Origin of the sequence: Ruegeria sp. HU-ET01832 (assembly GCF_040371315.1) — a bacterium.
Taxonomy (GTDB): Bacteria; Pseudomonadota; Alphaproteobacteria; order Rhodobacterales; family Rhodobacteraceae; genus Ruegeria; species Ruegeria lacuscaerulensis_A.
In genome coordinates this window covers 339,562-564,375 of the sequence record NZ_BAABWL010000001.1, presented here as the reverse complement: position 1 = coordinate 564,375, position 224,814 = coordinate 339,562, and the positions used below count along the sequence as shown (strand labels likewise).

The window sequence follows — 224,814 nt, the reverse complement described above, 5'->3', positions numbered from 1 at the left end:
GTTGTCTTTGACCGGGTGCGTGAGAATCTGCGCAAATATAAAAAGAAAGACCTAAAAGAGGTCCTCAACATCTCGATCAACGAGACCCTCAGCCGGACGGTCATGACCTCGGTCACAACCCTGCTGGCGCTGATCTCGCTTTATGTGTTGGGCGGAGACGTCATCCGTGGCTTTGTCTTCGCGATGATCTGGGGCGTGATCGTCGGGACGTATTCTTCGGTCTTCGTAGCCTCGACCATCCTGCTGTGGCTGGGGGTCAAACGCGACTGGTCCAAACCGTCGAACACGGCGGGCAACCAGTTTGCAAACGTCGACGCCTGATCTTTTTGGCCAGTCCCCCACAGGGCTGGCCATTATTCTATGCGCCGCCTTCCTCAGCGGCATCGTGCGTGGGTTTTCCGGCTTTGGCACGGCGCTGATCTTCCTGCCTATCGCAACACCTTATCTCGGCCCGTTCGGCGCGCTGATCGGCCTGACCATCATGGACATCTTCGGGCCGCTCCCCAACCTGCGCCGCGCGTGGCGCGAGGTTGAGCGGGGCGATCTGATCCGCCTTGTGGCCGGATGCGCGCTGATCTTGCCGGTTGGCCTTTGGGTGCTGACGCAGGTCGACCCGGATGTGTTTCGATACGCTGTCAGCCTGTTGGCCCTCGCGATGCTGGCCATCCTTGTCCTGGGCCTGCGCTACCACGGTCCTGTCGGCCGCGCGATGGTGGTCGGGATCGGCTGCGCGGCGGGGTTCCTGGGCGGAGTAGCGGGCTTGCCAGGCCCCGCCGTGATCCTGTTCTACATGTCGCGCCCTCTGCCAGTTACCGTCATCCGCGCAACGATCCTGCTGTTTCTGTTCGCGTTTGACTTCCTGCTGTTCGGCTATCTGACCGGAATGGGCCGCGTAACCCTCGCGGCCGCGCTGCTGGGCATCATGCTTGCCATCCCCAATCTGATCGGCAACTGGCTGGGCGGGAAATTGTTCCGCCCCGAATACGAGCGGCTATACCGCGCCGCCGCATATGTTGCGATTGCACTTGCCGCCTTGTCGGGCCTGCCAGTTTGGGGCTAAAAACCCCTCCATGCGCCTGAACGAGATCACCTATACCAACGCCACCCCGATAGACGGCTACGGCCCCGGCTTTTTTCGCATCGGCGGACAGGTCCACGATGGTCCGGTTCTAACCGGTCCAAACGGAACAACCGGGTGGAACGGGTATGACGACCAAACACCTCTGCTAGACCTCGCCGATCACATCGACGTGCTGTTCATCGGTACCGGTGCCGAGCTGACCCATATCTCGGCCACCCTGCGCCGCACGCTCGAAGACGCAGGCATCGGCGTCGAGATCATGAATTCCCCGGCCGCCTGCCGCACCTACAATGTGTTGCTGTCTGAGGGTCGCCGTATCGCGATGGCCGCACTCCCTGTCTGAAGGATCCTCCTTCATCTGGCCATAAATACCTCGGGGAGCGTGAGGGGCTGGCCCCTCACTCCTGACCTGACCACACGAAGCCACCGTCAAAGCTCTGCGGCAATTCCCACCTTTTGTCCGCCTCCACAATCCGTTAAGCGGGCGCTATGACACTGACCGTGACCGATCTGGCCATCACCCGTGGCGGCATTCCCGTGCTCGAAGGGCTCAGCTTTACGCTGCCTGCCGGCAAAGCGCTGATCCTGCGTGGGCCAAACGGAATCGGCAAGACCACTCTTCTGCGTACGCTGGCCGGGCTACAGCCTCCGTTGCAAGGGCGCATTGAAGGGGCCGAGGATCAGATCGCCTATGCCTCGCATTCCGACGGGCTGAAACCCACGTTGACGGTTGTTGAGAACCTTAACTTCTGGGCCTCGGTATTTGGAACTCAAGGCATCCAGCCCGCGCTGGACGCTTTTGCCCTGAATGATCTGGCCGACCGCCACGCGGGCAACCTGTCGGCTGGGCAGAAGCGGCGTCTCGGGCTGGCGCGGATGCTGGTTACGGGGCGGCCGATCTGGATGCTGGACGAACCGACCGTCTCGCTGGACCAAAACGCGGTGAAGATGTTCGCCGACGCGGTACGCACGCATCTGGGGCAAGGGGGCTCGGCCCTGATTGCCACCCATATCGACCTCGGCCTGGACGGAGAAGTTCTGGATGTCGGCCCCAACAAGGCCAAACCCAAACCCATCGACGACTTCGACGGAGGTTTCCTGTGATAGCCCTTCTGCTGCGGGACCTTAAACTGGCGCTGCGTGCGGGCGGCGGGTTCGGCCTTGGTCTAGCCTTCTTCCTGATTGTCACCGTATTAGTGCCGTTCTCAGTGGGGCCGCAATCCTCGCTGCTCTCGACCATCGCGCCGGGTATCCTGTGGCTGGGCGCTCTGCTGGCCTGCCTGCTGTCGTTGGACCGCCTGCTGGCGCTGGATTGGGAGGACGGCTCGCTCGACCTGCTGGCCACGGCACCACTGCCACTGGAATCGGTGGTCACGATCAAGGCGTTGGCCCATTGGCTGACCACCGGCCTGCCACTGGTACTGGCCGCACCTTTTCTGGGCGTGCTGCTGAACCTGCCGGTGCAGGGGTTTTCGTGGCTTGTGATCTCGCTGCTTATCGGCACCCCGGCCATGAGCGTCATCGGCACCTTCGGCGCCGCCCTGACCGTCGGCCTGAAGCGTGGCGGTTTGCTGCTGTCGCTGCTGGTCCTGCCGCTTTACGTCCCCACGCTGATCTTCGGCGCCGAAGTCGCCCGCCGAGGTGCCACGGGGATGGAAACCCAGACCCCACTGCTCATGCTGGCCGGGATCACTGCCGCCACAATTGCGCTGCTGCCGTTTGCCAGCGCCACCGTTTTGCGTATCAACCTTCGGTGACGTGCTCAAACTTTGACTGAGGTCAATTGAGAACACGCCCGACTCGGACTAGATAAGGCCCATGTCTATCGCAGCCAAAGCCAACACCCTCTGGGAATACGCCAATCCGCGCAAGTTCCTTGCCACAAGTGAACGGGTGATGCCGTTTTTCTGGATCACGTCCATCGCCTGCATCGTCGTGGGGCTGATCTGGGGATTCTTCTTCACGCCGGATGATTACAAACAGGGATCAACCGTCAAGATCATCTACCTGCACGTCCCGGCAGCGCTGATGGCGATCAATTGCTGGCTGATGATGCTGGCCACCTCGCTGGTCTGGCTGGTGCGTCGCCACCATGTCAGCGCATTGGCTGCGCGCGCTGCCGCCCCCATCGGTATCGTCATGACGCTGATCGCGCTGGCGACGGGCGCGATTTGGGGTCAGCCCATGTGGGGCACGTGGTGGGCCTGGGACCCGCGCCTGACCTCATTCCTGATCCTGTTCCTGTTCTACCTGGGCTACGTCGCCCTGTGGGAAGCGATCGAAGACCCGGATACCGCCGCCGATCTGACCTCTGTTCTATGTCTAGTGGGATCCGTCTTTGCGCTCCTCAGCCGCTATGCGGTGAATTTCTGGAATCAGGGGCTACATCAGGGTGCGTCTGTCATGCGGGCTGCCGCAGTGACCGGTGCAGATACCGAGGAAAAGGTCAGCAATATCTATTTCTATCCGCTGCTTCTGTGCATGATCGGTTTTGTCCTGCTGTTCATCGCGCTGGTGCTGTATCGCACGGGTACGGAGATCCGCGCGCGCCGGATCAAGGCGCTGCTGGCGCGAGAAAGGGTAAACGGATGATCCCTGATCTTGGAAAATACGCCGACACGGTGATGTGGTCCTATGTCGTCTCGATTGCTTTGCTGGTCGCGTTGATCGTGTTCAGCGTGATGCGAGGCCGAAAAGTCCGCGCCGAGATGGAGAAGGTCGAGCAAAGGATGACGCGCAATGGCTAAAATCTCGCCTCTGATGGTTGCGCCACCGCTGATTTTTGGGGCGTTCGCCGTGCTGGCCGCCGTGGGAATGTTTCGCGACGATCCGAACGCGCTCCCCTCAGCCCGCGAAGGACAACCCGCGCCGCCGGTTGTATTGACACAGTTCGAGGGCAAGCCAAATTTCGACGATGCCACCCTGCGCGATGGTGAAGTCAAGCTGGTCAACTATTGGGCCAGTTGGTGCGCGCCCTGCCGGGTTGAGCATCCGAACCTGCAGGCGCTGTCCGACGAAGGCATCCCGGTCTACGGCATCAACTACAAGGACCAGTTGGACAATGCCGAAGGCTTCCTGGCTGAACTGGGTGATCCCTATGCAGGGATTGGACGAGATGAACAAGGCCGCATGGGGCTGGACTGGGGCGTCTACGGCGTGCCGGAAACCTATGTGATCGACGGCGAGGGTACGATCATCCTGCGCTTTGCTGGCCCGATCACGCAGCGGGTGATCGAAAGTACGATCCGCCCGGCTTTGGAAAAGGCGGCAGCCAACTAAAACCCGCCCCTTCTTCTGCTCAAAAACATTTCGGAGCGGGGGGCAGAGCCTCGTAAAGCAAAAAAGGACGCCTGCTGGCGTCCTTTCTGGTTTCAAACCAGGCCTTAGATCACCCCACTTTGGCGAGGTTCCGCAGCACATATTGCAGCACACCACCGTTTTCAATGTATTCAATCTCGGGCGCGGTATCGATGCGGCATTTCAAGGTGATGGTCTTCTCGGACCCGTCCGCATAGGTGATGGTGCAGGGCACCTCTTGCAGCGGCTCAACACTGTCCAGCCCGGTGATCGAGACCGTCTCATCCCCCGTCAGACCCAGCGACTTGCGGGTATCGCCGCCGGCGAATTCCAGCGGTATAACACCCATCCCTACAAGGTTCGAGCGGTGGATACGCTCAAAGCTTTCGGCGATCACCGCCTTAACACCCAGCAAAGCAGTCCCCTTGGCGGCCCAGTCGCGGCTGGAGCCTGCGCCATATTGCTCACCGCCAAAGACCACCAGCGGCGTTCCCTGCGCCTGATAGGCCATCGACGCCTCATAGACCGAGGTCTGCTGACCATCCGGCCCCTTGGTATAGCCGCCCTCGACGCCATCCAGCATCTCGTTCTTGATGCGGATATTGGCGAAGGTGCCGCGCATCATGACCTCGTGATTGCCCCGGCGCGACCCGTAGGAGTTGAACTCGCGCGGTTGCACCTGACGGTCGGTCAGATATTTGCCCGCAGGCGTCTGCGTGGCAAATGACCCGGCGGGCGAGATGTGGTCGGTCGTCACCATATCGCCAAGGATCAGCAGCACCTTGGCCCCGTCGATGTTCGAGATTGTTCCCGGTTCTGGGCTCATGCCCTGAAAATAGGGCGGGTTCTGGATATAGGTCGATGTGGGCGGCCAGTCATAGGTTTCCTGCTGGGGCACCTCGACGTCTTGCCATTTCTCGTCGCCTTTGAAGACATCGGCATATTTCGATTGGAACGCCTCGCGGGTGACGGTCTGCTGCACCAGCTCGGCAATCTCGCTTTGGGTTGGCCAGATGTCTTTCATGAAGACGTCGTTGCCGTCCTTGTCCTGTCCAATCGGTTCCGAGGTCAGGTCGATATCCATCGTTCCTGCCAGCGCATAGACCACCACCAGCGGCGGCGAGGCCAGATAGTTGGCGCGCACATCCGGAGAAATCCGCCCCTCAAAGTTGCGGTTGCCCGACAGGACCGAGGTGGCGACCAGATCGCCCTCGGCAATTGCCTCGGACAGTTCTTTCTGGATGGGCCCCGAGTTGCCAATACAGGTGGTGCAGCCATAGCCTACAAGGTTAAAGCCGATCTTGTCCAAATCGGCCTGCAGACCGGCGGCCTCAAGATAGGCTGACACAACCTGCGACCCGGGTGCGAGCGAAGTTTTGACCCATGGCTTGCGGTCCAGCCCCAGCGCGGCGGCCTTACGCGCCACAAGTCCCGCGCCGATCATCACATAGGGGTTCGAGGTGTTGGTACAAGAGGTGATCGAGGCGATCACGACTTTGCCCGATTCCAGCGTGTAGTCTTCGCCTTTGACGGCCACTTCCTTGCCCATCGGACGCTTGAACGTCTCGGCCATTTCACGCTCGAACGCCGATTTGGCGTCGGTCAGGGCGACGTAATCCTGCGGTCGTTTGGGCCCCGAGATCGCCGGAACGATGGTGCCCATATCAAGGCTCAGCGTGTCGGTGTAGATCGGGTTGTAATTCTCATCCCGCCAGAGCCCGTTTTCCTTGGCATAGGATTCGACCAGCGCCAGACGGTCTTCATCCCGGCCGGTATTGCGCATATAGCGCAGGGTCTCGCCGTCGATCGGGAAGAACCCGCAGGTCGCACCATATTCCGGCGCCATGTTCGCAATGGTGGCCCGGTCGGCCAGCGGCAGACGGTCCAGACCTTCGCCAAAGAACTCGACGAATTTGCCCACCACACCCTTTTCGCGCAGCATCTCGACGACTTTCAGAACCAGATCGGTGCCGGTGGTGCCTTCGACCATTGCGCCCGTCAATTCAAAGCCCACAACCTCGGGGATCAGCATCGAGATCGGCTGGCCCAGCATCGCGGCCTCAGCCTCGATCCCACCGACGCCCCAGCCCAAAACGGCCATGCCGTTGACCATCGTGGTGTGGCTGTCGGTGCCGACCAGCGTGTCAGGGTAGGCGACCTCATCCCCGTTTTGGTCGGTGTCCGTCCAGACGGTTTGGGCCAGATATTCAAGGTTCACCTGATGGCAGATGCCCGTGCCGGGGGGCACAACGCGGAAGTTGTTGAACGCCGACTGTCCCCATTTCAGGAACTGGTAGCGTTCCATATTGCGCTCATATTCGCGGTCCACATTCATCTGGAACGCGCGCGGATTGCCGAATTCGTCAATCATGACCGAGTGGTCGATGACCAGATCGACCGGGTTAAGCGGGTTAATCTTTTGCGCGTCACCGCCCAGCCCTTTGATCCCGTCGCGCATCGCGGCCAGATCGACCACCGCAGGAACGCCGGTGAAATCCTGCATCAATACGCGGGCCGGGCGATAGGCGATCTCGCGTGGGTTTTTGCCGCCATTGCTGGCCCATTCGCCAAACGCCTTGATATCATCGACCGAGACGGAAAAGCCCGCATCCTCGAACCGCAGCATATTTTCCAGCACCACTTTCAGGGCGGCAGGCAAGCGCGAGAAATCGCCAAGCCCGGCCTCTTGCGCGGCGGGGATTGAATAATAGGCAATGGACTTGCCATTCACGCTTAGACTGCGGCGTGTCTTGGCGGTGTCCTGTCCGGTTTTGATGGGCATCAGGTGGCCTCCCTTTCGAATGACTTGGAAATTGGGAATCGCTATGGGTTTTCTGTAGCATGATTGTTTCCTGTATGGGCGCAGGAAACCCTTACCATTTATTTTGTATGCGGTGGTATGCAATTCAAGAGGCTTCTGTTGCGGTTTCTCAAGAAACCTTGATTGGTGGGTGAAGCGCAAAGAATGGTACACCATTCACGCAGGTTATCGCATCCAGACATAATAGTTATCAGCCCGAGGTCAGATATGATCAGAACCGCCGCCGTTGCCTCTTTGCTTTCACTTGTTTTGACCGCTCCTGTAGCGGCCGAAAGCGACCCGGTCGTGATCGAGCTGTTCACCTCACAAGGTTGTTCGTCCTGCCCGCCTGCCGACAAGCTGATGCACGAGCTGGTCAAGCGCGATGATGTGATCGGTCTGGCCCTGCATGTGGACTACTGGGATTACATCGGTTGGGAGGATGAATATGCCAAGCCCGACCACACCTTGCGCCAGCGGGCCTATGCCCGTTGGGGGGGGCGCTCGATGATTTACACGCCGCAGATGGTCATCAACGGTCAGCAAGATGTTGTCGGCGCGAAATCGCAAGAGCTTGAACGGATCATCGACGCCCATCTGACCGCCGCGCCCGAGGCCGAGGTCGTGGCCGCACGTGTTGGAAACGAAGTGACTGTGGATGTCACCCCAGTCGACCTGCCAGGTGGCGGGACCTACGACGTGCGGGTGGTGCAGTATTCACCCATGCGCCATGCCTCGATCCGTCGCGGAGAGCTGGCGGGGCATGAGCTTGACTATGCCAATGTGGTCGAAGCCTGGCAGATGGCCGGGAAATGGGATGGGGTCGCGCCGCAGCAGTTTTCGGCGCAGCTGACATCGGATTTGCCCGCGGTCGTTCTGGTACAGATGGCCGGACACGGCCCGATTGTTGCGGCCGCTAAGGTCAAGTAATCAGGGCATGTCCTCGGGCTGCACCCCCAGCCCATTCCAGGTTTTCCACCGGCGGTGAATCCAGAACCACTGACCCATGTTCTTGCGAACCATGGCCTCAAGATCGTCATTAGTGAACTGAGTCATGGTTCTGGGGTCGGTGTGCTCGACCGGGTCGTGCAGGACGATTTCGAAATCAATACCGTTAGGTTGGCGTACAGCATAGCAAGGGATCAAAACGGCGTTGTATTTCATCGCCAATTCCGCGTTCAGCACCGAGGTGACAGCGGGCTTGCCGAAAAACGTCAACTCTTCACCGCCATGCGCGTGAAGATCGGACACAATCGCAATGATCCCGCCTTTCTTAAGCGTGCGAACCATTTCGACCATTCCTCGGCGACCCTGTTCGAACATCGGGGCACCGGTTTTGTAGAAAGCATCGACATACATATCGTTGAAGTACGGATTCGCCATACGGCGATACAGGCATCCAATGGGTTGCCCGCTGCGGGTTTGTAGGGCTATCCGCGCGGCAAGATAATGCCCAAAATGCGCCGTGATCATCATCACCGGCTTGCCTTGTGCAACCGCGTCGTCAAACGCGGCGATACCAGGACCAGAAATCTTAGCGTGGCTTTGGCGTTCGGTGAAGCCTTCGGGCGAAAAATGCTCCATTATCGCGCGCCCGGCATTGTCGGGTACTGCCTTGCAGATTCGGCTGACCTCTTCTTCCGGCAGCTCTGGGCAGGTCAGCTTGAGGTTGGTTTTCACGCGTTTTGTAAAGCCGACCACAGGTGCCAGAGCGCGCATGAGTGCGCCCATGGTTGCTATCCGCCGCTCGAAGGGCAACAGCCGCATTGCGCCGATTACGCCCCTCAGAAAAAGACCGGACACATAGTATTTGCCAAGCTCAAAACGGCTGAGTTCAGACTTTTCAACGGGCATTCGGGGTCTCGGCGGCTGCTTCGAATTGGATGTCAGACATACAAGCCGACGGTCGCAACCACAAGCGTCCAGCGAAACACGCTGAAGGCGGGGTCATTCTTCGGTTTCGTCTTCCACTAAAGAGATGGCACCGTCGTTCACCAGGGCGCGAATGGCTCCGACAATTTGTGTCATGGCGTCTTCACCCTCTGCCTGCTTGACCTTGCCGCGCTCAGCCATTTCCTCGCGCAGATTGTCTGCCATCCGCGAAGACATGTTGGTCAGAAGATATTCGACCGAGGCCTTGTCGCCTTCGGTATCGGCCCCTGCAAGGGCGGTGACAAGCACGGTTTGGTCGACACCCCGCAAGACTGCGGGAACATCCCTTGGCAAGATGCGGGCAGGGATATGAGCAAAGGTGAAAATCGATTGTCGCACAAGGCTGGCAAAATCGGAATCTTCTTCGTCCAATGCCGTTAGCAGGCCTTCGCGGGTAGAGGCCGCAGATTGATTTAGGATAGCGCCGATCCGTTCTCCGGGGCCGTCGTTAAAGGCGGTTGCTGGTCGTTGATCAAGCTGCGTAGCCAGAGACCAGCCAATCCGTTCAACAGCCTCGGGCGTGATATTGGTGGTTTTTGACACGGCGTAAGTGATGCGCCGCGCCACGGGGCCGGGCAGATGCCCCAGCATTTGCGCAGCCTTGGCGGTTTCCAGTTTGAACAGCATGACAGCGGCGATTTCGATGCTTTCGGCCTGCGCGATCTGAGCCAGATCTTCGGCTGGAATTTCCCTGAGACGCTGCCACGGATCACCGACCTGGCGTACACCGGCCACTTTGCGCAATCGTGCCGCTGTTGCCGGAGCGATCTTGCCGTTCACGGCGTCCAATGCGCCCGCCAATCCGTGAGGGAAGGACAAGCCAATACTTTCCAGAGCCTCGGCGAACTCGGCAGCGACGGCGTCCAGTGTTACGCGATCCACCAGCCCCATTTGCCCCAGCTGATGAGTCAGTTTTTCCTGTAGCTCGTCGGCAAGCTCCTCCAGCGGAATGTCGGCCCCTTCGTTCAGCAATAGCCTGACAACGACGGCAGCCTTTTCCCGGCTGCTGAGTGCGCGTGGTACAACGCGCGGGGCATCGTCAACACTGTCGCTTGCGGAAGGTGTGGCCCCCGGTGCCACCTGTATCAATGTGTTTGTGTCCTGCATCTGCCTGCGGTGCCAAATTGCTGTTCCGCAGGCAGACTACAGAGAGTCGGGTAAAGAAAAGCTGAAGCTTAGTAGTTGAAGGTCAGCCCGGTGCGGATCGCCTCGCGCAGGGATGCCTCGGCCCAAGTACCCTCACCACCGCGTGCCTTGATCTCGCGCCATTGTTCGATGGCCAGATCAGTTTTACCCGCGGCCACAAAGCCCTGCGCCATATAGGACCGTGCAAGAATGTTGTCAGGGTTCGTCTTGATGGCGTCTTGGTAATAGGCATTTGCCAGTTCCAGCTTACCCATCTTGCGGAAGGTAAAGCCCCAATATGTCTGCACGCGATCATCGTCCTGATCCATGATGCGCAGAATGCTTTGGGCATTTTCAAATTGTCCGTCATACGCAAGTTCGCGCACCGCACTATACAGTTCGTCTTCCGAAAAGCTGGTTTTGTCGGGCTTTACGCAACGGCCACGGTCTTTGTCATACACCCGACCAAACAGGCATTTCTTTGTCGTGTTCGTTGTTTTGGGGGGACGGGTGTCGTTTCCACCCGCTGCATATACGGCGGGTGCGAATGCAAATGCCTGAAGGGCAATGGCAGAAGCTAGTACGAGGCGCATATTCCTACTCCGTTCTCTGGGCTGTTCTGATCAATCATAGTGCGATCTGACAAAAAGCTAACAACCGCAGGCTCGCTTTTATTCACGAGTAGGAAATAATTTCTTAGCCGCTGACGTTTTCTTTACAGCTGTGGCTTACCGCGTCCCAAGAGGTTCCGGGCGCACAGGACTGTGTTTGTTCCGTGTGCGCACCGCAAGCCAAAGCGGCGGTGGTCGAACTTGCCAGCGCCAACGCGCAGATAAGAGATCGGATCATTGTGTTTCTCCTGATTGGAAATACACAAGCATACTATCTGAATTTGGTCGAATTTTCAAAAGAACAAGGCCCGGATCCGCCAATGCAGTCCGGGCCTTTAAAAGGATTGATAATAGTCAGCTCACTCGCCGAAGACGCGGGCGAAGATCGTGTCTACATGTTTGGTGTGATAACCAAGGTCGAATTTCTCTTCGATCTCGGCGGGGCTGAGGGCGGCAGTGACATCCGCATCGGCCAGCAGTTCTTCTTTGAAATCAGTGCGATGTTCCCAAACCTTCAACGCGTTGCGCTGAACCATGGCATAGGCGTCCTCGCGGCTGACACCCGCTTGGGTCAGGGCCAGCAGAACCCGTTGGCTCATGACCAGACCGGGGAACTTGTTCATGTTCTCCAGCATGTTTTCAGGGAAGATCAGCATCTTGTCGATCACACCGGTCAGACGGGCCAGCGCAAAGTCCAGCGTGATCGTCGCATCCGGGCCAATCATTCGCTCAACCGAGGAATGTGAGATATCGCGTTCGTGCCAAAGCGCTACGTTCTCCATCGCGGGGATCACGGCGGCGCGGACCATGCGCGCCAGACCAGTCAGGTTTTCGGTCAGGACAGGGTTCTTCTTATGCGGCATAGCAGACGAGCCTTTTTGGCCCATCGAGAAGAACTCGGCCCCTTCCAGCACCTCGGTCCGCTGCATATGGCGGATTTCGATAGCGATGTTTTCGATGCTGCTGGCGATCACGCCCAGTGTGGCAAAGAAGGCCGCGTGACGGTCGCGGGGGATGACCTGCGTGCTTATCGGCTCGGGCACCAGACCAAGCTTGTCGCAGACATGTTCCTCGACTGCGGGATCGACATTGGCAAAGGTGCCGACCGCGCCGCTGATTGCGCCGGTTGCAATCTCGGCCCGCGCGTCGCGCATCCGGGACAGGTTGCGGTCCATCTCGGCGTAGAAACGCGCGAAGGTCAGACCCATGGTGGTGGGCTCGGCGTGGATGCCGTGGCTGCGGCCGATGCGTACGGTGTTCTTATGTTCGATCGCGCGGCGTTTCAGGGCGGCCAGCAGACCTTCGAGATCGGCGATCAGCAGGTCAGCAGCGCGAGTCAGCTGCACGTTCAGGCAGGTGTCCAGCACGTCGGACGAGGTCATGCCCTGATGCACAAAGCGTGCCTCTTCACTGCCGACATGTTCGGCTAGGTGGGTCAGAAAGGCGATGACGTCATGTTTGGTGACGGCTTCGATTTCATCAATCCGTGCTACGTCGAACTCCACATCCTTGGCTTTCCACACTGCCTCGGCGTTTTCGCGCGGGATCACGCCCAGATCGGCCATGGCGTCACAGGCATGGGCTTCGATCTCATACCAGATGCGGAACTTGCTTTCGGGCGACCAGATGGCAACCATTTCAGGGCGGGAATAACGTGGAATCATTGGCAGCGGCACCTTATTGTGATTTGGCAGGAGGCGTTGCGGCGGGGTTTAAACCCGACCCGCCACAGGAACAAGGTGCGAGTGCGCAGATGAGACGGTTTGCCCTGATTTTGGCTCTCTGGCCCGGTTTTGCCGCCGCGACCGAGTTCTGGCCGCTGACCGGAGATGAGATTCAGTCGACGTTGGCCGGGCAGACACTCAGCTACGCAGAGGGCGTAACGCAGAACTTCGAAGCAAGCGGAGTGACGCATTACTTCTCGGGGCGACCCAGTGCTGGACGTTGGGCGGTACGAGAGGACAGGTATTGCTCGACCTGGCCACCGTCCGAGCTGTGGGCTTGTTATGACGTTTTGCAAAGTGGTTTGATCATTCGCTTCATTGATGACAATGGCGAAATCACGGATGGGTATCTGTCCGAATGAACGCACCCAGCGATTTGTTTGATTTTGAAGGCCAATGGACCTTAACCCGGACAATCCGCGATGCGCGGGCAGGGCAGGTGGTGCAGGCTGACGGAATGGCCGTTCTGCGCCGCGCCGATCACGGATTGGTCTATGACGAAGAGGTCACGCTGCGCATTCCCGGTCAGGCCGAGATGAAGGGGACCCGGCGCTATATGTGGCACGCGGATCGTGATGGGATCGCGATACATTTCGACGACGGACGGTATTTTCACCGGTTGAAACTAGGTTTGCAGCAGGTTGCCGATCACCATGATTGCGCTCCTGACAGCTATGACGCGACCTATGATTTCGAGGACTGGCCGCGCTGGAACGTGCGTTGGGTCGTATCCGGGCCGCGAAAATCCTATGAAATGGACACGCAATACGTCCTGCGATAACGTATTCACCTTGAAGTGATCGCCCGGATTGGGCATTGCTGTTGCGGAATTCCGATCCGAATTGGGGAGAAGTGAAGATGAATGCAAACGTACTGGCCAACGCGATTGGCCCGCGTGAGGGCACAGCACTGCGCGTCAAGCAAGTGGTTCTGGTCGCGCTGGGCATCGTTGCTCTGGCCGTTGCCGCGAAAATCAAAGTACCGATGTTTCCGGTACCGATGACAATGGGCACCTTTGCAGTGCTGAGCATCGGCACCGCATATGGCGCGCGTCTGGGTCTTGTGACCATGCTGGGCTATCTGCTGATTGGTGCGTTGGGCTTTGATGTATTCGCGGGATCGTCGGCCGAGAAATTTGGCCTGACCTACATGATGGGTGGCACTGGCGGCTACCTTGTCGGCTATCTGATGGCGACCGTTCTGTTGGGCGCTTTGGCAGCACGCGGTTGGGACCGTTCGGTCGGAAAGCTGGCGCTGGCGCTGGTTCTGGCGAACGTCCTGATCTACGTTCCGGGCCTGCTGTGGCTGGGTCAGCTTTATGGCTGGGACCAACCGATTCTGGAGTGGGGTATGACTCCGTTCCTGGTGGGCGATGCGGTTAAACTGGCGCTTGCAGCCTTGTTGATCCCCGCTTTGTGGAAGCTGGTGGGCGACGCCCGCGCCTGATTTTCCGCACAACTGACATTTACGACCCGCGCTAGGAGCAATCCCGGCGCGGGTTTTTTGTTATGCCAAGACTGGACAAACCCGAAGATCACAGGTCAGTCTACGTTAAAAGAAACAATAGGTTATTTGGATATGTTTTTGCGATTGAGCTCTGCTTTTGCGGCGATATGGCTAAGCGCTGTTCCGGCCTTGGCCGAAACGCCGGTCACGTATACCGATAACGGGCGCGCGCTGTTCAGCTTTTCTGTGCCCGACTTTTGGGCGGTCCGCACCGGTGGCCCGCGCGAGATCGAGGATACCGAACTGGGTGATGCGCGTGCTGTCGCGCGGGTGATGGGCGTCCGGCCTGTGACCGATGATACGGTCTGGATCGGGTTCGTATCCCCGGCTGGGGTCGCCTCTATAGATGGCGGGCTGCGGTATTTGCAGGACATTGACAAGTTTCTGGTTAAGTCCCCGGTTGTATCCGATACCGTCTCGACGCGGATCGGCGGGCTGCCTGCACAAGTTATCCGTGGCACCGGAACCCGTGAAGGACGGGGGGTCAACTTTACCGCAACCGTGATCGATCTGCCGCGCGACCGTGTGGCCGTTGCTGTCGCTGTTCTGCGCGACGGCGCGGATCCGGCTTACGTGGACGACCTGAACGCGGTGTTCGACTCGTTCCGGGCAGCGCGGTGAGGAGAGTGGACATGACCAGTAAACTGATCAGAAGAACCTTCCTGGCGTTGAGCCTGGGCGCCGCCAGTTTCACGCTCTCGGCCTGCGACGGAGTCACCGTAGGTGTCGGCTACGGGTATGACCCGTTTTATGACTCGCTGCTATGGAACGACTATTATCACGATGTCGACGTCGATATTGATGTTGATCGCCCTGTTCGTCCAAGACCGCCAGAGGGGCGCCCCCCTGCGCGACCCGTGCCGCCAATTGGTAAACCACCCGCGCGGCCACGTCCGCCGGTTGCGAAACCTCCGGCCCGACCGCGCCCGCCGGTCGCGCGACCGCCAACCGCGCGCCCACCGATTCATCGCCCCTCGCCGCGACGGTAACGGGCGTCAAGCCAGCAATTCGGTGGTGATCTGAGCCGTTCCTTCAAGTGTCCTGTGAACGGGGCACTTGTCGGCAATCTCAAGCAACCTTGCGCGTTGTTCCTGATCCAGTGGGCCTTCCAACCGGATTTTGCGCCGGAACAGGTCGACTTTGCCGTCGCCTATCAATCCGGCGTCCTGCGCGTGGACCTTGTTGTGACAGACATCGACCGTGATACCAGTCAAGGGCCACCGTTTACGGCGCGCATACATCCGTATGGTCATCGAGGTGCAGGCCCCCAAACCTGAAGACACGAAACCGTAGGGCGACATGCCCCGGTCAGTGCCGCCATAGGACGCGGGTTCGTCCGCGATTGCGTGGTGTCGGGGGCCGGACTGAATATCCTGCAAAAAGCCATTCGGATCAGCCTCGGTCACGCGGACGATGCCTTCGGGCGCGCCGGGCGGCGGGGCAGGCGGGTGGAGCGCGACATAGCGCGTCACCCAGGCTGCGATAACGTCCGCAGCATATTCAGCGTCCGAGGCGCGGGTGATCAGATGGTCGGCGTCGTCCAGCGTGACAAAGCTTTTGGGATGCTTGGCAGTCAGGAAAATCTTGCTGGCGTTGTCGATGCTGACCGTTTCGTCCAGTGGAGCGTGCAAGATCAGCAGCGCGGCCTTCAGCTCTTTGATGGCGGGCGTCATTGCGGATTCCGAGATATCGTCAACAAACGCCTTGCCAATGCGGAAGGGTCGCCCACCCAATGTCACCTCGGCCGAGCCTTCTTGCTCGATCTCGGGCAGCGCTGCTTGGAAATGGTGCGATACATGGCCCGGATCGGCAGGCGCACCCAGCGTAACCACGGCCTTAACGCTGGGAATTCCAGCGCGCGCGCGCAGAACAGCGGCGCCGCCCAGTGAATGCCCGATCAGCAGAGACGGTGGCATGTCTCGCCTTGCCAGGTAATGCGACGCCGCGATCAAGTCCTCGACATTGGATGAGAACGTGGTGTTGGCAAACTCGCCATCGGAATGGCCCAGCCCGGTGAAGTCGAAGCGCAGAACAGCAATACCCATCCCAGCCAGACGAGCAGCGATCCTGCGGGCGGCGGGAATGTCTTTGGAGCAGGTAAAACAGTGTGCAAACAAAGCGGTGGCCAGAACCGGACCGTCCGGCAGGTCAAAGCGCGCAGCAAGTTGGTTGCCGTCGTGACCGGCAAAAGTAATACGTTCGGTGGGCATGGCAGTTCCTTACGTCGCGAGTTGCCTTAATACTGTGGGCTTACTTGGGGTCGCTCAACCCATTTGTCGTGGCCGTCACGGGAAGGTGAGGAAAGATCGCCCCTATAGATCATGGCAGTTAAAGCAGAGAAGTTGAAACATCACTAATTGTGATGAATGGACTTTCAAATATTCGTTTTATTAAAGGAAGAACCTTCCCCATCTTGGGCTTGTGAAGCAAAGCAGCCAAGGAGGCAATTATGGCACATGTCACTTCCGCACCCCGTGGCGCAACACCGCGCCCAGACATTCTGATCGTTATCGCGTTGGCGGGGGCTATCGGTTTTTCAGCCGGTCAGAACTGGCCTAATACGCACTCGGCCAGCGCAGTGATGGCCGAGGACTGGCATGGTAACGTCAAGCGTTCGACTTGGCCGGATTAAAAGGTCAAACGAGCCCCATCAATTGGGCGTCAAAGGGATAGGTCGAAAGGTTCTCACACCCGTCTTCGGTGATGAGAACCTGATCTTCCAGTTTGATCGAGAAGTCCCCGCCCACTTCGCCGACGGCGGCTTCGACGCAAAGGACCATGCCGGGCTCAAGAGGGTAATCATACGCGCCCGGCACTGCCTTGTCCGGATAAGCGACCAGAGGCCATTCGTCACACAGCCCCACCCCATGCATCAGGCAACCATATTTCTGCGCCTGAAACTTGTCGTCCAGTCGATGACTGTTGGCCGTCAGTTCTGGGATCATGACACCGGGTTTCAGCATCTCCATATTGGTCATGATATGTTCATGGGCGTGCTGCATGGCATAGATCATGTCGGGTCGCGGTTTTTGATCACCGATCCACCATGTGCGTGAAATGTCGATGCAAATCCCGTACGAGCCGATAAGATCCGTGTCGAAGGCGATGATCTCGTTGGCTTGCGTAATGCGCGGACCACATTCCTGAAACCAAGGATTCGTACGCTGCCCCGAGGCCAGCAGTCGGGTTTCGATCCATTCGCCGCCGCGCCGGATATTTTCAGCGTGAAGAATAGCCCAGATGTCGTCCTCGGACGTCTTGCCGTCGCCCACATTGGCACGGGCAAATTTCTCCATCTCGGCGACGGCTGTTTCACAGGCGTGGTTCGCGCAGCGCATCGCCAGAATCTCATCCGGTCCTTTGATGGCGCGGGTTTTTTCGGTGACCTCTTCGCCTTCCATGATCTCGAACCCTTGCGCTTCCAAAGCGCGCAGCCCGTGCAACATGATTTTGTCGACAGCCAGCCGCATGTTGCCGCCACTATGTTCTTCGATCAGGGCGCGTACTTCGTTCGAGAACACATCTGCCGCCACATCCACCTTGTCGCCACGGTCGAAATAGAACAGATCCGCGCCAGAGCGCTGTTCGCGTACCAAGGGGTTGAAAGTCGAAAGAAACGGAGAATTCTTGTAGTCCCAGATCACCATGTAGCCGTCCGCACAGAGCAGCACGGCACGAAACGGGTTATGTGTGTTCCACAGCTGCATGTTTGTGCTGTCGGTCGCATAGCGGATGTTGAGCGGGTCAAACATCAGCAAGCCGCCATAACCACGATCAACGACCGCTTGGGTCAGACGTTTCCATCGATATTCGCGCATTGATGCCAGATTGGGCAGGGTCAGGCCAGCGGCCTCCCATTCGGCAAAGGCCAGTTGTGTTGGGCCTATCTCAATCCGGTCCAAATCGTTTGGCGTACCGTCGCCAAGGGTCGCGCCCTTTGTCGGGTCGATCTTTCGACCATCGCGGTAGTGAGTGTTCATGGCGGCCCTCCCTGCCTATTTATTAAGCGTGGAGAATCATTGCGCTGTCGTCTTGATATTTTGCGACGGTCGGCTCGTCGCTTTTTGACCGACAACAGAATGGCGTGGTGGTAAGTCGACCTCATGACGATTTTGCAAAGCTCGATCCCGTACGACCCTCTTTCGGAAAGGCCCCTGCCTGGCATCCAACCTACCAGCATGGAGACGTGGCTGCATCGTGATGACGCCTTCGCCGCACAGATGCAACATCGAGGGGCGTTGCTGCGTGATCGTTGCGCTGACGTTTTGGCGCTGGATCCCGCCGCCGAGCCTGCCGCGCAAGAAGTGTTGGATCTGGTGCTTCACCACGCTTATCCGGGGTGTTCTTGCACTGTCATTCGACCGGATGGGCAAGAGGTTTGCATTGATCGCAAACACCCGTTGGAGACTCTTTGCAATTTGGTGCAGGAGGATATTTGCATCCTGCAAAAGCGGGGTGAAGAGCACGTTCTGACCGGTGCAATCCTGTGCTTTCCGTCCAGTTGGCGATTGTCCGAGAAATTCTTGCGTCCGTTGATCGACATCCACATGCCAGTGGACAGATATGACGAAAACGTTGCGCGCCGCGTGCAACGCCTGTTTGATGGAATTCAACCCGGCCGACCACTGTGGCGTTATAATGCTTTGTGGTACGACAACGCCGAGTTGTACCAGCCGCGCAGTGCTCAAGAACCACGCCACATCAAGGACCCCGGTACTGCACCTTATTTACGAAGCGAGCGCCAAACCCTGCTGCGCCTTCCCAAATCGCAGGCAGTCATATTTTCGATCCACACATACGTTTTGGCAGCAGAGCGTCTGCGCAAAATAGAAAACCCCGCCTGATGGCGGGGCCTCCTAGGAGGGTCTTGTTTTGTGAGTTACATGCCCAAAGCGTTGGCAACGCCCGCGAAAGCCCCGCTTGTGCTGAGAGCAGAGATCGCTACGGAATAGGCAAGTACCTGGGTGTTCAGGCGAAAGTCTTCGCCCCTTATCAGGTTCACAGCGGCCATTGAGGCCGCGATCGGGACAGACACACTGGCCACGGCACCGGTTAGTCCCCAACTGGTCAGTCGCAGGATGTCACTTGGTTGTTCGTGGTCGAGGGGGGGCGTGTCCTCCCGATCAATTGGCTGCTCGATAGGTTCTGTCCGAAAAGCGATGCTGAGCAACTGCTCATCCGACAACTGGATCGGCCGGGCTGCCGGAGGCGGCGCCTTTTTTTGTGGCTCGTCCAGTGGGTCTTCCTCAATAGTGTCCAGCTCCGCAAATGGGCCAGAAACCGCCTCGAAAACTTGCTTTCTATTCCGCTTTTTTTTAGCGGGGGGCAGAGTGTCAAATGCACTCATGAATTGTTCGATGGTCAGAACCGTGTTGGGCGATAGCCACTCGACCCGTTTGGTCGCGCAAATGTCGACCATGCGATACAGGATCACCACTAGCATTAGTTCTGAGATTTCAGTGTCATCCAGCAATTCTGAGACCGGAGACACAGTTATTGTCAGTCGATTTTGCGGCAAGGTCACGGCGGGGCGTTTAATCGTTTTCAACCCGGCCGCGCGGTCCACACGTTCAATCCGCGTCTCGCTTGCTGGCACCTGAGTGTCCAGTGTCAGCCGCACAAGATACTGGCTACAAACGATGCTGGCTTCGGTGGAATCGAGAACGCTTTTACGCTCTACCAGATGGCCATAATCTTCCAAAGTCGCAGCCACAATCGCGCTGAAACGCTCGATCGCGCCATCGGTCTCGCCGTCAAACTGCAGGCCACCATGATAGCTGTTCTTCGGAGTCACTGCGCATTCCTCTGCCGCATGTTGTGTAGAAATACAGCCTAGCAAGGAAAATAGGGCAGATTTGGGCGGTAATGGAAAAAAATCACAAATTGCAAAGATTGATTACGCTCAGGAAACCTAGGCATTTTGGGGGCCGTTTAATGTTCATGGCAAGAATGTGACCAAAATGTGGGGCAGTTGCGCGGAAATGTGGCCAGGGTCAGCCGTCGATTCGGGCAGCCATTATCGCGATCGATTGTTGGTACACGGTGGCGGCATTCCATTGCTGGATGACCGCAAAGTTCGGCTGCCCCGGTTGGTAGCCGCGCCCCGGTTTCCAACCCTTTTTGCGCAAAAAGTTGGCTGTCGATGCCAGCGCGTCAGTCATGTTGTAAAAGTCGACGTTACCGTCACCTGTTGCGTCGACTCCATAGGTCAACGCATTGCCGGGTAGAAACTGTGTGTGCCCCAATTCGCCATGTTTCGCGCCCTTGGTGGCTGTCGTAATGCTGCCTTGATCGACCAGTTTTAGGGCACCAATTGCGTGGGGAATAAAGAACTCGGACCGACGACAATCATAGGCCAGCGTGGTGATAGCCGATACAACCTGACTGTCGCCCATAAAACCACCAAAGCCCGTTTCCATCCCATGGATGGCAATAAGAACACCTGCGGGCACTCCGTATTGCCGTTCGAGAGCGGCGTAAAACTGAGGGTTTCGTGCTTTTCGTTTGCGCCCTTGCGCGACGATAGTATCTGCTCCGCGTACTTGCATGAATTTGTCTAACGAGTACTTAAAGCTTTTCTGATTACGGTCTGCGGCAATTGTTCGGGTGGCATAGGTCGTTTGGGCCAATGCCTGAAGCCCCTTTTTCTTGACGCCAGCACGTTTTGCCTGTCGCGAGAAGTCCTTTTTCCAGGCTTCAAACCCGGCGCTGGTGTTTCCGCATTGGGCAGCAAGCCCAGCTGTAGGAAGGAAAACGGTCAGAGCAATTGCTAAGCGCAACATCATAATAATCCCAAAATACACACCCCAACCTTACGATGCGTCTTTGGTCTGGCAAAGGGCTTAGTACAGGTCCAACTCTCCGCTGTGCTTGAGGGCCTCAAACCACTCATCCGGCGTTTTGTTGATCTTGGCATGTTTGACCATCATGGCGTTCATGTTCGGAAGGTTGGACGAGTCCGGCCAGTCCTCGGGGCTCCACAGGTTCGCGCGGATCACGCATTTAGGGCAGTGCGCAAAAACAGTTTGCACCTTAATCAGAAGTGCAAGTTTGGGCGGTCGGGCTTGCACAGTCATCGAGGCCAGTAGTTTTGGATCAGCGCATATTTGGGCAGTTCCTCGGATACGCAGCGTCTCCATCTTTCCTGGCACGAAGAAGATAACACTGGCGCGTGGGTCTTTCAGGATGTTGTGAAAGGTATCCACCCGTTTGTTGCCGGGTCGGTCAGGGATGGCGATCAAGTCGTCCGACAGCACCTGAACAAAGCCACATGGATCCCCACGCGGGGATACATCCAGATGCCCGTCCGGATTGGCCGAGGCGATCAGGCAGAACGGCGAGGTCGCGATGAAGTCGCGGCACATCTGGTCAAGCGCGGGCAGTTCCTTGGCGATGATCTGGGGCAGGGGAGCGCCGGTGATCCGTTCCAGTTCTTCGGGTGTGGTCACGAAGTTGGTGAATTCGGCGTCCATGCGATCTCCTCCTGTCGCTAGTGTGGAAGATCACCCGGAATGAGACAAGGGCGCCCGGTTGGACGCCCTTGAAAGAATTTTCATCGAAAATTCTTGGATCAGCAGCTGTAGTACATGCCGTATTCTACAGGGTGCGGTGTGTGCTCGTAGGTTTCGACCTCTTCCATCTTCAGCGCGATGTAGCCGTCGATCTGGTCTTTGGTGAACACGTCGCCTTGCAGCAGGAAGTCGTGATCGGATGCCAGAGCTTCCAGCGCTTCGCGCAGCGAACCACATACGGTCGGGATGTCGGCCAGTTCTTCGGCCGGCAGATCGTACAGGTTCTTGTCCATGGCTTCGCCCGGATCGATCTTGTTCTTGATGCCGTCCAGACCAGCCATCAGCAGAGCAGCAAACGCCAGGTAGGGGTTCGCGGCTGGGTCGGGGAAGCGGGCCTCGACGCGCTTGGCTTTCGGGCTTTCGGTCCACGGAATACGGACACAACCCGAACGGTTACGGGCCGAATAGGCGCGCAGAACAGGGGCCTCAAAGCCCGGGATTAGACGCTTGTAGCTGTTGGTCGACGGGTTGGTGAAGGCGTTCAGGGTCTTGGCGTGCTTCAGGATGCCGCCGATGAAGTAGATTGCTTCGTCCGACAGATCAGCATATTTGTCGCCAGCGAACAGAGGTTTGCCGTCTTTCCAGATTGACATGTTCACGTGCATACCGGTGCCGTTGTCACCTGCGATCGGCTTCGGCATGAAGGTGGCCGATTTGCCGTAGGCATGTGCAACGTTGTGGATGACGTACTTGTATTTCTGCAGCTCGTCGGCCTGCTTGGTCAGGCTGTCAAAGATCAGGCCCAGTTCGTGCTGGCAGGACGCAACCTCGTGGTGGTGCTTGTCCACTTTCATGCCCAGACGCTTCATGGTCGACAGCATTTCCGAGCGCAGGTCTTGCGCTTCGTCAACGGGGTTCACGGGGAAGTAGCCTCCCTTAACGCCCGGACGGTGGCCCATGTTGCCCATCTCGTATTCGGTGTCGGTGTTCCACGACGCGTCGGTCGCATCAACTTCGTAGGATACCTTGTTGATGCTGTTCGAGAAGCGGACATCGTCAAACAGGAAGAATTCTGCCTCGGGGCCCATGTAGGCAACGTCACCAATACCCGATGCTTTCAGGTAGGCTTCGGCTTTCTGGGCGGTGCCGCGTGGGTCACGCTCATAGGCTTCGCCGGTGTCGGGCTCAACGATTGAGCAGTGCAGGCAGATGGTCTTTTCTGCGTAGAACGGATCGACATAAGCGCTTTCGGTGTCGGGCATCAGTTTCATGTCCGATGCTTCGATCGACTTCCAGCCAGCGATCGACGAGCCGTCGAACATGAAGCCTTCTTCCAGGAAGTCTTCGTCAACCTGGTCCGACATGATGGTGACGTGCTGAAGCTTGCCGCGCGGGTCGGTGAAGCGGATGTCGACGTATTCTGCGTCTTCATCACGGATCAGCTGAAGAACTGCGTCCTTGCTCATACTCTATTTTCCTCTGATTGGAGTGTTCGATTACAGCGCTTCCGAGCCGGTTTCACCGGTCCGGATGCGAATGGCTTGCTCAACGGGCGACACAAAGATCTTGCCGTCGCCGATTTTGTCGGTCTTAGCGGCCGAGACGATGGCGTCGATGGCAGCATCGACCTGATCGTCGTCCAAAACGACTTCGACCTTCACTTTGGGCAGAAAGTCGACCACGTATTCCGCACCGCGGTACAGTTCGGTGTGGCCTTTCTGGCGACCAAACCCTTTAACCTCGATCACGCTGAGACCCTGGACGCCAACGTCCTGCAGTGCCTCTTTTACCTCATCGAGTTTGAACGGTTTGATGATCGCTTCGATCTTCTTCATCCCGGGCTCCCTTTAACTCTTGTCAGGATGGCAGTGACCACGTCTAAGATCGGGCGGCAATCGGATTGCGAATTTGGTCCCGTTTGGCCGCTGGGAAAATAGGCTTAGGTTTAAATTTTAATCAGATTGCATAAAAAGTAATCGAAATTGAATCGACTGGGAATTTTGAGATGACGGAACTGCTGACGGCTGCTCAGATGCGGGTCATCGAACAGGCCGCGATTGAGTCTGGTGAGGTGACCGGACTGGAGCTAATGGAACGGGCCGGGCAGGGCGTTGTCGACGCGATTTATGAGGAGTGGCCCGAGTTCAAGGATCGAGGGGCCAGCCCCTCGAGCTCCCCGAGGTATTTGAGGCCAGATGAAGGGGATCCGCTGCGCGCCGTGGTGTTGTGCGGGCCGGGGAACAATGGCGGTGATGGGTTTGTTGTTGCGCGTCTGCTGCATGCGTTGGGGTGGAACGTTGAGGTGTTTCTGTACGGGGATGCTGAGAAGCTGCCGCCGGATGCGCGAGTGAATTATGAGCGGTGGATGGAGTTGGGGGCTGTCAAAGCTCGAAAGATTGATCCACCACCCTTGGTGGATGAGTACCTGCCTTTCCCGGATCATTTGGACCTTATTGTCGATAGCTTGTTTGGAATCGGTTTGACTCGTCCTTTTGGGGGGGCGTTCAGCCTTTTGGCTCAAGAGGCGGTGAAAACTTTGCTAACAGAGAAAGGCGTTCGGGTTGTGTCTGTAGACACACCGAGTGGATTGTGCGCAGACAGCGGTCGGGCGATAGGCTCCGCAATTTCGGCTGATTTGACCGTTTCATTTCATACTAGAAAGATTGGTCATCTCATCGCGGATGGTCCCCGGTATTGTGGAAAGACTGTTGTGGCTGGCATTGGGTTGCCGTCACTGGAAAAGCCTGATTCAGCGGCCCGAAGTGCTTTGGTTAAGCTCCACGATCAGGAAAAACTGGTTCGGGTGCTGTGTACGGAAGCAGATCAAAGCAACTTGCCACAGTATCTCTTCAAAAAGCTTTACGAGCATAAATACTCCCACGGTCACGCCCTGATCCTCTCAGGCGGCGCGGCGCAAACTGGAGCTGCGCGGTTAGCGGCGCGGGGGGCTTTGCGGATTGGGGCTGGGTTGGTGACGCTTGGGGTGCCGGGCTCGGCTCAGATGGAGGTGGCGGCGCAGGTGACGGCCCTCATGGTGCAACGGGTTGATGGGGCCGAGGGTTTTGCGGATGTGCTGAGCGACGAGCGGTTGAATGCGCTGTGTATTGGGCCGGGAATGGGGTTGGAGCGGGCGCGCGAACTGGTGCCGGTTGCGTTGCAGGCCAAGCGGGCGACCGTGCTGGATGCGGATGCTCTGACGGCGTTTGCAGATGATCCGGCGGCCCTGTTTGGGCAGTTGCACGAGAGTTGCGTTCTGACCCCGCATGGGGGCGAATTTGCACGCCTGTTCCCGGATATTGCCGAGAAATTGGCGGCTGCGCCAACCAAAGGCCCGGCCTATTCCAAGGTGGACGCCACGCGCGAAGCCGCCAAGCGGGCGAGGTGTGTGGTTCTGTTCAAGGGGCCGGACACGCTGATTGCCGCGCCGGATGGGCGATGTTCGATCAATGCTGCTGTCTATGATCGTGCGGCACCTTGGTTGGCTACGGCCGGATCAGGGGATGTTCTGGCAGGGTTCATCACGGGCCTTTCGGCGCGCGGGTTCAGTCCGATGCAGGCGGCGGAAACGGGCGCTTGGCTGCATGTGGAATGCGCGCGCAACTTTGGTCCGGGTCTGATCGCCGAGGATTTGCCCGAGCAGTTGCCTACTGTTTTGAAACAGATCAAAGCCTGATCCGCTTTGAGGCAGGCTTGTATTGCTGTCTGTCTCTTCCGCGTCGCGGGAAACTAGCCACCAACAATTTTAGACAAAAGACGGTCAAAACAAGGCTGATCGGGCAGTTGCCTCTTGCACGCGGGGGGCTGGGCAAATAGAAGGCGTCAAATTTGCCCGGCGCGCCGTTTTGCGCGCCCCGAATCCTATGGGGACTACCATAATGCAGGTTACCGAGACGCTGAACGAAGGTCTGAAACGCGGCTATAACATTGTCGTATCCGCCGCCGAGCTGGACGACAAAGTGAATGAGAAACTGGTTGAAGCGCAGCCAGAAGTCGAAATGAAGGGTTTTCGCAAAGGCAAGGTGCCGATGGCGCTGCTGAAAAAGCAGTTCGGCCAGCGTCTGCTGGGTGAAGCGATGCAGGAAAGCATCGACGGTGCGATGAACAAGCATTTTGAAGACAGCGGCGATCGTCCGGCCCTGCAGCCCGAGGTCAAGATGACCAACGAGGACTGGAAAGAAGGCGACGACGTCCATGTCGAAATGTCCTATGAGGCTCTGCCCGCGATCCCCGAGGTTGACCTGAAATCAGTCGAGCTGGAAAAACTGGTCGTCAAAGCCGATGACGCTGCCATCGAAGAGGCGCTGAACAACCTGGCCGAAACCGCGCAGGATTTCAAAGCGCGCCGTAAAGGCTCGAAAGCCAAGGATGGCGACCAGATCGTATTCGACTTTGTCGGCAAGGTTGACGGCGAAGAATTCGAGGGTGGCTCGGCCGAAGACTACCCGTTGGTTCTGGGCTCAAACAGCTTCATTCCCGGTTTCGAAGAGCAGCTGGTTGGCGTTAAAGCCGAAGAAGAAAAAGACGTTAACGTCACCTTCCCGGCTGAATACGGTGCCGAGCATCTGGCCGGAAAAGACGCTGTTTTCACCTGCACCGTGAAAGAGGTGAAAGAACCCGTCGCTGCAGAAGTGAACGACGAGCTGGCCACCAAGTTTGGCGCTGAAGACCTGGAAGCCCTGAAGGGCCAGATCGCCGAGCGTTTGGAAGCCGAATATGCTGGCGCTTCGCGCGCAGTCATGAAGCGTGCCCTGCTGGATGCGCTGGACGAGAAAGTCTCTTTCGACTTGCCGCCGTCGTTGGTTGAGGCGGAAGCCAAACAGATCGCACACCAGCTGTGGCACGAAGAAAACCCGGACGTTGAAGGTCATGACCACGATCCGATCGAACCCACCGACGAGCACAACACATTGGCCGAGCGCCGCGTGCGTTTGGGCCTGCTGTTGGCCGAGCTGGGGCAGAAAGCCGAAGTTGAAGTCACCGATGCCGAGATGACTCAGGCGATCATGAACCAGGCACGTCAGTACCCGGGTCAGGAACGTCAGTTCTTTGAGTTCGTGCAGCAGAACGCTCAGATGCAGCAGCAACTGCGTGCCCCGATTTTTGAGGACAAGGTCATCGACTACATTGTCGAGCTGGCTCAGGTCACCGACAAGGACGTCAGCAAAGACGACCTGCAGAAAGCTGTCGAGGCTTTGGAAGAGGAATAATTCTCTTTCGCCCCTTTCGGGCAAGCAAGATAAAACGCGGAGCCGTCTGGAAACAACGGCTCCGCTTGAGTGGCTTACGCTATGAGGTGAGGGGGTCAGGCCTCATGAGCGAAAGCGCGGGGGGTACTCAGCAGAGCGAACTTCTGCTCTGGCGTAAACTTATCCGAAAGTTCTTCAATCAGCCTGAGAACAGCGTCAACTTCGTCTTTCGAGGTGGCTGCACCCATTTGTTCCACAAAGTACTTTTCGAGCTGATTGAGTGGCTTACGGTCGTAGTTTGCAGCCTTGGGTGCTGCTTTGGTCTTGTCGAACAAGGTGCGTGCTTGTTGGTCGCTTAGAAACACATCGTGCGCGATTCCTGCATATTTCCGAATTCCGGAAATCCTTTCGTCCGAGCAATCCATAAGTGCGGCCATGGCAACAACTTTGCCCATTGGTTTGGCAGAGCCTAAATAGTCATACGGAGCGTTACCAGACCGTTGCAGAACCCGGTTCATGATAGGATCAATCACAGCGATCGAATCCAGCACTCCTGCCATCTTTGCGTATTCGAACGACCCTATCATGACCTCGCTGGTTACGTACGAGACCGAATTTTCGCCCCTGCCACGCCCCAGTTTCTTTGTGTCGACGCAAAAACGGGTTGCTTCCCACACTTGCGCGCTGCGCAGAGGCGGTTCGCCGTCCAGGATCGAGTTAAACACTTCTGCCAGCATATGTGGCCCCGTGGTCTGCAGCAACCGCATGCAGCCTACGACGTCCCCCTCGTCGTTTAGGCTGACCACGTGTGCAGGATTAAGCGTATCAAATTTGTCGACCTCCCGACCGTCGCGGATGTTCACATCCCATCCCAAGCGGTCGCCGAAAACGCGCGCGCGCAGTTGATACATTTCGTCCAAGACGTCTTTGAATTTATGTTGGTTTATACCATCAATCACGATGATCATTTCCATCCCCCTAGAGATTGGTTACCGTGAATGGAAGATTAACCAAGTTATGATCTGAGACTATTGGGGGTTTCCCGTAGAGAAGCGGTTTTTTGGTTAACCAGGGGCGATTATTCCAAGTCCTATGGCGCGACCAATCGCCTGTGGCGTGGTCAAAGCCCCGAGTTTCTCGCGGCCGGACCTAACGTGAACTTCAACTGTGCGGTGCGAGATCGAAAGAATATCGCCGATGTCCTGTTGCGACTTCCCTTCCGCTACCCATTGCAAAATCTCTTTCTCACGCGTGGACAGGGTTGGCAGATACAGGGCTTTTGCCAAAAGCCCGGACTGCATAACGGTGTCATGCGCCTGGACTGCCGCCAACTGCAGGTCTCCCATAACGTGTCGCTTCAGTCTTTCCCATTCCTCATCCGAGCAGTTGCGGGTCACGTTCAGCAAGCCACATTCGCCATAGGGACCCCGGACCGGAACGGTCAGCCCCCGCGGGGTAATTCCAAAGTCGTGGGCATCTTTGAAAACCGTGTGAAACTTTTCATCTTGGCTAAAACGACTCCAGTCCACCGGTGCGATGCTAAGCATGGATTGGTACAAAGTTGGATCGAAGTGATGAAACCCTTGGCTTCCGTAGTGGATCTTCCATTCGTCGGGGTAATTTGCATAGCCCTGAACATCCCCTTTGACGGGGTTGAAAGTTGCATAGGATGCGTAATCAAAGCCAAGTTCGTTGCAAACGGCATTGATAATGTCCGCCGCAGACCTTTCTTCCTGTTCGATCCTGGCTAGGTCGATGAGTTTCAAGTGTCTAACCTTCGTGATGACTATCCTCTCCCCAGAGCATAGTCGTATCTGTCCAAATTAAAGCATACGTTGCGTCACCTTGATGATGTGACGCAAGCAAATAGTTCGCTTTGCATGGTGTTAATGCAGTGAAATGGCAATAGATACGTAGGGATTGGCCTGTTTTTGCAGCGGTATTTTGCGGATTGTTGCCGACTGCAGGACAAGTTGTCTCACTCGGGTTTCAACCCAGTCTCGACCAGCAATCCGCGGGCCTTGGCCTCAGGCCAATAGCCCTTGGCATACAGGAAAATCGCGCGCTGCTGATCGCCGTCGGACAACAACCACGCTCCGCGTAGGTATTTGCCCGCAAATTCCAGATTGGTATCGGCGTCCAACAGGCCCTGTGGGTCACCACTGTAACCCATGGACCGGGCTGTCGCCGGAAGGATCTGCAACAGGCCGTAATAGGGACGGTTCACCGCCCACGGCCGGTGTGTGCTTTCTCGGATGGCGAGCTTGTGAACCAACTCTCGCGGGAGCTCGTAGTGATCGGCCCATTTGTTGATCGAGGCCCGCAACTCGGGCGTCTCATTGGGATAAAGCGGAGGATCAAATGCGGCACGTGTCGGGGTGTCCGGGCTTCCGCATGCAGCAAGAGGCGCGGCGAGCAACAGAGCAATCAGATTACGGCGCATGATTTTGGTCATCGAGATCTCCGGCGTTTGTCGCGATACTAGGAAACTTGGTTTCGTCCGCAAGGGTAGCGGAAGATTCCGGCTGAAATATGCCGTTGGGACCTTGAATGAAAAAAGGCCGCGCATGATGACGCGGCCTTTCTCAAATCCAGTGAAGAAGATCAGGCTTTTGCTTCGTCTTCTTCCGCAGCTGGTGCTTCGTCAGCAACCAGGTCATCGTCGTCCGACGCGGCCGAACCGATATCGTCGAACAGCTCGGCGATTTCGAATTCAGCGGCTGCTTCTTCTTCGGCAGCCAGTTCCTGGATCGACTTGCCCGAAGCTTGCAGTTCGGCTTCTTCTTCCGAACGGGCGACGTTCATCTGAATCTCGACTTCGACCTCGGGGTGCAGTTTGACTGCGAGCGAGTGCAGACCCAGTTCCTTGATCGGTGCGATCAGGGCGATCTGTTTCTTGTCGACGGTGAAGCCAGCTTCGGTCGCGGCCTCTGCGGCGTCACGCGGAGTGACCGAGCCGTACAGAGCGCCAGCATCCGATGCCGAGCGAATCACGATGAACTGCTGACCGTCCAGCTTTTCAGCCAGTGCTTCAGCTTCTTTCTTGGTTTCCAGGTTGTGCGCTTCAAGCTGCGCCTTGCGGGCTTCGAACGAGGCGATGTTCGACTCGGACGCGCTCAGGGCTTTGCCTTGGGGCAGCAGGAAGTTGCGGGCGTAGCCGGGCTTGACGTCAACGACGTCGCCCATCTGACCCAATTTCGCAACGCGTTCCAGCAGGATAACTTGCATGTCAGTCTCTCCTTACTTCACGGCGTAGGGCAGCAGGGCGAGGAAGCGGGCGCGCTTGATAGCACGGGCCAGTTCACGCTGCTTTTTCGCCGAAACGGCGGTGATGCGCGAAGGTACGATCTTGCCACGCTCAGAGATGTAGCGCTGCAGCAGACGGGTGTCTTTATAGTCGATCTTCGGCGCGTTATCGCCCGAGAACGGGCAGACCTTGCGGCGGCGGAAAAATGGTTTTGCGGCCATGGTTTAATGTCCTTTCGTCAGGCGTTGATCAACGGCGCTCGCGGCGGCCTTCGCGCTCGTCGCGCTTCTGCATCTGGACCGAGGGGCCCTCGGCATGTTCGTCGACCTTGATGGTCAGAACGCGCATGACGTCTTCGTGCAGGCGCATCAGGCGCTCCATTTCCTGAACCGCGCCAGCAGGCGAGTCGGTTTTCAGGAAGGCATAGTGGCCTTTGCGGTTTTTGTTGATCTTGTAGGCCATCGTCTTGACACCCCAGTACTCGCTTTCGACGACGTTGCCGCCGTTGTCAGCCAGAACGGTGCCGAAGTGTTCGACGAGGCTTTCTGCCTGCGCGTTGGACAGATCCTGACGCGCGATCATTACATGCTCATACAGTGGCATGTGCACTCCTGTTTATATCAAGGCGCATTTCATAGGCGGGGCCATCTGGTCCTTCGCGACCCTGCCACGAGAGGCTGCGCGATTCATACGATTAGCGAAGGATGGCCCCGTATACACGTTTATTGCGACGGGGCAAGTCCCGTCACATATGCCTTGGTGAAGTCGTGCTATTTTCACTGCGACGCCCAATTCCTGACGCTTTTCAATTCGATCTTAACTCTCATACCGGGACAATAACCGGACACACCGGACCCAAGTCGGCAACCTGAGAAACAGGGTGAGAGAAATGACCGCGATTAATACGAATACACTCGAACAGACCGCGTCAAACGCGAGTTTTGAGAAATCCGTTCCAGTTCTGATCGCGTTCGCGCCGAACTGGAAAGTCCGCATGATCCTGGCGCGCATGGTTGGTGCGTTCCTGATTGTGATGGCATTTTCAATGTGGCTCGCTCCGGGCTCTGCCATGGCCACCGAAGTCTGGCCGATCAAACTGGCCGCGTCGCTTGCCTTTCTTGTTGTCGGTGTCAGTCTTCTGACCATTCAGGTGATGGATGCCCGTCCTGATGCGTATTTCGATCCGATCCGCCGTGAGGTGCGCGTTTTGCAAAAGAACGAAAACGGTCGGCCCCAGACTGTTCTGCGCCGCAGCTATGATACGCTGGGTGGTGCCAAGTTCAGCGATGATCAGGTCGAGCTGTTCGACGTGGACGGCAGCTTGTTGATGAAGCTGCCGTTGCAATCGGCGGATGTCAGCCGAGCGCTGAAGGGCCAACTGAGTGGAAGTGTAACAATCTTCGCCTGATTTTTATTCTGTTCATATAGGAACAGAAGTTGTGAGAGAATAAAGCTTGTGTGCCGCCCTTGGGCGGCACATTTTTGTTATCGAGCAACCCAACAGGTTTGCATCCACAACAATGCGGAGTTTGTCATGAAATCCACCCTTCTTGCTGCTGCACTGGCCGTGTCGGCGACTTCGGCGTTTGCCAGCGCCGAGAAATACGTTCTGGACCCAAGCCACAGCCAGGTCATCTTCAACTACAATCACCTTGGTTTCTCGACGACCTATGGCATGTTCTCGGGTTTTGAAGGCGAGATCATGTTCGATCAGGAAAACCCGGCAGCGTCCAGCGTGTCTGTGTCTATGCCAGTCGTTGAGATGTTCACCGGTTGGAAACCGCGTGAAGATCACTTTATGACCGAAGATTTCTTTGGCGTGACCGAAGGCGACCTGATCTCATTCACGTCAACCGGGATCGAAGTTACCGGTGAGAACACTGCCAACATCACCGGCGATCTGACCATGAACGGCGTTACCAAGTCAGTCGTGCTGGACGCCAAACTGAACCAAGTCGGAGAGCACCCGATGGCTGGCAAGCCTTGGGCCGGTTTCGACGCAACAACCACGCTGATCCGCAGCGATTTTGATCTGGGCCAGTTTGCCCCGTTCGTCAGCGACGAAGTTCAAATCCAGATTTCGGTTGAGGCGCAAAAAGCAGAATAAACCGCTTTTATCTGTTGAAATCGAAACCGCCGGAGCGCAGGCTCCGGCGGTTTTCTTTTACTCGCCGCGTGTCGCGATCAAGTCTACCAAAACGATGACCGTGAACCCCAGTGAGTCCTCGGTAGGCTGCGAGGTGCCGACGTCGAAATCCATTCGGTTCAACTCCAACGTGCCGGACACTGTGGCGGTATCTTCCTGCAGATTCAGAGTGAAGGGCAACACCACGTCGACAGATTTGTCGCGAATGGTCAGAGGCCCGCGTGCCTCGTACCCGGTTTCGGTCTTGAACAGATCGGCTGTGAATTGCGCCGTAGGGAATTGCGCGCTGTCGAAGAAATCAGCCCCCATTGCCTGTCCGCTGACTGTGCCGAGGCTTAGAGAAGGGATTGAGATCGTTACATTAGCCGATCCAGCCAAACCGGGTTCCGCTGGGTCGTCAAACGCGATGGCAGCAGTCCAGTCGGCGAAACTGCCAGTTACGGGACTGCCTAATTGGCTAATGGTGATACCCAATGTGCCTTCTTGTACCTGCCACTCCGATTGTACCTCGGCCAGTTCGGCGGTGTCGGTATGGGCGTGAGAGTGATGGCTGAATGCGCCGATTCCCCAGCCGCCGATCAACACGGCACCCCAGACAACCAGCGCGGCAAACGCCGGTGTTGCCGAATGATGCTGAGCTGGAGGTTCCGGTGACTGCGCAGAACCGGGCAGCATACGCCTCAACGTGCTGTCCTTGTCGATGACATGGTGTTTCACCGCCCCGGCAATGTGCAGCACCAGAGAACCGCCAAGCGTCCATACGAAAAGCCAATGTAGGCTGGCGGTGAATTCGGCCAGATGCTCGGATTTGGGGACCAAAGGCAGGTTTTGCCCAAATGGCCAAAGGATCGGCGCAAATCCCTCGGCCGCCGCGTGGTGAATCCATCCGGTCAGCGGCACCAATACCAATGAGCCGTACAGTAGCCAGTGTACGGTTTCCGCGGCAAAAGCTTCGGGCTTGTTGTCGGCGTTCAGAAGGCCGGGTTTGGTTTGCGTCAGGGCCCACAGGATGCGTGCGAGGGCGACGAAAAAGACGGCCACGCCGACAGTCTTGTGTAGCGAGAACAGGCGCGCTGCACGTGAGATGTCATCTTCTGTCGTTGGGACGTTCGGATCATAGATCGCCTGAGCCAGTTCGTTGGCAAAATACCCCAGAGGGAACGCGGTAAAGATCAGCAATGCGGTCAGCCAGTGGAAGGCCTTGGTGACACTGCCATAGCTTGAGAATGTATTGGTCGAGGGCATCTGGCGCTCCGGGGGTTAGGTGGCTTTGCTCAAACTAAAGCCATGGGATCAGGACTCAAGGGGGCAGGGCGCACAGCTACGGTGCCTTTGTGCAGAGATCAGGCAGTGCTTGTGCCGCGCGGTTACACAGTTTACACCCCGCCGCAACCTAACGTCATCCAAGAGGTTGCAATGACACGCGCATTTGTTTTCCCGGGGCAAGGTGCCCAGACCATCGGAATGGGCAAAGCTCTGGCCGAGGCTTACCCTGCCGCACAGGCGGTGTTTGACGAGGTGGACGAAGCCTTGGGCGAAAAGTTGAGCAGCCTGATCTGGGACGGTGATATTGCCGAGCTGACCCTGACGCAAAACGCACAGCCGGCACTGATGGCCACGTCCATGGCGGCGATGCGGGCGCTGGAGGCCGAGGGCGTCTCGATCACAGATGCAGTCTTTGTTGCCGGGCATTCGTTGGGGGAATATTCCGCGCTGGCCGCTGCTGGTGCGCTGACGGTTGCGGATACTGCGCGTCTTCTGCGCACCCGCGGTCAGGCGATGCAAAGCGCCGTGCCAGTGGGCGAAGGTGCGATGGCGGCGATCCTTGGGCTGGACCTTGAGGCTGTGCGCGCCGTGGCGGATGAGGCCGCGCAGGGTGAAGTCTGTCAGGCCGCAAACGACAATGACCCGACACAGGTTGTGGTCTCGGGCGCGAAGGCTGCTGTGGAACGCGCGGCCGAGATTGCCAAGGAAAAGGGCGCCAAGCGCGCGGTCATGCTGCCTGTCAGCGCGCCCTTCCATTGTGCCTTGATGCAGCCTGCTGCTGACGTGATGGCCGAAGCTTTGGCAGGGGTTGAAATCAAAGCGCCTGCCGTGCCGCTGATTGCTAACGTGCGCGCCGAAGCGGTCAACGACCCTGACCTGATCCGGCAGTTGCTAATCGAGCAGGTCACCGGCTCGGTTCGCTGGCGTGAAAGCGTGCAGTATATGGCCGCGCAGGGCGTGACCGAGACGTGGGAGATCGGGGCGGGGAAAGCTCTGTCCGGGATGATCCGCAAAATCGACCGTTCGATCGCGGGTAAAGCTGTCGGCACGCCGGATGACGTGCAGAATGTGACCCAAGCCGAATCGTAAGATACCGCGCGTCGCGTGGCGCGTAGCTAAAGGATAAGAGAATGTTTGATTTGACAGGTAAGAACGCACTGATCACCGGTGCCTCGGGCGGGATCGGTGGTGAGATCGCGCGCTCTCTGCATGCCGCAGGCGCTACGGTGGCGCTTTCGGGCACGCGTGTTGAACCGCTGGAGGCGCTGGCCGCCGAACTCGGCGATCGTGCCCATGTGCTGCCCTGTAATCTGAGCGACCCTGAGGCTGTGGCCGCCCTGCCAAAGCAGGCGGCGGATGCGATGGGGTCGGTCGATATTCTGGTCAACAACGCGGGTATCACGCGTGACAACTTGTTCATGCGCATGTCGGATGACGAATGGCAGAGCGTAATCGACGTTAACATGACCTCGACCGCGAAACTCTGCAAAGGCGTGCTGCGCGGCATGATGAAGGCGCGTTGGGGCCGGATCATCAACATCTCGTCCGTGGTGGGCGCGACGGGCAACCCCGGTCAGGCGAACTATGCCGCGTCCAAGGCGGGGATGGTCGGGATGACCAAGTCGCTGGCATACGAGGTCGCAAGCCGCGGAATCACGGCCAATGCGGTGGCGCCGGGCTTTATCACCACGGCGATGACCGACAAGCTGACCGACGATCAGAAGTCGGGCATCCTGGGTCAGGTTCCGGCCGGACGTATGGGGGACGCGTCGGAAATTGCCGCGGCAGTTCTGTACCTTGCCAGCCCCGAGGCCGGATATGTGACCGGAACCACCTTGCATGTAAACGGCGGTATGGCCATGTTGTGACCACCTGTCGGGGCAGGCGCGAAAGCGTTTGCCTTGGGCGTTGTCTGTGCTATAGGCGGCGCATCAATTCGGGGGTCGGCCGTAGGGTCGGCCTTCTAGTTTCCCGGCAATCGGGAACCCAAACCGCCCAGACGGGCACATCAAGGCCAGCCTGAGCGGGCAAGGGCAGAACCGGGCACTATGCCCTGAAATGGAATGAGGAATAGACATGAGCGACGTCGCAGATCGCGTTAAGAAGATCGTTGTTGAGCACCTGGGTGTTGAAGAAGACAAAGTAGCGGAAAACGCTTCCTTCATCGACGATCTGGGCGCAGACAGCTTGGACACTGTTGAGCTGGTCATGGCCTTCGAAGAAGAGTTCGGCATCGAGATCCCCGATGACGCAGCCGAGACCATCCAGACCTTTGGCGACGCCGTCAAATTCATCTCTGAAGCGTCCTAAGACCTTAGAGAATCCTAAAAAGCGGCGCTTCCGGGCAACGGAGGCGCCGTTTTTTGTTGCGTGGACGTTATTCGGGCTTGTCAGAGGCTGTTTTCGTCCGCACCCTTTCCGCTGAGGCAAAAAAATTCAGAGCGGGCAGGGCATGATACGATCCACCCCGATGATAAACACGGCTCGCTTGACGCTCTGCGCCATGCGGCCTGAGGATTTCAACCGGTTCGCCGAGATCTGGCGCAATCCGTGTGTCGTGCGGCATATCGGGGGCAAGCCACGGTCGCGCGGCGAAGCCTGGGATTCGTTCTTGCGCAATGCGGGGCATTGGCAGATGGCCGGATTCGGCCAATGGGCTGTAATTCAGCAATCGAATCGGCAGATGATCGGACAGGCCGGGTTTTTCTACGGCAATCGCGCGCTGGGCGAGGATTTCGACGACTTTCCCGAAGCAGGTTGGGTGCTTGCCCCAGAAGCCCAAGGGCAGGGCATGGGCCTTGAGGCCGCGCAGGCCGCCCATGACTGGTTCGACCGGATTATGCCCGGTCCATTGGTTGCAATGGTAAATTCCGACAACTTGGCTTCGCAAAAACTGGCGGCGCGGTTGGGATATGTCGAAATGCGCGAGGATGATTATCAGGGGTCTCGTGTGTGCCTGTTGCGGCGAAACGGTCCTCCGACGCGGCACTGACAGTGCAGTTTGCGATGCCGCAAAAAGTCCGCAGTTTGCCGAAACTGGTAATTTCGCGGACCGGTACTGCGTGTATGCTGATCCCATGTGCAAAGGATTGAGCGGAGGATCAGGCTCATGAGGATTTACCCCACTATGGAATTGCAGAACGGCCGGTGTGTCACGCTGGACAAGGGCCGTCTGGACGAAGCTATGATCTGGCATGTGAACCCTGCCGAAACAGCCCGTAGCTGGGCGGCCGCAGGGGCGGAATGGATGCACCTGACGGATTTCGACGCCATCGAAGGGCGTGATACCAATTCGGAACTGGTCGAAGAGATCATCCGGTCAGCCGAAATCCCGGTGCAGTTGGCTGGCGGTATGCGCACGCGCGAACAGGTCGAACGCTGGATTGACAAGGGAGCGGGCAGGATCGTCATCGGGACGTTAGCTGCCTGGGACCCCAATCTGGTGAAGGAATTGGCCAAGCTGTATCCGGATCAAATCGTTCTGGCTGTTGATGTCTGGCAGGGCTACGTCATGACAGAGGGGTGGCGCAGCCAAAGCGCCTTTACGCCGGACGCATTTGTCGAAGCATTTGCAAACACGCCTTTTGCGGCCATTCTGGTGACCGATATTGATAGCGATATGAGCGATGTCGAAGCTCAGCTGGGTCTGATTTCCGGGTTAGCAGAAAAGTCGCGCACGCCGATTATTGCCAGTGGCGTGGTGCGTTCTGCCGACGATATCTCACGGCTGGCTTACATCCCGAATATCTCGGGTGCGCTGGTTGGGCGCGCGCTATTCCGCAAGACATTGGAACTGTCCGATGCGTTGGAGGTTGCCACCGCTGCGCATGAACCGGTCGCAGAGTTCCAATAATCGAAGACCAACCCAAGGACGCCGCCCTTTCAAGCTATAGCAAGGGCGGTTTTCCGCCTTTTATGCTGTTTGCCAGTGTGCCGATACCAAGATGGCGCGAACAGCTTTCCGGCGGAATGTACCCTTGCTCTTGCCCCCACACCCCGGGCCGGGGTATGAGCGTTTCTTAAACACGAAGCAGGCAAGAGGCACTTCATGCGCAGAGTCGTTGTAACCGGTCTGGGATTGGTCACTCCGTTGGCCAGCGGGGTCGAGGAAACCTGGTCGCGGCTGCTGGATGGAGAATCCGGCGCTGGTCCGATCACTCAGTTTGATGCCGAAGGCAGTGGGGTCACAACGACCTACGCCTGCGAAGTCCCGCGCGGGGACGGCACCAATGGGACGTTTAACCCCGACGATTGGATGCCGCCGAAAGAGCAGCGCAAGATCGAGGATTTCATCCTGTATTCCATCGCAGCGGCCGATATGGCCTGCGAAGATGCGGGTTGGATGCCCGAAGATGAAGAAGCGCGCTTACGCACCGGAGTCCTGATCGGCTCCGGGATTGGCGGTCTTGGTTCCATTGCGGAAACAGCCAATCTGATCCGCGACAAAGGTCCGCGCCGCGTCTCACCATTCTTTATTCCGGGTGCACTGATCAACCTGGCCTCTGGGCAAGTGTCGATCCGACGTGGGTTTAAGGGGCCAAACCATTCGGTTGTAACGGCCTGTTCGACTGGTGCGCATGCCATCGGTGATGCAAGCCGCATCATCCGCGCAGGTGATGCGGATGTCATGGTTGCTGGCGGTGGCGAAGGCTGCATCTGCGAGATCGGCATCGCTGGCTTCAATTCGTGCAAGGCGCTTTCCACTAAATTTGCCGATGACCCCAAGAAAGCCAGCCGTCCGTATGACATTGATCGTGACGGTTTTGTCATGGGTGAAGGCTCTGGGATCGTGGTCCTGGAGGAATACGAGCACGCCAAGGCGCGTGGTGCGAAGATTTATGCCGAGGTTCTGGGCTATGGCATGTCTGGTGACGCCTATCACATCACCGCGCCTAGCGAAGATGGCGATGGGGCTGAACGCTCGATGCAGGCCGCGCTGCGCAGCGCGGGCCTTGAGCCCGAGGATCTGGACTATATCAACGCGCATGGCACATCGACCATGGCAGATACCATTGAATTGGGCGCGGTCGAGCGTTTGCTGGGCGATCATGCGGCGAATGCAACGATGAGCTCGACAAAATCCGCAACAGGCCACTTGTTAGGTGCTGCAGGCGCGATTGAGGCGATCTTCTCGATCCTCGCAATCCGTGACCAGGTTGCGCCTCCGACGATCAACTTGGATAACCCGGCGGTTGAAACTCCTATCGACCTGGCCCCTAACGCCAAGCGCGAACGCAAGATCGATGTGGCGCTTTCAAACTCTTTCGGCTTTGGCGGCACCAATGCCAGCGTGATCTTCGGAAAGGTCAGCTAAATGTGGCGGGCCCTGGCATCGAACATGCTGACCATTCTAGTGGTCGGCTTGTTCTTGATGGGTGGTCTGATCCTGTGGGGGCAGTCGCGGTACAAAAGCGAAGGCCCGTTGGAAACGGCGATCTGTTTGAGGGTCGAACGCGGATCGAATATGGGCGAGGTCAGCCAGCTTCTGCAGGATCAGGGTGCAATCAGCAGTGCCACGGTCTTTCGTATGGCGGCGGATTACACTGACCGGTCCCAGCAGTTGAAGGCTGGCAGCTTTCTGGTTCGCGAAGGCGCGTCGATGGAACAGATCATCGACGAAATCACCAGCAGAGGCGCCAGTACCTGCGGATCTGAGATCGAATATCGCATCGGTGTGACCCGTATCCAGACCCGTGTGCGTGAACTGAATCCCGCCACTCTGGCCTTTGACGAAATTGCATCTTTTGACGTCACCGATGAAGACGTGCCCGCCGCCTATACTGAGAAAAGCGAGGATGCGGACACGCGCTATCGCGTTTCAGTTGCCGAGGGCGCGACCTCGTGGCAGGTGGTTGAAGGTTTGAAACAGATTGGGGCCTTGACCGGCGAAGTGACTGAGATTCCGGCCGAAGGAATGTTGGCGCCTGACAGCTACGACATCGCGCGCGGAACTGATCGGATGGCCGTGCTGAAGGGGATGCAGGACAAGCAGCAACTTCGGATCAACGCGATCTGGGAAAGCCGTCAAGATGATCTACCGATCTCGAACCCCGAAGAGATGCTGATCCTTGCCTCGATCATCGAAAAAGAAACCGGTGTTCCACATGAGCGTGGGCAGGTGGCCAGTGTGTTCGTCAACCGTTTGGAGCGCGGCATGAAGCTGCAAACCGACCCGACGGTGATCTATGGCGTTACCAAGGGACAAGGCACGTTGGGACGCGGATTGCGCAGAAGTGAACTTCGTCGGGCAACCCCTTGGAATACTTATGTGATTGACGGCTTGCCGCCGACGCCAATTGCCAATCCTGGGTTGGCCAGTCTTGAGGCCGCCGTAGCACCGGAGGAGACAGACTATGTGTTCTTCGTGGCGGACGGAACAGGGGGGCACGCTTTTGCGGAAACGCTGGACGAGCACAACCGAAACGTCGCCAAGTGGCGCGAGATTGAAGCCCAGAGGAACAGCTCGGGCAACTAAAAAAGGGCCGCGTCCGAAACGCGGCCCTTTTTTATTATGCTGCTGGACGCCTGCGGGGGCGGCGCCGTTTAGAGGCGGCGGGTTTGGGCCCGGACTTGGCCCCTTGTGGCTTACGCGCCCGGAAACCGCCCTGTTTGCGTGGCTTCTTGGGTTCGGCGAATTCAGGCATAGTTCCGCTGGCGACCGGAATGTCGATTTTCATCAGCTTTTGGATTTGCTTCAGCTGGTCCAGCTCATCCGGGGCGCAGAAAGCGATGCCCTCACCCTCGCGCCCTGCGCGGGCCGTGCGGCCAATGCGGTGGACATAATTGTCAGGCACTTCGGGAAGGTCATAGTTGATCACGTAAGCGACGCCAGGAATGTCGATGCCACGCGCAGCAACGTCGGTTGCGACCAGCACATTGACCTCGCCAGCGCGGAAGGCTTTGATTGCCCGGTCGCGCTGACCTTGGCTTTTGTTGCCGTGGATTGAAGCCGCGTTGAACCCGTCTTTGACGAGGTCTTTCATCAGCCGCTCGGCCCCGTGTTTGGTGCGCGAGAAGACCAACGTCAGAGCGCCCATATCGGCGGAGAGGATTTCACGCAGCTTGCGGGGCTTGTCCGCCCGCGACAGGAAGTGAACGGACTGAGTGATCTTGTCCGCTGCTTTACCCGGGGGCGAGACCTGAATGCGCTGCGGGTTGGTGAGGTAAGATTGGCTCAGCTCTTCCATCTGTTTTGGCATGGTGGCCGAGAACAGCATCGTCTGGCGCGGCGTGCCCAATGCGGGTGCGATTTTTCGGAGCGCATGGATAAAGCCCATGTCCAGCATCTGGTCGGCCTCGTCCAGCACCAGATGGCGCACTGAACCAAGGTCGACGGCTCCGCGCTCCATCAGGTCGATCAAACGGCCGGGGGTGGCGACCAGAATATCGGTGCCGCGCGACAGGAAGGAAATCTGCTTACCGATGGATTGGCCACCGACAACGGTGGCGACGCGTAGTTTTGTCTTTTGCGTGAGGGCACGCAGGCTGTCCGCGATCTGGTTCACCAGTTCGCGCGTCGGAGCAAGGATCAGAGCCTTGACCGTCTTGGGTGCAGGTTTGGCCGGTTGCGCAAGCAGGTGATCAATCAGCGGCAGGCCAAAGGCCAGCGTTTTACCGGTGCCGGTCTGGGCCAGACCAAGAATGTCATGTCCATTCAGCGCCATCGGGATGGCCTGGTTTTGGATCGGGGTAGGTTGGGTAAAGTTCGCCCGTTTCAGGGCGTCGTTCAAAGCCGGGGCAAGGCCCAGCATGTCAAAGTCGAACACGTAATAATCCTTTGATATCCGCAGCTTTGAGCGCGGATGCGTGTGACCGCGCAAAAGCACGGCAGGCAGGGTTTAGCGAGACCTCGGGACGCACAGGCGTATCCTGCACCGTCCGGCCGTCGCATCAAGAACCCTGCGTGAAGGGGAACCAGGAGAGATATGGTGCGCCGGTGGGGCTAAGGCCCGAATGCTCACGCGGCGGCGCTGATGGCGTGCACATGAGGGTTGGCGCGGGCATTGTCAAGTATTTGTCTGATGGACTGGCTGTCGGAGTTCTAAATTCTGCTGGCGTTCTCAATCAGTTTGAGCCATCGATTTCCGAGTGGCGGTTTAGCGCGTCGTAACACTACGGGGCGAAGTTTGGGGTTGGGAATGAAAGGAAGTGCACAGCAGGGCGATAGCCTGAAACTCGCCAGCGGCGCCCTTGTTCTGGGCGGTATGATGTGGGGGCTGTACTGGATTCCTGTCCGCTACTTCGTGGATCAGGGGCTGGACGGGGCTTGGCCGGGGATTGTGATGTATTCGGTAGCGCTGTTTGGCCTTTTGCCGCTCTTGTGGCGCGACCGGCACGCTCTGGCACGACGCTGGCAGGATTTAATGTTCAGCGGCATGTTCACCGGTGCGGCCTTTGGTCTGTTCACGATCAGTCTGGTCTATACGGATGTCGTTCGTGCCATCCTGCTGTTCTACCTTACGCCGGTTTGGGGCACGATCTTAGGTCGGGTTTTTCTTGGCGAGCGTCTGACCAGAGCCCGCGTTTTGGGGTTGATATGTGGCCTTGGCGGCATGGCGATCGTCCTTGGCAGCGGCCACGGCATCCCTTGGCCCAGCAATGTCGGAGATTGGGCGGCGCTGGTGTCCGGCATGGCTTGGGCGGTGGGCACGCTGGGTTTGTATCGCTCCTCGGGCATTTCAGTTCCGGGGCAGGTTTTTGCGTTTATTGCCGGGGCTCTGTTGCTGTCGCTGATCAGCCTGGTGTTCAGCGCAGGCGGACTGCAACAGCAAAGCGCGATTGTTGTTGGTGTGCTGCCCATTGCGATGCTGTCGGTGCTGTACACTCTGCCGATGATCTTTCTGACGATCTGGCCCGCGACTTTACTGACACCGGCCCGGGTGGGGTTGTTATTGATGAGCGAGGTTGTGGTCGGCCTGATTTCGGCTGCTGTGTTTTCGGGCGAGCCCTTTGGGCTGCGCGAGGCCGCGGGGGCGGTACTGATTGTGAGTGCCGCTGTGCTGGAAATCGCTCGGGGCTGAGTGAGTTTACCGGTGGATAGACAGGTTAAACGCCAACAGTCTTAACGGGCAGTGCGGTTCCCGTTGCATGGGTGTTGCGCAACATATTGACTTTGCTCGCTTTTTCACCTATAAGTTGTGTCATGCTAGGAGAGATGGGCAACGGCCCCGGGGTGACCCCGGAGGCCGTTTTTCGTTTCTGTCGTGCGGAGAAAACTCACGCATGAGGTCACAGGCACACATGACTTTGATTACCCCGGAAGAGCGGATGTCCCAGACGGCGGAACTGTTGCAGTCGCTGGAAACATCCATTCGCGGTTTGCGCCAAGCAGCAGAAGAACTGCGCAGGCAAATCGGAACCGGGGAGGATGCAGATCTTGCAGGAACGGCAAAACAACTGGGTCAGTTAGAGGGGCTGATCCGAAGTTGTCAGAAAGTGGAGACAAGCTTTGTCGAACAACATCACAGGCAAGCCGGAATTGCCCAAGGGGGATACGCGCTCGACCTTGAGCGCGCTCGATTTGAAATCGGGTGCAGGCTGGCTCGCCTCCGCCGATGCTGCGGTGAGGGACAGATTTCTGAGTGAGATCGGGGAGGGGGGGCTGTGCGCCCTCCCTTTCCTGTTTGAATTCTGGGCGCTGCCGCATCAACTACCGCCTGAGGGTGACTGGCGGTCCTGGGTGTTTACGGGCGGGCGCGGGGCTGGCAAGACGCGGGCGGGGTCAGAATGGGTGCGGTCGATGGTCGAAGGGGCCAAGCCGCTGGATCGCGGTGAGGCCAGCCGGGTGGCACTGGTGGGTGAAACCTTCGATCAGGTGCGCGATGTGATGATCTTTGGCAACAGCGGGATTTTGCAGTGCTCGCCCCCGGATCGTCGGCCGGCCTGGAAGGCATCGGAACGCAAGCTGATCTGGCCCAACGGGGCTGAGGCACAGGCCTTTTCAGCGCATGATCCCGAAGGACTGCGGGGTCCGCAATTCGATGCGGCCTGGGTGGATGAACTGGCCAAATGGAAAAAGGCGGGCGAGACGTGGGATATGTTGCAATTCGCCCTGCGTCTGGGCGAGCGTCCGCGTGTCTGCGTGACGACCACGCCCCGCAATGTGAAGGTTTTGAAGGAATTGCTGGCGTCTCCGTCCACTGTACAGACCCACGCGCCAACCGAGGCGAACCGGGCCAATCTGGCGGACTCGTTTTTGGCCGAGGTCCGTTCGCGCTATGCGGGAACGCGGCTGGGGCGGCAGGAATTGGATGGCGTGCTGTTATCGGATGCGGAAGGCGCGCTGTGGACCGGCTCGATGCTGGATGCGGCGCGGGTGGAGACTGTGCCTGAACTGGACCGCATTGTTGTGGCTGTGGACCCAGCGGTGACGGCAGGGCCCAGTGCTGACGCTTGCGGGATCGTGGTGGTCGGCGCGCAGCTACAGGGGTCGCCCGAGGAGTGGCGTGCCTTTGTGCTGGCCGACCGGACGGTGCAGGGCGTTGGCCCAGCGGGCTGGGCGCAGGCAGCGATTGACGCGATGGATGAGTTCGGGGCCGAACGGCTGGTGGCCGAAGTCAATCAGGGCGGGCAACTGGTCGAAGAGGTCGTGCGGCAGGTGGACCCTCTGGTCCCGTTCCGCGCGGTGCGGGCATCCCGCGGCAAGGTCGCGCGGGCTGAACCTGTCGCGGCACTCTACGAGCAGGGGCGAGTGAGCCACGTGGCCGGTCTGAACGCGCTGGAGGAGCAGATGTGCCAGATGACGGCGCGCGGATTCGAGGGGCAAGGTTCGCCAGACCGGGTGGATGCGCTGGTCTGGGCGCTGCATGAGTTGGTTGTGGGGCCTGCTGGGCTGTGTCGGCGGCCTAGGGTGCGGAGTTTGTAGGGACTGAGAGATGACATCCGTATATGCAATCAATGCTCTGTGCTATGGTACACGTGGATTGATTTACAGTGTTTCGGTCAGATCGCGATCGTAAATCAATCAGCGTCACACATGGCGACAGTTGAAGTCCGTGACCATAAAGTCATCTGGTGGGTGATATCATCACCCTGTCCGGCGAGCAGGGCGCGCGGTATCGTATCGACCGGCTCGAACAGGCCGAAATGCAGATGGCAGACGCTGTTCGCGTTGAACCGGGTGTTTATACGCCTTCCGATCTGCCAGACGACGACGTCTCGGAAAACCCGTTTGTGGCTCCAGTCCCCGTATTTCCAGTTTTCTTGGACTTGCCGCTTATCACAGGATCCGAGGTGCCCCACGCACCTTATCTGGCGATCTCGGCTGATCCATGGCCGGGAAGTGCAGCGGTCTACTCCTCTGCGACTGATGAGGACTATGCTTTGCAAGAGGTGGTCAGCGGGCAAGCTATTGTCGGATTCACGCAGTCGCCGATGCGCTGGGCAGGTGCCGGGCTGTGGGATGAGGGGGCACCCCTGACTGTCGAACTGATTGCGGGTGTTCTGGAATCCCGACCGCGCGACGCGTTGCTGAACGGGGCAAACCTTGCGGCAATCGGCGATGGATCACCGGATAACTGGGAACTGTTTCAGTTTGAACGCGCCACTCTGCAAGAACGCGGTATATACACTCTGTCAGGCCGTCTTCGCGGACAACTGGGGACAGATGTCAAAATACCGGAGGTATGGCCTGAAGGCTCGACTTTTGTGCTTTTGGACCAACGGGTGTATCAAACCAACCTGCTGAGGTCTGAGCGCCGCGTGGCCAAGCACTACCGGATAGGCCCTGCGGCGCGCAGTTATGACGATCCGTCTTTCGTCCACAGGGTCGAGGCATTCAACGGCAATGGTCTACGTCCTTATGCGCCATCCCACCTGCGGGTTGCCAAATCTGCGGGTGACGATCAGCTGTCGTGGATACGTCGCACGCGCATCGACGGTGATGATTGGTCGGGTATCGACGTGCCATTAGGCGAAGAAACGGAATCCTATCTGGTGCAAGTGCGCGCCGAAGGCGCGTTGGTGCGCGAACTGATCTCAGCCAATCCAAGTTGGATATACACGGCCGCAATGAAATCAGCCGACGGTGTAAGCGCAGGATACACCGTGCAGGTTGCGCAGGTCTCGGCCAGCTATGGTCCGGGTCTACCTGTCAGCCTTGACGTAAGCTAAGTCATACGTCCGGCTCTTCACAGAAATGTAATTGTTGCGGCGCGCGTGCTTTTGCGTGCGCCGGCACCTGACCGGTTTTGCCTGTGTCGGCGCATGCTTACCGAGGCCGAGTTGGCAGATCGGTAAATGCGTCGAACCGGTCATCTTCATCCGGTATTCAGCAATGGATTGCCGGCAACCGCAGCATGTATCCGTCCCTTGGACGTTGAACCCAGTTTTGACGATCTACAATACTGTCAGTTTTTCGCGATGGTTTTGAACAGTCTGATACGGCTTCATCTTAGCCAGACGCGCAGCTGACGCATTTTGTGGCTGCCAGATCCAGTTTTAGCCGACCTACAGGAACCTCTTCTCCGCAATCTTCGCAGAAACCATACTCGCCGTCCCGAATCCGGTTCAGGGCGGCGGTCAGTCTGCGCCGTTCCAGATCGCGACTGGCTTGATGTGCTTTGGCCATAGCCTGGTTTTGCAACGCGTCCATCCGGCTAAGGCGGCCAACAGCTTGCTGATCCAACTCAACCACAGCCTGCGCGCTTTTGCCCGATGCAGTGCTGTTTGCCAACTCGTCCAGACGGGCGAGGATCAAAGCGCTAAAATGTGCCAGTTCCGAGTCATTCATTTTCGTTATCGTGCGGATCACGGGTTTGCGTTTGGCGTTTTTACCACTAAATGGCATCTTAGGCGCAGCAAAGGATGAAAAGCCATGTTGGAAAAGCGCAGTCATGTGACCCCCGTCGATCCCGTTTGGGATCGTATCACGACCGAAGCTCAGGCGGCCGTCGAGAATGAACCGCTGATGGGCGGGCTTGTCCATGCATGTGTCCTTCATCACAAAAGTCTTGAGCGGGCGTTGTCATATCGTGTTTCCGCCAAGCTGTGCTCGAACGAGATGTCGATGATGGTTCTGCGTGAAATCGTGGACGAGGCTTATGCCGACGACCCATCACTGATCGAAGCCGCGCGCGCAGACCTGATGGCGGTATATGAACGTGATCCGGCCTGCCACCGGTTGCTGCAGCCGATTCTTTATTTCAAGGGTTATCAGGCGATGCAGGCCTATCGTGTGGCGCATTGGCTGTGGCGTAAGGGTCGTTATGATCTGGCTTACTTCTTCCAGATGCGCTCGTCCGAGATTTTTGGCATCGACATTCACCCTGCAGCGAAAATCGGTAAGGGGATCATGATCGACCATGCGCATTCCATAGTGATCGGTGAAACTGCCGTCGTAGGCGACAACGTCTCGATGTTGCACTCAGTGACGCTGGGCGGAACCGGCAAAGAAGAGGAACAGCGTCACCCTAAGATCGGGAACGGAGTTCTGATTGGTGCGGGTGCCAAGGTGCTTGGGAATATCGAAGTCGGCCATTGCAGCCGCATAGCGGCCGGTTCGGTTGTTCTGCAGGAGGTCCCCCCCTGCAAAACCGTTGCGGGTATTCCTGCTAAGATCGTGGGCGAGGCCGGGTGCGATCAGCCCTCGATCTCAATGGACCACATGCTGGGTAAAAACCAGTAAGCAGTCTTAGTTCGAGCGGTCGTTCTTTTCGTTCAACCGCTTGAGACGACGTTCTTCCCGGCGCTGTTTACGCTCTTCAATGCGTTTGGCACGTTCGGCCTCCCATTTGCCAACCGCACTCTTGGAATTGAACTTCGAGTTCTCTCCTGGATAGCTGTTTGGTTTGGCGTAGGCGTCCGCAGGGGCAAGCGCCGCCAGCATCAGAAGAACCAGAAATGTGCGTGTAATTTGAGTGATGGTCATATGGCACCTGTGCGTCCTTGAATGTCGTGCCACCAATCTGGATCCCCACAAGTCCCCGAGCAATAGTACGCCCGATCACGTCGGCTCACATCCCGTCAGGCCACGAAAAAACCGCGCCGGGGTTGCCCGACGCGGTCTCTGCAAGTTTGCGGGAATCAAGCCAGCATAACCATAGGATTTTCAAGGTTTTCCACGATGGCCTGCAACAATTCAGCCCCAAGCGCACCGTCGATAACCCGGTGATCCACTGACATGGTGACGGACATGACGGTTGCTACGGTCAGCTCTCCGTCGTCTCCGACAACCGGTTTTTTGACGCCCGAGCCCACAGCCAGAATTCCGGCGTGAGGCGGGTTCACAATGGCGTCAAAATTGTCGATGCCGAACATACCCAGGTTCGAGATCGCAAAGGTGCCACCTTGATATTCATGAGGCGCCAGCTTGCGTTCGCGCGCGCGACTGGCCAGATCTTTCATCTCGGTCGATAGCGCGGACAGCGATTTGGTGTCCGCGTCCTGCAGAACCGGGGTGAACAGCCCACCCTCGATGGCAACCGCAACGGCCACGTCCGAGGGTTTCAGTTGCAGCACCCGATCACCGGCCCATACCGCGTTACAGGCCGGAACCTGTTGCAGCGCGTTGGCGACGGCTTTGATGATGAAGTCATTGACGCTGAGCTTAACGCCCCGACCTTCCAGCTGCTTGTTCAACTGGCTACGGAATTTGAGAAGCGCGTCCAGTTTGATATCGCGACGCAAATAGAAATGCGGGATCGTTTGCTTGGCCTCGGAAAGGCGCGCTGCAATAGTTCTGCGCATGCCGTCGAGCTTGATTTCCTCGTAGTCGCGGCCCTCGTACATCTTGGCTACGGCATCTGCCGAGGGGCCAGCCGGAGCTGTCGCCGCCGGAGCCGCTGCTGCAGCTGAGGGCGCTGCCGCTGGGGCCGTCGCCGTTGCGCCTTCCACATCTGCTTTGACGATACGTCCATGCGGACCCGAGCCGGTGATCTGCGCCAGATCAAGGCCCTTTTGCGCGGCAATCCGGCGGGCCAGAGGCGAGGCAAAGATACGACCGCCATCGGCCTTGACCGGAGCAGCCGGGGCAGGGGCGGGCGCCTCGGACGCCGCTGGGGCGGCCTCGTTACCCGCGGCGACTGCCGGGGCAGCCGCGGGCGCTGCGGCAAGTGCTGCGCTGATGTCGTCAGCGCTTTCGCCATCTTCCAGCAGAACCGCGATGGCGGTGTTTACTTTGACCCCTTCAGAGCCTTCAGGAATCAGGATTTTGCCAATGGTGCCTTCGTCAACGGCTTCGAATTCCATCGTAGCCTTGTCGGTTTCAATCTCGGCCAGCAGGTCGCCAGACGACACGGTGTCGCCCTCTTTGACCAGCCATTTGGCAAGGGTGCCTTCCTCCATGGTCGGCGACAGGGCGGGCATCAGAATTTCTGTGGGCATCTGTGTCGCTCCTTACCGGTAGGTCACTTGTTTGACGGCCGCGATCACCTCATCCGTGGTGATCAGCGCCAGCTTTTCGAGGTTCGCAGCATAGGGCATCGGAACATCTTTGCCGGTGCAGTTGATGACCGGCGCGTCGAGATAGTCGAACGCCTCCTGCATCACGACCGAGCTGATATAACTACCGACCGAGCCTTGTGGCCAACCTTCTTCGACCGTCACCAAACGGTTGGTTTTCATCACCGAGTTGATGATCGCGCCGGTGTCCATCGGGCGGATGGTGCGCAGATCTATGACCTCGGCGCTGATACCTTCTTCGGCCAGCTTGTCGGCGGCTTCCAGAGCATACTGCATTCCGATGCCAAAGCTGACGATGGTCACATCCGTGCCTTCACGCCAGATGCGTGCTTTGCCCAGTGGGATGGTCAGATCATCCACCTGGGGCACGTCGAAGGAGCGACCGTAGAGGATTTCGTTTTCCAGGAAAATCACCGGGTTGGGGTCGCGGATGGCCGATTTCAGCAGACCTTTGGCATCAGCAGCCGAGTAAGGCATGACAACTTTCAAGCCAGGGATCTGCATGTACCATGCGGCGTAGTCTTGGCTGTGCTGCGCGGCCACGCGGGCAGCGGCACCGTTGGGGCCGCGGAATACGATGGGGCAGCCCATCTGGCCACCGGACATATAGAGCGTCTTGGCGGCGGAGTTGATGATTTGGTCAATCGCCTGCATGGCGAAGTTGAAGGTCATGAACTCGACAATCGGTTTCAGGCCGCCAAAGGCAGACCCCACGGCGATGCCGGCAAAACCATGTTCGGTGATGGGGGTGTCGATCACGCGCTTGCTGCCGAATTCGTCCAGAAGACCTTGGGAGATTTTGTAGGCACCCTGATATTCGGCGACTTCTTCGCCCATCAGATAGACGTCTTCGTCACCGCGCATTTCCTCAGCCATAGCGTCGCGCAGGGCTTCGCGGACGGTTTCGGACTTCATCTCGGCATCTGCGGGCCAATCCGGCGACAGATCGACGACCGGAGCCGCCGGTGCGGAGACGGGAGCGGGGGCCGGGGCCGCCGCAGGGGCGGCCTCGGTCACCGCTGCGGCTGCGGGCGCAGCCGCGGGCAGGGCGGAAGCGTCTTCGCCTTCTTCCACAAGGACCGCGATAGGCGTGTTGACCTTGACGCCTTCGGTGCCTTCAGCGATCAGGATTTTGCCGACGATGCCTTCATCGACGGCCTCAAACTCCATCGTGGCCTTGTCGGTTTCGATCTCGGCCATGATATCGCCGGATGATACAGCGTCGCCTTCTTTGACCAGCCATTTGGCCAGTGTGCCCTCTTCCATTGTGGGCGAAAGGGCGGGCATGAGAATTTCGGTTGCCATGTCTTAGTCGTCCTCTCAGGCGTAAATGTCGGTCCAGAGCTCTTCGACGGAAGGCTCGGGGCTTTCTTTCGAAAATTCGGCGGCCTGGTTGACGATCTCTTTAATCTCTTTGTCGATCGCTTTCAGGTCATCCTCGGTCGCGTGTTTGCCGGTCAGCAGCAGTTCGCGCACGTGTTCAATGGGGTCGCTTTGTTCGCGGACCTTCTGAACCTCTTCACGGGTGCGGTATTTGGCCGGGTCGGACATCGAGTGGCCACGATAGCGGTAGGTCTTGACCTCAAGGATATAAGGGCCTTTTCCGGAGCGGCAGTGTGCGACAGCTTTCTCACCAGCGGCTTTGACCGCAAGCACGTCCATACCGTTGACCATTTCGCCCGGGATTCCGAATGCTTGTCCGCGGTGATAGATATCCGCCGAAGAGGTGGAGCGCGCTTGCGCTGTACCCATGGCGTATTGGTTGTTCTCGATCACGAATACTACCGGTAGGTCCCACAGGGCAGCCATGTTGAACGTCTCGTAAACCTGACCTTGGTTCGCCGCGCCGTCGCCAAAATAGGTGAAGGTGACGCCGCCGTTTTCCTTGTACTTGTCGGCAAAAGCCAGACCTGCCCCCAAGGGAACCTGCGCGCCAACGATACCGTGGCCGCCATAGAAATGCTTCTCTTTCGAGAACATGTGCATCGAGCCGCCTTTACCTTTGGACAGGCCGCCAATACGTCCGGTGAGTTCCGCCATCACGCCGCCCGGGTCCATGCCGCAGGCTAGCATGTGGCCGTGGTCGCGATAGGAAGTAATCCGCTTGTCGCCTTCTTTCGCTGCGGCCTCAAGGCCCACAACAACGGCTTCCTGCCCGATGTACAGGTGACAGAAACCGCCAATCAGGCCCATGCCATATAGCTGACCAGCCTTCTCCTCGAATCGGCGGATCAGCAGCATTTCCCGGTAATATGTGGTGAGTTCTTCCGCAGAAACATTTGGTTTCTTTGTGGTTTTTCGCGCAGCCATATCGGCGATCTCCCCCTCTCGGCAAGATAGTTTAGCGTTAAACTATTCAATAAAGCATTTGTCGCTTTGTGGCGAGGAGAAATGTGACGCAGCGTCGAAACCTGCGGAAATCGTCGCGAAGGTGTTTTGGGTTTACTCAGTAGAAAGGGTCACTGAATAACGATCTCATCCGAACGGATCATGCCCAATACTGAACGCGCCTGCTGATCCAAAAGGTCCAGATCCAAATATGTATCTGACAGACGGCGTGTGAGGTTTTCCATCTGAGCAATCTCGGCTTCCAGCTTCCCTAGATCGCGCGACAGGGCGTCCCGTTCCGCTGCAATCTCGACCCGTCGGAACAGGCCATAGTCACCCTGAACGGCAGCAAAGGTGAAATACACACCCAGCATAAAAGCTACCATAAAGAATGCGACTGCGCCCAAACCGGGCCGATGGGAACGGGACACTCTGTTTACCGCCGTATGAAACGCCTCAATAACGGGCCCTTTTTGGACCTCTGAAAGTACTATGTCACAGGCGATTCGGGTTGTGAATCCCCTGATTCGCAAAAATGCGTCGGTGGTCGAGTTTTTATTGATCCAATGCGGCAACGCCTGGCAGGGTCTTGCCTTCCATCCATTCCAGGAACGCGCCGCCTGCAGTCGAGATATACGAGAAGTCCTTAGCGGCACCCGAAGCGTTCAGCGCCGCGACCGTGTCGCCTCCGCCAGCGACTGACACCAACTTACCCGAGCGGGTCAGGGCGGCGGCTTTCAGGGCGGATGCGTTGGTGGCGGCGTCGAAGGGTTCAATCTCGAATGCGCCCAGCGGGCCGTTCCATATCAGCGTCTGGCTTTGGTCGAAGATTTCCGAGATCGCTGCGACACTGTCGGGGCCTGCGTCTAGGATCATGCCCTCGTCAGTGCACTGGTCCGCAGGCAGGATCTGGTGCGGCGCGCCGGCCTCAAACTTCTCGGCGACAACGATGTCAGTGGGCAGAACGATGGTGCAGCCCGCGCCGTCGGCCTTGGCCATGATTTCGGCCGCGGTGCCCTTCATCGCGGTTTCGGCGAGGGAGTTGCCGACATTCACGCCTTTGGCCACGAGGAAGGTGTTGGCCATGCCACCGCCGATCACAAGATAATCCACCTTGGTGATCAGATTGCCCAGCAGCTCCAGCTTGGTCGACACTTTGGCCCCGCCCACGACCGCCGTCACTGGCCGTTTAGGCGCACCCAGAGCGCCCTCTAGCGCCTCAAGCTCGGCCTGCATCAGGCGCCCGGCACAGGCGGGCAGCAGCCGGGCAATTGCCTCGGTCGAGCTGTGGGCGCGGTGTGCGGCGGAAAACGCGTCGTTGCAATAGACCTCACCCAGACGCGCCATACCTACGGCCAGATCAGTGTTATTCTTGGTTTCAGCCGCATGGAAGCGAGTGTTTTCCAGCAGCAGCACCTGGCCGGGCTGCAGCTGTTCAGCGGCCAGTTCGGCCTCGGTCCCGACGCAATCGGCGGCGAACAGAACATCTGCGTCAAAGGCGGTGGTCAGGGTGGGGATCAGCTGTTTCAGCGACAGGTTCTCGCGGCGCTCGCCACCCGGACGGCCGAAATGCGCCAGCAAGATCGGCTTGCCGCCTGCTGCAAGGATATCGCGCACGGTGGGCACGATGCGCTGAATACGGGTGGCGTCGGTCACAACGCCGTCAACGACCGGCACGTTGATATCCACGCGCACCAGCACGCGCTTGCCGTTCAGGTCCATATCGTCCAGCGTTTTCCAGCCCATCGTTCCATCCTTGCCGTTAAATACGATTTAGGCGGTTCTTTTCCTGCATTTTGCCCTCAGGTCAATGCGTCACTTGGCTTTCACGCCCATGCCGCATAGGTATTTGCGCAAGACAAACGACAGGAGGGCCTCATGGCCGAGATCAAGGATCCCGAAAACACCATCATCATCGAACTCAAAGGCGGCAATGTCGTCATCGAGCTGCTGCCCGACGTGGCCCCTCAGCACTCGGCCCGGATGAAGGAACTGGCCCGTGGCGGTGAGTATGACAACGTGGCCTTCCACCGTGTGATCGACGGTTTCATGGCGCAAACCGGCGACGTGCAGCACGGCGACATGGAAGACGGGTTCAACATCCGTATGGCAGGCACAGGTGGGTCGTCGCTGCCTAACGTTCCGGCTGAGTTTTCGAAACTGCCGCATGACCGGGGCACGCTGGGTGCCGCGCGGTCGCAGAACCCGGACTCAGCCAACTCTCAGTTCTTCATCAACTTCAAGGACAATCACTTCCTGAACGGCCAATACACCGTGTACGGGCGCGTCATCGACGGGATGGAGCATGTAGACGCGATTGTTCGCGGCGAGCCGCCTATGAACCCCGACCGGATGATCAGCGTCAAGGTGGCGGCCGATGTATAAGCTAGCCGCCGCATTTGCCGTTCTGGCCAGCCCCGCGCTGGCCACTGGCCTTGAGATCGAGATTGAAGGTGAGGGCGCCAATGGCACCGTGACTGTCGATCTGTTTGATGACCTTGCCCCGAAACATGTTGAGCAGATCAGCGCTCTGGCGGCTGAAGGCAAGTATGACGGGGTGGTCTTCCACCGCGTGATCGAGGGGTTCATGGCGCAAACCGGCGATGTTGAACATGGCCGTCTGGGCAGTGACCTGCGCCGCGCCGGGACAGGCGGGTCGGATCGTCCCGATCTGGCAGCCGAGTTTTCGGACTACAATTATGATCGTGGCGTGATCGGTATGGCGCGAGCCCAGGACCCTAACAGTGCAAATTCGCAATTCTTCATCATGTTTGCGCCGGGACCTTTCCTGAACGGCCAATACACGGTTGTAGGTCAGGTAACTGGCGGGATGGACGTCGTCGATGCGATCAAGCGTGGTGACGGACCTAACGGCGCAGTGATCGGACAGCCGGATGTTATGAAAAAGGTCACAGTGACCGAGTAACAGAAAAGGCCCCGCCGCAATGCGCTTCGGGGCCTTTCTTTGAAAGGCTCAATCGTCGCCAATCACATTCCAGATGATTGCGCCAATGATGCCCCCCGCCAATGGGGCCGCCCAGAACAGCCATAGCTGCTCCATCGCGGGGCCTTCCGCAAACAGGGCAACTCCGGTTGATCGGGCCGGATTGACCGAAGTGTTTGTCACCGGGATAGAGATCAGGTGGATCAGTGTCAGGCCAAGCCCGATGGCAATCGGCGCAAATCCGGCAGGCGCAAACTTCGATGTCGAACCCAGAATGATCAACAGGAAGAAAGCGGTCAGCGTGATCTCGATCACCAGCGCCGATGCCATCGAATATCCCTGTGGCGAGGCCTCATCGAAACCGTTGGTGGCAAAACTGCCGACCCCTTCGAAACCGGGCGCGCCGCTGACGATCACGTATAGGACGGCAGCGGCAGCGACAGAGCCCGCAACCTGAGCGATCCAATACGGGATGAGAAGCTTTGGTGAAAACCGGCCACCAACCGCAAGGCCGAGACTGACTGCCGGGTTGAAGTGCCCGCCCGAGATTTGACCGACCGCATAGGCCATGGTCAGAACCGTCAGGCCAAAGGCAAAGGATACACCCAGCCAGCCGATGCCCACATCGGCCACTCCAGCCGCAAGAACGGCGCTGCCGCATCCGCCCAGAACCAGCCAGAACGTGCCGAAGAATTCGGCCATGAGTTTTGATGACATGAAAAGCCCTCCCAAAAACAATGGGTTCACTATAATTCAAAAATGAATTTTTGTGAAACTGTACTGTCAGGCCCAGCTTGCAGGGTCCAGTTGGAATAATTTGGCCAGTTGTTCGTAGACCTCGGGTGCCTCGGACTTGAGCGCGACGGGCCGCTCAAAGAAAACTTCGACCGAGACTGCAAAGAACTCCTCATGCCCGGTAGCGCCATAGGGGTCGATAACGGTGTGTCGACCATGTTCGACGGCGCTGACATGCGCGTCGTAGGCGGTCAGGAACACCCGTTCCCATTCTGCAAAGCTCTGACCGTTGCTGAGGATTGGCACTCCGTTTGTGCCCCCCGAGAGGTCGTCGACCTGATGCGCGAACTCGTGCAACACGACATTCTGCCCGTCGCGATCATTCAGCGCGCCTTGCTGGCTGTGCGTCCAAGACAGGATCACCGGGCCGCGATCCCAACTTTCGCCCGTGCGCACGATCTCTTTCTCGCTGATAACGTAGCCATCCTGCCTGCGCTGACGCGACTTGAATGCAGTGGGGTAGATCAGAATAGTCGTCAGATTATTGTACCAGATATCTCGATTGACCAGTAACAGACTGGCCTGGGCGGCAATGGCCAGTTCCATCTCTTCGGTGACGTCCAACCCGTCACAACCAAAAAAGCGGACCTGGTCTAGGAATAGATTGACCTTGCCGTCCAGCTTGGCCCTCAGTTCTTTTGGTAGGCGGCGTATCAGAGGCACCTGAGCGTCGATCACACGACGCTGATGATCGGACAGCGGGGCGGCCAGCAGCGCATTGCGCGCCTGAGTCTTGGACCAATGACGATAGGCAAAAAAGCCGATGACCAACAGCAGAACCGAGAAAAAAATCAGCATTCGCAAAGACTACTATGCGCAGCCGGGGCTTGAAACCAAAAACGCCGCAGGTTTCCCCGCGGCGTTCAAAGAATAAGGCAGAGCCTGCTTTACTGTTTGACCTCTGCAGCCGGGTTTGCACCACCCTTGGCACTGCGGCCGGGGTTCAGCGGGTCGTCCTGACGCTGAACCGAACCTTCGAAATGCGCGCCGCTTTCGATCGCGATGGTCTTGTGGATGATGTCGCCTTCGACACGTGCGGTCGAGGTCAGGCGGACTTTCAGACCGCGCACGCGGCCTACGATGCGGCCGTTGATCACGACATCATCTGCGGTGACCTCACCCTTGATGGTCGCAGTTTCACCGATGGTCAGCAGATGGGCGCGAATGTCACCTTCGACAGTGCCTTCCACCTGAATATCGCCGGATGTTTTCAGGTTGCCGGTGATGTGCAGATCTGACGACAGAACCGATGCCGGGGGCTTGGGCTTGGGCGCAGTGCTGGCCTTGGCTTCTGACGGCGCAGGCGCGGCAGGCGTCGCGGGGGCAGCCGGTTTTGCGGCCTCTGTGTCTTTGGTTCCGGGCTCGTTGATTTTGCTCTTAGAAAACATTTCTCGCAGCCTTGATGTAAGTCATTGGGTTAACAGGTTTTCCATTCACGCGTACCTCGTAATGAAGATGCGTGCCGGTCGACCGTCCGGTGCTACCCATATCAGCAATATGATCCCCGCGCGAGACCCTTTGACCAACCTTTACGCGTATCTTGGTGTTATGAGCATAAAGTGTCTCAATTCCAAAGGCATGCTTAATTTTTACCAATCGCCCGAACCCTGACTGCCAGCCAGCATGGGTGACCACACCATCGGCGGTCGCGAAGATATCCGTTCCATGCGCACCAGCGAAATCGGCACCGTTGTGCATGCGCCGGCCACCGGTCTTGGGGTCCCGGCGGGTGCCGAAGCCACTGGTATAACGCACGACCGCGTTCACAGGGCTTGCAAACGGCGCCTTTTCGGCGGCAATGCGATAGAGGTTCAGCTGGTCCATCTGCTGCAGCAGAGTATTTGCGCGGACTTCGTCGGGGGTCAGTTCCTCGCCGCGCGTGCTGAAGGATATGGGGGTTAGGGGGCCGCCCATGCCGCTGTACCCGCGCCGTACTTCTTCAATGATACGGTCTGTGGGCATTCCTGCTTGACGGAACATCTTGTCGAGCGGCTCGACCGAGATAACCATCGCCTCTTCCAGCTGACGGAAAATTTCGTCGCTTCGTTCCTGCATGAGCCGGATTTCCAGCTCAAGGTCATCACGTTGTTCAAGCGCGTCCTTGGCGTCGGCTGCGATCTGGTCCCGTTCCAAGGCCGTGCGGGCCAAAGCCTGGGTCATGAAATCCATCTGAGCCGGGTTGCTCACGTTTGCCATGTAAGCGTCCGCGCCATCCTCCTGCTTGAGACTGGCCAACTCTAGACGCGCGTCTTCGCGTTGCTTCATCGTCGCACGCAGAGTGGTTTGAATGACTTCAATGCCCGTTTCCAACTCGCGGCGGCGGTTTTCCGACGCCAGAAGCTCGGATTGCATCGTCGAAATTTGTTCAAGCGCCGTGTTGAAACGGTCCTGCGCCATTAGCGCCTCAGAGGCACGCATATCCCGCTCGGCTGAAAGTACGTTCAGACGCTCCTGATAGGTTGCTTGATCCCGCTTGGCTTGCTCGCGGAAATTACCTGATCCAATGCTGTCCATCAGCAGGATTGCGGTTGCGACGGCAGTCCAGCCAACGAAGACGGCGACGCCCGCAACGGCAATCACCTGCGTCTCGGAACTGAGCCGGATAAACCGCGTATCATTATCAGATTTCAGAAAAACCCGGCGTTCCGGAAAGTGCCGCTCGAGCAGTGAGTGTAGTTTGATTGCCAGACGTGTTCGCACGCGTCTTCCCTCTGTCCATCCCCAAATTCGGGACCGGTTGTGAGTGATCTCCGTCCCTTGAGGCAACTGCATAGAGGGGACATGTGATTTGGGCAAGTTTGTTAACCAGTTCACACATGAAACCGGTTTTTTCCCGCCAGTTTTAGGCGGGAAGTTGCCGATAACGTCAACTTGCGCATGTTTAATGGGCTTGACCTGGCGCAGGCAGGTCTTCGGTCAGCGGCCAGTAAAAGTCGGGTGGCAAACCGGCTTCAGCGCGTTTTTCATCGTTGAACGGAGGTTTAAGGACCCCGTGGAAATAGCGCCGTACAAGCTCATGAAACACATCCTTGGGATCTGCATTCTCTCTTCCGCACAAAAAGTGGAACCATTTTGATCCATAGGCGACATGTCCCACCTCTTCGGCATAGATGACCTCAAGCGCGGCGATGGCGTGGTCGTCCTTGGCTTTGCGGAAGATGTCGATCATGCCCGGCGTCACATCCAACCCACGCGCCTCAAGCACCATTGGAACAACCGCTAGGCGGCCCATCAAGTCCTCGGCCGTGTCTTCTGCGGCGCGCCACATGCCGGCATGGGCGGGCAGGGCACCATAGTGACTGCCCATGCGTTCAAGGCAATCGTAAACCATTTCGAAATGGCGCGATTCTTCTTCGGCGCATTTGACCCAGTCGTCATAGAACCCAATTGGCATGGGAACATGCCCGAACCGCGCAATGATGTCCCAATGCAGGTCAACCGCATTCAACTCGATATGGGCGACTGCGTGCAGCAGAGCGATCCGTCCCGCTTCGGTGCCAGGTTTGCGTTTGGGTACTTCGCGAGGAGACAGCAGTTCAGGCCGTTCCGGCCGCGCCGGTTGTAGCGGAGGCGTCGAGGTACCGACCTTGATCTCGGGTGCATCGCCTTTTCGCGCCGCGAACCATTCGGCAGCATAGCGTTTGGACAGGGCGGTCTTAGCCCGTCCATCCGCCGTGGTCAGAACTTCGGTTGCCATCTGGGTCAGTGTTTTGGGCACAGGTCCGCTCCGTTCAGGTTTGGGCGGGTCTTAAACCGGATGGCAACCGCAGGAAAGAGCCGTCAGAGCGCGCGCACCGCCTCAAGCACCTCGTCCACATGACCGGGCACTTTGACTTTGCGCCAAGCGCGGGCAATCTTGCCCTCGGCGTCGATCAGAAATGTAGACCGTTCGATCCCCATCGACTTGCGGCCATACATGTTCTTTTCGACCCAGACGCCATAGTCTTCGCAGACGGTTGATCCTTCGTCGGACAAAAGCGGTGTGGTCAGGCTGTGTTTGGCGACGAATTTGTCATGCTTGGCGACGCTGTCGCGCGAAATGCCGAAAACGTGAGCCCCGGCATCGGCAAAGGCCTGAAGTTGTTCCGAGAAACCGATGGATTCCTTGGTGCAGCCCGGCGTATCATCACGTGGATAGAAAAACAAAACGACGGCACCTCCGCGCAGGTCCGACAACGTGACCTCGCCACCGCCGTCACGGGGCAAAGTGAAATCAGGGGCGATGTCTGTAACGTCGGGCATTGGAAACTCCGTTAAAGGTTTTTATGTGCTGCTCGGGATCATAGGGCGGTACGAGCGGGTTGAAAGGCGTGGATAGCAATTTGGTGCAGCACGACGAAAAAAGTGCAGACCAGAGCCAGACACCTCGGCGTCGCAGGTCGCGCCGCCGGTTGGCCGCCTATGTGACCCTTGGCGTTACTTTGACACTGGGCGGGTTGGCTGTTGCCGGTTGGTTCTTTCTGATCGGTCACCAGCTGCACGCGCCGCAATGGATGCGCACTCAGGCTGAAAAACGGCTGGATCAGACGTTGGGCGGTTTGAAGGTCAGGTTTGGCGAGGCGACGTTTTTTGTTAATGAGCAATGGCTTCCTCGCCTCAAGTTAAGTGACGTGACGATCAGCGACGCGACCGGGCAACAGATCGCTCAGGTCGGAGATCTGCGCACGCGCCTGTCAATGCGGGGCCTCCTGCGTGGGCAAATTCGGCCCCGCCGCATCATCCTGCAGGATGCGCAGATCGCTCTGACGCGTAACAAGGACGGAGCGCTGTCGCTGACGGTCGGATCCGGTAGCTCTCCGGTGCAAGAAGCGCCGACGCTGGCCGAGTTGATTGAAGAATCGGATGACGTGTTCTTGTCACCGATTTTGTCCGGTTTGCGCTCGGTCGAGCTGCAATCGCTGACGTTGGATTATCAAGACCTGCGGCTGGGACGGGCTTGGGTGTTTGATGGCGGTCATATCAACGTAACGCGCGATGGGGACGAGATGCGCCTTGCCACCGGGTTCTCGGTTCTGACGGGACGGGACTATGCCAGTTCGATTGAGGCAAACTACACAAGCCTTCTAGGCAGCCCACAGGCGAGTTTCGGGTTTTCGATCACAGACTTACCAGCTGAAGACATAGCGGGGCAAAGCCTCGCCCTGTCGTGGTTGCAGGTTCTGAAAGCCCCGATTTCAGGATCTTTGCGCGGCAGCGTCGATGACCAGGCGTCTCTGGGCCCACTATTCGCGACACTGAACCTTGGTGCGGGCGCAGTTCAGCCGACGCCCGAGACGCGCCCTATACGGTTCGACTCGGCCCGTACATATTTCACCTATGACCCGAGCCAGCACGTACTGGACTTCAACGAAGCATCCGTGGTCTCGGATCTCGGGGCGGTTCAAGCTGAAGGCAAAGCGTTTCTGGAGGGTATCGAAAATGGTACGCTAGAGAGCCTGACCGCTCAGTTGAAACTGAACGACATCGACATCTATCCCGGTGGTCTTTTCCCGGAATCGTTGGAATCAGCCCGAGCTGAGTTGGACTTTCAGATGAAGCTCCTGCCTTTCGAATTGCGCCTGGGGCAAATGACGCTTGTCGAAGCTGGTCATACGCTGCGGGCCTCGGGGCGCTTGCTGGGTCGCCCGGACGGATGGGTGGCGGCGCTGGATGCTGATCTGGACAATATGACCGCGGACCGATTGCTGAACTATTGGCCCGAAATTCTGGCTCCTAAGCCGCGCTTGTGGGTGTCTGAGAACCTGTACGAAGGCGATTTTTCGGGCGTAGAATTCTCGCTGCGCCTGCGCCCTGAAACCAAGCCAGATATCTATTTGGGGTTCGGTTTCGATAACGCAAAGATAAGATACGCCAAAACCCTGCCGCCCATCCAGAACGCGCAAGGGCGGGTGAGTTTGTTGGAAAACCGGTTTACGGCCTCGGCGGAAAGCGGCGTTGTGATCGCCGATCAGGGTGGCGCCGTGGATGCGTCGGGGACGTCGTTTATCATCCCTGACACGACACTTAAAAAGAACTCGCCCGCGATTGTGCGGATCAAGGCCAAGGGTAAAGCCACTGCCGCGCTGTCGCTGCTTGATCTGCCGCCACTGGAGTTGCTGAGCAAAGCCGGGTTGCCAGTAGATCTTGCAGCAGGAGATGTCAGCCTGTCAGGCACGCTGTCGCTGCCGATGAAGAAGGGGCTAAAGTTCGAAGACACCGAGTTCCACTTTACCGGTGACATAGACAACGTGGAAAGCGATCGTCTGGTTCCGGGGTTCGTTGTCAGTGCCGACCGGCTGACGCTGTCCGGAGATCAGACTGCCGTCGAGATCGGAGGGTACGGCCTGTTTGGCGACGTTCCAATGCATGCAACATGGCGACAGCCCATCGGAGGGGCAGTTCCGCAACGCAGCGAACTCTCGGGCGAAATCGAGCTGTCTCCGCGTCTGATGACCGAGTTGAAGGCCGGGCTGCCGCAAGGGATGCTGACCGGAGAAGGGACGGCTGACATCACATTGGGCATCGGCGCGGGCGAGCCCATAGAACTCACCGCGACTTCTGATCTGGTGGGGGTGGGCCTGTCGATCCCCGAACTGGGTTGGAGCAAAGGCCGTCGGACCAAAGGCGCAATGACCCTCGATGCGACGTTGGGCGATCAGCTGCGGGTCAACTCGTTGAAACTGGATGCAGCAGGACTTCGCAGCACCGCGTCGATTTCGTTCCGCGAGGGTGGTGAGTTCGATAAGGTCGAATTCAGCTCGTTCGATCTGGGGAACTGGCTTGCAGTTCCGGCGGAACTGGTCAGCCGCGGCGCATCCGTGCCCGATATCCGGGTACAGGGCGGGGTGATGAATCTTGGGGCGGCCACCTTCGGAGGAAGTGGCGGCAGTGGCAGCGGAGGGGCTGGAAACGGGCCGAACCTGGATGTGGTATTGGACCGCCTGCAAGTGACAGACAGCATCGCCCTGACCGGTTTCAAAGGCGATTTCCGAACCACGGGCGGCGTCACCGGCGCTTTCACGGCACGTATCAACGGTGCTGCGCCGGTTCGGGGTACTATCACGCCCAGAGGTGCACGCAGCGCGGTCGAATTGACATCAGAAGATGCCGGTGAGGCGTTGCGATCTGCCGGGGTGATTACGCAGGCCCGCGGCGGAACCTTGACCATGACATTGGAACCAGTAGGCAACGGCAGCGACTACGACGCCAACCTGAAAATTTCGAACACCCGCATAACCGATGCTCCGGCGATGGCGGCGCTGCTGAACGCCATCAGCCTTGTCGGTTTGATCGACGAAATGGCCGGGCAAGGCATCTTTTTCTCGACTATCGAAAGTCGGATGCGCATTACGCCGACCGAGATCAAGGTCTTAAGTGGCAGCGCCGTTGGGCCCTCAATGGGGCTGTCGTTCGACGGTACGGTTGATCTGGCAAACGGGCTTCTGAATCTGCGGGGGGCGATCTCGCCGATCTACCTGGTCAACGCGATCGGCAGTGTTTTTACCAAGAAGGGGGAAGGGGTGATCGGCTTTAACTATACGCTGACCGGCCCGTTAAGTGCGCCTAAAGTGTCGGTCAATCCACTGTCCGGTCTGGCCCCTTTGTTTTTACGTAATCTGTTACGTGCACCGGCGCCGACCGTGGCAGATGGCCCGAATGCGCAACCCGTTCGACCCGACAAGCCGAAAAAGACCTTTGGGTCTCCGTCCGGCGATCGGTGAATTGGGCTGTTGCTGAATCCACTGTGGCCTTGTAAGGCGCGCGCATGAAACTGAGCGATTTTGATTTCCACCTACCTGAAGATTTGATTGCAACGCGGCCTGCGACCCCTCGGTCATCGGCGCGTCTGTTGGTTGCAAACGGTGACGTGACTTCGGATGCGCATGTTTTCGATCTGCCCGACTGGCTGCAACCCGGAGATCGCCTTGTTCTGAACGACACCCGCGTGATCCCCGCACGGTTGAGCGGCCGCCGTCATCGGGACAGTGCGCAGGGGCCGGTCTCGGCCGCGATCGAGGCGACCCTGCTGGAGCCGCAGGCGGATGGGACATGGACCGCTTTGATCAAGCCGCTGAAAAAGGTCAAACCCGGTGAGGATATCCGGTTTTCGGATGAGTTGAGCGCGACGCTGGACCGGGTCGAAGACGGGCAGGCCCACCTGCGGTTCAATCTGACGGGTGAGGATTTCGACACCGCGCTGGAGCAGGCCGGAGCGATGCCTTTGCCGCCCTATATCGCTGCCAAGCGCCCGGCAGATGAACAGGACAAGACCGACTATCAGACCATCTGGGCGCGCAATTCTGGCGCAGTCGCGGCCCCTACGGCATCGTTGCACTTCGACTCGGCGTTGATGCAGGCACTTCAAGCGCGGGGCGTGGCGATCACTCATGTTACATTGCATGTCGGGGCGGGGACTTTCCTGCCGGTCAAGGTCGAGGATGTAACAACCCACAAGATGCATGCGGAATGGGGCCGGGTCAGCGAAGCGGCCGCGCAAGAAATCCGTGACACCAAGGCTGCTGGTGGCCGGGTGATCCCGGTCGGCACAACGGCGTTACGACTGATCGAAAGCGCGGCGCGCGGTGGCGACATTCAAGCATGGGAAGGTGAGACAGACATTTTCATCTACCCAGGGTTTCAGTTCAACGTGACCGACGCGTTGATGACGAACTTTCACTTGCCGAAATCTACATTGTTGATGCTGGTATCGGCATTGATGGGGCAAGATCGGATGCGCGACATCTATGCCCATGCGATTGAACAGAAATATCGCTTCTTCTCGTATGGGGATGCGTCGCTGCTGGTCCCAAAGTGACGTAAGTGTCGGGATCACGTCATCGTAATGTCGTAGACAAACACGACGGATACCCGCTTTCATATCAAAACGAACCTAAACGTCAGGTCGGCACAATTCGGAGGCCCCAATGATTCAGGTCCTTTCCAGCGCTTGGGCGCTTCTTCTTGGGATGGGTCTTCTTATGATCGGCAACGGCCTGCAGGGGACGATCCTCGGTGTCCGTGGCGAGATCGAGGGGTTTTCGACCCTCCAGATGTCATTCGTTATGTCGGCCTATTTCGTGGGATTCCTCGGCGGATCCCGCCTTGCGCCCGAGATGATCCGGCGCGTCGGACATGTCCGCGTCTTTGCTGCGCTGGCCTCATTCATTTCGGCAGTGATGATCATGTATCCGCTGCTCACCAACGAGATTGCGTGGATTCTGGGCCGGGTGGTGATCGGGTTTTGCTTTTCTGGCGTGTATGTTACCGCCGAAAGTTGGCTGAATAACGCGGCCAACAACGAAAACCGCGGGCAAGCACTGTCGCTTTACATGATTGTGCAGATGACCGGGATCATCTCGGCGCAGGGGCTTGTTCTGATTGGTGACCCTTCTGGCTATGAGACGTTCGTGATCGCCTCGATTCTGGTTTCGGTGTCCTTTGCACCGATCCTGCTGTCGATTTCGCCGACACCGGCCTTCGATACCACCAAACCGATGACCCTGCGCGAGTTGATGGGGAAATCTCCGTTGGGATGTGTTGGGATGTTCCTTCTGGGCGGCGTGTTCTCGGCCCAGTTTGGCATGGCTTCGGTCTATGGCGCGCGGGCGGGTTTGTCGTTGGCCGAAATCTCGACCTTCGTGGCTGCGTTCTATGTCGGAGCGGTGCTGCTGCAATACCCTCTGGGGTGGTTCTCGGACCGGATGGACAGGCGATTTCTGATCATGCTGGTGGCGATTACTGGGGCTGCCGGGGCGGTCTGTGGCATGCTGTTCGGCGTGTCATTCCCGATCCTGTTGGTCTCGGCTTTTGTTATTGGCGGCATGTCTAACCCGCTCTACTCCATGCTGATCGCCCATACGAACGACTTTCTGGAGCATGAAGATATGGCAGCTGCGTCCGGAGGGCTGGTGTTCATTAACGGTATGGGCGCAATCTCGGGGCCGCTGATTACAGGTTGGTTGATGGGGGACAAAGTCTTGGGACCGCCGGGCTTTTTCCTGATCATTGCTGCGTTGCTGGCCATGACGGCTGTTTATGCGATGTACCGCATGACACAGCGCGCCGCGATTCCCGTCGACGAGACCGGTACAATGTCTCCGATCTATCCAACATCCTCGCCCGTTGCCTTCGAGGTCGCGCAGGAAGTGGCCATCGAAGCTGCCGAGGAAGCGGCCGAGGCCGAGCAGGATACGCAGAATGTTGCCTAAAACACGGAATTATTGCGCAAATGTTGCAATATGTTACTGTCACAAATCTGTAAAACGCCCTTAAATGACGTTACGTCCCTGGGGAGGCGAACATACGGAGTTAAGGGCAATGGCAGGGCCTGAAGACGTACTGAGTTTTTGGTTGGATGAAGTCGGCCCCAAGGGTTGGTATTTGCAGGATGAGGCACTGGATGCTGAAATCCGGGAAAAATTCCTGACCACGTGGGAAGCCGCGAGTGAGGGCAAGTTCTCACTTTGGCTTACCTATCCCAGCGGCGCGCTGGCCTACATCATTCTGATGGATCAATTCCCGCGCAACATGTTCCGAGGCAGCGCAAAGGCGTTTGCGTCTGATCGTGCGGCGTTGTCGGCCGCGAAATGTGCCGTCGACAAGGGTTGGGATCTTAGGATCGACGAACCCGCCAGGCAGTTCTTTTACCTGCCACTGATGCACTCTGAGAACCTGTGTGATCAGGAACGCTGCGTGCGACTGATGTGTCAAAACATCCAAGGCGATGCCAGCAATCTGTTGCACGCCCGAGCCCATCGTGAGGTGATCCGCCAATTCGGTCGTTTCCCGTATCGGAACGAGGCGCTGTCGCGCCCCATGACCGAACACGAAGCAGCCTATGTGGACATGGGTGGCTATGGGGCGACGGTGCGGGAATTGCAGGCTGCTGGTTAACTACCCGGTACGCACCCACGGATAGCGATAATTCGGTCGGCGGCAACGTCGGCCGTGGTTGTAATAGCGGTTTGTATCAGCTCATCCGGTGCTTCGGTCAGGTCTGCGATGCGTGTCTGAGCTGCTTGCATTTTAGTTTCGAGCCCGTCGAGTTTACCTAGAGCTGCTGAAATCTGTTGCGCCGTGGCGCTGTCGAAAAGGATTGCGTTGTCTCGCAGCGAGGAAAGCTCGCTGCGCAATGCCGTCAATTCTCCGCGCACGCCCTGAACCTCGTCTTTAAGCGGGGCAACAATGTGAATGTTCTCTGCGAAGGCTGTCGTTACGCCTTCAATGGTCGATGCTAGTTTCCAGCCCAAAAACAGACACAAAGCCACCAGGATCAGCGTTGCGTTCAACATAGAAAGCAACAGGTCGGAGAGTGTTCTGGCCATGATAAGTCATTCCAATTCGTCGTGAAAAATAATGGGTCGGGTTGCCCCGGTATCTATGTTCTAGCCATTGGCAACTGTGCGGTATAGGCTGAAAAATGCGCGATGAGCGCGAATTGACCCGCCGTTAGTAATGTCGCGGGCAATTTCGTTGATGCATGTCTAAATATAGTTTAATGGTGAACTAATTTCTGCATCGACCTGCGCCGAGAGGGAAACATGGCTGCAAAATCTTTTGATCTTATCGTAATTGGCGCCGGCCCTGGCGGCTATGTGGCGGCCATTCGCGCGGCGCAGCTTGGGCTGAAGGCTGCTGTGGTAGAGCGCGAGCATCTGGGCGGCATTTGCTTGAACTGGGGATGCATCCCGACGAAGGCGCTTCTGCGCTCGTCTGAGGTGTTCCATTTGATGGAGCGGGCAAAGGATTTCGGCCTCAAGGCCGAGAAGATCGGCTATGATCTGGATGCGGTGGTTAAACGATCACGCGGAGTCGCGGGCCAGTTGTCGGGTGGCATTGGCCACCTATTGAAAAAGAATAAAGTGACCGTAGTGATGGGCGAGGCGACGATCACCGCCAAGGGCAAGGTTTCGGTAAAAACCGAAAAGGGAACCGAAGAACTTACGGCCAAGAACATCGTTCTGGCCACCGGCGCCCGCGCGCGCGAGCTGCCGGGTCTTGAAGCAGATGGTGATCTAGTCTGGACTTACAAGCACGCGCTGCAACCGCCACGGATGCCGAAAAAGTTGTTGGTTATCGGTTCGGGCGCGATCGGTATCGAATTTGCCAGCTTCTACAACACGCTTGGGGCTGATACGACCGTGGTCGAGGTGATGGATCGCGTATTGCCTGTCGAGGACGCGGAAATCAGCGCCTTTGCCAAGAAAGCTTTTACCAAACAGGGCATGACCATCATGGAAAAAGCGATGGTTAAGCAGTTGGATCGCGCCAAGGGCAAGGTTACCGCGCATATCGAGGTCAAAGGTAAAGTCGAAAAACACGAGTTCGACACCGTGATCTCGGCCGTTGGAATCGTTGGTAACGTCGAAAATCTCGGGCTTGAGGCTTTGGGTGTCAAAATCGACCGAACCCACGTTGTGACGGATGAATTCTGCCGGACCGTGGTCGATGGGCTTTACGCGATCGGGGATATCGCGGGCGCGCCTTGGTTGGCGCATAAGGCAAGCCATGAGGGCGTCATGGTTGCTGAGTTGATCGCTGGCAAACGTGCGCATCCGGTCAAACCGGAAAGCATCGCGGGTTGTACTTATTGCCAGCCGCAGGTCGCCTCGGTCGGCTATACCGAAGCCAAGGCGAAAGAGCTGGGCTATGACGTCAAAGTGGGTCGCTTCCCCTTTGTCGGAAATGGCAAAGCAATCGCGTTAGGCGAACCAGAGGGGATGATCAAAACCATCTTTGACGCCAAAACCGGTGAATTGCTGGGCGCGCACATGATCGGCGCAGAAGTCACAGAGTTGATTCAGGGCTACGTGGTCGGACGTCAGTTGGAAACTACGGAAGAGGATCTGATGAACACGGTTTTCCCGCATCCAACCCTGTCGGAAATGATGCATGAAAGCGTGTTGGACGCTTATGGCAAGGTCATTCACATGTGATTGGCCGGGGTGGGGGCGCTGCCCCCGCCGCCCTTTGGGCGACTCCCCCGAGGTATTTCCGGCCAGATGAAGAGACGAGTCCTTCATTCATCTGGCCAAAAATACCTCGGAGCGCGAGGCAGAGCCTCGCTGAAAACCTAGCGCGTTAGCGCGTCCAGGATGCGGGCCCAGGACCGGATGCCTTTGTGAAAGCTTTTGACGTCGTATTTCTCATTCGGCGAGTGAATCGCGTCATCATCGTTGGCAAAGCCGACAAGCATCGAGTCCAAACCCAGTTCGGTATTGAAATATCCGACCACAGGGATCGAGCCTCCCATACCGGTGAACACGGCCTCGCGGCCCCACTCATCGGACAATGCGCCGCGGGCGGCTTCGAATTCAGGCCGCTCTAGATTCATGACCGAGGCCGGAGAGCCTTCCAGATCATTGTCCCATTCGACATTTGCGTCTGCGGACAGATGGTCTTCGACATGTTTTCGGATTTTGTTGCGCAAATCATCAGGATCCATGTCGCCAACCAGACGACAAGTAATCTTGCAGTGCGCGCGTGACGGAATCACCGTTTTTGAACCTGCGCCGTTGTATCCCCCCCACAGGCCGTTGACTTCGAGCGTTGGCCGGGCCCATTGCTGTTCGAGTGTTGAGTACCCTTTTTCACCGTGCGGTTGAGAATAGCCCACGGAGTTAAGATAGTCTTCCTCGTCAAACCCGCAGCCTTGCCACTGACGAAGTTGGTCAGCTGGAACTTCTTGGACGCCATCATAAAAGCCTTCGACAGCGACGCGGCCGGACGCGTCGTCATAGAAAGAAGCAACGATCCTTGACAGTTCGCGCAGTGGATTCAGACCGGGGCCGCCGTAATGCCCCGAGTGCAGATCGATACGCGGACCAATGATGGTGAATTCGTCCTTGAGCATCCCGCGCAGTTGCGAGGCAATCGAGGGCACTCCGCGTGACACCATCGAAGTATCGCAGACCAAAGCCAAGTCGGCTTTCAATTCGGCGGCGTTCTCGCGCAGGAAGGGCACCAGAGAAGGTGAGCCAGACTCTTCCTCGCCTTCGAAGAAAAATGTGATGCGACAGGGCAGGGTACCGTGCACCGCTTTCCACGCGCGACAAGCTTCGACAAAGGTCATCAATTGGCCCTTGTCGTCAGATGATCCGCGACCGCGGATGACAGGGCCGTTTTCTGTGTCTTCGATTGCGGGGTCAAACGGATCACGGTTCCACAGGTCTAACGGGTCCACCGGCTGCACATCATAATGCCCGTAAAAGAGAACATGAGGGGCGTCTCTGTCTTCTCCGATGTGACCAACGACCATCGGATGACCTGTGGTTTCGCGCTTTTCGGCATGAATGCCGATTGTTTTCAGATCGGCGACCAACCAATCAGCGGCCTGGCTGACCTGAGTGTCAAACGCGGGATCCGTCGAGATGGAGGGGATGCGCAACAGCTCCATCAGGCGGTCGATTGAGGTTTGCAAATCGGCGTCGATACGGTTCAGAACTGCGTCAAGCGTCATGGAGGGCTCCTGCCAATGGGATTTATGGCCGAACCCTATCAGCGCGGATGGCGCCGTCCAGCCCATATGCCGTCGAATATTGGGTAATATCGGAAACATGGCGCGCTGCCCTGCGTCGTTTCCCCACGTCCGATAGCCGTAACTTTACTTGTCGCGTCACAAGTGAAGCGATATTTGATGCAAATCAAATAAGCATTCCCGGACTCGGTTATATGGTCCGAGCACTTGGGAACACATCGGCGTCGTTCGAAAACGGGGTCGTGGAATGTGTCCGGTCAATGTGGATTGGCTGGGCTGTTAAGGAGAAACCGGTGGACTATACTGCTCAGCTCGATACTGCGATTGCCAGGCTGCACGACGAAGGACGCTACCGGACCTTCATCGACATTGAACGTCGCAATGGTCATTTCCCGCATGCGGTTCATACCCGCCCAGACGGGTCCCAGCAAAACATCACGGTATGGTGCGGCAACGACTATCTTGGCATGGGGCAAAACCCTGTTGTCCTGAACGCCATGCACGAGGCTGTGGAGTCCGCCGGTGCCGGCTCAGGCGGTACACGCAATATTTCGGGCACAACGGTTTACCACAAACAGCTTGAGGCCGAGCTGGCCGATTTGCACGGCAAGGAAGCCGCGCTGCTGTTCACGTCTGCTTATATCGCCAACGACGCGACGCTGAGCACTTTGCCCAAACTGTTCCCCGGGCTGATCATCTATTCGGATGCTTTGAACCACGCCTCGATGATCGAAGGTGTACGCCGCAATGGTGGGGCGAAACGTATTTTCCGTCACAACGACGTTGCGCATCTGCGCGAACTTCTTGAAGCCGACGATCCTGCCGCACCCAAGCTGATCGCGTTCGAATCCGTCTATTCGATGGATGGTGACTTTGGTCCAATCGAAGAGATCTGTGATCTCGCCGATGAGTTTGGCGCTCTGACATATATCGATGAGGTCCACGCGGTAGGCATGTATGGCCCTCGGGGCGGTGGCGTGACCGAGCGGGACCGTCTGGCCCACCGGATCGACATCATCAACGGCACGCTGGCAAAAGCTTTTGGCGTCATGGGCGGCTATATCGCGGCAAGCGCGAAAATGTGTGATGCAGTGCGTTCTTACGCGCCGGGTTTCATCTTTACCACGTCTCTGCCGCCAGCCGTCGCAGCGGGTGCCGCGGCGTCGGTCGCTTATCTGAAGAATGCTCCTGAACTGCGCGAGCAGCACCAGACGCAGGCCAAAATTCTCAAGCTGCGGCTCAAGGGGTTGGGCCTGCCATTGATCGACCACGGCAGTCACATTGTCCCGGTGATTGTTGGCAACCCGGTTCACACCAAGAAGCTGAGCGATATGTTGCTGGATGACTATGGCATCTATGTCCAGCCGATCAATTTCCCGACCGTTCCACGCGGAACGGAGCGCTTGCGGTTTACGCCGTCACCTGTTCACGGACCCAATGAAATGAACAGTCTGGTTCAGGCGATGGACGAACTTTGGTCACATTGTGCGCTAAATCGCGCCGAACTCGCAGGTTAACCTCACGCCAAAGTGTGCAACGTGTGTTTCACGTGTTAGGCTTAAGCTAACAAAAGAAGTGACCGAATCGTGTAGGATTGATTCGGTTCTTGCGTGAAACACGCGTAGGCAGAATGGGGCAGCAGGGATGATTGGGCGCAGATCTCAGCGCGAATCCGAAGATGAAACCGACGTCCGGCCAAAGGGCTTTGACGATTACGAGGTGAGTCTGGGTGATCGGATGCGCGGGGAACGCGCAACGATGGGCAAGTCCTTACTGGATGTCCAACGCGAGCTGCGGATCAAAGCCAACTACATTGCAGCCATAGAAGACGCTGACCCTGACGCGTTTGATACACCGGGTTTTATCGCAGGGTACGTCAGATCTTACGCGCGTTACCTGGGTATGAACCCGGATAAAACCTTTGCCACCTTTTGTGCCGAAAGCGGGTTTGAAGTTGCCCATGGCATGTCGGCCGAAGCATCGGTTGTACGCAAACCAAATGGAGGGCTGCCCGCGCGCGGTCCCATGGGACGCGATCCCTTTACCTCTCCTAACACGCCGTTTGTTCCCGGACGTGAGTCGTTTGTCAGCCAGATCGAGCCGCGTGCAATCGGGTCTTCGCTGGTTTTGCTGGCTGTAATATGTGGCATAGGATACGGTGGATGGGCGGTGCTGAACCGCATTCAGCAAGTTCAAGTTAGCCCGGTTGAGCAAGCACCTGTTGTTCTGTCCGACCTCGATCCGTTGGACGTTGCGCGCAGTGCGACACCAGACGAACAAGTGGCGGCGACCGATTTGCCAAGTGCTGAAGCTCTGGACCGGCTGTATCGTCCCCAGGCGTTGGACCTGCCGGTATTGGTGGCCCGAGACGCGCCGATTTCTACTCTGGACCCTCGCACAGTTGGAACCTTCCAGCCGCCCGAGCCGCCTCAGATTGAAGTGGCCGAGGTGCACACGGTCGAACGTCCCGCCTTGCCGCAGGTTGTTGAAAAGCTGGATACGACGCTGAAGATTGTGGCCGTGAATCCTTCGTGGATGCGCGTAACTGCTGCGGATGGCAGTATCATCTTCGAAGGCACATTAGGAACGGTAGAGCAGGGCAACACTTTTGAGGTGCCTCTGACGGAAGAACCTCCGCAACTTCGGGCCGGCGCGTCGGGTTCTGTTTACTTTTCAATGAACGGTGAACATTTCGGCCCGGTAGGCGCGCCGGGAACAGTTGCTAAAGGCGTTATTCTATCCAAGGACGCTGTTGCCGAAACCTACAGTGTTGCGGATCTGGAAGCCGAGCAGAACAGCGCGCTCAAGCGCCTTGTGGCCGAGCTTCAGGCGCAGGAACCTGTTGCTGCATCTGATTGATCTAGCCATTGCGATAGTGGGGTAAGCGAACTATCTAAAGGCGCAACCTAGTCTGTCTTGGACCTGTTCCCATGTCGCTCAATCACGTTCGTCCGTGGCGCAATATCTATCGCCGCAAATCCCGTCAGATCATGGTTGGCGATGTTGCCATCGGCGGCGATGCCCCGATTGCCGTGCAGACCATGACCAACACTCTGACAACCGACGTTGCAGCAACGGTGGCGCAAGTGCAGGCCGCAGCCGAAGCAGGGGCGGATATCGTGCGGGTTTCGGTCCCGGATGAGGCGTCTTCGAAAGCGTTGAAAGAGATTGTGCGCGAAAGCCCTGTACCGATCGTGGCCGACATCCATTTCCACTATAAACGCGGGATCGAGGCGGCTGAGGCGGGCGCCGCTTGCCTGCGGATCAATCCGGGCAATATCGGCGACGAAAAGCGCGTGCAGGAGGTGATCAAGGCCGCCCGCGACCACAATTGCTCGATCCGGATCGGGGTCAATGCGGGGTCGCTGGAGAAGCACCTGCTTGAGAAATACGGCGAGCCGTGCCCCAAGGCGATGGTCGAAAGCGGGCTCGAACATATCCGCATTCTGGAAGACAACGACTTTCACAACTTCAAGATCAGCGTGAAGGCCAGTGACGTGTTCCTGTCGGCGGCGGCCTATCAAGGTATTGCCGAGGCCACAGATGCCCCCATCCATCTGGGCATCACCGAGGCTGGGGGGCTGGTCAGCGGCACCATCAAATCCGCCATTGGGTTGGGCAATCTGCTGTGGATGGGGATCGGTGATACGATTCGCGTCAGCCTGTCCGCGGACCCGGTGGAAGAGGTCAAGGTGGGCTATGAGATCCTGAAATCTCTGGGCCTGCGCCATCGCGGTGTGAACATCATCTCATGCCCGTCCTGCGCGCGGCAGGGGTTCGACGTGATCAAGACGGTCGAGGCGTTGGAACAGCGACTGGAACACATCAAGACACCAATGAGCCTGTCGATCATCGGCTGCGTCGTGAACGGCCCCGGTGAGGCGCTGATGACCGATGTTGGCTTTACCGGCGGCGGTGCGGGCTCGGGTATGGTCTATCTGGCGGGCAAGGCCAGCCACAAGATGTCCAACGATCAGATGATCGACCACATCGTCGAGCAGGTCGAAAAGAAAGCGGCCGAACTGGACGCGGCAGCTGAGGCTGCGGAATAAAATCCAATTTCTGGTCTAGCTGTCACGTTGTGGCCTGAATCTGCAGTTTTTGTGTCGGTATAGATTTCGCAAGCCGGAGCAGTGAACATTGAAAGTTAAAACCATTTGCGCGGGGCTTATGATCACTGCTGTCGCTGCTTGTAGCACCTCTTCCAACATCTACGACGACCGACCAAGTTTTATCCATGTGCCGGTTCCACCGACCCAAGGAACCCAGCTTGGGTATTTGTCGGTGAATGTTGCGGGCTTTAACGAAAACGGGGTCACTAAACGAACCGATGTTCGTATAAGCCCAGGCGGGCAGGGAAAACCACGCGGAAAACTGACGCCCGTGATGCAGGTTGATCCGCAACTCACCTCGCGGGTGGCGCTGTCCTTGCGGGATGGGCAGGATTCTCAGGCAGCGTATGCTTTTGCGCAGCAAATCGCGCGTGCCACTTATTGTCCTTCAGGACCAATCGCCAAGAATACGGGAATACGCAAATACTCAAATCCAAAAGATCTGCAGGCGATTCTGTCAGAAAGCCAACGTCAGGGGCGCGATGTTATTCCGGCTGGTATCAAGGGTGAGGCAGTCTCGGCAACAGATTTTCGGACCAATGGCTCGCCAACATGGGTCGTGTCGATGAAGTGTAACGCGCCTTTCCCCTACGACTAACGGGTAAAGGGGCGGTTTTACCGCCCCCATGCTTTTAACCCTGTTCGGCCCGCACGGCGTCTGCGATCTGCAGCATCTGATCGGCAGTCAGGTAGCCGCGCAGCATTTCTGAGCCCAAAACGAAAGATGGCGTACCCGAAATCTGCATCCGACGCGCTAATTCACGGGTCTGATTGATCTCGTCGGTCACACGATCGCTGTCCATCGCCTCCATGATTGCATCGCTGTCCAGCCCAAGGCCATCTGACAGGCGGCGCAGGGTGACTTCGTTGGGCTCTCCGCCAAATTCCATCAAGGCGTCGTGGACTTGTTTATAGGCGTCGTCGCCAGCTACGTGTTTTGTCGCCACGGCAAAGCGGGACGAGGCGACGGACGCGTCGCCGAGGATCGGAAACTCTTTGATGACAAACCGGATGTTGCCATCCTCGGCCAGCAATTCGGCCACTTCAGGCACGGCTCGACGGCAATAGCCGCACCGATAGTCCATGAACTCGACAAGGGTGATGTCGCCGTCCGGGTTTCCGCCAACCCAGCTATAGCCGTCGTTGAACAACTCATCTGCATTGACGGCCACCAGTTCCTTGTCGGCAGCGGCTTCGGCAACGGCGTTGCGTTGTTCAAGCACGTTGATGGCTTCGATGATCACTTCGGGGTTTTCCAGAAGATATTCCCGTATCTGAGCGCCGAACTGCTCTTTCTCGGCATCGCTCATGGCGTTCAGGTCCAGCGCTTGTGCCGGACCGGTGATCAGGGAAAGACCCAGAAGGGCCGGTGCAGCATGTCTGAGGATCATTTCCGTTTCCTTTTCTTTTTTTCTGCTTGTTCCGAGGCAATCAGCACATCCTGTGCGCGTTGCCAACCAGGGGATCCCTCGGGCAATTGCCCGACGGCGCGTCTTGCGTGAATACCTGCATCTGCCAGCTGGCCTTGCAAGGCAAATCGTTCGGCGGTGACCGTAGATGCCATGCCGGTATTGCCGGTTTGTGAATAGGCAATGCCCAGATCGCGTAGTAGGCGCGCGTTCTTGAAGTCCCTTGCCCGTGCCTTTTCAAGCACTTGCAGGGCGTTCTTCGTTTCACCATGCGCCAAAAGGGCGCGACCGTATCCTGCCAGAATTAAAGGATCATTGGGCGTCATCTCGACCGCGTGGCGGTATGCCGCGACAGCTGCCTCCACTTGCCGATTTTCAAGCAGGATCTGCCCTTTCAATTCGTAGTAAAACGGATCGTCAGGACGGATAGCCAGTGCTGCGTTTATTGCAGCACGCGCGTTATTCAGGTCCCGGTTCTGGTGATAGGCGGCGGCCTCGCGCATCAGGCGAATGTCCTGAGCGGTTTCCTCTTTGGCGCGGCGCATTGTCCAGCTTGGGGATCTGAGAAAGGCGGATAGTTTGCCTTTAACACGGGCAAACCAATATTTGGCGTTCTGATCTGGAAGCGCACTATCCCCGAACGCATCCAAAAAGGTTTGGGCGGCCCGCAAGCGTTCGCGGCTTGTGGGATGCGAACGCATATAAGGGTCCTGGTTGATCTCGCTCAGCAACTCCTGCCCTGCGAATTTCTGGTGTAGGGCAACCATGCCGCTTGGTGAAATGCCAGCCCACCTGAGGTAGCTGGCAGCGCTTTGGTCGGCCGAGGATTCTTCGGCCCGCGTGTGCCCCAGAAAGCTGCGCAAGGCTGAACCTGACGTGCCCGCGGCGATACCAGCCGCAGCCTCGCCGCCGCCTGCGGCCGCGACGACCAAAGCAAGGGCTGTTCCCAATTGCGAATTGCGTTGTGCGGCCTTTAGGTTTTCAACCCGGCGCGCCAGATGGCCATTGGCGATATGCGCGGCTTCGTGGGCGATCACGGCCTGCAGCATCTCGGGGGACTCGACGTTCAGGATCAGGCCGTAGTTCAGATATATGGTATTGTAATCAATGACAAAGGCGTTGAACGTGCTGTCATTCACCACCAGAATTTGAACTCTGTTGGTGTTCAAGCCCGCAGCACGCAGCACGGGAAACGCCAACTCTCGCAGGCCATATTCGATGTCCGGGTCGCGGATCAGGCTTTGCGCGGCGGATTGAACAACTGTCGCGGCCCATGTCGCTACAAGCAGCAACAGGGCCGGGATTGACGCCAGCCTGGATACACGTTCAAAAGCCATGTCAGCAACATGGGAGATGGGCATGCGAAACTCAACCCGGTCCGAGGTCGATCCGTTTATTGTGATGGACGTGATGGAAGCCGCGCGCAAAGCGGAAGAAGCCGGGCGCACCATCATCCACATGGAGGTCGGCCAGCCTGGCACCGGCGCCCCCACGGGGGCGACAGCCGCGTTGACCCAAGCGATGAAGCATGAGCCGCTGGGCTACACTGTCGCGCTGGGTATGCCTGCGCTGCGTCAACGCATAGCTCGGATGTATGGTGAATGGTATGATGTCGACCTCAACCCTGATCGGGTAGTGGTCACGCCCGGATCGTCTGGGGGGTTTTTGCTGGCGTTCACGGCGCTTTTCGACAGCGGAGACCGGGTTGGAATCGGCGCACCTGGCTATCCGTCTTACAGGCAGATTTTGAAGGCTTTGGGGCTGGTGCCGGTCGACCTGCCCACTGCACCGGAAAATCGGCTGCAGCCAGTGCCGGCGGATTTTGCCGGGCTGGACCTGCAAGGGTTGATGGTGGCCTCTCCGGCAAATCCTACCGGGACGATGCTGGATCGCACGGCAATGGGCGCGCTTATCGAGGCGGCGCAAGGGCAGGGGGCCTCGTTCATCAGTGATGAAATTTACCACGGGCTGGAATATGAGGCCAAGGCTGTCACTGCGCTGGAGCTGGCGGATGAGTGCTATGTGATCAATTCCTTCTCAAAATATTTCTCGATGACAGGTTGGCGCGTCGGTTGGATGGTAGTGCCCGAAGATCAGGTGCGAGTGGTCGAACGGATTGCCCAGAACATGTTTATCTGTGCTCCGCATGCCAGTCAGGTGGCGGCGCTGGCCGCGATGGATTGCGACGAGGAATTGCAAGCTAATCTGGATGTATACCGCAGAAATCGCGCGTTGATGCTGGAAGGGTTGCCCAAGGCAGGGTTCACAAATATCGCGCCGCCTGACGGGGCATTCTATGTTTATGCGGATGTCTCTGAGCTGACCAATGACAGCCAAGCTTTCGCCGCCGAGATTCTGGACAAGGCCGGTGTCGCCGTGACCCCGGGGTTGGATTTTGACCCTCAGCGGGGCCACACGACTTTGAGGTTCTCGTATGCGCGGTCAACCGACGATATCGCCGAGGGCCTAAGCCGACTTGCGCGCTTCATGACCGAGCGGGGATTGTCCAAGGCCAAAGCCTAAGCCGTTCACAAGTGGGCGCAGGTCGGTTAGTCTTGTGCGCAAACGATCTTGGGAAAACTCGAGGCCATGAGCAGGATATTTTTTGCCATAGCGCTCATCTGCGCGCTTGCAGTTTCAGCCTTTGCGCATGATTTCAGCGCATTGGCCCGGATTGAACCTGCAAACAGCCATGTCCAAAATGATGGGCAGGCTGGGGTTCGGGTACAGCTTGGTCTCAGCCAGGGTGTGCCGTATCGGGTATTCACTCTGGAAAACCCCTATCGCGTCGTCCTTGATTTCAAAGAGGTCGATTGGACCGGGCTTGAGAGCGACAGCTTTCTGCAGGCGGATCGCGTGACGTCTGTGCAATTCGGGGCCTATGTGCCGGGGTGGTCTCGGATGGTACTGGAGCTTGGCGCGCCAATGGTCGTCGATACGGCGGGCCTGCGGATTGATTCCGCGTCCGGAGCCGCTGAGTTGTCTTTGCGCCTTAAGCGATCGACTGCGGAAACCTTTGCCACCAGTGCCGGCGCACCGCGACAACCGGGATGGGATCTGCCGGAAGCCGCTGATTTACCCGACGCTCACCCCAATGACGGTCCGCGTCCGCTGCGTGTCATGTTGGATCCCGGACATGGCGGTATTGATCCGGGGGCCGAGGTTCAGGGCGTGAACGAAAAGTCCCTCATGCTGACTTTTGCCCGCGAACTGCGCGAACTTTTGCTGCGTCAAGGCGGGTATGAGGTGATCCTGACGCGGACAGACGACCATTTCGTGTCGCTCGAGCGGCGCATTGCGCTTGCGCACAGGGCGGGGGCGGATGTGTTCATCTCGCTGCACGCGGATATCCTGTCAGAAGGCCGCGCACATGGGGCCGCTGTTTACACCTTGTCCCAAGACGCCTCGGATGTGGCCAGTCACAAACTGGCCGAACGGCACGATCGTGCCGACCTGATCTCGGGTGTTGATCTGAGTGGTGCGGACGATCAGGTGGCGGATGTTTTGCTGGATTTAGCGCGTCAGGAAACCCGCCCACGCACAGATGCGTTGGCGGGGGCTTTGGCCAACGGAATGGCTCAGCAAGGCGGACCGATGAACAGCCATCCAATCAGAACAGCGTCGTTTTCAGTGCTTAAGGCGGCCGATATACCTTCGGTTCTGATCGAACTGGGCTTTCTGTCCAGTCCCAGAGACCTGAAAAACATAGTAGATCCCGAATGGCGCATGGGCATGGCGCGGGGGATCCGTGACGGGCTAGAGGATTGGCGTCAGCAGGATGTGATCCGGCGGTCCCTGATTGGTCAGTGACCCTGCGGCGTAATCCGGCTAATATGGGTCATCGTGTTTTGACCCAGAGCATGCGCGCCCTTATATAGACCGCACCGCGAGCAAAAGGCAGTGACGTGATCCGTTTCATATTTTCAATCTTCGGGGCTATCTTCAGCCTCGTGACCCTTGGTGTTTTCATGGCCGCGCTGGTGATTGGCGCGATCTTCTGGATGTATGGGCGCGACCTGCCCAGCCATGAATCGCTGGCGCAGTACAAACCGCCCACGATCAGTCGGATCTATTCGGGCGAAGGCCATTTGATCGACGAATTCGCGCAAGAACGCCGCTTGTTCACGCCGTCCGAGGAAATTCCCGATCTTGTGAAACAGGCGTTTATCTCGGCCGAGGATAAGAACTTCTACACGCATCAGGGCTATGATCCGCGCGGGATCATTGCTGCGGGTGTTGAGGCGGTGAAATCCAAGGGTGAAAACGTGCGTGGTGCGTCGACCATCACCCAACAGGTGATGAAGAACTTCCTGCTGTCCGGCGACCGTCGCGCCGAGCGCAAGATCAAGGAAATCATCCTCGCCACCCGGCTTGAGGATACATTGGACAAGGAACAGATTCTCGAACTCTATATGAATGAGATCTTTCTGGGCCAGAACTCGTATGGTGTGACCGCCGCTGCCCAGACCTATTTTAACAAGACGTTGCAGGAACTGGCCCCGCATGAGGCCGCGACTTTGGCCGCGATGCCCAAAGCCCCCTCGGATTACCACCCGGTCCGTCAGAAAGATCGCCTGCTGGCGCGCCGCGACTATGTTCTGCGCGAGATGAACCAGAACGGCTATATCGACAAGGCCACCTATGAGGCCGAGGTCGCGCAACCGTTGCGTTCGGTCCAGAACGGCGATTTCGAAAGCTTCCGTACCGCGTTGCCGCCGCGTGACTATTTCACCGACGAAATCCGCCGTCAGCTGAGCGAGGATTTCGGAGAGGGTGAGTTCTTTACCGGCGGCTTCACCGTCCGAGCCTCGGTGGACGAGGAAATGCAGGTCGAGGCCGCCAAGGCTTTGCGCACAGCGCTGCAGAAATACGACCGGTCGCGCGGGAAATGGCGCGGTACCGGTGAGGTGATTGCTGAGGATGCCCTGTCGGATGAGGCACAATGGCGCGAGGCGCTGGCCACAATGGAAATCCCCCGCGATGTGGAACTACCGACGCAATGGTATCCGGCCGTTGTGCTGAACGTGGCCGAGCAAGCTCTGACCGTAGGAATTGAAGACGGCCCGGCAGATGGCACGGTGCCACGTTCGGATATTCAATGGATGCAGGGCAACTTCTTTGACAACTTCAAGCGCGGCGACGTCATCTTGGTGATGGCCGGCGAGGAAGGACAGTGGTCCGCCCGACAAGTGCCCGAAGTACAAGGCGGCTTTGTGGCCATGGACGTGAACTCGGGTCGTGTTCTGGCGATGCAGGGTGGGTTTTCATATCAAGACTCGGTGTTCAACCGCGCCACGCAGGCGCAACGACAGCCGGGATCGAGCTTCAAACCCTTCGTCTATGCCGCCGCGCTGGACAGTGGCTACAGCCCAGCAACCATTGTTGTGGACGCCCCGATCGAGGTGAACACGCCGCAAGGTCTGTGGCGGCCCAAGAACTCGTCGAACAAATTCTACGGCCCGACGCCCTTGCGTACAGGGATTGAACAGTCGCGGAACCTGATGACCATCCGTTTGGCGCAAGAAGTCACGATGCCTGTGGTTGCAGGCTATGCCGAACGGTTTGGAGTTTATGACCGGATGGGCGCATTCCTTGCGAACTCGCTGGGGTCAGAGGAGACGACGCTTTACAAAATGGTCGCCGCCTACGCGATGTTTGCGAATGGTGGTGAGCGGGTCGAGCCCACTCTGGTCGATCGCATTCAGGATCGGTTCGGCAAGACGATCTATCGCCATGACGATCGGCAGTGTCTGGATTGCAACTCGGCATGGTTGGAGCCTGACGAGTCACCCACCATCGAGACCGACCGCTGGCAGGTCATGGACGCCATCACCGCGTATCAGCTGACGTCGATGATGAAAGGTGTTGTGGATCGTGGGACTGCATCTGCTCATGTAAACCTGCCGGTGCCAACGGCTGGCAAAACCGGTACGACCAACGAATCCAAGGATGCATGGTTTATCGGTTTCACCTCAAACATCGTGGCCGGGTGCTACATTGGGTATGACCGCCCGCGTCCGATGGGTAGAGGTGCCTATGGGGGGACAATGTGCGGCCCGGTGTTCCAGAGTTTCATGGAACATGCCACCGAGAAGTATGGCGGCGGTCCGTTCGAAGTGCCCGAGGGTGGCCATTTCATCAAAATCGACCGCTTCAGCGGGGCGCGCCTGCCTGCGGACGCGACCGGTGATTATGTCGTCGCCGAGTATTTCCGCGATGGTGTGGATGGCTTTATCGACCGGGTTTACGATGGTGGGTTTGCGATGGGCTCGGACCTGCCTTTGTTTGAAGAGGCCAGCTCGGGCCGACAGGTGACGACATCGACCGGTGATACGATCACTGTTGGCCCCAACGCCAGCCAGGGTGATCTGCAGGGCGGCGGGCTTTACTGAAATCTTTAAGGGCCGCTCTGTCTTGTAGCGGTCCCATGCTCTTGCTATCACGCAGCACTGATCAAGCAAGTTGGGACGTAACCATGCGCGCCGAAACCCAGAATATCGTGGCGGAAATCGAAAAGTCGCTGGAGCTGCTGGCGCAGCGTATGGACTATGAAACCGCACCTCATCGTCTTGAAGAATTCAACGCGCGTGTTGAGGACCCCAACCTGTGGGACAACCCCGAGAACGCACAGAAGCTGATGCGCGAGCGTCAGATGCTGGTTGACGCGATTGAGACCTATGAGACCATCAAGGCCGATCTCAGCGATAATATCGAGCTGATCGAACTGGGCGAGATGGAGGAAGACGACGAGGTTGTCGCCGACGCCGAGGGCGCTATCAAGGCGCTTGGGGCCAAGGCCGCCAAGAAAGAGCTTGAGGCCCTGCTGGACGGTGAGGCCGACAGCAATGATACCTTTCTTGAGATCAACTCGGGCGCGGGTGGTACGGAAAGCTGCGACTGGGCTTCGATGCTGGCGCGGATGTATGTGCGCTGGGCCGAGAAAAAGGGTTACACGGTCGAGCTGCAATCCGAGACCGCGGGCGAAGAGGCCGGGATCAAGTCCGCGGCCTACAAGATTTCCGGTCACAACGCGTATGGCTGGTTGAAGTCGGAAAGTGGTGTGCACCGTTTGGTGCGAATTTCGCCCTACGACTCGGCGGCCAAGCGGCATACATCGTTCAGTTCGGTCTGGGTCTATCCCGTGGTTGATGACAATATCGAGATTGAGGTGAATCCGGCGGATATTCGGATCGATACCTATCGGTCGTCCGGTGCGGGTGGTCAGCACGTGAACACCACGGACTCGGCGGTTCGGATCACGCACATTCCCACCGGTATCGTTGTGACCAGTTCCGAAAAGTCGCAGCACCAGAACCGCGATATCGCCATGAAAGCGCTGAAGTCGCGCCTGTACCAACAAGAGCTGGACCGCCGGAACGCCGATATCAACGCCGCCCATGAAGCCAAAGGCGATGCGGGCTGGGGTAACCAGATCCGGTCTTACGTGTTGCAGCCTTACCAGATGGTAAAGGATCTACGGACGAACCATGAAACCTCGGACACAAAGGGTGTGTTGGATGGGGATCTGGATGGGTTCATGGCGGCAACTTTGGCGCTGGATGTGGCTGGTAAGTCCCGGTCCGAGGCGCAGGGCGACTAAGCCGGGCAGGGGGCTCTGCCCCCGCCGCGCGATGCGCGACTCCCCCGAGATATTTTTGGCCAGATGAAGTCGATCCCCGTGTGGTTGCTGCTGGAAAAGATACATCTAAACAGTGGGTTTAAATGGGGATAAGCCCCGGATAGGCTGATCGAGTCAGTGTGACCTGTCAGCCGAAGAGATCCGAATGAACCTAAGCCAGATTACCGCAACCGCGTTGGTGACCGAATTGTCCGAGGGGCGGGTCTCTGCGTCTGAAGTGATGCGTGCCACGTTGGACCGCATAGCAGCGGTGAATGGCGATTTGAACGCCATAGTTGGATTGCGGGACGAGGGCGATCTGATGGCAGAGGCGGCTGAGCTGGATAAAGGGGCGAAGCGGGGTCCTCTGCATGGGGTTCCGATCGCGGTCAAAGACTTGGTCAACGTGGCTGGGGTTGTGTCGACCCAAGGGTCGCCGTTGTTTCGCGATCATATCCCTCGTAAGGATGACATGATCGCTGCCCGGATGCGGGCGGCCGGAGCGATTTTGATAGGAAAGACCAACACGCCCGAATTCGGATTGGGGTCACACACTTTCAACCCCGTTTATGGCGCCACGCGCAACCCATATGATTCATCCCGAACTTGCGGTGGATCTTCTGGTGGCGCGGCGGTTGCTTTGGCGTCCGGTATGGTGACGCTGGCGGATGGCTCGGACATGATGGGTAGTTTGCGAAATCCCGCCGCGTGGAACAATGTCTACGGGTTTAGACCAAGCTGGGGGAGGGTTCCGTCCGAACCAGTCGGAGACGCGTTTCAGCATCAGCTTTCGACCCTCGGCCCGATGGCGCGTTGCCCCGAAGATTTGGGTCTGCTTTTGGATGTAATATCCGAGCGTGACGCGCGACAGCCCTACAGTGTGAAACCTGAGCCCGTTGGGCCGGTTCAGGCACGCGACCTGACAGGAGTTCGTATCGGTTGGCTTGGCGATTGGGGCGGAGCCTATCCGTTCGAAGACGGGATAACGGATCTGTGTCGGGATGCAGTGTCCGTTCTTGCCGGGTTGGGGGCACAGGTCGATGAAGTCGTGCCTGATTTCGAAGCCGAGCGTCTGTGGGAAAGCTGGACGGTGCTTAGATCATGGAGCATAGCCGCCAGCCTTGCCCCTCTGACCGAGCATAGATCAATGTTGAAAGACACGGCGCAATGGGAACTGGATCGGGGGCTTGCCTTGACCGCATTGCAGGTTCACCGCGCCAGTGAGATGCGTTCAGAATGGTTCCGGCACGCTCTTGGAATGTTCAACACCTATGACGCGCTGATCCTGCCATCCGCGCAAGTCTGGCCTTTCGAGATCGAAACGCCGTATCCGACTGAGATCGCGGGCGCCAAAATGGATACTTACCACCGTTGGATGGAGGTTGTTCTGCCAGTGAGCCTGATTGGCTTGCCGTGCCTGTCAGTGCCGGCGGGGTTTGGCCCAGAAGGCGTGCCGATGGGGATGCAGATTTTCGGTCCGCGCGGCAAGGACGCAAAGCTTTTGTCAATCGGGGCTGCCTATCATGCGGCGACTGAGTGGCCACAAAAAAGACCCGCCAGCTAATAAGCGACACAGGGAGGAGGGAGACAGAATGGAGAAGCCTTTCGGAGTTCCGAAAATGGGGCCGGTTACGACAGACATGTTGCGTGAAGCCTTGAGCCGGGCTTGGGCGGATTTTCGACGTGCGCCGGTCTTTGGCCTTGTTTTCGCAGGCTTCTATGTCCTCGCAGGCTGGGCAATGGCGTGGGTCACGGTACAAACTCAGACCTCGTATTGGCTGGTACTGGCCGCGATCGGATTCCCACTATTGGGGCCCTTTGCGGCAGTTGGGCTGTATGAAGTCTCTCATCGGTTGGAGTTGGGGGAGCCACTTGATTATGCTTCTATTTTCGGCGTTGTGGCGCAACAGGGTCGACGTCAGCTGCCCTCAATTTGTGCGATCATCGTGGTCATGTTCCTGTTCTGGTTCTTCCTTGGTCACATGATTTTTGCACTGTTCATGGGACTGTCGACCATGACCAACGTTTCTACCTCTCTTGAGGTTTTTCTGACTGTAAATGGCCTGACGATGCTGGCGGTCGGAACTTTGGTCGGAGCGGTTTTTGCCACCCTTCTTTACATGATCACTGTACTGTCCATCCCAATGTTGCTGGATCGGGAATTGGATTTCGTGACAGCGATGATCGCCAGCTACAGCTATGTTAGTGCGAACCTGACGGTGATGCTGGGTTGGGGCGTCTTCGTCGCCGTGCTGACGTTTCTTGCCATGATCCCATGGTTTCTTGGACTGCTGATCATCTTGCCGCTGCTTGGACATGCGAGCTGGCACTTGTATCGGCAGATCACACAAGCCGAATCCGCTGCTTCAGAGCCAGGTTAACCCACGTTTATTCTAAGCGTTCAAGGCCATGGTATGCGCACGTCGGGCGGTGCGGGCCGCGCTTATGGCTGCGGCTGGTTGTGTACCAAGGTAACGCAAATTCAAGCGACGCATGGTTGTCTCGTTGGCCGTGGTTTTGGACAAGCAAATCGCAACACCTCGCCAGGTGTCCGGCTGATCTCCTCCACAGCGAGTCATCAGGTAAATTTTGCTGTTTTGCGCCGTACGGTTCGACATCAATATGTAGACTTGGCTTCCTGCGCAGGCGGCGATGCCCTGAACTTCGCGCAACTCAGGCGAGGTCGCCTCGCTGGCCGTCGGCGGTTCGTAGCTGCGGATCATGGTGCATTGCGGCAGGCGCCGCGCATGGATCACGCGGTACCGTGTCGCCTGCGCCCCGTCCAGAGCGGTTTCCGAAACATAATAAAATCCGGCGGGCAGAAGGTCCTCGGTCAGAGTGCCGGGCCCGGAACCCAGAAATTCTGTCAGAGCCGTTGCAGCAGGATGAGGCGCCGGCAGATCGATTTCGTTAAGGGGTCGTAGAAGAATACGTGCGTCCACGTCGAAAAAACAGCAAATACGATTAAGCACGTCGGGCCGGGGAAAGCTCTCTCCGCCAAGGTACCGGTTGAACTGAGTGCGGTTGATCCCAAGTTGACGGCACAGTTCAGAAATCGAGGGGTAGTCCGATGCCAGCAGTCGAAGATTATCACCGAACATCTTGCGCAGCTCAGCCGGGCTGCGGGTTTCGTTGGTCATTTCTGTCCCGGTCTTATTATGTGTTGCCGTGTTCACCCTGTTTGTCCGAGCAATAGACCGGACAATCGCGCTTCAATCGTACTGAGGACCCTGACCAGCGCATCCCAACGCCACGTCACAAGACGAGGCTAACGTCCTGATGCGTAAAAGCAATAGTCTTTTAAGTATATTGTATGGAATTTTTGGTGTTTTGGCTCGTTTTGGGCAGCACATTGCTGAAACGCGTGTGGCCGCTATCAAACCCGAGTTGTCCCGTCCGCTACGTAAGCGCAGTGGACGGGGCAGAATATTCAGTCGCCGCGCAGTAGTGCGGCGACACCTGTGCGGGCGATCTCGATCAAACCCAACGGGCGCATCAGGTCGGCAAAGGCGTCGATCTTGTCCGGTGCACCGGTGATCTCAAAGATGAATGAATTCAAGGTGCTGTCGACCACATTGGCGCGGAAAATATCTGCCAGACGCAGCGCTTCCACTCGTTTGTCGCCTTCGCCGACGACTTTGATGATCGCCAGTTCCCGCTCGACCGATGGGCCCTCGACCGTCAGGTCATGCACCTCATGCACGGGCACGATGCGGCCCAGCTGCGCCTTGATCTGTTCGATCACCTGCGGGGTTCCGGTGGTGACGATGGTGATACGGCTCAGGTGACCAGTGTGGTCCACCTCGGCCACTGTCAGGCTTTCGATGTTGTAGCCACGACCCGAAAACAGCCCGATCACGCGGGCTAGAACGCCCGGTTCGTTTTCGACCAGAACCGCGATTGTATGACGTTCCTGTACGTCCGAGAAGGTCGGCCGTAGGTTATAAGCGGAATGGCGGGTAGAGCCTTTTTTGATATGTAGGGCAGACATTTACGTCCCTTTCATCATCCTGCGAAAGCCGGGCACCGCAGCGCCCGACAAAATTCGACGAATTTTGTTAAACCAGAACCGAACCTTTGGAGTCGATTACGCCCTGCGTCTCGGCCTCGCCCAGCAGCATCTCGTTGTGGGCCTTGCCCGACGGGATCATGGGGAAGCAGTTCTCGTGCTTTTCGACCAGACAGTCAAAGATGACAGGGCCGTCATAGTTGATCATTTCCATGATCGCGTCATCCAGATCGGCGGGGTCGGAACACAGGATGCCCTTGGCCCCGAAGGCCTCAGCCAGTTTGACGAAATCGGGCAGGGCCTCGGACCACGAATGCGAATACCGCTCACCATGCAGCAGTTCCTGCCACTGGCGCACCATGCCCAGACGTTCGTTGTTCAGGATGAACTGTTTCACCGGCAGGCGGTACTGAACGGCGGTGCCCATTTCCTGCATGTTCATCAGCCATGAGGCTTCACCCGCGACATTGATTACCAGCGCGTCGGGATGCGCCATCTGCACACCGATCGAGGCCGGGGTGCCATAGCCCATCGTGCCCAGACCACCCGATGTCATCCAGCGGTTGGGGTCTTCGAAACCGAGGTACTGCGCGGCCCACATCTGGTGCTGGCCGACCTCGGTCGTGATATAGCGGTCGTGGTTTTTAGTCAGCTCTTCAAGACGTTGCAGGGCGTATTGCGGTTTGATCGTCTTTTCGCTGTTGGTGTAGGCCAGACAATTGACCTTGCGCCAGTCGCTGATCTGTTCCTGCCACTTGGCAACGGCAGCCGCATCCGTCTTGCGCCCACGCGCTTTCCAGACCTTGAGGATATCCTCCAGCACATGGGCCACGTCCCCAACAATCGGGATATCCACACGGATCACCTTGTTGATGGACGAGGGATCAATGTCGATATGCGCCTTTTTCGAATTCGGCGAGAAAGCATCAATCCGCCCGGTGATCCGGTCGTCAAACCGCGCGCCGATGTTGATCATCAGGTCACAGTCATGCATCGCCAGATTGGCCTCATACAGGCCGTGCATACCCAGCATACCCAACCAGTTCTTGCCCGAGGCTGGATAAGAGCCCAGGCCCATCAAGGTCGACGTGATGGGAAAGCCGGTCGCATCCACCAACTCGCGCAGCAATTGGCTGGCGGCAGGGCCCGAGTTGATCACGCCGCCGCCGGTATAGAAGACGGGCTTTTTGGCTGTTTCAATCGCCGCGACCAGCTCGGTGATCTCTTCCAGATCGCCTTTCAGAACCGGTTGGTAATGCGAGGTCGAGGGTTTCGGCCCGGAATACTCACCTGAGGCGAACTGCACGTCTTTCGGGATGTCGATCAGCACCGGACCGGGGCGACCGGAGGTGGCGACGTGGAACGCCTCGTGCATCGTCTCGGCCAGCGAATCCGTGTCCTTCACCAGCCAGTTATGCTTGGTGCAGGGGCGGGTGATGCCAACGGTGTCAGCCTCTTGGAACGCGTCCGAACCGATCATGAAGGTCGGCACCTGACCGGTCAAAACGACGATCGGGATCGAATCCAGCAGTGCGTCGGTCAGGCCGGTCACCGCGTTGGTGGCACCGGGGCCTGAGGTCACAAGCGCAACGCCGGGCTTGCCGGTCGACCGCGCATAGCCTTCGGCGGCGTGCACGGCCCCCTGTTCGTGACGCACCAGAATGTGGCGAATGTCGTTTTGCAGAAAAATCTCATCATAGATCGGTAGCACGGCGCCGCCGGGGTATCCGAATACCGTGTCCACGCCCTGATCCTTGAGGGCCTGAACCACCATCTTTGCGCCGGTCATCTCACGTGTCATCTGCTTTGCTCCGTTCGCGACATGTGTCTTGCGTGTTGCCAAAAAAAAGCCCCCGAGATTTTCGGAGGCGCATGGGTTGGATTATGGTTTACCGTCACCGGCCCATGCGCGTTTTTCCTACGATTACTACTAGCGCTTTCATCGCCAGAGGCTCCTTTTTTGCGTGCAGGGACATTATGGGCGGCGCGACGGGGCGTCAACAGGCAATCGCACCAATTTTCTATCTCAGGCAGTGAATTTTGCGACATTTTATTGCGCAGATTGCCGCATGCCTGGAATTTTTGCGAAATAGGGGTGCTGATTCCCTGCATTCGCCTGTTTCGCTTGTGCTCAAAAGCGTCACGACGATGTCCGAAACGAGCATGATTGCGGCTCAAAGCTGAGGCAACCTGACCCAGACCTTTGCTGGCAACGGAGGCAGACCATGCTGCATGATCTGATTGATCTGGGACGGTATCCGATAGATTGTCCGGACTCGCGGGCATATGAACAGTTAATCAACGATCTGCGAAAAGAACTGGATCAGGATGGCTGCGCCGTCATGCCGGGGTTCGTTCATGCCGAAGGTGTCGCGTCGCTGTTGCAAGAGGCTGAGCTTGTCGCAGGTCACGCCCATCGCTCGTTCAACCGGACGAATGCCTATTTCACGCAGGACGATCCTACGCTGGAAAGATCCCACCCGGTGCGGCAGTTTTATGATCGTTCGAACGCGTTTGTGCCTGCGGATAATTTCCCGAATTCCGGGCCGCTGAGGCGTATATATGAGTCTGAACCTTTTTTGCCTTTTATCCGGGCGGCGCTGAACGAACCGGAAGACAAGTTCTTTCGCTATGATGACCCGTTGGCGGATGTGATCATCAACGTTGTGGAGGAGGGGCAGGGTTTTCCATGGCATTTCGACACCAACAACTACACGGTCACACTGGCCATTCAAAATGGTGAGGCAGGCGGTGCGTTCGAATACGTCCCGAACCTTCGAACAGCAGAGGACGAGCAGTTTGAATCGGTCGCTTCGATTCTTGACGGTAGCAGGGCAAGGGTCCGTGAATTGGAACTGCTTCCTGGCGATCTGCAGATATTCCGTGGGCGGTACGCGTTGCACCGGGTGGCCCCTGTGAAAGGGCCGCGCAGCCGTTACGTCGGCATTTTCTCATTCGCCGAAGCCGAAGGGATGTGTGGCAGCGTTGAGCGAACCAAACAGCTTTATGGTCGGGTGCTACAACATCACCATGATCGGGAGGGGCTGAGAAACGATCCATTGCTGGATTGAAACGTGGTAGCCTGCGCGTGAGATAGATTTTCCGCCAGAGGCGCGTATGCCTGAAATATTGCAGCTCACTCCATTTGTATTGTGCTCTTCGTTGCAAAAGCAGATAGACTTCTATTGCGACCGTCTTGGGTTTGACTGCGGGTTTCGGCAAGACAATTATGCGTATCTGTCGCTTGGCCCAGTGGCCATTCGTTTGCTGGAATGTCCACCGCGTGAAGACGGACGACAGTTAGGCGATGAGCAATCGTTCTACATAGACGTGGATGATGTTGACGCGCTGTATGAAACCCTACGCGCGGGGTTGGAGAGTTTGCCCGAGGGGCGCCTACGGCCACCATTTAACCAACCCTATCAGCAGCGCGAGTTTCACGTCATTGATGAAGATGGAGCGCTGGTGTTTTTCGGTCAGGACATCAGGCCCCTTGGCTAACCCTCCCGCCCGTTGTCAACGCGCCTGCGGCGCATCTCCGCCGGTTGGGCCGGGCAGCGCGTTCCGCGCTGCGGTCAGAAACCGGGGCTGGTGCCCTGCAAGACTCCATGCTCGAGCGCATAGCGAGTCAGACCGGCGGTCGAAGAAATTCCCAGTTTGCGTTTGATGTTCTTGCGGTGGGTCTCGACCGTGCGGACCGAGATGTCCAACGTTTGGGCTACTTCTTTGTTGGATTTTCCCTGCGCCAGTTCCAATAGAATGGTCTGTTCCCGACCCGTCAGGGCCTCGCGCGCACCACCGCTTTTGGGTTCCAGCGATCCGCTGGCCCCGGTGCACAGGTATTGCTCGCCTTGCATAACGGCATCGATGGCCTTCTTGATCTCGTCCGTCGGAACATCCTTGAGGACATATCCCTTGGCCCCGTGACTGAGGGCTGTCGAAATGTATTCAGGGCTGTCGTGCATGGACAGGACCAGAACGCGGGTTTGAGGCAGGCGTTCCAGGATGATCTCGGTCGCGCTGAGGCCGCCCATGCCGGGCATGTTCAAATCCATCAAGATCACATCAGGTGCCAGAGTAGCGACCTGATCTACGGCGTCCTGCCCGCTGCTGAGCGTTCCGACAACGGTGATTTCGTCGTAGCTTTCGAGGATCGACTGTATCCCTTCAGCGACCATCGGGTGGTCGTCTACGATAAGGACACGGATTGTGGCGTCGCTCATGTACCGGCCTTTCGGTTGGGCGTGGCGTCTTCCTGTGGCGGCAGCAAATGGCTGAGAGGCAGGCTGACCTCGATCACCGTGCCGCTGCGTGGGCCGCGTGATGACAGAATACGCAGCGATCCGTCAAGCTGTTCGATACGCTCCTGCATGTTTCGCAACCCGATCCCCGTACTGCCGTCGCCGTGTGCACTGCGCAGTCCGCGGCCGTTGTCGGTGATCCGCATGGTTGCGCCCTTTTTGTGGCCGCGCAGGTCTATCGTAACACGAGTTGCGCCGGAATGGCGTTCGATATTGGTCAGGGCCTCTTGCGCGATACGGTAGAGCGCAATCTTGCTGTCCTGATCCAGACGGTTGCGGAAGACAACCGTTGAGAACTCGGTGTCGATTCCGGTGCGGTCCCTAAAGTCATCGGTCAATGCCTTGAGGGCAGGGCCAAGCCCGAGGTCATCCAAAACGCCGGGACGCAGGTCGCGGCTGATGCGACGAACTTCGGTGATAGCAGACCCCAGATGGTCGATGCCCTTGCCCAAAGGGTCACGCGCGCCCGCATCATCGCCACGTTCCAACCGCCTGCGGGCGTTATCCAACGCATAGCGCACGCCCACAAGGATCTGGCTGATCCCGTCATGCAATTCGCGCGCTACGCGGCCGCGCTCTTCCTCTTGCGCATCGAAAACGCGTTGTGTCAGCTCTTTCAGCTTTGCGTCGGCCAACCTGCGCTCGCGAACGTTCAGCAGCATCCCCGATGTGAAAACGATTAGAACAGCCGCCAGAACGATAGCGCCGATGTATCCAAAGGTGCGCTGCACACGGGCCTCGACCTCGGCACGGGCATTGGCGACGGTTGCTACGATATCGTCGATGAAAACGCCGGTCCCCACGGCCCAGCGCCAGTCCTGCAGGCCGACCACATAGGCGATCATCTGCGCCTCTTCCCCGGTCGAGGGCTTTTGCCACATAAAGCTGTGCCATCCCGCCCCCTGACGGGCGAGGCGAATGAACTCATCCACGACAGGGGTGCCATCGCTGTCGGTTAGCCCTTCCCAGTTGCGGTTGATGAATTGCGTCTGACGCGGGCTGACAAGGTTATTGCCGTCATAGTCATAGACGAAGAAGAATCCGTCCTTACCGTAGATCATCGCCGACAGGATCTGTGTCACAAGATTCTGCGCGACCTTATCGTCGGGCGTGGCGCGCCCATAGATATAGGCAAACCCGTTGCGGGCCTGAGTGACGTAGTTGCGCAGTTCTTCCTTCTTGGCCTCGATCAGGCGACGTTCAAGTGCCTGAATTTCGCGCTCGGCCGTGGCGCGGGCTTCCTGTGTAACAAAGAACGCAATTGCTGCCACGGCCACCAATAGCGGGATAGCTGCCACAAGTGACAGTTTCTGGCCATAGGTCAGCGAGATCAGGTTGCGAAATCCTTTCATGGACGAATCGATACGCAAGCGCGCGGGAAAATGCAAAATCTTTGCTCGCGACCGGTTTTTTCTATCGTTCGCGAGCGGAAAGCACTGGACGTTTCCCCAATTTCTACGCCTCGCCGCAGAAAAACCGGCTTACCTACGTAGTAGTAGGTATTCACATTCAAATTCCTGTCATTAGGCTGGCGCGCACTGAAAACGACTGCCCCGAGATCGTTCGGGGTTTGAACTATGTAGGGGAGGAACACTCATATGGATCGTCGTTCATTTCTAAAAACATCTGCTCTGGGCGGCTCGGCTGCTGCGGCCACCACGCTGGCAGCACCGGCTTATGCACAGGGCAAGCGTACCCTGACCATGGTGACCTCGTGGGGTCGCGGTCTGGCGGGCGTTTTTGACAGCGCACAGCGTTGCGCCGACAGCATCACTACGATGTCCGATGGCGACCTGACGGTCGAAATCAAAGCCGCGGGCGAACTGGTTGGCGCGTTCGAGGTCTTTGACGCCGTTTCGTCCGGTCAGGCCGACATGTACCACGCTGCCGATTATTACTTTGTGGGTCAGCACCCGGGCTACGCCTTCTTCACCGCTGTTCCGTTCGGCATGACCGCGCAGGAACTGGTGAACTGGTACTACCATGATGGCGGCATGGAGCTGCATGACGAGCTGGGCGAAATCTTCGGCCTGAAATCCTTCCTGGCCGGGAACACCGGTGCGCAGGCAGGCGGCTGGTACTCGAAAGAGATCAACGGCCCCGAGGATTTCCAGGGTCTGAAATTCCGCATGCCGGGTCTGGGTGGTCAGGCGCTGGGCAAGCTGGGTGCATCGGTTCAGAACATTCCGGGCTCGGAAGTGTATCAGGCGCTGTCCTCGGGTGCGATTGACGGCACCGAGTGGATTGGCCCCTGGGCGGACGAAAAAGCCGGTTTCCAGGAAATCACCAAGACCTACTACACCGCGGGCTTCCACGAGCCGGGCGCAGGTCTGTCGCTGGCCACCAACCGCGATGTGTTCGACGAACTGACACCGGCACAGCAGAAAATCATCGAGATCGCAGCTGGCGAAGCGCACCAGTGGAACCTGGCGCAATTCCTGGCCAACAACGGCGCGGCGCTGCAGCGCCTGCAGTCGGGTGGCGTGAAGGTTCTGGAATTCCCCGACAGCGTCTGGGATGCCTTCGGTCAGGCCAGCCAGGAAGTTCTGGACGAAAACATGGGCGACGAGCTGTTCAAGAAAATCCACGACAGCGCAATGTCGTCGATGGCAGCGTCTTCGGCATGGAACAACCTGTCGTCGGGTGCCTACACCACCCAGCGCGACCGCGTTCGCGGCTAAGCAGCGTTTCTTCGACCAAACGGTTTCCCCGCCACGCGTGGGGAAGCCTTTCCCGTTGCAACAGCGCGGTTCGGACAGCCGCGCATCATAGGTGCAACTGACGCGACCTGGGGACAACATGCAGGACGAAAACGGTATCTCGTTCTTCGGCGCCCTGTGGAATGGACTTGTATGGTTCATCCAGAACATTGCCGAAGCCTTCTATAATTTCGGATACGCCATCACGCATCCGCAACTCTGGCTAGACTGGTCAGACAAGGCGTCGATCATGCGCTTTGTCTATTACGGTGGCTCGGTCGAGTTCTTCTTTGTGATCTTCACCTTCTTTCTGGTTCTGACCGCCGTCGGTCTGTACTACCGCAATTTCATGTGGGGGATGGTGCGGGTTCTTGAGGGCTTTGCGAACACCACAGGCCGGTTCTTTGCATGGGCCGGTTTGTTGATGGTCATCCAGCAGATTGTCATCGTTTTCATGCAACGGGTGTTTACCCGCCCTGATATGTCCTTTGGCCTTGGTATACCATTCACTCAGGATATCAGCTGGTTCGCGGAAGAACTTAAACTATACAACGCCATGGTGGTCTGCCTGTGCTGTACCTATACGTTCGTGCAGGGCGGGCATGTGCGCGTCGACCTGATCTATGCCGGAATCAGCCACCGGGCGAAGCGCGTGGTCGACATGTGCGGTGCGGTTCTGTTCATGATGCCGATGGCCGTGCTGACCTGGATGTATGGCTGGTACTTCATGTGGCGGCACCTGATCGTGCCGAAACCCTCGGCCAGTGACACGTTGGACCGCCTGGTCGCCAAATCCCGCGCGCTGCGTTGGAACGTGGAAACCATCGGTTTCAGCCCCAACGGGTTCAACGCCTACTTCCTGTTCAAGATCCTGCTGGTGGCTTTTGCGGCCATGGTGTTCCTGCACGCCATTGCATTCCTCTACCGCTCGTTCCTGGAATACTCGGAAGGGTCTGAGAGCACAGGAAAATACCTCGACAAGGATAGCCTTGGTGAGGGTGAAGAAGCCTACGAAGGCGCACATTAGGGACGGAGACCCAGACTATGTTATTCGGACTTGATGGCGTCGAGATAGGCCTCATTATCGTATTCTTCTGCCTTTTCGGAGGCATCCTATCCGGTTTCCCGGTGGCGTTCGCCATCGGCGGGGCAGGGATCATTTCCTTCGGGATCATCGCAGCGTTGGACAGTGCCGGGCTGCTGATCCACCAGGCAATTGATACCGGCTCCCAAGCGTACCGGGACCTCGTCAATTCGGGGGTCAAACCGGAAACGGTATCGGTGTTCCGTTTCCCGGACTTACCAAGGATCGCCGAGCCTGTCTTTGTGCAGGGCTGGGAAACCGCGCTGGACCGCAACGTGTCCTTCATCGTGAACCGTATGAACGAACGCGTGCTGGCTGGTCAGTCGATTGAGACCCTGCTGGCGGTGCTGATGTTCGTCCTGATGGGCATCACACTGGAACGCTCGAAGATCGCTAACGATCTGCTGACCACAATGGCGCGTGTCTTTGGCCCGCTGCCCGGTGGTCTGGCTGTGTCGATTGTGGTTGTGGGGGCGTTCCTTGCCGCTTCGACCGGGATCGTGGGCGCGACCGTTGTGACCATGGGCTTGCTGGCGCTGCCAACCATGCTGCGCAACAACTACTCGCCGGAACTGGCGACCGGTGTGATCGCGGCCTCGGGCACGTTGGGGCAGATCATCCCACCGTCGATCGTGATCGTTCTTTTGGGGACACTGGCCGGTGATCTGTATTCGACCGCGCAGGAAACCCGCGCGCAGGATGCAGGCTGTACAGACGCGCTGACCTATCTGGGTGAGCCTGCCGTGGTCTCGGTTGGGACATTGTTCCAAGCCGCTTTGCTGCCGGGGATCATGCTGGCGCTGCTTTATGCGCTTTATGCCTTTGGCTATGCGCTGCTGAATCCGGAAAAGGCTCCGGCCGTTGAAATGTCAGGCGGTAGTGGTGAGCCGATCACCCGTGCCGAAGGTCTGACCTGGTTGCTGGGTGCACCGGTTGCGCTGATCGTGGGCATGATGGTTCTGAGCAGTGCTGGTGTTGTCGGAAGCCAAAACATCAGCGTCTCGGCTTTCTCGGATATCGGTGAGGGCGCATCGCTGCGCACGAACGTGTCTGAGGAATGCAAAGCCTCGATGATCGACTTGCACGGACAATTGGCCTGGGATCAGGCTGTGGCCGAGCAAGAGGCCATCGATGCCGCAGGTGGCACCGCCGAGTCGACACGCCTGACCGAAGAGGAACTGGTTGCTGCGCAACAAGCCAAGATCGCTGCTGCTGCGCCGATCGGCACGGGTGTGGCTGTCATGGTCGTGCTGCTGGGTCTGACGCTGGTCATGGGTCGCGGCATTGCGCCATCGAAGCCGACGCAGCCGCTGATCGTAGGGGCCATCGGCCTGTTGCTAATGCTGCTGGTCGATGTCCTGCTCATTGCGCCAACCACGTCCTCGGGGGCGACCTTTGTCTTGATGGCGGTGCCGTTTGCGCTGGCCATTTATGGATGCAAAGAGGCAGCTGCGCGCTGCGCGACCAATGATCTGATCCGCGTGGTCTTCCCGCCGCTGGTTCTGATCATCGCGGTTCTGGGCTCGATCCTGGGCGGTGTGACCAACCCGACGCCCGCTGCGGCGCTGGGGGCAGGCGGGGCGATCATGCTGGCCGCGTACCGCAAGCTGCAGGATCAGGGCCGCTCGGCCAAGGTGATCATCTGGGCGACTTTGGCCGTGATCGTGGCCTTGCTGATGGGTGTGAACTTTGACCTGCGCATCAACCAGAGCGATGTCAGCGTCGAGACCTGGATTGCCTTCATCGTGGCCTATGGCGCCTATCTGTTTGCCCTGTTCGGCTTGCTGTTTGGTTGCTGGGTCTTGTTTACCAGCGGGGTTCTGACGCCCGTGGTGCGCGAGACAGCCAAGGTGACCTCGATGGTCTTCACCATCCTGATCGGCTCGCAGTTGCTGAACCTTGTGGTGATCTCGTTCGGGGGTGAGCACTATATCCAGCAGTTCCTGCGCAGTTTCGACAACGAGTTCACGGTCTTCCTGATCGTGATGCTGGTGCTGTTCATTCTGGGCTTTGTGCTGGACTTCCTCGAGATCATCTACATCGTGATCCCCATCGTGGGCCCGGTGATCTATGGCGGGTCGTTCGATCCGAAATGGGTCACGATCATGGTGGCGGTGAACCTGCAGACCTCGTTCCTGACGCCACCTTTCGGGTTCGCGCTGTTCTACCTAAGGGGCGTTGCGCCTAAAGAGGTCACAACAGGTCATATCTATCGCGGGATCATTCCATTCGTGCTGATTCAGGTAGTCGGGATTGGTATCCTATGGTTCTTCCCGACCATCGTGACCATCGTGCCGGATCTGATCCCGAACTGATCGGGCAGACAGAAGAATGACAGACCGGAGGCCCTGTGGCCTCTGGTCTTTTTTGTTCAGGCTTCGGCTTTGAATTGCGTCAGTTTTGCAAAAGCAGCTTCGGCCTCGTGGTCGATATCCAGCGTGGCGGGGGTCAGGGTCCCGGCGTCGGGGTCATTGAATACCGCCCTGTCCAGCTTGCCGACACGCTGGGCGACAATGGTGGTGACAACCGCGTCGCCGGTGATGTTCACCACCGTCCGCATCATGTCGATGATCCGGTCAACGGCGAGGATGATGGCAATCCCGTCCAGTGGCATACCCAGCTGGTTCAAAACCATTGCCAGCATCACAATCCCGACGCCGGGAACGCCTGCCGTTCCGATGGATGCCAGAACCGAGATCGAGATGATGGTCATATAGCCACCCAGCCCCAGATCAATCCCATAGGCATTGGCCAGGAACACCGTCGCCACCCCATGCATGATCGCGGTGCCGTCCATGTTGATCGTCGCGCCCAACGGGATGCCGAACGAGGCAACCGAGCGGTCCACACCGATGCGCTGGGTCACGCATTGCATCGAGGCCGGGATCGTCGCGTTTGAGCTTGAGGTCGAGAAGGCAAACACCTGTGCCGAGCGCATCTTGCGCAGAAACGCGCGCGGGCTGAGACCGGTGCACACATAAAGCAGTACCATCAGCGTCACGCAAAGGTGGAAGACAAGCGTCAGGCTGATGGTCGCCAGATATCCGATGACCGGGGCAAACAGGCCGAACCCTTCCAGCGCAAAGGTCTTGGCAATCAGGCAAAAGACGCCGATCGGAGCAAAGGCCATCACGATCTCGACGATTTTCATCGCCAGTTCGTTCATGAAGGTACAGCCTTCGACAAAGGTTTTGGCGCGGCTTCCGATCATCAGGACCGCAATGCCGACAACGATCACATAAAAGATGATCTGCAGCATTTCGCCACTGGCCAGCGCCTGAACTGGGTTCTTGGGGATGATGTTTGCCAGTATCTGCCACGCGGTATCCTGCGTTGCGACGGACACATCCGCGCTGGCCATATGCAGGCCGTCAAATCCCATGCCGGGGTTGAAGATGTTGGCAAACACAAGCGCTGTCATCACCGCCAGCGCTGTGGTCGCCAGATAGGTCACAAAGGTCAGCCCTCCGACACGCCCCAAGACCTTGAGATCACCAATCCCAACCACGCCGCACAGTAGTGAAAACACCACCAACGGTACGACCAGCATCTGCAGCGCGTTCAGGAACATCTGGCCGACCATGCTGAACAGGCCGTTGACCAGATGTTCTTGAAGGAACGGTATGTGCCAATAGTTCAGGGCCAGTCCAAAGGCTGAACCAAGCGCAAGGGCCGTTAGAATTTGCGTCGTCAGGTTGGCCGCAAGCAGCCGTCGAATAGCATGAGTCATTGTCCGTCTCCCTTTACCAAAGCCAAACCCGCAGGTCGGGAACCTGTTGCATCACGGGCTATGTCATTGAAGCCCAGCCGAGCGGATCTAAACGGGGTCGAACGGCTGAGGGTCAGGATTACTTGGTGACGTAGGGTAAGGATTCAATCTCTGGGCGTAGGGAAGTCGCCATTTAGATGATTAATAATTCTTCATCTTTTCTGACGGATCTGCCCCGTGACAGTCAAAATGCTGGAACAAGCGCTAGCTGAACTCGATCAAATCCCAGCGATTTCCAAACGGGTCGCGCCAGACCGCGACGGTTCCATAAGGTTCATGACGCGGGGTTTCCTCGAACGTCACGCCAGCCGCCGTCATGGCCGCGTGGTCGCGTTGAAAATCATCCGTCGCCAGGAAAAAGCCGACACGTCCGCCCGTTTGGTTGCCTATGGCCTTGTTTTGATCGACGTCAGCCGCTTTGGCCAGCAGCAAGGATCCCTCGGGCGCGTTGGGAGGGGCCACGCGCACCCAACGTTTACCATCACCCAATTCAATGTCCTGCTCGAGCGTAAAGCTCAGGGTCTGCGTGTAAAATGAGATCGCAGCATCGTAGTCTGGCACCACGAGGGTCACCGCATGCAGGCTCTGACGCATGAGACTTTAGCCTTTGGTCGGGTGTCGGTCAGGCAATTGAATATTCGCCACTTGTTCGGCAATCGGAGCGGTCGACAGAGGGTGGTGGCCCGATCCTGCAAGATCAGCCGGGTTTCCGACCTTGACCCATTCACCCTGAATATATGCCTCCAACCCCGAAAACCGGGCCTTATATCCCATCTTGGGGCTGCCAGGGACCCAATATCCAAGATAAACATAGGGCAGCCCGGCCTCGCGCGCGATGTCGATATGATCAAGGATCATATAGGTGCCCAAGGAATTCTGCGGTTGATGCGGGTCATAGAATGAGTAGACCATGCTAAGCCCGTCATCCAGAACATCGGTCAGACTGACGGCGATCAGGTTATCGGTGTCGGGGTCCGCATATTCCACAACGCGGCTGCGGATCGGAGTTTCCTCGATCATTGCGGCGAATTCGAACACGTCCATATCGGCCATACCTCCATCGGCATGGCGGGTATCCAGATAGCGGCGAAACAACTCGTACTGTTCATCGGTGGCCCAAGGCGAATTGGCCTTGCGCTGCAGGTACGCGTTTCGCTTTACCGCGCGCCTTTGGCTTTTGCTGGGGGCAAACGCGGATACGTCGATACGGGCTGACAGACAAGCGGCGCAATCGGCACATGACGGCCGGTACAGGACGTTTTGCGAGCGGCGAAACCCTTGTTGCGACAACGAGTTATTCAGTTGATCTGCCCCTTCGCCCTGTAGGGCTGTGAACAGCTTCCGCTCCATCCTGCCCTCAAGATAAGGGCAAGGCTGTGGGGCCGTCACATAGAATTGTGGCGCGATAGGCAGCGTGTGTCGCATGAAAGTCCCGTGTTTTCTGACCGGGATGATAGCAATCGATCCCGGAGCCGCCAAGTGATTCACGCGACAGGGTAACTATTACGCGCGCTGGTTGATCATCACCGTTCCAAGGAAGGAATCCGTCAGGCCCTGTCCGCGGGAACTGGTCAGCATCATGATGACCGAGATGACCTGCACCACAAAGATCGCCATGCTGACGAAATATCCCGCTGTATGGGCGATAGCCTTGCCCAGGTCCATCCGTGCGCCGAATGCATCGCGCAGTTCGACTCCCATAAAACGCATGCCCAAAGTGGCCGACCCGTTCGCAATCGTGACGACACGGTAGACAAAGCTGATGACGGCATAGATCAGAGGCAGGAAAAACAACCCCGCACCCAGAGTGAGGAAGATCGGAACAATACAAAGCAGCGATATCAGCGCGATATCGAACAACCAGGCGACAAAGCGCTTGGTCGCCACCGATTGATAGAATTCCGGTTGGCGATCTGGATCTGGTAGATGAGTCATATAGGGATATCCGCGTCGTTGAATGGGTTCACCCTGTCCCGAAAACCGGGGCAGGGCAAGGATCAGATCAGGCGCGTGCGTCGCTTTCGTCTGCATCGTGGTTATCACGGGCGCGCTCGTCCATGAATTGATCGAACTCGGCCTTGTCCTTGGCATCGCGCAGGCGGCGCAGGAAGGCTTCGAAATCCTGTTGTTCGCGCTCGAGCCGGGCCAGGGTGTCGGCCTTATAGGCATCAAAGGCGCTGTTGCCCGACGGTTTCATCGCGCTCATGTGGCTGTTCCAGGACGTGCGGCGGCTGCAGGATTTGCTGAACATGCGTTTGCTCCAGATCATATAGGCCAGAAGGGCCAGGCCCACAGGCCAGAAAAAGATGAAACCTAGGACCATGGCGGCAATCCAGGCGCCTTTGCCCTTGTCGTCCAGCCAGGCCTCGATACGGTGCAGCCATCCCGGATTTGAAGGGACGGCGGGGTCGGATAGTGCGGTCATTTTGGTCTCCGGGTTGATGTAAATTGTTTTCACATTGAATAGATGGGAGTTGGGCGGCAGGTTGCAAGGGGTATATGTAAAAATGTTTTACATTAGCTTTGCAGGGGTGTCGCAGCGATACAGTTAGGACTTGTGCAAGCCTTTGAAATCAGGCCATTTGGGGGTAGTAACACGCCGGAGGCCCCATCATGACCGCTCTGTCGATCCAGCGAATGCCACGCCCGTTCGATCCTGCGTTGGGTGATGAAACACGGGATCTGGTTGCGGATCTGTCGCCGGAACAGGCTGAGCTGATCGCGGGTGTCGCGGGTTCTAGCCCCTATCTCAAAGGGTTGATCGAGCTGGAAAAAGACTGGCTGGCCGGGGCCTTGCAGCAGCCCGATCAGGCGCTGGCCGAGGTGATGGCCGCCGCCCGCGCGCTGCCGCCGGAACAGCTGAAACCGGGGTTGCGGCAGGGCAAACGACGGATGGCGCTGCTGACCGCGCTGGCCGATGTGGCGGGGGCGTGGCCCTTAGAAAAAGTCACAGCTGCGCTGACGGATTTCGGGGCGCTGGCGGCGGATGTGGCCGCCAAGGCCGAGATCGCGGCGCTGATCCGGCGAGACAAGTTGCCGGGCATGAGCGAGGACGACGTTGAAACCGCCGCCGGGATGATCATTCTGGCCATGGGCAAGATGGGCGCGCATGAGCTGAATTACAGCTCGGATATCGACCTGATCGTGCTGTTCGATGAGACCCGGTTTGACCCGGATGATTTCTACGAGGCGCGTCATGGCATGGTGCGTGCCACGCGGAACTTCTGCGCTACGCTCAGCGACAAAACCGCCGATGGCTATGTGTTCCGCACCGATTTGCGTCTGCGCCCCGATCCGGGTGTGACGCCTGTGTGTATGGCGGCCGAGGCTGCCGAGCGGTATTACGAAAGCCTTGGCCGCACTTGGGAGCGTGCCGCCTATATCAAAGCGCGCCCCTGTGCAGGGGACATCGCAGCAGGACAGCGGTTTCTGGACACGCTGCGCCCCTTTGTCTGGCGGCGGCATCTGGATTTTGCCGCCATCCAGGACGCCCACGACATGCGACTGCGCATCCGCGAGAATAAAGGGACCGGCGGCGCTCTGACCATTCCAGGCCACGACATGAAGTTGGGGCAGGGTGGTATTCGTGAGATCGAGTTCTTCACCCAAACCCGCCAATTGATCGCCGGAGGGCGTGACCCCGATCTGCGCGTCCGCGGCACAGTGCCGGGGCTGGCCGCGCTGGCCGCAAAGGACTGGGTGCCACCAGAGGTAGCCGACAAACTGACCGACCATTACCGCGCCCATCGTGAGGTCGAACATCGCATTCAGATGATCCACGACGCCCAGACCCACAAAGTGCCGCAATCTGCGGAAGGTATCGAGCGCGTCGCCTGCCTAATGGGGATCAGCAGCGAAGATCTGACCTCCGACCTGACCCGCCGCCTGACCGAGGTGCATGAATTGACCGAAGGGTTCTTCGCCCCCGGAGCCGCAGCCCCCGCGCCAACCCCCGAGGTCACCTTTGACGAAGGCGTCATGGCGCGCTGGCCTACCTATCCGGCGCTGCGCTCGCAACGGGGCGCGCGTATATTCGAGCGGCTGAAACCGGAACTGCTGTCGCGTCTGGCCAAAACCGCGAAGCCGGATGAAGCGCTGCTTGCGCTGGATGGGTTCCTGTCGGGCTTGCCTGCAGGCGTGCAACTATTTTCGCTGTTCGAGGCCAACCCACATCTGATCGACCTGCTGGTCGATATCGTCGGAACATCTCACGCGCTGGCGGGGCACCTTTCGCGCAATGCCGCGGTTTTTGACGCGGTGATCGGCGGCAGCTTCTTTGACGACTGGCCGGGGCAGGCGGCCTTGCAGGCCGATCTGGAGCAGGCGCTGGCGCAAGAGGCGGATTACGAGACGCAGCTGGATTTCGCCCGCCGCTGGTGCAAGGAATGGCATTTCCGCATCGGTGTTCACCACCTGCGCGGGCTGATCGACGGCGCACAGGCCGGGCAGCACTACGCCGATCTGGCTAGCGCCGTGATCGCCGCGCTTTTGCCCTGCGTGACCGAACAATTCGCCCGAAAACACGGGCCCGCACCGGGACGAGGGGCGGTGGTTCTGGGCATGGGGTCGATCGGGGCAGGGCGGATCAATTCGCAATCCGATCTGGATATGATCGTGATCTATGACCCGCTGGATCAGGACATGTCCGACGGCCCGCGCCCGCTGGCCACGCGTACCTATTACGCGCGGTTCACGCAGGCTTTGATTACGGCCTTGTCTGCGCCCATGTCGCAGGGGCGGCTCTATGAGGTCGACATGCGTCTGCGCCCTTCGGGCAATCAGGGGCCGGTGGCAACCAGTTGGGCCAGTTTCACCAACTACCAGCAGAATGAGGCATGGGTCTGGGAACACCTGGCCCTGACCCGCGCCCGCGTTGTGGCTGGAAATGCTGATCTGGCGCAGGATATCGAAACCTTCCGCGCCGAATTCCTGACCCGCCATCGCGATACCGCGAAAGTGCTGCGCGAGGTGGCCGAGATGCGTAGCCGTCTGGCCGCCGCCAAATCGCCGGCCGGTATCTGGGATGCCAAGAACGGCGCAGGCCGCATGATGGATATCGAACTGATGGCAGAGTCGGGCGCGTTGCTGTCCGGCCTGCCTCAGCGAGACGTGCATACGGGGCTGGACGGTGCGGTCGCTGCCGGGCTGCTGGAGGTCGCGCAGGCGCAAACGCTGAAGGGCTGCTATGATCTATGCTGGTCGGTGCAATGCGCGGCCCGGCTGCTGTCGGGCAAGGTGATCGAGGCTGACAAGATCGGCGAGGGCGGTACGGCTTTTCTGTGCCGGGCCACCGGGTTTGAACAGGTCGACCAGCTTCAGGCCGCGCTGCAGGACAGTTACGACACCGCCGCCGGGATCATCGGCCGCGTGATTTCGGAGGATACTCATGGCGCGCAGTGACGACCCCAATGACCACAAGGGCCTGATCCGCGAGGCATATAATATGGAGGGCATCACCTTGCCCGAATGCCGTAGCATCTTTCTGGACTGGGCACTCAGCCTGCCTGTGGATCGGGATCAGACGCAGGCGCTGACCGATCTGCACTCGATCTACGCGGCGCAGGCGGATCACCCGATGACGCAGGTGCTGACCGAGGGATTGCAGGCAGCACAAAAACCCAAACGCCGCGGCGGCTGGCGGTCCCGCGATCGCTAGGGCTTTTCCCCGCGCGCCGGAGCCACTAAGAGGAGCGGCATGACCCAATCCGCCGACCGCCCCCGTATCCGTCTGAAACCCAAAGCCAATGCGCGCGGACTGCGCCACGGCTTCCCTTGGGTCTATGCCAATGACGTCGTTACAGACCGCCGCACCCGTAAGATCCCGGCAGGGGCTTTGGCCGTGTTGGAAGACGAAAACCGCGTGCCCATTGCGCTGGTCGCAGTAAACCCCGAGTCCAAGATCATGTGCCGCGTGTTGGACCGCGATCTGGATGCCGAGTTAAACGCCACGTGGTTCGAAACCCGCCTGCGTCGCGCGCTAGACATGCGCGAGCGTCTGTTCGACGCGCCTTATTACCGTCTGATCCATGCCGAGGCCGATGGCTTTCCCGGCGTGATCATCGACCGCTTTGGTGACGCCTGCGTCATCCAACCCAACGCGGCGTGGGCCGAAGCGCATCTGGACACTCTGACCGACGCGCTGGTCGCCGTGACCGGCGTGACCACGGTGCTGAAAAACGCCTCGGGCCGGACACGCGGGCTTGAAGGGCTAGACGATGTGAACCTCACCCTGCGCGGCACGGCCCCCGATGCGCCGCTGCCGGTGCCTATGAATGGCGCGACCTATATGGCCGACCTGACCGGCGGCCAGAAAACCGGGCTGTTCTACGACCAACGGCCCAACCACGCCTTCGCGGCCCGGCTGGTCCAACCCGGCGCACAGGTGCTGGATGTGTTCAGCCATGTGGGCGGGTTCGGTCTGGCGATGCTGGCTGGCGGAGCCGGGCAGGCGCTGTCCGTCGATGGCTCAGCCGCCGCACTGGAATTGGCAGCCCGGGGCGCGCAAGCCTCGGGCTTTGCCGACCGGTTCCAAACCCGTCAAGGCGATGCCTTCGATGTCTTGACCCAACTGGCCGAGGAGGGCGCGCAATACGACGTGGTCATATGTGACCCGCCCGCCTTCGCGCCCTCGAAACAGGCGCTGGACGCGGGGCTGCGCGCCTATGAGCGCATCGCGCGTCTGGCCGCGCCGCTGGTCAAACCGGGCGGTTATCTTGGCCTGTGTTCCTGTTCTCACGCCGCCGATCTGGGCCGTTTCCGCGACGCCTCATCGCGAGGGATCGGCCGGGCCGGGCGGCAGGCGCAACTGATCCACACGGGCTTTGCAGGGCCGGATCACCCGCAACTGCCGCAACTGGCCGAAAGCGGATACCTCAAAGCCGTGTTCTACCGGTTGTGAGGGCGGTTCTGGATACCTGCGTCATCTACCCCACGGTGATGCGAGCGATGCTGTTGGGCGCGGCAAAGATGGGTCATTTCGAACCCATATGGTCCGCGCGCATCCTCGAAGAATGGGCCCGTGCTGCACGTAAGCTGGGCTCCACGGGTGAGTCACAGGCCCGCGCCGAAATTGCCCTGACGCAATCTCAATGGCCCAAAGCAGAGCGTGAAGCACAACTAGGTCTTGAGCAGCGCCTCTGGCTGCCCGATGCCGCTGATGTTCACGTACTGGCCATCGCCATAGCGTCGTCGTCAGATGTAATTGTCACTATGAACGCGAAAGACTTCCCCCGAAACATCCTGTCGGAAGAAGGGTTGGACCGCCAAGATCCCGATAACCTGCTGCACGGCTTCTGGCGCATCGATCCGGAAGGCATATCTGAGATGGCCGACCGTGTTCTCGCAGAAGCCAACCGCCTCTCAGGCAATCAATGGACCCTGCGTGCGCTGATGAAAAAAGCTCGTCTGCCACGCCTGGGCAAAGCCCTCACCACTTAAATCCGATCCGCCCTTCATCTGGCTAAAAATACCTCGGGGTGTGTGAGGGGCTGGCCCCTCACGGCCGCAACCTATCCACCCGCCTTCCAACGCTGTTCAAGCGCCTCCAACGCCGCAATCCGCTCATCCGTTTTGGGATGACTCATTAACCAAGCTGGCGTAACTCCCGCCCGCTGCTCGGTCAGCTCTTCGAGCTTGTGAAACAGGGACTTCTGTGGCCCGATCCCAATACCCGCCTTAGTCAGCAGTGCGGCGGCATATTCGTCCGCCTCATATTCATCCCCGCGCGACAGGCGCGAGGCCAGCAGGTGCGCCAGCATATTCGCAATCCACGCGCCGATAAACGGAATGAACCGGTTCAACACCATCATCAAGGCCGTCCGAAGCGCGTTCTGACCGGAAAAATCAATCATCCGCCGCCGCGCATGACCCAGCGCCACGTGACCAAGCTCATGCGCGATCACGCTGGCCATTTCCTCGGCCGAGACGTCGCCGCTCCGGAACTTGCGATAAAACCCCCGCGTGATGAAAATCCGCCCGTCCGGCGCGGCCAACCCATTTACAGGGTCGATTTCATAGATGTAGACCGGCACCCGCTCAATCTCGAGCGCCGCGGCCAAACGATCGGTCATGCGTTTCAGCGCAGGGTCCGCCAACTCGGTCGATTTCGCGTCCAATTCGCGATGGGTGCGCCACACGGAAATCCGGTACATGACGACGGCATAGGCGATGGCCAACAGGATCGGGGTCAGGCGCAGCATAGATCAGATATGGGGCTGCGCAGAGGCCGAAGCAACAGGAAAATGACGCTGCGCAACAGCCTGTGAGGGCGCGTTGACCGGTCGCGGGTCGCGTGTTTAACCTGCGCCATGACACAGATCCAGACATCCTGTTCCTGCGGCCAGACCCAAGTGATCGTCAAAGCCGCGCCGCGCGTTCGTTTCCGCTGCCACTGCACGAAATGCCAAGCCGTTTACCAGGCGCCCTACGCGGATGCCTTGCTGCTGCGCCGGGGGCAGGCGCGTCCTGCCGTTCCGTCAACCATCAAATGGATTCACACCAAAAGCCCTTCGCCTTTGTCACGCGGTCTGTGCAAATCCTGTGGCGATCCGATGTTGGCTTATCTGTTCGGTGCGCTCTCGGTGGTTCCGGCCCGCACGGCGCAGCAGATGGACCTGCCACCGGTCGATTGCGACATCTATTACGGCACACGGGTCGAAGATCAGTCGGACGACGTCCCGAAATACTCGGGTGCGCTGTCAACCTATCTGGGCCTGACTTTACCTCTGAGCCGAGTGCTGGCCCTGCCGGGCCGGGAGCCAACAAGCAGTTAAGAGCCGGTTCAGCGCGTCAGTTCGCGCATTCCTTGCTCTAGCCCGGCCAGAGTCATCGGCACCATGCGGTCCTCGAAAATCTCGCGGATCATGCTGATGGAATGGGTGTAGTCCCAATATTTCTCGGGCACCGGGTTGATCCACAGGTTGGAGGCCCACTGATCGCGTGCGCGCTGCAGCCAGACTTGCCCGGCCTCTTGGTTCCAATGCTCATTGGCACCGCCAGGATAGGCGATCTCATAGGGGCTCATCGAGGCGTCGCCTACGAAAATACATTTGTAATCCGGGCCATAGGTGCGAAGCACTTCATGGGTGGGGGTCTGCTGATCCCAGCGTCGGGCATTGTCGCGCCAGACGCCTTCGTACAGGCAGTTGTGGAAATAGTAATATTCCAGATGCTTGAACTCGGTCCGCGCGGCCGAGAACAGCTCTTCGACAACCTTGATATGCGGGTCCATTGATCCGCCCACGTCCAGAAACAGCAGCACCTTGACCGCGTTGTGTCGTTCGGGCCGGGTTTTGACGTCCAGATAGCCGTGTTCGGCGGTGGCGCGGATGGTGCCGTCCAGATCCAGCTCGTCCGCCGCGCCTTCGCGGGCCCAGCGGCGCAGGCGTTTCAGGGCGACCTTGATGTTGCGGGTGCCCAGTTCAACTGTGTCATCTAAGTTCTTGAATTCACGCTTATCCCAGACCTTGACCGCGCGCTGGTGGCGGCTTTCCTTCTGGCCGATGCGCACGCCCTCCGGGTTATAGCCATACGCTCCGAACGGAGACGTTCCGGCGGTGCCGATCCACTTGTTGCCACCCTGATGGCGGCCTTCCTGATCCTTGAGACGCTCTTGCAGCGTCTCCATCAGTTTCTCGAACCCGCCCATGTCCTCGATCTCGGCCTTTTCTTCTTCGGACAGGTGTTTTTCGGCCATCTTGGCCAGCCACTCGGCGGGGATGTCCACGGCCTCGATCACCTGATCAAAGCTGATCTCTTCCAAGCCCTTGAAACTGGCAGCAAAGGCCTGATCGAACTTGTCGATATTGCGCTCGTCCTTCACCATCGAAACGCGGGCGAGGTAGTAGAATGCCTCGACATCATAGGTGGCCAGACCCTTTTTCATGCCTTCCAGAAAGGTCAGGTATTCGCGCAGGGATACTGGAATACGGGCTTTGCGAAGGTTTTCAAAGAAGGGCAGGAACATGGCTACGAAATCAGTCTGACGATGATCAGTGACAGGATAAGGCCCACCAGCGAAAAGGCGATACCATAGCCAGCGGCGTATTGTGCCATGTCCGCACCACTGCCGTTTCGCTTGCGCGCGGCCATCGCTCCTAGGACCGCCCCCAGTAATGCCATTCCCAGAACTACGACCATGCGTTAACCGCCTCTGTTATTCGCGGGTGCCTCTGCAACGTCCTGCATCAGCGACCGGACCACCGTTTCCGAGCCAAACCCGTAGCGTGCCCACCCCAGACTGTCCAGCCTGACGGAACGTGCTTCGGTTGGGCGTCCCGCCTGATTTAGAGCCTCGGATTTCAGCAGCAATAGTGTTGCCAGCTGCGAGGCGTTTTCAGCGCGCGTCATAACGTCGATGGCTTTGTCCAATTCGGGCAGGAATTGCGGTCCGCTACCTTGTGCCAATGCATAAGTTCCAAGTTGAGTCGTGATATACGCCTGATGAATCTCTGTGTTTGGTGTCGCGCGCAGGTATTGCAGGGCGGTGTCATAGTCGCGCAAGGCTTTTTGCGGATTGTCGAACTGCTCCATCCGACCCATCAGAAAATAGGGATAGGCACGACGGTGGTCCGTCCATCCTTGTTCCGTGCCAATCCGGGCGGCGCGACTGGCCGAGCGTAGTCTGGCATCAACACTGCGGTTGGGGTTGAGGGAACTCTGGATGGCTCGGATCCAGTCTCGCGTGGTCTGGGTCGTTGGTTGCGCCGTCACGTTTTCACCGCGCGGGTTCAGACGTTTGAGTACGTCAGGTATGACGGCCTCGACCTCTTCGCGGGTCATGCCGCTGCGCAACTCAGGCGCATAGGCCGCGCGCAGGACCAGCATATCGAACCCAGTCAGAACGGTGTGTATGTTGTCGTCGTTAAAGATCGAATCCGGTAGATGATACAGGTCGTTCAAAGGGCCTAAAGCCTGCGCAAGCTCTTCGTGCAGGCAGTCGCGTTTTTCCTGTGGGCTCGCGTCAAATGGGATAAAAATGCCCAGTCTTTCCCGGTTACGCAGGCGGAGCCAACTGCTTTTCTGTTTCCGCCGATCCCGGCGGTATTCCTCAAAGTCCGAAGAATTGGGCACCACGAAACAGGCTGCCTGGGGCAGGATGCTTTGGATTTGTTCCTGGCTGACGGCTTCGATGGTGATATTGGCGGGGCCGTCCTGGATTTGCCGGATATCGATCCTGGCTTCACGCTGCAAGCGGGTCAGAAGGCGTCGGAGATCGCGTTGCATTGAAGGGGTGACCTGACCCGTAAGGCGCACGGTTACCGGTTCTTCAAATCGGGTGAAGACAGGCAGCGCAGTGCCGCTTTCCAACGCGAAGTGAAGCGACACGAAATCCTGCGCGATATTTGCGTTGGATCGCGTGGGCGGGGTAGGGCGCGCGGTCGCGAATGACTTGGCCGGCGGCAGGATGTCCTCGGTTGGTTTGACGCGCGTCGGCGGTTCGGGTGGGGTGACCGTGGTGCAGCCTGCAAGGGCCAATCCGAACACCATCGCACCAAGCCTGATCATGGGCGTTGATACCGGATGAAGGGCGTTTGCTTGCCGATACGGTCATAGAGCTTGCGCGCGGTGTGGTTGAATTCCTGCGTCAGCCAATAGACCGAGGGCGCGCCGTGACGGTCAGCTTCGTCATATACAGCCTGAATCAACGCACGGCCGACGCCGGTACCGCGTGATGCCGGGGTTGCGAACAGGTCTTGCAGGTAACAGACAGACTCTTCCTTCCACGCATGACGGTGGAACAGGTAGTGCGTCAGCCCGACCAACTGTCCGGCGCTTTCGGCGACAAAGCAGGAAAAATCGTTCGGGTCATCACCCAAAAGGCGGGCAAAAGTCGTGTCATAGATGCCGTCGGGAACGGTGGTTTCATAGAACGCCAGATAATCGCGCCATAGTTCGGCCCATTGGGCGCGATCATCAGGCCGCAAGGCGCGGATCGTAAGGGTGTCAGACACTCAGCTTGTCCCATCTGCTCGGATGCCCGGTCTTCGGGCCGTCGTTAACCAATGCTGACAGCCCGCTTGCCGTATGGCAAGGCCGATCACCCCATGATCAGCGTTTGCTACGCGCCATAAAAGCCAGACGTTCGAACAAGTGCACATCCTGTTCGTTCTTAAGCAGCGCGCCGTGAAGCTTGGGTAGGGCATTCGCTCCGTCGCGTTTCAGATCCTCGGCGGTCAGATCCTCGGCCAGAAGCAGTTTCAACCAGTCCAGTACTTCCGAGGTCGAGGGCTTTTTCTTCAGCCCCTGCGTGTCGCGGATTTCATAGAACTGCGTTAGTGCGGTGGTCAGCAGCGCGTCCTTGATGCCGGGGTGATGAACCTCGACGATGCGGCGCATCGTGGTCTCATCGGGGAAACGGATATAGTGAAAGAAACACCGGCGCAGGAAGGCGTCGGGCAGTTCCTTTTCGTTGTTCGAGGTGATGATCACGATAGGCCGGTTCTTGGCTTTGATCGTCTCACCAGTTTCGTAGACGTGGAACTCCATCTTATCGAGTTCTTGCAGCAGGTCGTTTGGAAATTCGATATCGGCCTTGTCGATCTCATCAATCAGCAGCACGACCTTTTCGTCGGCATCGAACGCCTGCCACAGCTTGCCTTTGCGGATATAGTTTGACACGTCATGCACGCGCTCATCGCCCAACTGGCTGTCACGCAAGCGGCTGACGGCGTCATATTCGTACAGGCCCTGTTGCGCGCGGGTGGTGGATTTCACGTTCCACTCGATCATCTTCAGACCCAGCGCACCAGCCACCTGTTTGGCCAGCTCGGTTTTGCCGGTGCCGGGTTCGCCCTTGACCAGTAGCGGACGCTCCAGTGTGACCGCGGCATTCACCGCGATGGTCAAATCATCAGTGGCAACATATTCGGCTGTGCCTTGAAAACGTGCGGTCATGGGGTCCTCATCCTGTATCGCGCGGCCTGTGGTCTTTGGGTTACAGAGCAGTGAGGATTTTTACAACCCGCGTCGCTGCGTGCCGTCGCGCCAAATTGGTCAGCGAGTCCAATGCCTTTGGTTGATTCGAGCGCTAACAGACCCTGCGGCATTTTGGGGGATGCCTTGAAAAGGCCCGCCAATTTTCACAGAAAAACAAGGTTTTGTTGTTTGATGTCTCATATTTAGACTGTTTATGATCACACTTGTTCGGCGCTACGTTTGCATAGTGACAATCCCCGCGCCGTCAGATAAACGCTCCGCAGAAGGGAATGCCTCATGTCTGGTGAAGAGAGTGCACTCGGCGTTGAAGGCCACACCGAGGGAGCAAAAATGAAGCAGGAAGTATTTCTGCCCGAAGATTATCGTCCAGCCGAAGACGAGCCATTTATGAACGACAAGCAGCTTGAGTATTTTCGTCGCAAGCTGTTGGACTGGAAGACCGAACTTTTGGCAGGCAGCCGCGACACGATCGAAGGTTTGCAGGACAACACCCGTAACATCCCCGACGTTGCCGACCGCGCAAGCGAGGAAACCGACCGAGCGTTGGAACTGCGCACGCGCGACCGTCAGCGCAAACTGGTGGCTAAAATCGACTCGGCCCTGCGCCGGATTGATGAGGGTGAGTATGGTTACTGCGAAAAAACAGGCGACCCGATCTCGCTGAAGCGTCTGGATGCGCGCCCGATCGCAACCATGACGCTCGAGGCGCAGGAACGGCATGAGCGTCGCGAAAAGGTCCACCGCGACGATTGATCGTCCTGAAATGTCAAGAATTCAAGCGCCGGGGCCTGTTGCTCCGGCGTTTTTGCGTTAAGGCAATGCTATGAAGATCAATGGTTTGAAGTTTTGCGTGGTTGGCGGCGGCATCGGCGGACTTGCTGCGGCGTTGGCCATGCGCCAGCGCGGTGCGCAGGTGACGGTGCTAGAGCAGGCCCCAGCACTGACCGAGGTCGGAGCGGGCCTTCAGATCAGCGCCAACGGGATGTCCGTTCTGCGCGCCTTGGGGGTTGCGGGGGATCCGCCTGAAGCCGCGCAACTCTCGCACGGAACTATTTTGCGTGACTATCGCAAGGGTCGGGTTATCAGTCGCATCCCAGCCCCTGCGGCGGGCCCGACATTCTACTATCACCGCGCCGATTTGCTGGAGCTGTTGCGAAGGGCGTCCGAGGATGCAGGTGTCGACATACGCCTTGGCGCGCGAGTGCAGACGGTTCGCAAACACCCTTCCGAGGTCGAGATCGTGCTGGATGATGAAGAGCGCCTCCGCGTCGAATGTGCCATTGCCGCAGATGGTGGACGCAGCACCCTTCGCCCGATCCTGAACGGCCCCGAGGCCCCAGCCTTCACCTACCAGATCGCCTGGCGCGCGACGGTGCCTTGGGAGGATAGGGTCGAGAAGTCGCAAGCCTCACTGACAATGGGGCCGGGGCGGCACGTCGTCACCTATCCGCTGCGCGACCAACGCCTGATGAACGTCGTAGCAATTGAAGAACGCTCGGACTGGCAGCAGGAAGGCTGGCGTGTAAAGGGCGATCCCAACGACTTGCGCGCTAGGTTTGCCGATTTTGGAGGGCCGGTGAGAGACATTCTGACAAAGGTCGAAGAAACGCATCTGTGGGCACTGTTCCTGCGTCCGGTGGCCGAGAGATGGCAGAACGGACGTTTGGCCCTGTTGGGCGATGCGGCCCATCCGACGTTACCCTTCATGGCGCAAGGAGCGTGTCTGGCGCTTGAGGATGCCTGGGTTCTCGCACGCTCTTTCGACAGCCAATCGGGCGTAAGGCAGGCCCTTGTAGCCTACGAATCCGCGCGCCAACGCCGCGCGCAACACGTGGTCGCTGCGGCATCCGCAAATGCACGCAATTTTCACTTGCGCGGTCCGATGCGTTTGGCCGCGCAAGCAGTTCTGGCGGCGATAGGTCCGCGCCTGACGCAGAAATACGACTGGATCTACAACTACGACCCAACCGTTTGATCTCAGATGTCCAAAACAACCCAGACCGGCACGTGATCCGAGGGTTTTTCGTGCCCACGCACCTCTTTGTCGATTTGACATTCTCGCATCAGATCTGCGGCCTGAGGGGTCAGTAGAAAATGGTCGATGCGAATGCCGTTATCCTTGTTCCACGCTCCGGCCTGATAGTCCCAGAAGGAATAGTGGCCCGCACCTTGTACTCGGGCACGGAACGTCTCGGTGAACCCTAGGTTCAGGATTTTGCGGAAGGCGGCCCGGCTTTCGGGTCGGAACAAGGCGTCCTCGCGCCATGCATCGGGGCGTTTTGCATCTTCCGCTTGCGGAATGATGTTGTAGTCGCCCGCCATCAACGCAGGCTCTTCGGTTGCCAGCAGGTCACGGGCGCGATCATACAGACGCTCCATCCACGCCAGTTTGTAGTCGTATTTTGGCCCGGGCGCAGGATTTCCGTTCGGTAGATAAAGGCCACAAATCCGGATCGCCTGCTTGCCGACAACAGTCGCTTCGATCCAACGCGCTTGTTCATCCTCGTCGTCACCGGGCAAGCCGCGCGTTACATCCTCCAAAGGTAGCTTCGAAAGGATTGCGACACCGTTAAAGCTCTTCTGACCATGCGTTTCGACATTGTATCCGCGTTCTTCGAAGATTTCGCGAGGGAAGTTCTCGTCGACGGATTTAATTTCTTGCAGCAGAGCGATGTCCGGTTGTGCCTCGTCCAGCCACCGGGGCAGGGCCTCGGCCCGCGCTTTGATCCCATTGATGTTGAACGTGGCGATTTTCATGCGCGGCCCTCCAAAGCTGTTGGCAACCTATCGCGCAGAATGAACCCCGCGGCAAGTGGCGGTGAAGGATGCGAGGCTCTGCCTCGCGCTCCGAGGTATTTTTGGCCAGATGAAGAAACGGATTGTTAACCAACTTTTGCGATCTATGGGAGGCGGTACAGGCGGAGGCGCCGATGACCGCGCCAAGTGAAGCTCTCCGGCGGTAGGGTCGGAGAGCGGATCCCTCTTCATCTGGCTGAAAATACCTTGGGGGTGTGGGGGCAAAGCCCCCCACCTACGTTACATCGAAAACGACGTGCCGCAGCCACAGGACGATGTGGCGTTAGGATTATCGATGACAAACCGCGCACCGATCAGTTCCTGAGTAAAGTCGATGACCGCGTTTTCCAGAAAGGGTAGGGAAACCGAGTCCACGATGACCTTTTGGCCTTTGCCTTCCAACACAAGATCATCGTCTTTGGGCTGATCCAGTGCAATTTCATATTGAAACCCTGAACATCCACCGCCTTCGACCGCGACGCGTAAAGCCTGCCCTTGATCCGCAGCGCCGATTTCGGCAAGACGGTCAAAGGCGCGTTCGGTGACTGTGGGGGGCAGATTCATGCCGGACTCCAAAGGTTTATTTCCTTGTTGCGCTACAATATATGTAACCAAAGGACAGGCGACAAGGACAAGACCTTTGGACAGAGCGGGTTTTGCCTCGGATCCCGGCCGCGCAAGAGGGCGGTTGGTGCCGGAGGACGAAAGCAGTTTCCGGTCATGCTTTCAGCGCGACCGTGACAGGATCATTCATGCCAGCGCGTTTAGGCGGCTCAAACACAAGACACAAGTTTTTGTCGAACATGAAGGGGACAGCTACCGCACCCGTCTGACCCATTCAATCGAAGTGGCGCAAGTTGCGCGGACCATTGCAGGGGCGTTGGGTCTGAACCCTGAATTGACCGAGGCGGTGGCTCTGGCGCATGATCTGGGGCATACGCCTTTTGGCCATACCGGTGAAGACGCCTTGCATGCGTTGATGCAGCCCTATGGTGGCTTCGATCACAATGCGCAGGCCATTCGGATCGTGACCAAGCTGGAACGCCATTACGCCGAATTCGACGGCTGCAACCTGACTTGGGAGTGTCTGGAGGGTATTGCAAAACATAACGGTCCGGTGGAGGGCGAATTGCCCTGGGCGCTGGCCGAGTGCAACGGCGCGTTTGATCTGGAGCTGCACACTCATGCCAGCGCCGAGGCGCAGGTTGCGGCCCTATCCGACGACATTGCCTATAACAATCACGATTTGCTGGACGGGCTGCGGGCGGATTTGTTCAGTGATGATGAAATTCAAGCCCTGCCGATTGTGGGTGCATGCTATGCCGAGGTTGATCGCGCCTATCCAAATCTTGATCCGTATCGGCGCAGGCATGAAGCTCTGCGGCGCGTCTTTGGGGTCATGGTCTCGGATGTGATCGATACATCTGCCGCGTTGGTTGCCGAATCCGGAGCGCAATCGGTGGAAGATATCCGCCATTTGGGCCGCCCGGTGATCCAGTTCTCGGGGCAATTGTGGGCGCAGTTGCAGGACATCCGCGCCTTTCTGTTCACCCGGATGTATCGCGCGCCCTCGGTGATGGAGGTGCGGGCCGAGGTTAGCAAGATCGTCGAAGAGTTGTTCCCGATTTATCTCGGGGACCCCCGTCAAATGCCGGCCCGCTGGCACGCTGATATTGAGGCGGCAGGGAATGAAGCCGCACTTGCCCGGATCGTGTCAGACTATATCGCCGGGATGACGGACCGGTTTGCAATACAGGATCATGTACGGTTGACAGGACGACCCGCGCCTCAAGGTCACTCGATCCCGATATAGGCTAGCGCCCAGACCTGTTGGCTGGCTTGAGCGTCGGCTGCGTCTGCATCGTCGGTTGGCGGGAACACGATCATGGTGGGGCCATATCCTCCGACGCCCATCGGTGCACCGTCGGCATGGGTGGCTAAAATAGGTTTGTACGTCGAAATGCTGTCCCATGGGATTTCCGCCTGATACCCGTCCATTGCCATGGGACGTGCGGTTTTTCCTTCGGCCCCCGCAAGGATCATGACATCCGACAGCAGCGGGCCACTAAACGTGTAGTCGCGTTGATGATCGGGCGGGCCATAGGGAATGGTGATCTGAACCTGGGGCAGGCTGTCCAGAAGGGCCGCGTCAAACCCTGCTGCCCCGTCATGAGTCACCTCGAGAAACCCAAGCAGCCCGCCGCCATTCTCGCCCCGCGCGGGCAGTTTGGTCTCAGTGACCGCGCCGCCGAGTGTCACCAGCACATGTCCTTGCGGTGCGGGCATTTCGGCCAGAACGGGCAGGGCATAGGACAGAAGCAGGCTTAGGGGCAGGGCAAGGCGCATGAATGGTCTCCGATCAGGCAATTCCGCGCGACTTTAATGGGGAATGCGCTTAAACCAAGAGCAAACTTTAGGCATCCATTGACCTTACCGCGCTGCGTGATAAACCGCCGGGCAAGCAAAAGGACATCCGAAATGAACCTGTTTTCCGAGATCCGCGCCCTTGTACTGGACGCGCTGGCGCAGATGCAGTCCGAAGGCGCGTTGCCCGAAGGGCTGAGCTTTGACAACGTGGCGGTTGAGCCTCCGCGCGATGCGGCACATGGCGACATGGCGACCAACGCGGCGATGGTGCTGGCGAAACCCGCCAAGATGAAGCCGCGCGACATTGCCGATGTGCTGGCGGGAAAGCTGGCCGCCGATGCCCGGATCACCAGCGCCGAGGTAGCAGGGCCGGGGTTTTTGAACCTGCGTCTGGCGCCATCGGTTTGGCAGGGTGTGTTGGCTGCCGTGCTGGAACAGGGCACCGATTATGGCCGCTCGACCATGGGCCATGGGCAGAAGGTGAACGTGGAATATGTCTCGGCCAATCCCACCGGTCCGCTGCACGTGGGCCATACGCGGGGCGCGGTCTTCGGGGATGCCTTGGCAAGCCTGCTGGCCTATTCCGGCCATGATGTGACGCGTGAGTATTACATCAACGACGGCGGCGCGCAGGTGGATGTACTGGCGCGTTCGGCCTATGAGCGGTATCGCGAGGCCAATGGCCTCAGCCCAGAAATCGCCGAGGGCCTCTACCCCGGTGACTATCTGATCCCGATCGGTGAGGCTCTGAAAGAGAAATACGGCGACAGCCTGATCGACAAGCCCGAGAGCGAGTGGCTGGAAGACCTGCGCAATTTTGCCACCGATGCGATGATGGACCTGATCCGTGCCGATCTGAAGGCGCTGGGCGTTGAGATGGATGTGTTCTTCTCGGAAAAGTCGCTCTATGGCACGGGCCGGATCGAGGCCGCGCTGGAGTCGCTGACCGACAAGGGCCTGATCTATGAAGGTGTGCTGGAGCCGCCCAAGGGTAAAAAGCCCGAGGATTGGGAGCCGCGCGAGCAGACTCTGTTCAAATCGACTGAGCATGGCGATGACGTGGACCGCCCAGTCAAGAAATCGGACGGCGCGTGGACCTATTTCGCGCCCGATATCGCCTATCACTATGACAAGGTAAGCCGTGGTTTTGACGCTCTGATCGACGTGTTTGGCGCCGACCACGGCGGCTATGTCAAACGGATGAAGGCGGCTGTGTCGGCACTGTCTGACGGTAAGGTGCCGCTGGATATCAAGCTGACTCAGTTGGTGAAGCTTTGGAAGAATGGCGAGCCGTTCAAGATGTCTAAGCGGGCAGGGAACTTCGTTACTCTGCGCGATGTGGTGGATCAGGTGGGGCCGGATGTGACCCGTTTCGTGATGCTGACCCGCAAGAACGATGCGCCGCTGGATTTCGATTTCGACAAGGTGCTTGAGCAAAGCCGCGAGAATCCTGTGTTCTACGTGCAATACGCCCATGCCCGCGTCATGAGCGTGTTGCGCCGCGCGGCTGAGGCCGGGATCGCCGCAGATGATGCGACCCTAAAAGGGGCCGATCTGAGTAAGAACGATCACGCATCCGAGCTGACAGTCGCCAAAAAGCTGGCCGAATGGCCACGTCTGGTGGAAATCGCCGCTCGCACAAACGAGCCGCACCGCGTTGCGTTCTACCTCTATGAGCTGGCCGGCGACTTCCATGCGCTTTGGAACAAGGGCAACGACGTAACCCAGCTGCGGTTCATCCAGGATGGCGATGTTGCCACAAGCCAGTCAAAAATCGCATTGGCCCGTGCCGTTTCTGTTGTGATTTCAGCGGGCTTGGGTATTCTTGGCGTTACCCCGGCGCAGGAGATGCGGTAACAAACACCGCCCGACGCGCCGGTACGAGGTAGGCAAGAAATGACCCGCGCGCCTTATTTCCCGGCGCGAAACGGGCGGTGAGGCGGACATGGCGAACTACGATTACTCGGGGCAAATGCGTCCCGAGCAGATGCATTACACGAATCAACCGCATCCTCAGGGTGGGTACGACTATTCCGATGAGATGCACGGATACGAAGATGCGCCCCGTGCCGCCGGTTTAGGTCGTATCGTGAATGCGCTGGGCGCGGTTGCATCCCTGGCCTTGGTCGCGGGGATCGGTGTCTGGGGCTACAAGCTTGTGATGCGTGATGTCAGTGGCGTTCCGGTGGTACGTGCTGTTGAAGGCCCGATGCGTATTCAGCCAGAGAACCCCGGTGGAACTCCCGCTGATCATCAGGGCCTTGCAGTAAATACTGTCGCTGCGGTCGGGACGGCTGCGCCTCCGGCGGATCGCCTGATCCTTGCTCCGCGTCCGGTTTCGCTGACAGATGAGGACACGCCGGTTGAACCGCTGCGTGCAACCCCTGCGGTGCATGTGGTTGAAGAGGAAATCTCGAACCAGGAGGCGGCTCAACTGCGTCAAGGCGCGGTTGATGCGTTGGTTGCCGAATTGGCGGGTGAGGCCGAAACGCCTGACACCGAAACAGACGAAGGTGTGCAGCTGGCCTCGTTGGGTCCGTTGGATGATGAACCCGCGATTGATCCTGCCGATCTGGCCGCGCAACTGCCGGACCCTGCGATTGCAGCCCTGCCTGGCGTCCGGCGCTCATTGCGTCCGAACACGCGGCCCGCACGAACGACTGCCAGTGGCATTACTGCATCCAGCAAAACCGAAGATGCTATCAACGCGGCTGTCAAAGCGGCCGTGGGGCTGGATGTCGATCCGAACGCGCTGTCCAAAGGTACACGCATGGCCCAATTGGGCGCGTATGAAAGCCCTGATGTCGCGCGGGCCGAATGGAATCGTCTGAATGGGCGTTTCAGTGAGTATATGGTTGGAAAACAGCGTGTTATCCAGAAAACCTCAAGCGGTGGCCGGACGTTCTATCGCCTTCGGGTTCTGGGCTTTGATGACCTGAGCGATTCACGCCAGTTCTGTGCCGCGCTGCAAGGGCAAGGCGCTGACTGTATCCCGGTGGCCGCTCGGTGACATTCTGCGCCGCAATTACCGACGCCGAGGGGCTGCGCCTGACGCCTCAGGAAAAGAAACTGTTTCGAGAAATGAACCCGTTTGGGTTCATTCTGTTTGCCCGCAATATCGAGACCGAGGATCAAGTCCGCGCTCTGTGTGATGAGTTCCGCGAGGCGGTGGGCCGCAATTGCCCTATCACCATCGATCAGGAAGGCGGACGCGTGCAGCGCCTGCGCGCGCCCATCGCGCGCGAGTGGCTGCCGCCGCTGGATCACGCTGAACGCGCCGGGGATCACGCCGAACGCGCGATGTATCTGCGCTATCGCCTGATCGCGCGGGAATTGTTCGAGCTGGGCATCGACAGTAACTGTGCCCCCATGGTGGATCTGGCGCGTGCAGACACCCACGCTTTTCTAAAGAACCGCTGCTATGGGTCTGACCCTAAACAGGTTTCCAAGATCGGGCGCGCCGTCGCGAAGGGGCATCTTGAGGGCGGTGTTCTTCCCGTGATCAAGCATATGCCCGGCCACGGGTTGTCAACGCTGGACAGCCACCATGACCTGCCGCATGTGGACCTGACACAAGAAGCGCTGGAAGGGGCTGATTTCGCCCCGTTCCGTGCTTTGAACGATCTGCCGATGGGGATGACCGCACATCTGGTCTATGACCGGATCGACCCGCAACCGGCAACGATTTCGCCAACGATGATCGGCCTGATCCGCGACACAATCGGGTTCGATGGGCTGATCATGACCGACGATATCTCGATGAAAGCCCTGTCCGGTGCGCCCGAAGAGATCGCCCATCACGCGTTGGCTGCGGGCTGCGACGTGGTCTTGCATTGCAACGGCTCGTATGAGGCCCGCGCTAAAGTGCTGGAGGCCGCCGGCGAGATGACCCCGCAAGCGCAAAAACGCGCCGAAAAGACGCTGTCGATGCGGCAAAAGCCCGTGGAACTTGACATCGAAGCCGCCGAGGCGGAACTATCTGCCCTAATGGGCGGGCAGGTATATGAACGATAACCTTTTCAGCGAAGACCCGGTCTCGGTCGCGGATCGGCTTGCTGCCGAGGCGCTGATTGTTGACGTCGACGGGTTCGAAGGCCCGCTGGACGTGCTGTTGACCCTGTCGCGGACGCAAAAGGTTGATCTGCGCAAAATCTCGGTTCTGGCGCTGGCGCAGCAATATCTGACCTTCGTGGAAAAGGCCCGTGCGCTGCGGATCGAACTGGCGGCTGATTATCTGGTGATGGCCGCGTGGCTCGCCTTTCTGAAATCCCGCCTGCTGCTGCCGCCCGATCCCGATGACGAAGGACCGTCGGGCGAGGAATTGGCCGCGCACCTGGCCTTCCAACTGGAACGTCTGCAGGCCATGCGCGATGCTGCTGCCCGTCTGATGGCGCGCGACCAGCTGGGGCGCGATTTCTTCAAACGCGGGCAGGGCGAGGATATCACCCGCATCCGTACAGTGACCTATTCGGCCACGCTGCTTGACCTGATGCAGGGCTATGCCCGTATTCGTACCCGCGACGAATTCCGACCCTTTGTCATGGACCGCGATGCCGTCTTTACCATGGAACAGGCGCTGGAACGGATGCGCCCTCTGATCGGGTTTGCGGGCGCGTGGACGGATATGGAAACCTATCTGCCCGATGGCTGGGACGCCGATCCGGTGCGGCGGCGCTCGGCCACGGCGGCGACATTCGCGGCCTCGTTGGAGCTGGTGAAAGAGGGACATATGGAAATCAAACAGAGCGAGACGTTTGCTCCGATCCATCTGCGCAAGAGGACCGAATCACGTGACTGAAACCTCTGAGGAAACCGGCACACTGTTCGAAGCACCCCCCTTGGCCGAACAGGAACGTATGGTCGAAGCCGTGCTGTTCGCCAGCGCCGAACCGGTGACGATCGGCGATCTTGAGGCCCGGATGCCTCATGGCAGCGATGCAGCGCAAGCGGTTGATCTGTTGCGCAAACGATACGAAGGCCGCGGCGTGCGCGTGGTGCGCGTGGGCGAAGCCTGGGCCATCCGAACCGCCCCCGATCTGGGATTTCTGATGCAGAAGGAAACGGTTGAGACCCGCAAACTCAGCCGTGCCGCGATCGAAACGCTGGCCATCGTGGCCTATCACCAGCCCTGCACGCGGGCCGAGATCGAGGAAATCCGTGGCGTGTCCGTCTCGCGCGGGACCATCGACCAGTTGCTGGAAATGGAGTGGATCAGGCTGGGCCGCCGACGGATGACTCCAGGCCGCCCGGTGACCTTCGTGGTAACGCCTCAGTTTCTGGATCATTTCGGGCTGGAAAACGCGCGCGACCTTCCGGGGCTGCAAGAATTGCGTGCCGCCGGGTTGCTGGAAAACCGGCCGCCTCCGGGAACGATCCCAATGGGCGAAGGGCGCGAGGATGAAGATGACGACGAGCAGACCGAACTGTTCGAGGAAGAGTGATCGCGCAGCCCTTTTGTTGACGCAAGAATCACCTATGTTGAGGCGCAGGAAACGGAGTTAAGCAATGAATGCCAATCGAATGATCGATATGATTGTGCGTCAAGTCATGCGTCGGCTTGTGACAAAAGGCGTCGATAAAGGGTTCGACTTGGCGGGCCGAGTTGGAAAGCCGCAGCAAGGACAGCCCTCTGCCAATGATCCTCAAGCTGCCCAGCATATGAAACAGAATGGCGACCGTCAGGCGCAAAACGTGAAACAGATGCAGCGGATGACTCGTCAGATGCGACGGTTCATGAAGTTTTAAGAGACAGCTTTAAAGTGCTTGGATAGTTTCAAGCCCTGTCCCTGATAGTTTGACGCGATGCCTGCCCCATAGAGCTGCGTGGGCATTTCAGCCATTTTTTCGTAGACGAGCCGTCCTACGACCTGCCCATGCTCTAGCACGAATGGGGCCTCATGGCAGCGCACCTCCAATACGCCGCGCGACCCTGCACCCCCAGCCGCAGCATGACCAAAACCAGGGTCGAAGAAGCCGGCATAGTGCACCCGGAATTCACCAACCATAGCGAGATAAGGGGCCATTTCGGCGGCATACATTGGTGGGATATGAACAGCCTCGCGGCTGACCAGGATATAGAAAGCGCCGGGATCAAGGATGATTCGCCCCTCGGTGGTGCGCACTTCTTCCCAATATTCCTGCGGGTCGTATTCACCAATCCGGTCCAGATCGATCACGCCCGTATGGGGCTTGGCGCGGTAGCCCACCAGATCAGTGTCAGGCAGGCGCAGGTCAACTGAAAAGCCCAGCCCATCCTGAATGACCGCAGGTCCATCGACCAGTGGGGACTTATTGTGCAGCGCGCTCAGTTCTGCGTCGCTCAACACGGCTTGTCCCTGACGGAATCTTATTTGGTTCAAACGCATGCCCGGTCGCACTAGAACCGAGAAGGAGCGGGGGCAAATTTCGGCATAGAGCGGGCCGCGGTAGCCAGCGGGCACACGGTCAAATTCGGCCCCTCCATCTGTGATTGTACGTGTCAGCAGATCCAGGCGCCCGGTCGAGCTCTTGGCGTTGGCCACAGCGGTCACGCTGTCAGGCAGGGCCAGCGATTCCATCAGCGGCACCAGATAGACGCATCCCTTTTCCAGAACAGCGCCGTCGGTGATGTCGATGCGGTGCATCTCAAACTCGGTCAGGCGGTCGGCGACGGATCGCCCTTCGCCGGCCAGGAACGAGGCACGCACGCGGTAAGCGACTGTTCCAAGACGCAAATCCAGACTGGCCGGTTGTACCTGCGCGTCGATAACCGCCGGGTTTGCAGTGATCTCACCGCGTGCGATCATGCCTTCGATTTGCTGGTTTGGGCATACACCTGTCATCTTGATCCCCCCTGATGCCAGAGCGGGATCTGGCCTGTCTGCCATAAACGTCGGTGTGATTTGGTCGGGCTAGCAGGACTCGAACCTGCGACCTTCCGTCCCCCAGACGGACGCGCTACCAGGCTGCGCCATAGCCCGACGTTGAGGTGTTCATAAAGACTTTCCCGGCGGGGGCAAGAGGAAATCATCGCCTTTTTTCTTATCCCGCGGATCGGTTTTCAATTCTGTTCAGAACGGCACGCAATTCCTTTGCGACGGGTGCAATCCGGCGCAAAAGATCGTCGTCGAAATCGGTTCGTGCCCAGGCACGGGCTGCAATTCCAGAAATTGTCGGAGACCGTTCGACATGGACAGGTGAAACCGCTTCGCGCGGCATAGATGTGTCTTGTGGCGTGGCCGGAGCGGGTTTTGCAGCAGGGCTTTCCTTAGGCGCACCGGGGGTCGTGCTGCTATCTCCCAAGTCCAGTGTGATCTGCTGGCTGGGCTCAGGTTTTGCAGTAAATGGAACCACCACCGCGTCGTTTGCCTTGGCTTCGGGTTCGGCGGTTTCATCAAGCCCCTGCGACAGCGAAGCCACATAAGCCACGCCTTGCTCACGCAGAATGCGCTGCACGCCTTTGATGGTGATCCCATCTTCGTGCAGCAGCTTTTTGATACCTCCAAGCAGGCGCATGTCATTGGGTCGATAATACCGCCTGCCACCCGCGCGTTTGACCGGTTTCACCTGTGTGAAACGGCTTTCCCAAAATCGCAGAACATGTGCCTGAACACCCAGCCAGTCCGCAACTTCACTAATCGTGCGAAAGGCGTCGGGTGACTTGCTCATGGTGTCGCTGTCCTGATGTTACTTGCGGTTCCCAGCGGCGACGCGATCCTTCATCAGGTGCGACGGGCGAAAGGTCAGCACGCGACGCGGCTGAATAGGAACCTCTTCCCCGGTTTTGGGGTTGCGGCCGATGCGGGCAGTTTTGTCCCGAACGCTGAAAGTCCCGAAGGATGAAATCTTGACCTGTTCGCCGCGCACAAGCGCGTCGGACATATGGTTCAGAACGCTTTCGACCAGTTGCGCGCTTTCATTGCGTGAGAGGCCCACCTCACGAAAGACGGCCTCGCTCAGATCCATTCGGGTCAGTGTTTTGTCGCCCATGCCAATTCCCCTGTTGATGGTAAAGCATAGGGTCAGGGCAAATTCACTGTCAATATCAATGAATTGCACGGCTGTGTGTAAGCCGTTTTGCGCCTGTTACCACCGCAGGAGGACAGAACCCCACGCCAATCCACCCCCGATTGCCTCTGTCACTAGCAAATCGCCGGGTTTGAACTGCCCGCGTTGCTTGGCGACGGACATAGCCAAGGGAATCGATGCAGCAGACGTATTGCCGTGGTCCTGAAGCGTCACGACAACGTGATCCATGGGCACGCCCAGCTTCTTGGCGGTGCCCTGAATGATACGAATATTCGCCTGATGGGGAACGATCCAGTCCACATCCTCATGTCCAAGACCAACTTTTTCCAAGCAAGTCTCGGCAGTGGCGGTCAGGCGTTCCACCGCTTGGCGGAAGAGTTGGTTGCCCTTCATGCGAAGAAAACCAGTGGTCTGGGTCGAGACGCCTCCGTCTACGTAAAGCAGGTCTTTGTAGCGGCCGTCGGAATTCAGGTCAGTAGCCAGGATACCGCGATCCTCGGCTGTACCAACCCCTTCCTGGCGTTCAAGAATCAAGGCACCAGCGCCATCGCCGAACAACACACAGGTGGAACGGTCTGTCCAATCCATGATTCGGGAGAACGTCTCGGCCCCGATCACCAGAACCCGTTTGGCCTGATCCGACAAGATCAGAGCGTTGGCATTGGTCAGAGCGTAGACGAATCCCGCACACACGGCCTGGACGTCAAAGGCGAAACCTTTGGTCATACCCAACCGTGATTGCACCATGGTGGCTGCTGAGGGAAAGGTCAGGTCCGCCGTCGAAGTTGCCAGCACGATGGCGTCGATGTCATCCGCCGTCAGCCCGGCATCCGCCAGTGCGGCTTCGGCTGCCTTGGTCGCCATGTCCGAGGTGGTTTCACCTTCGGCTGCGAAATGGCGGCGTTCGATACCCGAGCGGGTTTTGATCCACTCATCAGATGTATCAAGCGACTTTTCAAACTCGGAATTCGGAACGATGCGCTCTGGCAAATAATGTCCGACACCTACAACAACTGAACGGCCTGCCATGTTGGGGTACTGCCTTTTTTGTTATTCGCCCGCCTTGGACGGTGCGTGGGCGGCATCTTGTGCAAGCTCGACCGTCGATGCAACCCGTGCCGCCAATTTTTCAGAGAACCCGGATTGCGCCAGGGTAAAGGCCAGTTTCACGGCGGCTGAAACTCCGGTGGCATCTGCACCGCCATGAGATTTCACGACCGTGCCGTTGAGACCCAGGAAAACCCCGCCATTCACACGGCGCGGGTCGATACGTTTCTTCAACCGGTTCAGCGAGGTGATGGCCAGAACCGACGCCAGCCGGGACAAGGGCGAGTACTTGAATGCCTGACGCAGAAGGTCCCCGATCAAGCTGGCCGTGCCTTCGCCGGTCTTGATTGCGACATTGCCGGTAAACCCGTCGGTTACAATGACATCCGCCTTGTCACCGGGGATGTCGCTACCTTCAACAAAGCCCACGAAATCAAAGCTGGCCTGTTCCGCAAATTCCGAGATCATGGCGTGCGCTTCTTTCAATTCAGCGCGGCCCTTGTGTTCTTCGGTGCCCACATTCAGCAGGCCGATCCGGGGACGCTCTAGCGCCATGCCGTTGCGCGCATATGAGGCGCCCATCAACGCGTATTGCAACAGATCCTTCGCGTCGGCGCGCACATCGGCGCCCACATCCAGCATCACGTTGAACCCCTGCGGGTTGCGCGAAGGCCACAGAATCGCGATAGCCGGGCGGTTCACACCCGGCAGTTTGCGCAGCCGTATCATCGACAACGCCATTAGCGCGCCGGTGTTGCCGCAGGACACTGCACCATGCGCTTCGCCCTGACGCACCGATTCCAGCGTCGACCACATCGAGGTTTGCTTGCCGTTGCGCACAACCTGACTGGGCTTGTCCTCCATGGTGACCACATCGGTGCAATCACGAAAAACGACGCGCCCGTTCAGGACACGCCGTTTGGCAACAAGCTTGCGAAGCGGGGCTTCAGGCCCGTGCAGGATGAACGCAATATCGGGGTTCTTATCCGCCGATTTGGCAATGCCCGCCACAACAGCGGCGGGTCCCGAATCTCCGCCCATAGCGTCAACCGAGATGGTGATCCGTCCGGCTTGCGAGGGCTGTTCCGTCATGCCTTGGCCTGCGCGTTAAAAGGCTTAGGCCGCGTCTTCGTCCAGGTCGATTTCGTCGGCCTGCGCGACGACTTCGCGGTCATCATAGTGGCCGCAGGACGCACATACGTGGTGCGGGCGCTTCAGTTCGCCGCAGTTTGCGCATTCGTTCGGGTTTGCAGCAACCAGAGCGTCGTGTGCGCGACGGTTGTTGCGACGCGACTTGGAAACTTTGTTCTGTTGGACGGCCATGGTCTCAACCTTTGTCTACTGAGGGTCCGCAGATTCGCTGCCGACCGGGTTTCATTCTTCGTTTTTTACGTGGTTTGACGCGCGTTTAGGGGACGAGCCCCGCAATGTCCAACCCAAATTCCGATGAGCGCGCGAAAATACTGCGATTCTCGACATGTTCAAGCGATTTTTCTGAGGGCGTGCTATGACAGGAAATCTGTCCCGTGTCACTCGTCTTTTTTCAGTGCATCGCGCAGGCTGGCAAGCCCGGCAAAGGGTTTGGCATCTTCATCTGTCATCGCCTGTTTGCCCGGCTCCGTATAGTCGGCCTGTTCCAGTTCCGCACCGTCCTTGCGGGGATATTGGGGCAGGGCAAGCGACAGGGCCTCGGTCATTACCAGGCCCGGGTCGATCTCGTGGCCCAATGGTTCCGACTCGTCGCCTTCGGGGATTTCGAACTCTTCCTCGTCGGGGTCGGTCCAGTCGGCCAGATAGACCCGCGTGACGGGTACATCGATCCGGGTCGTAACGGGTTCGAGCGTGACCACACAGGGTTGAATCACTGTCGCTCCCAGCTTGCCCGCCAGCATCCAGTCGCGTTTACCCTCAGCCCGGACATCGCCAACAAAGCTCAGCTTGCGCAGGCCCAGCAGGCCCAGATCCTCTCGGATAACCGCAAGCTCTTTGGCGTCAGGGCGCAGGTCAAACGGGGTTGATGTGTTTTGGGGCAGGTCGGCCACCCGCAGAGATGTCTGGTTGCTCATTCGTGACCCTTTCCTGTGTTGAACCGGGGCTGCGGTTTGATGTAAGCGGATAGGGTCCGCAAGGGGCCAAGGCAAGAGGGTGCGCATGTTAAAGGTTGTGAACAGGTTGAAACTGGCGTCCAGAACGCTTGTCTTTACGGCCTGTCTGGCGGTGGCCAGCGCTTGTACACCGATTTTCGAGAATCACGGCTATATCCCTCCGGCAGAGGAACTGGCCGAGATAAAGGTCGGCGTCGATACCCGCGACAGCGTGATCGAGGCGGTTGGCGCTCCCAGCTCCTCTGGTGTAGTGCGGGATTCGGGTTTCTACTATGTGCGCTCGAAGGTGCGCCACTACGGCCCCAAGCGACCCGAGGTGGTAGAGCGTCAGTTGGTTGCGATCAGCTTTGACCAGCGGGGCGTGGTCCGAAATATCGAGCGCTTTGGTCTGGAAGACGGTATTATCGTCCAGCTTGACCGGCGTGTCACCGAGTCGAGCATCGAGGGCACGGGCTTTTTGCGTCAGCTTTTGGGTAATATCGGCAACTTCAATCCGGCAAACATTCCAGGCGCGACCAACTAATTCGTGGTTCTGTCTTACCGTCGTCATGGGACGGTCACACATAGTGTGATACCCACGCGACAAGTTGAAACGGGTCGGCAACCGCGGAGGATGCGACCATGGCTCTATTGCTTGGCAAAGGCCGATATCGCGCGCGTCTGGCGCAAGACGAACAGGATCTGAGGGCGGCTCAGCGGTTACGCACCCTGGCCTTTGCGACGGATCAAACCGACAGTGACGCGTTTGATCCGATCTGTACCCATATCCTGGTCGAGGATACCAGATCAGACGGGCGCCTGGTGTGCTGCTTTCGCATGTTCACGATGGAACATGGGGCCGAAGTCGGTCGCAGCTATTCCGCTCAGTTTTACGATTTGTCCGCGCTAGAGGATTTTCAGGGGCGGATGATCGAAATGGGGCGGTTCTGCATCCATCCCGATTGGACTGATCCCGATATCCTGCGCGTGGCCTGGGGGGCGATGACGGCCTATGTGGATCAGAACAACATCGAAATGCTATTTGGCTGTTCATCTTTTGCTGGCACCGAGACAGACAAGTATCTGGACGCGTTCGCAATGCTCAAACACCGCCATCTGGCGCCGAAACGCTGGCTGCCAAGGGTCAAGGCGCCCGACGTGTTCCGCTTTGCCGCGCGTCTGCGGAGGCGGCCTGATGCGAAAAAGGCGATGCTGCGGATGCCGCCCTTGCTGCGCACCTATCTGATGATGGGCGGATGGGTCAGCGATCATGCCGTCGTGGACCGGCACATGAACACGCTGCACGTGTTCACCGGGCTTGAAATCGGGGCGATTCCGCCGGCGCGCAAACGGCTGCTGCGCGCAGTGGCGGGGTAATCATCGTTGACGCGTGTGCCGTGCCGGTTTAGCTGGCGGGCATGGCGAGAATTCCTTTGTTGCAGATGTCCGGCATTTCCCTGACCTTCGGGGGCGATCCGGTGTTTTCCGAGCTTGATCTGGTGGTTCAACCCGGCGACCGCGTGGCGCTGGTGGGGCGCAACGGGTCCGGCAAATCGACCCTGATGAAAGTGATGGCCGGACTGGTCGAACCGGATCAGGGCGACATCGTTGTGCCTCCGGGCAAGTCGGTCGGTTATATGGAGCAAGACCCGGGCATGGAGGGCTTTGCCACGCTGGGCGACTATGCCTCCAGCGGGCTAGAGCCGGGCGAACTGTATAAAGTCGAGCGCGCAGGCGAGGGGTTGAAGTTTGATCCAGCGCGCCCGGTTGAAACCGCCTCGGGCGGGGAGCGCCGCCGCGCGGCGTTGGCCAAGTTGATGGCCGAAGCGCCCGACCTGATGCTGCTGGACGAACCGACCAACCATCTGGATATCGAGGCGATTGCCTGGCTTGAACGCGAATTGGGCGCGACCCGTGCGGCTTATGTGCTGATCTCGCACGACCGCGCCTTTTTGCGTGCTTTGACCCGTGCGACTCTGTGGATCGACCGAGGCGCGGTGCGGCGGCAGGAACAGGGGTTCGACGCGTTCGAAGCATGGCGCGACAAGATCTGGGAAGAAGAGGATCAACAGCGCCACAAGCTGAACCGCCTGATCAAGTCCGAGGCGAAATGGGCCGTCGAAGGCATCAGCGCCCGCCGCAAACGCAATCAGGGCCGGGTGCGTGCCTTGCAAGCGTTGCGGGCTGAAAAATCGGCGCAGATCAAACGTCAGGGCTCGGCCGCGATGACGCTTGAGGCGGGGCCGAAATCTGGGCGAAAAGTAATCGAAGCCAAAGGCTTGGCCAAGGCTTTTGATGCAAAACCCATCGTGCGGAACTTTGACCTTTTAGTGCAGCGCGGCGATCGCGTGGCTTTTGTCGGGCCCAATGGTGTGGGCAAGACCACGCTGCTGAAAATGTTGCTGGGGCAGGAAATGCCCGATGAGGGCACGGTGACGCTGGGCACCAATCTTGAAGTCGCCGTCTTCGACCAGACCCGCGCCCAGCTGGACCCCGAGATGACCCTGTGGGACAGCCTGACCGGCGACCCCGAGATGCGGGTTTCGGGCAAGGCTGATCAGGTCATGGTGGGCGGACAGCCCAAACATGTGGTGGGTTACCTCAAGGAATTCCTGTTTGACGAACGGCAGGCACGGGCGGCGGTTAAGTCCCTTTCGGGGGGCGAGAAAGCGCGGCTTTTGCTGGCCAAGCTGATGGCCAAAACCTCCAATCTGCTGGTGCTGGACGAACCGACCAACGATCTGGACGTGGAAACGCTGGACTTGCTGCAAGAGCTGCTGGACGACTATGACGGCACCGTTTTGTTGGTCAGCCACGACCGCGATTTTCTGGACCGTGTCGCCACGACGACCATCGCGATGGAAGGTAACGGCCGCGCCACCGTTTATGCGGGCGGTTGGTCGGACTACATCGCACAGCGCGGCGATCTTCTGCATAAGAAGGACGAGAAATCAAAACCTTCAAAGCCAAAAGTCAAGCAAGAGGCACAGCCGAAGGCGGGTCTGTCCTTCTCGGAAAAACATCGCCTTGAAAAACTGCCTGCCGAGATGGAGCGGCTTGAGGCCGAGATCGGCAAGCTTGAGGAACTCATGTCCGACCCCGAGCTGTTCACCCGCGAACCGGTGAAATTCCAGAAAGCAACCGAGGCCTTGGTCGAGCGGCAGGAAAAACTCGCTGCTGCTGAAGAGGAATGGCTGATGTTGGAAGAAAAGGCCGAGGGCGCTTAGGCTGGCAGAGCGCGGGCTGGGTTTCCAACCACGGTCTGCCCGGCGGCGACATCCTTTGTGACCACGCTGCCCGCGCCGATGGTGGCATTGTCGCCGATGGTGATACCAGGCAACAGGATTGCTCCGCCTCCGATCCAGACATGTTTGCCGATTGTGACAGGCAAACCAACCTCCAGCCCCTGCGCGCGGTCTGACGGATCTTTGGCATGTTGGGCGCAATAAATCTCAACATGGGGCCCGAACATCGTATCGTGGCCGATCCGGACCGGGGCCGTATCCAGAACGACGCAACCGGCGTTGAAATAAACTCTGTCACCCAGATGAATGTTCATCCCATAGGCACAGTGAAACGGTGCTTCTAGCAAACAGTCCGCGCCCACATGACCCAAGAGGGCGCGGAGTTCCGGCCCCATGTCGGTGCGCCGGTCCGGTGAGCTGGTGTTGTGCGCATGAACGGCGCGTCTGGCCTGATCGCGCAAGGCGTTCAGTTCCGGGTCCAGACAACAATACCACTGCCCGGCCTGCATTTTCTCGCGCTCGGTCATGGCGCAGGTTTACCGCATCCTGAGCGCACCGTCGATGCGGATGACTTCTCCGTTCAGATAGCCCATTTCCACGATGAACCCGGCCAGCCGCCCGTATTCGCGCGGATCGCCCAGACGAGCAGGGTTGGGCACATCGGCGGCAAGCTGTTGCTGTACCTCTTCAGGCAGCCCAGCCAGCATGGGGGTCATGAAGATGCCCGGCGCAATTGCCATCACACGAATACCCGAGGACGCCAGATCGCGCGCCATGGGCAGCGTCATGCCTACGACCCCGCCTTTCGAAGCTGCGTAAGCAGCCTGGCCTTTTTGTCCATCAAAGGCAGCGATTGAGGCAGTATTGATGATCACTCCGCGCGCGCCATCGGGTTCGGGGTCATTCTTGGCCATCTCGACCGCCGCCAGGCGGGATACGTTGAATGTGCCGACTAAATTGATGTCTATGGTGCGTTGAAATGCGTCCAGAGGATGTGGGCCCTCTCGTCCAACTGTCTTGACGCCCACAGCGATCCCAGCGCAGTTCACGGCTGCGGTAATGCGTCCCATCCGCTCAACTGCGAAGGCCATTGCTTTGGAAACAGATGCTTCGTCGGTGACGTCCGTTGGTATGAAATGGCCACCGATCTCGGCTGCGACCTGCGGGCCACGGTTGGCATCGCGGTCCAGAATCGTTACCTGCGCGCCCTTATCCGCGAAATGGCGCGCTGTAGCTTCGCCCAGTCCCGAGGCGCCTCCGGTGATCACGGCGGCGGTGTTCGATAGCTGCATTGCAGGTTACTCCGAGTGATATGAACAAGTGTTCATTAACTTGGCAACCCCCTCGGTGTCCAGTGATCGAGTATGGGTTTGTTATGTCTTGGGCGCAAAACCTAAAGGTATTCTCATATTCGGTTAATCCGCCTTTCACGCCCAATCGCCACTTCGTGACTGAAGAAATTCGCGAATTCGAGTGTTTTGCGATTGGAGGTGCTGTGATGCGAAAATTTTTGAAAGGAAGTGCTTGCGGGCTGCTTGTCGTCCCGTTGGCTGGAGTAATTTATGTAGGCGAGGCCGCTGCTGCGACAGAGACCTGTAACTGGAAAACGGCGCGCGACGCAACCAAACGAGGAGACTATGCGTCTCTGTGCGAATGCGCGCAAGTAACACCCAGCTTTCTGGAACGTCTGCAGCGACAGGCGGATTTCGATACCACGCTGCGGGTCACCAGCGAACAATGCCCGGGCCTAACCGGTTTGCTGACCGATCTTCCGACGGCTTCGATAGGTGCAACGGGTCTGAGCGGAGAAAGCCGCAGCAGCGACCAGTTCGCGGATACTGGCTCCGGAGTAGGTAACGGTGGCGATGGCCCCGGCAATGGCGGCGGTGGCGATGGCCCCGGCAATGGCGGCGGCGGTGATGGCCCCGGTAATGGCGGTGGCGGTGATGGCCCCGGTAATGGCGGTGGCGGCGATGGTCCCGGTAATGGCGGTGGCGGCGACGGTCCCGGTAACGGCGGTGGCCCCGGTAATGGCGGCGGCGGCAACGGCGGCAACAACGGAGGCCCTGGTAACGGCAACGGCAATGGTGGCAACCCCGGCAACGGTGGTGGCAACAACGGGGGTTCTGGTCCGGGCACCGGCAACGGCGGCGGTAACAATGGGCAGGGCGGCGGCTCTGGAAACGGTGGCGGCGGCAACGGAAATGGCGGAAACAACGGGGGCGGTAACGGCGCTGGCGGTCAGGGGAACGGAGGCAACAATGGTGGCCCCGGTAACGGTAATGGAAACAACGGTAACCCCGGCAACGGCGGCGGCAACACTGGCGGTTCCGGCCCCGGCACCGGTAATGGCGGCAGCAACAATGGTCAGGGCGGCGGCTCGGGCAATGGAGGTGGTGGCAATGGCAACGGTGGAAACAATGGCAACCGTGGGAACCGTTAACTTAACCCGCATATGAAATGACAACGGCCACCCTGCAAGGTGGCCGTTTTTTTCAGGAACAGGCGTATGGGTTTTAGCCCAGTTGCACCAAAGCGTGACGTTTCTTCCCGGCGCTCAACTTGATCGGCGAAGACAGCGCGTCTGCGTCGATCATCAACCCTGCGTCGGTCAAGGGGGCGTCGTCCAGCTTGGCTCCGTTCTCGGCGATCAGGCGCTTTGCTTCTTTTCCGGACTTGGCCAGTCCAGACTTCACGATCAGCTGAACAATCGAGGCAGGCAACTCAGCTGCTCCGACAGTCAGGGTCGGAAGGTCATCGCCCACACCGCCTTTTTCGAAGACCTCACGCGCGGTTGCTTCGGCCGTGGCTGCGGCCTCGGCCCCGTGCAGTAGGGTCGTGACTTCGTTGGCGAGGCGGATTTTGGCTTCGTTGATCTCGGACCCTTGCAGCGCGGCCAGACGGTCGCATTCATCGACGGGCAGTTCGGTGAATATCTTCAGGAAACGCCCTACGTCTGCGTCGGTGGTGTTGCGCCAGAATTGCCAGAACTCATACGCGCTGAGCATGTCTCCGTTTAGCCAGACTGCGCCCCCCTGCGACTTGCCCATCTTGCGGCCGTCACTGGTGGTCAACAGCGGAGTGGTCAGGCCGTAGATCTCGTGATCCAATACGCGGCGGGTCAGGTCGATACCGTTGACGATATTGCCCCACTGGTCCGATCCACCCATCTGCAGAACGCAGCTATAGCGGCGGTTCAGCTCTAGGAAGTCATAGGCTTGCAGGATCATGTAGTTGAATTCGAGGAAGCTCAGCGATTGTTCGCGATCCAGCCGCGATTTTACGGACTCGAAAGACAGCATCCGGTTGACCGAGAAATGCCGCCCGATATCGCGCAGGAAATCGAGGTAATTCAGGCTGTCCAGCCATTCCGCATTGTTCAGCATCAGCGCGCCGGTCTCGCTGTCATCATAGGACAGGTACTTGGCGAACACCTTTTGCATCCCGGCGATATTTGCGTCGATCTGTTCGGGGCCCAGCAGGGGGCGTTCATCCGACCGGAACGAGGGGTCACCCACCTTGGTCGTACCGCCACCCATCAGAGTGATCGGCTTGTGGCCGGTCTTTTGCAGCCAGCGCAGCACCATAATGTTCATCAGGTGGCCCACATGCAGCGACTGCGCCGTTGCGTCATAGCCGATATAAGCTGTTTGCACCCCGCTGATCAGCACCTCGTCAAGGCCCTGATAATCGGTGCAGTCGGCGAGAAAACCGCGCTCGATCATCGTGGCGATGAAATCCGATTTGGGGTGGTAGGTCATATCCGTGCCCTTTGGGTTTATGTTGCGGGGCAGTGTATAGGCGGTGGGGGTGGCAAGGAAAAGGCACCTTTTGCACGAAAAGCACGGGCCACGCCCGATGTGGCTTGCACTGTCTTCGCGTTACCGTGCAGGTTGAGGCCAACGCGCCGGATCAACGGGCGTGAGGAACACGAGGGCAAACATGGGTCGGGCGATCAGCAAAACAGGCGCAGTCAGGGCATTGGGCGCCATGTCGGGCACATCTCTGGACGGTGTCGATACGGCTGTGGTTGAAACCGATGGTGTGCGCATTCTGGGCTTTGGTCCCAGCGGATACCGGGCCTATTCAGATGCCGAGCGCGCCGTTTTACGGGCCGCGCTGGGCCAGTGGCACGGGCCCGACGTCGACGCCGCCGCCGAGCTGGTGACGGTTGCCCATGCCGAGGCGCTGTCCGAGTTCGATGAAATCGACCTGATCGGCTTTCACGGCCAGACCCTAGCGCATGAACCGCGCGGGCGGGGGACGTTGCAAGTGGGCGACGGCGACGGTCTGACTCAGGCACTGGGTGTTCCGGTCGTGTGGGACTTCCGCAGTGACGACGTGGCGATGGGGGGCGAGGGTGCTCCGCTGGCGCCGTTCTTCCATTTTGCCTGCGCCAAGTGGATTGGCGCGACCGAACCGCTGTGTTTCCTGAATCTGGGCGGGGTGGGGAACCTGACCTATGTTGACCCCAGCTTTGACGGACCCGAAGCCCCCGGCGCGCTGCTGGCCTTTGACACCGGCCCAGCCAATGCGCCCGTGGATGACCTGATGCAGGCGCGGCTGGGTCTGCCAATGGACCGGGACGGCGCGCTGGCTCGCCAAGGGGCGGTCGAGGCGGGTGCGCTGGAGCTGTTCCTGTCCGAGCCGTTCTTTCGCAAGATGCCCCCCAAATCGCTGGACCGGAACGACTTTGCCGAAGTGATCCGTCTGGTGCAGGAACTCTCGGACTCCGATGCCGTGGCAACCCTTACGGGTATGTGCGCCGCAGGTGTGATGCAGGGAATGGAGCATTGCCCCAAAGCCCCTGCGCGCGTGCTGGTCACGGGCGGAGGCCGTCGAAATCCGGTGCTAATGGACATGCTGCGTGCGGGCCTCGATTGCGCGGTCGAGCCGGTCGAGGCCGTGGGTCTGGACGGGGACATGCTGGAAGCTCAAGCCTTCGCCTACCTCGCCGTCCGCGTGGCGCGGGGGTTGCCGACCTCGTGCCCGGGGACAACCGGGGTCAAGGCGCTTGTCGGTGGGGGTGTGGTGAGTAGTGTCGCTGCAGGCTGAGCTGGTTGTATTTTGAGGTACAACCTATAAGTTAGTTAGCATGTTTTCGTTTTTGAGTTTTCGTTTTGTTAATCTTCCAGCGGTAGCGTGTTTTTTGACCTTGCTAAGTGTGCAGGGGGGTGATGCCGCAGATATGAAAATCGACTTCAGCGGGCAGCGAGGTCGCATTGAGTCACAACCGCTTGTGCATGAGGCGGGCTATTATTGTGCGCCGCCTGAAACTTTTGTTTTAGTCAGCTTTCGCCAAAAATTAACTTCTTGGGGTTTTGACATACGACCTTTCCTGCAAACTGACTCAAACCCGAAAAATGTTACGATTCGGCGTTCGGGTGAAGTTATGGAAGACCAGATCGGGACGCGGTTTCGGCGAGAGGTCTCGAGTGCCCGGTTTACGAATAATACATTGTTGTCACAAGAATTTTGGGCTGAGAGCACGCTCTTTCTGAGCGGAAAAATCTACTTTTGCGAATACAGTGGTTTTCTCGCTTTTGTACGCGCAAAAATTGACATGACGGGGAAAGTTGGGAACTTCGGGGTTCAATCGCAATGGTCCTTAGATCCAAGTACCAATCAACTGCGAATAGTCTCTAGATACTCAAAAGTGCTTTCAGAAGAAGGTGCAATAAAAGATATTAGTTTTCTTGGTTTGAGAGGTTTCCGAACCCCCGATATTGGACGCGCAGAACTGGAGTTTTTTGCTGCGGATGTTGATTTCGACCTAATAGATGGCGAAGGGACGATACCTATTGACGTGCGGGCGTCTTTCTACGTGGATTTAACGCTCCCGAGAGAAACACATGAGTAGGTTTGGGATCCTACTTTATGGCACAATTTTCGTGGCTCTGAGCCAAGTTGCCTGCGCTCGTGAGTGGAACGTGGTCCCTCCAGAAAAACCTGACACTAACGTTTCCTTGCAAGTGGCAGAGCATTCTTGTCCGGAACACTTCAACCCGGTTTCTTTGTCTGCGGAACTGAGGGGTTTTCAAAAAAAACTGATTGAGAACAAAAATCCGGGCAATTTTTTGCCTGCGGGGTCCAGTCGGGTGAGGTCTATAGTTACACCAGATCTCGATACGCGTGTCGCGGTTAAGGCGTGTCTGTATCGGTCATATTTTCTCCCAATCCAAGCAAGCGTCACTTTTCTTGGCGATTGGGGCGAGGAACGGAAAGAAGCGGTTGAAGTCCAGCTGAGCGCTGAGAGTCACGAAGATGGTCTTTGGCTGGAATACAACACATACTTGTTGAGCGGGAGCCGTGCTTTGGACGGTCTGAGGGATGTCGATAAAGAAGCGATTGAGGCCAATGTGGCTGGTTTTCTGGTCTTTCGCTTCGGGTACGATCCTGTGCGCTTGACTGGCGAAAACCACGATGGCGATTTGGTTCATCTGAAATCCGCAAATTTCAGCTTTTTTGTTCCGATTTTCACAGAATAATCTGCACTAACGCTCAACCGACCGCCCATACTCCACCGAAAACGCACCATACCCGTCTGACGTCGATTTCAAATGCGCTCGGGTCCACTTGTGTAACGCTGGTAGCTGGTGAAAAGGGACATTCGGAAAAGCGTGGTGCTCGGCGTGGTAGGGCATGTTCCAGGCCAGAAAGCGGATCAGTCGGTTGGTGAAGGTGGTGCGGGAGTTCTCGAGCATATTTGCAACCGGCGGGCAGAGGCCGTGTTCAGCCAGAAGATACAGCCTCAGAAAGGGCTGGCCGACCAGAACGGGGAGCAGCCACAGGCACCACAGCAAGGGTGATATAAACAGGCTGACAAGCGCTATGGCGTAGAGGCCCAGCAGCACCCGCGCCTCCAGCCGCATGGTTTTGTGCTGACGTGTCGGTAGATAGGGCGCGTTGATCTGGCCACGGGCATTTTGCACCAGAACCTGCGCCATGCCGCGCCAATAGGGCCAGCCGCTGAGGTAAATCAGCAGGCTGGGCCAATTGTCGGGCTTGGGTTTGCCACCCAGTTCGGGATCATTCTCGGGGTGGTTGGTCCATTTGTGATGGGCCAGATGAAAATAACGGAACCAGACAAAGGGCAGGGCAATCGGAACCGCCACCAGATGGCCCACGACCTCATTCACCCAAGGGGATTTGAACGGCGTCTTGTGCGTGCATTCATGGCTCAGGGTAAAGAGGAAGACCAACAGGATACCCTGAGGCAGGATCAGCAAAGGCCAGAAAGGCACCCGCGCGATGATGCCGATACTGGTGGCAGACAACGCCAGCACATAAAACGCCAGATGCCGCAGCCCGGCTGTGTTGGACCGCTCTTGCAGTTTGTCTTTCGCCTTGGCTGGAATGGAAGCGATGAGGGCGCGGTGATCCATGGCTCAACCCTTGGGGATATCGAAACCCGGCGCGGCCAGCTCGAAGCCGTCGAACTCGAACCCCGGAGAAACCGTGCAGCTTACCAGAGTGAAAGACCCGGTGCTGCGTGCGGCTTGCCAGTGGTTTTTGGGAACGATCAGTTGCGGCGCGCCTTGGGTTAGATCTGGGGATAGGAAATGTTCGGTCGCCGGGCCGTCATTCGAGGCGCTGAGCGACAATATCAGCGGATCGCCAGCGTGATACAGCCAGATCTCGGTCGCGTCGACACGGTGCCAGTGGCTGCATTCCCCCTCGGCCAGTAGGAAGTAAATACAGGTGCCGGTGGCGCGGCCTGCGTTGTCGGCGCGCCATGTCTCGCGGAACCAGCCGCCTTCGGGGTGCTGTTGCAGGTTCAGGAGGTCGATAATCTCTTGTGCGGTCATGGGGCCCTCGGGGTGTTTGGGGCGATTATGCACGGGATCGCGCGATCCGCTATGGTATTCGCACAGAGGAGGAATATGTTTGCCTCATGACCCTGACGATCCCGTTTGACAACAGCTACGCCCGCCTTCCCAACAGCTTTTACGCTCGGCAGGCCCCGGTGCCAGTGAGAGCGCCGCAACTGATCGCCTTTAACAGCGATCTTGCGGCGATCCTTCGTGTGAGCCCTGGTGAGGTGCAGGATATGGCCGAAGCCTTTGCCGGGAATACGCTACCCGAGGGGGCAGAGCCGATCGCACAGCTTTACTCGGGGCATCAATTTGGCAACTACAATCCCCAGCTGGGAGACGGCCGCGCGGTGCTTTTGGGCGAGACTGTCGGAACAGACGGCGTGCGCCGTGATATTCAGCTGAAGGGGTCGGGCCCCACGCCTTTCAGCCGTCAAGGCGACGGGCGCGCATGGCTGGGGCCTGTGCTGCGTGAATACGTGGTATCCGAGGCGATGCACGCGCTGGGCATTCCCACCACACGAGCTCTAGCGGCTGTCGAGACCGGAGAGATCGTGCTGCGCGAGGGTCCAATGCCCGGCGCTGTCCTGACCCGTGTAGCGCGCAGTCATTTGCGTGTGGGGACGTTTCAGGTTTTTGCTGCGCGGGGACAGTTGGACAGCCTGCGCCGCCTGACCGAATACGCGATTGAACGTCACTACCCACAAGCCGATGGACCGATGGGTCTGTTGCGCGCCGTCGTACAGGTGCAGTCCGAGTTGATTGCGGCCTGGATGAGTGTTGGTTTCATCCATGGGGTGATGAATACCGATAACTGTTCGATTGCCGGAGAGACCATCGACTACGGCCCTTGTGCGTTCATGGACAGCTATCACCCCAATACGGTCTACAGCTCGATCGATCGGATGGGGCGCTATGCCTATTCGAACCAGCCCGACATAGCTGTCTGGAATCTGGCTCAACTGGCCACCGCCTTGATCCAGCAGATGGAGGACAAGGACGCGGCGGTTGAGGAAGCGACCGAGATCATTCACGCCATGCCCGACCTGTTGCAGCAGAACTGGTTAGCACGTTTCCGGGCCAAGATCGGCCTTGCGACCGAAGAGGATGGCGATCAGCAGGTGATTTCGGACCTGTTGGCACGGATGGCGCAGGGGCAAGCGGATTTCACCAATACGTTTCGCGCGCTTGGTAGTGACGCGGCGCGGGATCAATTCGCAGATCCTCAGGCATTCGATGCATGGTCCGAGGGGTGGCATTCTCGCTTGGAACGCGAGGACGACCCAACGGCAACCATGTCCGCTGCGAACCCGGCCTTTATTCCTCGTAATCACCGCGTGGAACAGATGATACAAGCGGCGGTGCAGGGCGACTATGCGCTGTTCCAGCGGTTGAATGACGTTCTTTCACGCCCCTATGAAGACCAGCCCGAGGCAGTTGACCTGACACATCCGCCGTCAGAGGCTGAGGTCGTTCACGCCACGTTCTGCGGCACCTGAGGGCGGCCCAGAATCTGGAATTGCAGACAAGCCTCTGACACTTCGATGGGCAAGGTCGGAGATATCAGCCCACTATCCGCCAGCATGACAGATTCGCGTTTGAGCTGGATTTCACGTCCCGATTCCGACTTCACATAGGTGCCCGACGTGCTGCGATCCGACAGGATCAGCTTGCCATCCTTCATGGTCAAAACCATGTGCAGGCGGGACACCCATGGTTGGCTCAGTACCACGTCGCAATCCGGTGAACGGCCTATCTTTAACTCGCCATTGTCCTGACACCGCCACGAGCGGTCCTCGTGGGACACAACAAGCGTCAGCCCCTCGGGTGCGTTGAAATGCGCCTCGGTTCGACCATAAGACAAAGGCAGCCGCGTCTGGGTGAAAGTGCTCATGGTCGGGCTGATCAGAGAATGCGCGGCGAATTGCTCGGTCAGGCCCTTGAGGTTCAGCCGACCCAGTGGTTTGAGCATGCGGCGCAGGGAATCTGGCAACAACCCGGCGGCATCTTCACTGACGCAGGCCTCACCGGGATTTGCCGCCGTTGCAAGGCGGGCGGTGATATTTACGGCCTCGCCATACACCCCTTTTTCGGCCAAAACGATCTGTCCGGAGTGGACGCCCACATGAACGGACAGAGAGGTTTCAGGCGATCCCTCGATCAGCTCCAGCACTGCGTTTATTGCGGCATTGGCATCCAGAAAGTAGCTAAGGACATCGTCCCCCTTCTGCCCAACCTGCGTGCCGCCATGTTGGCGCAACACATGTCTCAACCGATCCAGTTCGAGTTGGATCAACCTTTGGGCTTCTGTGTCCCCGACAGCCTTGTAGAGCGGCGTGCTTCCCGAGATGTCGGCAATTACCAGAGTGGCGAAGGTGGTTTCCACGTGAGATCCTTGGGTTCGGTTTGCGGCACTCTAGCTGCGCAGAACAGTTTGCACACGCGATTTGCGCTTGTTTAACGCACTTTGTGGCGAAATTCTCCTTTGAAAGTTGTTCTGTGCCTAACTCTTGGAAATTTCATGTTGCGCTGGGCGCAGGGCGTGGCACTGTTGGGGCTGATAATCAGCCCCGAACGCTATGACCTCTTTACCCACACTGCGTATTGCCAGCTACAATATACAGAAATGTGTCGGTTTGGATTTCCGCCGACAGCCGCAGCGTATCATGCAGGTCATCGATAGCATGAAGGCGGATATCGTTGTTCTGCAAGAGGCAGACAAACGCCTGCCGCCGCGCCCGGCAGCCCTGCCGCACTTCATGTTGGACGAGGCCGGTTGGGAGATTGTCGATCTTGGAGGGGCGGGTAGTCTGGGCTGGCATGGTAACGCCGTGATCTGGAAAGGCGGTGCGATTGAGGTGCGTCAGACAGGCCATCACGATCTTCCGGGGCTGGAACCGCGAGGTGCGGTCAGAGTCGAATTTGACACCCCCATCGGCCCTTTGCGGGTCATGGGGATGCATCTGGGTCTATTGCCGGCATCGCGCCGACAGCAAATTACTCATATCCGCCGATGTGACGAAGACCTGCACGATATGCCTACGGTTTGGGCTGGTGATTTCAATGAATGGTCGCGCCAGCCAGTGCTGGACCATCTGGCGCCGGGCATGCGTTTCCTGCCTCCGGTCCCCAGCTTTCCCGCCGCACAGCCACTGGGTGCACTGGACCGGATCGCGCTGGGCGCAGGGCTTGAGGCGGTGGTGCATGGTGTCCACGATGCGCGGCCTGCGCATATTGCATCGGATCACTTGCCCATCTGGGCTGATCTGCGGCGCGTGGCCTAAGATACAATTCCCCGGTGGCGCAGAGTGCGCAGACGTATTAAGACAGAGAACCGAATATATCCCCGAGGGTCACTCATGTCCGATACGATCATCGCCCGTTGCGAAGCCAAGGGCCTGCGCATGACAGGTCAGCGTCGTACAATTGCACAGGTGCTGCAACAAAGCGAAGATCATCCGGATGTCGAAGAACTGTATGCCCGCGCTTCAAAGGTCGATGCGGGGATCTCCATCGCCACGGTCTATCGCACTGTAAAACTGTTCGAAGAGGCAGGGATTCTGGAGCGCCTGGAATTCGGCGACGGTCGCGCGCGCTATGAGGATGCTGAACGGGATCACCATGACCACCTGATCGACATGCAAACAGGTCAGGTCATTGAATTCGTAGACCCCGAGATCGAAGCGCTGCAGGAAAGGATTGCCGCCAAGCTGGGGTATAAGCTGAAAGGCCACCGACTGGAGCTTTACGGCGTTCCGCTGGAACAAGACTGATTCATCACGAATCCCGAACGATGATCGCACGCGAATTCATGTTTCTCGCGTGGATATCTCTTGCCTGAGTGATGGGCTTGCGATTTCTGTGAAGGGGCGGGCAGCGCTTTTCTGACGGAACGGATCATGAATAACGTAAACGGCATTCTATTGGTCGTCGGCGCAATGGCGGCCTTTGCGCTTGAGGATATGTTCATCAAGCACCTGTCGGTGTCAGTTCCGACCGGTCAGATCATGATTCTTTTGGGCGCGGTCTGTGGATTGGTCTTTGCCATTATGGCAGTTGGCACACGCAAACGGATCTTTGACAGGGTCGCATGGCGCCCTTTGCCGCTAGTCCGCGCAGGCAGCGAAGGGATAGGCGCGATTGCTTTCGTGACCGCGCTGGCTCTGGTCGATTTGTCCACGGTGGCTGCGGTATTTCAGGCCATGCCGTTGGCTGTGACTGTCGGGGCGGCGCTGTTTCTGGGGGAACAGGTCGGCTGGCGCAGGTGGAGCGCGGTAGGCGTTGGTTTCGTCGGGGTATTGATGATCATCCGACCGGGGCTTGAAGGGTTTCAGCCCGAGACCCTGTTAGTCGTTATTAGCGTTGTTTGCATTGCCGCGAGGGATCTGATCACGCGTCGATTGGATGCCGACATTGCGTCGTCGGTTGTGGCTCTGCAGGCTTATATCGCGGCGATTTTGGGTGGGCTGGTGCTTATGGTAGTTCAGACGCAACCGCTTGTCCCACTTGGTTCTGCGCAGATGGCGCCGCTGATCGGGGCCGTCATTTTCAGTGTCATCGGCTACTATGGCATCGTCACCGCTATGCGAGTGGGCGATGCGTCGGCGCTGACTCCGTTCCGCTACACGCGATTGGTTTTTTCGATTGCCGCCGGCATGATCATGTTTGGAGAGCGACCGGACCTGATGACGATTGCAGGGGCCTCACTCATCCTTGGCTCGGGCCTTTACACTTTCCTGCGGGAACGTCGTTTGGCGCAGGATATGGCTGCTGTGGCCTGACGGATCGTCGCAGGTTTGCGCAAACACCTGCCGTGAATCATGTTAGCGATAACATGCGTGGTTTACTTTTTGCCTCGTGATGCTATGAGGCGTGCAACTTATTGCAGCCAAAGGGACGGGCCTCATGAGCACGATTATCGACATCCACGCACGCGAAATTCTGGACAGCCGGGGCAACCCGACGGTCGAGGTGGACGTGATCCTGGAAGACGGAACCATGGGCCGGGCGGCTGTGCCCTCGGGCGCGTCCACAGGGGCCTATGAGGCGGTGGAAAAGCGCGACGGTGACAAGGCGCGCTATATGGGCAAGGGCGTGCTGGAAGCGGTTGCTGCCGTGAATGGCGAGATCGCCGAGGAACTGGTGGGTTTTGACGCTACTGAACAGGTTGCCATCGACCAGGCGATGATCGAACTGGACGGGACCGAGAATAAGGGCCGTCTGGGCGCAAATGCCATTTTGGGCGTGTCGCTGGCCACAGCCAAGGCGGCGGCGGATTTTACCACCCAGCCTCTGTACCGCTATGTTGGCGGCACCTCTGCCCGCGTTCTGCCGGTGCCGATGATGAACATCATCAATGGTGGCGAGCATGCGGATAACCCGATCGACATTCAGGAATTCATGATCATGCCGACCTCGGCCAGCAATATCCGCGAGGCGGTGCGCATGGGGTCCGAAGTGTTCCACACACTGAAAAAAGAACTGTCCTCAGCCGGTCTGGCCACCGGTGTCGGCGATGAAGGTGGCTTTGCACCCAACATTGCCAGCACCCGCGAGGCGCTGGATTTCATCCTGAAGTCCATCGAAAAGGCGGGCTACAAGCCGGGTGAGGAAATCCATCTGGCGTTGGATTGCGCCGCCACGGAATACTACAAAGACGGCAAATACGTACTGGCGGGCGAGGGCACAACACTGACCTCCGAGGAAAACGCGGCCTATCTGGCGGCGCTGGTCAAAGACTACCCGATCATCTCGATCGAAGACGGTATGTCTGAGGATGACTGGGACGGTTGGAAAGCCCTGACCGACGCCATCGGCAACGAGGTGCAACTGGTGGGTGACGACCTGTTCGTGACCAACCCCGAACGTCTGGCCGAGGGCATTGATCGCGGCTGCGCCAACTCGATGCTGGTCAAGGTGAACCAGATCGGCTCGCTGACCGAAACGCTGCGCGCCGTCGATATGGCGCACCGTGCGCGCTACACCAACGTGATGTCCCACCGATCGGGCGAAACCGAGGACGCGACCATTGCCGATCTGGCCGTAGCGACGAACTGTGGTCAGATCAAAACCGGCAGCCTCGCGCGCTCGGACCGCTTGGCCAAGTATAACCAGCTGATCCGCATCGAAGAGTCACTGGGTGAGGTGGCCGAATACGCCGGGGCGTCGATCCTGAAGCGCTGATCAGCGTAATACAGATAAATCTGACCCGGTCTTTCAAGGAAGGCCGGGTTTTTCATTTTGAAACCCGAATCCTGTGGCAACTAGAGAGCTGTGTGCCTTTAGTCGCACGACCGAAGTACGCTGCCGGGCCGTTCTTGTTCGCCTCAAAATTGCAGTCAGGTGACGCTAGGTAAAGATTCTTCAATTATTTCTAGAAAAATTGTGCTTCGATTCTAATCCCTTGGCAGAAGATTGATGCCATAACCCCAATTATGTGTGAACTTTTACCTATTAGCGAGACCCTGCCGCCAAGTATCTTGGAGGAACTACAGAAAAGGAGAATACCATGTCAGGTTCGAAATTCCTTCTCGCGGTTTCGTTGATCGGTACTGTTTTCATGGCGGCCTGTTCGGCGCCCGGAGTGTACCCAATTTCAGGTCAGTCGGTCTCGACTTCCGACCCCGTGAAGAACATGGATTCCCCCACCTATATGTACAGCGGTGAAATGCGCTAAGGCGCGTTCTCCGGGGGGCTGAACAAACAATTGCTATCAGAGCTTTTTGCTCATCAAAACATACTGATCGCGCGGTTTGAAGCCAGTGCGCATATACAATTTCTGCGCGGTTTCATTGGTGCGGTCGACCTCAAGATGCAAAGCGGTTAGCCCGGCTCCGGCCAGGGCTTTCGGCAAATCTAACAGGACTTCTGTGGCGATGCCGCGCCCGCGCACTGCGGGGCGGATGTATATCTCGTCGATGAAAGCATCCATGCCGCCGAACTCGATTGACCAGCCGAAGGTCAGTATGACGTAGCCAAGCGGCGCACGGGCAGGGCCAATCAGGTAGACGCAGCCATGTGGAATGCCCTCAAGCAGCGGTGCCAGTGCTGCGCGCCTGTGATCGGTATCTTGGTCGATGCCAGCTTCGGCGTGGAATGCCGAGACGAGACCGATCAACCTGTCCAAATCCTCGGGGCGGGCGAGTTTCAATGCTGCGCTCATAGTCTTGCCAGCCTTTCGGTGAGCAGGTCAAAGAACCCCTGCGCGTCAACGTCACCCATGAACATGGCGTTCGCAGGGCGATCTGTGACGCGCCACCAATCGGCTACGGTCATCCCCAGTGTCAGCTCCGATTGGGTCTCGATCTCGACATTGATAAGGCGACCCGAGAACAGCTCGGGGCGGATCAGATAGGCGGTGACGCAGGGATCGTGCAAGGGTGCGCCCTCCGATCCGTATTTTTCCTTGTCGAACCGTTCGAAGAAATCAGTCATCTCGGCCACCGCGTGTCCGACCTTGCTGTCCAGCGCGCGGAAGGCGTCGTTGCGGTGTGGGGTGACCAGCGCGTCATGGGTCACGTCCAGTGGCATAACGACGATGGGCGCGCCGGATTTGAACACGATATCAGCGGCTTCTGGATCGACATAGATATTGAATTCCGCCGCCGGAGTGATGTTGCCGACCTCGAAATAGGCGCCGCCCATCAGGACGATTTCCTGTATGCGGTCGACGATATCAGGGGCCTTGGTGAAAGCCGTCGCGATATTGGTGAGGGGGCCCAGCGGGCACAGTGTCACCGTGCCCGGTTCCTGCGCGCGCAGGGTGTCGATGATGAAATCGACCGCGTGCCCTTGGGCCAGCGGCATTTGCGGATCGGGCAGAACGGGACCGTCCAGGCCGGTTTTGCCGTGCACATGTTCTGCCGTAACCAAGGGGCGGTTCAGTGGCCGATCACAACCTGCATAAACCGGCACGTCCGTGTGGCCGGCCAGTTCGCAGACGATGCGCGCGTTCTTGGCGGTCAGCTCAAGCGGCACGTTTCCGGCGACAGCGGTGATGCCCAGCACGTCGATCTCATCCGGGCTGGCCAGCGCCAACAGGATGGCGACGGCGTCGTCCTGACCGGGGTCGGTGTCGATAATGATTTTGCGCGGCATGGGGGTCTCCGAGGGGCTAGAAGCGCGGACACTCGCAAGTGTCACAGCACTTGTCCAGCGGTTTCAGGCCCCGCTGGGCACATCCACCGGCGGGAGTTTGCCATTGGCGCGATGCTCCTCGGTTTTCACCTCGTCCCATATGGCGTCCATCTCGGCCAGATCGCTTTGGCTGGGTGTTTTACCGCGTTCGGCCAGGCGGGATTCGACCTGTTCAAAGCGGCGGGTGAACTTGGCGTTGGTGCGGCGCAGAGCGGCCTCAGGCTCGATTCCCAGATGACGGCCCAGATTGACGATCACGAACAGCAGATCGCCGAATTCATCTTCGAGCGCGTCGGCATCCATGCTGTCGCGGGCCTCTTCCAACTCGGCGGCTTCTTCGGTGATCTTGGCCAACACATGGCTGGCATCGGGCCAGTCAAACCCCACGCGCGCGGCGCGTTTTTGTAGCTTATGGGCGCGCAACAGGGCCGGCAGGTTGGCGGCCACACCGTCCAGTGCGCCTTTCAGTTCCTTTCCTGCACGTTCAGCGGCTTTGATCGTCTCCCAATCCAGAGTCTGTTGTTCAGCCGACTTGTCACGGGATTCGTCACCGAACACATGCGGGTGACGCGCGACCATCTTGTCCGACATGGTGCGGACCACGTCCTGAAAGGTGAAATGTCCCGCTTCTTCAGCCATTTGCGCGTGAAAAACCGATTGGAACAACAGGTCGCCTAACTCTCCCTTCAGCTCGTCATAAGCCTCGCGTTCGATGGCGTCGGCGACCTCATAGGCTTCTTCGATCGTGTAGGGGGCGATGGTGGCGAAATCCTGTTCGATGTCCCACGGGCAGCCGGTTTGCGGGTCACGCAGGCGACGCATGATTTCCAGCAAACGCTCGATCCCGGCGCCGCTATCGTGGATCAGAGGATTTTCGGCCATTGCGAACCCTTTCGTTCCGGTGTCAGATGCATCCATTCCGCAGACCGCTACAGGAGTCCACCCCAGATGCCCGTCGTCAACCGAATTGCCGATTATGCCGCCGATATGACCGCATGGCGGCAGCACCTGCATTCGATCCCCGAATTGGAGTTTCAGTGCCACCAGACGGCAGCTTTTGTTGCCGATAGGCTGCGCGAGTTTGGTGTAGATGAAATACATGAGGGCATCGCTACAACCGGTATCGTCGCAATTATCAATGGGCAGGCCGAGGGGGCGACGATCGGATTGCGCGCCGACATGGATGCGCTGCCGATCCCGGAAGAAACTGGCGTGGACTATGCCTCGAAACATCCCGGTAAGATGCATGCCTGCGGTCATGACGGGCATACCACGATGCTGCTGGGTGCAGCCCGTTATCTGGCCGAGACGCGAAACTTCGCGGGCCGCGTGGCGTTGATCTTTCAACCTGCCGAGGAAGAGGGCGGCGGCGCGGATATAATGGTTCAGGAAGGCATCATGGACCGGTTCGACATCGCGCAGGTCTATGCGCTGCACAATGCTCCGAACCTACCCGAAGGCGCTTTTTACACCACGCCCGGGCCGATCATGGCCGCGGTTGATACGTTTCACGTTCACATTCAGGGCGTGGGCGGTCATGGTGCCATGCCCCACGAAACCCGCGATCCGGTGATGGCCGCCTGTGGCATCGCTCAAGCACTGCAGACCATCGTCAGCCGCAACCATTACGCGCTGGACGATCTGGTGGTTTCGGTCACCCAAATTCATACCGGGTCGGTCAACAACGTGATCCCAGATACTGCCTATATCAACGGCACCGTGCGCACCTTTGACCCGGAGGTGCAGAAGATGGTGATGGAACGCATGGGGCAGATCGTTGCCGGGCAGGCGGCCTCATACGGGGTTGAGGCCGAGCTGGATTACGAGGTCAACTATCCCGCCACCATCAATGATGCCGGCAAGGCCGGATTTGCCGCTGAGGTGGCCCGCGAAATCTCGGGCGAAGGGCTGGTGGTCGAAAACATGACCCGCAACATGGGGGCCGAGGATTTCTCGTACATGCTGAACGCGCGCCCCGGCGCGTATCTGAATCTGGGGCAGGGCGAGGGCGCCGGGTTGCACCATCCTAAATACAACTTCAACGACGAAATCGCGCCTGTAGGGGCTTCGTTCTTTGCGCGGATCGTCGAAAAGGCACAGCCGCTGGGCTGACAAGGAAAAGACATGGGACTGGAAGACGCAAAAACTCAGGTGGATGAAGCATTCACCAACCCCGATCTCAAGGGGCTGTCGTTCGAGAATACGTTTGGCGGGGCAACCTCATTCCTGCGGCGGCTCTATACGAAAGATCTGAAGGGCGTGGATATCGCCGTGACGGGCGTGCCGTTCGATCAGGCCGTTACCAACCGCCCCGGCACAAGGCTGGGTCCCCGCGCCATGCGTGAGGCGAGCGCGCTGCAGTCGCCAGATGCGCCTTATGGTTGGCCCTTTGATGCGCTCAGCGAGCTGGCCATCGTGGATTATGGAGATATGGCCTATGACTATGCCAATATTCCGGCCTTTCCCGATACGCTCACAGATCATATCCGCACCATCCTGAATGCCGATGTGGCCTCGGTCACTTTGGGCGGGGATCACTATATCAGCTTTCCGATCCTCAAAGCCTATGCCGAGAAATACGGGCCGATGTCGCTGCTGCAATTCGATGCGCATACGGACACTTGGGCCGATGACGACATGACCCGCGTGGATCACGGCACGATGTTCTACAAGGCGGTGAAATCGGGGATCGTGGACCCGAAACGCTCGGTTCAGGTGGGGATCCGCACCACGAACGAGGACACTCTGGGCGTCAACATCATCGACGCGCGCGAGGTTTACGAATCCGGCCCCGCCGCCGTGGCGCAAAAGATCAAAGGCATTCTGGGCGACAGCCCCGTTTATCTGAGTTTTGACATCGACGGCTTGGACCCGGCCTTTGCGCCGGGCACCGGGACGCCCGTCTGGGGTGGGCTGAGTTCGATCCAAGCGCAGATCATCCTGCGTGACATTGCCGGGATCAACATCAAGGGCGGTGATGTGGTCGAGGTCTCTCCGCCCTATGACACATCGGGCGCGACGGCGATTGCCGGGGCCCACGTGGCGACGCAGATTATTTGCCTTTTGGGGTGGAACAAGCTCATGCCTTAACCATTGGTTAGCCATATTTCCGGTATCACCTTAACCAAAAGGTCGGACGGGAGAGATACGGGCATGACACAGTTTAACCAACCCATCAGCGGCAATGATCTGGCGCGGTTTTCGGGTCCGAACACGTTCATGCGCCTGCCGCAGGCGGACTCGTTGGCCGGGCTGGATGTGGCCGTGCTGGGCATCCCGATGGATATCGGCACCTCGTGGCGGTCGGGCACGCGGTTTGGTCCGAAACAGATCCGCGCCGAAAGCGCGATGATCCGGCCCTACAACATGGCCAGTTTTGCCGCGCCCTTCGACAGCCTTCAGATTGCGGATATCGGCGATCTGGCAATCAACACGTTTTCGTTGTCCGACAGTTTGAAAATAATACGCGAAAGCTATGACGCGATTCTGGCGCAAAACGTGACACCGGTTGCGATGGGAGGCGATCACTCGATCACATTGCCGATCCTGCGCGCGATCGCCGCCAAACACGGGCCGGTGGCGCTGGTCCATGTGGACGCCCATGCTGACGTGAACGATGAGATGTTTGGTGAAAAGGAAACTCACAGCACCGTCTTCCGCCGCGCCTATGAAGAGGGGCTGATCGTCCCCGACAAAACCTTTCAGATCGGTATCCGAGGCTCGGGCTATTCTGCGTCGGACTTCACCGAGGCCAAGGGCTGGGGGTTCAAGCAGTTCCCTGCGTGGGAACTGTGGCAACAGAATCTGACCGTGATCGGCGCACAAATCCGAAAGGAAATAGGAAAGCATCCGGTTTACGTTTCCTTCGATATCGACAGTCTCGACCCATCCTTTGCCCCCGGCACCGGCACACCCGAGATTGCTGGTCTGACCACCCCACAAGCGTTGCAGCTAATTCAGGCTTTGCGAGGGATGAATGTGGCAGGGTGCGATCTGGTCGAGGTGTCTCCGCCCTATGATCCTACGGGGAACACGGCGCTGACCGCTGCCAACCTACTGTTTGAAATGTTGTGCATTTTACCCGGAGTGACGTGACGGTACGGGGTGTCAAACCTTGCAGATGGGGCGCGTGCCGTTAGTTTGCCCTCAAAGCAAAGGGATAAATGATGAAGATGGTTCTTTGGCTGATCGTAGGGGCGGTGATTGCACTTGGGCTCTACATCCGACTTGCGCCCTCGGACCCTGCGCGCTGGCATTTGGCGGTTGCTGGTACTACGGATGAGGACATGCAAGGTGGGGTCATCCGTGTGGTCGAAACTGGGCCAGACGGCCTCGCAAAACTGGACGTGCTAGCACAAGCCACACCGCGCACCACCGTTCTGGCCGGATCTGTCGAAGATGGAATGATCACCTATGTCACCCGTACCCAAGTAATCGGCTTTCCCGACTACACCACGGTTCAGCAGGACGGCGACGTTCTGCGTATCCATGCCCGTCTGCGCTTTGGGCGTTCAGATTTTGGGGTAAACCGAGACCGTGTTGATGGGTGGCTTGCTGCGCTCCAGCTCTGAGGACAAACACCCTTCCGAGACCTCGCGCCACATCGGGACGTTTAGTGACATCTGGCACTGCGCCATGAACATGCGGCCATCGACTTGAAGGCAGATCATCTGGCCCAGATCAACGCGCGCGCCTGACTTGTCCGTGCAATAGCAGTCGCGCACCTTTCCGTCCGGCCCGACGTAGTCCGCCATGGCAGGCACCGCAAACAGCGATAAAATCAAAACCAACCCCTTCATGACGGCTAGCTTAGCACAAGCTCGGCCCTTGACCAAAGCCGCAGATTAGGGGACACCGCCGGGATGATCCCCGAAGAACGCCTTGAGCAGATAACCCAGCGATTCCAGTATCTCGAAGCGGCCATGTCCGATGGTGCCTCGGGCGGGGATATTGCTGCTCTGGCCAAAGAATATTCCGACCTCAAGCCTGTGGTCGACCAGATCATGGCTTGGCGGCAACTGCGCGCCGATCTGACTGATGCTCAGGCGATGCTGGCTGATCCCGACATGAAGGAGCTGGCCGAGGAGGAAATCCCCGATCTACAAGCCCGTATCCCCCAGGCCGAACATGCGCTGCAACTGGCGCTTTTGCCTAAAGATGCAGCAGACGCGCGCCCCGCGATGTTGGAAATCCGCCCCGGCACAGGCGGGGATGAAGCCGCGCTATTCGCAGGCGATCTGCTGCGCATGTATCAGCGCTATGCTGAGGCGCATGGCTGGCGGTTCGAGATTATCGAGGAGCAGGCTTCGGACCTCGGTGGGGTCAAGGAAGTCGTGGCCCATATCAAGGGTGACAATGTCTTTGCCCGCATGAAATACGAATCCGGCGTCCACCGGGTGCAGCGCGTGCCCGAAACCGAAAGCGGTGGGCGGATTCATACATCGGCTGCGACGGTCGCAGTTTTGCCCGAGGCCGAAGATGTCGATATTCAGATCGACGCGAATGACATTCGGATCGACACGATGCGCAGCTCGGGCGCGGGGGGACAGCACGTGAACACCACCGACTCGGCGGTGCGGATCACTCACTTGCCGACAGGGCTGGTTGTGACCAGTTCCGAGAAATCGCAGCACCGCAACCGAGAGATTGCGATGCAAGTTCTGAAAACGCGTCTCTATGACCTTGAAAGGCAGAGGATCGACAGCGAACGTTCGGCGGATCGCGCCAGTCAGGTCGGTTCGGGTGATCGTTCCGAGCGAATCAGGACGTATAATTTCCCGCAGGGCCGTATGACCGATCACCGCATCAACCTGACCCTGTATAAGCTGGATCAGGTGATGCAGGGCGATCTGGATGAGGTGATGGACGCGCTGACCGCCGATGATCAGGCGCGCCTGCTGGCCGAGATGGCCCTATGAACGGTCTGCAAACAGCGGCTCAGGCGATGGTGGCAGCCACGTCTCGCCTGCGGGCTGCAGGGGTCGATGATCCTGCACGTGATGCTCGCGTCCTGCTGGCCCACGCTGCCCGAATCGAAGCCAGCCGGGTCACCCTGATTGCGCCGGAAGAACTGTCGCACGAGATCGCTGAACGCTATGATCAACTTATTTCGCTGCGCGCCATTCGCGTTCCCGTATCGCATCTGCTGGGCGAACGTGAGTTTTATGGCCGCAGGTTTCGCGTAAGTCGTGATGTTCTGGATCCGCGCCCTGAAACCGAGATTCTGATCGAGGCCGCGTTGAGCGCACCGTTTGATCATCTGCTGGATCTTGGAACGGGTTCGGGCTGTATTCTGATCACGCTGTTGGCCGAACGCGCAAGTGCTTCGGGTGTTGGTGTCGATCTAAGCGAGGCCGCCTGCCTGCAGGCGAGCGCCAATGCGGTTCAACATCAGGTCCAAACCCGAGCCGAGATACAGCAATCAGATTGGTTTGAGAGCATAGAGGGGCAATATGACCTTATCGTCTCGAATCCGCCCTATATTTCGCTATCCGAGATGAATGATTTGTCACCGGAAGTCCGCGAGCACGAGCCTCGCATGGCGCTGACGGATGAAGGGGACGGGTTAGGAGCCTATCGTCGCATTGCTGCCGATGTCCCGGATTATCTAGTCCCCGGCGGTCGGGTGCTGGTGGAAATCGGCCCGACGCAAGGTCACGCGGTTGCCGCGCTATTTCAGGCGGCTGGGCTGGCAGAGACGCGGATTATTCCTGATCTGGATGGCCGTGACCGTGTTGTCTTGGCCAGAATGCCTGGGTGACGGCACATACTGAGGCTGAAAAGCGCCGATTGATGTAAAAAAGCTGCGAATTTTGGGATAAAGCCCTTGTCTGAACGCGCAGGACATGTTTACTCAGGATTAGTCGGAGAGGTTGACGCTATTGCAGCGCACCCCTGACGCCAAGCCCAAAAAAGTCGACATCGCGTTCCGGCTAAAGCCTTTGAGCAATGCAAGATGCGACGTGATCGACAGTGAATGACAAGGCTGACGAAAGTAGATGAGATCTTCCAAATCCCGCTCGCGGGCCAAGAATAACCGCAATCGTCCTTCTGGCGGCAACGTTGTAAACCGGGTCTTTGACAGCTCGGGGCCGGAAGGCAAGGTGCGCGGCACGCCCCAGCAGATCATTGACAAGTACAACCAGCTTGCCCGCGACGCGCAGCTGTCCAACGACCGTGTGGCTGCTGAGAACTTTCAGCAACACGCCGAACATTACCTGCGTTTGCTGAGCGAAGCGCAGCGTGAAATGGAGGCACGTCGGGAAGAACAGGAACGCCAGAACCGCGAACGGCAGGCCGAACGCGACCGAGAACGCGCGGAGCGTCAGGAACGTGAAGCGGCCCGCCAGGCCGATCCGGCCGAAGCACCGCAACCAGACGTCATGGATTTCAACGCCGAAGCGGCCCCGGAATCCGGTTTGGTGGAAACGCCCGAGGCCAAGGGGTCTGATGTTCCCGAAAAGAAAGAAAAGCCTGCCCGCAAACCGCGTGCCCGCAAGCCCAAACCAGCACCTGCCGCTGAAGAGGCTACTGCCGATAAGGGTGATGCACCTGAGGCGGCCGAGTAGGCCGCGTTAGATATGGAATGGAAAGCCCTGGTCAAGTGACCGGGGCTTTTTTGTTTTCAGCCCGCGCGGATTTGGCGCGCCAGTGCGCAGAAGGCTTCTAGCGGGACTTGTTCTGCCCGCTCGGTTGGTTGAATGCCGGCGGCCAATAGGCGGTCTTCGATATCGGAAGCGACCCCCTTCAACGAAGCGCGCATCATCTTGCGGCGTTGGTTGAATGCGGCGGCGACGACACGCGACAGGGTTGCAGCATCCGCAGGATGCCGAGGTTTGGGCAAGGCGGTCAGATGGACAACGGCGCTTGAAACTTTCGGCGGCGGGGTGAAAGCCCCAGGCGGTAAAGACATGGCGATACGCGCATCCGCCCGCCATTGCGCCAGAATGGCCAGTCGGCCATACGCCTTGCTGCCGGGTTGGGCAACAATACGCTCGGCCACTTCGCGCTGAAACATCAGAGTCAGGCTTTGCCAGAATGGCGGCCACTCCGGAGGGGTCAGCCAGCGGACCAGCAGTTCGGTACCGACGTTGTACGGCAAGTTGGCTGCAACTCGAATCGGCGGGCTGAGATGTGCCATGGGGTCGATTTCCAGCGCATCACCATTGATGATTTCCAGTCGACCGGGGTAGGCGGCAGCAATCTCGTTCAAAGCTGCGATACAGCGCGTGTCTTTTTCGACCGCCACAACCTTGCGCGCGCCCTCTGATAAAAGCCCACGGGTCAAACCGCCGGGGCCGGGGCCGATTTCGAGAACGTCACAGGCGCTAAGATCACCGGCCTGCCGCGAGATTTTTGCCGTCAGGTTGAGATCCAGCAGGAAGTTCTGCCCCAACGACTTGCGGGCCGAAAGCTGGTGCGCCGCGATGACCTCGCGCAGGGGGGGGAGTGTGTCGATTGCGCTCATGATCCGATTACCGTGGCGCGGGCTGAGGTAAAGCGCCAGTTTTTTTGCCTCTGGCGGGGATATTTTTAGCCAGGTGAAGGATCAAGCGCTTTTTGCCATGCGTTGGGCCAGTTTAAGGGCTTCGATCATGCTGGATGGGTTGGCAATGCCTTTTCCGGCAATATCCAGCGCCGTGCCGTGATCCGGCGAGGTGCGTATGAACGGCAATCCCAGCGTGACATTCACACCCATGTCGAAATCGAGGGTCTTGATCGGGATAAGCGCCTGATCATGATACATCGCAACTGCTGCGTCGTACCTGGCGCGGGCCGCTGCGTGAAACATCGTGTCTGCAGGATGCGGGCCGGTGACCGTGTAGTCATCTTGCGGCAAGGCTTGGATCAGCGGCGCGATCCAGTCAAGCTCCTCATGTCCCATTTTGCCGCCTTCGCCTGCATGTGGATTCAAGCCAGCCACACTGATGCGAGGTTTTGAAATGCCGAATTGTGTACGCAAACCTTGGGCTGTGATCTCGATCGTTTCGCGCAAAAGATCTGGCGTCAGAGCAGCAGGAACGCGAGCCAGCGGGATGTGTATCGTGGCAGGCACCACCCTAAGTTGGTCGCTGGCCAGCATCATCACGACACGTTGCTGTCCTGCGAGGGCTGCAAGAAACTCGGTATGTCCGGGGTAAGCAAAGTCCGCGCCTTCCATCAGGGCCTTTTTATGGATCGGTGCCGTACAAAGCGCTGAGGCTCGACCGGATTGAACCATAGATACGCCGAGTTCGATCGCGTCGATGACGCTGGGCGCGTTGGCCGCAACGGGTTGGCCTGGTGTGTTGGCAGACGGAAAATCAAGTTGCAGCACAGGCAGGGCCGTCGCGCAAATCGCGGTCGCCTCAGAAAAAGCTGTGATCCTCTGAATAGGCGTACTGGCAGGAAGATGGTTGGCATCTCCAATGTAGACAAAGGGGCACGTTCCGCGTAGCTCTGCCCAGGCTTTTGCGGCGATCTCTGGGCCTATGCCTGCGGGATCGCCACAACTCAGCGCGATTGGGGCTATCATTGCTCGATGATCGTTGCGTCCGCACGCAATTGCTCGAGTAGGCTTTCGGCAAAGGCAGTCAGACGTTGCTGGGTCAGAGCATTGGCGACATCCGCGCGCGAAGTTTCCTCGCCCCGGTCCAGAGTACGTGTGCACAGCATCAGGAATTTCAGCGTCTGGCCATTGTTGCCGGTCAGCGCGGTCGAGACCTCGTTCAAGTCCAGTTTCGATAATTCGAGTGCGACATCGCGAGGGATTTCCGACGGGCTGGCTTCAATCCGTTGCAGAACGTTTTCGGGTTGGTCTTTTGCAAGGCCATAGAGATCATCGCAATTATCAACCTCTTCGCGCAGATCGGCAGCACGGGCCAATGTATCCGCGCTGCGGCCACCGGGAAGGTTGTAGATCGCGTAGTCGATTTTTGAATAGGTCGGAGTACCCGACGCAAGTTCGCGTAGGCCCCGAAGCTGAAACAGAGCGACTGCGTTTGGCAAAGAAATGGGTTGCGTTATTTCGCCATTCTTCAGACCAATGATGACCGGTTGCAGGGCGGGTGGCAGGTCGGTCAGGTTCAGCCAGTCCAACCGCCCCCCGTTGGTCCGGGTACCCGCCGCCGAATACTGCGTCGCAGCTGCCGAGAACGCATCGAATCCTTCCAGAAGCGCGATCTCTTCAGCCAACAATTCGACCTGTGCAACCGTTTGCTGATTTACGGGAATGATAACTTCGGACAGCAGAACTTGCAGCCCGCCACTGCCCGATTGACCAAGAGCGCGGTTGATCTCGTCTTCTGATGGGCGCGCCTGCGACAGGAATCTCGCGCTGATAAAGTCGCGCCACGACAGTTGGTCGGCCACAAAATCGCGGACGGTCTCGCGCGAAACACCTGCCTCGGACAGAAGCTGAAGGAACTCATCCGTCGACAAGCGACCACGGGCAGCAAATTCGTCAATGCCCAGCTGAACGGCCTCGGGGCTGGCAGATATCCCAGCCGCGCTCATGGCTTGTTTGCGCAGACGATCGTCGATCAGGGCTTGGCGAACCTCGGCGTCCGACGCTCCGGGCGCGCCAAGAACGGTCAAAAACTGCTGGCGCTGCTCAAGTTCGTACCATGTGACGATATCCTGATTGACCTTGATGGCTGGGGAAAACAGGCTCTGGGCAAGGCCCGGCGACACGCTCAGACACAACGATACGACCGCAACATATGCGACTGGCCTGATCACAGCGGATCGGATGAGATTGGAGAAACCTGAAATCAACTGCATCTTCTCTTGAACTCTTGGCCACCACCTTCAACGGAGTATCCCGTCAGGGCTACCGTAAAGCCGAATTCAGTGGAAGGCTCAATACTAGATGACGAAGTAAAACGTCTGCTGACGGTCATGTTAACCTGCACGCACTCATTCTGGTACGTAACACCCAAGCCATACCGAATGGGTTCAGACTCGCTCAGATCGTAACGGGCGACGGCTTGGGTTAGCCAGTTCTGGTCGACCCTATAGCGTCCATCCAATCGAATTTCGGATATTTCATCGTCCACGTTCTCGTCTGGGTCTGGCTCCTGCCAGATATAGCTGCCCGACAACCTAACGGTTTTTTGCTGCCAGGCCGCGCGCATTTCGGCTTTGGCAAAACTGAAATCTCCGTTCAGCAAGCCGCGGCCTGCAAGTGACCACCCATTTGCGGTTTGCAATTGACCTGCAAGCAGCAGATCCGACGATGTTCCCTGTAGACCCGATGTCAGATTGAACTCAGGGTCGGGATCTGCGCGAAACACTTGCCCGACTGTGGCCAAAGCCCGGCGTCCGTTCGCTCCATAGCGCGCCCAGTTGACACCAATGACGCCGGTTGCCCCATCTTCGCGTCGATCCGGGGCTGGAAATCGGGACAGCGACAGCAAGTTGCCCTGATCGAATTCCTGAAACGTACTTTCGTCGATTGGCACATCATTGGTCGAGACTTGTGTCCAACCGATCTGAGCAATTGGCTCCAGCACCTGCGTAGCCCCGGATTGCTCGCGCCGTGCCATGGGATAGCGCAGGGTCAACGCCGCCCGGGGGGTGGTGCGGGTTTCTTGATCAGGGAAATTGCTGTCGTGGCGGATGTTGAACGTGTCAATCGAGGCCCCGAACCGTGCGTCCGCACGCAAACCCGAGGTGAAGATCCAACTGCGCAGCCATTCCGCGTCAAAGGTTGCTCGGGCCACATCGCGACCAACGACATCCTCGTCACTTGTGCGTTCATGGGCGTGTGTAATGAAACTCAGCCGTGTTTCGCCGCCGATCGACGTCGGAAAGTGGCGTTTCTGATAGTACAGATCGAATACACGAGATGGAATTTCGTCCTGATCTTCGCTGTCGCGCAAGGTTTTGTAGTGGATAAAGCTGGTGCGGAACGCGGTGTCGCGTTTGATCCGTTCTAGCGCAACTTCGCTGCGCAGGCGGTCGAAATCGGGCAGGCCATAATCGGCCAGATAGGCGTCATCGGACGTGGTTTTAATATCGAACGTGAACCGATAGCCGTCATTCAGATTGAAAAAGCCATCTGCGAAGAAGTAACCGCGATCCTCTCCGGGCTGAAGATCGTCACGGGTATGTGCGCCCAACAAGCGAAGTCGCCCACGCTTGAACGCCTGACGATACCGATACCCCAGCGTCCGAGTTTTTGAGGACAGATAGGGCGTCAATGTCAGGTCTTTGTGGTCTCCCAGCTTGAAGAAATATGGAACCTGAACCCCCGTGCCCAACTGCGACGTTGTGCGAATCGAAGGCACCAGGAAACCAGTCGCCCGGTCCAGAGTGGGGTCAGGCAGACGCAAATAAGGGAAATAGAAGACCGGCAGGTCCAGAATTCGGAATTGTGCGCCTTCGAAATACAGTTGTCGTTCAAGCTGATCGTGGGTGACCTTGCGGGCCCTGATTTGCCACAAAGGCGGTCTGCCATCAGAACAAACATGACATGACGTGGCCGATACCTTGCTGAACTGTGTGTATCTGCCACCTGCGCGCGTAGCCTGAACCGATGCGACTTGGACCTGTTGGTCAAACACCATCCGCGCACCGATCAGCAAGCCGTTCTGAATACCGTCGTCCAGTTCAGCCGAATCCGCCAGAATCGTGGTAGAGCCGCCCTGATCAATGCGCACGGGGCCATCTAGGGTGAGTTGCCCGGTGTCCCGGTCATATGTGACCCGTTCAGCGGTAATTTTTGCATCGCCTTGAAATGCCTCGACATTACCTTCGGCGACCAGAACACGTTCGGGTGTGATGAAAATCCTGTCCGCAACCAGCAGGGCTGGCTGCTCTTCCTGCGTGGCGTCCGTAGGCGCGTTCACACCTGTTGGGGATTGTGCGTAGATCGTCGCGGGCGAGGTGATCGCGATGGCTGCCGACAACAGAAGGCTGGGAAGCAACCGCATCAGCCGTCCTCCGCGTGAAGCAAGAGACCAAGCGACAACAGTATAGCAGCGAAAGGCGGAGCCCAGGCCGCGACGATAATAGGCAATTGACCGTTTTCCCCTAAAATTTGGGCAAAGTTGCGCACGAAATAAATCGCGAATCCCAGAAGAACTGCAGATAGGACCGCAATTCCAGTGCCGCCAAATCTTACATGGCGCATGGTGAAGGCCGCGCCGATAAGAACCATCGAAACCAGAAAGAAGGGCCGCGCCAGTTGCACTTGCAACCAGACTTCATATTGCTTGGTTGAAAACCCGGCCTCGCGCAGATCCCGGATCAGCTCGGGCAGATCATAAACCGAAACGGATCCCTGCTGCCCCAATGTGTCGAGAATGCGCTGCCGTGTAAGCGATGTCGGAACTTCGAGCAGTTCGTGAACGACCGAGTTACTCTCGGGGTTTGTGTCTTCCTCGAGGGACCAGACCTTGGCATTGTCCAATACCCATTTGCCCGGCCTCAGCTCGGCATTGTCGGCCGAGACTTGCTGGGTCGGGGTTCCTTCCTGTGAGAAAGTGATGATCGTCACGTTATTTAGCTTCAGTGTTTCACCGTTGGACGTACCTTTGGCGTGAATTACGGACTGACCGTTCTGTGATCCCTGGCGTAGCCACAAGCCCTCGCTGCTGATCGAAAACGCTGACGTGCCGTTGTTGCGGTAAGAGTCGGACAGGCGATTGTATTCCTCGGATGTCGCCGCGGAGATCGGGTTCAGCAGAGCTACGGCCATGGCTCCGATCAATAGGGCCAATGCGACTGGCGCTAATAAAGACCGTATGCCTGAGCGACCAATTGCGCGGGTAACGACCAGTTCAGAACTGCGCGCCAGCCCAACGAACAGAGCGATCGTTGCAAGGATAACCAGCAAGGGCAGCATTTCGCTGATCGCAGCTGGTGTGTTCAGCAAGGTCAGATGCAGCAAGCGTCCGAATGAAAGGTTTTCGTCGTCGAACCGGCGGGCCTGTTCGATCAGGTCGATCAGAATCAGCAACGTCAGGAAAATGCCGCCGATCACCATAAAGTTCTGCAAGAAGCGGCGGGCAAAGTATCGGTCCAGGATCACGGCAGAAGCCTCGCCATTTCTGCTAAGGCGAAAAAACCACTAGCCCTCAGGTCAGAATCACAACCGTTCGCGCCTTGCCGCGACGGCATATGCCTGCCCTGTCTTGCCACTTTGTTCTCCCCCGAACCTGCCGGAATTTTTTCTGGACTGTACTGCAATTGAAGTGCGGGGAAAACTGCTATCTGGTCAAGTTGATCGGGGCGGGCTAGGTCTTGGGTCACAGATTTTCAGGAGTTCCCAATGAGCAGTCTAATCCCGATCCAGTTTCAGACTTTTGACGTGGACATGATGGCGCAAGCCGAGGGCCGAGTCGCGATCATTATTTCTGACGAAGGCAAAATGGGTCCTGCCGCGCGCCGGGCCAATCGCCTGACCCGCGGTGCTGTCGCGCGGCTGGTCGAAAGCGAACAGTTCGAAAAGGTGAAATCGGGCGAGGTGATCACGTTGGCATGGCCCGGTGGCATGGCGGCCGAGGCGCTGGATATTCTGATCCTGCCGCGCCGCCCGGATGTGGCCGAGGCCCGCAAGGCTGGTGTCGCGCTTGCGAAACTGGCCGGTGGCAAGGCGCTGCTGGTGATGGCGGCCAACCAGACCCGCTCCGAGGATCTGGCCATGGGTATCGCTCTGCGCAGTTATGAGTTCGACGCGCACAAGACCAAAGACTCTGATCCAGCCGCGACGGTCACTATTGCGCATCAGAAATCTGACGAGGTCGAAGCCGCCTTTGCGCCGCTCTATGCTATTGCCGACGGCGTGCGGATGACGCGTGATCTGACGAATGAGCCCGCCAATATCCTGACAACAACAGAATTCGCTGACCGCTTGGCCGAGATGAAGGATCTGGGCCTCGAGGTTGAGGTTCTGGAAGAAGACAAACTGGAAGAGCTGGGAATGCGCACATTACTGAGCGTCGGTCAGGGCTCGGTCAGCCCGTCGAAGGTTGTGGTGATGCAATGGAACGGTGGCGACAAGGGCGATGCCCCGCTGGCATTGGTGGGCAAGGGCGTTGTGTTCGATACCGGCGGAATTTCTTTGAAGCCCGCCGGTGGCATGGAAGACATGACCATGGATATGGGCGGCGCGGGTGTCGTCGCGGGCACCATGCGCACGCTGGCCAAGCGCAAGGCCAAGGCCAATGTGGTCGGGCTGGTGGGGTTGGTCGAGAATATGCCCTCGGGCAATGCCACGCGCCCCGGCGATGTGGTCAAGTCGATGAAGGGAGACACGGTCGAGATCATCAACACAGATGCCGAGGGTCGTTTGGTTCTGTGCGACGTGATGTGGTACGCGCAGGAGCGGTTCAGCCCCGTGGGAATGGTTGATCTGGCGACCCTGACCGGAGCGATCATCATTGGTCTGGGGCATGAGAATGCGGGCGTCTTCTCGAACAATGACACGTTCTGCGATGCCTTCCTGAAATCGGCCAAAGCCGAGGACGAGGGCGCGTGGCGGATGCCATTGGGTGCGGCATATGACAAGCAGCTTAAGTCTCGCATCGCTGATATGAAGAACGTAGGCGGGCGGCCTGCGGGCTCGATCACCGCTGCGCAGTTCCTGCAGCGTTTCGTGAAAGAGGAAACGCCGTGGATTCACCTGGATATTGCCGGTGTTGCCTCGGTGGCGTCCGAGACGTCCTATGCTCCGAAGGGTGCAACTGGCTGGGGCGTGCGCGCGTTGAGCCGTTTTGTGCAGGACAATTTCGAGTAATCGGATGGGTGCCGTCTATTTCTACCACCTGACCCGGCAGCCGCTGGAATACACGCTGCCGGTTTTGCTGGACAAGGCCCGGCAGGCCGGGTGGAAGATTGTCGTGCGGGGAACAGATCCCGCACGGATGGACTGGCTGGATGAAAAACTGTGGCTGGGACCGGATTACGGGTTCCTGCCGCATGGGCTTGCCGGTGGGCCGCACGATGCGGCGCAGCCCATTTTGCTGACGACCGGACCGGATGTGTCCAATGACCCGGCCTGCGTAATGGCGGTGGACGGTGCGCAGGTAGGGCCGGACGAAGTGAACGCTCTGGAACGGGTCTGTATACTGTTCGACGGCAATGACGAACAGGCCGTTCAGCATGCGCGCGGGCAGTGGAAGGCCCTGACCGGCGCGGGGTGTTCAGCGCAATACTGGTCCGAGGAAGCGGGCCGTTGGGAAAAGAAAGCCGAGGCTTAAGCCTTTTGCGCTAGTTTTCAGGAGATCGATACATGGAAATGAAGCCCTTGGGCCGAACAGGCGTTATGGTGACCGACCTGTGCCTCGGAACAATGACTTTTGGATCGCAGACATCCGAGGCGGACGCTCATCGCCAGATGGATATGGCGCTGGATGCTGGGATCAATTTTGTCGATGCGGCCGAAATGTATCCGGTCAACCCCATCGCCAAGGAAACCATCGGACGCACCGAAGAATACCTTGGCAACTGGAACGCAGCCAATGCTGCGCGTCGTGAGAGTTATGTTCTGGCGACCAAGCATTCGGGCGCCGGCATGGTCCATGTCCGAAACGGCGCGCCGATCACCGGTCAGTCGATCCCCGAAGCCATCGAGAATTCGCTGCGACGATTGCAGACCGATTACATCGACCTCTACCAGTTCCACTGGCCGAACCGGGGCAGCTATATGTTCCGCCAGAACTGGAACTACGCTCCGTCCGGCAAGAACACGGCCGATGTGTTGGACAATATGTCGGAATGCCTCGAGGCGCTGCAGGCGCAAGTTGATAAGGGCAATATTCGCGCTTTTGGTCTGTCGAACGAAAGTGCATGGGGTACCGCGCAGTGGCTGCGTCTGGCCGAGGCAGGCGGTGGGCCGCGGGTGGCATCGGTTCAGAACGAGTATTCATTGCTGTGTCGGCATTTCGACACTGACATGGCCGAATTGAGCGCGCATGAAGACGTTGGATTGATGGCGTTTTCGCCTCTGGCGGCAGGGTTCCTGACGGGCAAGTATCAAGAGGGCGCAGTTCCTGAGGGCTCGCGCATGTCCTTTGTGCCCGATATGGGCGGTCGCCACCGTGATCGGGTTTTTACGGCGGTGAGCGCTTATCTGGACATCGCCGAGAGACATGGATTGGACCCGGTGCATATGGCATTGGCCTGGTGCCGTACGCGCCCATTTGTGATGACGGCCATATTCGGAGCGACAACAGTCGAGCAACTTGCACATATTCTTCACGGGAAAGAGTTGAAGCTTTCCAAAGAAGTGATGCGCGAGATTGGCGATGCGCATCGGGCGCATCCCATGCCGTTCTAAAATCTTTCCAGAGGTGGATAGGGGGCTCTGCCCCCGCCGCCCGTTCCGGGCGACTCCCCCGAGATATTTTTGGCCAGATGAAGGGGGATCCGGTCAGTGATGGGTGGGGTGCGCGCGCTCTTGCCTGAGATCGCGGGCAGAAAGGCCGTGGGCGGTGCGAAAGGCGCGGGCAAAGCTGGATTGTGATCCAAAGCCAGTAGCCAGCGCCACATCCATCAACGACATGTCTGTGTCGGTGACCAGACGGCGGGCCTCGGCCAGGCGCAGCTGCAGGTAGTGGTCCTGCGGTGTGGTGTTCAGGCGCAGGCGGAATTGTTGCTGCAGGGTGCGGGGGCTAGTGCCTAGTGTTTCGGCGATATTGGCCAGCGGCAGCGGGTCATCCAGCGCAGATTGCATCAGGCTATTTGCCTTGGCCGTAAGGGCCGTGTGGCGGTGTGGCGCACCGGTACGGCTTTGCGGTTTTGCGGGGTCTGGCGCGCCGTCATAGAGGAACAGACCAGACACGCGCGCGGCAAAGCCTGCGCCGTGGCGCGCGGCGATGATGTGCAGCATCATTTCGACCGCCGGGATCGCGCCGCCTGAGGTTAGGCGGTTTTGAGAGACGGTGAAGCGGTCCGGGCGCACGTCGACCTCGGGGAAACGGGCAGCGAAATTGTCCAAGTCTTCCCAATGGGTTGTTGCGGCGTGGCCGTCCAGCAGGCCAGCTTCGGCCAGTAGCCAGGGGCCTCCGTCGATGCCGGCCATTGTGGCGCCAGTGTTTGCGACCCGGCGGAGACCAGCCAGCAGGCTGGGGGTGGCGTGGCGTGCCAGTTGGAACCCGGCAACCACAATCATCAGGTCGCAGCCTTGCAGGCGGGCCAGAGGGATGCCCGGCACGGTCAGGGCGCTGGTCAGCATCGCGGGCTGGGCCGTGGCGGTGACATAATCCCAGTCGAAGGCGGGGCGATCGGCCAGACGATTGGCTGCGCGCATGGGGTCTACAGCGGATGCAAAGCTGAGCGTATTGCAGTCGTCCAGCACCAGCACCGCCGTTTTCAGGGCGCGATGTTCGGGTTGCAGTATGTTTTTTGCGGATTTCATCAAGTTCGATTCGCATTTTGGCAAGTGTTTTCACAAGGCTGCGTCAGAGTCGCGGGCAACGCAAATCGATTGCCGGGGAGAAGTCTGGGGAAAACTCAGGGCAAAACCGGGTATAAGTTGGGGAGAACGCCATGCCTTTGGAAATGAACCGCGAGGTCTTTATCACCTGTGCCGTGACCGGCTCGGGCGGGACGCAGGATCGCAGCCCGCATGTGCCGCGCTCGCCGCAGCAGATTGCCGACAGCGCGATTGCGGCGGCTAAGGCCGGGGCGGCGGTGGTACATTGCCACGTGCGCGACCCCGAGACCGGCGCGCCCAGCCGTCGGCTGGACCTTTATCGCGAGGTGACAGACCGGATTCGCGACGCGGATGTCGATGTGGTGCTGAACCTGACCGCCGGGATGGGCGGGGATATCGTGTTCGGTGGCGTCGAGAGCCCGTTTCCGGTGGCTGTGGGCACCGACATGATCGGTGCGTCAGAGCGCGTGGCGCATATCGCGGAGTGCCTGCCCGAGATATGTACGCTGGACTGCGGCACCATGAACTTTGCCGAGGCGGACTATGTCATGACCAACACCCCCGGCGCGCTGCGGGCGATGGGGCAGATGATGACGGATATGGGTGTGAAGCCCGAGATTGAAGCTTTTGACACCGGTCATCTGTGGTTCGCCAAACAGTTGGTGAAAGAGGGAATTCTGGAGCCGAACGCTCTGGTTCAGCTGTGTATGGGCGTGCCGTGGGGCGCGCCGGATGATCTGAATACGTTCATGGCCATGGTGAACAATGTGCCTGATGACTGGACGTTCAGTGCGTTTTCCTTGGGGCGGAACCAGATGGCTTATGTGGCGGCTACTGTGCTTGCGGGCGGCAACGTGCGTGTGGGGTTGGAAGACAATCTGTGGCTGGACAAGGGTGTTCTGGCTGAGAACTGGCAGTTGGTCGAGCGTGCGGGGACCATCATTGAAAACATGGGCGCTAAGGTCATTGGGCCTGCTGAGGTACGCGAGAAGCTGGGTTTGACCAAGCGCGCGCCGGTGGCGAAGTAAGCGTGATCGGGGGCCAGCCCCCAAACCCCCGAGGTATTTTTAGCCAGATGAAGAGGCGGATCGACTTGAAAACAGCGGCAATCATTGGTGGTGGTGTGATCGGCGGCGGATGGGCCGCGCGGTTTCTACTGAACGGGTGGGATGTTCGGGTTTTTGACCCTGATCCTGAGGCGGAGCGCAAGATTGGGGAGGTTCTGGACAATGCGCGGCGTTCGTTGCCCGGGTTGAGTGATGTTCCGTTGCCACCCGAGGGTTCTCTGAGTTTCCATGAAGATATGGCCGAGGCTGTGCAGGGCGCGGAGTGGATTCAGGAAAGTGTGCCCGAGCGGTTGGATCTTAAGTTGAAGGTTTACAAAGGGTTGCAGGAGGCGTGTGATCCGGGCGCGATCATCGGCTCGTCGACCAGCGGGTTTAAGCCTTCGGAGTTGCAGGAGGGCGCGCTGCGGCCCGAACAGATTGTGGTGACGCATCCGTTCAACCCGGTGTACTTGCTGCCACTGATCGAACTGGTGCCGACAGACAAGAACCCGTCTGAGATGGTCGAGCGCGCGCAGGGGTTCCTGAAATCGGTGGGGTTCTTCCCTCTGCACATCAAAAAAGAAATCGACGCGCATATCGCTGACCGGTTCCTTGAAGCGGTTTGGCGCGAGGCGCTGTGGCTGGTCAAGGACGGCATCGCCACCACCGAAGAGGTGGATGAGGCGATCCGCATGGGATTCGGCATCCGCTGGGCGCAGATGGGTCTGTTCGAGACCTACCGCGTGGCGGGTGGCGAGGCCGGAATGCGGCACTTTATGGCTCAGTTCGGGCCGGCTTTGAAATGGCCCTGGACCAAGCTGATGGACGTACCGGAGTTCACTGATGAACTGGTCGATATGATCGCCGATCAGTCGGATGCGCAATCGGGGATGCATTCCATCCGTGAACTGGAGCGCATCCGCGACAATAACCTCGTGGGCATGATGCGCGCGCTCAAGGCGCAAAACTATGGCGCAGGGGCGGTGCTGAACCAGCATGACGCGCTGCTGAAACCAGGTGCTCTGCCGACGATGGAGGAGGCCGATCTGAGCCAACCGATCCTGACCTTGTCGCGCGCGGTGCCGCTGGATTGGACGGACTATAACGGCCACATGAATGAGGCGCGCTATCTGGAGGCCTTTGCCGCTGCCACCGACCGGTTCATGGAGATCATCGGTTGTGATGCGGACTATATCGCCTCGGGCGGCAGCTACTTCACCGCTGAGAACCACATCCGCTATGTGGATGAGGTGCATGCAGGCGCAAAGATACAGGTGCGCACGCAGATGCTGTTGGGGCAGGGCAAGAAGCTGCACGTTTTCCACAGCATGTACGAGGGCGACAAGCTGCTGGCCACGGGTGAAAGCTTTCTGCTGCATGTCAGTCTGGAAACCCGCCGTCCAAGTTCTCCGTCAGCGCAGATCGAGGCGGCCATGGCCCGTATTGCCGAGGCGCAGGCCGGGCTACCTTATCCCGAGGGCGCGGGGGCGGCGATCCGTAAACCTGCATGAGCGGGCGGGTACTGATCACAGCCGGGGCCGCGGGCGTTGGTCGGGCCATGGCCGAGGCGTTCGACGCCGTTGGCGCGCAGGTCTGGGTGGTCGATCTGGATGCCGAGGCGTTAAACGCGTGCCCAGTGCATTGGAAACGGTCGCAGGTGGATGTGGCGGACGAACCCTCGGTTACTGCCCTGTTCGCCGAGATTGCGGCGCAATGGGGTGGGCTGGATACGCTCTGCGCCAATGCCGGGATCGCCGGGCCGACGGCGTTGGTCGAGGATGTGGCGCTTGACGAATGGCGTGCCTGTCTGGCGGTCAACCTTGAGGGGGCGTTTTTATGCGCAAAATACGCCGCACCGATCCTCAAGCGTCAGGGCAGTGGGGCGATCATCATCACCTCGTCTACGGCCGGGCAATACGGATATCCCAATCGCGCGCCCTATGCGGCGGCGAAATGGGGTGTCATCGGGCTGGCCAAAACGCTGGCGATGGAGCTTGGCCCCCACGGCGTGCGTTGCAACACGATCTGCCCCGGCGCGGTCGAAGGCCCCCGGATGGAGGGCGTTCTGGCCCGCGAGGCCAACGCCAAAGGCATGACCCGCGACCAGGTATATAACGGCTATGCCGCAGGTACCTCGATGGGGCGGTTTGTCGAGGGGCGCGACATTGCCGATATGGCCGTGTTTCTGGCGTCAGACGCGGCGCGGCTGGTATCTGGGCAAGTGATCGCGGTGGACGGGCATACCGTCAACCCCGACCCCAAGATTTAGCCCTGATTGGGACCACGAATCTGGCGGATGGTCTGACGGACCGCCTGCCAATCCTGTGCCTGTTGCATATTCCCGGCAGCCTCGCATTCGCGCATCTTCTGCGCGGCTTCAGCCTCGGCTCTGTCTCCGTGGGCGGAATATAAGGCCCGTGCGTATTGGGCGGTTTGCATTGCGTCCATTCCTGTGCTCCTCCGTTCATAATCGGAATGCGAAAGGGTTCGCGCCCAGCGACGTTAGCACAGGATTGAGTTCAACGCATACTGTCACGTAATGCGCGCAGATGGCCGGAAAAATCGCGCGCAGTGACGTCGGCCTCGCGGACCAGAGTGTCAAAATGGCGGGTGAACGTTTCGATCCGGTCGCGGTCGCGGAACGCCATATAGTGGCTGCCCGCATAGAACACGCAGAGCAAGGGGCCAAAGATCGTGACTGGTGCCGAATAAAGCCTTTTTGCATCAAACAGATAGATGCGCAGGCGGGGATAGAGTTGGTCGCACAGAGCAAGTAGATGGTCGATCTGATCCTGACGTGTTTGCAGATCCAGCCCTCGGTAGTACCCGGATGCGCATGCGAAGCTTTCGATTTCAAACAAGGGCATGGCAATTTCGTAGTCCGATTGCGCCCGGCGCATCCAGGTCAACCGGTCTTCAGATGCGCCAATGGCCTGATCTGCCGTCCGCCCCAGATGTGGTGCATACTCCCATTCCAGAACGGCGCGAGTCTTTAACATATCCGGCAAAGTCGCTGGAACGTAACGGATTTTGTACCCGGCGGCCTCTTGGTGCCATTCGAAAATCCGCTCATCCACCAACGCGCGGGCGGCTTCGGTCACGGTTAACGCACCCGCCAAAAGTTCGGCCGCGCTTTCGGGTCGGTCCGAGAGCGACAGGAGCCAATCCGCCGAAACCCCAAGCGCTGACGCGCAACCACCCACCACATGTGCATTCGGCAACCGAGCTCCATCGCCGGTCAGAAGTTGCGACACGGTCGAGCGATCCACGCCGATGTTTCGTGCCAGAGCACTTTGGCTAACGTGCCGCTCCTCCATCGCGCGGGCAAGGCGGAGGCGGAATTGTGCGGCACGGTCTCGTTTGTCGATATTTTCGGACATGTGTTTGGTTTTATCACAAATGATGAATTTTGTTAATCACATTCAGAATGTTCACCACCTGCGTGATCCGTAATTCTTGAGCCATAACAAAAATATGGGTGACGGAATGGAGACACGACGCAGATCAGTCGTGAAGGCCGTATTGTGGAATGCGGTGGGCTTTGTCGTTATGAGTTTTGTGGGGTTGATCGCAACCGGATCAGCGGCGATCGGGGGCGGCTTGGCTTTGGTCAACACGGCCATCGGCCTGACGCTCTACGTGATTTACGAACGTATATGGGCAGGTATCTCATGGGGCCGCAATGTCTGAGCGTGCAGGGCCTGAATGGGGCACCTTTGCCCTTATCATTGGGTGCTATGGGGCGTGGTTGGCGATGCTGTTTTATTTGCCGGTTTGGGCCGCCGTGCCATTGGTGGGCGTTGTCGCAGCACTACATTCCTCGCTGACGCATGAAGCGATCCACGGCCACCCCTTTCGGCAAAAGGCGTTGAATGAAGCGTTGATGGCGTTGCCGTTGACGCTGTTCATTCCGTACCGTCGGTTCCGCGACCAACATCTGGCGCATCATCGTGATGCGACGTTGACCGACCCCTATGACGACCCGGAATCGAACTATCTAGACCCACAGGTCTGGGCAGGTCTGCGCGGTTGGCAGAAACGCTTGCTGGCAGTGAACAACACGTTACTAGGGCGCATCGTGCTGGGTCCGGCCATTGGCCAATTTGTGTTCATGCGAAATGAGTTACGCTGCGTTTTTGAGTCTGAAATCCTGCGTGCCTGGGGATTGCATCTATGCGGTGTTCTGATGGTGCTGTGGATTGTGTTGCTGTCGCCCATGCCAATCTGGGCCTATGTTCTGGCCGCCTATCTGGGGCTAGGCTTGGTGAAGATCCGAACCTTTCTTGAGCACCGCGCCCATGATCGGGCTTCGGCTCGTACGGTGATCATCGAAGATCGGGGGCCCTTGGCATTTCTCTTTCTTCACAACAACCTGCACGTGGTTCATCACATGAATCCAGCGGCGCCGTGGTACCGATTGCCCGCCCTTTATCGCGCAGGGCAAGACACGTACTTGGCGCGGAACGAGGCTTATGTCTATCGCTCTTACGCGCAGGTGTTTAGAGCCCATTTCCTAAGGGCCAAAGACCCAGTGCCCCATCCGCTCTGGCCAAAGGGGTAAATTGCGGCCACAAGGGGCGGTATGAGCCTCTGGATACCCGTCACCATCGCCGCCGCCTCGTTTCAGACCGTGCGGTTTATGCTGCAAAAATCACTGAGCAGCGTGAAATTGTCCGCCGCAGGTGCGACCTTTGCCAGATTTGCCTATTCGATGCCGTTGGCCGTTCTGGCGCTATGGGTCGCGCTGCGGCTCAGCGAGCTGTCTTTGCCTTCGATGCCACCTATGTTCTGGCTGTTCGCGACCATTGGCGGCACAACGCAGATCTTGGCAACCATCTGTGTGGTCGCCTTGTTCAAGCAGCGCAACTTCGCGGTCGGAATCACGTTCAAGAAAACCGAGGTGATCCAGACCGCTATCGTCGGTTTCCTCGTTCTGGGTGATCAGATTTCAGCCGGAGCGTTAGTAGCCATTCTTATGGGCCTGACTGCAGTTCTGCTGCTGTCGAAAAACCCCGGAGGGGACGGCGCGTGGTGGAAACACCTGACCAATCGCGCGTCACGGCTGGGGCTGGGGTCGGGGATTCTGTTCGCCTTTTCCTCGGTCAGCTACCGGGGCGCATCACTACAACTGGGCGAGATCGACGCATGGTTCCGCGCGCTGGTGACACTGGCTGTTGTTGTGACATTCCAATTCGTCAGCATGGGGCTGTGGCTGCTGTGGCGAGACCGCGCCGAACTGCGCGCGGTGTGGGAGACGTGGCGCACCGGCGTCTTCGTGGGCCTCACCAGTCTAAGCGGGTCGTTTTGCTGGTTCTTCGCCTTCACATTGCAGAATGCGGCTTATGTGAAGGCGCTGGGGCAGGTCGAACTGATCCTCAGCCTGTTTGCTTCGATCCTGTTCTTCCGCGAAACCATCACCCGGCGCGAGATCGCCGGGATGGCATTGCTGGGGGCTTCAATCCTGGCCCTTGTGTTGACGATTTAAGAGGCGTCCGCCTCGGCCAGCGCCGTTACGCCTGCGCGGCGTTCATCAAAGCTCAGCGCGATGAAGCTGGGCAGGTGATCACCCATGCCAACAACCGCCGGACCTGAATCGTTACGGCGGCCACGGCCACGCGGTTCTTTGTCCTTTTTGCGGTCCGAGTCCTTCTTGCGCTCTAGCTTTTTGTCGGCCTTTGCCTCATCAGTCGGCTTGGTCTTTTTCTCGCGCTTGGGCTTTTCGTCCTTGGGCTCTTCCTTGACCGGATTGTCCAGCCGGGGAATGTCCTTCTGGATCAGCTTCTCAATCGCGTCCAGCGCCTTTTCATCGCGGCCCGAGCAGATTGTGATCGCCTTGCCCTCGCGCCCCGCGCGACCTGTGCGACCGATGCGGTGCACGTAATCCTCGGCATGGCCGGGGACGTCAAAGTTGAACACATGGCTAACCGAAGGGATATCCAGCCCTCGCGCCGCCACGTCCGAGGCCACCAGCAGGCGCAGAGACCCGTCGCGGAATCCGTCCAGCGTTTTCATGCGCTGCGACTGATCCAGATCGCCGTGAATGGCGGCGGCGTTATAGCCGTATTTCTTCAGCGATTTCGCGCAGATATCCACATCCGTCTTGCGGTTGCAGAAAATGATCGCGTTGGTGCAGCCTTCACCCTCGGCGTCGATCAGCGCGCGCAGAACCTTGCGCTTGGCGCTGGCCTCGCGGTCGCGACGACCGCCCTTGAACATGACCACGCCCTGTTCGATGGTCTCGGATGCGGTGGCTTGGCGGGCAACTTCAATCCGCGCGGGGGCCGACAGGAACGTGTCGGTGATCCGCTCAATCTCGGACGCCATAGTGGCCGAGAAGAACAGGGTCTGGCGGGTGAACGGCGTCAATGAGAAGATGCGCTCGATATCAGGGATAAAGCCCATATCCAGCATCCGGTCGGCCTCATCCACCACCATGATCTGAACGCCGGTCAGCAGCAGCTTACCGCGCTCGAAATGATCCAGAAGACGGCCCGGCGTGGCGATCAGAACGTCGACGCCCCGATCAATCAGCGCCTCTTGTTCCTTGAAGCTGACGCCGCCGATCAACAGCGCTTTGGTCAGTTTCAGGTGCTTGGTGTAGGTGTCGAAGTTCTCAGCCACCTGTGCGGCCAGTTCCCGCGTCGGGCACAGCACCAGCGAGCGCGGCATCCGCGCACGGGCGCGGCCACGGGCCAGCAGGGTGATCATCGGCAGCGTGAAGCTGGCAGTTTTACCCGTTCCGGTCTGGGCGATGCCCAGCACATCCTTGCCCTCAAGCGCAGGTGGAATCGCTCCGGCCTGAATCGGGGTGGGGGTTTCGTATCCGGCTTCCTCAATGGCTTTGAGGACCTTCGGGTTCAGGTTCAGTTCGTTAAACTTTGTCATGTATGTCCGGTTTTTGCGGACACTCGACCTGGCCCGCGCGTATGAATGTGTGCCGGGCCCGGATGGCCATGCGCATCCCGCGCATTTCGGCTGAGGCGGGACATAACAAAAACGTTGGGCAGGGTCAAATGAAGAGGGTTTCAGACCCCTGTGCTCCGATACTGTGCAGATTTAATGCAACAATTCAGATGCTTCCAGGGAAGTGTTTCGCAAGCTTCCGGTCCAGATCCAGTGGCCGATGCCGGATCAACCCGTGTTGTTCAAGCCGTGCCCGCACGTCGGGGTGCGCGCCGCTGATCTCATCGAAAAACGCGCGCAAGCCGTCGATACCTTCCTCGGCTTCGATCCAGCCGAGCAGTTCGTTCATGTTCATCCCGCCTTCATCCCGCGGGACATTTGGCGTCATTCCGGGTTTGTATGACCCACGCTCAAGTCGGAACCGGTAATGCGCCAGCCAGTTCTCCCAATCCGGGGCGTGCCGGTGACAGAGCGCAGCCTCGGCAAGTTCCGCTTTGCAGATCAGGCGTTCTCCATGCTGGAACAGCCCGTGAATGCGAAAGTTGATGCCCGGCAAACCGGTGCGGGCAAAAACCTTGCCTTGCAGGTGACTTAGAAACCCACCCTTCACGAAAGACCCATAATTGGGATAGAGCGCCTGCACCGTCGCGGCGCGATCAGGTCCTGAGGGAATATAGGCTTTGTACAGGTCCTTGGCTTCGGCCACCGCCTCTTCCGGGCGGACACGGACAAAGGGGGTATCCGGTGCGACCCCGGCCAGCAGATCGGCCACCGGTCGGTAGGGCCACAGAAACTCGTCCAGATCGATATGCAGCAACCAGTCTTCGCTGGCCTTTCGATAAGTGAATGAGGCATTGGCTGTCTGGCGCACCTGATGCTTGTCGGGGCGCGCCCGCTGACGATTGGCCCAGAACCCGTCGTCGCAATTGCGGACCTCAACCTTTGGATGCCGGTTCAGGGCGTTGAAGGCCTTGGGGCAGGGCTCGTCCAGGTAGACATGCATACGATCCACCCCTAGGTCGAGGTGATAGGCCACGAAACGCAGGATGTCCGGGGCCGCCCCCCGGACCGTCGAGACAGTCCCCCAGGTCGGTTTAGCGCCCATGCGCGGCCCTTTGGCCGGTCACGTCATCATTTCCTTGGTCGCAGTCAGGGTCAGCTCGGGATAGTCCCGCACGACCCGGTCGATATCCCATTGCAGACGTGTCAGGTAGACGATGTCACCGTCATGATCATTCGCGATATGCTGCTTGTTGGCGTTGACGAATTTGTCCACTGCCAGCTTATCTCCGCTGACCCAGCGAGCGGATGTGAACTGAGACGCCTCAAACCGCACGGGCAGGCCGTATTCCATCTCAATCCGGCTAGCCAGAACCTCGAATTGCAGCGCGCCGACGACGCCGACGATAAAGCCCGACCCGATTGAAGGTTTGAACACCTTGGCCGCGCCTTCTTCGGCAAATTGCATGAGGGCCTTTTCCAGATGCTTGGCCTTCAGCGGATCGCCCGCGCGAACGGTTTGCAGCAGCTCCGGCGCAAAGGACGGAATGCCGGTGACGCGCAGCGCCTCACCCTCGGTCAGCGTATCACCGATGCGCAGCTGGCCGTGGTTGGGTATGCCGATGATATCCCCGGCCCAAGCCTCATCGGCCAGTTCCCGATCCGAGGCCAGAAATAGCACCGGGTTCGAGATTGCCATCGGTTTCTTGGACCGCACATGGGTCAGTTTCATGCCGCGTTTGAAGTGACCGCTCGCCATCCGCACAAACGCCACCCGGTCGCGGTGCTTGGGGTCCATATTGGCCTGCACCTTAAAGACAAACCCGGCCACCTTCTTTTCATCCGGCGCGATCTGGCGGGGTTCGGCCGATTGCACCTGTGGCTGCGGGCCATAGGCACCGATGCCTTCCATCAGTTCTTTCACACCGAACGAGTTGATCGCCGAGCCGAACCAGATCGGGGTCATATGGCCTTCCAAAACCGCCTGAGGGTCCAGCGCCGGTAGCAATTCGCGCGCCATCTCGACCTCTTCCAGCAGTTTTTCCAGCAGATTCTCGGGCACGTGTTCGGCTAGTTTCGGGTCATCCAGACCGTCGATCTGAATGCTCTCGGCCACTTTGTTGCGGTCGGCGCGGTCCATCAGTTCCAGCCGGTCGCGCAGCATGTCGTAGCAGCCGATGAAGTCGCGCCCCACGCCAATCGGCCACGCGGCGGGCGTGACGTCGATGGCCAGCATTTCCTGAATTTCGTCGATGATCTCGAACGTATCGCGGCTTTCGCGGTCCATCTTGTTACAGAAGGTCAGGATCGGCAGATCGCGCAGGCGGCAGACCTCGAACAGCTTCTGCGTCTGGCTTTCCACACCTTTTGCACCGTCGATCACCATCACGGCGGCGTCCACAGCCGTCAGCGTGCGATAGGTGTCTTCAGAGAAATCGCTGTGACCGGGCGTGTCCACCAGATTGAACCGGAAGGTGCCATAATCAAACGACATGGCCGAGGCGGAAACCGAGATACCACGATCCTTCTCCATCTGCATGAAGTCCGAGCGCGTGCGCCGCGCTTCGCCCTTGGCGCGTACCTGACCAGCCATCTGGATGGCGCCCCCGTACAACAGGAACTTTTCCGTCAGCGTCGTCTTACCCGCATCGGGGTGCGAGATGATCGCGAAAGTCCGACGACGGGCGATCTCGGGTGGAAGGGTGGGTTGGTTCGAGGTATCAAGCATGACCGCGCGTATAGGCGGGGAAACCCGCCGAGGCAAGACAAAGGGGGTGGTTCGAATCGAGTACCTATGGCAATAGGAACATATAGTGAACAAATAATGGAGAGTATCAATGAATTTGAACGAAATCGCCGCCGAACTGGTTGCAGGCTGCCGCGAGGACCGCGCCAAGGAAAATCTTGAAAAGCTCTATGCCGAAGATGCCGTCTCGGTCGAGGCGCAGGATTTCATGGATATGGGCCGCGAGACCCATGGCCGGGATGCCATCCGCGGCAAGCATGAATGGTGGGAAGGCGCGCATGAGGTCTCGGGCGCATCGGTGAGTGATCCGATGCCACATGGTGAGGACCGCTTTGCCGTGATCTTTGAAGTGCGGGGCAAGGTGAAGGAAACTGGCGAAGCCTTTGATATGAAAGAAGTTGGTGTCTATCACGTCGCAGATGGCAAGATCGTTCGGGAAGAGTTCTTTTACTGATCTCTAACGACTGGTTTTCCCCATCTGGCCAGTGCTAGACATGTGGGCAACAACAGATGGGGAGGATCACATGGATCTGGGTATCAAAGGAAAACGCGCGCTGGTCTGTGCCAGCAGCAAGGGTTTGGGTCTGGGCTGTGCCGAAGCTTTGGCCGAGGCCGGTGTCAATCTGGTCATGAACGCCCGCGGAGCCGAGGCGCTTGAGGCCGAGGCCGCGCGCTTGCGGGACACCTATGGCGTTGATGTTCAGACGGTGGCCTGCGACGTGACCTCGATCGAGGGGCAGGCGCAGGTGACCGACGCCGCACAGGGTGTTGATATCCTTGTGACAAATGCGGGTGGGCCGCCTCCGGGCATGTGGTCGGATTGGGAGCGTGAGGATTTCATCAAGGCCCTCGACGCCAACATGCTGACGCCGATTGCCTTCATGAAAGCACTGCTGCCGGGAATGATGGACAAGGGTTGGGGTCGTGTGGTGAATATCACCTCGCAATCGGTGCGCGCACCGATCGCTGTGCTGGGGCTGTCGAACGCGGCGCGGACTGGGTTGACCGGCTACGTCGCGGGAACCGCGCGGCAGGTAGCCCCGCAAGGGGTGACAATCAACAATCTGCTGCCGGGTATCCACGCCACCGACCGCGCGGAGTCCCTGGATAGTGCAGTTTCGCTGCAGAAAAACATATCGATGGAAGACGCCCGTGCCGAACGTGCCGCCACAATCCCGGCGCGCCGATATGGCACACGGCAGGAATTCGGGGCCGCATGCGCCTTTTTGTGTTCGCAACATGCGGGCTTTATCGTGGGCCAGAACATCCTCTTGGACGGCGGCGGAACTAACTTGACGATGTAGGCGATGGCGCAAAACTTTTCACTGAAAGACCAGCTGTTTAATGCAGAAAAGACCCGCTATCTGGCGGGGCTTTTTTCGGCAGCCGACCCCGCTTTCGAGGCAGAGGCGTTCGAGGAGCAGGTCATGTCCCGCCTGCTGGATCTGGAATTGAAAGAGCGCATGGCGTTGATAGCCGACTGCCTGCAACAGGCTTTCCCCGGCGCGCTGCCGGACATTGCGCCCACGCTGCTGCGCGCGCTGCCGCCGCCACTGGACCCGTCAAAGAAAGATGATGATTTCGGTGATTTCATCTTTGCACCCTTGGGCGATTGGGTAGTGGCCGCTGGCCTCGATCATCCCGATCTGGCCTTAGATGTGCTTGAGGAGCTGACGCAGAGGTTTTCGATGGAATGGGCCATTCGCCCGTTCCTGAACGCTCATCAGGAAACGGTATTGGAACGGATGCAGGCATGGTGCGCCCATGACAGCTATCACGTGCGCCGTCTGGTCAGCGAAGGCACCCGCCCACGTTTGCCATGGGGGCAGGCAGTGGGGTTGGAACTGACCGACCCGCTGCCTTTGCTAGATCAGTTACACAGTGATCCGACGCGATACGTGACGCGCTCGGTCGCGAACCATCTAAACGACGTCACTAAGAAAGACCCCGATCTGGTGCTGGACCGTCTGCAGCAATGGCGCGAGGGCGGGCAGGACGCAGATGAGTTGCGCTGGATGACCAGCCACACCCTGCGTGGATTGGTGAAAGCGGGACATCCCGGCGCGATGAAGATGCTGGGCTATGATCCTGACGCCGCAATCTCGGCTGACATTCAGGTGCAAGGAGATGCCCGGATCGGGGGTGCGCTGAATTTCGATGTGGCGCTCTGTGGTACCGGAGACCAGCCCGTTCTCGTGGATTATATCATTCACTTTCAACGTCCTGGCGGTAAAACCTCGGCCAAGGTGCACAAGTTGAAACAGACCGCGCTGCGGGATGGTGCGCTGACGCTAAGCAAGACCCACAAGCTCAAGGGCAATGCGACCACGTTCAAACTGGTGCCCGGCCCACACCGGCTGGAGGTTCAGGTGAACGGGCAGGTGCGCGCTGCCGTGGATTTCGACCTGCTCGGGTAACGCTTTTGTAAAATCGCACATGTGCGGATTGCGCCACGGCCCTTGCTGCTTTAGCTGATCCCCTACCAGACACAAGGGATACCTTCGATGAAGCATGAATCGGTGCAGAACTATTACGGTGACGTCCTTCAAAGCAGCGCGGATTTGCAGACTAATGCCTGCTGCACGCCCGATGACATGCCGGATCATGTGAAGAAAATTCTCTCGAAAATTCATGATGATGTGCTGACGCGTTACTATGGTTGCGGTCTAATTGCACCGCTGGATCTGGAAGGGATGAGCATCCTTGATCTGGGCTGTGGTGCCGGGCGCGACGTTTATGCGCTGTCGGCGATGGTCGGCGAAAATGGCCGCGTGGTCGGCGTGGACATGACGCCCGAACAGTTGGATGTGGCCCGCGCTCATCAAGAATACCACGCGCAGGCGTTCGGCCATGGTGCGTCAAATGTGGAATTCCACCACGGCTATATCGAAAAGCTGGACGAGCTGGACCTTGAGCCCGGTTCCTTCGACATCATCGTTTCGAACTGCGTGATCAATCTGGCCACCGATAAAGAGGCCGTTCTGCGCGGCGCGCACCGTCTGCTGAAAGATGGCGGCGAGATGTATTTCTCGGACGTCTATGCTGACCGCCGCATCCCCGCCGCAATGGCCGAGGATGAGGTTTTGTATGGGGAGTGCCTGTCGGGCGCGCTTTACTGGAATGATTTCCTGTCGATCTCGCGCAAGGCCGGGTTTACCGATCCACGCCGAGTGACGCATCGCCCGCTGACCATCGAAAATCCGGCGCTGGAAGAGCGCGTTGCGCCCTTGAGCTTCCTGTCGGCCACGTATCGTCTGTTCAAACTTCCCGAGCTGGAACCAGCTTGCGAGGATTACGGCCAAGCGGTGATCTACAAAGGCACGATCCCCCACGCGCCGCATTTGTTCGAGCTGGACGACCATCACGCGATCGAGGCGGGCAAGGTCTTTCCGGTGTGTGGCAACACCTGGATGATTCTGAAAGACACGCGATTTGCGCGCCATTTCGAGTTTATTGGCGATTTCTCAACCCATTACGGCATTTTCGAAGGCTGCGGTGGCGAAAGTCCGTTCGAAGCTACGGGTACAAACACTGGTGAGGCCGCCTCAGGCGGTTGCTGCTGATCGCTTGCGCCTGACGGGCGGGGTTGCTATCCCCGCCTAAGCCCGATGGAAATGATCGGGAAAGGCTACGGGGTCCTTCGGTGACAGTGAATTCAACTCCTCCACGTCTGGAAATCCGCAATCTGATCGCCCGGTACGAAGGGCGTGTGGTGGTGGATGACGTGTCGCTAAGTGTTCAGGCGGGGCAGGTGACGTGTCTGCTAGGGCCGTCTGGCTGCGGCAAGTCGACCACGCTGCGTATGATCGCCGGGGTCGAGATGCAGGAGTCCGGCCAGATTTATGTGGATGGCAAGCTGATCTGCGACACGGTGTTTCGTGTCCCGCCCGAGCGGCGCGAGATTGGGCTAATGTTTCAGGACTTTGCCCTGTTTCCCCATCTAAGCGTGGCCGACAACGTGGCTTTTGGTCTGAAGGGCCACAAGGACGAAAAACGCGCGCGGGTCGTGGAGCTGCTGACGAAGGTTGATCTGATGCGCTTCGTCGACAGCTATCCGCATCATCTGTCGGGCGGCGAACAACAGCGGGTCGCACTGGCGCGGGCTTTGGCGCCGCGTCCCCGGATCATGTTGATGGACGAACCGTTCTCGGGGTTGGATAACCGTTTGCGAGACGGTATCCGGGATGAGACGCTGGCGATCCTCAAAGAGGAAGACGCGGCTGTAGTTTTGGTGACGCATGAGCCGGAAGAGGCGATGCGCATGGCCGATGAGATTGCCCTGATGCGTCGTGGTAAGATCGTGCAGCAGGGCGCGCCCTATAATGTCTATACCCGGCCTGCGGACAAAGCGGCGGTGGCATTCTTCAGTGATGTCAATGTGTTGAATGCGCAAGTTAATGGGGCACTGGCGGAAACGCCATTCGGGCAGTTTCTTGCGCCGGGCGTACCTGACGGCACGGATGTTGAGATCGTCTTCCGACCGCAGCATGTCAAACTGGATTTCGACCGTAACGGCAAAGGGCCGCTGCCCACGCCGACCGATGGCGTGGCCGCGCGCGGCGTTGTCCAGCGGGCGCGCTTTCTGGGTAATGAAAGCCTGGTCGAATTTCGCATGGACTATGACGGTTCAATCCTGAAAGCCACTGTGCCGAACGTCTTTGTTCCGCAGCCGGGGCGTGTCATGTGGCTGACCATTCGCCGCGACCGGTGCTTTGTTTTCCCCGAATAATTCCTGACGTGGCAATTTAGACCCAGCTGATGCGTGAAAGCCGCAGTTTGCGTGTGCGCGTCGCTTGCCGAGGCGCGGGGCCGGGTCTATCAAGGGAAAAACGCAGGGATGGATGGGGCATATGCGTATTCTTCTGACCAACGATGACGGCATCAATGCACCGGGTCTCATCGCCCTTGAGGCGATTGCCGCCGAGCTTGCCGGGCCGGACGGAGAGATTTGGGTCGTTGCGCCCGCGTTCGAGCAATCCGGCGTCGGACATTGCATCAGTTACACGCACCCGATGATGGTCGCTAAACTGGGTGAACGCCGATACGCCGCCGAGGGCTCGCCCGCTGATTGCGTGCTGGCTGGTTTGCATGACGTGATGAAGGATGCGCCGCCAGATCTAGTGTTGTCAGGGGTAAACCGGGGCAACAACTCGGCTGAAAACACGCTGTATTCCGGGACGATCGGTGGCGCGATGGAGGCCGCTTTGCAGGGTGTCCCTGCGATTGCCTTGTCGCAATACTTTGGCCCGCGCAATTTGGGGCTGGATGACCCATTCGAGGCCGCAACGCGGTTTGGGGCCGATCTGGTGCGCAAAATCTTGGATGCGACGCCAACCGAGCAGGGCGATTATCGTCTGTTCTACAACGTAAATTTCCCGCCTGTTCCCGCGGACGAGGTTCTGGGCACTCGCGTTGCGGCCCAGGGGTATCGCCGTGACACACATTTCTCGGTCGAGCCGCACAGCTCGCCCTCGGGGCGTCGGTTCCTGTGGATCAAGGGCGGGTATCAGCACAATCCGACCGCGCCGGGGACGGATGCGGCAGTCAATCTGGCGGGTTATATTTCGGTCACACCGATGCGGGCGGATTTGACAGCGCATGACACGCTTGAGGCACTGAAGAAAATCGAATGACCGGGTTGAGCGCAGAAACAAAGATGCAGTTCCTTTTTGCCCTGCGCTCTCGCGGGGTGACGGATGCGCGCGTATTGGCAGCGATGGAGCAGATTGATCGCGGCAAGTTCGTCAAGGGTTTGTTCGCGGACCGAGCTTATGAGGACACGCCGCTGCCGATTGCTTGCGGCCAGACGATCAGTCAGCCTTCGGTCGTGGGTCTTATGACACAGGCGCTGGACGTGCGACCTCGGGATACGGTGCTCGAAATTGGGACCGGGTCGGGGTATCAGGCGGCTGTCCTGTCTAAACTGGCACGCCGGGTCTACACGGTCGAGCGACACAAGCGGCTGGTGCGCGAAACCGGCGACCTGTTCCGCGAGTTGGGCCTGACCAATGTGACCGCGATGCTGACCGATGGATCATTCGGTTTGCCTGAACAGGCTCCGTTTGATCGTATCATTGTGACTGCGGCGGCCGAGGACCCGCCAGGGCCGCTCTTGGCGCAGCTCAAAATCGGCGGTATCATGGTTTTGCCGGTGGGGCAGTCGGATACGGTTCAAACATTGATCCGGGTTCGGCGAACGGAAACCGGCTTGGACTATGATGAATTGTTGCCCGTTCGGTTTGTTCCCCTGCTTGAGGGATTGGGCAAAGACGAGGCGTAGAGGCTTTTTGAAAACCCACCGGAACCCCGGTCAACAGGGGCAGGTGATGAGGACAGAAAAAAGATGAGAGCAGTTTCCAAATCAGCGATGATGCGCTGCGCGACCGGAATGATTGCGCTGGCCGTATTAGCCGGGTGCGAAGGCCCGCTTGACTATGATCTTCGCGGTCAGATCGGAGGGTTTTCCACCACGGATGCGGCCCAGACGGCCACCACGAACCGCCCGCCGCCGGATGCGCGCGGCGTGATTACCTATCCGACTTATCAAGTTGCCGTTGCGCGCCGGGGTGACAAGGTCAGTGACATCGCAGCGCGGGTGGGTTTGCCCGAAGCAGAGCTGGCCACGTTCAACGGCCTCAAACCCACTGATACGTTGCGGGACGGTGAAGTAATCGCTCTGCCGCGAACGGTCAGTTCGGCAAGCTCGGTCGATATTGCGACAATCGCAGGGACCGCTATCGATGAGGCACCAGCGGATGGCTCGGTCCGCACGTCGACCTTGGCGCCTGCGCAGCCTACCGCGACACCAGCACCTCCTGCTGCGCCGTCAGGACCCGAACCCATCAGGCACAAGGTGAAACGCGGCGAGACTGCGTTCACGATCTCGCGCCTTTATGACGTGCCAGTGGACGCGCTGGCGGATTGGAATGGTCTGGATTCGGACTTTACGGTTCGGGAAGGTCAGTTCCTGTTGATCCCGATCAAGACGCAGTCCGCGCCGCAACAGGCCGCTGTGCCAGCAACCAATGTCACGCAGCCGGGGCAAGGATCACCCACTCCAACGCCGCCAAGTGCGACTCAGCCTTTGCCAGACGAACAGGTCGCTGCACCGGTTCCTGCGCCGGATGTAACGGCTGAGGCACCGACCAATCAGCGCAACTCGGCGCTGGGTTTGCCGGTGACCGGGACAATCATTCGTACCTATAAGAAAGGTCAGAACGAAGGCATCGATATCGCTGCTGCACCGGGCGCCGCCGTTAAGGCCGCCGAGGCCGGAACCGTGGCTGCAATCACCGCGGATGCCGATCAGGTGCCGATCATCGTGGTCAAGCACAACAATGACCTTCTCACCGTGTATGCAAATGTCGAAGGCATAACAGTCAAAAAGGGCGATCGGGTGCGGCGAGGCGAGAGAATTGCAGCCCTAAGGGATGGTGACAATGCCTATGTCCATTTCGAGGTTCGCAAAGGGTTCGAAGCGGTCGATCCAGAGCCGTTTTTGAAATAGAAAATGGCCCGGTCCGGGCCATGCTTCTGGCAGGGATATTCTCTGCCAGATGAAGGACGGATCAGGTTTGCGGATCGAAGTCGCTGAGGCGTTTTCCGGGCTCATCTGTGAACAGTTCGGGCAGGGGGCGGATGGCTTCGATCAGGTCAATGCGGAAGACGCGGAAGCTGTCTCGCAGCTCACACCATGCGGTGAGTGTCCAGACGCGGCCCCAGTATTCCATATGAAGCGGGCGGATCGTGCGCTCGGTCAGCACGCCGTCGATGCGGCGGTAGTTGAGGTGCAGTTTCTGGCGTGATTTGATGGCGGCGCGGATCGGGGCCATATGCGCCAACCCACGCGCAGCATCGGCAAAGGGGTAGACGGCGAATTTCCAGGTATCTGCTTCGGCGACGACTTGCGTCGGCAGCACGGCGTCGATCTTGTCGGCCAGCGTCTCGGCGGCGGCTTTTAGCTCGGGGTCGGCGGCTTGGGCCACGATGGCCATGCCGAGGTTCAGCGCCTCAAGCTCGGCTGGGGTCAGGTTTACCGGCGGCAGGGTGATCTGTTCGCGCACCATGTAGCCGACGCCGCGCTCGCCCTCGACCGGGACGCCTGAGGCGACCAGCGTGTCCATGTCGCGATAGATCGTGCGGACCGACACCTCGAGCCGGTCCGCGATGTCCTGCGCGCGGTGCAGTTTGCCATCGCGCAGGATCTGGATGATATCGAACAGACGATCCGTGCGGCGCATGTCACGCTGTCCGAACCGTGTTTAAGCAATCATGTTCCATAGCACTTTCTCGTGACGCATCTGGATGCTGTCGGGTTTGATCGCCGTCATCAAGGCAGCGGCGAAGTCTTGTTGTGGGAACTGCGCGGCGGCATTCTGTGCGGCTTTCATGTCGGTCCAGACGACGTAGTCGGTCCAGCGGCCATCCTCGCCTTGGCTCAGCTGTCGATGCGCAAAGCCGGGGGCCGCGCGCACAAAGGCTTCGGTGGATTGGCTGAGCTTCACGAACGCCTCGGGCGTGGTGCTGTCTGCGAGCGAAAAGGTGACGATTTCGGCAACATGGGTCATTTCAATCTCCGTTGACCAGGTTTCGATGATCTCTTCCTAGTCACATGCAACTGACATAAACCTGTCAGTTGGGAAAATCCAGCGCCCAAAAAACGCGTGAACAGGGCGAATTCGAACGTGGATTTGATCTGGCGCACTGTTGTCCACGGCTCGTCAGGCGTAGACACGGTTCCAGATCACATTCCCGGTGCGTGGCGCTGACGAGAAGGAGATAAGACATGCTTAACAATATCGGCCTACCGGGCTTGATACTGATTGCATTCTTTCTTCTTTTGCCTGTTCTGGTTGGCTGGGCTGCCAATAAAAAAGGTAGAAGCTTTCTGCTGTGGACCGTGATTAGCATCTTTACCAGCGCGATTATTGGGTTTCTTCTGTTTCGAATCGCAGAGGAAACGCGGCGCTTGAGTTCAACAGAACAAGTTTCCGACTAAAGGAGAAAAATCATGCCACTTAACAATATCGGCCTTCCCGGCCTGCTGCTGATCGCCGTTGTGGTTCTGGTGCTGTTTGGCCGTGGTAAAATCAGCTCGCTGATGGGCGAAGTGGGCAAAGGCATCACCTCGTTCAAGAAGGGCGTTCGCGAGGGCGCGGATGAGCTGGAACAGGACGCCTCCGAGATGGCCAAGGACGTTACACCCGAGACCGACAAAGACAAGGTCTAAGCTCAGATGTTTGATCTGGGCTGGACCGAGCTTCTGGTCATCGGCGTTGTTGCCCTGATCGTCGTGGGGCCAAAGGACCTGCCGGTGCTGTTCCGCAATGTCGGACGGTTTGTCGGCAAGGCCCGCGGCATGGCGCGCGAGTTCTCCAGCGCGATGAACGAGGCCGCCGATCAGGCGGGCGTCAATGACATCAAGAAGGGTCTGAACGCGGCCACCAACCCTGTTGGCAGCGCCATGGACGGCGTGAAAGAGGCCGCGCAGGATTTGGCCAAGAGCATGGACCCGACCAAGTTCGACCCCGACAGCGAGACCGGCAAACTGGCAGCCGAGCGCGCCGAACAGGCCAAGAAGATTCAAGCCTCGACCGCGCGCGCTGCCGCCGAGCGCAAGGCGAAAGAGGCCGCTGACGCCCTGGCCAAAGCCGAAGAAGCCGAGGCCGCGTTGAAAAACGAAAGCAAATCATGACCAAGACCGACGAGATCGAGGACAGCTCGGCCCCATTGATCGAGCATCTGGCAGAACTGCGTACGCGGCTTATCCACTGCGTCGTGGCGTTTCTGATCGGGATGATCATCTGCTTTACAGTGGCCACCCCGCTGTTCAACTTTCTGACGCAACCGTTGTGTGACGTTCTGGCCGAACGCGGGCAGGATTGCGGGCTGATCTTCATCTCGCCGCAGGAAGGGTTCTTTGTAGCCATCAAGGTCTCGCTGCTGGGTGGGTTCATTCTGGCCTTTCCCTATATCGGGATGCAGATGTGGCGGTTTGTGGCTCCAGGATTGTATAAGTCTGAAAAGAACGCGTTCCTGCCGTTCATGCTGGCCTCTCCCTTTATGTTCCTGTTGGGGGCCAGCTTTGCCTTCTACGTGGTCACACCGCTGGCGTATGACTTCTTCCTTGGCTTCCAACAATTCGGCACTGAAGGGGAGGCCGTGACGGATCGCGTAACCGCCGCACCGCTGAGCGTGGTCTTTCAGGGCTCAGCACAGGAATATCTGAACCTGACGATCAAGTTCATCGTAGCCTTTGGTCTGTGCTTCCAACTGCCGGTTCTGCTGACGCTGATGGGCAAGGCGGGGCTTGTGACGGCCGAAGGTTTGGGCTCGGTTCGCAAATACGCCGTGGTCGCCATTCTGGTGCTTGCCGCGCTGGTAACACCGCCCGATGTGATTACTCAGGTGATCCTGTTCGTGGTGGTCTACGGACTGTACGAAATCTCAATCTTCCTCGTGGCCCGTGTCGAAAAAAAGCGCGAAGAACAGCTGCGCGCTGACGGCTACTATGACGACGAAGAAGAGGCGGATGCCGAAATCGTCGACGAAGAAAGCAAGTAAACCGGCTTAACCCGGATCAGGCGCGCCCATTCGTGGCGCGCCTTTTTTATGCGCGGGTCTTGCCGCTTGCATCTGATCATGGTTTGAACCCCAAAACAGCCGGAGGCCCTGATGGATGACCAAACCCTGAACCGCATTGCTGATGCCTTGGAGCGCATGGCTCCAGCCCCCTTGGCAGCCCCTGATTTCGGCGCGGCCCCGGCTTTTGTCTGGCATGTGGACCCTGACCGGCTGGAACCAGTGACCAATGTGAACCGAGTCGATTTGGACCTGCTGGTGGGCATCAACCGCTCGCGCGACACGCTTCTGGACAATACACGTCGCTTTGCGGCTGGGTACAAGGCAAACAATGCGTTGCTCTGGGGGGCGCGGGGTATGGGCAAGTCCAGCCTTGTCAAAGCGGTCCACGGGAGCCTGCAAAATGAATACCCCGATCTGAAACTGGTCGAACTTCAGCGCGAGGACATGGGCTCGGTCGCGCGTCTGCTAAACCATCTGCGCGCCGCGCCGCATCGGTTCATCCTGTTCTGCGATGATCTTTCGTTCAGCCATGATGACCAACACTACAAATCGCTCAAGGCGGTGCTGGACGGCGGTATCGAAGGCCGCCCGGAAAATGTGGTGTTCTACGCCACCTCGAACCGCCGACACCTGATGCCGCGGGACATGATCGAAAACGAACGCTCCAGCGCCATCAACCCGTCCGAGGCGGTCGAGGAAAAAGTCTCACTCTCCGACCGCTTCGGCCTTTGGCTGGGCTTCCACCCCTGCGATCAGGACGAATACCTCGCCATGATCAACCGCTACTGCGCCGCCTATGGCGTCAACGTCGCCCCCGACACCCTGCGCGCCGAAGCCATCGAATGGCAGGCCACACGCGGCGCACGTTCTGGCCGCGTAGCGTGGCAATTCTTCGTCGATCTGGCCGGGCGCACCGGCGCGCATATAGGCTGATCCGCCTGCTTCATCTGGCCAAAAATACCTCCGCCGGAGGCATGGCCGGCAAGGGCCATTCCCTTATAGAGACGCCAAAATCCGGGCCGCCTCATCCGCAGGGCTCGTCAAAGCATCACGGTCCTCGCCGGGATGAAATCGCGCGCGCACGGCCGTTGGCATGGGCGCAGGTTCCACAATCGACACACGTGGCCCTGTGCGCTCGGTCTCAGCCGCCCAACTGCGGGCCAAAGCCATCTGAGCGCCCTTTGTCGCGCCATAGATGCCATAGAACTTGTCGCCCGCTTTGGGGTCGTCAAAGAACACGGCATGACCGCTCTCGCCCAGCAACGGAGCGATATAGGGAATCAAAACCGAAGTCGCCGTGGCATTCACATTGACGGCCTTTGCCCATTCTTTCGGGTCGATAAAATGCGCAGGCGTCAGAGCCGAGCTGTGAACAGCCGTGTGCAGCCACAGATCCACCTTGCCCCAACGATCATGAATACCCCGGCACAGCGTCGCCATGGCGTTCGGGTCTGCGATGTCCATGGGGGCCAGCGTGGCCGCGCCGCCTTTGGCCTGAATACGGTCATCCAGCTCTTCCAGCCCACCGGTGGTACGGGCGACAGCGACAATGTGGTACTCGGGGGCCAGCGCCTCGGCCAGAGCAGCGCCCAAGCCCCGTGACGCCCCAGTGATTAGGGCAATTTTGGTCTGATCGGTCATGACAGCGGTTTGAACCCCCGCAGGCAGGGCGTCAAGACGGTTTAGCTGCCGGGAATGACGATGCGCCGGGTCTGGCCGCTTTGTCGCAGCATCACGCCATCCGGATCAATTGCCACCACAGTGCCCGAGGATACGCGGCTGCCGGGCTTGACCTCTTTCACACGTCCCGACGACATTCGCATGAGCGCGCGCAAATCCGATTTCGGGCCAAAGACCCCAAGGAGGGATACAGAGTTCTTTTTAAGCGCGCTTTTTTGCGTGGCCGCGCTTTTGACGGTGGCGTTCGACATAAATTCCGGCCGGGCCGCAGCGGCCCGATCCCTTGTTGTGAGTGCTTGGTAGGCGGGGCCTTAACAAAGCCAACCAGTAAGAAAAACCCCCCTGGGGGATCACGAAAACGACAGCGAATGTGCCCGTGGAGAAGCCCTTGAGCTTACGTTTTCTTCGCCGCAGAGTTGTGGGCGAAAACCCACCGATCCAGTTTGCACGGGCAAAAAGAAAGCCCGCATCACTTCAGTGACGCGGGCTTTCGTCATTACCGATTCGGCAGATAAACTAACCCGAGGCCAGTTTTGCGGCGTTCCACGATCCGCCGGGTACCTGCATATCTTCGCGTTTTTTGCTGACGCGGCTGCTGTTTTCCAGCGTGTCCAGGTAATCCCCACTGACGCTGCCAGTGATGTAATTGCCGTCGAAACACGAACAGTCAAAAGCCTCGATCTCGGGGTTTCCTTCCTTGGCCGACCAGATCAGATCGTCGAGGTTTTGATAAAACAGTGCATCCGCTCCCAGTTCCTGCCGGATTTCTTCAATATCCTTGCCGTTAGCGACCAGCTCATGCTTGGTGGGCATGTCGATGCCATAGACATTGGGATATTTCACAGGCGGCGAGGCGCTGGCGATATAGACTTTCTTCGCTCCGGCCTCGCGGCACATCTGCACGATTTTCTTGATCGTGTTGCCGCGCACAATGGAATCGTCGATCAGCAGCACGTTGTGACCTTTGAACTCCAACGGAACCGCGTTCAGCTTGCGGCGCACAGATTTCTGACGCTCTTCCTGACCGGGCATAATGAAAGTCCGGCCCACATAGCGGTTCTTAACCAAACCCTCGCGGTATGGGATGCCAGTTGCCTTGGCGACCTCCAGCGCGACGGGACGGGCGCTGTCGGGCACAGGAATAATGCGGTCGATATCCAGACCGGCTGCCTCGATCTGCCGGGCCAGCGTTTGACCCATGCGCATCTGGGTTTTGTAAACCGAAACCCCATCCAGCAGCGAATCCGGCCGCGCCAGATAAACATACTCGAAAATGCAGGGCGTCAGTTGCCCCTCAACCGCCTGGAATGTGTGCATGTTGCCGTCCAGATCGATCAAGATGGCCTCGCCGGGTTTCACATCGCGTAGTTTGTCAAAGCCGTTGATGCCAAAGGCCACATCCTCAGAGGCAAAGGCATAGTCGTCACCCTTTCCATCCACATCACGCTTGGCGACCGAAAGCGGGCGGATGCCATAGGGATCACGGAAGGCCAGCATTCCGACGCCTGCGACAAGACAGATCACCGAATAGGCGCCCTGTACCCGCTCCATCGTCATCTTGACGCCGGCAAACAGGTTGCGGATCGGTTCTGCATTGCCGTTGACCTTGATCGCATCGGCGACCTTGTCGGCCAGCACGTTCAGAAGGATCTCGGAATCCGAAGTGGTGCGCAGGTGGCGGCTGTATTTAGCGGTCACCTTTTCCCGCTGTTCGGCGGTGTTGGTGATGTTGCCGTTATGGACCAGATAGATGCCGTAAGGCGCATTGACGAAAAAAGGCTGTGCCTCGGCCGCGCTGAGCGAGCCTGCGGTCGGATAGCGTACATGGCCCATGCCAACCTTGCCCAGCAAGGTTTCTGCGTCCTTGGCGTTGAACACGTCTTTGACCAGACCGTTGGCCTTTTTCTCTCGGAAGAACTCTCCGGTATATGTGACGATCCCCGAGGCGTCTTGCCCCCGGTGCTGCAGCATCAGCAGCCCGTCATAGATTTCCGCAAAGACATCATGTGTCCTGCTTGCGATCCCCAAAATCCCACACATGTACGGGCTCCAATTTTCTATGACGATTTGAGAGGTTTCGGTGACTGGTGGTGCTGGATGGCAGTATCTGAGGACTCGATCGCCTGACAGGCGTTGAATGCGCGCGCTTTGTCCTTTGCAGGGGCGGGCACGTGAGAAAACAGATACAGCAAGATCGGCAGCTCCGATTCCATGTCAGTTCGGCTCTCACATAATGCCTTACGGTGCCTGTGTCATCAAAGGATCACAATTGCGATTTGACGCAGGTGGTTTTTGCGGGAATTGCGCTTCAAACAGTGACAGGTCAGGCCGCATGTGCTGTCATTTCTGTGATTACCAATTTTCTGTTTTGATACCATTCGGACGGACCTACCCATGTGGCAACACAAACAAGGACAAAAAAAAGAAACACAGCCAAAACGCAGATGTCACCGATGCCGTGGCATGGGTCGGTCTCCCTGTCCGATTTGCAACGGCGCGGGCGAAGTTGTCAAAAGCCGAGACATTCACGGAAAACCAATCTTTACACGGTGTACCGGGTGTTTTGGGCTCAAAAACATCAAATGCACGGTCTGTGCGGGTGAAGGGTTCACCTGAGCAATACAGTCTTGCCGAAAAAAAAGCCCGGTCCAAGCCGGGCTTTTCGCTTATTCTGTGGTTGCCGGGGCGGCTTCGGGTGTGACCTCGCCGCCTTCTGTGCAGCTTGCCACCAGCTCCTCGTATTGGCGTGTCACCCAACCGAGCGCTTCTTCGGGGTTCTGTTCTTCGATCTGACCGCTGAACTGTTCAAACACCTTAGCCGAGCGGCTTTCATCGACGATCGTATATGACTGACCTGTCATAACGGTATCGTAGACAAAGAATGCGATTGCGACCAGCAGGATGCCGCGTGCGATCCCGAAGAAGAAGCCAAGTGCTTGGTCCAAACCACCCAAGGCTGAGCGTTGCACAAGCGACGAAAATAGAGGGGTGAAGATGCTGACCACGATCAGCGCCACCGCAAAGACCGCCGCAAAACCGGTGATAACAGACAATTCACAACTGTCTTGCAGGAAATCTCCGACGACCGGAATCTCTTTGACCAATGGCACCGCTTGAGGTGCAAAAATAAAGGCCAGTACCGCGGCCGCGACCCATCCCGCAATTGCCAGAATCTCACGCAACAAACCGCGGGAATAGGCCAGAAGGCCCGACACCACGATGATCAGGGCAACCACCCCGTCAATAATTGTAAAACCTTCCATGGCCCTCGCCTGTAATTTTTTCAGCCTCTTAAGGCGTTACCTTAACCTGCTCCGAAGGTTTCGCCAACAAACCCTACCAAATCAGAGGGGCGGGTGAGTGTCAGACCTGCCACAGTGCCAGTTTTGCCACCTGCCGGAGCTATGGCTGATGTGAAACCAAGTTTCTGGGCTTCTTTCAACCTATTTTCGGTTTGTGCAGCTGGTCTTAGGGCACCTGACAGAGAGATTTCCCCGAATACAACGGTGTCTGAAGGCAGAGCTGCATCTTCGCGCGCGCTCAGCAAAGCTGCGGCAACGGCAAGGTCGGCCGCCGGCTCGCTGATTTTTAGTCCGCCTGCAACGTTTAGATATACGTCCAACCCAGTGAAGGGGACGCCACAGCGGGCTTCTAGCACCGCCAGTATCATAGCAAGTCTACCGCTGTCCCACCCGACGACCGTGCGACGCGGTTGCGAATGTGGTGATGGCGCGACAAGTGCTTGTAATTCAACCAAAACCGGGCGCGTTCCTTCGATTCCGGCAAATACCGCCGAGCCAGGGCTGGGTGTTCCGCGCTCGGACAAAAACAAGGCAGAGGGGTTCGTGACCTGGGCCAGTCCTTTACCCGTCATTTCGAAAACGCCGATCTCGTCCGCAGGACCAAAACGGTTCTTCACCGCACGCAGGATACGGAACTGATGGCCACGTTCCCCTTCAAAATAGAGCACAGTGTCAACCATGTGTTCGACGACACGGGGGCCTGCGATCTGACCCTCTTTGGTTACATGGCCGACCATGATGATCGAAATGCCATGTCGTTTCGCAAACGTGGTCAATTCATGCGCTGCTGCCCTTACTTGTGACACCGATCCGGGGGCGCTGTCGACATTGTCGGCCCACATGGTCTGAATCGAGTCGATAATGGCAAGGCCGGGTTTTTCCGCTTCAAGCGTGGTAAGGATGTTGCGCAGGTTTGTTTCTGCCGCGAGTTGCACCGGCGCGTCCTCCAGTCCCAGACGGCGGGCGCGCATCCGCACCTGGGCGCTGGCTTCCTCGCCCGAGACATAGATGGTCTTAACGCCAGCACGAGCAAACCGTGCGGCGGCTTGCAACAGAAGGGTGGATTTGCCGATGCCTGGATCTCCGCCCACCAGCAGGGCCGAGGCGGGGACAAGGCCACCGCCCAGCACGCGATCCAGTTCCTCGACCCCACACAATGTGCGAGGCGGAGGGGTTTCCTCGGTCGACAGGTCCGTGAGTGCGATGGTCTGGCCTCGCTTGCCTCCGAGGGATTTCTTGGCCGGGCCAGCCGAAAGGGGGGCTTCTTGTATGATCGTGTTCCACTCGCCGCAGCCGTCACAGCGGCCAGACCAGCGGGAATGCGTGGCGCCACAGGCCGAGCATGAAAAAGTCGTCTTTGCCATGCGGCCCTTGGTGCCTTAGGTAGGGCGGTTCTTCAAGCCCTTGCGGGCTTTCATCGCCGCCGGTGGCGCACCACGTCCTCAAGCCCTGCGGGCCATCGTCCGCGGCGGGCGCCTGTGGCGCCTATTCAGCGGCGCGAGGGGGCGACATCGCGATGACACTGGATTCGGTGGACTTGTGCTCGTCCGACTGCGATTGGAGTTGCGTGGACAACTCGGGCAACAGGTCGAACAATTCGTCACGCAGGCGGGCGAGTTGCGATTTGGCGATGGATTCCTCGATCTCGACATCGCGGGTCCATTGCCGCAATTCTTGCTGGATGGTTTGCGCGTCACCGATGCGCTGTTGGAATTGCTCGATCTCTTCTTGACGCTGCTGGAGGAACGTACGTGCCCGCGCCACGCGTTCGTCGCTGTAGGTGACGGCGAGTTCGTGGCTGATCTGGCTCATCTGCGCGGCCAGTTCGAGGATTTCCGGTTCCAGCGATTGGAGGTCGGGATGTTGGCGCAGAAAGGCAATACGCTCTTTGACCGCGTCGAATTCAGACGACATCATGAATGTGTCACCTCGGTCCGCAGCATGGGCCATTTGGTAGGCGTAGGTGATGTCATGCATGTTCATCGCGAACTTGCGATGCGCATTCTCAAGCGCCATCATTCGACCGTTTGCGGGCAGATAGAAGGCCAGCATGAGAATCAGTGCGGTCAATCCGATCTGGATAAACATGCCCGCATCTATAGCCGGTGCGGTGCCGAATCCGGCTTGCATGGACAGCCAGGGTAGGACCCCAAATGCCGATAAGGCGGTGGTCGTCACGGCCGCAAGCGCAGCCGCGCAGATTACGATAAAGGTCAGTCTTAAAAAGGCATTCTGAAATTGCAATGTTATGTTTTGGAGGGCGGCCATGGTTGTCGATCTCCTTCTAGAACCGGAACACACCGGAGCCGAAGCGGAGTAGACTTAACGTACAGACAGAGATCCGCCACGGACCCGAAAACTACTATTTGTTGCTGCTCGAAATATTAAGATGATACTTGGGTAAATGTTTTCAATCAATTAGCTTTAAGCTTTTCGTGAGGCGGATGTCATCTCTGTAATATGTCCCAATGCCAGCGAGGCCAGAATGCAGCCTGTAAACAGGTAAAGACCCCATGCGGTTTCGATGGTCGCGTAAGAGATGCCCTTGGCCAGCGTGATGTAGAGGGCGATCAGGAAAATATCGGCCATGGCCAGCTTGCCGAGGATGTTGAGCGCGGGCTGGACGCGCGGGTCCAGCAGGTTCCATTGGATCAGTGCGGTGCCGATGGTTTTGACGTAAGGCGCGAAGAGCGCGAAGACTGTGACGACCAGTGCGAGGAAGATATCGGATTTCCAAAGCGATTGCAGGCCGGTGATGACGCTGATTTCCGACAGGCCGAAAATGGGTAGGAGACCGGCGCGCATCAACGGGGCGAACCACGCGATTGGGTAGAGGATTAGGAGCGAAAGGGTGGCGAGGCGGAGCATATGTTTAGATTGGTCAAAGATGTCAGAATTCCAAGCGGAATTTCGACTTAGTGTTCGACAAACGCAAACAAGATGGATGAGCTATGAATTGTCCAAATATCTCTGAAGAATACCTAAAAAACATCCGCATAATCGGAATACAAAAAATAACGGTCACAGCGGCATGAACCGAGAAGAGACGTTTAGTGATTGCGAATATCGCGGCACCAATTGTTGCAACGGCGCAAAGAATGATCGGCGCAACCACCAAGGTTTCCAGCCATTCCCCTTTTAACATCGCCCTCTGAACGCTTTCAGGGAAGCTAGAAATGTTAAAGAGAGCAATTATTGAAAGTGTTATCCAAGCGCAGCAAAGCATGGGGGTCCAAATCAAGACTAGACCGACTTTCTTGTAGTCGGTGGTCGCTTTGATTTTCTGACCAAGCGAGATAGAGATACAGGCGGCAGTAATTGGTAAAGGTAACACTACAGTAACTAAGAAAAGCATCTTTGAAACTTACCTAGACGTTACAATGCCCTTTGTAGTGAAGTTTTCACCGCACCGCTTCAATCGGCCCTTCAGCACTGCCGCTGATGAACTGCTCGACATAGGGATCACCCGACGCATCCATCTGCTCAACAGGGCCGGTCCACTGTATGACGCCTCCGTGCAGCATCGCCACATTATCGGCAATGGCGCGGACGGAACTCATATCGTGGGTGATGGTCATGGCCGTTGCGCCCATCTCGGTCACGATCTCGCGGATCAGGTCGTTGATGACGCCGGACATGATCGGGTCCAGCCCGGTGGTGGGCTCGTCAAAGAAAATGATCTCGGGCTCGGCAGCGATGGCACGGGCGAGGCCCACGCGTTTTTGCATCCCGCCCGACAGTTCCGAAGGGAACCGGTCGGCAACGTCCGATTTCAGGCCCACACGCCTCAGTTTATCAATCGCGATCTCGCGGGCATATTCTGCGGGGCGCTTGAGCGGGCCGCGCAGCAGACGGAACGAGACGTTCTGCCAGACGGGCAGAGAGTCAAACAAAGCCGCGCCCTGAAAAAGCATCCCGAACCGGGCCAGAAACGCATCGCGGTCGCCTGTTGCCGCGTTCTTGCCATCCACATAGATCATGCCGCTGTCGGGTTTGATCAACCCGAGAACGCATTTCAGCGCCACAGACTTTCCGGTTCCCGAACCGCCTATGATCACCATCGAAGTGCCCTTGGGGATATCGAGGTTCATGCCTTGCAGGACTCGGTTATCACCGAAGGCTTTGTGTACATTCTCCAGCCGTATCATACCGAAAAGAACACCCCTGTGAGAATGAAGTTGGCGGCCAGGATCATGATCGCCGCCGCTTCGACCGAGGATTTGGTCGCACGGCCCACGCCCTGCGCGCCCCGGCCCGAGTTCATGCCGTAATAGCAGCCCATCACGGCCGTGATGAGGCCAAACGTAGCACCCTTGACCAGCGATGAAATCACGTCGTGCAATTCCAGAAAATTGACCGTGTTCTGAAGGTAAGCGGCAGAGTTGAAACCTAGGTTCTGAGTGGCAACCACATAGCCGCCTGCGATGCCGATCACGTCGCCCACGGCAACAAGCACTGGCACGGTCAATATGGCTGCCAGAACACGCGGTGCGGTTAAGTATTTCATCGGGTGCGTGGACAGGGTGACTAGCGCGTCGATTTGTTCGGTCACTTTCATCGTTGCGATCTCGGCCGCGATAGAAGAGGTCACGCGTGCCGCGATCATCAGACCACCAAGAACTGGTCCCAGCTCGCGTACCATGCCGATGGCCACGATCTGAGGCACCACGGCCTCGGCGTTGAAACGGGCGCCGCCAGCATAGATTTGCAGCGCCAACGCGCCGCCGGTAAAAATGGCGGTCAGGCCGACCACGGGCAGAGAAAGCCAACCGATATTCATCAGCGCAACGACAAATTCGCGTGGATAAAACGGAGGGCGGAAGACGTGCGATATCGCATCCACTGTAAACAGTGCCACCTTTCCAAAGGTTGCAAACACAGTCAGGACGGCACGGCCTATACCGCCCAGCAGTCTCAAAGGGTTCATTCCACGTAACCTCGGGAATAACGCGCACCGAGCGACGTGAGAATCTCGTAGCCGATAGTGCCTGCGGCCTCGGCGAGGTCGTCTACGGTCTGGTGGCCGTTGAGAATGCGCATTCGTTCTGGGTCCTCAGGCAAATCAGTGACATCCACGGTGATGAGGTCCATGGAGATACGCCCGACGACGGGGCAGGGTTGACCACCTGCGAACGCATCAATGCCGCCTCCGATCGCGCGGTGCAGACCGTCAGCATAGCCCGCTGCAACGGTCGCGATACGTGACGGACGGCGCGCGGTCCAACTGTTGCCGTAGCCAACAGTCTCGCCCTCGGCCAACTCGCGGACCTGAATGACGGGCAGGTCCACAGTCACCACAGGTTTCGCGTCGGCAAAAGGCAGACCGCCGTACAGACCGACACCGGGTCGGCAGAAGTCGAAATGGAATTCCGGCCCCAAAAGTAACCCTCCGGTCGCAGCCAAGGACCGTTGGGCCGAGACTCCATCAGTCATATCACGGAAAGTCTTTAGTTGTTGCCGGTTCATCGGGTGATCCGGCTCGTCCGAGCAAGCTAGATGCGACATAACAACCACCGGGTTCAGATCCTCAACCCGCGTGCGCAGCTCGGCCCAATCGGATGGTTCAAAGCCAAGTCGGTTCATGCCGCTGTCGAGCTGGATGCCAAATGAATGCGAGGGCAGGCTTTGTTCGTGGCGCAGAAACTGCTCGGGCGAGTTCAGCAAAGGCGTCAGGTCGTTGCCGCGCAGCAGTTCGGTATCGCCTTCCATATGCCCTGAGAAGACGCCGATCATCGGACCTGGGCCAACAGCTTCGCGGACGGCTGCGCCTTCTTCGGCGACGGCAACAAAGAACTTGCGAACACCTTCTTCGGCGAGGGTGTCCGAGACAGGAGCCGCACCCAAACCATAGGCGTCTGCCTTGACCACGGCGCCGGTCTCGACATTCGTTTTCGTATCTAGTGCGCGCCAGTTGCTGGCGAGCGCATGCAGGTTGATCGTCAGACGTGCGGTACTCATGGAACTGTTCATGACATTGGATCGCTGCAGGTCAAGGGGGTACGCACCGTTTATTGCCGGTTTGACGGGAACGTGGGCGAGGAATGGCTTGTCAGTATGGCAAACAAGGAACCTATGCGCCGAAAAGATCAGGGCTTATTGTTTTCACTGCGTCATCAACACAAGATTGGTGCGAGAATCATTTACGCTCATCCTGAGCGTCGGCAGGAGTAGAATTTGTGCAGTTTTCATCAGGTGTTACTGGCATGGAAGCCGAAATCCCCGAGTTCTTCCGGGCCGTTTTCAGCGCATCCGAAGGCTCGGACGAAGGCGAAGAGTTGAAGGCGCTGACTGTTGCACTGATCAAGACCACTGAGGCCGATGATTTGCTGTGCGTGACAGTGCATACATCCGAGCGCCTGTGCGGGTGCATTTTCTTTTCTCGCCTGACTTATGACGAAGACCCGCGCAAGGTGGTGCTGATGTCCCCGGTTGCGGTTGCTACAGATCGTCAGAAGCAAGGGATCGGGCAGAAGTTGATCGCGTACGGGTTGGAACAGGTTCGCCAAGCAGGGGCCGAGGTCGCGGTGACTTATGGTGACCCGGCCTATTACGGTAAGTCGGGGTTTCAGTCGATGACACCAGAGTTCGCGCGACCGCCCCACGATCTGAGCCAGCCGTATGGGTGGCTTGGCCAATCGCTGAACACCAAGGAATTTAGGCCAATAGCCGGGCCATCGCGCTGTGTGTCAGCCTTCGATCAGCCCGGGTTGTGGTGACTGTCAGTAGCCTTCGATCTGGCCGTCCTGCTGCCAGGGTTTGACCAGGTTGCCAAAGCGGGTGAACTGGGCCTCAAACGACAGTTCAACCGTGCCGATGGGGCCGTGACGCTGCTTGCCGACAATGACTTCGGCCTTGCCATGCAGGCGGTCCATGGCCTGCTTCCACTCTTCCATCTTTTCCAGCTCATGATCGCCGGGCTTTTCACGCTCTTTGTAGTATTCCTCGCGGAACACGAACATCACAACGTCGGCGTCCTGTTCGATCGAGCCCGATTCCCGCAGGTCAGACAGTTGCGGGCGCTTGTCGTCGCGGCTTTCCACCTGACGCGAGAGCTGAGACAGGGCGATCACCGGGATGTTCAACTCCTTGGCGATGGCCTTCATGCCCATCGAAATCTCGGCAATTTCGTTGACGCGGTTGTCGGACATGCCCCGGCACAGCTGCAGATAGTCGATCACCAACAGATCCAGCCCATGCGTTCGTTTGAGCCGCCGCGCGCGGGCGGCAAGCTGCGAGATCGGCAGGGCAGGGGTGTCGTCGATGAACAGCGGGCAGGCTTCCAACTCCTTGGCGGCGTCCACGAACCGGCGGAACTCGGCCTCGGTCATATCGCCTTGGCGGATCTTGTGGCTTGAGATTTCAGAGGCTTCGGCCAGAACCCGGCCGGCCAGTTGTTCCGCGCTCATTTCCAGAGAAAAGAACCCGACCACGCCGCCATCCACAGCCCCTTCGGACCCGTCCGATTTGGTGCCGCGCTTATAGGCCTTGGCCACGTTGAACGCCACGTTGGTCGCCAATGAGGTTTTCCCCATCGACGGACGCCCGGCCAGAATGATCAGGTCCGACGGGTGCAGGCCCCCAAGCTGTTTGTCCAAATCGGCCAGACCGGTGGAAATCCCCGCCATGCCGCCACCGCGCTGATACGCTTCGTTGGTGACGTTGACGGCTTCTGTGACCGCCTTGAGGAAGGATTGAAATCCTTGTTCGGTCTGGCCCTGCTCGGATAACTGGTAAAGCTGTTGCTCGGCCTCGACGATCTGTTCCTTGGGCTCGCTGCTGATTTCGACCCGCGCCGCTTTGTCCGAGATGTCGCGGCCCAACCGGATCAACTCGCGCCGGATGGCGAGGTCATAGATCATTTGGGCATAGTCATGCACCGCAAACGCACTGATCGAGGCCCCGGCCAGTTTGACCAGATAAGCGGGGCCGCCCAGCTCCTTCAGGCCCTCATCCTCGGCCATGAAGGATTTCAGTGTCACGGGCGAGGCCAGCGCATTCTTGGCGATGCGATTGGCCGCGACCTCATAGATGCGAGCATGGACCGGATCATAGAAATGCTCGGCCCCAATGATCGAGGCCACCCGGTCATACAGATCGTTGTTCGTCAGGATGGCACCCAGAAGCTGTTGTTCAGCCTCAATGGAATGCGGCATGGTTTCGGCGTTCTGAATCTGCGCCGCTGCCTGCTCGATACTGCTTATCTCGTTCATTTTGTCCCCACTGCCCTGATGAGGTTCTACACGCGAATGGCTGTCCCAATCCATCTGGAAATCCCTGTGGTTAACTTAGGGTAAGACCTAGGGATAAGTTTCCAGACAGATAGGATATCTGAATGTGTATCGCTTATTATGTAGGAAAGGCGGGGAAAGTCACCAGATATCGTGCTTGGTGCACCGATTCTTCCGGGCTTATCCCCAAATTGCCCACAAGAGGTTTATGTGGATTTATTGGCTTCCTGCCATCCACGCGGGTCGTTCAGGAAGGCCTCGACCCCGTCAAGTGTTTCAGTGTCAAAGGCTTTCTGCGCCTTGGCCTCAGCCAGAACGTCCCACCACGTACACAGCGAATGCAGCTTCACGCCGTGGTCGCCCAGCGTCTTTTCGGTCTCGGGGAAGATCCCATAGTAGAAGATCACCGCCGTATGGCCGCAGGTCGCGCCCGTTTCACGGATCGCATCCACAAAAGACAGCTTGGACCCGCCATCGGTGGTCAGGTCCTCGACAAGCAGCACGCGCTCACCCTCGGACATTGCGCCCTCTATACGGGCGTTGCGGCCGTACCCTTTGGGCTTTTTGCGCACATAGGTCATCGGCAGGGCCATACGCTCGGCGACCATGGCGGCAAAGGGGATGCCTGCGGTTTCGCCACCGGCGATGTTGTCGAACGCCTCGAACCCGGCATCGCGCATCACGGTGACGGTCAGGAAATCCATCAGAGTCGAGCGGATACGCGGATATGAGATCAGCTTGCGGCAGTCGATATAGGTCGGGCTGGGCAGGCCCGAGGCCAGCGTGAACGGCTCGCGCGAATTGAAGTGGACGGCCTTGATCTCCAGCAGCATCCGCGCGGTCAGGCGGGCGATTTCGGTGCTGTCGGGGTACGAGCTGGGGATCATGGTGCAAACCTCTGGGCTGAAAACAGGTTGCGGGCTGATAACGCGCGGCACCCCCCAGAGTCGAGGGGGCGGGCAAAAGAAAAGCGGACCCGCAAGGGGCCCGCTTAGCACGTTCAGTATGGCGCGCGATCAGCTTGTCATGTCATAGGCGCGTTCACCATGCACCGACAGGTCGAGGCCATTGGTTTCTGTCTCGGCATCCACACGCAGTGGCGTGATCAGCGCGACCAGTTTGATCAGCACAAAGGTCACGACGGCGGTGAAGACACCAACGATGACAAGGCCACCCAACTGTGCAGTCCAGGCCCCTAGGCCAAAAACGGCGATCATGATGGTGCCAAAGATGCCCCCAACGCCATGCACGGCGAACACATCCAGCGTATCGTCGATTTTCAGAACGTTGCGGATGACATTGACCGCTTCTTGGCACAGCACACCAGCGACGGCACCGATGATCAGCGCCTGAACCGGATCCACATAGCCCGAGGCAGGTGTGATGGAGGCCAAGCCAGCGATCGTACCGGTCACCAGACCGACCATCGACGCCTTGCCATATTTGATCCGCTCGTACAGTGCCCAAGTCAGAGAGGCGGTCGCGGCCGAGATATGCGTCACGGTCATCGCCATCGCAGCTCCTCCGTCAGCGGCCAGTTGCGACCCGCCGTTAAAGCCGAACCAGCCAACCCACAGCATCGCGGCACCGATCATGACAAAACCCGGATTGTGTGGGGGCGTCGTGCGGTTGCGGCGCGGGCCCAGCACCACGGCGATGATCAGCGCGGCCAGACCGGCGGTTTCATGCACAACGATGCCGCCTGCAAAGTCGCGGACGCCGACTTCGCCCAAAATGCCACCGTCGGTCAGGATACCTCCACCCCAGATCCAATGCACCACCGGTGCATAGCACAGCAACATCCACAGGCCCGAGAAGGTCAGCACAAAGCCAAAGCCCACGCGTTCCACATATGCGCCTACGATCAGCGCGGGCGTGATGATGGCAAAGGTCATCTGAAACGCGAAGAAGAGAACCTCAGGCAGGTTGCCTGACAGGCTGTCTGCATCGACCCCATTCAGAAACGCCTTGCCCAGACCGCCCCACAGCCCAGATCCACCGTCGCCGAACGCGATGGAATAGCCTGCGACCAGCCACAGGATGCTCATCAGGCAGGCGATGCTGAAACAGTGCATGAAAACGCTCAGCACGTTGCGGGCGCGAACGAGGCCACCATAGAACAGGGCCAGGCCCGGAAGTGTCATAAACAGGACCAGGGCGGTTGCCACTATGATCCAGGCGGTATCGGCTCCATTCATCAGCCGCTCTCCTCTTCAGCTTGCGTGGCGGGGCTTGAAGCGGAGCACGGGTGGGGAAAAAAGAGGCAATCGTTAAAAAAGACGCCTATTTAAGGGGCTTTTGTTTAAGTGATGATTAAATGTGCGTCATTTTTGCGGAGTTGCGAAAAAATTAGGCGATATTAGAAAGCGCATCTGACAACAGATTTAGCGCGTGATCGCGCGCGGCCAGCCGGACGGCGTCACGGCCAAGTGCACCAAATTCGATGGTTTGCGTTTGGGTCAACTGGCCTGTAGCGGCTATTCCGAAGCAGACGCGCCCCTCGGGTTTGAACTCGGACCCACCGGGGCCCGCGATGCCGGTGACCGATACGGCCAGTTGCGCGTTGGAATGGTGCAGGGCGCCCTCGGCCATCTCGCGGGCAACCTGCTCCGAGACCGCGCCGTGCGCGTCCAGGGTCGCCGCCTGTACGCCCAACATCTGCTGTTTTGCGGCGTTGGTGTAGGTCACGAAACCTCGGTCCACCACGGCCGAACTGCCGGGGATGTCGGTCAGTGCCGCAGCGACCATACCCCCGGTGCAACTTTCGGCGGTGGCGATCATCACTCCTTGCGCCTTGGCGCGGTCCAGTAGCGCGGCGACGGTCATAGCCCGAGAACCCCATGCGCGATCCCGGCCAGGATCAACACGCCGATGGCGGCAAAGACTCCGGCGATCACATCATCCAGCATCACGCCCATCGCATGCCCCTTGCGGTCGGCCCAACCCACCGGGCCGGGTTTGGTGATGTCGAACAGACGGAACAACAGGAACCCAGCAACCCAACCGGGCCACAGCGCCGTGATCTCGATCCCATACGCCCATGAAGGGTATGAGATCGCCCACAGCGCGATGAACTGGCCTGCGACCTCATCTACGACGATCTCGGACGGGTCGTGATCCTCTTGCCCTGCGGTGATCACGCGGGTGGCCCAGAGCCCGCCGAAGAACACCGCGAACGTGGCGATCACCAGCAGGGGAAAACCACCCAGTGTATGCAAGACCCACGCCAAGGGCAGGGCGGCGAGCGATCCCCATGTGCCGGGCGCAGGGCGCAGATAGCCCACACCGCAGACGGTGCCGATCAGCCGCGCGGCGGTCATGATTTCACCAGACAGGCTGTGGCAAGCGAGGCAATGCCTTCGCTGCGGCCCGTGAAGCCCAGCCGTTCGGACGTTGTCGCCTTGACCGAGACCTGATCGGTCCGCAGCCCCATAATCCGGGCCATCTCGATCCGCATCGCCTCGGCATGCGGGCCGATCTTGGGGTATTCGCAGACCAGCGTGCAATCGATATTCGAGATCGCGTATCCCATCGTCGCTGCCAGCTCGACCGCGTGGCGCAGGAAAATCTCGCTGGCGGCCCCTTTCCATTGCGGGTCCGAGGGAGGGAAGTGTTGGCCGATATCTCCCTGCGCCAGAGCGCCATAGATCGCATCGGTCACGGCATGCATTCCCACGTCAGCGTCCGAATGCCCCTGAAGGCCGCGATCATGCGACACCTGCACGCCGCACAGGATTACATGATCCCCGTCGCCAAACCGATGCACGTCATACCCGTTGCCCAGCCTTACATCCATATTCGTTCCCAATATGCGTTCCGCCCGGGCAAAATCCTCGGGCCTTGTGATTTTGATGTTATCCGCATCGCCCGGCACGATGGCCACGTCCAGTCCTGCGGCGCGGGCAACCTCGACATCGTCCGCCGCGCCGCCCGCATGAGCGGCATGGGCCGCGACGATGGTGTTATAGTGAAAGCCCTGTGGTGTCTGTGCGGCGAAAAGGCCGGTGCGATTCTGCGTGCCAGTCACCGCTTGTCCGTCTCCGGTCCAAAGCGCATCCGTGACTGCCAAGCCGGGGGCGGCAGCGGGGCTGGCTTCGAGCGCCTGCAACACGTTGTGAATAGTCTGAGCACTGACACAGGGACGGGCGACATCATGGATCAGAACGCGGGTCACATCCAGATCGCTCAGGGCGGCCAGCCCATTGCGCACCGAACCCGGACGATCTGCGCCACCTGCGGTCAGGATCAGATCTGAAGCGGCAAATTCTTCCCAAGCGGTGCTGTCCTCGGGGGACAGGACCAGCACGATGTGATCGACTTGCCCGTGAAACTGCTCAATCGTCCAGTCCGCGACGCGGCGTCCGCCTAGCGGTCGCCATTGTTTCGGGATACCCCCTCCGGCGCGCAGGCCACGTCCTGCGGCAACGATTATGGCTGCGGTGATCATGGGCGGTGTCTCCGGTAAATTCGGGGCAATGTTTAGGGTGCGGTGAATGCAGAGGCAATCACCCGCGTTATCCCGCCTAAAAATTAAGCAAGTGATGATTTTGCGGGCTTTTTAGCTGCCGTTTTGTTGTTCATATACGCTCAATTCGATATCTAAGTCGCAACTGCCCAAGGATTAAGCACGTTGACTCTTCAACTCGCAGACAAAGACCTGACCCCGCCGGTTCTGCTGGCCCCGATGGCCGGAATCACCGACCGCCCGTTTCGCGATCTGGTGATGCGCTTTGGCGCGGGTATGGTGGTCAGTGAAATGGTTGCAAGCCAGGAAATGGTGCAGGCCAAACCCGGCGTGCGCGAACGGGCCGAGCTGTCGGCCGACGTGGAAAACACCGCCGTTCAACTAGCCGGGCGTGAGGCGCATTGGATGGCCGAGGCCGCCCGGCAGGTCGCTGATCGGGGCGCGCGGGTGATCGACATCAACATGGGGTGTCCTGCCAAGAAGGTCACGAATGGCTATTCCGGCTCGGCGCTGCTGAAAACGCCGGATCATGCGCTGACATTGATCGAGGCGGTGGTCGCGGCGGTTGATGTGCCGGTCACGCTGAAAACGCGGTTGGGGTGGGACGACAAATTACTGAATGCGCCGGACGTCGCGCGGCGCGCGCAGGAGGCAGGGGTGCAGATGGTGACGATCCACGGGCGCACGCGCTGTCAGTTCTACAAGGGGCAGGCGGACTGGCAGGCGATCCGCGCGGTGAAAGAGGCGGTCGATATACCTGTAATCGCAAATGGGGATATCCTGGATACCGGTGCTGCACGCACGGCGCTGGACCAATCGGGCGCGGATGGCGTCATGATCGGGCGGGGTGCTCAAGGTCAGCCTTGGGTTCTGGCTCAGGTCTGCCACGATCTTTATGGCGCGCCTGCGCCGGTGGTGCCACAGGGCGAGGACCTGATCGAGATGGTCCGCGCGCATTATCAGGCGATGCTTGGCTTTTACGGTAGCGATCTGGGTCTGCGCGTCGCGCGCAAACATCTGGGTTGGTATATGGATCAGGCTGGTACGCCAGCAGCCTTGCGCCGCGCCGTTCTTACCTCTCGCGATACCGATGAGGTGATCCGCCTGCTGGGTGACGCCTTAAGCACTGAGGCGGAGGCTGTCGCATGAATTCAGACCAGAGTATTTGGACTTCGCTTCCGGTGCCGGCCTTCATAATTGATGGCGATGATCGGATATCCGACGTTAATTCAGCCGGCGAAGGATTCCTGAATGCCTCGCGTAAATCGGTGATCGGGCACCCGGTTTGGGATCAGATTGCGGTCGATGCGCCACTGGAAGAGGCGTTCGAGCGCGCGCGGGCGCAGGGAACACCCTTGTTCGTGAATGATGTAGATGCGGGCTCGGGCAATCGTGCGCCGCTGCAATGCGCGCTGCAGATTGCCCCTTTGGTTGGCCATCCGGGTTCAATGATCATGATCATCTCGCCGCGAGAACTGGCAGGGCGGATGACGCGGGGCAATACCGTTAAATCGGCGGCGCAGTCGGCGATCGGCATGGCTGAGATGCTGGCACATGAGATCAAGAATCCACTGGCCGGCATCACTGGTGCGGCGCAACTGCTGAGCATGAATATCTCACAGCAAGACCTTGAACTTACAGACCTTATCGTCGCTGAGAGTCGTCGTATCGTGAAGCTGTTGGAACAGGTCGAGCAATTCGGAAACCTGTCGGAGCCTGATTTCAAGCCAGTGAATATTCACGATGTCCTGGACCGCGCACGCCGGTCGGCCTTGCTGGGATTCGGCGCGCATATGAAAATCATCGAGGAATACGACCCTTCGTTGCCGCTGGCCTATGGAGACCCGGATCAATTCCTGCAAGTTATTCTGAACTTGTTGAAAAACGCGTCTGAAGCTGCTGATCCCAAAGGTGGAATAATCCGCATCAGGACGTATTTCGAACACTCCTTCCGACTTCGGCGCAGTGATGGCTCGGGCCATTCCCTGCCATTGCAAATCGAGATTATCGACGACGGGCCGGGCCTGCCCGAGAAAATCCGTAGCGATATCTTCGACCCGTTCGTGTCGGGTAAGGAAAACGGCACCGGCCTCGGGCTGGCGCTGGTGAGCAAGATCATCTCGGACCATGACGGCTGGATTTCCGCCGACTCGGTGCCGGGCCGTACGGTGTTCCGCATTTCGCTGAGGCGGGCACCGAAGGATGCAACGTAAGACAAAGCCGGAAAGAGCTTAAGGAGAGCACCAAATGGATGGAACAGTTCTGGTCGCAGATGACGACCGCACGATCCGCACCGTTTTGACACAGGCCCTGACGCGGGCAGGATGCAAGGTGCATGCGACCTCTTCGCTGACCACGCTGATGCGCTGGGTTGGTGAGGGCAAGGGGGATGTGGTGATCTCGGATGTCGTAATGCCGGACGGCAACGGTCTGGAAATGCTGCCAAAAATCGCTCAGGACCGTCCAGGTTTGCCGGTCATTGTGATTTCGGCCCAAAACACGATCATGACGGCAATTCAGGCGGCCGAGGCTGATGCTTATGATTATCTGCCCAAGCCCTTCGACCTGCCGGATTTGATGAAGCGTACTGCGCGTGCGCTGGAGCAGAAACAGCGCGTTCAGACCGAGGTTGTTGAACCTGTCGACGAGCGTCCGGAAGAATTGCCTTTGGTCGGACGGACACCGGTAATGCAAGCGCTTTATCGGCTGGTTGCACGGGTGATGAACACCGATCTTTCGGTCATGATATCTGGTGAAAGTGGAACGGGTAAATCGCTGATTGCAAGGGCAATTCATGACTTCTCGGATCGTCGGACGCTGCCATTTGTAACTGCAACTGCGGCTGATCTGCGGGATCTGGAAGGCCCCGCGCGGGTGATGGCCCGTGTGCGTGGCGGCACGTTGCTGATTGATGAAATTGCCGATATCGAGGATGAACTGCAGGCTCGTATCGTGCGCATGATGGACACGCCCGGCGATCACGTGCCGCGCTTTATGGCAACCAGCCAGTCCGACCTGACCGAGGCGATGGAGAGTGGGCGCGTGCGTCAGGATCTCTACTACCGTTTGTGTGGTGCGACGATCCATGTGCCGGCATTGCGGGAACGGGTGGATGACATCACCTTGCTGGCCGATCACTTTCTGGCACGAGAAGAACGTGAACACGGCACCAAGCGCTGGCTTAGCGCTGACGCGGTGGAACTGGTTCGACGCTATTCCTGGCCGGGTAACGTGCGGCAGCTTGAAAACGCAATCCGCCGCCTGAGCCTGACCAGCCGCGCCGATGAAATCTCGAAAGCCGAGGTTGAGATGGTGCTGGGCAGTCAGCCCGAAGCTGAACCTGTTCTGGGTGACGGCGAGCGCGAAAAACTATCGGCTTCGGTTGCGCGTCATCTAAGGCGGTACTTTGATTTGCACGGTAATTTGCTGCCACCTCCGGGTCTATACCAACGCATTCTGCGCGAGGTCGAAGCCCCGTTGATTGAATTGGCGCTGGATGCAACTGGTGGAAATCAGGCAAAATGTGCTGATCTTCTGGGGATTAATCGGAATACGCTGCGGAAAAAGATTACAGACCTCGATATTCAGGTGACACGCAGGCGCAAACTGATGTAATATGGCCACACAAAGCGTGGCATCCGGGTTCTGACCCGGCAAGGACCACGAAATATGGCGGTTGGCCGTGAAAGCGGCGCATCAGGATGAGGGCAGACGGTGGCATCCCGAGCACAGAGCGGGCTGATCCTATCGATTGATCGGTGGCGAAAATCCCGAAAGCTGCGCAATTTTAGCACCTTGGGTCTGGTTCTGCTGGGCCCTGCTTTGGCGTTGGCGACGTATCTTGTGATCGGCCCCTTTGACCTTGGGGCTTCTGCGCCAACTCTGCGGCTGATCCTGCTTGCGGACTTGGTCTATGTACTGGTCGTTGCGGCGCTTGTGCTCAGTCAGGTTGGTACGTTGATTGCGGCACGGCGTGCGAAATCAGCCGGATCGCGCCTGCACCTCAGACTTATCGGCGCATTTACGCTTTTGGCGTTGGTTCCAACCGTGACAGTTGCCATCTTCGCCGGATTGACGGTGAACATCGGGCTTGAGGGTTGGTTTTCAGACCGTGTTCGGCAGGTTGTGGGCTCATCTCTCACGGCCGCTGAAGCTTACGAGCAAGAGCACCGCGAGGGCTTGACGCAGGACGCCACAGTTCTTGCGCGGTTCTTGGACAATTCACGCGCAGTGGATTTCTATATCTCGGACGCCGAATTGCGGTCCGTGTTGGCACAGGGACAATCTCAGATTCAGCGTGGTCTGCGCGAGGCTTATGTCATCGACGGCAGTGGCGAGATCAAATCGCGCGGCGACAGGTCGTATCTGTTCAACTACGAAGCTCCGACGCCGGAGCAACTGGTCGAAGCCGCTGATACGGGCCTTTTGATCATTGCAGATTGGCAGAACAGCGAATTCCGGGCGTTGGTTCCTCTGCGCGCCTTTCTGGATCGATACCTTTATGTAAGTCGCGAAGTCGACGGGCAGTTGCTGACCTTGCTGGACGACACCAAGGAAACGGCACAGTTCTATCAACAGCTTGAAAGCGACCGGGGCCGGGTTCTGTTCGAGTTCGGTCTTTTATATCTTGGCTTTGCGGTCATTTTGATCCTTGCTGCGATGTCTTTGGGAATGTGGTTTGCCGAGCGCCTCTCGCGCCCGGTGGGGCGGTTGACAACGGCGGCCCAAAGGGTTGGTGCGGGTGATCTGAGCGTTCAGGTGATTGAAGAGGCCAGCGATGATGAGATCGCAATGCTGGGCCGTTACTTCAACCAGATGACACGGCAGCTGAAAGGCCAGCGCGATACCCTTCTTGAGAATACGCGGCAAATCGAACGCCGCCGGCGATTGTTTGACTCGGTTCTCAGCTCGGTCACGTCCGGGGTTGTCGGCGTAGATCCGGACGGTTGCGTAACGTTCGTGAACCGCTCGGCTGAACGTTTGCTGGACTGGTCGCGTGGCGAAGAACACTTGGCCATCGGCATTGCCGTTCCTGAATTCCTTCCCCTGTTCGAAACGCTGAAGGACAGCGGTCAGGAAGCGGTTCAGGGTGAGGTCAAGGTGACCCGTAAAGGGCGCTTGGAAAACCTGTTGGTGCGTATGGCCACCCGCCGCGGCGAGGACGGTGGACTTGAAGGATACGTGGTTGCATTTGACGACGTAACCGATCTGGTCAGTGCGCAGAGGTTGGCAGCCTGGGGGGACGTGGCGCGCCGCATCGCGCATGAGATCAAGAACCCTTTGACCCCGATCCAACTGAGCGCGGAACGGATCAAACGCAAATTCTCGACCAAGCTGGATGAAGAGGATTGCGACAAGTTGGTTTCGATGACGGATGTCATCGTGCGTCAGACTAATGATTTGCGCCGGATCGTCGACGAATTCTCAAAATTCGCCCGGATGCCCGAACCCGAGCGGCGCGAGGAAAACATTGTCGAGCTGGTGCAAGAAGCGGTCTTGTTGCAGCAATCGGGACAACCGGATGTCGAGATTCTGGCCTCTTTGCCAGACCAGCCCATCCAACTGGATGTGGACGCGACGATGTTGAATCAGGCTTTGACGAACCTGATCAAAAACGCGGGTGAAGCTATCGAAACGCTGAAAAGAAAGGGCGCCCCCGACAATCTGAAGCCACAGATAAAAGTGGACGTGACGCCCGATGACGCAGGTACGGTGATAACGATAGCAGATAACGGAATAGGTTTACCGGAAGACAGGGCGCGATTGTTCGAGCCCTATGTGACCACACGAGATGAGGGGACGGGCCTTGGCCTGCCCATCGTTAAGAAAATAATCGAAGAACATGGCGGTGCACTGACTTTGGAAGACGCACCGGTATTTGACGGACAGGACCATTTTGGCGCGATGGCCGTGATCCGGTTGCCCGGGGGCAATTTCCCCCAATCCTCGGCGCCACAAAAGCAGGCAATTAAAACAAACAAACTGAAAGCAGGCCAAAGATGAGTGACATTCTAATCGTAGATGACGAACGCGATATTCGCGAGCTGGTGTCCGACATTCTGGAGGACGAAGGCTATTCAACCCGGCTGGCTGGCAACTCGGACGAGTGCATGGCCTCGATCAATTCCGAGCCGCCGGGTCTGCTGATTCTGGATATTTGGCTGAAGGACAGCCGTATGGACGGGATCGACATTCTTAAGGCGGTCAAGCGCGATAATCCGGATGTACCCGTGGTTATCATTTCGGGTCACGGGAACATCGAGATCGCCGTCGCGGCGATCAAGCAGGGGGCTTATGATTTTATCGAAAAGCCCTTTAACATTGATCAGTTGATGGTTGTTATCCGTCGCGCGATGGAAACCTCGCGCTTGCGCCGCGAGAACGCCTCGCTCAAGCGCAAGGAGGTCACGAATTCCGACATGATCGGCAAGTCCGCCTCGTTCCGCGCGATGCAGGGACAGTTGGACAAGGTGACCAAGTCGAACGGTCGCGTCATGCTCAGCGGTCCTGCCGGATCCGGCAAAGAGATCGCAGCGCGGTACATTCACGCCCATTCGAACCGGGCAAACGCACCATTTGTGACGGTCAATTGCGCCGGTATCGAACCAGAGCGTGTGGAAGAGGTTCTGTTTGGTCGAGAATCATCAGAGCGCGGCGTCGAATCCGGATTGCTGGAAGAGGCTCATGGGGGTGTTGTCTACTTTGACGAGGTTGCCGATATGCCGTTGGGGACTCAGTCCAAGATCCTGCGGGTGCTGGTCGACCAGCAATTCCAGCGTGTTGGCGGGTCAGACAAGGTGCGCGTGGATCTGCGTGTCATTTCATCGACCAACAAGAACCTCGACGAAGAAATCGCGGCAGAACGGTTCCGCGAAGAGCTGTATCACCGCCTGAATGTTGTTCCGATTGACGTGCCCTCGTTGGAGGATCGGCGCGAGGACATTCCGGTTCTGGCGCAACACTTCATAGAAATGTGCAATGAGTCTCAGGGTCTGCCGGTGCGCGAGATTTCGGATGAAGCCGTGGCTTTGCTGCAAACCATGACCTGGCCGGGCAACGTGCGTCAGCTGAAGAACTTGATCGAACGTGTGCTAATCCTTGGGGATGGGACCGGCCCGATTGAGGCCAGAGAACTGCCGACCGAGGATGAAAAATCCGACGACTCCGGTCGTGTGGTTTTGTCGGGTGCACTGGCGACTCTGCCGCTGCGCGAGGCGCGCGAGGCGTTCGAGCGTGAATATCTGCTGACGCAGATCAACCGGTTTGGCGGCAATATTAGTCGCACCGCCAGCTTTGTCGGGATGGAACGCAGCGCGCTGCATCGCAAGTTGAAGTCGTTGGGCGTTGTGACATCGAACAAGTCGGGTGCGCGGGTTGCGCAGATTGACGAACCTGAGCCGGCGGAATAATCCGCCGGGTCTTTAACCCGTCTGGCCAGGTGTGATGATCTGGAAAGAGCCATCGTCAAATTTGACGAAACAGGACTCGGTGCTCAGGGGTGGTAGTTCGATTGTACGAACGGCGGGCACGCGGCTTTTAACGCTTTGCTTACAAGGCGGCAGGCTGATCGGGCGATAACCTTTGGCAGCCATGCACTGTGCTTCGACCGTGTTGCGCAGGCCTTGGTTGACATCGACTGTGTAGATCTGACCAGGTTGCCACCAGCCGCCTGTGCGGTGGCATCGACCACGGCTGTCGCAATATGTTCGTCCGGGCCAATAAGTCGGCGGTCCCTGACGAACCTGATTGGCGACTGGCGCATCATTCAGGGCCTGCACCTGACATTGCGTCGTCTCGGTCTGCACGCGCGATACACTTTCGCCCTCGCGATAGTACATCGACAATGGTCCGCATGCGGTCAGGACTGTGAAAGGAAGGAGTAAACGAGTTACTGTTTTCATGGGCTTAGAATGCCCTGACCTCAGGGATTTTACAATTCAATTGACCACTTCGGGACCATCTGTCATTCAAAACGTTCAGGCAGAAGGGCCCACGATATGAAGGTCATCATTTGCGGCGCTGGCCAAGTAGGCTGGCAGATTGCACGGCATCTGTCGGGCGAATTGAACGACGTGACGGTAGTGGACAATAACCCTGATCTTGTCCGCAGGGCTACTGAAACGCTGGACGTTCAGGGCATTGCCGGCTTTGCCAGCTACCCGGATGTCTTGGAGCGGGCAGGTGCGCGCGATGCCGAGATGATCATTGCGGCAACGCATTCGGACGAGGTGAACATGGTCACCTGTCAGATGGCGCATTCCGTTTTTTCAATTCAGCGCAAGATCGCGCGTTTGCGGTCAAAATCCTACCTGCAAGCTATTCACTCAGATCTCTACCGTCGGGATCACCTGCCTATAGACGTCGTAATCAGTCCCGAGCGCGAGGTGGCCGCTGCCGCCATGCGCCGCCTTTCGGCGCCTTCGGCATTCGATACCGAGATGTTCATGGATGAGAAGGCACAGCTTTTGGGCATCCGTATCGATGAGGATTGCCCGATCGTGAACACGCCCCTGAGGCAGCTGACGGATCTGTTTTCGACGCTCAGTTCCATCGTTGTCGGGGTGCGGCGCGAGGGTACGTTGTTTGCGCCGGAATCCGAAGATCAGCTGTTCGTTGGTGACGAATGCTATGTCTTTGCCAATGTCAAAGACGTGGACCGCACGATGGAGGTTTTCGGCAAAGCGCAAAGGAAACAGGATCGCGTGGTGATCGTTGGAGGCGGCAATGTCGGGCTGGAAGTCGCGCGCACATTGGAAGAACGCGAAAGTCGTGTCCGCGCCAAGATTATCGAGCGGGACCGCAGTTGTGCAGAACAAGCCGCCGAAGCATTGGAACGGACAATTGTTCTTAACGGCGATGGTCTGGACGCTGCGCTACTGCGTGAGGCCGGGATCGAAAGGGCGGATGCCATGCTGGCCGTTACGGATGACGACCGCGCCAACATGCTGGCCGCCGTGCGAGCCAAAGCTGAAGGATGCGCATTGGCGATTGCTTTGATCAACGACCCCAGCATGGTCGCGCTGATGGGTCCGCTTGGCATTGATGCATATATCAACCCGCGCGCGACAACGGTCAGTTCGATCCTGCGCCATATCCGGCACGGGCGGGTGCGGCAGGTCTATTCGATCGGGGACGCCGAGGCCGAGGTGATCGAGGCCGAAGTCCTCTCGACCTCTCCAATGGCCGGGCAAAGGCTGCGCGACATTGACTTCCCCGAAGGTGTTCTGGTGGGTGCGGTCCGCAAGGGCGATGAGTTGGTGCGTCCCTCGGGCAGTCTGCGTATCGAGGAAAAAGACGTGGTCGCGATCTTTGCGATGGCCAAGGATGTGCCAGAGGTCGAGCGCTTGATGCAGGTTTCGATTGATTTCTTCTGATGGCGCGGGTTGTTGCACATCAGATCGGACTGGTGCGGCGCTTGCCGTTGTTCTTGCTGATCTGGGGCATTGCTGCGGTGTCGATGTGGATACCTGCGGCTTATGCGCTGGCTTTGAATGATCACGATACCTCGCGGTCGTTCTTCTACTCTGGATTACTGGGTTTGTTCGTGGTGGCCACGATTGCGTTGGCCTCATCCAATCGTATTCCTCGCCGGGGAACTCTTGGGCAATTGGCCGTGCTTCTTGGCTGTTTTACCGTTCTACCGTTGTTTTTGGCGATTCCTTTGCATGATGCGCTTGGAAACACCACTTTTCTGAACGCTTATTTCGACATGGTCAGCGCCTTGACTACCACGGGCGCGGATATCTTCCCTGACCCTGAACGGTTGAGCGCCCCTCTGCATCTGTGGCGGGCCCAAGTAGGCTGGATGGGCGGGTTGCTGATGTGGATTTCGGCGGCGGCCATTCTTGCGCCGTTGTCGCTGGGCGGGTTCGAGGTTACGGCGCGTGGTCAGCCGGGACGTCCTGTGACAGGCGTGGCGCAAAGTGAACGTGTTGATCCGCGTGGCCGTCTCATCCGCGTAACCCGGACGCTGACCCCGGTTTATGCTGGGTTAACGCTGGTGATCTGTTTGTTGCTGCTGATAACCGGCGAAACCGGCCTGACCGCGATCTGTCATGCGATGTCCACGATGGCGACGTCGGGTATCTCTCCGGTCGGGGGATTGGAAGGAGCGCAGGCTGGGATCACTGGTGAGGCGATCATCTTTCTGTTCCTTTTCTTCGCGTTGTCGCGTCTGACGTTTTCCACCGATACGGCAACAACCGGGTATTCGCGGTTGGACAAAGACCCCGAGTTCCGGATCGGCCTTATGATCGTTGTCGCTGTCGCCGCACTGTTGTTCACCCGCGTTTGGGCCGGAGTGAATGAAATCGGCAACCAACTTACGCCGGTTCAAGCGCTCAGTGTAATCTGGGGTATGGTTTTCACAGTATTGTCCTTTTTGACCACCGCTGGGTTCGAAAGTGCAAACTGGAACGATGCGCAACAGCTGTCGGGGTTGGGGACTCCGGGCCTTGTTCTGTTGGGAATCGCGCTGATTGGCGGTGGTGTCGCGACCACAGCCGGAGGGGTCAAACTGCTGCGTGTGTTTGCTCTTTACCTGAACGGTGCGCGCGAGATCGACAGGCTGATCTACCCGTCTTCTGTTAGCGGGGTCGGGGGCGGAAATAAGCGCATCCAAAGCGACGGCGCCTTTATTGCGTGGATCTTTCTGATGATGTTCGCGTTGACGGCTGCCTTGTTCAATATGTTGTTGGCAGCAATGGGCGCGGGGTTCGAACAGGCGATGGTTTTGACAGTTGCCGCCCTCAGCACTACGGGCCCTCTGATCGAATTGGCGACTGACGTGCCCATCAGACTGGTTGATCTATCGGGGGGCGCAAAGCTGACAATGTGCGCCGCCATGGTGATTGGACGGCTTGAGACGCTGGCAATTATCGCCTTGATCACACCGTCCTTGTGGCGGGACTGAGAATCAACACTCGTGTTAATGATTGATTTTTCATCTGGAAACTCGGTTAACGACACTCCATACTCTGCCAGAGGGAGCGCGTTGGTCCGCAGCGCGTAGCAAGAACAATGGCGAGTTTATAAAAATATGGCTTCGGACAGACAGAATCTGCAGGACGCGTTCCTGAACAACGTACGTAAGGCAAAGGTCCCGGTCACAATTTTCCTGATCAATGGTGTGAAATTACAAGGTGTGATCACGTGGTTTGATAACTTTTGCGTGTTGTTGCGCCGCGACGGACAGTCGCAGCTGGTTTATAAGCATGCGATCTCGACCATCATGCCATCACAGCCGATCAACCTGTATGAGGGCGAAGACGCCTCTTGATGGAACATGACAGGACGCGCACCCGCGCTTGGGTGCTGCATCCGGAAATCAAGTCAGATGAACAGCGCCGTGTCCCCGAACCGGCGCTGGCAGAAGCGGTTGCTTTGGCCGCTGCTTTGCCCGACCTTGACGTGGTCGGGTCAGAAATTGTGCGCTTGCCGCGGGCGCAGGCCGGTTTGTTGTTCGGCAGTGGCAAGATCGAAGAACTGGCCGAGCGGCTGCATGACAACAAGATCGAATTGGTGCTGATCGACGGTCCGGTGACGCCTGTCCAGCAGCGCAACCTTGAAAAGGCGTGGAAAGTCAAAATCCTCGACCGGACGGGGCTGATCCTCGAGATTTTTAGCGACCGCGCCCGGACACGTGAAGGTGTTCTACAGGTCGAGATGGCCGCACTCAGCTATCAACGGACACGATTGGTACGCGCCTGGACCCACCTTGAACGACAGCGCGGCGGATTGGGTTTTGTCGGCGGCCCCGGCGAGACGCAGATCGAAGCCGACCGGCGCGCCATTGACGAACAACTTGTTCGCTTGCGGCGGCAATTGCAGAAAGTTGTCAAAACCCGCACACTGCATCGTGCGGCTCGTGCCAAGGTGCCATATCCGATTGTGGCGCTGGTGGGTTATACAAACGCGGGCAAGTCCACTTTGTTCAACCGTCTGACCGGTGCCGAAGTGATGGCCAAGGACATGCTGTTTGCCACGCTTGATCCAACTATGCGCCGGGTCGAACTGCCTGATGGTCCCGAGGTGATCCTGTCGGATACGGTGGGCTTTATCTCGAACCTGCCGACCGAGTTGGTGGCTGCCTTTCGCGCCACGTTAGAGGAAGTTCTGGGTGCCGATATCGTCGTCCATGTCCGCGACATCAGCCATGAAGAGACTGAAGCACAGGCGCAGGATGTCGAAACCATCCTGACCTCTCTTGGGGTCGAGGATAACCGCCCGCGTCTGGAAGTTTGGAACAAGATCGATCTGTTGAACCCCGAAGAACGCGAAGCGGCTGTTGCCCGTGCGGATCGTGACCCTGAGGTTTACGCGATTTCGGCGGTCACAGGAGAAGGGGTTGACCCGCTTCTGGCCGACATCGCAACCAAGCTTCAAGGCGTTCGACACGAAACGACGCTGTTGCTGGGCTATGCAGAGGGTGACAAGCGGGCATGGTTGTTCCGTCAGGACGTGGTTCGGGCCGAAAAACAGACCGAGGATGGTTTCGAACTGACCGTTCTATGGACGGACAAGCAAGCCGCGCAATTCGCAGCGCTTTAGGCGTTATTTCCCGTCGATCTGGCGTTGATAATCGTCGGTGTCGAACCATCCCAGCGAAGTTTTCACCTTGTGGTCCTCGGTCAATTCCCACTCTTCCCAGCCGCGGGTGATGACATGGTTGCCGGTTTGCGCGTGATGACCCTCCAATGTCCAAACAAAGATGGCGTGACTACCTGCCCATCGCATCATGTCGCAGCGCACCTCGAGGTCAGGAAAGTCTGCGTAGAACCCGCGCGCCATTTCAGCAACTGCGGCCCGTCCGACAATCGGCTCTCCTCGGTTTATCGTGATTTGCCCGTCAGGAGCGTAAAACCGCGCCACTTCGTCAGGGTTGCCGGAACTCCAGGCAATCGCATAATCGCGCGCGAGATTGTTCAACCTATCCCGAATGCTGGCCATAAATACCCCCAAACCAAATGTCTTTGCCTTAGGGGAGGGTACGGCAAAACCACCGCTTTCGTCCACGTAAGCTGAAAAAAAGGGGCAAGGTCTTGCCGAACAGGGGAAATTAGCGCGGGATCAGGTTGGTAACGCCGACCGCAGCCGCGCGGGCGAGATCAAGGTCCAGCGACATCGGAATATACTCTCCGCGGCGCCACAGTTGGGCTTGGTCATCATAATAGCGGGATAGAAAATGACCCGACTGACCGGTTGCCGTTATAAAGACCGAACTGTCGGGGTCGGCAAAATCATAGACGCCCCGATATCCTGCACCATGAACGTTCTGGAACGGGTCCGGCCCTTCGCCCGAGGTGCGCCCGCGTAGCAAAGTATTGTCGCCGCCGCTGGTGGATTGGCGGATATTGACGAAGAACCGCAGAACCGGGACCGAGCCCAGAACCGGGTGATCATGGGTCGCCTGATGCGCATCGCCCCAGCGTAAGGATTGCAGCGCGCCGCCGTATTTCTCGGTGATCCAGATCAGCGCATCATCCAGTGCAAGGCGGGCCATATCACTACATGTTTCCGTTGGTGCGCTTTGCCGAACGTCGCACCAGACCGCCGCGCCATCAATGTCCCGATAGACCCGTTCGATGAACAGCGGCTCGACATGTTTAAACTCTGCCGCAATCGGCCCCAATTCGTCCGAGATCAAACGGATCTGAAGCGCCCGCAGCCACGCCGCATAGATCAAAGGTTCAGGCAGATGTTCGTTCATCTCGCCATTCCACTCGGCCAGCAAATTAAGTGCAATCTGACGTTGCCGTTCTGGTGTACCTTCGGGGGCCGAAGCTCCAGTGAACCACAAATCGGCCCCGATCAGCGGCAACAGGGACCGGGCAGTGAAGCTTACGGTGTCCAGCTGTGCCTCGATAAAGCTGTCGCGCGTATGGACCTCGCGCGATTGCATCAGCCTTTCCCATCTGTGAATGCGTTGGGTATCGCCCCATTCATACGACACATGTCTCGGAAATGGGCGGTTGATGACCTTGTTGTTGGTATTACCCAGGATACCGCCTGCAGGGGCCACGAATTCGGGGTTATCGCCATAGGGCAGACGTCCCTGCCAGCGGTTCTCGTTCAGCCAACCTGGTGTCGGAATGCGTCCCCGGCTTTGGTTTCGCAGGTCGCGGCGGGGCATCGCACCGATCAGTTTCATACCAATGGTATCCGTATCGACCAGCGAAAGGTTCTGGGACGGAGCAATGAAAAGCTCGGCCGTGTCAATCGCCTGTCGCACTGTGTCCGCATTCATCAGCGCCATTGAAGCAGACATCGAGGTGTCCTGCGCGCTGAGCGCAGTCCACGACAACGACGTTACATGCCCCGGAGGCGTGATGGTTCCCAAGTCAAAGTCACTACCGGGCAGGACAGGTCCGTTCTCTGTCCAGCGCAAGGTCAGTGTAATGGGCGCTTCGTCCTTTATCTCTATGATCGATGGACGGCTGCGGAACTGTTTGAAACCGTCAGGCGTCAGGTATTCTTCAGGGTTGTCGGGGTTGAGCTGTTCGATATGTATGTCTTGGTCGTCCAGATAGGACGATGTCAGCCCCCATCCCAGACGATCGCTGCGCCCGGTCATGATTGCCGGAACGCCGGGGATACTTGCACCGATCACGCCACCCTTGGCCAGTTGCAGACGGGCCAGATACCAAATGCCTGGCGCTGTAAAGCCCAGATGCGGGTCATTGGCCAGCAAGGTGCCCCCGATGGCCGAACGTGAAGGTGCGGCGCTCCAGGCGTTGGAGGCTCCGGCCAGTCCGCGCTTGGGAAATGGGGATAACGGGGTATCGGGCCTTGGGGTTCCCGCCGCGTAGCGGGGAACGCCGGGAAACAAAGCTGCGTATTCGGGTAGGGCTGCGATCCCCGACCCCGGAACATCGGGTAAAATATCAGCCAGTCTTTCGGCATCGTTCAGCATTAGCGATGTGCGCGCCCGCAGCACCTCATCCTCAAGATGTCCGGACAGTTGCAATGCCATCAGCTTGATGACCGCTAGGCTGTCGCCGGGTTGCCAAGGAGAGACCGGCGCGTTGAACAGGAACATCTCGGGTGCGCCGCGACCCAACGCGCTTTCGTTGATCTCGGCTAGACGTGCGTTTACCCCCGAGGCATAACCCCGCAGGGCTGCTTTGGTATAGTCGTCCTGAACCGTGACCGAGCGATGGGCCAGCCCGTACAGGTCCAGTCTGCGCAACAGTTTGTCGATGTGAACGGTGCGTGCGCCAAAAACCTCGGATAAACGCCCCTGTGCGGTTCTGCGCAGAACGGTCATCTGCCAAAGCCGGTCCTGAGCATGCGCATAGCCCAGCCCAAAGAACACATCCGGGTCAGTCGCACCCAATATATGAGGAACATTTGCGGTGTCGCGGACGATCTCGACCGGGGCTGTCAGGCCCTGAACTTCGACCGTCTGATCATATTCCGGCAAGGATTGACTGGCCAGAAAATACAACAGCAGGACAGCGGCCAAAGTTAACAAAACGAGGCCCGATGCGATACGCACCAGCCAGCGAAATACTATAGCCATCTGCGGTCCAATTTCCTGTTCATCCGTCGAATGGCGCAAGAGTAAAGGAACCCATCGCGAACCGAAAGAGCAGCGCGGGCAGTTTGTTCCACTGCGCCGTTACGAAACGCTAACCCCGCCGCTGACCGGGGTCAGGGCGGGGCGAAACCGGGGGTCTCCGGTTCGGGTCTTACGGAATGATCCGTGTGTATTTCGTGCCTTCTACGGTGGCGCCAATCTGCAGGCCGGCTTGGCCAAATACAGCAGCCAACACGGGTGAACGCAGTGTTGTTGTGTCGGTCGAAAGGCTATCGCCCTGATCGCTGACCACATAGCCGATATCGGCCCCAGCGGTCCAACCGCTGGAACGGCGGAAATCATTTAGCGCGTCTTGCGTCATGAAGAACAGGACATGTGCATATTGCTGCGCCCCGATCTGCAACCCGGCGGTGCCTTTGACTGCCGAGTAGTAATCGACAGTGGCGCCGTTGATACGTAGTGCGCCGCGGCCATATCCGCCACCAAATACAAATCCGGCTTCGGTTATCAGCGGCATGACCAGCATGCCGTTGGCTTTTTCGGCGATCTCAACCGTGTTGGGGTAGCGCGCGTACATTTCGGTCAAGGTCGCATCGACACGCGCATCAATCGTGGCTGCGTTCGAATTGCCGACACCGTTGCCGCAAGCGGCAGTCAGGGTCAGGCCAGCCATGCCAATGGCAAAGCCACGACGGCTTAGTCGGGGGGAGTTGGAACTGCTCATGTTTTTTCTCTGTATAACTGCCTGAATTGTCGGGTGTTCCCGATCTTATCTGCAAGGATACGCCGATTGATTCTGCGTGTCACGGGAAAGCTGGCCCCGTACCGATCACAATCGGCGAAAATTCGCGACAATATGTCTTTTAACCTTGCAACAGCTTAGCGACCGCGGGTGCGAAATAAGTCAGTATGCCGTCGCAGCCCGCGCGTTTGAATGCAAGCAGGCTTTCCAGCATCACTTTTTCCCCGTCGATCCAACCGTTCTGCGCCGCGGCCTGAACCATCGCGTATTCACCCGAGACCTGATAGGCATAGGTCGGTGCCCCGAAGGTGTCTTTTACTCGGCGGCAGATGTCCAGATAGGGCATCCCGGGTTTGATCATCACCATATCCGCGCCTTCGGTCAGGTCGCGCTCAATCAACCGCAGGGCCTCGTCTGAGTTTGCCGGGTCCATCTGATAGGTCTTTTTGTCCCCAGTCAGCGCGCCTGAGGCACCCACCGCATCGCGGAACGGACCATAAAAGGCGCTGGCGTATTTGGCAGCATAGCTCAGGATCATCACGTTATGGTGCCCTGCCGCTTCCAAGGCCTGACGCATAGCCCCGATCCGACCATCCATCATGTCCGAAGGGCCGATGATGTCTGCTCCGGATTCGGCCTGCGCGAGTGTCATTTTGACCAATGCCTCGACGGTCTGGTCATTCACAATCTCGCCATCTACGACATAGCCGTCATGGCCATTGATGTTGTAGGGGTCCAGCGCCACGTCGGTCATCACTGCGATATCAGGCGCCGCTGCCTTGATGGCCCGTATTGCCCGGTTGGACAGATTGTCAGGGTTCCAGGCTTCGGCACAGTCCTCGGTTTTCAGGCCGGGATCGGTGTAAGGAAAGATGCAGATTGCCGGGATTCCAAGCGCCTGCGCCTCAACAGCGGCCTTTGCGATCAAATCGACCGAGCGGCGGACGACGCCGGGCATCGATGGCACGTGCTCTTCCACACCCTCTCCATCGCGGACAAAGACCGGCCAGATCAGATCATCCGTGGTCAGAGTATTCTCGCGCACCAACCCGCGTATAGCTGGCGATTGACGGGCCCTGCGAAAGCGGGTCTGGGGATAGGGGGCGATGGTGGGTTTCATGTCGCACTCTCCTTGAATATTCCCGCATTGGGTGGCATGAATTCCGCGTAGTCTCAAGGGTAACGATGGACGCGCCGGTGCGAAGAGGGTCCCTGGTGACAGTGAACAAGGGGCCGATGCGTGAACTTATACTCTTCGATCTTTGAAGTCATTGACATGCGCAGCTTTTCCAATCTGTGGTATTGGATCGTGCTGGCGGTGCTTTGGTCTTCGGCTAGCCACTGGGCGATGGGGGTTCCGTTTGATCTCGTTTCGCGCGCCCGTCGCAACGGAGGTCAGGCCGAGCAGGATCTGTTGGATATCGTTCGGATTAACGTTAATCGGCTGATTTACATCGTCGAGGTTTCGGGACTGGTTATTCTGGCGTTTGGCTGTTTCTTTTTCACAGGTCTGGCTACGCTTGGCTTTTATTACGGGATTGAACTTGCACAGGCGGTATTCTTGTTGTTGTTTCCGGTCGGTTTGGTCATGCTGATCAACATCTCGGCGGCTCGTAAGTTGCAACGAACCGAGGTTGGCCTTGAACCGGTTGCCAAAATACTGACCAGATGCAGGATTTATACGCAGATTGTCGGAATGATTTCGATCTTGATCACCTCGCTCTGGGGTATGTATCAGAACTTTTCCATCGGCGTTCTGGGATAGAGAATTCGGAAAGGTTAGGCGATGAAGGCTCCGAACCATGTCACGGTTGGCGGCGCCCCCGAAGGGTTTGACGCACAGCTTGTCCTGAATGAGATCACCCGCTCGGGCGGACCGGTATGCCATGTGGCGCGTGATGACAAACGGCTTGAAGCGATGCGCGCCGCGTTGGCGTTCTTTGCGCCCGATATGCCGGTCTTTGTATTTCCGGGCTGGGATTGTCTGCCCTATGACCGCGTCTCGCCCAATGCCGATATCGCCGCCGCCCGCGTGGCAACGCTGGCCGCCTTGGTGCATCAGATGCCCGATCGGTTTGTGCTGCTGACCACGCTGAATGCAGCGACCCAACGCGTGCCCGCGCGCGAGGTTCTGCGCGAGGCCGCGTTTACCGCCCGCGTCGATCACCGCGTGGATGAGGCCGCGCTGCGCAACTTCCTTGTCCGCATGGGTTTCACCCAAAGCCCCACGGTGATGGAACCCGGCGACTATGCCATTCGCGGCGGCATCATCGACATCTTCCCTCCGGGCGAGTCCGGCCCGGTGCGGCTGGACCTGTTCGGAGACGTTCTGGACGGCGCGCGCCGGTTCGATCCCGCCTCGCAACGCACCACCGAAAAGCTGGAGGTGGTGGAGCTGGCCCCGGTGTCCGAGGTCATTCTGGACGATGCCGCCATCACGCGCTTCCGCCAGAACTATCGTATCGAGTTCGGCGCGGCGGGCACCGATGATCCCCTGTACGAGGCAGTCAGCGCAGGGCGCAAACATCAAGGCATCGAACACTGGCTGCCCTTCTTCCACGAAAAACTGGAGACGCTGTTCGACTACCTTCCCGAAGCATCGATCACCGTCGATGATCAGGTCACACCCGCGCGTCTGGCGCGGTGGGATACGATTGCCGATCAGTATGAAACCCGAAAACTGGCACTAGCCAACCGATCCCGCATGGACACGGTCTACAAGCCGACCCCGCCGGGTCTGCTCTATCTGGACGATGCCGCGTGGGAGGCTGCGGTCGGCGATCGTCGGGTGATGCAATTCAGCCCTTTACCTAAGGCCAGCGGGCCGGGCGTGATCGACGCAGGCGGGCGGATCGGACGCAACTTTGCACCCGAACGGCAGCAGGAAAGCATCAGCCTGTTTGGCGCTTTGGCCGCGCATATCACCGACAAGATGGCCAAAGGCCCGGTGCTGATTGCGTCTTATTCCGAAGGCGCCCGAGAACGTCTGACCGGTTTGATCGAAGACGAAGGTCTGGCCGAGGCGATCCCAGTCACCGATGGCACCCGCGTCGGCAAACGGGGCTTACATCTGGCCGTCTGGGCGCTGGAGCATGGGTTTGAGACCCCCGATTTGACAGTCATCGCCGAACAGGACGTGCTGGGCGATCGCCTGATCCGCCAGCCCAAGAAACGCCGCAAGGCTGAGAACTTCCTGACCGAGACCCAATCCCTGACCCCCGGTGATCTGGTGGTACATGTGGATCACGGCATCGGCCGCTATCAGGGGATGGAGGTCGTCACCGCCGCCGGCGCCGCCCATGAATGCCTGCTGTTGGAATATGCAGAGCAATCGAAACTGTACCTGCCGGTCGAAAACATCGAACTGCTGTCGAAATACGGCCATGACGAAGGTCTGCTGGACCGTCTCGGCGGCGGCGCGTGGCAGGCGAAAAAGGCCAAGCTGAAAGAGCGCATCCGCGAGATGGCGGACAAGCTGATCCGCATCGCCGCCGAGCGCGCGTTGCGGAAAGCCCCGGTCATGGACCCACCGCCCCACGCGTGGGAGGAGTTCAGCGCGCGCTTCCCCTATCAGGAAACCGACGACCAGTTGCGGGCGATTTCCGAGGTGATGGAGGACATGCACTCTGGCGCGCCGATGGATCGCCTGATCTGCGGCGACGTGGGCTTTGGCAAGACCGAGGTCGCCATGCGCGCCGCCTTTGTCGCCGCCATGTCCGGCGTGCAGGTGGCGGTGATCGCACCGACCACGCTGCTGGCGCGCCAGCACGCGGCTTCGTTCAAAGAACGCTTCCGAGGCTTCCCGTTGGAAGTTCGGCAACTGTCGCGCTTTGTCTCGACCAAAGAGGCGCAACTAACCCGCGATGGCCTGGCGCGTGGCACAGTGGATATCGTGATCGGCACCCACGCACTGCTTGCCAAGGGCATCCGGTTCAACAATCTGGGCCTGCTGATCATCGACGAAGAGCAGCATTTCGGCGTCGGCCACAAAGAGCGCCTGAAACAGTTGCGCAGCGACATCCACGTCCTGACCCTGACCGCGACGCCGATCCCGCGCACGCTACAACTGTCTCTGACTGGTGTGCGCGACCTGTCGATCATAGGTACGCCGCCCATCGACCGTCTGGCCATCCGCACCTATGTCAGCGAGTTCGACGCGGTCACCATCCGCGAGGCCCTGCTGCGCGAACATTACCGTGGCGGGCAGAGTTTCTACGTTGTCCCGCGTATCTCGGACCTGCCCGAGATCGAAGAGTTCCTGAAAGAGCAACTGCCTGAACTGACCTATGTTGTCGCCCACGGTCAGATGGCGGCGGGGGAACTTGATGACCGGATGAACGCTTTCTACGACGGTAAATACGATGTGCTGCTGGCGACTACGATTGTGGAAAGCGGGCTGGATATTCCGACCGCAAACACGATGGTCGTGCATC

General features: G+C 58.5%; 230 protein-coding genes, 1 tRNA gene and 1 pseudogene (2 of these 232 cut by a window edge). 122 read left to right on the top strand and 110 right to left on the bottom strand.

The features are described from left to right. The 8 genes from secF to ABWV79_RS02815 form a co-directional block, all read left to right on the top strand. Window positions 1–321, top strand: partial view of a protein translocase subunit SecF gene (gene secF / locus ABWV79_RS02850; protein ID WP_353390332.1) — the final stretch only. The gene continues 648 nt to the left of window position 1, outside the view; only the last 321 of its 969 coding nucleotides appear in the window; its start codon lies off the left edge, out of view; it ends in the stop codon at window positions 319–321. Beyond that, the gene (locus tag ABWV79_RS02845) at window positions 302–1,060 is read left to right on the top strand and encodes a TSUP family transporter (RefSeq protein WP_353390331.1); all 759 of its coding nucleotides are present in this window, start codon (window positions 302–304) and stop codon (window positions 1,058–1,060) included. The genes secF and ABWV79_RS02845 overlap by 20 nt, the downstream gene beginning before the upstream one ends. A gap of 10 nt (window positions 1,061–1,070) precedes the next feature. Next, window positions 1,071–1,424 (top strand): Mth938-like domain-containing protein, encoded by a 354-nt coding sequence (locus ABWV79_RS02840; protein ID WP_170354556.1) that lies wholly within the window; start codon window positions 1,071–1,073, stop codon window positions 1,422–1,424. A 146-nt stretch (window positions 1,425–1,570) separates the two neighbouring features. Then, window positions 1,571–2,185 (top strand): heme ABC exporter ATP-binding protein CcmA, encoded by a 615-nt coding sequence (ccmA, locus tag ABWV79_RS02835; RefSeq protein ID WP_170354555.1) that lies wholly within the window; start codon window positions 1,571–1,573, stop codon window positions 2,183–2,185. After that, window positions 2,182–2,838: a heme exporter protein CcmB gene (gene ccmB, locus ABWV79_RS02830; protein WP_353390330.1), complete on the top strand. Its 657-nt coding sequence runs from the start codon at window positions 2,182–2,184 to the stop codon at window positions 2,836–2,838. Before ccmA ends, ccmB begins: the two co-directional genes overlap by 4 nt. A 61-nt stretch (window positions 2,839–2,899) precedes the next feature. Beyond that, window positions 2,900–3,673: a heme ABC transporter permease gene (locus tag ABWV79_RS02825; RefSeq protein ID WP_170354553.1), complete on the top strand. Its 774-nt coding sequence runs from the start codon at window positions 2,900–2,902 to the stop codon at window positions 3,671–3,673. Then, complete coding sequence (ccmD, locus tag ABWV79_RS02820) at window positions 3,670–3,828, top strand: heme exporter protein CcmD (RefSeq protein WP_170354552.1); 159 nt, start codon at window positions 3,670–3,672, stop codon at window positions 3,826–3,828. The genes ABWV79_RS02825 and ccmD overlap by 4 nt, the downstream gene beginning before the upstream one ends. After that, entirely contained in the window at window positions 3,821–4,360 is a 540-nt protein-coding gene (locus ABWV79_RS02815; protein WP_170354551.1) for a DsbE family thiol:disulfide interchange protein, read from the top strand. The genes ccmD and ABWV79_RS02815 overlap by 8 nt, the downstream gene beginning before the upstream one ends. Window positions 4,361–4,469: 109 nt before the next feature. Here the strand turns inward: ABWV79_RS02815 and acnA are convergent, their stop codons facing one another. Then, window positions 4,470–7,160, bottom strand: coding sequence for an aconitate hydratase AcnA (gene acnA / locus ABWV79_RS02810; RefSeq protein ID WP_353390328.1), 2,691 nt, complete (start codon window positions 7,158–7,160; stop codon window positions 4,470–4,472). Window positions 7,161–7,406: 246 nt separating this feature from the next. Between acnA and ABWV79_RS02805 the strand changes: the two genes are divergently transcribed. Continuing rightward, window positions 7,407–8,108, top strand: a complete 702-nt coding sequence (locus tag ABWV79_RS02805; protein WP_170354549.1) for a DUF1223 domain-containing protein — start codon at window positions 7,407–7,409, stop codon at window positions 8,106–8,108. On the opposite strand, the gene ABWV79_RS02800 is transcribed toward ABWV79_RS02805, so the two are convergent. The 5 genes from ABWV79_RS02800 to purB form a co-directional block, all read right to left on the bottom strand. Beyond that, on the bottom strand, window positions 8,109–9,032 hold the full coding sequence (locus tag ABWV79_RS02800; protein ID WP_353390327.1) for a lysophospholipid acyltransferase family protein: 924 nt from the start codon (window positions 9,030–9,032) through the stop codon (window positions 8,109–8,111). Window positions 9,033–9,125: 93 nt separating this feature from the next. Further along, a complete protein-coding gene (locus tag ABWV79_RS02795; protein ID WP_353390326.1) occupies window positions 9,126–10,217 on the bottom strand; it encodes a flagellar motor switch protein FliG in 1,092 nt (363 codons plus the stop codon). Window positions 10,218–10,285: 68 nt separating this feature from the next. Further along, complete coding sequence (locus ABWV79_RS02790) at window positions 10,286–10,828, bottom strand: tetratricopeptide repeat protein (RefSeq protein ID WP_170354546.1); 543 nt, start codon at window positions 10,826–10,828, stop codon at window positions 10,286–10,288. Between the two features lie 103 nt (window positions 10,829–10,931). Next, window positions 10,932–11,084, bottom strand: coding sequence for an adenylosuccinate lyase (locus tag ABWV79_RS02785; RefSeq protein WP_170752535.1), 153 nt, complete (start codon window positions 11,082–11,084; stop codon window positions 10,932–10,934). 121 nt (window positions 11,085–11,205) lie between these two features. Then, on the bottom strand, window positions 11,206–12,510 hold the full coding sequence (gene purB / locus ABWV79_RS02780; RefSeq protein ID WP_170752536.1) for an adenylosuccinate lyase: 1,305 nt from the start codon (window positions 12,508–12,510) through the stop codon (window positions 11,206–11,208). An 89-nt stretch (window positions 12,511–12,599) separates the two neighbouring features. Between purB and ABWV79_RS02775 the strand changes: the two genes are divergently transcribed. From ABWV79_RS02775 to ABWV79_RS02755, 5 genes are all read left to right on the top strand, one after another. Next, on the top strand, window positions 12,600–12,932 hold the full coding sequence (locus ABWV79_RS02775; protein ID WP_170354543.1) for a hypothetical protein: 333 nt from the start codon (window positions 12,600–12,602) through the stop codon (window positions 12,930–12,932). Beyond that, a complete protein-coding gene (locus ABWV79_RS02770; RefSeq protein WP_353390325.1) occupies window positions 12,929–13,351 on the top strand; it encodes a DUF6314 family protein in 423 nt (140 codons plus the stop codon). Before ABWV79_RS02775 ends, ABWV79_RS02770 begins: the two co-directional genes overlap by 4 nt. A gap of 77 nt (window positions 13,352–13,428) precedes the next feature. After that, the gene (locus ABWV79_RS02765; protein ID WP_170354541.1) at window positions 13,429–14,016 is read left to right on the top strand and encodes a biotin transporter BioY; all 588 of its coding nucleotides are present in this window, start codon (window positions 13,429–13,431) and stop codon (window positions 14,014–14,016) included. 132 nt (window positions 14,017–14,148) lie between these two features. Continuing rightward, a complete protein-coding gene (locus ABWV79_RS02760) occupies window positions 14,149–14,697 on the top strand; it encodes a hypothetical protein (RefSeq protein WP_353390324.1) in 549 nt (182 codons plus the stop codon). Between the two features lie 11 nt (window positions 14,698–14,708). Then, entirely contained in the window at window positions 14,709–15,065 is a 357-nt protein-coding gene (locus tag ABWV79_RS02755; RefSeq protein ID WP_170354539.1) for a hypothetical protein, read from the top strand. A 6-nt stretch (window positions 15,066–15,071) separates the two neighbouring features. Here the strand turns inward: ABWV79_RS02755 and ABWV79_RS02750 are convergent, their stop codons facing one another. Then, window positions 15,072–16,286: a bifunctional alpha/beta hydrolase/OsmC family protein gene (locus ABWV79_RS02750; RefSeq protein WP_353390323.1), complete on the bottom strand. Its 1,215-nt coding sequence runs from the start codon at window positions 16,284–16,286 to the stop codon at window positions 15,072–15,074. A 239-nt stretch (window positions 16,287–16,525) separates the two neighbouring features. Between ABWV79_RS02750 and ABWV79_RS02745 the strand changes: the two genes are divergently transcribed. Next, window positions 16,526–16,708, top strand: a complete 183-nt coding sequence (locus ABWV79_RS02745) for a hypothetical protein (protein ID WP_353390322.1) — start codon at window positions 16,526–16,528, stop codon at window positions 16,706–16,708. Window positions 16,709–16,712: 4 nt separating this feature from the next. Here the strand turns inward: ABWV79_RS02745 and dddP are convergent, their stop codons facing one another. Next, window positions 16,713–18,056 (bottom strand): dimethylsulfonioproprionate lyase DddP, encoded by a 1,344-nt coding sequence (gene dddP, locus ABWV79_RS02740; RefSeq protein WP_353390321.1) that lies wholly within the window; start codon window positions 18,054–18,056, stop codon window positions 16,713–16,715. A gap of 123 nt (window positions 18,057–18,179) precedes the next feature. Here dddP and ABWV79_RS02735 point away from each other — a divergent pair, with 123 nt between their 5' ends. After that, window positions 18,180–18,920, top strand: a complete 741-nt coding sequence (locus tag ABWV79_RS02735; RefSeq protein WP_353390320.1) for a heme-dependent oxidative N-demethylase family protein — start codon at window positions 18,180–18,182, stop codon at window positions 18,918–18,920. Between the two features lie 35 nt (window positions 18,921–18,955). Here the strand turns inward: ABWV79_RS02735 and ABWV79_RS02730 are convergent, their stop codons facing one another. The 5 genes from ABWV79_RS02730 to ABWV79_RS02710 form a co-directional block, all read right to left on the bottom strand. Next, the gene (locus ABWV79_RS02730; RefSeq protein ID WP_331251755.1) at window positions 18,956–19,870 is read right to left on the bottom strand and encodes a hypothetical protein; all 915 of its coding nucleotides are present in this window, start codon (window positions 19,868–19,870) and stop codon (window positions 18,956–18,958) included. A 199-nt stretch (window positions 19,871–20,069) separates the two neighbouring features. Then, entirely contained in the window at window positions 20,070–20,861 is a 792-nt protein-coding gene (locus tag ABWV79_RS02725) for a lytic murein transglycosylase (RefSeq protein ID WP_414478906.1), read from the bottom strand. 57 nt (window positions 20,862–20,918) lie between these two features. Beyond that, window positions 20,919–21,548 carry an MSMEG_1061 family FMN-dependent PPOX-type flavoprotein gene (locus ABWV79_RS02720; RefSeq protein ID WP_170354534.1) on the bottom strand — a complete coding sequence of 210 codons (630 nt, stop codon included), beginning with the start codon at window positions 21,546–21,548 and terminating at the stop codon, window positions 20,919–20,921. Window positions 21,549–21,646: 98 nt separating this feature from the next. Next, complete coding sequence (gene glnA, locus ABWV79_RS02715; RefSeq protein ID WP_170354533.1) at window positions 21,647–23,053, bottom strand: type I glutamate--ammonia ligase; 1,407 nt, start codon at window positions 23,051–23,053, stop codon at window positions 21,647–21,649. A 30-nt stretch (window positions 23,054–23,083) separates the two neighbouring features. Continuing rightward, entirely contained in the window at window positions 23,084–23,422 is a 339-nt protein-coding gene (locus tag ABWV79_RS02710; protein ID WP_170354532.1) for a P-II family nitrogen regulator, read from the bottom strand. A gap of 170 nt (window positions 23,423–23,592) precedes the next feature. On the opposite strand from ABWV79_RS02710, the gene ABWV79_RS02705 reads away from it, so the two are divergent. Together ABWV79_RS02705 and tig are read left to right on the top strand one after the other, a co-directional pair. Then, entirely contained in the window at window positions 23,593–25,260 is a 1,668-nt protein-coding gene (locus ABWV79_RS02705) for an NAD(P)H-hydrate dehydratase (protein WP_353390319.1), read from the top strand. Window positions 25,261–25,462: 202 nt separating this feature from the next. Continuing rightward, on the top strand, window positions 25,463–26,794 hold the full coding sequence (gene tig, locus ABWV79_RS02700; protein WP_170752995.1) for a trigger factor: 1,332 nt from the start codon (window positions 25,463–25,465) through the stop codon (window positions 26,792–26,794). 95 nt (window positions 26,795–26,889) lie between these two features. Here the strand turns inward: tig and ABWV79_RS02695 are convergent, their stop codons facing one another. The 6 genes from ABWV79_RS02695 to rpsF all read right to left on the bottom strand — a co-directional run bounded on the left by ABWV79_RS02695 (window position 26,890) and on the right by rpsF (window position 30,623). Further along, the gene (locus ABWV79_RS02695; protein ID WP_353390318.1) at window positions 26,890–27,741 is read right to left on the bottom strand and encodes an acyl-homoserine-lactone synthase; all 852 of its coding nucleotides are present in this window, start codon (window positions 27,739–27,741) and stop codon (window positions 26,890–26,892) included. Between the two features lie 96 nt (window positions 27,742–27,837). Then, the gene (locus ABWV79_RS02690) at window positions 27,838–28,539 is read right to left on the bottom strand and encodes a helix-turn-helix transcriptional regulator (RefSeq protein ID WP_170354529.1); all 702 of its coding nucleotides are present in this window, start codon (window positions 28,537–28,539) and stop codon (window positions 27,838–27,840) included. A 212-nt stretch (window positions 28,540–28,751) separates the two neighbouring features. Further along, a complete protein-coding gene (locus ABWV79_RS02685) occupies window positions 28,752–29,228 on the bottom strand; it encodes a transglycosylase SLT domain-containing protein (RefSeq protein ID WP_170354528.1) in 477 nt (158 codons plus the stop codon). A 149-nt stretch (window positions 29,229–29,377) separates the two neighbouring features. Then, window positions 29,378–30,001, bottom strand: a complete 624-nt coding sequence (rplI, locus tag ABWV79_RS02680) for a 50S ribosomal protein L9 (RefSeq protein ID WP_170354527.1) — start codon at window positions 29,999–30,001, stop codon at window positions 29,378–29,380. A 12-nt stretch (window positions 30,002–30,013) separates the two neighbouring features. After that, window positions 30,014–30,241, bottom strand: coding sequence for a 30S ribosomal protein S18 (rpsR, locus tag ABWV79_RS02675; protein ID WP_005982441.1), 228 nt, complete (start codon window positions 30,239–30,241; stop codon window positions 30,014–30,016). A gap of 28 nt (window positions 30,242–30,269) precedes the next feature. After that, on the bottom strand, window positions 30,270–30,623 hold the full coding sequence (gene rpsF / locus ABWV79_RS02670) for a 30S ribosomal protein S6 (RefSeq protein WP_170354526.1): 354 nt from the start codon (window positions 30,621–30,623) through the stop codon (window positions 30,270–30,272). 286 nt (window positions 30,624–30,909) lie between these two features. On the opposite strand from rpsF, the gene ABWV79_RS02665 reads away from it, so the two are divergent. Continuing rightward, entirely contained in the window at window positions 30,910–31,428 is a 519-nt protein-coding gene (locus ABWV79_RS02665; protein WP_170724420.1) for a hypothetical protein, read from the top strand. Between the two features lie 126 nt (window positions 31,429–31,554). After that, window positions 31,555–32,127, top strand: coding sequence for a YceI family protein (locus tag ABWV79_RS02660; protein ID WP_170354524.1), 573 nt, complete (start codon window positions 31,555–31,557; stop codon window positions 32,125–32,127). Window positions 32,128–32,184: 57 nt separating this feature from the next. Here the strand turns inward: ABWV79_RS02660 and ABWV79_RS02655 are convergent, their stop codons facing one another. Further along, the gene (locus tag ABWV79_RS02655) at window positions 32,185–33,411 is read right to left on the bottom strand and encodes a cytochrome b/b6 domain-containing protein (protein ID WP_353390317.1); all 1,227 of its coding nucleotides are present in this window, start codon (window positions 33,409–33,411) and stop codon (window positions 32,185–32,187) included. Between the two features lie 171 nt (window positions 33,412–33,582). Here ABWV79_RS02655 and fabD point away from each other — a divergent pair, with 171 nt between their 5' ends. The 7 genes from fabD (at window position 33,583) to mltG (ending at window position 39,907) form a co-directional block, all read left to right on the top strand. Further along, window positions 33,583–34,521 (top strand): ACP S-malonyltransferase, encoded by a 939-nt coding sequence (gene fabD, locus ABWV79_RS02650; protein WP_353390315.1) that lies wholly within the window; start codon window positions 33,583–33,585, stop codon window positions 34,519–34,521. A gap of 41 nt (window positions 34,522–34,562) precedes the next feature. After that, on the top strand, window positions 34,563–35,300 hold the full coding sequence (fabG, locus tag ABWV79_RS02645) for a 3-oxoacyl-[acyl-carrier-protein] reductase (protein ID WP_170354521.1): 738 nt from the start codon (window positions 34,563–34,565) through the stop codon (window positions 35,298–35,300). 208 nt (window positions 35,301–35,508) lie between these two features. Then, window positions 35,509–35,742, top strand: a complete 234-nt coding sequence (locus tag ABWV79_RS02640; protein ID WP_008756330.1) for an acyl carrier protein — start codon at window positions 35,509–35,511, stop codon at window positions 35,740–35,742. Between the two features lie 142 nt (window positions 35,743–35,884). Then, window positions 35,885–36,424: a GNAT family N-acetyltransferase gene (locus tag ABWV79_RS02635; protein ID WP_170752566.1), complete on the top strand. Its 540-nt coding sequence runs from the start codon at window positions 35,885–35,887 to the stop codon at window positions 36,422–36,424. 117 nt (window positions 36,425–36,541) lie between these two features. Next, entirely contained in the window at window positions 36,542–37,285 is a 744-nt protein-coding gene (locus ABWV79_RS02630) for a 1-(5-phosphoribosyl)-5-[(5-phosphoribosylamino)methylideneamino]imidazole-4-carboxamide isomerase (protein WP_353390314.1), read from the top strand. A gap of 195 nt (window positions 37,286–37,480) precedes the next feature. Continuing rightward, on the top strand, window positions 37,481–38,746 hold the full coding sequence (gene fabF, locus ABWV79_RS02625) for a beta-ketoacyl-ACP synthase II (RefSeq protein ID WP_353390313.1): 1,266 nt from the start codon (window positions 37,481–37,483) through the stop codon (window positions 38,744–38,746). Then, entirely contained in the window at window positions 38,747–39,907 is a 1,161-nt protein-coding gene (gene mltG, locus ABWV79_RS02620; protein WP_353390312.1) for an endolytic transglycosylase MltG, read from the top strand. A gap of 34 nt (window positions 39,908–39,941) precedes the next feature. On the opposite strand, the gene ABWV79_RS02615 is transcribed toward mltG, so the two are convergent. Then, window positions 39,942–41,198: a DEAD/DEAH box helicase gene (locus ABWV79_RS02615; RefSeq protein WP_353390311.1), complete on the bottom strand. Its 1,257-nt coding sequence runs from the start codon at window positions 41,196–41,198 to the stop codon at window positions 39,942–39,944. A 372-nt stretch (window positions 41,199–41,570) separates the two neighbouring features. Between ABWV79_RS02615 and ABWV79_RS02610 the strand changes: the two genes are divergently transcribed. The 4 genes and pseudogenes from ABWV79_RS02610 (at window position 41,571) to ABWV79_RS22285 (ending at window position 45,843) form a co-directional block, all read left to right on the top strand. Then, on the top strand, window positions 41,571–42,452 hold the full coding sequence (locus tag ABWV79_RS02610) for a DMT family transporter (protein WP_353390310.1): 882 nt from the start codon (window positions 41,571–41,573) through the stop codon (window positions 42,450–42,452). A gap of 542 nt (window positions 42,453–42,994) precedes the next feature. Further along, complete coding sequence (locus ABWV79_RS02605) at window positions 42,995–44,296, top strand: DNA-packaging protein (protein WP_502949847.1); 1,302 nt, start codon at window positions 42,995–42,997, stop codon at window positions 44,294–44,296. Window positions 44,297–44,445: 149 nt separating this feature from the next. Next, the gene (locus tag ABWV79_RS02600; RefSeq protein WP_353390308.1) at window positions 44,446–45,543 is read left to right on the top strand and encodes a GTA baseplate fiber-binding domain-containing protein; all 1,098 of its coding nucleotides are present in this window, start codon (window positions 44,446–44,448) and stop codon (window positions 45,541–45,543) included. A gap of 3 nt (window positions 45,544–45,546) precedes the next feature. Continuing rightward, a pseudogene (locus ABWV79_RS22285) lies at window positions 45,547–45,843 on the top strand (DUF7742 family protein). On the opposite strand, the gene ABWV79_RS02595 reads toward ABWV79_RS22285, so the two are convergent. Next, window positions 45,824–46,162, bottom strand: coding sequence for a TraR/DksA family transcriptional regulator (locus tag ABWV79_RS02595; protein WP_353390306.1), 339 nt, complete (start codon window positions 46,160–46,162; stop codon window positions 45,824–45,826). The pseudogene ABWV79_RS22285 and the gene ABWV79_RS02595 overlap by 20 nt on opposite strands. A gap of 84 nt (window positions 46,163–46,246) precedes the next feature. Between ABWV79_RS02595 and cysE the strand changes: the two genes are divergently transcribed. Beyond that, a complete protein-coding gene (gene cysE, locus ABWV79_RS02590) occupies window positions 46,247–47,056 on the top strand; it encodes a serine O-acetyltransferase (RefSeq protein WP_170354513.1) in 810 nt (269 codons plus the stop codon). 6 nt (window positions 47,057–47,062) lie between these two features. Here the strand turns inward: cysE and ABWV79_RS02585 are convergent, their stop codons facing one another. The 6 genes from ABWV79_RS02585 to ABWV79_RS02560 all read right to left on the bottom strand — a co-directional run bounded on the left by ABWV79_RS02585 (window position 47,063) and on the right by ABWV79_RS02560 (window position 52,905). Then, window positions 47,063–47,299: a hypothetical protein gene (locus ABWV79_RS02585; RefSeq protein ID WP_353390305.1), complete on the bottom strand. Its 237-nt coding sequence runs from the start codon at window positions 47,297–47,299 to the stop codon at window positions 47,063–47,065. Between the two features lie 155 nt (window positions 47,300–47,454). Continuing rightward, a complete protein-coding gene (locus ABWV79_RS02580) occupies window positions 47,455–48,753 on the bottom strand; it encodes a pyruvate dehydrogenase complex dihydrolipoamide acetyltransferase (RefSeq protein WP_353390304.1) in 1,299 nt (432 codons plus the stop codon). Window positions 48,754–48,765: 12 nt separating this feature from the next. Beyond that, a complete protein-coding gene (locus ABWV79_RS02575) occupies window positions 48,766–50,136 on the bottom strand; it encodes a pyruvate dehydrogenase complex E1 component subunit beta (RefSeq protein WP_353390303.1) in 1,371 nt (456 codons plus the stop codon). 15 nt (window positions 50,137–50,151) lie between these two features. Then, window positions 50,152–51,141 (bottom strand): pyruvate dehydrogenase (acetyl-transferring) E1 component subunit alpha, encoded by a 990-nt coding sequence (gene pdhA / locus ABWV79_RS02570; protein WP_209194357.1) that lies wholly within the window; start codon window positions 51,139–51,141, stop codon window positions 50,152–50,154. A 149-nt stretch (window positions 51,142–51,290) separates the two neighbouring features. Then, window positions 51,291–51,590, bottom strand: a complete 300-nt coding sequence (locus tag ABWV79_RS02565) for an FtsB family cell division protein (RefSeq protein WP_170354508.1) — start codon at window positions 51,588–51,590, stop codon at window positions 51,291–51,293. Between the two features lie 124 nt (window positions 51,591–51,714). Beyond that, window positions 51,715–52,905: a phosphoglycerate kinase gene (locus ABWV79_RS02560; RefSeq protein ID WP_353390301.1), complete on the bottom strand. Its 1,191-nt coding sequence runs from the start codon at window positions 52,903–52,905 to the stop codon at window positions 51,715–51,717. A 132-nt stretch (window positions 52,906–53,037) separates the two neighbouring features. Between ABWV79_RS02560 and ABWV79_RS02555 the strand changes: the two genes are divergently transcribed. Beyond that, entirely contained in the window at window positions 53,038–53,544 is a 507-nt protein-coding gene (locus ABWV79_RS02555) for a peptidylprolyl isomerase (RefSeq protein WP_170354506.1), read from the top strand. Further along, the gene (locus tag ABWV79_RS02550; protein ID WP_170752611.1) at window positions 53,537–54,085 is read left to right on the top strand and encodes a peptidylprolyl isomerase; all 549 of its coding nucleotides are present in this window, start codon (window positions 53,537–53,539) and stop codon (window positions 54,083–54,085) included. Before ABWV79_RS02555 ends, ABWV79_RS02550 begins: the two co-directional genes overlap by 8 nt. 48 nt (window positions 54,086–54,133) lie before the next feature. Here ABWV79_RS02550 and aqpZ read toward each other — a convergent pair whose 3' ends face one another. The 6 genes from aqpZ to ABWV79_RS02520 form a co-directional block, all read right to left on the bottom strand. Beyond that, entirely contained in the window at window positions 54,134–54,820 is a 687-nt protein-coding gene (gene aqpZ, locus ABWV79_RS02545; protein WP_170354504.1) for an aquaporin Z, read from the bottom strand. A gap of 66 nt (window positions 54,821–54,886) precedes the next feature. After that, window positions 54,887–55,696 carry a M90 family metallopeptidase gene (locus ABWV79_RS02540; protein ID WP_353390300.1) on the bottom strand — a complete coding sequence of 270 codons (810 nt, stop codon included), beginning with the start codon at window positions 55,694–55,696 and terminating at the stop codon, window positions 54,887–54,889. A gap of 89 nt (window positions 55,697–55,785) precedes the next feature. Further along, window positions 55,786–56,286 carry a bactofilin family protein gene (locus tag ABWV79_RS02535; RefSeq protein WP_170354502.1) on the bottom strand — a complete coding sequence of 167 codons (501 nt, stop codon included), beginning with the start codon at window positions 56,284–56,286 and terminating at the stop codon, window positions 55,786–55,788. After that, window positions 56,276–57,598 carry a DUF5930 domain-containing protein gene (locus ABWV79_RS02530; RefSeq protein WP_170354501.1) on the bottom strand — a complete coding sequence of 441 codons (1,323 nt, stop codon included), beginning with the start codon at window positions 57,596–57,598 and terminating at the stop codon, window positions 56,276–56,278. The genes ABWV79_RS02535 and ABWV79_RS02530 overlap by 11 nt, the downstream gene beginning before the upstream one ends. Before the next feature lie 181 nt (window positions 57,599–57,779). After that, complete coding sequence (locus ABWV79_RS02525; RefSeq protein WP_353390788.1) at window positions 57,780–58,595, bottom strand: ferritin-like domain-containing protein; 816 nt, start codon at window positions 58,593–58,595, stop codon at window positions 57,780–57,782. Window positions 58,596–58,678: 83 nt separating this feature from the next. Further along, a complete protein-coding gene (locus tag ABWV79_RS02520) occupies window positions 58,679–59,140 on the bottom strand; it encodes a peroxiredoxin (protein ID WP_170354500.1) in 462 nt (153 codons plus the stop codon). A 68-nt stretch (window positions 59,141–59,208) separates the two neighbouring features. Here ABWV79_RS02520 and ABWV79_RS02515 point away from each other — a divergent pair, with 68 nt between their 5' ends. The 4 genes from ABWV79_RS02515 to ABWV79_RS02500 all read left to right on the top strand — a co-directional run bounded on the left by ABWV79_RS02515 (window position 59,209) and on the right by ABWV79_RS02500 (window position 65,770). Then, entirely contained in the window at window positions 59,209–62,598 is a 3,390-nt protein-coding gene (locus tag ABWV79_RS02515; RefSeq protein WP_353390299.1) for a YhdP family protein, read from the top strand. A 44-nt stretch (window positions 62,599–62,642) separates the two neighbouring features. After that, on the top strand, window positions 62,643–63,692 hold the full coding sequence (gene queA / locus ABWV79_RS02510) for a tRNA preQ1(34) S-adenosylmethionine ribosyltransferase-isomerase QueA (RefSeq protein ID WP_353390298.1): 1,050 nt from the start codon (window positions 62,643–62,645) through the stop codon (window positions 63,690–63,692). Window positions 63,693–63,801: 109 nt separating this feature from the next. Further along, window positions 63,802–65,085: an MFS transporter gene (locus ABWV79_RS02505; protein WP_170354497.1), complete on the top strand. Its 1,284-nt coding sequence runs from the start codon at window positions 63,802–63,804 to the stop codon at window positions 65,083–65,085. 109 nt (window positions 65,086–65,194) lie between these two features. Beyond that, window positions 65,195–65,770, top strand: coding sequence for a DUF924 family protein (locus tag ABWV79_RS02500; RefSeq protein ID WP_353390297.1), 576 nt, complete (start codon window positions 65,195–65,197; stop codon window positions 65,768–65,770). Here the strand turns inward: ABWV79_RS02500 and ABWV79_RS02495 are convergent. Next, on the bottom strand, window positions 65,767–66,201 hold the full coding sequence (locus ABWV79_RS02495; RefSeq protein WP_353390296.1) for a hypothetical protein: 435 nt from the start codon (window positions 66,199–66,201) through the stop codon (window positions 65,767–65,769). The two genes, ABWV79_RS02500 and ABWV79_RS02495, sit on opposite strands and share 4 nt — an antisense overlap. A gap of 216 nt (window positions 66,202–66,417) precedes the next feature. Here ABWV79_RS02495 and lpdA point away from each other — a divergent pair, with 216 nt between their 5' ends. Next, window positions 66,418–67,812 carry a dihydrolipoyl dehydrogenase gene (gene lpdA, locus ABWV79_RS02490; RefSeq protein ID WP_353390295.1) on the top strand — a complete coding sequence of 465 codons (1,395 nt, stop codon included), beginning with the start codon at window positions 66,418–66,420 and terminating at the stop codon, window positions 67,810–67,812. A 137-nt stretch (window positions 67,813–67,949) separates the two neighbouring features. Here lpdA and ABWV79_RS02485 read toward each other — a convergent pair whose 3' ends face one another. Then, a complete protein-coding gene (locus tag ABWV79_RS02485) occupies window positions 67,950–69,335 on the bottom strand; it encodes a dipeptidase (RefSeq protein WP_353390294.1) in 1,386 nt (461 codons plus the stop codon). Window positions 69,336–69,646: 311 nt separating this feature from the next. Between ABWV79_RS02485 and hemA the strand changes: the two genes are divergently transcribed. The 4 genes from hemA to ABWV79_RS02465 all read left to right on the top strand — a co-directional run bounded on the left by hemA (window position 69,647) and on the right by ABWV79_RS02465 (window position 74,063). Beyond that, entirely contained in the window at window positions 69,647–70,870 is a 1,224-nt protein-coding gene (gene hemA / locus ABWV79_RS02480; RefSeq protein WP_209194367.1) for a 5-aminolevulinate synthase, read from the top strand. Between the two features lie 127 nt (window positions 70,871–70,997). Then, window positions 70,998–72,212, top strand: a complete 1,215-nt coding sequence (locus tag ABWV79_RS02475; RefSeq protein ID WP_353390293.1) for a helix-turn-helix domain-containing protein — start codon at window positions 70,998–71,000, stop codon at window positions 72,210–72,212. A gap of 71 nt (window positions 72,213–72,283) precedes the next feature. Beyond that, a complete protein-coding gene (gene ispG, locus ABWV79_RS02470) occupies window positions 72,284–73,405 on the top strand; it encodes a flavodoxin-dependent (E)-4-hydroxy-3-methylbut-2-enyl-diphosphate synthase (protein ID WP_353390292.1) in 1,122 nt (373 codons plus the stop codon). A gap of 88 nt (window positions 73,406–73,493) precedes the next feature. Further along, a complete protein-coding gene (locus tag ABWV79_RS02465) occupies window positions 73,494–74,063 on the top strand; it encodes a hypothetical protein (protein ID WP_353390291.1) in 570 nt (189 codons plus the stop codon). Window positions 74,064–74,097: 34 nt separating this feature from the next. Here ABWV79_RS02465 and ABWV79_RS02460 read toward each other — a convergent pair whose 3' ends face one another. Together ABWV79_RS02460 and ABWV79_RS02455 are read right to left on the bottom strand one after the other, a co-directional pair. Further along, window positions 74,098–74,856: a DsbA family protein gene (locus tag ABWV79_RS02460; RefSeq protein ID WP_353390289.1), complete on the bottom strand. Its 759-nt coding sequence runs from the start codon at window positions 74,854–74,856 to the stop codon at window positions 74,098–74,100. Beyond that, entirely contained in the window at window positions 74,853–76,235 is a 1,383-nt protein-coding gene (locus ABWV79_RS02455) for a M48 family metalloprotease (protein ID WP_353390287.1), read from the bottom strand. Before ABWV79_RS02455 ends, ABWV79_RS02460 begins: the two co-directional genes overlap by 4 nt. Between ABWV79_RS02455 and ABWV79_RS02450 the strand changes: the two genes are divergently transcribed. The 6 genes from ABWV79_RS02450 (at window position 76,234) to ABWV79_RS02425 (ending at window position 84,873) form a co-directional block, all read left to right on the top strand. Continuing rightward, window positions 76,234–77,397, top strand: a complete 1,164-nt coding sequence (locus ABWV79_RS02450; protein WP_170354487.1) for a pyridoxal phosphate-dependent aminotransferase — start codon at window positions 76,234–76,236, stop codon at window positions 77,395–77,397. The genes ABWV79_RS02455 and ABWV79_RS02450 overlap by 2 nt on opposite strands. A 66-nt stretch (window positions 77,398–77,463) precedes the next feature. Further along, window positions 77,464–78,684, top strand: a complete 1,221-nt coding sequence (locus ABWV79_RS02445; RefSeq protein WP_353390284.1) for an N-acetylmuramoyl-L-alanine amidase — start codon at window positions 77,464–77,466, stop codon at window positions 78,682–78,684. Between the two features lie 95 nt (window positions 78,685–78,779). Next, window positions 78,780–81,266: a penicillin-binding protein 1A gene (locus tag ABWV79_RS02440; RefSeq protein WP_353390282.1), complete on the top strand. Its 2,487-nt coding sequence runs from the start codon at window positions 78,780–78,782 to the stop codon at window positions 81,264–81,266. 83 nt (window positions 81,267–81,349) lie between these two features. Continuing rightward, window positions 81,350–82,474, top strand: a complete 1,125-nt coding sequence (gene prfB / locus ABWV79_RS02435) for a peptide chain release factor 2 (RefSeq protein WP_170354484.1) — start codon at window positions 81,350–81,352, stop codon at window positions 82,472–82,474. Between the two features lie 184 nt (window positions 82,475–82,658). After that, window positions 82,659–84,056, top strand: a complete 1,398-nt coding sequence (locus ABWV79_RS02430; protein ID WP_353390280.1) for an amidase — start codon at window positions 82,659–82,661, stop codon at window positions 84,054–84,056. A gap of 28 nt (window positions 84,057–84,084) precedes the next feature. Beyond that, window positions 84,085–84,873, top strand: coding sequence for a DUF2189 domain-containing protein (locus tag ABWV79_RS02425; RefSeq protein WP_170354482.1), 789 nt, complete (start codon window positions 84,085–84,087; stop codon window positions 84,871–84,873). Between the two features lie 12 nt (window positions 84,874–84,885). On the opposite strand, the gene ABWV79_RS02420 is transcribed toward ABWV79_RS02425, so the two are convergent. The 3 genes from ABWV79_RS02420 to ABWV79_RS02410 form a co-directional block, all read right to left on the bottom strand. Beyond that, entirely contained in the window at window positions 84,886–85,632 is a 747-nt protein-coding gene (locus ABWV79_RS02420) for a helix-turn-helix domain-containing protein (RefSeq protein WP_170354481.1), read from the bottom strand. Between the two features lie 290 nt (window positions 85,633–85,922). Next, complete coding sequence (gene ilvN / locus ABWV79_RS02415) at window positions 85,923–86,483, bottom strand: acetolactate synthase small subunit (protein WP_170354480.1); 561 nt, start codon at window positions 86,481–86,483, stop codon at window positions 85,923–85,925. Window positions 86,484–86,550: 67 nt separating this feature from the next. Next, window positions 86,551–88,302: an acetolactate synthase 3 large subunit gene (locus ABWV79_RS02410; protein ID WP_170354479.1), complete on the bottom strand. Its 1,752-nt coding sequence runs from the start codon at window positions 88,300–88,302 to the stop codon at window positions 86,551–86,553. Window positions 88,303–88,726: 424 nt separating this feature from the next. Between ABWV79_RS02410 and ABWV79_RS02405 the strand changes: the two genes are divergently transcribed. Together ABWV79_RS02405 and ABWV79_RS02400 are read left to right on the top strand one after the other, a co-directional pair. Continuing rightward, the gene (locus ABWV79_RS02405) at window positions 88,727–89,572 is read left to right on the top strand and encodes a HalD/BesD family halogenase (RefSeq protein WP_353390277.1); all 846 of its coding nucleotides are present in this window, start codon (window positions 88,727–88,729) and stop codon (window positions 89,570–89,572) included. A 46-nt stretch (window positions 89,573–89,618) separates the two neighbouring features. Continuing rightward, window positions 89,619–90,002, top strand: coding sequence for a bleomycin resistance protein (locus ABWV79_RS02400; RefSeq protein WP_353390275.1), 384 nt, complete (start codon window positions 89,619–89,621; stop codon window positions 90,000–90,002). A 74-nt stretch (window positions 90,003–90,076) separates the two neighbouring features. On the opposite strand, the gene ABWV79_RS02395 is transcribed toward ABWV79_RS02400, so the two are convergent. Both ABWV79_RS02395 and ABWV79_RS02390 read right to left on the bottom strand, forming a co-directional pair. Further along, entirely contained in the window at window positions 90,077–90,724 is a 648-nt protein-coding gene (locus ABWV79_RS02395) for a response regulator transcription factor (RefSeq protein WP_170354476.1), read from the bottom strand. Next, on the bottom strand, window positions 90,721–92,154 hold the full coding sequence (locus ABWV79_RS02390; protein WP_353390273.1) for a cache domain-containing protein: 1,434 nt from the start codon (window positions 92,152–92,154) through the stop codon (window positions 90,721–90,723). Before ABWV79_RS02390 ends, ABWV79_RS02395 begins: the two co-directional genes overlap by 4 nt. Window positions 92,155–92,400: 246 nt before the next feature. Between ABWV79_RS02390 and ABWV79_RS02385 the strand changes: the two genes are divergently transcribed. The 3 genes from ABWV79_RS02385 (at window position 92,401) to ABWV79_RS02375 (ending at window position 96,900) form a co-directional block, all read left to right on the top strand. After that, the gene (locus ABWV79_RS02385; protein WP_170354474.1) at window positions 92,401–93,483 is read left to right on the top strand and encodes a TRAP transporter substrate-binding protein; all 1,083 of its coding nucleotides are present in this window, start codon (window positions 92,401–92,403) and stop codon (window positions 93,481–93,483) included. A gap of 118 nt (window positions 93,484–93,601) precedes the next feature. After that, window positions 93,602–94,528 carry a TRAP transporter small permease subunit gene (locus ABWV79_RS02380; RefSeq protein WP_170752655.1) on the top strand — a complete coding sequence of 309 codons (927 nt, stop codon included), beginning with the start codon at window positions 93,602–93,604 and terminating at the stop codon, window positions 94,526–94,528. A gap of 17 nt (window positions 94,529–94,545) precedes the next feature. Then, a complete protein-coding gene (locus ABWV79_RS02375) occupies window positions 94,546–96,900 on the top strand; it encodes a TRAP transporter large permease subunit (protein ID WP_353390271.1) in 2,355 nt (784 codons plus the stop codon). Window positions 96,901–96,956: 56 nt separating this feature from the next. Here ABWV79_RS02375 and ABWV79_RS02370 read toward each other — a convergent pair whose 3' ends face one another. The 5 genes from ABWV79_RS02370 to ABWV79_RS02350 all read right to left on the bottom strand — a co-directional run bounded on the left by ABWV79_RS02370 (window position 96,957) and on the right by ABWV79_RS02350 (window position 100,779). After that, the gene (locus tag ABWV79_RS02370) at window positions 96,957–98,315 is read right to left on the bottom strand and encodes a dicarboxylate/amino acid:cation symporter (RefSeq protein ID WP_353390269.1); all 1,359 of its coding nucleotides are present in this window, start codon (window positions 98,313–98,315) and stop codon (window positions 96,957–96,959) included. A 243-nt stretch (window positions 98,316–98,558) separates the two neighbouring features. Then, a complete protein-coding gene (locus ABWV79_RS02365) occupies window positions 98,559–98,948 on the bottom strand; it encodes a VOC family protein (RefSeq protein ID WP_353390267.1) in 390 nt (129 codons plus the stop codon). Window positions 98,949–98,954: 6 nt separating this feature from the next. Beyond that, window positions 98,955–99,779, bottom strand: a complete 825-nt coding sequence (locus tag ABWV79_RS02360; protein WP_353390266.1) for an arginyltransferase — start codon at window positions 99,777–99,779, stop codon at window positions 98,955–98,957. Window positions 99,780–99,857: 78 nt separating this feature from the next. Next, window positions 99,858–100,289 (bottom strand): RDD family protein, encoded by a 432-nt coding sequence (locus ABWV79_RS02355; protein ID WP_353390787.1) that lies wholly within the window; start codon window positions 100,287–100,289, stop codon window positions 99,858–99,860. Window positions 100,290–100,356: 67 nt separating this feature from the next. Then, the gene (locus tag ABWV79_RS02350) at window positions 100,357–100,779 is read right to left on the bottom strand and encodes a DUF2852 domain-containing protein (RefSeq protein WP_170752663.1); all 423 of its coding nucleotides are present in this window, start codon (window positions 100,777–100,779) and stop codon (window positions 100,357–100,359) included. A gap of 185 nt (window positions 100,780–100,964) precedes the next feature. Between ABWV79_RS02350 and ABWV79_RS02345 the strand changes: the two genes are divergently transcribed. The 4 genes from ABWV79_RS02345 to ABWV79_RS02330 are packed head-to-tail and all read left to right on the top strand — an operon-like array spanning window position 100,965 to window position 105,791. After that, entirely contained in the window at window positions 100,965–103,754 is a 2,790-nt protein-coding gene (locus ABWV79_RS02345) for a [protein-PII] uridylyltransferase family protein (protein ID WP_353390785.1), read from the top strand. After that, window positions 103,741–104,010, top strand: coding sequence for a hypothetical protein (locus ABWV79_RS02340; protein WP_353390263.1), 270 nt, complete (start codon window positions 103,741–103,743; stop codon window positions 104,008–104,010). Before ABWV79_RS02345 ends, ABWV79_RS02340 begins: the two co-directional genes overlap by 14 nt. 39 nt (window positions 104,011–104,049) lie before the next feature. After that, window positions 104,050–105,252, top strand: coding sequence for an RSP_2647 family RNA methyltransferase (locus ABWV79_RS02335; RefSeq protein WP_353390261.1), 1,203 nt, complete (start codon window positions 104,050–104,052; stop codon window positions 105,250–105,252). Further along, on the top strand, window positions 105,249–105,791 hold the full coding sequence (locus ABWV79_RS02330; protein ID WP_353390259.1) for an RSP_2648 family PIN domain-containing protein: 543 nt from the start codon (window positions 105,249–105,251) through the stop codon (window positions 105,789–105,791). Before ABWV79_RS02335 ends, ABWV79_RS02330 begins: the two co-directional genes overlap by 4 nt. Before the next feature lie 71 nt (window positions 105,792–105,862). Here the strand turns inward: ABWV79_RS02330 and ABWV79_RS02325 are convergent, their stop codons facing one another. Beyond that, entirely contained in the window at window positions 105,863–106,552 is a 690-nt protein-coding gene (locus ABWV79_RS02325; RefSeq protein WP_170354464.1) for a M48 family metallopeptidase, read from the bottom strand. Window positions 106,553–106,660: 108 nt separating this feature from the next. Between ABWV79_RS02325 and ABWV79_RS02320 the strand changes: the two genes are divergently transcribed. After that, on the top strand, window positions 106,661–107,125 hold the full coding sequence (locus ABWV79_RS02320) for a GFA family protein (protein ID WP_353390257.1): 465 nt from the start codon (window positions 106,661–106,663) through the stop codon (window positions 107,123–107,125). Between the two features lie 8 nt (window positions 107,126–107,133). On the opposite strand, the gene ABWV79_RS02315 is transcribed toward ABWV79_RS02320, so the two are convergent. The 5 genes from ABWV79_RS02315 to ABWV79_RS02295 form a co-directional block, all read right to left on the bottom strand. Then, window positions 107,134–108,318, bottom strand: coding sequence for a vWA domain-containing protein (locus ABWV79_RS02315; protein WP_353390255.1), 1,185 nt, complete (start codon window positions 108,316–108,318; stop codon window positions 107,134–107,136). A 2-nt stretch (window positions 108,319–108,320) separates the two neighbouring features. Further along, window positions 108,321–108,491 carry a hypothetical protein gene (locus ABWV79_RS02310; protein WP_353390253.1) on the bottom strand — a complete coding sequence of 57 codons (171 nt, stop codon included), beginning with the start codon at window positions 108,489–108,491 and terminating at the stop codon, window positions 108,321–108,323. A 3-nt stretch (window positions 108,492–108,494) separates the two neighbouring features. Further along, complete coding sequence (locus ABWV79_RS02305; RefSeq protein WP_353390251.1) at window positions 108,495–109,859, bottom strand: DUF2927 domain-containing protein; 1,365 nt, start codon at window positions 109,857–109,859, stop codon at window positions 108,495–108,497. Continuing rightward, window positions 109,856–110,305: a GNAT family N-acetyltransferase gene (locus tag ABWV79_RS02300; protein WP_353390249.1), complete on the bottom strand. Its 450-nt coding sequence runs from the start codon at window positions 110,303–110,305 to the stop codon at window positions 109,856–109,858. Before ABWV79_RS02300 ends, ABWV79_RS02305 begins: the two co-directional genes overlap by 4 nt. 97 nt (window positions 110,306–110,402) lie before the next feature. Then, complete coding sequence (locus ABWV79_RS02295; protein ID WP_353390247.1) at window positions 110,403–111,248, bottom strand: AAA family ATPase; 846 nt, start codon at window positions 111,246–111,248, stop codon at window positions 110,403–110,405. Between the two features lie 372 nt (window positions 111,249–111,620). Between ABWV79_RS02295 and dksA the strand changes: the two genes are divergently transcribed. Continuing rightward, window positions 111,621–112,043, top strand: coding sequence for an RNA polymerase-binding protein DksA (gene dksA, locus ABWV79_RS02290; RefSeq protein WP_058274529.1), 423 nt, complete (start codon window positions 111,621–111,623; stop codon window positions 112,041–112,043). A gap of 70 nt (window positions 112,044–112,113) precedes the next feature. After that, the gene (locus tag ABWV79_RS02285; RefSeq protein WP_353390244.1) at window positions 112,114–113,265 is read left to right on the top strand and encodes an FAD-dependent monooxygenase; all 1,152 of its coding nucleotides are present in this window, start codon (window positions 112,114–112,116) and stop codon (window positions 113,263–113,265) included. A 2-nt stretch (window positions 113,266–113,267) separates the two neighbouring features. Here ABWV79_RS02285 and xth read toward each other — a convergent pair whose 3' ends face one another. Both xth and ABWV79_RS02275 read right to left on the bottom strand, forming a co-directional pair. Beyond that, window positions 113,268–114,047, bottom strand: a complete 780-nt coding sequence (gene xth / locus ABWV79_RS02280) for an exodeoxyribonuclease III (RefSeq protein WP_353390242.1) — start codon at window positions 114,045–114,047, stop codon at window positions 113,268–113,270. 279 nt (window positions 114,048–114,326) lie between these two features. Then, complete coding sequence (locus ABWV79_RS02275) at window positions 114,327–114,650, bottom strand: HesB/IscA family protein (RefSeq protein WP_170354454.1); 324 nt, start codon at window positions 114,648–114,650, stop codon at window positions 114,327–114,329. Between the two features lie 76 nt (window positions 114,651–114,726). Here ABWV79_RS02275 and ABWV79_RS02270 point away from each other — a divergent pair, with 76 nt between their 5' ends. Then, window positions 114,727–115,899, top strand: a complete 1,173-nt coding sequence (locus tag ABWV79_RS02270) for a deoxyguanosinetriphosphate triphosphohydrolase (RefSeq protein WP_353390239.1) — start codon at window positions 114,727–114,729, stop codon at window positions 115,897–115,899. Here ABWV79_RS02270 and ABWV79_RS02265 read toward each other — a convergent pair. Then, the gene (locus ABWV79_RS02265; RefSeq protein WP_353390237.1) at window positions 115,881–116,432 is read right to left on the bottom strand and encodes a putative pterin-binding protein; all 552 of its coding nucleotides are present in this window, start codon (window positions 116,430–116,432) and stop codon (window positions 115,881–115,883) included. The genes ABWV79_RS02270 and ABWV79_RS02265 overlap by 19 nt on opposite strands. A gap of 132 nt (window positions 116,433–116,564) precedes the next feature. Here ABWV79_RS02265 and argS point away from each other — a divergent pair, with 132 nt between their 5' ends. From argS to ABWV79_RS02235, 6 genes are all read left to right on the top strand, one after another. Continuing rightward, window positions 116,565–118,310: an arginine--tRNA ligase gene (gene argS / locus ABWV79_RS02260; RefSeq protein ID WP_353390234.1), complete on the top strand. Its 1,746-nt coding sequence runs from the start codon at window positions 116,565–116,567 to the stop codon at window positions 118,308–118,310. A gap of 88 nt (window positions 118,311–118,398) precedes the next feature. Continuing rightward, the gene (locus ABWV79_RS02255; protein WP_353390232.1) at window positions 118,399–119,463 is read left to right on the top strand and encodes an SPOR domain-containing protein; all 1,065 of its coding nucleotides are present in this window, start codon (window positions 118,399–118,401) and stop codon (window positions 119,461–119,463) included. Next, entirely contained in the window at window positions 119,460–120,467 is a 1,008-nt protein-coding gene (gene nagZ, locus ABWV79_RS02250; RefSeq protein ID WP_353390229.1) for a beta-N-acetylhexosaminidase, read from the top strand. The genes ABWV79_RS02255 and nagZ overlap by 4 nt, the downstream gene beginning before the upstream one ends. Further along, window positions 120,457–121,251 carry a segregation and condensation protein A gene (locus tag ABWV79_RS02245; RefSeq protein WP_353390227.1) on the top strand — a complete coding sequence of 265 codons (795 nt, stop codon included), beginning with the start codon at window positions 120,457–120,459 and terminating at the stop codon, window positions 121,249–121,251. Before nagZ ends, ABWV79_RS02245 begins: the two co-directional genes overlap by 11 nt. Beyond that, window positions 121,244–121,894: an SMC-Scp complex subunit ScpB gene (scpB, locus tag ABWV79_RS02240; RefSeq protein ID WP_170354447.1), complete on the top strand. Its 651-nt coding sequence runs from the start codon at window positions 121,244–121,246 to the stop codon at window positions 121,892–121,894. The genes ABWV79_RS02245 and scpB overlap by 8 nt, the downstream gene beginning before the upstream one ends. 64 nt (window positions 121,895–121,958) lie before the next feature. Further along, the gene (locus ABWV79_RS02235) at window positions 121,959–122,198 is read left to right on the top strand and encodes a hypothetical protein (protein ID WP_353390225.1); all 240 of its coding nucleotides are present in this window, start codon (window positions 121,959–121,961) and stop codon (window positions 122,196–122,198) included. Here the strand turns inward: ABWV79_RS02235 and ABWV79_RS02230 are convergent. The 8 genes from ABWV79_RS02230 to ABWV79_RS02195 all read right to left on the bottom strand — a co-directional run bounded on the left by ABWV79_RS02230 (window position 122,195) and on the right by ABWV79_RS02195 (window position 127,573). After that, entirely contained in the window at window positions 122,195–123,274 is a 1,080-nt protein-coding gene (locus ABWV79_RS02230) for a 2'-deoxycytidine 5'-triphosphate deaminase (RefSeq protein ID WP_170354445.1), read from the bottom strand. The two genes, ABWV79_RS02235 and ABWV79_RS02230, sit on opposite strands and share 4 nt — an antisense overlap. 61 nt (window positions 123,275–123,335) lie before the next feature. Continuing rightward, window positions 123,336–123,412: transfer RNA gene (locus tag ABWV79_RS02225), tRNA-Pro, on the bottom strand. 61 nt (window positions 123,413–123,473) lie between these two features. Then, the gene (locus tag ABWV79_RS02220; RefSeq protein ID WP_353390223.1) at window positions 123,474–124,100 is read right to left on the bottom strand and encodes a MerR family transcriptional regulator; all 627 of its coding nucleotides are present in this window, start codon (window positions 124,098–124,100) and stop codon (window positions 123,474–123,476) included. 18 nt (window positions 124,101–124,118) lie between these two features. Continuing rightward, window positions 124,119–124,421 (bottom strand): integration host factor subunit alpha, encoded by a 303-nt coding sequence (ihfA, locus tag ABWV79_RS02215; protein ID WP_008755922.1) that lies wholly within the window; start codon window positions 124,419–124,421, stop codon window positions 124,119–124,121. A 96-nt stretch (window positions 124,422–124,517) separates the two neighbouring features. Continuing rightward, a complete protein-coding gene (locus tag ABWV79_RS02210) occupies window positions 124,518–125,489 on the bottom strand; it encodes a beta-ketoacyl-ACP synthase III (protein ID WP_353390221.1) in 972 nt (323 codons plus the stop codon). Window positions 125,490–125,510: 21 nt separating this feature from the next. Further along, complete coding sequence (gene plsX / locus ABWV79_RS02205; RefSeq protein ID WP_353390219.1) at window positions 125,511–126,599, bottom strand: phosphate acyltransferase PlsX; 1,089 nt, start codon at window positions 126,597–126,599, stop codon at window positions 125,511–125,513. Window positions 126,600–126,623: 24 nt separating this feature from the next. After that, window positions 126,624–126,830 (bottom strand): 50S ribosomal protein L32, encoded by a 207-nt coding sequence (rpmF, locus tag ABWV79_RS02200; protein WP_037316137.1) that lies wholly within the window; start codon window positions 126,828–126,830, stop codon window positions 126,624–126,626. A 206-nt stretch (window positions 126,831–127,036) separates the two neighbouring features. After that, window positions 127,037–127,573, bottom strand: coding sequence for a YceD family protein (locus ABWV79_RS02195; RefSeq protein ID WP_353390218.1), 537 nt, complete (start codon window positions 127,571–127,573; stop codon window positions 127,037–127,039). Between the two features lie 85 nt (window positions 127,574–127,658). On the opposite strand from ABWV79_RS02195, the gene ABWV79_RS02190 reads away from it, so the two are divergent. The 3 genes from ABWV79_RS02190 to ABWV79_RS02180 all read left to right on the top strand — a co-directional run bounded on the left by ABWV79_RS02190 (window position 127,659) and on the right by ABWV79_RS02180 (window position 130,818). After that, on the top strand, window positions 127,659–128,135 hold the full coding sequence (locus ABWV79_RS02190; protein WP_353390217.1) for an outer membrane protein assembly factor BamE: 477 nt from the start codon (window positions 127,659–127,661) through the stop codon (window positions 128,133–128,135). Between the two features lie 98 nt (window positions 128,136–128,233). Then, on the top strand, window positions 128,234–128,968 hold the full coding sequence (locus tag ABWV79_RS02185) for a GNAT family N-acetyltransferase (protein ID WP_353390216.1): 735 nt from the start codon (window positions 128,234–128,236) through the stop codon (window positions 128,966–128,968). A 41-nt stretch (window positions 128,969–129,009) separates the two neighbouring features. Further along, on the top strand, window positions 129,010–130,818 hold the full coding sequence (locus tag ABWV79_RS02180; protein WP_353390214.1) for an ABC-F family ATP-binding cassette domain-containing protein: 1,809 nt from the start codon (window positions 129,010–129,012) through the stop codon (window positions 130,816–130,818). Here ABWV79_RS02180 and ABWV79_RS02175 read toward each other — a convergent pair. Both ABWV79_RS02175 and ABWV79_RS02170 read right to left on the bottom strand, forming a co-directional pair. Beyond that, complete coding sequence (locus tag ABWV79_RS02175; RefSeq protein WP_353390213.1) at window positions 130,815–131,363, bottom strand: sugar O-acetyltransferase; 549 nt, start codon at window positions 131,361–131,363, stop codon at window positions 130,815–130,817. The two genes, ABWV79_RS02180 and ABWV79_RS02175, sit on opposite strands and share 4 nt — an antisense overlap. Before the next feature lie 9 nt (window positions 131,364–131,372). Next, window positions 131,373–132,128: an SDR family NAD(P)-dependent oxidoreductase gene (locus ABWV79_RS02170; RefSeq protein ID WP_353390211.1), complete on the bottom strand. Its 756-nt coding sequence runs from the start codon at window positions 132,126–132,128 to the stop codon at window positions 131,373–131,375. 206 nt (window positions 132,129–132,334) lie between these two features. Here ABWV79_RS02170 and ABWV79_RS02165 point away from each other — a divergent pair, with 206 nt between their 5' ends. Continuing rightward, a complete protein-coding gene (locus tag ABWV79_RS02165) occupies window positions 132,335–133,279 on the top strand; it encodes a hypothetical protein (RefSeq protein ID WP_353390208.1) in 945 nt (314 codons plus the stop codon). Between the two features lie 73 nt (window positions 133,280–133,352). Here the strand turns inward: ABWV79_RS02165 and tyrS are convergent, their stop codons facing one another. Further along, window positions 133,353–134,597: a tyrosine--tRNA ligase gene (gene tyrS / locus ABWV79_RS02160; protein WP_353390206.1), complete on the bottom strand. Its 1,245-nt coding sequence runs from the start codon at window positions 134,595–134,597 to the stop codon at window positions 133,353–133,355. Between the two features lie 181 nt (window positions 134,598–134,778). Here tyrS and ABWV79_RS02155 point away from each other — a divergent pair, with 181 nt between their 5' ends. The 3 genes from ABWV79_RS02155 to ABWV79_RS02145 are packed head-to-tail and all read left to right on the top strand — an operon-like array spanning window position 134,779 to window position 137,324. Further along, a complete protein-coding gene (locus ABWV79_RS02155) occupies window positions 134,779–135,891 on the top strand; it encodes an anhydro-N-acetylmuramic acid kinase (protein WP_353390205.1) in 1,113 nt (370 codons plus the stop codon). A 40-nt stretch (window positions 135,892–135,931) separates the two neighbouring features. Continuing rightward, a complete protein-coding gene (locus ABWV79_RS02150) occupies window positions 135,932–136,696 on the top strand; it encodes a hypothetical protein (RefSeq protein WP_353390203.1) in 765 nt (254 codons plus the stop codon). Further along, window positions 136,689–137,324: a hypothetical protein gene (locus ABWV79_RS02145; protein ID WP_353390202.1), complete on the top strand. Its 636-nt coding sequence runs from the start codon at window positions 136,689–136,691 to the stop codon at window positions 137,322–137,324. Before ABWV79_RS02150 ends, ABWV79_RS02145 begins: the two co-directional genes overlap by 8 nt. A 6-nt stretch (window positions 137,325–137,330) precedes the next feature. On the opposite strand, the gene ABWV79_RS02140 is transcribed toward ABWV79_RS02145, so the two are convergent. Together ABWV79_RS02140 and ABWV79_RS02135 are read right to left on the bottom strand one after the other, a co-directional pair. Next, a complete protein-coding gene (locus ABWV79_RS02140) occupies window positions 137,331–138,221 on the bottom strand; it encodes a fatty acid desaturase (RefSeq protein ID WP_353390200.1) in 891 nt (296 codons plus the stop codon). A 3-nt stretch (window positions 138,222–138,224) separates the two neighbouring features. Beyond that, window positions 138,225–138,644 carry a cupin domain-containing protein gene (locus ABWV79_RS02135; RefSeq protein ID WP_353390197.1) on the bottom strand — a complete coding sequence of 140 codons (420 nt, stop codon included), beginning with the start codon at window positions 138,642–138,644 and terminating at the stop codon, window positions 138,225–138,227. A gap of 86 nt (window positions 138,645–138,730) precedes the next feature. Here ABWV79_RS02135 and ABWV79_RS02130 point away from each other — a divergent pair, with 86 nt between their 5' ends. Continuing rightward, window positions 138,731–140,149, top strand: coding sequence for a protein adenylyltransferase SelO (locus ABWV79_RS02130; protein ID WP_353390196.1), 1,419 nt, complete (start codon window positions 138,731–138,733; stop codon window positions 140,147–140,149). On the opposite strand, the gene ABWV79_RS02125 is transcribed toward ABWV79_RS02130, so the two are convergent. Then, a complete protein-coding gene (locus tag ABWV79_RS02125) occupies window positions 140,125–141,036 on the bottom strand; it encodes an FHA domain-containing protein (protein ID WP_170354413.1) in 912 nt (303 codons plus the stop codon). The two genes, ABWV79_RS02130 and ABWV79_RS02125, sit on opposite strands and share 25 nt — an antisense overlap. Window positions 141,037–141,229: 193 nt before the next feature. Here ABWV79_RS02125 and ABWV79_RS02120 point away from each other — a divergent pair, with 193 nt between their 5' ends. From ABWV79_RS02120 to ABWV79_RS02100, 5 genes are all read left to right on the top strand, one after another. Then, a complete protein-coding gene (locus ABWV79_RS02120; protein WP_170354412.1) occupies window positions 141,230–141,934 on the top strand; it encodes an endonuclease/exonuclease/phosphatase family protein in 705 nt (234 codons plus the stop codon). A gap of 75 nt (window positions 141,935–142,009) precedes the next feature. Continuing rightward, entirely contained in the window at window positions 142,010–142,423 is a 414-nt protein-coding gene (locus ABWV79_RS02115; protein ID WP_170354411.1) for a Fur family transcriptional regulator, read from the top strand. A 126-nt stretch (window positions 142,424–142,549) separates the two neighbouring features. Then, window positions 142,550–143,431 carry a DMT family transporter gene (locus ABWV79_RS02110; protein WP_353390194.1) on the top strand — a complete coding sequence of 294 codons (882 nt, stop codon included), beginning with the start codon at window positions 142,550–142,552 and terminating at the stop codon, window positions 143,429–143,431. Between the two features lie 124 nt (window positions 143,432–143,555). Next, window positions 143,556–144,833, top strand: a complete 1,278-nt coding sequence (gene eno / locus ABWV79_RS02105; RefSeq protein WP_353390192.1) for a phosphopyruvate hydratase — start codon at window positions 143,556–143,558, stop codon at window positions 144,831–144,833. Between the two features lie 325 nt (window positions 144,834–145,158). Then, entirely contained in the window at window positions 145,159–145,326 is a 168-nt protein-coding gene (locus ABWV79_RS02100) for a hypothetical protein (protein ID WP_170354408.1), read from the top strand. Between the two features lie 36 nt (window positions 145,327–145,362). Here ABWV79_RS02100 and ABWV79_RS02095 read toward each other — a convergent pair whose 3' ends face one another. The 3 genes from ABWV79_RS02095 to mazG form a co-directional block, all read right to left on the bottom strand. Then, a complete protein-coding gene (locus tag ABWV79_RS02095) occupies window positions 145,363–145,812 on the bottom strand; it encodes a GNAT family N-acetyltransferase (RefSeq protein ID WP_353390190.1) in 450 nt (149 codons plus the stop codon). Next, window positions 145,809–146,747, bottom strand: coding sequence for a nucleoside hydrolase (locus ABWV79_RS02090; protein ID WP_353390188.1), 939 nt, complete (start codon window positions 146,745–146,747; stop codon window positions 145,809–145,811). Before ABWV79_RS02090 ends, ABWV79_RS02095 begins: the two co-directional genes overlap by 4 nt. Before the next feature lie 63 nt (window positions 146,748–146,810). Beyond that, on the bottom strand, window positions 146,811–147,668 hold the full coding sequence (mazG, locus tag ABWV79_RS02085; protein WP_353390784.1) for a nucleoside triphosphate pyrophosphohydrolase: 858 nt from the start codon (window positions 147,666–147,668) through the stop codon (window positions 146,811–146,813). 66 nt (window positions 147,669–147,734) lie between these two features. Between mazG and ABWV79_RS02080 the strand changes: the two genes are divergently transcribed. The 4 genes from ABWV79_RS02080 (at window position 147,735) to ABWV79_RS02065 (ending at window position 151,357) form a co-directional block, all read left to right on the top strand. After that, window positions 147,735–148,898 (top strand): M20 aminoacylase family protein, encoded by a 1,164-nt coding sequence (locus ABWV79_RS02080; RefSeq protein ID WP_353390186.1) that lies wholly within the window; start codon window positions 147,735–147,737, stop codon window positions 148,896–148,898. A 12-nt stretch (window positions 148,899–148,910) separates the two neighbouring features. Continuing rightward, window positions 148,911–149,876, top strand: coding sequence for an agmatinase (gene speB, locus ABWV79_RS02075; protein WP_170752744.1), 966 nt, complete (start codon window positions 148,911–148,913; stop codon window positions 149,874–149,876). Window positions 149,877–149,939: 63 nt separating this feature from the next. Then, window positions 149,940–150,881, top strand: a complete 942-nt coding sequence (gene speB, locus ABWV79_RS02070) for an agmatinase (protein WP_353390184.1) — start codon at window positions 149,940–149,942, stop codon at window positions 150,879–150,881. A gap of 71 nt (window positions 150,882–150,952) precedes the next feature. Beyond that, on the top strand, window positions 150,953–151,357 hold the full coding sequence (locus ABWV79_RS02065) for a DUF1499 domain-containing protein (RefSeq protein WP_353390182.1): 405 nt from the start codon (window positions 150,953–150,955) through the stop codon (window positions 151,355–151,357). On the opposite strand, the gene ABWV79_RS02060 is transcribed toward ABWV79_RS02065, so the two are convergent. Next, a complete protein-coding gene (locus tag ABWV79_RS02060; protein WP_502949841.1) occupies window positions 151,298–151,540 on the bottom strand; it encodes a hypothetical protein in 243 nt (80 codons plus the stop codon). The genes ABWV79_RS02065 and ABWV79_RS02060 overlap by 60 nt on opposite strands. A 108-nt stretch (window positions 151,541–151,648) precedes the next feature. Between ABWV79_RS02060 and prfA the strand changes: the two genes are divergently transcribed. The 3 genes from prfA (at window position 151,649) to ABWV79_RS02045 (ending at window position 154,354) form a co-directional block, all read left to right on the top strand. After that, window positions 151,649–152,704: a peptide chain release factor 1 gene (prfA, locus tag ABWV79_RS02055; protein WP_353390178.1), complete on the top strand. Its 1,056-nt coding sequence runs from the start codon at window positions 151,649–151,651 to the stop codon at window positions 152,702–152,704. Next, entirely contained in the window at window positions 152,701–153,546 is an 846-nt protein-coding gene (prmC, locus tag ABWV79_RS02050; RefSeq protein WP_353390176.1) for a peptide chain release factor N(5)-glutamine methyltransferase, read from the top strand. The genes prfA and prmC overlap by 4 nt, the downstream gene beginning before the upstream one ends. A gap of 238 nt (window positions 153,547–153,784) precedes the next feature. Further along, window positions 153,785–154,354 (top strand): DUF4167 domain-containing protein, encoded by a 570-nt coding sequence (locus ABWV79_RS02045; protein WP_170354398.1) that lies wholly within the window; start codon window positions 153,785–153,787, stop codon window positions 154,352–154,354. Between the two features lie 56 nt (window positions 154,355–154,410). On the opposite strand, the gene rsmA is transcribed toward ABWV79_RS02045, so the two are convergent. From rsmA to lptG, 5 genes are all read right to left on the bottom strand, one after another. Then, entirely contained in the window at window positions 154,411–155,253 is an 843-nt protein-coding gene (rsmA, locus tag ABWV79_RS02040; RefSeq protein ID WP_353390174.1) for a 16S rRNA (adenine(1518)-N(6)/adenine(1519)-N(6))-dimethyltransferase RsmA, read from the bottom strand. Window positions 155,254–155,334: 81 nt separating this feature from the next. Then, window positions 155,335–156,300: a 4-hydroxythreonine-4-phosphate dehydrogenase PdxA gene (gene pdxA / locus ABWV79_RS02035; protein ID WP_353390172.1), complete on the bottom strand. Its 966-nt coding sequence runs from the start codon at window positions 156,298–156,300 to the stop codon at window positions 155,335–155,337. Further along, the gene (locus ABWV79_RS02030) at window positions 156,297–157,547 is read right to left on the bottom strand and encodes a peptidylprolyl isomerase (protein ID WP_353390171.1); all 1,251 of its coding nucleotides are present in this window, start codon (window positions 157,545–157,547) and stop codon (window positions 156,297–156,299) included. The genes pdxA and ABWV79_RS02030 overlap by 4 nt, the downstream gene beginning before the upstream one ends. Further along, window positions 157,538–159,700 carry an LPS-assembly protein LptD gene (locus ABWV79_RS02025; RefSeq protein ID WP_353390169.1) on the bottom strand — a complete coding sequence of 721 codons (2,163 nt, stop codon included), beginning with the start codon at window positions 159,698–159,700 and terminating at the stop codon, window positions 157,538–157,540. Before ABWV79_RS02025 ends, ABWV79_RS02030 begins: the two co-directional genes overlap by 10 nt. Continuing rightward, window positions 159,700–160,800, bottom strand: coding sequence for an LPS export ABC transporter permease LptG (gene lptG / locus ABWV79_RS02020; RefSeq protein WP_353390168.1), 1,101 nt, complete (start codon window positions 160,798–160,800; stop codon window positions 159,700–159,702). The genes ABWV79_RS02025 and lptG overlap by 1 nt, the downstream gene beginning before the upstream one ends. 240 nt (window positions 160,801–161,040) lie before the next feature. On the opposite strand from lptG, the gene ABWV79_RS02015 reads away from it, so the two are divergent. The 3 genes from ABWV79_RS02015 to ABWV79_RS02005 are packed head-to-tail and all read left to right on the top strand — an operon-like array spanning window position 161,041 to window position 164,049. Next, window positions 161,041–162,507 carry a leucyl aminopeptidase gene (locus tag ABWV79_RS02015; protein ID WP_353390166.1) on the top strand — a complete coding sequence of 489 codons (1,467 nt, stop codon included), beginning with the start codon at window positions 161,041–161,043 and terminating at the stop codon, window positions 162,505–162,507. Between the two features lie 4 nt (window positions 162,508–162,511). Then, window positions 162,512–162,970 carry a DNA polymerase III subunit chi gene (locus ABWV79_RS02010; protein WP_353390164.1) on the top strand — a complete coding sequence of 153 codons (459 nt, stop codon included), beginning with the start codon at window positions 162,512–162,514 and terminating at the stop codon, window positions 162,968–162,970. Window positions 162,971–163,002: 32 nt separating this feature from the next. Continuing rightward, complete coding sequence (locus ABWV79_RS02005) at window positions 163,003–164,049, top strand: aldo/keto reductase (RefSeq protein ID WP_170752767.1); 1,047 nt, start codon at window positions 163,003–163,005, stop codon at window positions 164,047–164,049. Window positions 164,050–164,142: 93 nt separating this feature from the next. On the opposite strand, the gene ABWV79_RS02000 is transcribed toward ABWV79_RS02005, so the two are convergent. After that, window positions 164,143–165,129: a GlxA family transcriptional regulator gene (locus ABWV79_RS02000; protein ID WP_353390162.1), complete on the bottom strand. Its 987-nt coding sequence runs from the start codon at window positions 165,127–165,129 to the stop codon at window positions 164,143–164,145. Between the two features lie 131 nt (window positions 165,130–165,260). On the opposite strand from ABWV79_RS02000, the gene bcoG reads away from it, so the two are divergent. From bcoG to ABWV79_RS01985, 3 genes are all read left to right on the top strand, one after another. Further along, window positions 165,261–166,175 carry a 3-dehydrocarnitine:acetyl-CoA trimethylamine transferase BcoG gene (gene bcoG / locus ABWV79_RS01995; RefSeq protein ID WP_353390160.1) on the top strand — a complete coding sequence of 305 codons (915 nt, stop codon included), beginning with the start codon at window positions 165,261–165,263 and terminating at the stop codon, window positions 166,173–166,175. Window positions 166,176–166,240: 65 nt separating this feature from the next. Next, the gene (locus tag ABWV79_RS01990) at window positions 166,241–167,704 is read left to right on the top strand and encodes a carnitine 3-dehydrogenase (protein WP_502949840.1); all 1,464 of its coding nucleotides are present in this window, start codon (window positions 166,241–166,243) and stop codon (window positions 167,702–167,704) included. Next, window positions 167,701–168,462, top strand: coding sequence for an SDR family oxidoreductase (locus ABWV79_RS01985; RefSeq protein ID WP_353390156.1), 762 nt, complete (start codon window positions 167,701–167,703; stop codon window positions 168,460–168,462). The genes ABWV79_RS01990 and ABWV79_RS01985 overlap by 4 nt, the downstream gene beginning before the upstream one ends. Here the strand turns inward: ABWV79_RS01985 and ABWV79_RS01980 are convergent. Both ABWV79_RS01980 and ABWV79_RS01975 read right to left on the bottom strand, forming a co-directional pair. Next, window positions 168,459–168,641 carry a hypothetical protein gene (locus tag ABWV79_RS01980; RefSeq protein WP_170354385.1) on the bottom strand — a complete coding sequence of 61 codons (183 nt, stop codon included), beginning with the start codon at window positions 168,639–168,641 and terminating at the stop codon, window positions 168,459–168,461. The genes ABWV79_RS01985 and ABWV79_RS01980 overlap by 4 nt on opposite strands. A gap of 71 nt (window positions 168,642–168,712) precedes the next feature. Beyond that, window positions 168,713–169,573 carry a helix-turn-helix domain-containing protein gene (locus ABWV79_RS01975; RefSeq protein WP_353390153.1) on the bottom strand — a complete coding sequence of 287 codons (861 nt, stop codon included), beginning with the start codon at window positions 169,571–169,573 and terminating at the stop codon, window positions 168,713–168,715. Between the two features lie 106 nt (window positions 169,574–169,679). Between ABWV79_RS01975 and ABWV79_RS01970 the strand changes: the two genes are divergently transcribed. Genes ABWV79_RS01970 through ABWV79_RS01960 form a run of 3 tightly spaced genes read left to right on the top strand, consistent with a single transcriptional unit; the run spans window position 169,680 to window position 171,678 of the window. Continuing rightward, complete coding sequence (locus ABWV79_RS01970; protein WP_170354383.1) at window positions 169,680–169,883, top strand: DUF2061 domain-containing protein; 204 nt, start codon at window positions 169,680–169,682, stop codon at window positions 169,881–169,883. Beyond that, window positions 169,876–170,754 (top strand): fatty acid desaturase, encoded by an 879-nt coding sequence (locus ABWV79_RS01965; RefSeq protein WP_170354382.1) that lies wholly within the window; start codon window positions 169,876–169,878, stop codon window positions 170,752–170,754. The genes ABWV79_RS01970 and ABWV79_RS01965 overlap by 8 nt, the downstream gene beginning before the upstream one ends. A gap of 21 nt (window positions 170,755–170,775) precedes the next feature. Beyond that, window positions 170,776–171,678, top strand: coding sequence for an EamA family transporter (locus ABWV79_RS01960; protein ID WP_353390151.1), 903 nt, complete (start codon window positions 170,776–170,778; stop codon window positions 171,676–171,678). Here the strand turns inward: ABWV79_RS01960 and ABWV79_RS01955 are convergent. From ABWV79_RS01955 to ABWV79_RS01945, 3 genes are all read right to left on the bottom strand, one after another. After that, a complete protein-coding gene (locus ABWV79_RS01955) occupies window positions 171,675–173,078 on the bottom strand; it encodes a DEAD/DEAH box helicase (protein WP_353390149.1) in 1,404 nt (467 codons plus the stop codon). The genes ABWV79_RS01960 and ABWV79_RS01955 overlap by 4 nt on opposite strands. A gap of 184 nt (window positions 173,079–173,262) precedes the next feature. Beyond that, window positions 173,263–174,201 (bottom strand): glycosyltransferase family 2 protein, encoded by a 939-nt coding sequence (locus ABWV79_RS01950; RefSeq protein ID WP_353390147.1) that lies wholly within the window; start codon window positions 174,199–174,201, stop codon window positions 173,263–173,265. 18 nt (window positions 174,202–174,219) lie between these two features. Beyond that, window positions 174,220–175,824: a peptide chain release factor 3 gene (locus tag ABWV79_RS01945; RefSeq protein WP_353390144.1), complete on the bottom strand. Its 1,605-nt coding sequence runs from the start codon at window positions 175,822–175,824 to the stop codon at window positions 174,220–174,222. A 109-nt stretch (window positions 175,825–175,933) separates the two neighbouring features. Here ABWV79_RS01945 and ABWV79_RS01940 point away from each other — a divergent pair, with 109 nt between their 5' ends. The 8 genes from ABWV79_RS01940 to ABWV79_RS01905 all read left to right on the top strand — a co-directional run bounded on the left by ABWV79_RS01940 (window position 175,934) and on the right by ABWV79_RS01905 (window position 183,349). Further along, window positions 175,934–176,296, top strand: coding sequence for a SnoaL-like domain-containing protein (locus ABWV79_RS01940; RefSeq protein ID WP_353390142.1), 363 nt, complete (start codon window positions 175,934–175,936; stop codon window positions 176,294–176,296). Window positions 176,297–176,366: 70 nt separating this feature from the next. Then, a complete protein-coding gene (locus ABWV79_RS01935) occupies window positions 176,367–177,146 on the top strand; it encodes an SDR family oxidoreductase (protein WP_353390139.1) in 780 nt (259 codons plus the stop codon). A 3-nt stretch (window positions 177,147–177,149) separates the two neighbouring features. Further along, window positions 177,150–178,259: a YhaZ family DNA alkylation repair protein gene (locus ABWV79_RS01930; RefSeq protein WP_353390137.1), complete on the top strand. Its 1,110-nt coding sequence runs from the start codon at window positions 177,150–177,152 to the stop codon at window positions 178,257–178,259. Window positions 178,260–178,346: 87 nt separating this feature from the next. Continuing rightward, on the top strand, window positions 178,347–179,405 hold the full coding sequence (locus tag ABWV79_RS01925; RefSeq protein ID WP_353390135.1) for a methyltransferase domain-containing protein: 1,059 nt from the start codon (window positions 178,347–178,349) through the stop codon (window positions 179,403–179,405). Between the two features lie 80 nt (window positions 179,406–179,485). Then, window positions 179,486–180,571 (top strand): ABC transporter ATP-binding protein, encoded by a 1,086-nt coding sequence (locus ABWV79_RS01920; protein ID WP_353390132.1) that lies wholly within the window; start codon window positions 179,486–179,488, stop codon window positions 180,569–180,571. 121 nt (window positions 180,572–180,692) lie between these two features. After that, window positions 180,693–181,475, top strand: coding sequence for a 5'/3'-nucleotidase SurE (gene surE, locus ABWV79_RS01915; protein ID WP_353390130.1), 783 nt, complete (start codon window positions 180,693–180,695; stop codon window positions 181,473–181,475). Continuing rightward, window positions 181,472–182,122 carry a protein-L-isoaspartate(D-aspartate) O-methyltransferase gene (locus tag ABWV79_RS01910; RefSeq protein ID WP_170752802.1) on the top strand — a complete coding sequence of 217 codons (651 nt, stop codon included), beginning with the start codon at window positions 181,472–181,474 and terminating at the stop codon, window positions 182,120–182,122. The genes surE and ABWV79_RS01910 overlap by 4 nt, the downstream gene beginning before the upstream one ends. 63 nt (window positions 182,123–182,185) lie before the next feature. Further along, window positions 182,186–183,349, top strand: coding sequence for a peptidoglycan DD-metalloendopeptidase family protein (locus ABWV79_RS01905; RefSeq protein WP_353390127.1), 1,164 nt, complete (start codon window positions 182,186–182,188; stop codon window positions 183,347–183,349). A 61-nt stretch (window positions 183,350–183,410) separates the two neighbouring features. Here ABWV79_RS01905 and ABWV79_RS01900 read toward each other — a convergent pair whose 3' ends face one another. Further along, window positions 183,411–184,082 carry a helix-turn-helix transcriptional regulator gene (locus ABWV79_RS01900; protein ID WP_353390124.1) on the bottom strand — a complete coding sequence of 224 codons (672 nt, stop codon included), beginning with the start codon at window positions 184,080–184,082 and terminating at the stop codon, window positions 183,411–183,413. A 21-nt stretch (window positions 184,083–184,103) separates the two neighbouring features. After that, window positions 184,104–184,409: a hypothetical protein gene (locus ABWV79_RS01895; protein WP_170774376.1), complete on the bottom strand. Its 306-nt coding sequence runs from the start codon at window positions 184,407–184,409 to the stop codon at window positions 184,104–184,106. Between the two features lie 218 nt (window positions 184,410–184,627). Here ABWV79_RS01895 and ABWV79_RS01890 point away from each other — a divergent pair, with 218 nt between their 5' ends. The 5 genes from ABWV79_RS01890 to ABWV79_RS01870 all read left to right on the top strand — a co-directional run bounded on the left by ABWV79_RS01890 (window position 184,628) and on the right by ABWV79_RS01870 (window position 187,359). Continuing rightward, window positions 184,628–184,840, top strand: a complete 213-nt coding sequence (locus ABWV79_RS01890) for a hypothetical protein (protein WP_353390121.1) — start codon at window positions 184,628–184,630, stop codon at window positions 184,838–184,840. Window positions 184,841–184,852: 12 nt separating this feature from the next. After that, on the top strand, window positions 184,853–185,071 hold the full coding sequence (locus tag ABWV79_RS01885) for a twin-arginine translocase TatA/TatE family subunit (protein ID WP_353390118.1): 219 nt from the start codon (window positions 184,853–184,855) through the stop codon (window positions 185,069–185,071). Window positions 185,072–185,077: 6 nt separating this feature from the next. Continuing rightward, window positions 185,078–185,536 carry a Sec-independent protein translocase protein TatB gene (gene tatB / locus ABWV79_RS01880; RefSeq protein WP_353390115.1) on the top strand — a complete coding sequence of 153 codons (459 nt, stop codon included), beginning with the start codon at window positions 185,078–185,080 and terminating at the stop codon, window positions 185,534–185,536. Beyond that, window positions 185,533–186,405, top strand: a complete 873-nt coding sequence (gene tatC, locus ABWV79_RS01875) for a twin-arginine translocase subunit TatC (RefSeq protein WP_353390112.1) — start codon at window positions 185,533–185,535, stop codon at window positions 186,403–186,405. Before tatB ends, tatC begins: the two co-directional genes overlap by 4 nt. A 111-nt stretch (window positions 186,406–186,516) precedes the next feature. Beyond that, window positions 186,517–187,359, top strand: coding sequence for an ATP-binding protein (locus tag ABWV79_RS01870; RefSeq protein ID WP_353390109.1), 843 nt, complete (start codon window positions 186,517–186,519; stop codon window positions 187,357–187,359). A 63-nt stretch (window positions 187,360–187,422) separates the two neighbouring features. Here the strand turns inward: ABWV79_RS01870 and ABWV79_RS01865 are convergent, their stop codons facing one another. From ABWV79_RS01865 to alr, 11 genes are all read right to left on the bottom strand, one after another. Then, window positions 187,423–188,067, bottom strand: coding sequence for an SDR family NAD(P)-dependent oxidoreductase (locus ABWV79_RS01865; RefSeq protein ID WP_170354364.1), 645 nt, complete (start codon window positions 188,065–188,067; stop codon window positions 187,423–187,425). Between the two features lie 41 nt (window positions 188,068–188,108). Beyond that, complete coding sequence (locus tag ABWV79_RS01860) at window positions 188,109–188,357, bottom strand: hypothetical protein (protein WP_170354363.1); 249 nt, start codon at window positions 188,355–188,357, stop codon at window positions 188,109–188,111. Between the two features lie 265 nt (window positions 188,358–188,622). Continuing rightward, window positions 188,623–190,146, bottom strand: a complete 1,524-nt coding sequence (gene purF / locus ABWV79_RS01855; protein ID WP_353390106.1) for an amidophosphoribosyltransferase — start codon at window positions 190,144–190,146, stop codon at window positions 188,623–188,625. 626 nt (window positions 190,147–190,772) lie between these two features. Beyond that, window positions 190,773–191,369, bottom strand: a complete 597-nt coding sequence (locus tag ABWV79_RS01850) for a CvpA family protein (protein ID WP_170354361.1) — start codon at window positions 191,367–191,369, stop codon at window positions 190,773–190,775. 41 nt (window positions 191,370–191,410) lie between these two features. After that, entirely contained in the window at window positions 191,411–192,772 is a 1,362-nt protein-coding gene (gene radA / locus ABWV79_RS01845; RefSeq protein ID WP_353390104.1) for a DNA repair protein RadA, read from the bottom strand. Between the two features lie 121 nt (window positions 192,773–192,893). After that, window positions 192,894–193,676: a DNA repair protein gene (locus tag ABWV79_RS01840; protein WP_353390102.1), complete on the bottom strand. Its 783-nt coding sequence runs from the start codon at window positions 193,674–193,676 to the stop codon at window positions 192,894–192,896. Window positions 193,677–193,832: 156 nt separating this feature from the next. Then, on the bottom strand, window positions 193,833–194,276 hold the full coding sequence (locus ABWV79_RS01835; protein WP_353390100.1) for a paraquat-inducible protein A: 444 nt from the start codon (window positions 194,274–194,276) through the stop codon (window positions 193,833–193,835). Window positions 194,277–194,298: 22 nt separating this feature from the next. Then, window positions 194,299–194,763, bottom strand: coding sequence for a hypothetical protein (locus tag ABWV79_RS01830; protein WP_353390098.1), 465 nt, complete (start codon window positions 194,761–194,763; stop codon window positions 194,299–194,301). A 46-nt stretch (window positions 194,764–194,809) separates the two neighbouring features. Continuing rightward, window positions 194,810–195,556 (bottom strand): ABC transporter ATP-binding protein, encoded by a 747-nt coding sequence (locus ABWV79_RS01825; protein ID WP_353390096.1) that lies wholly within the window; start codon window positions 195,554–195,556, stop codon window positions 194,810–194,812. After that, window positions 195,553–196,335 carry an MlaE family ABC transporter permease gene (locus ABWV79_RS01820; RefSeq protein ID WP_170354356.1) on the bottom strand — a complete coding sequence of 261 codons (783 nt, stop codon included), beginning with the start codon at window positions 196,333–196,335 and terminating at the stop codon, window positions 195,553–195,555. The genes ABWV79_RS01825 and ABWV79_RS01820 overlap by 4 nt, the downstream gene beginning before the upstream one ends. Continuing rightward, window positions 196,332–197,366: an alanine racemase gene (gene alr / locus ABWV79_RS01815; RefSeq protein WP_353390093.1), complete on the bottom strand. Its 1,035-nt coding sequence runs from the start codon at window positions 197,364–197,366 to the stop codon at window positions 196,332–196,334. Before alr ends, ABWV79_RS01820 begins: the two co-directional genes overlap by 4 nt. A gap of 245 nt (window positions 197,367–197,611) precedes the next feature. On the opposite strand from alr, the gene ABWV79_RS01810 reads away from it, so the two are divergent. Beyond that, window positions 197,612–198,124: a GNAT family N-acetyltransferase gene (locus ABWV79_RS01810; RefSeq protein WP_353390092.1), complete on the top strand. Its 513-nt coding sequence runs from the start codon at window positions 197,612–197,614 to the stop codon at window positions 198,122–198,124. Between the two features lie 3 nt (window positions 198,125–198,127). Here the strand turns inward: ABWV79_RS01810 and ABWV79_RS01805 are convergent, their stop codons facing one another. The 6 genes from ABWV79_RS01805 to ABWV79_RS01780 all read right to left on the bottom strand — a co-directional run bounded on the left by ABWV79_RS01805 (window position 198,128) and on the right by ABWV79_RS01780 (window position 204,083). Further along, window positions 198,128–199,618 carry a replicative DNA helicase gene (locus ABWV79_RS01805; RefSeq protein WP_353390090.1) on the bottom strand — a complete coding sequence of 497 codons (1,491 nt, stop codon included), beginning with the start codon at window positions 199,616–199,618 and terminating at the stop codon, window positions 198,128–198,130. Window positions 199,619–199,842: 224 nt separating this feature from the next. Further along, window positions 199,843–200,523 (bottom strand): orotate phosphoribosyltransferase, encoded by a 681-nt coding sequence (locus ABWV79_RS01800; protein ID WP_353390088.1) that lies wholly within the window; start codon window positions 200,521–200,523, stop codon window positions 199,843–199,845. A 129-nt stretch (window positions 200,524–200,652) separates the two neighbouring features. Next, window positions 200,653–201,834 carry an ammonium transporter gene (locus ABWV79_RS01795; RefSeq protein WP_353390086.1) on the bottom strand — a complete coding sequence of 394 codons (1,182 nt, stop codon included), beginning with the start codon at window positions 201,832–201,834 and terminating at the stop codon, window positions 200,653–200,655. Window positions 201,835–201,985: 151 nt separating this feature from the next. Continuing rightward, a complete protein-coding gene (locus tag ABWV79_RS01790) occupies window positions 201,986–202,462 on the bottom strand; it encodes a CinA family protein (protein WP_353390084.1) in 477 nt (158 codons plus the stop codon). Next, on the bottom strand, window positions 202,459–202,956 hold the full coding sequence (locus tag ABWV79_RS01785) for a phosphatidylglycerophosphatase A family protein (RefSeq protein WP_353390083.1): 498 nt from the start codon (window positions 202,954–202,956) through the stop codon (window positions 202,459–202,461). The genes ABWV79_RS01790 and ABWV79_RS01785 overlap by 4 nt, the downstream gene beginning before the upstream one ends. Then, complete coding sequence (locus tag ABWV79_RS01780; protein ID WP_353390081.1) at window positions 202,953–204,083, bottom strand: bifunctional 2-C-methyl-D-erythritol 4-phosphate cytidylyltransferase/2-C-methyl-D-erythritol 2,4-cyclodiphosphate synthase; 1,131 nt, start codon at window positions 204,081–204,083, stop codon at window positions 202,953–202,955. Before ABWV79_RS01780 ends, ABWV79_RS01785 begins: the two co-directional genes overlap by 4 nt. A 183-nt stretch (window positions 204,084–204,266) precedes the next feature. On the opposite strand from ABWV79_RS01780, the gene dusB reads away from it, so the two are divergent. The 5 genes from dusB (at window position 204,267) to ntrX (ending at window position 211,510) form a co-directional block, all read left to right on the top strand. Further along, window positions 204,267–205,250, top strand: coding sequence for a tRNA dihydrouridine synthase DusB (gene dusB / locus ABWV79_RS01775; RefSeq protein ID WP_353390080.1), 984 nt, complete (start codon window positions 204,267–204,269; stop codon window positions 205,248–205,250). Beyond that, entirely contained in the window at window positions 205,247–206,314 is a 1,068-nt protein-coding gene (locus tag ABWV79_RS01770) for a two-component system sensor histidine kinase NtrB (protein ID WP_170354346.1), read from the top strand. Before dusB ends, ABWV79_RS01770 begins: the two co-directional genes overlap by 4 nt. A gap of 34 nt (window positions 206,315–206,348) precedes the next feature. Next, on the top strand, window positions 206,349–207,716 hold the full coding sequence (locus ABWV79_RS01765) for a response regulator (protein ID WP_353390078.1): 1,368 nt from the start codon (window positions 206,349–206,351) through the stop codon (window positions 207,714–207,716). Window positions 207,717–207,815: 99 nt separating this feature from the next. After that, window positions 207,816–210,104, top strand: a complete 2,289-nt coding sequence (locus ABWV79_RS01760) for a sensor histidine kinase NtrY-like (protein WP_353390076.1) — start codon at window positions 207,816–207,818, stop codon at window positions 210,102–210,104. Further along, entirely contained in the window at window positions 210,101–211,510 is a 1,410-nt protein-coding gene (ntrX, locus tag ABWV79_RS01755) for a nitrogen assimilation response regulator NtrX (RefSeq protein WP_170354343.1), read from the top strand. Before ABWV79_RS01760 ends, ntrX begins: the two co-directional genes overlap by 4 nt. Before the next feature lie 12 nt (window positions 211,511–211,522). On the opposite strand, the gene ABWV79_RS01750 is transcribed toward ntrX, so the two are convergent. Beyond that, window positions 211,523–211,939 (bottom strand): hypothetical protein, encoded by a 417-nt coding sequence (locus ABWV79_RS01750; protein WP_234899346.1) that lies wholly within the window; start codon window positions 211,937–211,939, stop codon window positions 211,523–211,525. Between the two features lie 159 nt (window positions 211,940–212,098). Here ABWV79_RS01750 and trkA point away from each other — a divergent pair, with 159 nt between their 5' ends. From trkA to hflX, 4 genes are all read left to right on the top strand, one after another. Continuing rightward, window positions 212,099–213,475 (top strand): Trk system potassium transporter TrkA, encoded by a 1,377-nt coding sequence (trkA, locus tag ABWV79_RS01745; protein ID WP_170724253.1) that lies wholly within the window; start codon window positions 212,099–212,101, stop codon window positions 213,473–213,475. Further along, entirely contained in the window at window positions 213,475–215,013 is a 1,539-nt protein-coding gene (locus ABWV79_RS01740) for a TrkH family potassium uptake protein (RefSeq protein ID WP_170752841.1), read from the top strand. Before trkA ends, ABWV79_RS01740 begins: the two co-directional genes overlap by 1 nt. Before the next feature lie 126 nt (window positions 215,014–215,139). Beyond that, window positions 215,140–215,379, top strand: a complete 240-nt coding sequence (gene hfq / locus ABWV79_RS01735) for an RNA chaperone Hfq (protein ID WP_005982826.1) — start codon at window positions 215,140–215,142, stop codon at window positions 215,377–215,379. Further along, the gene (gene hflX, locus ABWV79_RS01730; RefSeq protein ID WP_170752843.1) at window positions 215,379–216,650 is read left to right on the top strand and encodes a GTPase HflX; all 1,272 of its coding nucleotides are present in this window, start codon (window positions 215,379–215,381) and stop codon (window positions 216,648–216,650) included. Before hfq ends, hflX begins: the two co-directional genes overlap by 1 nt. 3 nt (window positions 216,651–216,653) lie before the next feature. Here the strand turns inward: hflX and ABWV79_RS01725 are convergent, their stop codons facing one another. The 4 genes from ABWV79_RS01725 to hemB all read right to left on the bottom strand — a co-directional run bounded on the left by ABWV79_RS01725 (window position 216,654) and on the right by hemB (window position 221,501). Beyond that, entirely contained in the window at window positions 216,654–217,049 is a 396-nt protein-coding gene (locus ABWV79_RS01725; RefSeq protein WP_353390070.1) for an SgcJ/EcaC family oxidoreductase, read from the bottom strand. A 109-nt stretch (window positions 217,050–217,158) separates the two neighbouring features. Then, window positions 217,159–219,621, bottom strand: a complete 2,463-nt coding sequence (locus tag ABWV79_RS01720; protein ID WP_353390067.1) for a penicillin acylase family protein — start codon at window positions 219,619–219,621, stop codon at window positions 217,159–217,161. Window positions 219,622–219,790: 169 nt separating this feature from the next. After that, window positions 219,791–220,363 (bottom strand): lipid-binding SYLF domain-containing protein, encoded by a 573-nt coding sequence (locus ABWV79_RS01715; protein WP_170354336.1) that lies wholly within the window; start codon window positions 220,361–220,363, stop codon window positions 219,791–219,793. Window positions 220,364–220,502: 139 nt separating this feature from the next. Continuing rightward, a complete protein-coding gene (gene hemB, locus ABWV79_RS01710) occupies window positions 220,503–221,501 on the bottom strand; it encodes a porphobilinogen synthase (RefSeq protein WP_353390064.1) in 999 nt (332 codons plus the stop codon). 120 nt (window positions 221,502–221,621) lie between these two features. On the opposite strand from hemB, the gene ABWV79_RS01705 reads away from it, so the two are divergent. Both ABWV79_RS01705 and mfd read left to right on the top strand, forming a co-directional pair. Further along, window positions 221,622–222,146, top strand: coding sequence for a component of SufBCD complex (locus ABWV79_RS01705; protein WP_209194497.1), 525 nt, complete (start codon window positions 221,622–221,624; stop codon window positions 222,144–222,146). A gap of 21 nt (window positions 222,147–222,167) precedes the next feature. Next, window positions 222,168–224,814: the 5' portion of a transcription-repair coupling factor gene (gene mfd, locus ABWV79_RS01700; RefSeq protein ID WP_353390060.1), read on the top strand. The gene runs 812 nt beyond the window's last position; only the first 2,647 of its 3,459 coding nucleotides appear in the window; it begins with the start codon at window positions 222,168–222,170; the stop codon falls past the right edge of the window.

Bases quoted from the DNA above. Each gene is read 5' to 3' on its own strand.
- ABWV79_RS02840 (WP_170354556.1), top strand. From the start codon at position 1,071: ATGCGCCTGAACGAGATCACCTATACCAACGCCACCCCGATAGACGGC.
- ccmA (WP_170354555.1), top strand. From the start codon at position 1,571: ATGACACTGACCGTGACCGATCTGGCCATCACCCGTGGCGGCATTCCC.
- ABWV79_RS02825 (WP_170354553.1), top strand. From the start codon at position 2,900: ATGTCTATCGCAGCCAAAGCCAACACCCTCTGGGAATACGCCAATCCG.
- ccmD (WP_170354552.1), top strand. From the start codon at position 3,670: ATGATCCCTGATCTTGGAAAATACGCCGACACGGTGATGTGGTCCTAT.
- ABWV79_RS02815 (WP_170354551.1), top strand. From the start codon at position 3,821: ATGGCTAAAATCTCGCCTCTGATGGTTGCGCCACCGCTGATTTTTGGG.
- acnA (WP_353390328.1), bottom strand. From the start codon at position 7,160: ATGCCCATCAAAACCGGACAGGACACCGCCAAGACACGCCGCAGTCTA.
- ABWV79_RS02805 (WP_170354549.1), top strand. From the start codon at position 7,407: ATGATCAGAACCGCCGCCGTTGCCTCTTTGCTTTCACTTGTTTTGACC.
- ABWV79_RS02800 (WP_353390327.1), bottom strand. From the start codon at position 9,032: ATGCCCGTTGAAAAGTCTGAACTCAGCCGTTTTGAGCTTGGCAAATAC.
- ABWV79_RS02795 (WP_353390326.1), bottom strand. From the start codon at position 10,217: ATGCAGGACACAAACACATTGATACAGGTGGCACCGGGGGCCACACCT.
- ABWV79_RS02790 (WP_170354546.1), bottom strand. From the start codon at position 10,828: ATGCGCCTCGTACTAGCTTCTGCCATTGCCCTTCAGGCATTTGCATTC.
- ABWV79_RS02785 (WP_170752535.1), bottom strand. From the start codon at position 11,084: ATGATCCGATCTCTTATCTGCGCGTTGGCGCTGGCAAGTTCGACCACC.
- purB (WP_170752536.1), bottom strand. From the start codon at position 12,510: ATGATTCCACGTTATTCCCGCCCTGAAATGGTTGCCATCTGGTCGCCC.
- ABWV79_RS02775 (WP_170354543.1), top strand. From the start codon at position 12,600: ATGAGACGGTTTGCCCTGATTTTGGCTCTCTGGCCCGGTTTTGCCGCC.
- ABWV79_RS02770 (WP_353390325.1), top strand. From the start codon at position 12,929: ATGAACGCACCCAGCGATTTGTTTGATTTTGAAGGCCAATGGACCTTA.
- ABWV79_RS02765 (WP_170354541.1), top strand. From the start codon at position 13,429: ATGAATGCAAACGTACTGGCCAACGCGATTGGCCCGCGTGAGGGCACA.
- ABWV79_RS02760 (WP_353390324.1), top strand. From the start codon at position 14,149: ATGTTTTTGCGATTGAGCTCTGCTTTTGCGGCGATATGGCTAAGCGCT.
- ABWV79_RS02755 (WP_170354539.1), top strand. From the start codon at position 14,709: ATGACCAGTAAACTGATCAGAAGAACCTTCCTGGCGTTGAGCCTGGGC.
- ABWV79_RS02750 (WP_353390323.1), bottom strand. From the start codon at position 16,286: ATGCCCACCGAACGTATTACTTTTGCCGGTCACGACGGCAACCAACTT.
- ABWV79_RS02745 (WP_353390322.1), top strand. From the start codon at position 16,526: ATGGCACATGTCACTTCCGCACCCCGTGGCGCAACACCGCGCCCAGAC.
- dddP (WP_353390321.1), bottom strand. From the start codon at position 18,056: ATGAACACTCACTACCGCGATGGTCGAAAGATCGACCCGACAAAGGGC.
- ABWV79_RS02735 (WP_353390320.1), top strand. From the start codon at position 18,180: ATGACGATTTTGCAAAGCTCGATCCCGTACGACCCTCTTTCGGAAAGG.
- ABWV79_RS02725 (WP_414478906.1), bottom strand. From the start codon at position 20,861: ATGATGTTGCGCTTAGCAATTGCTCTGACCGTTTTCCTTCCTACAGCT.
- ABWV79_RS02720 (WP_170354534.1), bottom strand. From the start codon at position 21,548: ATGGACGCCGAATTCACCAACTTCGTGACCACACCCGAAGAACTGGAA.
- glnA (WP_170354533.1), bottom strand. From the start codon at position 23,053: ATGAGCAAGGACGCAGTTCTTCAGCTGATCCGTGATGAAGACGCAGAA.
- ABWV79_RS02710 (WP_170354532.1), bottom strand. From the start codon at position 23,422: ATGAAGAAGATCGAAGCGATCATCAAACCGTTCAAACTCGATGAGGTA.
- ABWV79_RS02705 (WP_353390319.1), top strand. From the start codon at position 23,593: ATGACGGAACTGCTGACGGCTGCTCAGATGCGGGTCATCGAACAGGCC.
- tig (WP_170752995.1), top strand. From the start codon at position 25,463: ATGCAGGTTACCGAGACGCTGAACGAAGGTCTGAAACGCGGCTATAAC.
- ABWV79_RS02695 (WP_353390318.1), bottom strand. From the start codon at position 27,741: ATGATCATCGTGATTGATGGTATAAACCAACATAAATTCAAAGACGTC.
- ABWV79_RS02685 (WP_170354528.1), bottom strand. From the start codon at position 29,228: ATGACCAAAATCATGCGCCGTAATCTGATTGCTCTGTTGCTCGCCGCG.
- rplI (WP_170354527.1), bottom strand. From the start codon at position 30,001: ATGCAAGTTATCCTGCTGGAACGCGTTGCGAAATTGGGTCAGATGGGC.
- rpsR (WP_005982441.1), bottom strand. From the start codon at position 30,241: ATGGCCGCAAAACCATTTTTCCGCCGCCGCAAGGTCTGCCCGTTCTCG.
- rpsF (WP_170354526.1), bottom strand. From the start codon at position 30,623: ATGCCACTGTATGAGCATGTAATGATCGCGCGTCAGGATCTGTCCAAC.
- ABWV79_RS02665 (WP_170724420.1), top strand. From the start codon at position 30,910: ATGACCGCGATTAATACGAATACACTCGAACAGACCGCGTCAAACGCG.
- ABWV79_RS02660 (WP_170354524.1), top strand. From the start codon at position 31,555: ATGAAATCCACCCTTCTTGCTGCTGCACTGGCCGTGTCGGCGACTTCG.
- ABWV79_RS02655 (WP_353390317.1), bottom strand. From the start codon at position 33,411: ATGCCCTCGACCAATACATTCTCAAGCTATGGCAGTGTCACCAAGGCC.
- fabD (WP_353390315.1), top strand. From the start codon at position 33,583: ATGACACGCGCATTTGTTTTCCCGGGGCAAGGTGCCCAGACCATCGGA.
- fabG (WP_170354521.1), top strand. From the start codon at position 34,563: ATGTTTGATTTGACAGGTAAGAACGCACTGATCACCGGTGCCTCGGGC.
- ABWV79_RS02640 (WP_008756330.1), top strand. From the start codon at position 35,509: ATGAGCGACGTCGCAGATCGCGTTAAGAAGATCGTTGTTGAGCACCTG.
- ABWV79_RS02635 (WP_170752566.1), top strand. From the start codon at position 35,885: ATGATACGATCCACCCCGATGATAAACACGGCTCGCTTGACGCTCTGC.
- ABWV79_RS02630 (WP_353390314.1), top strand. From the start codon at position 36,542: ATGAGGATTTACCCCACTATGGAATTGCAGAACGGCCGGTGTGTCACG.
- fabF (WP_353390313.1), top strand. From the start codon at position 37,481: ATGCGCAGAGTCGTTGTAACCGGTCTGGGATTGGTCACTCCGTTGGCC.
- mltG (WP_353390312.1), top strand. From the start codon at position 38,747: ATGTGGCGGGCCCTGGCATCGAACATGCTGACCATTCTAGTGGTCGGC.
- ABWV79_RS02610 (WP_353390310.1), top strand. From the start codon at position 41,571: ATGAAAGGAAGTGCACAGCAGGGCGATAGCCTGAAACTCGCCAGCGGC.
- ABWV79_RS02595 (WP_353390306.1), bottom strand. From the start codon at position 46,162: ATGAATGACTCGGAACTGGCACATTTTAGCGCTTTGATCCTCGCCCGT.
- cysE (WP_170354513.1), top strand. From the start codon at position 46,247: ATGTTGGAAAAGCGCAGTCATGTGACCCCCGTCGATCCCGTTTGGGAT.
- ABWV79_RS02585 (WP_353390305.1), bottom strand. From the start codon at position 47,299: ATGACCATCACTCAAATTACACGCACATTTCTGGTTCTTCTGATGCTG.
- ABWV79_RS02580 (WP_353390304.1), bottom strand. From the start codon at position 48,753: ATGCCCACAGAAATTCTGATGCCCGCCCTGTCGCCGACCATGGAGGAA.
- ABWV79_RS02575 (WP_353390303.1), bottom strand. From the start codon at position 50,136: ATGGCAACCGAAATTCTCATGCCCGCCCTTTCGCCCACAATGGAAGAG.
- pdhA (WP_209194357.1), bottom strand. From the start codon at position 51,141: ATGGCTGCGCGAAAAACCACAAAGAAACCAAATGTTTCTGCGGAAGAA.
- ABWV79_RS02560 (WP_353390301.1), bottom strand. From the start codon at position 52,905: ATGGGCTGGAAAACGCTGGACGATATGGACCTGAACGGCAAGCGCGTG.
- ABWV79_RS02555 (WP_170354506.1), top strand. From the start codon at position 53,038: ATGGCCGAGATCAAGGATCCCGAAAACACCATCATCATCGAACTCAAA.
- ABWV79_RS02550 (WP_170752611.1), top strand. From the start codon at position 53,537: ATGTATAAGCTAGCCGCCGCATTTGCCGTTCTGGCCAGCCCCGCGCTG.
- aqpZ (WP_170354504.1), bottom strand. From the start codon at position 54,820: ATGTCATCAAAACTCATGGCCGAATTCTTCGGCACGTTCTGGCTGGTT.
- ABWV79_RS02540 (WP_353390300.1), bottom strand. From the start codon at position 55,696: ATGCTGATTTTTTTCTCGGTTCTGCTGTTGGTCATCGGCTTTTTTGCC.
- ABWV79_RS02535 (WP_170354502.1), bottom strand. From the start codon at position 56,286: ATGTTTTCTAAGAGCAAAATCAACGAGCCCGGAACCAAAGACACAGAG.
- ABWV79_RS02525 (WP_353390788.1), bottom strand. From the start codon at position 58,595: ATGGCAACCGAAGTTCTGACCACGGCGGATGGACGGGCTAAGACCGCC.
- ABWV79_RS02520 (WP_170354500.1), bottom strand. From the start codon at position 59,140: ATGCCCGACGTTACAGACATCGCCCCTGATTTCACTTTGCCCCGTGAC.
- queA (WP_353390298.1), top strand. From the start codon at position 62,643: ATGAAACTGAGCGATTTTGATTTCCACCTACCTGAAGATTTGATTGCA.
- ABWV79_RS02505 (WP_170354497.1), top strand. From the start codon at position 63,802: ATGATTCAGGTCCTTTCCAGCGCTTGGGCGCTTCTTCTTGGGATGGGT.
- ABWV79_RS02500 (WP_353390297.1), top strand. From the start codon at position 65,195: ATGGCAGGGCCTGAAGACGTACTGAGTTTTTGGTTGGATGAAGTCGGC.
- ABWV79_RS02495 (WP_353390296.1), bottom strand. From the start codon at position 66,201: ATGGCCAGAACACTCTCCGACCTGTTGCTTTCTATGTTGAACGCAACG.
- lpdA (WP_353390295.1), top strand. From the start codon at position 66,418: ATGGCTGCAAAATCTTTTGATCTTATCGTAATTGGCGCCGGCCCTGGC.
- ABWV79_RS02485 (WP_353390294.1), bottom strand. From the start codon at position 69,335: ATGACGCTTGACGCAGTTCTGAACCGTATCGACGCCGATTTGCAAACC.
- ABWV79_RS02475 (WP_353390293.1), top strand. From the start codon at position 70,998: ATGATTGGGCGCAGATCTCAGCGCGAATCCGAAGATGAAACCGACGTC.
- ispG (WP_353390292.1), top strand. From the start codon at position 72,284: ATGTCGCTCAATCACGTTCGTCCGTGGCGCAATATCTATCGCCGCAAA.
- ABWV79_RS02460 (WP_353390289.1), bottom strand. From the start codon at position 74,856: ATGATCCTCAGACATGCTGCACCGGCCCTTCTGGGTCTTTCCCTGATC.
- ABWV79_RS02450 (WP_170354487.1), top strand. From the start codon at position 76,234: ATGCGAAACTCAACCCGGTCCGAGGTCGATCCGTTTATTGTGATGGAC.
- ABWV79_RS02455 (WP_353390287.1), bottom strand. From the start codon at position 76,235: ATGCCCATCTCCCATGTTGCTGACATGGCTTTTGAACGTGTATCCAGG.
- ABWV79_RS02445 (WP_353390284.1), top strand. From the start codon at position 77,464: ATGAGCAGGATATTTTTTGCCATAGCGCTCATCTGCGCGCTTGCAGTT.
- prfB (WP_170354484.1), top strand. From the start codon at position 81,350: ATGCGCGCCGAAACCCAGAATATCGTGGCGGAAATCGAAAAGTCGCTG.
- ABWV79_RS02430 (WP_353390280.1), top strand. From the start codon at position 82,659: ATGAACCTAAGCCAGATTACCGCAACCGCGTTGGTGACCGAATTGTCC.
- ABWV79_RS02425 (WP_170354482.1), top strand. From the start codon at position 84,085: ATGGAGAAGCCTTTCGGAGTTCCGAAAATGGGGCCGGTTACGACAGAC.
- ABWV79_RS02420 (WP_170354481.1), bottom strand. From the start codon at position 85,632: ATGACCAACGAAACCCGCAGCCCGGCTGAGCTGCGCAAGATGTTCGGT.
- ilvN (WP_170354480.1), bottom strand. From the start codon at position 86,483: ATGTCTGCCCTACATATCAAAAAAGGCTCTACCCGCCATTCCGCTTAT.
- ABWV79_RS02410 (WP_170354479.1), bottom strand. From the start codon at position 88,302: ATGACACGTGAGATGACCGGCGCAAAGATGGTGGTTCAGGCCCTCAAG.
- ABWV79_RS02405 (WP_353390277.1), top strand. From the start codon at position 88,727: ATGCTGCATGATCTGATTGATCTGGGACGGTATCCGATAGATTGTCCG.
- ABWV79_RS02400 (WP_353390275.1), top strand. From the start codon at position 89,619: ATGCCTGAAATATTGCAGCTCACTCCATTTGTATTGTGCTCTTCGTTG.
- ABWV79_RS02395 (WP_170354476.1), bottom strand. From the start codon at position 90,724: ATGAGCGACGCCACAATCCGTGTCCTTATCGTAGACGACCACCCGATG.
- ABWV79_RS02390 (WP_353390273.1), bottom strand. From the start codon at position 92,154: ATGAAAGGATTTCGCAACCTGATCTCGCTGACCTATGGCCAGAAACTG.
- ABWV79_RS02385 (WP_170354474.1), top strand. From the start codon at position 92,401: ATGGATCGTCGTTCATTTCTAAAAACATCTGCTCTGGGCGGCTCGGCT.
- ABWV79_RS02380 (WP_170752655.1), top strand. From the start codon at position 93,602: ATGCAGGACGAAAACGGTATCTCGTTCTTCGGCGCCCTGTGGAATGGA.
- ABWV79_RS02375 (WP_353390271.1), top strand. From the start codon at position 94,546: ATGTTATTCGGACTTGATGGCGTCGAGATAGGCCTCATTATCGTATTC.
- ABWV79_RS02370 (WP_353390269.1), bottom strand. From the start codon at position 98,315: ATGACTCATGCTATTCGACGGCTGCTTGCGGCCAACCTGACGACGCAA.
- ABWV79_RS02365 (WP_353390267.1), bottom strand. From the start codon at position 98,948: ATGCGTCAGAGCCTGCATGCGGTGACCCTCGTGGTGCCAGACTACGAT.
- ABWV79_RS02360 (WP_353390266.1), bottom strand. From the start codon at position 99,779: ATGCGACACACGCTGCCTATCGCGCCACAATTCTATGTGACGGCCCCA.
- ABWV79_RS02355 (WP_353390787.1), bottom strand. From the start codon at position 100,289: ATGACTCATCTACCAGATCCAGATCGCCAACCGGAATTCTATCAATCG.
- ABWV79_RS02350 (WP_170752663.1), bottom strand. From the start codon at position 100,779: ATGACCGCACTATCCGACCCCGCCGTCCCTTCAAATCCGGGATGGCTG.
- ABWV79_RS02340 (WP_353390263.1), top strand. From the start codon at position 103,741: ATGGCGCGCAGTGACGACCCCAATGACCACAAGGGCCTGATCCGCGAG.
- ABWV79_RS02335 (WP_353390261.1), top strand. From the start codon at position 104,050: ATGACCCAATCCGCCGACCGCCCCCGTATCCGTCTGAAACCCAAAGCC.
- ABWV79_RS02325 (WP_170354464.1), bottom strand. From the start codon at position 106,552: ATGCTGCGCCTGACCCCGATCCTGTTGGCCATCGCCTATGCCGTCGTC.
- ABWV79_RS02320 (WP_353390257.1), top strand. From the start codon at position 106,661: ATGACACAGATCCAGACATCCTGTTCCTGCGGCCAGACCCAAGTGATC.
- ABWV79_RS02315 (WP_353390255.1), bottom strand. From the start codon at position 108,318: ATGTTCCTGCCCTTCTTTGAAAACCTTCGCAAAGCCCGTATTCCAGTA.
- ABWV79_RS02310 (WP_353390253.1), bottom strand. From the start codon at position 108,491: ATGGTCGTAGTTCTGGGAATGGCATTACTGGGGGCGGTCCTAGGAGCG.
- ABWV79_RS02305 (WP_353390251.1), bottom strand. From the start codon at position 109,859: ATGATCAGGCTTGGTGCGATGGTGTTCGGATTGGCCCTTGCAGGCTGC.
- ABWV79_RS02295 (WP_353390247.1), bottom strand. From the start codon at position 111,248: ATGACCGCACGTTTTCAAGGCACAGCCGAATATGTTGCCACTGATGAT.
- dksA (WP_058274529.1), top strand. From the start codon at position 111,621: ATGAAGCAGGAAGTATTTCTGCCCGAAGATTATCGTCCAGCCGAAGAC.
- ABWV79_RS02285 (WP_353390244.1), top strand. From the start codon at position 112,114: ATGAAGATCAATGGTTTGAAGTTTTGCGTGGTTGGCGGCGGCATCGGC.
- xth (WP_353390242.1), bottom strand. From the start codon at position 114,047: ATGAAAATCGCCACGTTCAACATCAATGGGATCAAAGCGCGGGCCGAG.
- ABWV79_RS02275 (WP_170354454.1), bottom strand. From the start codon at position 114,650: ATGAATCTGCCCCCCACAGTCACCGAACGCGCCTTTGACCGTCTTGCC.
- ABWV79_RS02265 (WP_353390237.1), bottom strand. From the start codon at position 116,432: ATGCGCCTTGCCCTGCCCCTAAGCCTGCTTCTGTCCTATGCCCTGCCC.
- argS (WP_353390234.1), top strand. From the start codon at position 116,565: ATGAACCTGTTTTCCGAGATCCGCGCCCTTGTACTGGACGCGCTGGCG.
- ABWV79_RS02255 (WP_353390232.1), top strand. From the start codon at position 118,399: ATGGCGAACTACGATTACTCGGGGCAAATGCGTCCCGAGCAGATGCAT.
- ABWV79_RS02245 (WP_353390227.1), top strand. From the start codon at position 120,457: ATGAACGATAACCTTTTCAGCGAAGACCCGGTCTCGGTCGCGGATCGG.
- ABWV79_RS02235 (WP_353390225.1), top strand. From the start codon at position 121,959: ATGAATGCCAATCGAATGATCGATATGATTGTGCGTCAAGTCATGCGT.
- ABWV79_RS02230 (WP_170354445.1), bottom strand. From the start codon at position 123,274: ATGACAGGTGTATGCCCAAACCAGCAAATCGAAGGCATGATCGCACGC.
- ABWV79_RS02220 (WP_353390223.1), bottom strand. From the start codon at position 124,100: ATGAGCAAGTCACCCGACGCCTTTCGCACGATTAGTGAAGTTGCGGAC.
- ihfA (WP_008755922.1), bottom strand. From the start codon at position 124,421: ATGGGCGACAAAACACTGACCCGAATGGATCTGAGCGAGGCCGTCTTT.
- ABWV79_RS02210 (WP_353390221.1), bottom strand. From the start codon at position 125,489: ATGGCAGGCCGTTCAGTTGTTGTAGGTGTCGGACATTATTTGCCAGAG.
- plsX (WP_353390219.1), bottom strand. From the start codon at position 126,599: ATGACGGAACAGCCCTCGCAAGCCGGACGGATCACCATCTCGGTTGAC.
- rpmF (WP_037316137.1), bottom strand. From the start codon at position 126,830: ATGGCCGTCCAACAGAACAAAGTTTCCAAGTCGCGTCGCAACAACCGT.
- ABWV79_RS02195 (WP_353390218.1), bottom strand. From the start codon at position 127,573: ATGAGCAACCAGACATCTCTGCGGGTGGCCGACCTGCCCCAAAACACA.
- ABWV79_RS02190 (WP_353390217.1), top strand. From the start codon at position 127,659: ATGTTAAAGGTTGTGAACAGGTTGAAACTGGCGTCCAGAACGCTTGTC.
- ABWV79_RS02185 (WP_353390216.1), top strand. From the start codon at position 128,234: ATGGCTCTATTGCTTGGCAAAGGCCGATATCGCGCGCGTCTGGCGCAA.
- ABWV79_RS02180 (WP_353390214.1), top strand. From the start codon at position 129,010: ATGGCGAGAATTCCTTTGTTGCAGATGTCCGGCATTTCCCTGACCTTC.
- ABWV79_RS02175 (WP_353390213.1), bottom strand. From the start codon at position 131,363: ATGACCGAGCGCGAGAAAATGCAGGCCGGGCAGTGGTATTGTTGTCTG.
- ABWV79_RS02170 (WP_353390211.1), bottom strand. From the start codon at position 132,128: ATGCAGCTATCGAACACCGCCGCCGTGATCACCGGAGGCGCCTCGGGA.
- ABWV79_RS02165 (WP_353390208.1), top strand. From the start codon at position 132,335: ATGCGAAAATTTTTGAAAGGAAGTGCTTGCGGGCTGCTTGTCGTCCCG.
- tyrS (WP_353390206.1), bottom strand. From the start codon at position 134,597: ATGACCTACCACCCCAAATCGGATTTCATCGCCACGATGATCGAGCGC.
- ABWV79_RS02155 (WP_353390205.1), top strand. From the start codon at position 134,779: ATGGGTCGGGCGATCAGCAAAACAGGCGCAGTCAGGGCATTGGGCGCC.
- ABWV79_RS02150 (WP_353390203.1), top strand. From the start codon at position 135,932: ATGTTTTCGTTTTTGAGTTTTCGTTTTGTTAATCTTCCAGCGGTAGCG.
- ABWV79_RS02145 (WP_353390202.1), top strand. From the start codon at position 136,689: ATGAGTAGGTTTGGGATCCTACTTTATGGCACAATTTTCGTGGCTCTG.
- ABWV79_RS02140 (WP_353390200.1), bottom strand. From the start codon at position 138,221: ATGGATCACCGCGCCCTCATCGCTTCCATTCCAGCCAAGGCGAAAGAC.
- ABWV79_RS02135 (WP_353390197.1), bottom strand. From the start codon at position 138,644: ATGACCGCACAAGAGATTATCGACCTCCTGAACCTGCAACAGCACCCC.
- ABWV79_RS02130 (WP_353390196.1), top strand. From the start codon at position 138,731: ATGACCCTGACGATCCCGTTTGACAACAGCTACGCCCGCCTTCCCAAC.
- ABWV79_RS02120 (WP_170354412.1), top strand. From the start codon at position 141,230: ATGACCTCTTTACCCACACTGCGTATTGCCAGCTACAATATACAGAAA.
- ABWV79_RS02115 (WP_170354411.1), top strand. From the start codon at position 142,010: ATGTCCGATACGATCATCGCCCGTTGCGAAGCCAAGGGCCTGCGCATG.
- ABWV79_RS02110 (WP_353390194.1), top strand. From the start codon at position 142,550: ATGAATAACGTAAACGGCATTCTATTGGTCGTCGGCGCAATGGCGGCC.
- eno (WP_353390192.1), top strand. From the start codon at position 143,556: ATGAGCACGATTATCGACATCCACGCACGCGAAATTCTGGACAGCCGG.
- ABWV79_RS02100 (WP_170354408.1), top strand. From the start codon at position 145,159: ATGTCAGGTTCGAAATTCCTTCTCGCGGTTTCGTTGATCGGTACTGTT.
- ABWV79_RS02095 (WP_353390190.1), bottom strand. From the start codon at position 145,812: ATGAGCGCAGCATTGAAACTCGCCCGCCCCGAGGATTTGGACAGGTTG.
- ABWV79_RS02090 (WP_353390188.1), bottom strand. From the start codon at position 146,747: ATGCCGCGCAAAATCATTATCGACACCGACCCCGGTCAGGACGACGCC.
- mazG (WP_353390784.1), bottom strand. From the start codon at position 147,668: ATGGCCGAAAATCCTCTGATCCACGATAGCGGCGCCGGGATCGAGCGT.
- ABWV79_RS02080 (WP_353390186.1), top strand. From the start codon at position 147,735: ATGCCCGTCGTCAACCGAATTGCCGATTATGCCGCCGATATGACCGCA.
- speB (WP_170752744.1), top strand. From the start codon at position 148,911: ATGGGACTGGAAGACGCAAAAACTCAGGTGGATGAAGCATTCACCAAC.
- speB (WP_353390184.1), top strand. From the start codon at position 149,940: ATGACACAGTTTAACCAACCCATCAGCGGCAATGATCTGGCGCGGTTT.
- ABWV79_RS02065 (WP_353390182.1), top strand. From the start codon at position 150,953: ATGAAGATGGTTCTTTGGCTGATCGTAGGGGCGGTGATTGCACTTGGG.
- ABWV79_RS02060 (WP_502949841.1), bottom strand. From the start codon at position 151,540: ATGGCGGACTACGTCGGGCCGGACGGAAAGGTGCGCGACTGCTATTGC.
- prfA (WP_353390178.1), top strand. From the start codon at position 151,649: ATGATCCCCGAAGAACGCCTTGAGCAGATAACCCAGCGATTCCAGTAT.
- prmC (WP_353390176.1), top strand. From the start codon at position 152,701: ATGAACGGTCTGCAAACAGCGGCTCAGGCGATGGTGGCAGCCACGTCT.
- ABWV79_RS02045 (WP_170354398.1), top strand. From the start codon at position 153,785: ATGAGATCTTCCAAATCCCGCTCGCGGGCCAAGAATAACCGCAATCGT.
- rsmA (WP_353390174.1), bottom strand. From the start codon at position 155,253: ATGAGCGCAATCGACACACTCCCCCCCCTGCGCGAGGTCATCGCGGCG.
- pdxA (WP_353390172.1), bottom strand. From the start codon at position 156,300: ATGATAGCCCCAATCGCGCTGAGTTGTGGCGATCCCGCAGGCATAGGC.
- ABWV79_RS02030 (WP_353390171.1), bottom strand. From the start codon at position 157,547: ATGCAGTTGATTTCAGGTTTCTCCAATCTCATCCGATCCGCTGTGATC.
- ABWV79_RS02025 (WP_353390169.1), bottom strand. From the start codon at position 159,700: ATGCGGTTGCTTCCCAGCCTTCTGTTGTCGGCAGCCATCGCGATCACC.
- ABWV79_RS02015 (WP_353390166.1), top strand. From the start codon at position 161,041: ATGAGCAGTCTAATCCCGATCCAGTTTCAGACTTTTGACGTGGACATG.
- ABWV79_RS02010 (WP_353390164.1), top strand. From the start codon at position 162,512: ATGGGTGCCGTCTATTTCTACCACCTGACCCGGCAGCCGCTGGAATAC.
- ABWV79_RS02005 (WP_170752767.1), top strand. From the start codon at position 163,003: ATGGAAATGAAGCCCTTGGGCCGAACAGGCGTTATGGTGACCGACCTG.
- ABWV79_RS02000 (WP_353390162.1), bottom strand. From the start codon at position 165,129: ATGAAATCCGCAAAAAACATACTGCAACCCGAACATCGCGCCCTGAAA.
- bcoG (WP_353390160.1), top strand. From the start codon at position 165,261: ATGCCTTTGGAAATGAACCGCGAGGTCTTTATCACCTGTGCCGTGACC.
- ABWV79_RS01985 (WP_353390156.1), top strand. From the start codon at position 167,701: ATGAGCGGGCGGGTACTGATCACAGCCGGGGCCGCGGGCGTTGGTCGG.
- ABWV79_RS01980 (WP_170354385.1), bottom strand. From the start codon at position 168,641: ATGGACGCAATGCAAACCGCCCAATACGCACGGGCCTTATATTCCGCC.
- ABWV79_RS01975 (WP_353390153.1), bottom strand. From the start codon at position 169,573: ATGTCCGAAAATATCGACAAACGAGACCGTGCCGCACAATTCCGCCTC.
- ABWV79_RS01970 (WP_170354383.1), top strand. From the start codon at position 169,680: ATGGAGACACGACGCAGATCAGTCGTGAAGGCCGTATTGTGGAATGCG.
- ABWV79_RS01965 (WP_170354382.1), top strand. From the start codon at position 169,876: ATGTCTGAGCGTGCAGGGCCTGAATGGGGCACCTTTGCCCTTATCATT.
- ABWV79_RS01960 (WP_353390151.1), top strand. From the start codon at position 170,776: ATGAGCCTCTGGATACCCGTCACCATCGCCGCCGCCTCGTTTCAGACC.
- ABWV79_RS01955 (WP_353390149.1), bottom strand. From the start codon at position 173,078: ATGACAAAGTTTAACGAACTGAACCTGAACCCGAAGGTCCTCAAAGCC.
- ABWV79_RS01950 (WP_353390147.1), bottom strand. From the start codon at position 174,201: ATGGGCGCTAAACCGACCTGGGGGACTGTCTCGACGGTCCGGGGGGCG.
- ABWV79_RS01945 (WP_353390144.1), bottom strand. From the start codon at position 175,824: ATGCTTGATACCTCGAACCAACCCACCCTTCCACCCGAGATCGCCCGT.
- ABWV79_RS01940 (WP_353390142.1), top strand. From the start codon at position 175,934: ATGAATTTGAACGAAATCGCCGCCGAACTGGTTGCAGGCTGCCGCGAG.
- ABWV79_RS01935 (WP_353390139.1), top strand. From the start codon at position 176,367: ATGGATCTGGGTATCAAAGGAAAACGCGCGCTGGTCTGTGCCAGCAGC.
- ABWV79_RS01930 (WP_353390137.1), top strand. From the start codon at position 177,150: ATGGCGCAAAACTTTTCACTGAAAGACCAGCTGTTTAATGCAGAAAAG.
- ABWV79_RS01925 (WP_353390135.1), top strand. From the start codon at position 178,347: ATGAAGCATGAATCGGTGCAGAACTATTACGGTGACGTCCTTCAAAGC.
- surE (WP_353390130.1), top strand. From the start codon at position 180,693: ATGCGTATTCTTCTGACCAACGATGACGGCATCAATGCACCGGGTCTC.
- ABWV79_RS01910 (WP_170752802.1), top strand. From the start codon at position 181,472: ATGACCGGGTTGAGCGCAGAAACAAAGATGCAGTTCCTTTTTGCCCTG.
- ABWV79_RS01905 (WP_353390127.1), top strand. From the start codon at position 182,186: ATGAGAGCAGTTTCCAAATCAGCGATGATGCGCTGCGCGACCGGAATG.
- ABWV79_RS01900 (WP_353390124.1), bottom strand. From the start codon at position 184,082: ATGCGCCGCACGGATCGTCTGTTCGATATCATCCAGATCCTGCGCGAT.
- ABWV79_RS01895 (WP_170774376.1), bottom strand. From the start codon at position 184,409: ATGACCCATGTTGCCGAAATCGTCACCTTTTCGCTCGCAGACAGCACC.
- ABWV79_RS01890 (WP_353390121.1), top strand. From the start codon at position 184,628: ATGCTTAACAATATCGGCCTACCGGGCTTGATACTGATTGCATTCTTT.
- ABWV79_RS01885 (WP_353390118.1), top strand. From the start codon at position 184,853: ATGCCACTTAACAATATCGGCCTTCCCGGCCTGCTGCTGATCGCCGTT.
- tatB (WP_353390115.1), top strand. From the start codon at position 185,078: ATGTTTGATCTGGGCTGGACCGAGCTTCTGGTCATCGGCGTTGTTGCC.
- tatC (WP_353390112.1), top strand. From the start codon at position 185,533: ATGACCAAGACCGACGAGATCGAGGACAGCTCGGCCCCATTGATCGAG.
- ABWV79_RS01870 (WP_353390109.1), top strand. From the start codon at position 186,517: ATGGATGACCAAACCCTGAACCGCATTGCTGATGCCTTGGAGCGCATG.
- ABWV79_RS01865 (WP_170354364.1), bottom strand. From the start codon at position 188,067: ATGACCGATCAGACCAAAATTGCCCTAATCACTGGGGCGTCACGGGGC.
- ABWV79_RS01860 (WP_170354363.1), bottom strand. From the start codon at position 188,357: ATGTCGAACGCCACCGTCAAAAGCGCGGCCACGCAAAAAAGCGCGCTT.
- purF (WP_353390106.1), bottom strand. From the start codon at position 190,146: ATGTGTGGGATTTTGGGGATCGCAAGCAGGACACATGATGTCTTTGCG.
- ABWV79_RS01850 (WP_170354361.1), bottom strand. From the start codon at position 191,369: ATGGAAGGTTTTACAATTATTGACGGGGTGGTTGCCCTGATCATCGTG.
- radA (WP_353390104.1), bottom strand. From the start codon at position 192,772: ATGGCAAAGACGACTTTTTCATGCTCGGCCTGTGGCGCCACGCATTCC.
- ABWV79_RS01840 (WP_353390102.1), bottom strand. From the start codon at position 193,676: ATGGCCGCCCTCCAAAACATAACATTGCAATTTCAGAATGCCTTTTTA.
- ABWV79_RS01835 (WP_353390100.1), bottom strand. From the start codon at position 194,276: ATGCTCCGCCTCGCCACCCTTTCGCTCCTAATCCTCTACCCAATCGCG.
- ABWV79_RS01830 (WP_353390098.1), bottom strand. From the start codon at position 194,763: ATGCTTTTCTTAGTTACTGTAGTGTTACCTTTACCAATTACTGCCGCC.
- ABWV79_RS01825 (WP_353390096.1), bottom strand. From the start codon at position 195,556: ATGATACGGCTGGAGAATGTACACAAAGCCTTCGGTGATAACCGAGTC.
- ABWV79_RS01820 (WP_170354356.1), bottom strand. From the start codon at position 196,335: ATGAACCCTTTGAGACTGCTGGGCGGTATAGGCCGTGCCGTCCTGACT.
- alr (WP_353390093.1), bottom strand. From the start codon at position 197,366: ATGAGTACCGCACGTCTGACGATCAACCTGCATGCGCTCGCCAGCAAC.
- ABWV79_RS01810 (WP_353390092.1), top strand. From the start codon at position 197,612: ATGGAAGCCGAAATCCCCGAGTTCTTCCGGGCCGTTTTCAGCGCATCC.
- ABWV79_RS01805 (WP_353390090.1), bottom strand. From the start codon at position 199,618: ATGAACGAGATAAGCAGTATCGAGCAGGCAGCGGCGCAGATTCAGAAC.
- ABWV79_RS01800 (WP_353390088.1), bottom strand. From the start codon at position 200,523: ATGATCCCCAGCTCGTACCCCGACAGCACCGAAATCGCCCGCCTGACC.
- ABWV79_RS01795 (WP_353390086.1), bottom strand. From the start codon at position 201,834: ATGAATGGAGCCGATACCGCCTGGATCATAGTGGCAACCGCCCTGGTC.
- ABWV79_RS01790 (WP_353390084.1), bottom strand. From the start codon at position 202,462: ATGACCGTCGCCGCGCTACTGGACCGCGCCAAGGCGCAAGGAGTGATG.
- ABWV79_RS01785 (WP_353390083.1), bottom strand. From the start codon at position 202,956: ATGACCGCCGCGCGGCTGATCGGCACCGTCTGCGGTGTGGGCTATCTG.
- ABWV79_RS01780 (WP_353390081.1), bottom strand. From the start codon at position 204,083: ATGATCACCGCAGCCATAATCGTTGCCGCAGGACGTGGCCTGCGCGCC.
- ABWV79_RS01770 (WP_170354346.1), top strand. From the start codon at position 205,247: ATGAATTCAGACCAGAGTATTTGGACTTCGCTTCCGGTGCCGGCCTTC.
- ABWV79_RS01765 (WP_353390078.1), top strand. From the start codon at position 206,349: ATGGATGGAACAGTTCTGGTCGCAGATGACGACCGCACGATCCGCACC.
- ntrX (WP_170354343.1), top strand. From the start codon at position 210,101: ATGAGTGACATTCTAATCGTAGATGACGAACGCGATATTCGCGAGCTG.
- ABWV79_RS01750 (WP_234899346.1), bottom strand. From the start codon at position 211,939: ATGTACTATCGCGAGGGCGAAAGTGTATCGCGCGTGCAGACCGAGACG.
- trkA (WP_170724253.1), top strand. From the start codon at position 212,099: ATGAAGGTCATCATTTGCGGCGCTGGCCAAGTAGGCTGGCAGATTGCA.
- ABWV79_RS01740 (WP_170752841.1), top strand. From the start codon at position 213,475: ATGGCGCGGGTTGTTGCACATCAGATCGGACTGGTGCGGCGCTTGCCG.
- hfq (WP_005982826.1), top strand. From the start codon at position 215,140: ATGGCTTCGGACAGACAGAATCTGCAGGACGCGTTCCTGAACAACGTA.
- hflX (WP_170752843.1), top strand. From the start codon at position 215,379: ATGGAACATGACAGGACGCGCACCCGCGCTTGGGTGCTGCATCCGGAA.
- ABWV79_RS01725 (WP_353390070.1), bottom strand. From the start codon at position 217,049: ATGGCCAGCATTCGGGATAGGTTGAACAATCTCGCGCGCGATTATGCG.
- ABWV79_RS01720 (WP_353390067.1), bottom strand. From the start codon at position 219,621: ATGGCTATAGTATTTCGCTGGCTGGTGCGTATCGCATCGGGCCTCGTT.
- ABWV79_RS01715 (WP_170354336.1), bottom strand. From the start codon at position 220,363: ATGAGCAGTTCCAACTCCCCCCGACTAAGCCGTCGTGGCTTTGCCATT.
- hemB (WP_353390064.1), bottom strand. From the start codon at position 221,501: ATGAAACCCACCATCGCCCCCTATCCCCAGACCCGCTTTCGCAGGGCC.